Origin of the sequence: Methylobacterium sp. CB376, from assembly GCF_029714205.1 — a bacterium.
In the GTDB taxonomy this organism is placed as follows: domain Bacteria; phylum Pseudomonadota; class Alphaproteobacteria; order Rhizobiales; family Beijerinckiaceae; genus Methylobacterium.
In genome coordinates, this window is the sequence record NZ_CP121648.1 from 7,413,707 (window position 1) to 7,636,458 (window position 222,752).

The window sequence follows — 222,752 nt, forward strand, 5'->3', positions numbered from 1 at the left end:
CTGGCCTCGGCGGGCAGCGCCGAGGTGTTCAAGCCGCTCTACGACAGCGTGAACGAGCACACGGTGCGGGACTTTCTCGCCTTCAGCCCGCACAACCCGTCCTCGATCCGCTCCTGCCTGCAGACCGCCCGCGAGAACGCCCGCAGCGTCCGCACGGCGCTGACGGTCGAGATGTGGGAATCGATCAACGAGGCGTGGCTGACGCTGCGCTCCTACGAGGGGCGCGACCTCAGCCGCGAGGAATTCGCCCGCTTCCTCGACTGGGTGAAGGGCGTGTCCCTCGCCTTCGACGGCTCGGCCTACCGCACCATGCTGCGCAACGATGCCTACTGGTTCACGAGGCTCGGCGTGGCCATCGAGCGCGCGGACAACACCGCCCGCATCCTCGACGTGAAGTACCACGTGCTCCTGCCCGAGACTGAGCGGGTCGGCGGCAGCCTCGACTACTTCCAGTGGACCACGATCCTGCGCGAGGTCTCGGCGCTCACCGCCTATCACTGGGTCTACCGGGAGAGCATCAAGCCCTGGCTGGTGGCGGACCTGCTCATCCTGAACCGGCAGATGCCGCGCTCCCTGGCCAATTGCTACGAGATGCTGGTGCGCCACCTCGACCTGATCGCGGACGCCTACGGCCGGCGCGGCCCGTCCCAGCGCCTCTCCAGCAACATGCTGGCCCGCCTGGACAGCGCCTCCGTGGAGAGCATCTTCGCCGGGGGATTGCACGAGTTCATCCAGGGCTTCATCCAGGACAATAACCGCCTCGGCGCAGCCATCACGGAGCAGTACCTCGTGTGATGGCGATCCGGGCGGTTGCCCCGCCCGGCCCCTTCCCGGCTTCGCCCCAGCCACAGGTTCCCATGCGCATCCGCGTCGTTCACGAGACGGCCTACGAGTACGACTCCCCGGCCCGCGGCCTGATCCAGATCCTGCGCCTCACCCCGCGCGACCACGACGGCCAGCACGTGCGCCTCTGGCGCATCGAGCCGACCGCGGACGGGCGCCTGAGCCGCCGCGAGGACGGGTTCGGCAACATCGTCCACGTCTACAGCGCCGACGGGCCCGAGGAGGCGCTGGTGGTGCGGGTCACCGGCGAGGTCGAGACCAGCGAGACGCACGGGGTGGTGCGGGGCGCGGTCGAGCGCCTGCCCGACCTGTTCTACCTGCGCGAATCGCGCTTCGCCGCCGCGGACGCGGCGATCCGGGAATTCGCCGACGACGTCACCGCGGGCGCCAGCGAGCCGCTCGGCCGCCTTCACGCCCTGGTGGACGCCGTCCACCAGGAGGTGGCCTACGCCCCGGGCGGCCCGACCCACTCGAGCAGCACGGCCGCGGAGGCCTTCGGCCTGCGCAAGGGCGTGGGCCAGGATCTCGCCCACATCTTCATCGCGGCGGCGCGCCACCTGGAGATCCCGGTGCGCTACGTCTCGGGCTACTATTACCGGGCCGGGACGCCGGCCCAGGAGGCGGGCCATGCCTGGGCCGAGGCGCTGGTCCCGGACCTCGGCTGGGTCGGGTTCGACCCCTGCTTCGGCATCTCCGCCACGGAGGCGCATCTGCGGGTGGCGGTGGGGCTCGACTACCTCGACGCCGCCCCGGTGCGCGGCAGCCGCCTGGGCGGCGGCACCGAGACCATGACCGTGCGGGTGGTGGTCGACGACGTGCGCGCCCAGGCCCAGGCCCAGGCCCAAGCATAGGCCCAGGCCCAGGCATAGGCGCAATCGCAGTCCTGACCCCGCCCGTGGCGCAATTGCGACGGCGCGGGCGAATCCGCCGCCGCACCCGGCTGCCACCTTGCCTCGGGGACGCGGCGCCTTAACGGTGGGCGACGCCTCCGGCCACGGAGCGCCCGCGCGGGCGCGCCGCGACCGCCCGGCCCCACGCGCTCAGACGATCCCGACCATGGCCATCCCGTTCGATCTCCCGCTCGCGCACCTCCTCGCCATGACGGCCTCGGTGATCGCCGGCGCCCTCGTCGCGGATTCCGTGGAGACGTCGGGGCGGCGCTGGCTCGACCGGGCGCGGCGGTTCCTCGGCGGCTGCTGAGCCGCGTTTCATCTCTGGACCCGGTCCGGCGGCTCTGAGAGGGTTGCGGCGGACTTGCGCCGGCGGCGGCCGGGGGAGCGCTGAGCCATGACCTACTGCGTCGGGATCCTGGTCGAGGAGGGTCTCGTCATGATCGCCGACACCCGCACCAATGCGGGTCTCGACGACATCTCGACCTTCCGCAAGCTGCACCTGTTCGAGGTGCCGGGCGAGCGCGTGCTGGCGCTCGCCTCGGCGGGGAACCTGTCGGTGACCCAATCGGTGGTGGCGCTGCTCACCGAGGGCGTCGCCAATCCCGAGACCGGCGCCGTCGAGACCATCATGGACGCCCCGACGATGTTCCAGGCCGCCCAGCTGATCGGCCGGGCGATCCGGCGGGTGCGGGCGATCGAGCGCGAGGGCTTCGAGGCGGCGCAGCTGCGTTTCGAGGTGTCGTTCCTGTTCGGCGGCCAGATCGGCGACGGGCCGATGCGGCTCTACATGATCTACTCGGCCGGCAACTTCATGTCCTGCAGCCAGGACGCGCCCTTCCTGCAGATCGGCGAGCACAAGTACGGGAAGCCGATCCTCGACCGGGCGGTGACCTACCGGACCGACCTCTACGACGCGCTGAAGGTCGGGCTGATCTCGATGGATTCGACCATGCGGTCGAATCTCGGGGTCGGGCTGCCGATCGACTTCGTGGTGATCCGCCGCAACACCGTCCGGATGGAGGTGGTGCACCGGATCGAGGCGGGCGAGCCGTATTTCCACGACCTGCGCGAGCGCTGGTCGGCGGCCCTGCGGGCGGCGCACCGGGCGATTCCCCGCCCGCCCTACGGACCGGCCGCCGAGGGCTGAGGGCGCGCGCGCCCGACTCACCGCCGCGTCGGTGCGGGCCCGCGCCCGATCGCGAGCGCCCCCAGCAGCGCGCCGACCGCCGCGCCGGGATCCCGCGCCCGCATCACCCCGCCCATCACGGCGATGCCGGCGGCCCCCGCCTCCAGGCAGGAGGAGGCGGTCTCCGGGGTGATCCCGCCGAGCGCGACCACCGGCAGGCCGAGTTCCGCCGCCGGCGCGAGGGCTGCCGGCCCGAGGGCCGGGCCGTAGCCGGGCTTGCTCGCCGTGGCGAAGATCGGGCTCAGCGTGACGTAGTCGGCGCCCGCTTCGCGCGCCGCCCGCACCTCGGCGAGGGAGTGGGCCGAGACCCCGACCAGGGCCCCCGGGCCGAGCCGCGCCCGGGCCGCCGCGGCGGCCGCCGCGTCCCCGGCCTGCACGCCCCCGCCCCGACCCGCGCCGCGAGCCCGGCATCGCGCCCGATCGTGAGCGTCCCGCCGGCCTCGCCGACCAGCCGGGCGAGCTCGCCCGCGAGCGCCGCGCGCTCCGCCTCCGGCAGGTCGCGGTCGCGCAGCCAGATCCAGCGGGCGCCCGCCGCCAGCGCCGCCGCGACCCGCGCGACGAGGGGCCGGTCCGAGCCGTGCCGGTCGCTGACGACGAGGAGCCGGGCGGGCAGCGGCCTCACGAGCCGACGAGGCCGAGCTGCGGGCTCGACGGTTCGGCCCGCGCCCGGCGCGGGATCCGGCCGGCCCCGTGCGCGAGGCGCCCCGCCTCGACCGCGTGGCGCATGGCCCGGGCCATCCGCACCGGGTCGTCCGCCTTCGCGACCGCCGTGTTGAGGAGCACCGCCGCGGCGCCGAGTTCCATCGCGATCACCGCGTCCGAGGCCGTGCCGATCCCCGCATCGACGATCACCGGGACCGGCGAGCGGCGGCAGATCAACTCCAGGTTGGCCGGGTTGGCGACGCCCATCCCCGAGCCGATCAGCGAGCCCATCGGCATCACGGCGGCGGCCCCGAGATCGGCGAGCCGGGCGCACACCACCGGGTCGTCGTTGCAGTAGGGCAGCACCACGAAGCCGGCATCGACGAGCTGGCGCGTGGCCTCGAGGGTCTCGGCGACGTCCGGGTAGAGCGTCTCGCGGTCGCCGATCACCTCGACCTTGATCCAGGCCGTGCCGAGGGCCTCGCGGGCGAGTTCGGCGGTCATCACGGCGTCGCGGGCGGTCTCGCAGCCGGCGGTGTTCGGCAGGAAGCGGTGGCCCGCGAGAAGTGAGACGGTGTCCGAGCCGTGGCCGCGCAGGGAGACGCGGCGGATCGACACCGTGGCGATCTCGGCGCCACTCGCGCGCACCGCCTCGGCCATGATCGCCTGGGTCGGGTAGCCGGCCGTGCCGATCAGGAGGCGCGAGCGCAGGGGGGTGCCGGCGATCACCAGCGGATCGTCGCCGTCCGGGGCGAGGGGGGTGGGTGTGGTCATGCGGGACTCCTGTGACGCGGCGCGGCTCGGGGCGCGCCTCTCCCCCGGGCCGAGCCCGGGCGCGGGCCGGCGGCATCAGCCGCCCTGCGGCGGCGCTAGCCGCCCTGCAGCGGCGCTAGCCGCCCTGCATGGCCCGCACGATCTCGACGCGGTCGCCCTCGCGGAGCGCCGTCGCGGCCCAGTCCGGCCGGCGCACCACCGCCCCGTTGAGGGCGATGGCGAAGCCCTGCGGGCCGGCGAGGTCGAGCGCGGCGGTCTCCTCGCGCCAGAGCGCGTCGAGGGTGGCGGCCTCGCTCTCGCGGGCCTCGCCGTTCACGGTGAGCTTCATGGCAGCCTCTGGAGGCGCGCCGTCCGGGGCGCGAAGCGGGCGGGGCCGAAGGGGGCGGCGACGGGCGGCAGCGCGCCGCCGCCGATCAGGCCGGCGATGGCCGAGGCGGTGACCGGCGCCAGCAGGACGCCGTTGCGGTGGTGGCCGACCGCGAGGACGAGGCCGGGCCGCGCCTCGCCGAGGATCGGCGCGTCGTCGTCCGAGGTCGGGCGGAATCCGGACCACACGTTCTCCACCTGCATCTCCTCGATGCCCGGGAAGGCCCGCCGCGCCCCCTCCAGCAGGGCGTAGAGGCCGCCCGCGGTGAGGCTCGCGTCGAAGCCGATCTCCTCCACGGTGGCGCCGACGATCAGCTGGCCGTCGCCCTTCGGCGCCATGTGGACCTGCTCGGTCCAGACCACGTGGTCGAGCCGGCCGCTGCGCGGGCCGACCCGGAGGGCGAGGGACTGGCCCCGGAGCGGCCGCACCGGCAGGGCGAGGTCGGGCACGAGGCTCCCCTCGCCCGCCCAGGCGCCGGAGGCGAGCACCACGGTGCCGGCCCGCAGGGAGCCGCCGGCGGTGATCACGCCGGTGACGCGCCCGCCCTCGCGCTCGAGGGACAGGACCGGGCAACCCTCGACGAGCCGCCCGCCCGCCCCGCGCAGGGCGCGCCGCAGGGCCGCCACGGTGCGGACCGGGTCGACCTGGTGGTCGGCGGGACAGAACAGGCCGGCGGTGACGGTCGGGCGCAGGGAGGGCTCGCGCGCGCGCACCTCGGGACCGGACAGCCACGCGACGTCGAGCCCCGCCCGGCGCTGCAGGTCGTGGCGGAAGCGCAGGCGCTCGACCTCGTCGCGCCCGAGGGCGATCACCAGGGTGCCCTCGCTCCGGTAATCGACGGCGAGGCCGGAGGCGGCCTCGAGCGCGTCGCGGAACGGGTGCCAGAGGCGCTGGCTCTCCAGCGCCAGCGGCAGCAGCGCGTCGCCGCCCGGCTCGTGCTCGGCCGCCGCGGCCAGCATGCCGGTGGCCGCGAGGCTCGCCCCGTCGCCCGCCCTGCCCCGCTCCAGCACCGCGACCGCGAGGCCGGCCTCGGCCAGCCGCCAGCCGATCGCCAGGCCGATCAGCCCGCCGCCCACCACCGCCACGTCGGCGCGCTCGGGCAGGCGGTCGTTGGCGGGATCGGCTGCGGGCCCGCCTTCGGGCCCGCCCGGGGCGGCGCGGCGGCGCCCGATCGGGGATGGAGAAGACATCAGCAACCCTCGTCTCCACGGTGGCCCGTCGAGATTGGAGTTGCGCCACGAAACGTGTTGAAGCGCCCGGGTCCGCGGACCCCGTCCAATCCCTACGCCGGTATGAGCCGGATCAGGTTCGAAGGATTTCCGCGCTGACCGGCCGCGGCCGGTCCATCGGTGTCTCAGCCCCTTGTCGGGGATCTCCCTGGAACGGACGGAATGTGGGCGAGGGACGGCGCCCCGTCAACCGCTCCGGGCGGGCCGGTAGAGGGCGATCTTCTCCGCGAAGCCGTCGAGGGGATGGCAGCCCACCGGCTCGGGGTCGCCCCACAGGAAGTCCACGAAGGGCTTCGACATCAGCAGCGGCTCGCCCAGGAGCTTGTTGAGCTTGGCGAGGCGGCTGGCGAGGTTGACGTCGCGCCCGATCACCGTGAAGTCGAGGCGCGCGCCCGAGCCGACATTGCCGTAGGCGGCCTCGCCGTGATGGAGCGCGATGCCGGCCGCGATCCGGGCCGGGAAGCGCCCGGCCGCATTCGCCTCGTCGAGGCGGCGCAGCGCCGTCTGGGCCGCGGTGAGCGCGCTCTGGGCCGCCCCGCCCAGCCCGTCGCCGGTTTCGCGGAAGATCGCCAGCAGGCCGTCCCCCATGTATTTCAGCACCTCGCCGCCCTCGCTCTCGATCGGCGGCACCAAGCAGTCGAAGTAGGTGTTGAGGAGATCGACCGAGGCCTCGGGCGTCAGCGTGCCGCTCAGCTGCGTGTAGCCGCGCATGTCGGCGAACAGGATCGCCGAGCGGATGCGCTCGACTTGGCCGCGCCGGATCGAGCCCGACAGGATGGCCTGGTGCGGCCCGTCCCCGACGTAGATGCGCAGCACCTGATCGAGCCGGGTGTTGAGGCCGCGCATCTCCATCACGGCCGACAGGGTCGGCACGATGAAGCGCAGGATGGCGAGGTTCTCGGCGGTGAAGCCGCGCGGGCTGCGCGTCGCGAAGGTGATGCCGTTGTTGGTGCCGTTGGTGAAGAAGATCGGGATCGCGACGTAGTGGCGGTAGCCGCTGGCCTTCAGCTCCGGGATGATGCTGAAGCGGTCGTCGGGCGTGCGGTCGAGGTCGAGGAGCAGCCACTCGCGGGTGGCGAAGATGTGGGCGAAGGGTGAGCGGGCGAGCGCCTGGTCGGTGGCCTCGCCGTGCGGGAACAGGCGGAAGCTGACGCCGCCCTCGCGGGTCCAGAACCGGCCGACGCCGGAATACTCGGAGTGGAGCGCGTCGATCGCCGTGGTGGCGCGATCGACCGGCAGGCCGAGGTCGTTGAGGCGCTCGGCGAGGCCCGCGAGCAGGTCGCCGGATTCCGGCATCCGCGCGCCCTCGCTCAGCAGCCAGTCGCGCAGGGCCACGCAGGCGCGAAACAGCCCGATCGGGATGCCGCCGGCCTCCGACCCGTCCGCCACGGCCGTGGGCGCTGGGATGGGTCGATCGGTCGGCAGGACGTGCGGCATCCGGCGGAAATGGGCAGCCCGCACGGCCAAGGCAAGGCGTGCCGCGCCACCGCCCCGTCGGCCCCGCGCGGGCCGGAGTGTCCCGGCCCGCGCGACCGGCGGCCGTTCGGGCGGAAGCGGAATCTCGGGCCGAGGCGTGTGATTCCGGCGCTCTCGCCCCACAGGTGGTTCGGAAGCCGTCGGATCGGAACGGATGGGCGCATGTCTGGAACGGGTCCGCCGACCTTCGGCGGATCGGCTGCGGCGAGGGTGCGGGCGCGGGGCGTCGGAACGCCTCGCGGACGCGACGGCCATCCCGTCGCCCCCGGATCGCTCCGAGTCGACCACGTCCGCTCCCGCTCGGGCGGGTTCGGTCGTTCCTCCCGGACGGCCGCGTCATCACCTGCGGACCGGCCAGAGGCTCATCCGGAGATCTCCGATGGGCTCGGCTGGCCGAGCAGATTGTCCCGACCCTCGTCCACGTCGATCTTAGGGGTGCCTCATGTCCGGTGGATCTTCTCCGTCCTTGACTTTCAGATACGCCATCAATCTCGACCCTGTGGCCGATAGCAATGATTTGGTGATCAGGTCGATTTTCAAATCTGGCAATTACACGATCAGCGATATCGCGGATTCGCCGTCGGACGACACGACGCAGCTCGGTGACGTTGCGGACGAGAAGTTCCAGGTCGTGGCGCCGGACGGGACCATCTTCAAGCCGAGCGAAACCTATTACGGCAGGACGCTCAACAATCCGGGGATCGTGGCGAGGCTCCCGAGCAAGCGCGGCGGTTTCACGTATTACCTGTTCACGAATAATGCCTATCAGCAGGGTGCGACGGTCTCGAAGGGCGATATCTCGCAGACGCCCACGGCCCTGTGCTTCGCCGCGGGCACGCGGATCCTGACGTCGCGCGGCGAGGTCGCGGTGGAGGATCTCCGGGTGGGCGATGCGGCGGTGACGGCCTCGGGCCGGGCCCGCCCGATCGTCTGGATCGGCCACCGCGAGCTCGCCGGCCCGCTCTCCCCCGACCAGCATCCGGTGCGGGTGCGGGCGGGGGCGTTCGGGGCGGGTCTGCCCGCGCGCGACCTCCTGCTCTCGCCCGGCCACCCGGTGCTGGTCGGCGCCGGGGCGGACGGCGAGGGCGGCGTGCTGGTTCCGGTGATGTGCCTGATCAACGGCACCAGCATCGCGCGCGAGCCGGCGGCGCGCGTCACCTACTGGCACGTGGAACTGGACGCGCACGACCTGCTGCTGGCCGAGGGGCTGGCCGCGGAGAGCTACCTCGACCTCGGCAGCCGGCCCTGGTTCGAGGAGGGCTCCGCCAGCGCCCTGCACGACCCGGACCTGGTGCCGGCGGGCGTGCCGGGCCGCTGCCGGCCGGTGGCGACGCGGGGGCCGGCCGTCGAGGCCGAGCGGCGGCGCCTCGACGCGGTCTTCGCCGCCTCCCTCTCCGCCCAGTGCGCCTGGCCCGAGGCCGGGGCCGTCGCCCTGCCGGGCTGACCGGCGCGGGCCGCCGTGCCGGGCGGCCCGCCCGCGCGTAAGGGCGCCGCCCGGTCCCCCGGACCGGGCTGCGGCGACGCGACCTCGGCCCCCTCCTCGGGCCGCCGCACCAATGCCGCCACCGGCCCGCGCGCCTGCCCCGACCAGCCGTGCGGGCCCGGCGCCGGCCCATCACCGGGAGATGACGATGGACGATCTGACGTCGGCGCAAGAAGACGAAATCACCTTCATCTCCGGCGTCGACCGAAGCGGCGCCGTCGCCAACAACACGTATTTCACCTATAATGTCGAAGGATATAATTTCAATCCGCCGAGAGCCTACATCTCGAAGTGGTACAACGACGACAAGGGCTCGCCGATCGCGGCGACGAGCAAGGCCGGGACGCCGGGCGGCGTGGTCAGCTACGCCTTCGATTCCAGCGTCGGGGTCGAGGCGCAGGCCGCCTACAAGGCGGCCCTGACCCTGTGGTCGGACATCGCCGACATCAAGTTCCAGGAGGTCGCCTGGAGCGCGGCGGCGAGCATCCAGATCAGCAACACGCCCGAGGCCAACGGAGATACGTTCGTTCCGTCGAACGGTTACAGCGTGCCCGGCAGGGGCGTGACGGACCTTCCGACCCAGATGGCGCCCCACACGCGCGGCGGCGCGGTCCAGATCAACGTCTCGGCGGACGACGCGGCGTTCAAGATCTCCAGCATCGGTGCGCCCAGCCAGATCGGCACCGTGGTCCACGAGACGGGCCACGCGCTCGGCCTCGGTCACGCCGGGCGCTACAACGGGAGCTACGACGCGTCCGGGCAGTTCTCCGCCTACGACACGCAATCCTGGTCGATCATGTCGTACATCGATCCCCAGGATTCGGCTGCGCCGTATTTCGACAAATACCCTGTCCAGGGCACGCAGTGGACCAGCTACTACAAGGGCGCCGAGTTCAAAGGCGGTGCGCAATCGCCGATGATGCTGGACATTCTGGCGTCCCAGCGCCTCTACGGCGCTTCCAAGAGTTCGACCTTCTCGGGCGGCCAAGTTTACGGTTTCAACAGCAATATATCGGATGCGTCTCGGCTGCTCTTTGATTTCAGCGTCAACAGGGTGCCGATCGTCACGCTCTACAACTCCGGAACCAACAACACGCTCGATCTGTCCGGCTTCGATACGCCGAGCACGATCAACCTGAATCCCGGCAGCTTCTCCAGTGCCAGCGCGAGCGGCCTGCTCGTCAACAATATCGGGATCGCCTACAACACGCGGATCGACAAGGCCGTCGGCGGGGCGGGCGACGACACCTTCATCCTGAACGGCGACGGCGACACGATCGATGGCGGCGGCGGCACCAACAGGGTGGTCATCAAGGGCGACAGGGCGAATTACAGCGTCGAAAGGACCGGCGCCGCCAGCGCCACCGTCACCAACACGGCGACGGGCGCCATCGACCGGCTGACCAACGTCCAGGACATCACCTTCGACCCGCCGGTCTGCTTCGCCACCGGGACCCGCATCGCCGTGGTCCGGGACGGGGTCGAGGCAGCGGTCGCGGTGGAGGATCTCCGGGTGGGCGACGCGGCGGTGACGGCCTCGGGCCGGGCCCGCCCGATCGTCTGGATCGGCCACCGCGAGCTCGCCGGCCCGCTCTCCCCCGACCAGCATCCGGTGCGGGTGCGGGCGGGGGCGTTCGGGGCGGGTCTGCCCGCGCGCGACCTCCTGCTCTCGCCCGGCCACCCGGTGCTGGTCGGCGCCGGGGCGGACGGCGAGGGCGGCGTGCTGGTTCCGGTGATGTGCCTGATCAACGGCACCAGCATCGCGCGCGAGCCGGCGGCGCGCGTCACCTACTGGCACGTGGAACTGGACGCGCACGACCTGCTGCTGGCCGAGGGGCTGGCCGCGGAGAGCTACCTCGACCTCGGCAGCCGGCCCTGGTTCGAGGAGGGCTCCGCCAGCGCCCTGCACGACCCGGACCTGGTGCCGGCGGGCGTGCCGGGCCGCTGCCGGCCGGTGGCGACGCGGGGGCCGGCCGTCGAGGCCGAGCGGCGGCGCCTCGACGCGGTCTTCGCCGCCCGCCTCTCCGCCCAGTGCGCATGGCCGGAGGCCGACGCGGTCGCCCTGCCGGGCTGACCGGCGCGGGCCGCCCCACCCCTCCCCTTGCGACGCCGCGGGGCCGCGCGACCGGCTCCCGCGCCGGTCCGGGCGGAAGCGGACATCCCCGCGCCGCGGCGCGCGATTCCGGTGCCCACGCCCCCGGATCATTCGGAAGCCGCGGATCGGACCGGATGGGCGCATGTCCGGAACGGGGCCGCCGAAGGAAGGCGGCGCCGCGGCCGTCACCTGCCCGCAGGTGGACCGGGACGCGCACGACCCGCTGCCGGCCGGCGGCGAGCGGCGGGCCGCCACGGCTGTGTGGGATGCACTGCCAGACCACGCCGTCGCACGCCCGCTCCCGCGAGAACGAACGGGTCCTTCTCAGCTGCCGAGGGCGCGCCCGGGGCGACCCGAGGGCCGCCCGCCGGGGCTCAATTGTCGAGGAAGCTCCTGAGCTTGCGCGACCGGCTGGGGTGCTTGAGCTTGCGCAGCGCCTTCGCCTCGATCTGGCGGATGCGCTCGCGGGTCACCGAGAATTGCTGGCCGACCTCCTCCAGGGTGTGGTCGGTGTTCATGCCGATGCCGAAGCGCATGCGCAGCACGCGCTCCTCGCGCGGCGTCAGCGAGGCCAGCACCCGCGTCGTCGTCTCGCGCAGGTTCGACTGGATCGCCGCGTCGATCGGCAGCACGACGTTCTTGTCCTCGATGAAGTCGCCGAGATGCGAATCCTCCTCGTCGCCGATCGGCGTCTCGAGGGAGATCGGCTCCTTGGCGATCTTGAGGACCTTGCGCACCTTCTCCAGCGGCATCGCCAGCTTCTCGGCGAGCTCCTCCGGCGTCGGCTCGCGGCCGATCTCGTGCAGCATCTGCCGCGAGGTCCGCACGATCTTGTTGATCGTCTCGATCATGTGCACCGGGATGCGGATCGTGCGGGCCTGATCGGCGATCGAGCGCGTGATCGCCTGCCGGATCCACCACGTCGCGTAGGTCGAGAACTTGTAGCCGCGCCGGTACTCGAACTTGTCCACCGCCTTCATCAGGCCGATATTGCCCTCCTGGATCAGGTCCAGGAACTGCAGGCCGCGGTTCGTGTACTTCTTGGCGATCGAGATCACCAGCCGCAGATTCGCCTCGATCATCTCCTTCTTGGCCTGGCGGGCTTCGCGCTCGCCCTTCTGGACCATGTGGACGATCTTGCGGTATTCCTGGATCTCCAGGCCGGTCTCGGAGGCGAGCGACATGATCTGCTCGCGCAGGGTCTTGATCCCGTCCTGCCCGCGCTCGGTGAAGTTCTTCCAGCCCTTGCCGCCGAGCTTGCCCACCCGCTCGACCCAGTGCGGATCGAGCTCCTGGCCCTGGTAGTGGCGCAGGAACTCGTCGCGGGCGACGCCGTGGCTCTCGGCGAGCCGCATCAGGCGGCCCTCCTGGGAGATCAGCCGCTTGTTGATGTCGTAGAGCTGCTCGACCAGCGCCTCGATCCGGTTGGCGTTGAGGGAGAGCGACTTCACGTCCGCGACGATGCGGCTCTTGAGCTCGGCGTATTGCCGGCTCTGGCCCTCGTTCGCCCCCGCCCCCTGCAGCCGCGTCTCGGCCTGCTGGGCCTGCACCTGGCGCAGCTTGCGGTAATTCTCGGCGATCGCGTCGAAGGTCTCGAGCACCCGCGGCTTCAGCTCGGCCTCCATGGCCGAGAGCGAGACGTTGTTCTCGAGGTCGTCCTCGTCGCCGTCGCCCTCCGGCGCGGCAACCTCGCCCTCCGGCCCGTCGCCCTCGGCCTCCACCTCGCCCTCGGCCGGGCCGGCGCGGCCGTCCGGCCCCGCATAGGTGGCTTCGAGGTCGATGATGTCGCGCAGCAGCACCCGGCCGTCGACGAGTTCGTCGCGCCAGATGATGATCGCCTGGAAGGTCAGCGGGCTCTCGCACAGGCCCGCGATCATCGCCTCGCGCCCGGCCTCGATGCGCTTGGCGATGGCGATCTCGCCCTCGCGGGAGAGGAGCTCCACCGAGCCCATCTCGCGCAGGTACATGCGGACGGGGTCGTCCGTGCGGTCGGTGGGCTCCTTGGTGGTCTCGGTGCGCAGCACGGCCGGCCGGTTCGGCGCGACCTCGGCGACCTCGGTCCCCTCGCTGGCCTCCTCGTCGTCGCCGCCGCCCTCGGCCGCGGCCCCCTCGGCCTGGTTGTCGTCCGCCTCCTCGGCCTCGACGACGTTCACGCCGAGTTCCGACAGCTGGCCGAGCACGTCCTCGATCTGCTCGGAGGTGAACTCCTCCTGAGGCAGCACCTCGTTCAGCTCGTCGTAGGTGACGTAGCCGCGCTTCTTGGCCAGCTTGATCATCCGCTTGACGGAGGCATCCGTCAGGTCGAGGAGCGGTCCGTCGGTCTGCTGCTCGGGAGCCGCTTCGGTCTCTTCTCGTTCCGTTGCCTTCGTCGCCATGATCAGCCTATGGTTCCGGTGCCGGCCCGCCCCGGCGGGGCGGGGCCCGCCTCGACGACACCGTGATGTACAGATGGGCAGCGGAGCCACCGGCCCTGCCGCCCTTCGATCCCGTCCGAATTGTGCAAGCGAGACGCTTGACTTATTGCTAACTATCCTGGTTCGGGGTCCGAAGTCACTCCTCGCGCGTCAGAGGGCCGCGACCTCCGCCACGTCCGCCTCCGCGGCGGCGACCACGGCCAGCCGCTCCTTGACATCGCGAAGCCACGCGAAGTTCGCCTCCGTCTCCTCCTCGGCGAGCGCGCGCTCGGCCGCCCGAAGCTCGCTATGTAGAGACCCGGCCCTGCGGTGCAAGATCACGGCCTGCCGAAGCGCGTCCTCCAGACGCACCGGGTCGGCGTGCGGGTCGAGCGCCCAGCGGTCGCCGGGGCGCACATGCGCGGCGATTCGCCCGGCCGCCGCCGCGAGCCCCGCCCGCTCCAGCCGGGTGTTGAGCGCGGCCGCGTCGCCGGGCCCGCCCTCCGCCGCGTGGTCGAGCAGGGCCTGGCGCAGGTCGCGGGCATCCGCGCTCGCGAGGTCGAGGGCGGCGAGGTCCTCCGCCTCCCCGGCGAGCAGCTCCGGATGCACGACCAGCACTCCGATGATCAGCGCCTCCCGGGACGACGTCCCCCCTGCGAAGAGCGACGAGCGGGCGAGGAGCGGGCTCGCCCGCGCGGTCAGCCGGGGCGAGGCGGGCCGCTCGGGCTGGCCCCGCCCCCGGCGGGCGAAGGCCGGGGCGGCGTCGCGCCGCCCGCCTCCCGCCGGCGCCGGGCCGAACGCGCGCAGCCGCGCCTCGATCTCGTCGCGGTAGTAGCGCCGCAGGGTCTCGTCGCGGATCTGCCCGACGAGCTCGCGCAGGCGCTGGGCGAGGCCGGCCCGGCGCTCGGGCGTGTCGACCGGCGCCATCTCGGTCTCGCGCGACCACAGCACCTCGACGAGGGGGCGGGCGCCCTCCAGCACCCGGTCGAGGGCCACGGCGCCACCCGCGCGCAGCAGGTCGTCCGGGTCCTGGCCCTCCGGCAGCAGCGCGAAGCGCAGGGACTTGCCGGGGGCGAGGCCCGGCAGCGCCACGTCGAGGGCCCGGTAGGCGGCGCGCCGTCCCGCCCCGTCCCCGTCGAAGCACAGGATCGGCTCGTCGGCCATGCGCCACATCAGGCCGAGCTGGTCCTCGGTGAGGGCGGTGCCGAGCGGGGCCACCGTCTCCGGGTGGCCGCCCATCGTCATGGCGATCACGTCGACGTAGCCCTCGACGGCGATGACCCGGCCCGTGTCGTGGGCGGCGCGGCGCGCCGCGTGGTGGTTGTACAGGACCGTGCCCTTGTGGAAGAGCGGCGTCTCCGGGGAGTTGAGGTATTTGGGCTTGGCCTCCGGCGCCAGCGCCCGGCCGCCGAAGGCGATCACCCGCCCGCGCAGGTCGCGGATCGGGAAGATGATCCGGTCCCGGAAATGGTCGTACGGGACCGCGACGTCCTCGCCCCCCTTGATCAGGCCGAGTTCGATCATCAGCTCGGCCGGCACGTCGCGGGCCGCGAGGTGGTCGCGCAGGGCGTAGCGCTCCGCCGGCGCGTAGCCGAGGCGGAACTCCCGCTGCACCGCGTCGCTCAGGCCCCGCCGGGCGAGGTAGTCGCGCGCCCGGGCGCCGCCGCGGCCGGCGAGCTGCGCCTCGAAGAAGGCGGCGGCGAGCTCCATCACCTCGAGGCCGCCGCGGCGGCGCTCCTCGCTGTCGCGGCTCTCGCGGCTCGGCGCCGGCAGCGCGACGCCGGCCTCGGCCGCGAGCCGCTCCACCGCCTCCGGAAAGGACAGGCCCTCGGTCTCCTGCAGGAACGTGAAGATGTCGCCGTGCTTGCCCGACGAGAAGCAGTGAAAGAACTGCTTCTGGTCGTTCACGTAGAAGGACGGGGTCTTCTCCGCGTTGAAGGGCGACAGCCCGCGCCATTCCCGACCCGCCTTCTTCAGCCGCACCTTGCGGCCGACCACGTCGGAGGCGGGCAGACGGGCGCGGATCTCTTCCAGGAGGTGGGGCGGGTAGCGCACGCGTGGGATCCGGGGCGGGGTGGGAAGCCCTTATAGCAGAGGCGAGCCGCCGGAGTCCTTAACGGCCCCGCGCGACGCGCCGGGGCCGCACCAGCCCGTCGAGGAAGTTGCGGATCTCCCGGCGGCGGCGCTCGGGCGCGGTCACCTCCTCGCCGAGGCCGAGCCGCCACGCGAGGTCGGGCCGCCCGCGCGGATCGGCGTGGAGGGCGCGCAGGGCCTCGGCCTGCGCGGCGACGTCCCCCTCCCCCCGGCAGAGCCCGGCCGCCACGACGCCGCCCGCCGACAGGCAGAGCATGGCCGCGACCTCGTCGAGGTCGAGTTCCGGGTGGTACTGGGTGCCCCAGAACAATCCCGGCCCGTACGGGACCTCGATCGCCTGGACGTCGAGCCGGCCGTTGCCGGCGAGCACGGTGCTGCCGGGCGGGGGGGTCAGCACCGCGTCGTCGTGGATCGCGGGCGCGTCGTAGGCGGCGGGGCGCCCGGCGAGGAGCGGGTGCTCCCGCCCCGCCGCGGTCGGCGCGATGTTGCGGGCGAAGCCGTATTCCGGCCCGCGCGGGTTGCGGCCCGCCTCCCCGCCCGCCACGGCGGCCGCCACCTGGACGCCCCAGCAGGAGCCGAAGACCGGCACCCCCGCCTCCAGCGCCGCGCGCATCAGCTCGATCTGCCGGCGCACCGCCGGACCGCCCTCGGCGACGTGGAGCGTCGAGCCGGTGAACACGACCCCGTCATAGGCCTCCACCGCGACGGGCAGGTCCCCGTCCGCATCCGCCGGGGCGACGCGGTCGCAGGCGACGTCGGCCGCGAGCGCGCGCAGCACCCCCGCGTAGGTCTCGGCCGAGGTCTTGCCGCAGCGCGCCACGTGCCGCTCGCGACCGGCGCGCTCGTTCCCGTCCACCACCAGCAGACGCAGCATCCCATCTCCCTCCGTTGCGCGGGGCGTGGCGCAACGTGGGATCGCGCGGCGACGTTCCGGGCGATGGGGTCGCGCCCCCCGGGATTTCGCATAAGGCACTGAATAACAAAGAGGAAAAATCGAGTAACGGCCCTTAAACCCGCCTCATTTAGGGTCTCTTCAGGACCCGTACGACCGATTCCGCTCACGGCGCGGGCCTCCGGGCCGCGGCTTTGGAGGCCGGATCGGGACAGGTCGTCCGGGATCGCGAGGGCAGGAGCAGATGGCGAAGGGACGCGGCGGCCGGGTCGAGCCGACCTTCGACGCGCCCGGAGGGCGCCCGGATCCGGCGGACCTCGACCTGCGCCTGACGCGCAGCGACCGGGCGGGAGCGAGCGTGGCACGATCGAGAACCGGACGAAGCCGCAAGGCGCCCGCGCGCGGCCCCGCGCCGCGGCGGCGCACCCTCCTCGGTCGCCTCGTCTACGGCCTCGTGATCCTCGGGGTCTGGGGCGTGGTGGGGCTCGCCGGGATCGTCGCCTACCACGCCTCGCAGCTGCCGCCGATCGACCAGCTCGCGGTGCCCAAGCGGCCGCCGAACATCGCCATCCTGGCGTCCGACGGTTCGCTCCTCGCCAACCGGGGCGAGACGGGCGGTCGCACGGTCACCATCCGGGAATTGCCGCCCTACCTGCCGCGCGCCTTCGTGGCGATCGAGGACCGGCGCTTCTACGGCCACATGGGCATCGACCCGGTCGGGATCCTGCGGGCGCTCATGCGCAACCTGACCTCGCGCGGCGTGGCGCAGGGCGGCTCGACCCTGACCCAGCAGCTCGCCAAGAACCTCTTCCTTACCCAGGAGCGCACCGCCTCGCGCAAGATCCAGGAGGCGATCCTGGCCCTGTGGCTGGAGCACACCTACAGCAAGGACGAGATCCTCGAACTCTACCTCAACCGCGTCTATTTCGGCGCCGGCGCCTACGGGGTGGAGGCGGCGGCCCAGCGCTACTTCGCCAAGCCGGCCAAGGACGTGACCCTGGCCGAGGCCGCCATGCTCGGCGGCCTCGTGCAGGCGCCCTCGCGGCTCGCCCCCAACCGCAACCTGCCGGCCGCCCAGGCGCGGGCCGCCCAGGTGCTGGCCGCCATGCAGGAGCTCGGCTTCGCCAAGCCGGCCGAGGTGAAGCTCGCCCTCGACCGGCCGGCCAAGCCGAGCCGGGCGGCCGGCGGCGGCTCGGCCAACTACGTCGCGGACCTCGTGATGGACGTGCTCGACGACTACGTCGGCACGATCGAGGGCGACGTCACCGTCTCGACCACCGTCGATCCGGCGCTCCAGGCCGCGGCCGAGAAGGCCCTGGTCGACGAGCTCAACCAGAAGGGCGGGCGCTACAACGTCTCCCAGGGCGCCGTGGTGGCCATGAAGCCGGACGGGGCGATCCGCGCCCTGGTCGGCGGGCGCGACTACGCGCAGAGCCAGTTCAACCGGGCCACCACCGCCAAGCGGCAGCCCGGCTCGGCCTTCAAGCCCTTCGTCTACCTCGCGGCGCTGGAGCGCGGCCTCACCCCCGACACGGTGCGGGAGGATTCGCCCGTCGCCCTCAAGGGCTGGAACCCCGAGAACTACACCCGCAGCTACGCCGGGCCGGTGACCCTGCGCGACGCGCTCGCCCATTCCCTCAACACGGTGGCGGTGAAGCTCGGCCTCGAAGTCGGGCCCAAGGCGGTGGTGCAGACGGCCCAGCGCCTCGGCATCACCTCGCCCCTGCAGGCCAATGCCTCGATCGCGCTGGGCACCTCCGAGGTGACGCCCCTCGAACTGGTCGGCGCCTACGCGGCCTTCGCCAATGGCGGCACCGGGGTGATTCCCTACGTCATCGCCAGCGTGAAGCGCGCGGATGGCAAGGTCGTCTACAAGCGCAGCCCCACCGGCCTCGGCCGCGTGATCGACCCGAACGCGGTCGGCATGATGAACGCGATGCTGCACGAGGTCTTCGTCAGCGGCACCGCCCGGAAGGGCGACATCCCGGGCCTCGACCTCGCCGGCAAGACCGGCACCAGCCAGGATTTCCGCGACGCGTGGTTCGTCGGCTACTCGACGAGCCTGGTCGCCGGCGTCTGGCTCGGCAACGACGACAACGAGCCGACCAAGCGGGTGAGCGGCGGCAACCTGCCGGTCGAGATCTGGAACCGGTTCATGGTCGCGGCCCTGCGCGGCGACAAGCCGGGCCCCCTGGCGGGGGCCGGGCGCTGGCGGCGCGGCGGCGCCGCGGTGGCCTCGGCAGCGCCGGAGCCCGGCGGCCTCGGCGAGCTGATCGGCGGCCTCTTCAACGAGCCGCAGGCCGCCCCCGCCCCGCGCCCCAGCCGCGCCCCGGCCCGAGCCGCGAGGACCGCAACTTCCTGGAGCGCCTGTTCGGCGTCGGGGATTGACGGCGGCCGCCGCGCCGATCGGGCGGGATCGCTCCAGTCGAAGATCAAAACCGGGACGATCAAGCAAAAACGATTGCCACATTATCCCGGAGGCGCGCCGCCTCCGGTATTTCGATCGTGGCCCAAAAGTCACGGCCGGTTCCGGCCTGCCGGCGACCATGCCTTGATCCCCGTCTGTTGTGCAAGCCGGCGTCAGTCGGGATTGCCGCGGAACGGCCAAGTTGGTTATCCCGACCCCGAGGCACCCCCGGCGATGCGCCGGGGAGAGACCGTGGGGCGGAGGGAACGATGGCGTGGCGTCGCGGGCTGCTGGTCACCACGATCCTGGTTCCGGCGGCCGCGCTCGGCGGTGCCGGGCGGGCGGCCGCCCAGGGTGACACGATCGCCCTCGAGCAGATCGACGTGGTCCCGGTCACCCCGGTCGCGGGCGCGGGCGGCCTGCGCCGCGCGGAGGGCGGCGCCCCCGTCGCCGCCGGCGGCGCCCTGCCGCTCGCCAAGGTCCCCTTCACGGTCGAGACCGTCTCGGCCCGCCAGATCGCGCAGGACCGCGCCACCCTCGATCCCACCTTCACGCTCGCCCGCACCACCCCGGGCGTCAGCCTCTCCGACGGCCAGGGCAACGGTTTCCGCCAGACCGTGACCTATCGCGGCTTCGATGCCTCGCCGGTCCAGGGTGCTCCCCAGGGCCTCGCCGTCTACCAGAACGGCACCCGCATCAACGAGGCCTTCGGCGACGTCGTCAACTGGGACCTGATCCCCTCCGTCGCCATCAACCGCATCGACATCGTCACCGGCAACCCGATCTTCGGCCTCAACGCGCTGGGCGGGGCGGTCAACGTCGAGATGAAGAACGGCTTCACCTGGCAGGGCCGCGAGGTCTCGGTGGCGGGCGGCTCGGACGGGCGCATCCTGGGCACCCTGCAGTACGGCGAGGTGGTCGGGCCGTGGAGCTTCTACTTCGCGGGCGAGGGGCTCAAGGACGACGGCTGGCGCTACAGGTCGCCCTCCGAGATCGGCCGGGTCTACGCCGATCTCGGCCACCGCAGCCTCGATTCCGAGTTCCACCTCATCGCCTCGGGCGCCAAGACCCGCTACGGGGCCGCCTCGGCGACCCCGGTCGACCTGAGCCACGCGGACGAGCGGGCGATCTTCACCAACCCGCAGATCACCGACACCGAGGTCGGGCAGATCCAGGTCACCGGGCGGGTCAGCCTGACGCCGGGCTGGGACCTGGCGGGCAACGCCTACCTGCGCCGCTTCAGCCAGCGCTACGTGGACGGCAACGACGGCAACTTCGAGAATTGCAGCACCCGCTCCAACTTCCGCGGCTTCCTCTGCTACCAGGACGACGGGTTCACCGCCGCGCCCGGCCAGACCCAGGCCCAGTTCCGCAACCAGTTCCTGCTGCTCGGCGCGGGCAACGCGCCGATCCCGTTCCGGGCGGGCATTCCCTACGCCACCCTCGACACGGTCAAGACCGAGGCGACCGGCTGGGGCGGCTCGCTCCAGGCCACCAACCGCGACCGCCTCCTCGATCACGGCAACACCTTCATCCTCGGCGGCAGCATCGACGTCGCCGATTACAGCTTCAAGTCCGCCAGCCTGCTCGGCCTCATCAACCCGGATCTGAGCGTCACCACCAACCCGCTCAACCCCACCTACGGGCTCGTCCCGGGCCTCGGTACCGGGCCCCTGCGCACCGCCGCCGCCCTCGGCATCGCTCCCAGCAGCGTGATCGGCTCCAACCTCTACATGGGCCTCTACGCCCTCGACACTTTCGACCTCACCGAGCAGCTCTCGCTCACCGCCGGCGCCCGCCTGAACTTCGCCCGCATCGCGACCCGGGACCTGACCGGCTTCTCGCCCGACGTCACCGGCACCCACTACTACACCCGCGTCAACCCGGTCGCCGGCCTGACCTACAGGGTCGCGCCCTGGCTCAGCCTCTACGGCGGCTACTCCGAGTCCAACCGCGCTCCGACCCCGCTCGAACTCGCCTGCGCCAACCCGAACCGGCCCTGCCTGCTGCCCAACTCGCTGGTCGCCGACCCGCCGCTCAAGCAGGTCGAGGCCCAGACCTACGAGGCGGGCCTGCGCGGCGCGGTGCCGGACTTCTACGAGGGCGGGCTGCTGAGCTACAAGCTCGGCCTGTTCCGCACCGACCTGACCCACGACATCCTGCAGGTGGCGGTGCCGGGCAACGCGGCCCGGGGCTACTACGTGAACGTGCCGGCGACCCGGCGCCAGGGTGTGGAGGTGGCGGCGGAGTACGCGGCGGAGCGGGTGAGCCTCTACGCCAACTACGCGCTGATCGACGCGACCTTCCAGTTCCAGGGCGAGTTGTCGTCGCCCAACAACCCCCTGGCGAGCGGGGACGGGCTGATCCGGGTGCGTCCGGGCAACAAGGTTCCGCTGGTGCCCGAGCACCAGATCAAGGCGGGGTTCGAGGTCGCGGTGACGCCGGAATGGCGGCTCGGGATGAACGTGGCGGCGTTCTCGTCGTCGTTTTTCCGGGGCGACGAGTCGAACCTGAACCGGAAGCTGGCGCCCTACGCGCTGGTGAACCTGACGACGAGCTATCAAGTGTCGCGGGAGGTGCAGCTGTTCGGTCTGGTGACGAACCTGACCAACACGCGGGTGGCGAATTTCGGGACGTTCATCGAGCCGAGCGCGGCCTTCGCGAACCGCTACGCGCTGACCGACCCGCGCAGCACGACCCTGCTGCAGCCGCTCTCGGTCTACGGCGGCATGCGCGTGACCTGGTGAGGGCGGCGCGCGTGGCCTGAGGCGGCCCGGCCGGGTCGGAGCGCCCCTGGCCGCGCCCCGCGCCGTACCGTATCATCCGGCATGCTCTCCGAGGCGACCCTTCCGCCGCAGCCCCGGCGCCTGCGCGTCCCGGCCCTGTGGTCCGGTCGGCCGATGCGCGCCCGACTGATGGGGGTGGTCGTCGTCATCAACCTCGTCGCGGCGGCGGTCTCGGGTGCGGTGATCATCCTCAAGGCGCGCACGGCGACGCAGGTCGAGACCGCCGCCTCGATCGCGGTGGTCGAGCCGCTCGTCGCCGAGACCCTGCAGATGATGCCCGACCTGCCCGTGGCGGGCGTGTTCCGGGTCCTGGCCGCCCGGTTCGAGACCCTGCGCCACGTGCGGGTGCGCCTCCTCGACGCCGGCGGCGCGGTGGTCGGGGACGGCCCGCCGCCGACGCCCGAGGGCCGGCGCAGGGCGCCGCGCTGGTTCGCGCGCCTGATCGCGCCGCCGGTCCTGCGCCACGCGGTGCCGCTCGTGGTGCGGGGGCAGCCGGTCGGCACCGCCCTCGTCACCACCGAGCCCTCGGACGAGATCGACGAGGTCTGGGGCTACGCGGTGGCGCTCGGCCTCACCGGCGCGGCGCTCAGCCTCGCCATGCTGGCGACCCTGTTCGTCGCTTTCGGGCGGCTGCTGCGACCGCTGGAGCGGGTCGCCGAGGGGCTCACCCGCCTGGAGCAGCGCGATTACAGCCCCCGCCTCGACCGCCCCGACACGCCGGAACTCGCCGTGATCGCCGCCCGCTTCAACCGGCTCGCCGAAGCGCTCGAGGGCGCCCGGGCGGCGAACCGCCGGCTCAACCGCGAATTGCTCACCGCGCAGGACGACGAGCGCCGGCGCACCGCCCTCGAACTGCACGACGAGTTCGGTCCCTGCCTGTTCGCCCTGGAGGCGAATTCCGCCTCGATCGCCCGGATCGCCGCGACCCTCGACGAGCCGGCCCGCGGCCGCCTGCAGCAGCGCACCGACGACATCGCCGGCATCGTCAAGCGGGTCCAGGTCATCAACCGGGCGCTGCTGAGCCGCCTGCGGCCGGCCGGGCTCGGGCAGGCGCCGCTGGAGGCCTGCCTCGACCTGTTGCTGCGCGACCTCGCGCGGCACAATCCCGGCATCCGCATCGAGGGCCGCTTTCCCGGCCTGCGCCGCAGCTACGGCGACCTCGTCGATCTCACGGTCTATCGCTGCGTCCAGGAGGGCGTCACCAACGCCCTGCGCCACGCGCGGGGCCGGCGCGTCACCGCCGCGGCCGACGAGGCGGACGGGATCCTGCGGGTCCGCGTGGCGGATGACGGGGTCGGCCTGCCCGCGGCGCCCGGGGCCGGGCGCGGCCTGCCGGGCATGCGCGAGCGCGTCGAGGCCCTGGGCGGCACGCTCGTTCTCGGCCCCGCCCCGGAGGGAGCCGGGACGCTCCTCCTCGCCGCGATCCCGGTCGAGCCGGAGACCTCGCCCGCGCCGGAGACGCTGCCCGCATGAGCGGCATCCTGGTCATCGACGACCACCCGATCGTGCTGCAGGGCTGCCGCCGGCTGCTGGAGGATGGCGGCGCGGAGGTGCGGGTCGCCGCCTGCCTCGCGCAGGGCTACCGCGCCGTCCTGCGCCACCGGCCCGCGGTGGCGCTGGTCGACCTCGCCTTCGCGGGCGCGCCGCTCGCCGGCCTCGCGCTCCTGCGGCGCGTGGCGGGGCGCCGCCTGCCCACCCGCTGCCTCGTCTTCAGCATGCACGCCGACCCGGCCGTGATCGCGCAGGCGCTGGAGAGCGGCGCCCTCGGCTACGTGCTCAAGGACGCGCCCGCCGCCGAACTGCTCCGGGCCGTCGACCGGGTCCGGGCCGGGCGGCCCTACCTCGACCCCTCCCTGGCCGCCGAGGTGGCGTTGCTGCGCCGGGATCCCGCCCGCAGCCCTCTGCAGCAGCTCAGCCCGCGCGAGCGGCGCATCCTCGCCCTGCTCGCCGAGGGGCGCACCCGCGCGGCGATCGCCGCCGACCTGTCGGTGAGCTACAAGACGGTGACCAATGCCTGCGCGGCCCTGCGCCGGCGCTTCGACCTCGGGTCGCACACCGAACTCACGCACCTCGCGGTCCGGCACGCCCGCGACCTCGGCGAGGTCTGAACGCGACCGGCCCGGCGCGCGCCTTCGGCGCTTCCGACCGGGCCGCCCGATCGGAAGGCGCGTCAGAGTTGGATGACGCGGATGTTGTTGGTGTTGCCCGCCGTGTGGAAGGGAATGCCGGCCGTCGCGACGATGAGGTCGGCGCGCCGGGCGAAGTCTTCCTGCTCGGCGGCGCGCGCGGCCTTGGACGTCATCTCCTCGTAGGAATCCACGTCCTCCGTGTGGACGCTGTGCGCGCCCCACATCAGGCAGAGCCGCCGCGCCGTCGCGAGGTTCGGGGTCAGCGCCAGGATCGGCACGGCCGGCCGCTTGCGGGCGACGCGCGCCGCGGTCGTCCCGCTCGTCGTGTAGGTCACGATCACCCGGGCGTGGACCGCCTCGGCGAGCGTGGCCGTGGCGGTCGCGACCGCGTGGGGCGGCGTCTCCTCCTCGCCCGGATCCGAGGCGGCGACGATCGAGCGGTAGAGCTTGTGCCCTTCCACGCTCCGGATGATGCGGTCCATCATCCCGACCGCCTCGACCGGGTACCGGCCCGTGGCCGACTCGGCCGAGAGCATGACCGCATCCGCGCCGTCGTAGATGGCGGTCGCCACGTCCGACGCCTCCGCCCGGGTCGGAGCGGGGGCGGCCACCATCGAGTCGAGCATCTGGGTCGCCACGACGACGGGCTTGACCGCGAGCCGGCAGGCCCGGATCAGCTCCTTCTGGCGCCCGGGCACGTCCTCGTGCGGGATCTCGACGCCCAGGTCGCCGCGGGCGACCATCACGGCGTCCGACAGCCGGATGATGTCCTCGATCCGCTCCAGCGCCTGCGGCTTCTCGATCTTCGCCATGATGCCGGCGCGGTCCCCGATCAGGGCGCGCGCCTCCACCACGTCCGAGGGCTTCTGCACGAAGGACAAAGCCACCCAATCGACGCCGAGGTCGAGCCCGAAGGCGAGGTCCGCCCGGTCCTTCTCGGTGAGCGGGGAGAGGTCGAGCAGGGTGCCCGGCAGGTTCACGCCCTTGCGGTTGGAGATCGCTCCGCCGGTGATCACCTCCGCGGTGAGCGTGTCGGACCCGAGGCCGACGACGCGCACCCGCACCCGGCCGTCGTCGATGAGCAGGTCCTGGCCCGGCGCGGCCGCGGCGAAGATCTCCGGGTGGCGCAGCGGGATGGCCTGCTTGTCGCCCTCGCCGCCCTCCAGCACGAAGCGCACGGTCTCACCCGCCGCGAGGTCGAGCCGGCCGTCCCTGACCGTGCCGATCCGGATCTTGGGTCCCTGCAGGTCCTGCAGGATGCCGATCGGGCGGCCGACCTCCCGCTCCAGGGCGCGGATCGCGGCGTGGACCTTGGCGTGGTCCTCCTGCAGGCCGTGGCTGAAGTTGAGGCGGAACGTGTCGACGCCCGCGAGGAACAGTGCCTTCAGCCGGTCCGGGGCGGAACTCGCGGGGCCGACGGTGGCGACGATCTTGGCACGGCGGTGACGGCGCATGGGCTCTCGGCCCTGTGCGGGCCGCCTCTGCTGGGGCTTGGGACGATCAGGACGGCGCGGACATCGCTCAGGTTGGTCGGGGTCGGGGCGTCGGGACCGTCCGGTCGCCGGCGCGCGCGGATCCGCGGCGGCCGCGAACGGCCGCCCCGGGAGATCCCCGGGCGCGGCCGCGAGCTCACCTCACTCGTTGTCGCCCTGGACGGCGGCGATCACGGCGTCGGTGACCTGGCGCGTGGTGGCCTTGCCGCCGAGGTCGGGCGTGTGCAGGTTCGGATCCGCGGTCACGCGCTCCACCGCCCGCATCAGGCGCGCCGCCGCGGCCGGCTCGCCCAGGTGCTCCAGCATCTGCACGGCGGTCCAGAAGGTCGCGATCGGGTTGGCGATGCCCTTGCCGGTGATGTCGAAGGCCGAGCCGTGGATCGGCTCGAACATCGACGGGAACTTGCGCTCCGGGTTGATGTTCGCGGTCGGCGCGATGCCGAGCGAGCCGGCGAGCGCGGCGGCGAGGTCCGACAGGATGTCGGCGTGCAGGTTCGTCGCCACGATCGTGTCGAGGGTGGCCGGCTTCATCACCATGCGCATGGTCATAGCGTCGACCAGCATCTTGTCCCAGGTCACGTCCGGGAAGTCCTTGGCCACCTCGGCGGCGATCTCGTCCCACATCACCATGGCGTGGCGCTGCGCGTTCGACTTCGTCACCACGGTGAGGAGCTTGCGCGGACGGCTCTGCGCCAGCCTGAAGGCGAAGCGGATGATGCGGTCGACGCCCGCGCGCGTCATCATCGAGACGTCGGTGGCGACCTCCTCCGGGTGGCCCTGGTGCACGCGCCCGCCGACGCCCGCGTACTCGCCCTCGGAATTCTCGCGCACGATCACCCAGTCGAGCTCCGGGCCGCTCACGTGGCGCAGCGGGCTGGTGATGCCCGGCAGGATGCGGGTCGGGCGCACGTTGGCGTACTGGTCGAAGGGCTGGCAGATCGCGAGCCGCAGGCCCCACAGGGTGATGTGGTCGGGCACGTCCGGCGCGCCCACCGCCCCGAAGAAGATCGCGTCGTGGTTCCTGATCTGCTCGCGGCCGTCCGCGGGCATCATCACGCCGTGCTTCTTGTAGTAGTCCGAACCCCAGTCGAAGTGGTCGAACCTGAACTCGAAGCTGCCGGACTTCTCGGCCAGCGCCTCCAGCACCTCGATGCCGGCGGCGATGACCTCGACGCCGATGCCGTCGGCGGGGATGGCGGCGATGGTGTAGGTCTTCATGACGGGTCTCCGTGAGTGCGAGGGAAGGTTTCAGCGCGCGACGGCGCCCGCGGGCGCGGAGCGCCGCCCCGCGCGGGCGACGACGAGGGTGAGGATCGCGGAGAGGACGAGGAGCGCGGCCACGAAGATCAGGCCGCCGGTGAAGCTGCCCGTCCGGTCCTTGATCCAGCCGATCACCCAGGGACCCGCGAAGCCGCCGAGGTTGCCGATCGAGTTGATCGTGGCGATGCCCACCGCCGCGGCCGAGCCGGACAGGAACATCGTCGGCATCGCCCAGAGCGGCGGCTTGGCCGCGCTGATGCCGATATTGACCAGGCTGAGGGCGGCGACCACCGCCGCGACCGAGGAGGCGCCGCCGGCGAGCATCAGGCCCGCGGCCGCGACCAGGCAGGCGATGACCACGTGCCAGGTGCGCTCGCGCGTCCTGTCGGAATGGCGCGCCCACAGGATCATCGCCGCCACCGCGACCGTCGGCGGCACGGCGTTGAGCAGGCCGACCGTCATCGTGGACAGGCCGAAGCTCTTGATGATCTGCGGCGCCCAGATGCCGAGCGTGTAGAGGCCGGCCGAAGTGCCGAAATAGACGAGCGCCAGCGCCAGCACGCGCGGATCGGCGAGGCCGCTCGCGAGGCCGTGCTTGGCGGTCGGCCCCTTGCGCGCGTGTTCCTCGTTCATCTCGGCCACCAGCCACGCCCGCTGCTCCTCGGCGAGCCACGTCGCCTTCTCGGGCCGGTCCGTCAGGTAGAACAGCACCGCGATGCCGAGCAGCACGGCCGGGATCGCCTCCAGGACGAACATCCACTGCCAGCCATGGAGGCCCATGATCCCCTCCATCTCGAGCAGCGCGCTGGAGATCGGCGAGCCCAGGACCACCGAGAGCGGGGCCGCGGCCATGAACAGCGAGACGACCCCCGCCCGGTAGCGCGCCGGGAACCAGTAGCTCAGGTAGAGGATGATGCCGGGAAAGAAGCCCGCCTCCGCAACCCCGAGCAGGAACCGCAGGACGTAGAAGCTCCACTCACCCTTGATGAAGGCGAAAGCCGCGGAGGTGATGCCCCAGGTGATCATCACGCGGGCGATCCACAGCCGCGCGCCGACCCGCTCGAGGATGATGTTCGAGGGCACCTCGAACAGGAAGTATCCGAGGAAGAACACGCCGGCCCCGAAGCCGAAAACGGCCGACGAGAAGCCAAGGTCCTTGTTCATCGTCAGCGCGGCGAAGCCGATGTTCACGCGGTCGATGAAGGCGATGAAGTAGAGAAGGCAAATGAATGGGACCAGGCGCCACGCGACCTTGCGCATGGTGGCCTGCTCGAGCGAGGCGTCCATCGTTTCCTCCGTGAGGGCGCCTGCACCGCGCGCCAGCTTTCGTGCCAGCTTCCATGCAAGCTCGCATGGCGTATGGCAGCGCGGGGAAGGGGCGTCAACCCTTCCGTTGCAACTTGCATGGAAGCTGGGAAACTTGCGCGGAAGCTGGTAAGTCGGCGGGGCGTGACGGGAGGGCGGGATGGCGCGGTCGAGGGCGGCACGGGACGCGGAGGGCGAGAAGCGTCCCTCGCTCGTCGATGATGCGTACGCGGCCATGAAGCGGGCGATCCGGAATTCCGAATTCGCCCCCGGCTACCAAGCCTCCGAGCAGGAGATCGCGCTGCGGCTCGGCATGAGCCGGACCCCGGTGCACGAGGCCGCGATCCGCCTCCAGGAGGACGGGCTGGTGCGGGTGCTGCCGCGCCGCGGCATCCTGATCTGCGCCGTCGCGCCGGAGGACATGCGCGAGATCTACGACGTGATCATCGCCCTCGAAGGCCAGGCGGCCGAGCTGGTGGCCCGCCTGCCGGAGGCCGAGCGGATGCGCGCCGCGGGCGAACTCGCGGCCCACACGGACGCGATGGCGGCGGCGCAAGCCTGCGGCGATCTCCCGGCCTGGGGCGCCGCGGACGAGGGCTTCCACCGGACGCTCGTCGAGCGGGCCGGCAACGGGCGCCTGATCCGGATCATGCAGACCGTCAACGACCAGTCCCATCGCGCGCGGATGCTGACGCTCCGGCTCCGGCAGGAGCTCGACGCCTCCGTGGCCGAGCACCGCTCCATCATCGCGGCCATTCGCGCGGCGGACGCGGCCGGCGCGCACCGGCACGCCCGCGCGCACCGCATCCGCGCGCGCGACAACCTGCTTCCGCTGCTGGAGGATTTCGGGTTGCGGCACCTCTAGGGCGGCACCCGATCGCGTTGCAATCGGGTGCCGCCCTAGATCTTTGATCCTGCCGCATTGTCCGCGACGAACCGGCATCCCCTTCGTCGGAAAATGCTCTAGCGCATGTCCCGCCGAAGGGGATGCCGGTTCAGCGTAGAAGCTGGGCTGAGATCAGAGACCTGGAGCAGGCTTCGGGCTCCGATCTGAGCGAAGTCCGCTCTCGCGGCGCTGCACTTGGTTGCTCTCGTCCGCCCGATGCTCGACCAAGTGGCTCACCGTTCCGGTCCAGGCGACGAGACCAGCGGCGCGATGGGCGCAGGCCGATCGGTCGCAGCGCGTCGCGGCGCGCCGCCGGTCCCGAGGCGGCCGGTCGCCTTGACCCTGTGACGGGCTGCTGAGGGTGGGAAGCGCATGCCCAGGGTCACTGCGGCCGACACCCGGTCCGGGTTCAGCGCGATCTCTGGCGATCGCCGCGATCCCGATGTCAGCCGCCGTGGTGACCGTGGAGGCGAGTGACCGTTGCTCACGCGGGTCGGCCATCTCGGGACCTCCGACGCCATCGGGAAGCGAGGCAGCTCGCTTCGTGCACCCTTCGCGCCGTGACGCGGGATCTTCGAAGGGCAGTGCGGGGCAGTGGACGACGGCGTGCCCGCGTCTCGTGGAAGCCGCCGGCGCCCGTCGCGCCCTCAAGCCAAGTGCCGGCCCACTTCCCGCTTGACGGATCTGTGCAGCGGCATCAAGTCGGTCTTTGCTGACAAACTCGGCCTTTAGAAAAAAATCAACTGCGTGGGGGGTGTTCATGCCGAAAGAAATTATTGGCATTCAGTACCTTAGAGGAATGTCCGCTTTATCGGTCGTATTTTTTCATATCGAACTTCAATTAGCTCATATCTACGAGGGATATAAAGCGCTGGAGAGCTTGCAGGCCGGCGTTGACGTCTTCTTCGTGATCAGCGGATTTGTGATGTATCACTCAACAAATGGCGGCTCGGCGCTGACCGGGCGCGAGTTCTTCGTTCGTAGAATAATTAGAATTGTTCCGCTGTACTGGCTTGCAACTTTGTCGATGGTATCGATAATCGTATTTGTCCCGCATCTCGGACAATCAGTGAAATCGTCGTTTGTGAATCTTGATCATCTTCTCGCATCTCTGTTTTTCTTTCCGGTGACAAGCCCTGTCGCGCCGAATTTATTCCTTCCTCTCTTGCCAACGGGTTGGACACTCAACTACGAAATGTTTTTCTACTCCTTATTCGCGGTCGCGATTGCTTGCGGTGCTCGGCGGCAGGGCCGCGTGGTGACGATCGTTGTCGCGGCACTTGGGGCACTGGCGCTGGTGGGTATCCTGAACGATGCGCCGGGGCCGCTGGGGTTCTATACGGACCCGATCGTCCTCGAGTTCTGCTTCGGAATGATCGCCGCGTCGGTCTGGCGGCGCTGGACGATTCGGAGCCAGCCCGTCGCGTGCGCGGTGTTCGTTCTGGCGTGCGCGCTCATCATCTCCCTGCCCATCGTGGATCCGGCCTACCGCGTCCTGCGCTTTGGCCTCGTCGCCGCAGCCCTGGTATTCGCTGCCGCATGCATCTCTTGGAGGTCGTTCAATTTTCTCAAACTCATGGGCGACGTGTCCTATACAATGTATCTCTCCCACATGTTCGTTCTTGCAGCAGTCGTGCAGGTGTGGCGGAGGTTAGGTCCTCAGGTCGGATCCGGGCACATCCCGATCCTGTACACCGTCGCCGTGCTCACGGTGATTTGCGGCAGCATTGTCGTCTGGCGCCTCATCGAGAAGCCTATCGACGCGGCGCTCAAATCCGCACTGCAGCGAAACTGGGCGTCGACGCCCGACGCCGCGATGAGCTGATGTCCGCTCCAGGGGAGAGCCTGGCCGATCAGACGCTGTCCGGACGATCACGTCCGGACAGCGTCTGATCCGGGATCCGCTTGATCGAAGCGGATCCCGGATCCCAAGCCTGCGCGGCGCCTGAGCGACGCCGACATCCGCATGGCCGAAATGGGAGATGGCGAAGCCATCAACCGGATGGCGGATGACAAGCCGGCCCCTCGCCGCGCGACGGGCCACCGGCGACGAGGCGCCGGGACCCCCGGCGGCTCACGCGACCCGGTGGCTGCGCGTGTCCGGGGCGAGCCACGCCTCCGCGGCCTCGGGCGCCAGCGGCGCGGCGAAGCGCGGCCCCTGCCCGACCGGGCAGCCGAGGGCGAGCAGGCCCTCGTGCTGGGCCTCGGTCTCGATGCCGTCCGCGATGACCTCGATCGCGAGGCCGGCGCAGAAGCGCAGGATCGCGTCGAGCACGGCCCGGTCGAGGGGCGAGGCCAGGAAGCGGCCCACCAGCGCGCGGTCGAGCTTCACCGCGTCGACCGGGTCGCTGCGCAGGCGGCCGAGCACGCCCGCGATGCTCGCCGAGGCGTCGAGGACGATGCGGACGCGCCGCGCGCGCAGCTGCGCCAGGGCGGCCCGCATCGGCCCGGGATCGGGCTGGACGAACAGGGCCTCGGTCACCTCGACCTCGATCATCTCCGGGGCGAGGCCGTGGCGCTGGATGCGCGCCGCGAGATCCTCCGCGAAGCCCGGCTCGCGCAGCTGCGGCGCGCAGGCCCGCAGCGCCAAGCGCCGGCCGGCGAGGCGCGCCGCCGTCCAGTGCCCGGCCTGCCGGAGGCTGCGCTCCATGATCCAGGCGGCGATCCGGGCCGTCACGGCGGGCTCCGAGGCCGCGGCCGCGAGGGGATCCTGCCCGCTCGGTCCCGCGAGCCTGGGGACGGCCTCGAAGCCGACGAGGCCGCCATCCGCGAGGCGCAGCCGCGGCTGGAAGCGGATCTCGATCCGCTCCGCGCCGAGGGCGGCGGCGGCCTCCGCGGCGGCGGCGGCCTGCTTCTCGCCCGAGCTGCGCAGGTCGGGGGTGAAGCACCGGAAGGTGTTCTTGCCCGCGGCCTTGGCGGCGTAGAGGGCGAGGTCGGCGCGGATGAACAGGTCGGCGCTGCCGCAGCCATCCGCGAGCGCGATCCCGACCGAGGCGCCGAGCTGGAACACCTGCCCGCCCGGCGCCATCGGCGCGGCGAGCGCCCGCAGCACCCGCGCGGCGACCCGCTCGGCCGCCGCCGGCCCGCCCGAGGGGCCGATCAGGATGGCGAACTCGTCGCCGCCGATCCGCGCCACGAGGTCGGCCTCGCGGCAGAGGGCGCGCAGCCGCGCCGCGACCTCGACCAGGCAGGCATCCCCGGCCGCGTGGCCGAACGTGTCGTTGACCGGCTTGAACCCGTCGAGATCGACGAGCAGCAGGGCGCCGGGCCCCCGCTCCCGCGCCTGCGGCCCGTCCAGGGCCGAGAGCCGCGCCTGGAACACGCTGCGATTGGCGAGCCCGGTCAGCACGTCGGTCTCGGCGAGGAAGCGCGTCCGCTCCCAGAGCGTGTGCTCGGCCGTGATGTCCTGCTTGGTCCCGAAGAGGCGCAGCGGCCGGACGCCGTCGCACTCGACATTGCCGGTAAGGCGCATCCAGCGTCGGTTGCCGCGGGCGGTCACGATCTCGGCGTCGAGCACGAAGGTGCCGCGCTCGCGGATCGCCCGCGCCCGCGCGGCTTCCATGGCGGCGAAGGAGTCCGGGGCGTAGAGCCGGGCGATCTCCTCCCGGAGGATCGGGCTGCCGCGCGGCAACTCGAACAGGTCGTAGACCGTGTCGGTCCAGGACAAAGCCCCGGTGGCGAGGTCGCAGGACCAGACGCCGATCTTGGCGGAGTGACAGGCGCGGTCGAACAGGCTCTGCCGCTCCGCCATCTCGGCGCCGAGCCGGCGCAGCGCCGCCGCAGCGGCATCGCGCTCGCGCGCGGCGCGGCGGGCCTCGGCGTGCCGCGCGAGCACCCCTTCGGCGAGGGCCGCCAGGGCCCGGAGCTGGTCGCCCTCGGCCGGGCTCAGCCGGCGCGGCCGGCGCCCGAGCAGGGCCAGCACGGCCGGGCCCTCCGGCCCGGCGACCGGGCTGCCGGCATAGAAGCGCCAGCCCGCCGCCCGGCGGGCCTCCTCCGCGGGCGCCGCCGCGCGCAGGTCCGGCACGACGAGGAGGTCGCCTGCCCGCGCGACCCACCCGGCGAGCGCCTCCGCGAGCGCGCCCGCCTCGCCCGGCTCGCATTCCGCCGCGGGATCGCGTCCCGCCGCGGGGGCGATCCCCGCGGGATCGCATCCCGCCGCGACCACGGGCGGCGCCGCGGGCCGGGTCAGGATCGCGACCGGGACGCGCAGGCTGGTGCGCGCGAGCGTCGCCAGCCGTCCGAGATCGGCGACGAGGCGGTCCTCGCCCGTGTCACCACCGGCCACCCGCGGGTCGTCCTCGTCGCGGATGGGGGGCTGCTGCATGGGTCGGGCGCGGCTCCGGCGATGACGTCACCCGCTCACCTACGGGCCATTCGGTTAACGAGCGGTTACGGGCCGCTCATGCCCCAGTGGAGCGGCGGGCCGATACCGCACTTCAGCGCGAGGGACTAGGCCAGGACGCTAGGTTATGGGTCGTCCGGTGCTTGCAAGCGATGATCGAAACGGCGTGAGCGCTGCAACCGGGTGCCAGGCCGGCGAACGGATCGCGGCGCGGCCTGCCGCCTCGAGCGGACCTGCGTCGCGCGATGCTGCCCGGATCCCTGCTCCCGCGTGGTTCCTGCCGCCGAGCGGGTCCCTTCGGCGAAGGATGCTCAGAGCCGCCGCAGGGCCACGCTCTCGATGCGGTGGCTCGCGCCCTTGGCGAGGATCAGGCTCGCCCGCTGGCGGGTCGGCACGATGTTGTCGCGCAGGTTCGGCAGATTGATGCGCGACCACAGCCCGTCCGCGATGGCGATCGCCTCCTCCTCGCTCACCTCGGCGTATTTGCGGAAGTAGGAGAGCGGGTCGCGGAAGGCGGTGTGGCGCAGGCGCAGGAAGCGGTTGACGTACCAGCGGTGCAGGTCGTCCTCGTGCGCGTCCAGGTAGACCGAGAAGTCGAAATAGTCCGACACGAAGGGGATCGCGGTGCCGTCGCGCGGCAGCCGCGCCGGCTGCAGCACGTTGAGCCCCTCGACGATCAGGATGTCCGGCCGGTCCACCACCGTGCTCTCGCCCGGCACCACGTCGTAGACGAGGTGGGAGTAGAGCGGCGCCGCCACGTGGCGCTTGCCGGCCTTGATGTCGGCGAGGAAGCGCAGCAGCGTCGGCGTGTCGTAGCTCTCCGGGAACCCCTTGCGCTCCATCAGGCCGAGCCGGGCGAGTTCCGCGTTCGGGAGCAGGAACCCGTCCGTGGTGACGAGGTCGACCTTCGGGGTGTTCGGCCAGCGCGCCAGCAGCGCCTTCAGCACCCGGGCCGTGGTCGACTTGCCGACCGCCACCGAGCCGGCGACGCCGATGATGTAGGGCACCTTCACCTCGCGCTCGGCGAGGAGGAAGCGCTGCGTCGCCTTGAACAGCCCCTGCGTCGCCGCGACGTAGAGGGAGAGCAGCCGCGAGAGCGGCAGGTAGATGGCGATCACCTCCTCGAGGGAGATGGGATCGTTGAGGGATTGCAGCCGCAGCACCTCCTCGGCCGTGAGGGTCAGCGGCGTGTCGGCGCGCAGCCGCGCCCACTCGTCCCGCGAGAAGACCCGGTAGGGCGAGAGGTGGTCGGTGGCCTCGTCGAGGCGCGCGGCGAGCTGCGCCTGCGGGGCGCTCGGGGCCGCCGCCCGCTCGTTCACGGCCGCCCCCGCGACGCCTTCTCGGCGAGCCCGCCCTGGGCCGTGCGCCGCTCCAGCTCCGCCATCACGTCCTCCAGCGCGACGCCGCTCCCGACGAGCACCACCAGCAGATGATAGAGCACGTCGGCGGCTTCCGACACGAGTCCGGCGCGGTCCCCCTGCACGGCCGCGATCGCGGCCTCGACTGCCTCCTCGCCGAGCTTTTTGGCCGGTTTCGCCGGCCCGGCCGCGACGAGCTTGGCCGTGTAGGACTGGTCCGGAGAGGCCGCGGCGCGGCTGCGGACGATCCTGTCGAGGTCGGCGAGGCTGAAGGCGGTCATCGGGTCCGTCGCGTCGGGGCCCGGCCGGAACCGGCCAGGCGATTGAGCCTTGTGTCCTGGCTGATCGCTGGTCAAGCGCGGCCGCTCGAAATCCCCCTCACCGCGCTCCCGCCCCGGCCTCGTGCGCCGCGATCCTCGCCGGCCCGGCGCCGGGGACGATGCCGGACCGAGACCCTCGGCGGCATTGCCCCGCGCATCTCCGCCTTAAGGGTCGAGCCGCATCGCCAGCCCCGCCGCCGCCATGTGGGCCTTGGCCTGCGCCACCGTCGCCTCGCCGAAATGGAAGATCGAGGCCGCCAGCACCGCGCTGGCATGGCCCTCCGCCACCCCGGCCACGAGGTCGTCGAGCCCGCCGACGCCCCCCGAGGCGATCACCGGCACGCTCACCGCGTCGGCGATGGCCCGGGTCAGGCCGAGATCGTAGCCGGAGCGCATCCCGTCCCGGTCCATCGAGGTGACGAGGAGCTCCCCCGCGCCCCGCGCCGTCACGGTGCGGGCGAAGGTGATCGCGTCGAGGCCGGTGGCGCGCCGCCCGCCATGCGTGAAGATCTCCCAGCGCGGCGCCTCGCCGGGGCCGGAGACGCGCTTGGCGTCGATCGCCACCACGATGCACTGGTTGCCGAACTTCTCCGCCGCCTCCGCCACGAAGTCGGGGTTGTTCACCGCCGCGGTGTTGATCGAGACCTTGTCGGCGCCCGCGAGCAGCAGCGCGCGGATGTCCTCCACGCTGCGCACCCCGCCCCCGACCGTGAGCGGCATGAAGCAGGCCTCCGCCGTGCGCTGCACGACGTCGAGGAGGATGCCGCGCGCCTCGTGGCTCGCCGTGATGTCGAGGAAGCAGAGCTCGTCGGCGCCCGCCGCGTCGTAGGCCTTGGCGGCCTCGACCGGGTCGCCGGCGTCGCGCAGCGCGAGGAACTGGACGCCCTTGACGACGCGGCCGTCCTTGACGTCGAGGCAGGGGATGACGCGGGTCTTGAGCACGCTCTCGTCACTCGATCCAGGGGAGGCGGCGTCCCGCGATCCCGCGTGAGGAGGGGCCCGGCGGCCCCCCGTTCAAGGCTATCACGCCCCGGCCCCGCGCGCCTGCTCGGCCCGCCGGATGGCGGCGAGCGCCTCGCGCGGGTCGATGCGGCCGTCGTAGAGGGCCCGCCCGGTGATCGCGCCGGCGAGCAGGGCGCAATCGGGCTCCAGCAGCCGGTGGATGTCGGCGATCGAGGCGAGCCCGCCCGAGGCGATGACCGGGATGCTCACGGCCTGCGCGAGCGCCAGCGTCATCGGGATGTTGAGCCCCTTGAGCACCCCGTCGCGCGCGATGTCCGTGTAGATGATGGCGGCGACGCCCGCATCCTCGAAGCGGCGGCCGAGCTCGTCGGCGGTGACCGTCGAGGTCTTGGCCCAGCCCTCGACTGCGACCTTGCCGTCCTTCGCGTCGATGCCGACCGCGATCTTCCCCGGGAAGCGGCGCGCCGCCTCGCGCACGAAGGCCGGGTCGCGCACCGCCGCGGTGCCGATGATGACGCGGCTCACGCCCTTGCCGAGCCAGCCCTCGACCGTGCGCATCTCCCGGATGCCGCCGCCGAGCTGGACCGGGATCGCGACCGCCGCCAGGATGGCGTCCACCGCCGCGGCGTTCATCGGCGCGCCCGCGAAGGCCCCGTCGAGATCGACCACGTGCAGCCAGGAGAAGCCCTGGGCCGCGAAGGTCGCTGCCTGCGCGGCCGGATCGTCGCTGAACACGATCGCCTGGGCCATGTCGCCCTGCACGAGGCGGACGCAGCGCCCCTCCTTGAGATCGATGGCCGGAAACAGGATCACGTGCGTCACCGCGGGGCTGAAAGGGGGAAGGGGCGGTCCTCAGGGCCGCCAGCGCAGGAAATTGGCGATCAGCGCGAGGCCGAGCCGCTGGCTCTTCTCGGGGTGGAACTGCGTGCCCGCCACGTTCCCGCGCGAGACGATCGCCGTCACCGGCCCGCCGTAGTCGCTGGTCGCGACGACGTCGCCGGGCTCGCGGGGAGTCAGCGCGTAGCTGTGCACGAAATAGGCGTGGAGCCCGCCCTCCCCGGTCGGGATGCCGTCGAGGAGCGGCGTCGCCCGGTGGGCCCGCAGGGTGTTCCAGCCCATGTGCGGCACCTTGAGGCTCGGATCGGCCGGGCGGATCGGCGCCACGTCGCCGGGCACCCAGCCCAGGCCCTCGGTGGTCTCGTATTCGAGGCCCCGCGAGGCGAGGAGCTGCATGCCGACGCAGATCCCCAGGAAGGGCCGCCCGCGCTCCTGCGCCGCCTCCGTCATGGCCGCGACGAGGCCCGGCACCGCGTCGAGGCCGCGGCGGCAATCCGCGAAGGCGCCGACGCCCGGCAGCACCACCCGCTCGGCCCCGGCCACCACCTCCGGGTCGGAGGTCACGGTGATGCGCGCATCGTCGAGGCCCGCCTCCCGCGCCGCCCGCTCGAAGGCCTTGGCGGCGGAGTGCAGGTTGCCCGAGCCGTAATCGATGATGGCGACCGTGCCGGTGCTCACGCGGGTCTCTCCTCGCAGGGGCGTCACCGCCGCGCATCCGCCTCGGGGAAGAGGCCGAGCGCCGGGCTCCCGGTCTTGGCGAAGGGCGGCACCCGCGGGGGCACCGCCGCCGCCGGGGCGGCGTGGCGGGTGAGCCAGCGGCCGACCAGCTTCACCTCCGCCTCGGTCGAATCCGCCGCCGTCACCGCGTCCCGGGCCGGGCTGCCGCGCCGCTCGTAGGTCCAGCGGCGCAGGGAGGGCGCCTCGTAGCCGATCAGCACCGAGAGGAGCAGCGTGACCAGGAAGCCCGCCGGCGGGGACAGGTTGAGGGCGAGGCCCGCGCCCCACACCGCCACCTCGGCCACCAGCACCAGCAGCCCCGCGAGCCAGAGCCGGTGCCAGAAGAACCACAGGGCCGTGAAGGCGAAGGCCGACCAGATGAAGCGGTCGGGCACCAGCTTGGCGCGGTCGAGCGCGTCCGGCGCCCCGGGATCGACCTCGTCGGGCAGGTGCAGCGTGTAGGTGGACATCGTGCTCTCCAGGCCTGCTCTCTCGGGCTCCCGGCGCCGCAAGCGGGCGCCCGTCAGAGCGAGCCCTTCGTCGACGGGACCCGGTCCCCTTCCCGAGGGTCGACGGACACCGCCTGACGCAGGGCGCGTGCCAGCCCCTTGTAGCAGCTCTCGGCGATATGGTGCTGATTCTCGCCGTAGAGCGTCTCCACGTGGAGCGTGATCCCGGCATTCATCGCGAAGGCCTGGAACCACTCGCGCACCAGTTCGGTGTCGAAGCCGCCAATCTTCTCGCGCGCGAAGTGGGTGCGGAACACCAGGAAGGGCCGGCCCGAGATGTCCACGGCGACGCGGGTCAGCGTCTCGTCCATCGGCAGGTGCAGGTCGGCGTAGCGCCGGATGCCGCGCTTGCTGCCGAGGGCCTGCGCGAAGGCCTGGCCGAGGGCGATGCCCGCATCCTCCGTCGTGTGGTGCTGGTCGACGTGCAGGTCGCCCGTCACCGCGACGTCGAGGTCGAACAGGGCGTGCCGGGCGAACAGCTCCAGCATGTGGTCGAGGAAGCCGATGCCGGTCGCGACCGAGGCGCGGCCGCTGCCGTCGAGGTCGAGGGCGACGGTCACGTCGGTCTCGGCGGTCCGCCGGCTGACCCGGCCGGTCCGGGAGGAGGTGTCGGTCATCGCGTGATCGGAATGAGAGCCGGCTGCCTTTTAACCGGGCAGCCCGGCGGAAAGCCAGCGGAGAGTCCGGCCCCGGTCGCCGGAGCGGCGGGGGACGGAGCGGAGCCGCCTCGGGCCGGTCCGCTCACGTGACATCCGGCTGATGGCTTCGCCATCTCCGATTTCGGCCATGCGGATGTCGGCTTCGCTCAGGCGCCGCGCTCAGGCGCCGCGCGGGCTCGGGATCCGGGATCCGCTTGATCAGAGCGGATCCCATATCAGACCCCGAGCACGCGGCCCGCCACGGCGTCGAGCTTGGCGACGAGCGCCGGGTCCCGGTGCTCGGGCGGGGTGAGCAGGGCCCCGTCGAGGGCGCGGTCCGAGCGCACCGGGCAGGGCTCGTGCTCGGCGGGGAAGTCGCGGGCGAGCCGGCTCACGAGGCGCGCCGCCTTGGCGGCGTTCGCCCGCGCGACGGCGATCACCGCCGAGACCTCGACCGCGTCGTGCTCCTGATGCCAGCAGTCGAAATCCGTCACCATCGCGATGGTCGCGTAGGTGATCTCGGCCTCGCGGGCGAGCTTGGCCTCCGGCATGTTGGTCATGCCGATCACGTCGTAGCCGAGGCTCTTGTAGGTGATCGACTCGGCGTAGGTGGAGAATTGCGGCCCCTCCATGCAGACGTAGGTGCCGTTGCTGCGCACCGGGATCTCCTCCGCGCGCGCCGCCTCCAGGATGCGGGCCTGCAGGCCCGGCCCGACCGGATGGGCCATCGAGACGTGGGCGACGCAGCCGTCGCCGAAGAAGGACGAGGCCCGGCCGTGGGTGCGGTCCACGAACTGGTCGACGAGCACGAACAGGCCCGGATAGAGCTCCTGCTTGAACGAGCCGCAGGCCGAGAGCGAGACGAGGTCGGTGACGCCCGCCCGCTTCAGCACGTCGACGTTCGCCCGGTAATTGATGCCGGAGGGCGACAGCCGGTGGCCGCGCCCGTGCCGGGCGAGGAACACCACCGGGGTCGCGCCGATCCGCCCGATCCGCAGCGCGTCCGAGGGGTCGCCCCAGGGCGAGGCGATCCGCTCCTCGCGCAGATCCTCCAGTCCCGGCAGGTCGTAGACCCCGGACCCGCCGATCACCCCGAGCACCGCCTTCGCCATCGTCGTCTCCCGAAACCTGCCCAAACGAGAAGAGGCCCCTCGCGGGGCCTCTTCAAGGAGCGTGCCGCGCCTCATCCCAACGGCCCAGGATGCGGACGCATCGGGCCGCCGACCGTCTCGAAGGGTCGACGCCAGGCCGAAGGCGTGGCGGCCCTTCGAGAACGGAACCGACGGTCATGAGACACGACCGCCGGGATCAGCCCGCCTTGTGCAGCTCGGGCTGCAGGCCGTGCGTCTCGCCGCCGACATCGGCCCACACCTTCTTCTTCACGTAGTAGAAGAGGCCGGCGAGGACCAGCAGGAACAGGATGGCGCGCAGGCCGAGCTGCTTGCGGGCGATCAGGTGGGGCTCGGCCGTCCACATCAGGTAGGCGGTGACGTCGCGCGAGTACTGATCGACCGTCTCGGGCACCACCGGCTTGCCGTCCGCGCCCTTGGCGTAGGTGATCTGGCCGTCGCTGAGCGGCTTGGGCATCGCGATGATGTTGCCCGGGTAATACTTGTTGTAGTGGCCGCCGTCCGGCACCTGCACGCCGTGGGGCGGGGTCTCCTCGTAGCCGTTGAGGAGCGCGTGGATGTAGTCGGGCCCCTGCTCGGTGTAGCCGACGAAGGGCAGCCAATCGATCAGGAACCACAGCCCGCCGCGGCTGAAGGTGCGGGCCTTGGCCATCAGCGACAGGTCGGGCGGCGCCTTGCCGCCATTGGCGACCGCGGCGGCCTGCTCGTTCGGGAACGGCGCCGGCAGCTTGTCGGCGGGGCGGCCGGGCCGCTCGAACATCTCGCCCTGGTCGTTCGGGCCGTCCTTGACCTTGTACTCCGCGGCGAGCGCCTTGACCTGCGCCTCCGTGAAGTCCGGCCCGCCCTCCTCCGCGAGGTTGCGGAAGCGGACGTAGTTCATGCTGTGGCAGTTCGAGCAGACCTCGCGGTAGACCTGATAGCCGCGCTGCAGCTGCGCCTGGTCGAAGGTGCCGAACACGCCCGAGAAGGTCCACTTCTCGCGCGGGGGAAGGCTGCCGTGCTCCTCCGCGAGGGCGGCGGTGCCGGACAGGATCGCGGCGAGCGCGGCTGCCACGAGAGCGCGTGTTCTGATCATTCCCTCGATGTCCCTTGCCCTCGATGCCCCTTGCGGCGTCGTCATCGGCCAGTGTGGTTCAGGGGCGGGCCGCCTCGGGGGCGGCCCGCGGAAGCCGCCTCGGGGGCGGCCCGCGATCGGCCCGTCAGCCCTTGGTCGGCGGGGCGGCGGCGGCGCCGGCCGGCATGCCGGAGGCCCCCACCTGCTTGCCCGGGCCCGTGACGCTCTCCAGGATCGAGCCCGGGAGGGGCCTGGGCGTCTCGAACAGGCCGACCAGCGGCATCACGATCAGGAAGTGGGCGAAGTAGTAGACCGTGGCGATGCGGGCCGCGATCACGTAGCCCCCCTCCGGCGGCTTCGCGCCGAGCCAGCCCAGCAGGAAGCAGCAGAAGATGAACACCCAGAAGAACTGCCGGTAGATCGGCCGGTAGTTCGAGGAGCGGACCCGCGAGGTGTCGAGCCAGGGCGCGAAGGCCAGGATGATCACCGCGCCGAACATCAGGATCACGCCGCCGAGCTTGTCCGGCACCGCGCGCAGGATGGCGTAGAACGGCAGGAAGTACCATTCGGGCACGATATGCGCGGGGGTCACGCCCGGATTCGCCGGGATGTAGTTGTCCGCGTGGCCGAGGTAGTTCGGCTGCAGGAAGATCCAGTAGGCGAAGAACATGAAGAACACCACGACCGCGAACACGTCCTTGATCGTCGCGTAGGGCGTGAACGGGACCGCGTCCTTGCCGCTCTTGATCGGGATGCCGGTCGGGTTGTTCTGGCCCGTGACGTGCAGCGCCCAGACGTGCAGGACGACGACGCCGGCGATCATGAACGGCAGCAGGTAGTGCAGCGAGAAGAAGCGGTTGATGGTCGGGTTGCCGACCGAGTAGCCACCCCAGAGCAGGCTCTGAATGGTGTCGCCGACGATCGGGATCGCCGCCAGGATGTTGGTGATCACGGTCGCGCCCCAGAACGACATCTGGCCCCAGGGCAGCGTGTAGCCGAGGAAGGCGGTCGCCATCATCAACAGGTAGATGATCACGCCCAGGATGTAGAGCACCTCGCGCGGGGCCTTATAGGACCCGTAATAGAGGTTGCGGAACATGTGCACGTAGACCGCGATGAAGAACATCGAGGCGCCGTTGGCATGCATGTAGCGCAGCAGCCAGCCGAAATTCACGTCGCGCATGATGTGCTCGACGGAATTGAAGGCCTCGTTGGCCGAGGGCTGGTAGTGCATGGCCAGCCAGACCCCGGTGAGGATCTGGGAGGCCAGCATCACGATCAGGATCGCCCCGAACGTCCAGAAGTAGTTCAGGTTGCGGGGGACCGGGAAGGCGACGAAGGAGGAATGGACGAGGCCGACGATCGGCAGCCGCGCCTCGAACCACTTGGCTAAGCGGCTCTTGGGCACGTAAGTCGTGGCGTGTGCGCTCATGGGGACAGCCCGCTTCTTGGTTTCCGGGCATCGTCCGCGGGACCGGGGGTCCGCCGCCGACGATGCGGCACTCTCAACACATGCGCGGCCGGTCGGCCGCGTCCGCCGCGTCAGGCCGCCGCGCCCTCGCCGATCCGCACCTTGGCGTCGCCCTGGAAGGCGTAGGGCGGGATCGGCAGGTTGATCGGCGCCGGCCCGCGCCGCACCCGGCCGACCGCGTCGAACTGCGAGCCGTGGCAGGGGCAGGCCCAGCCCTCGAAATTGCCCTGGTGGCCGATCGGCACGCAGCCCAGGTGGGTGCAGTTGCCGTAGCTCACGAGCCACTGGTCGTGACCCTCCTTGACCCGGGCGTAGTAGGGCGCCGGGTCGATCAGGTCGCCCATCTTGACCGCCTTCATGTCCTCGATCTCCTTGGCGGAGAGGCGGCGCACGAAGATCAGCTTGCCGCGCCAGAACACGTTGATGATCTGGCCCTCGCTGATCGGCGAGAGGTCGACCTCGATCGGCGCGCCGGCCGCGATGGTCTCGGCGTCCGGGGCCATCGAGGAGACGAAGGGCCAGACCAGGGCGGCCGCACCGACCACGGCGCCCGCCCCGGTGGCGAGGAAGAGGAAGTCCCGGCGGGTCGACCCGTGCGGATGGGCGGCGTCAGAGGGGGCGACGGTGGTGGCCAAGTTCCGGCTCTCCCGAGAATCGTGAAGGGCGAGGATCCGCGCGGGCGCGGGGCGCCACGCATGGACCACATTCCTAGGGCTGGCTCCGAGGAGGCCCCTCGGTCCGGCGGACCGAAGCACCAGGCCCACGGCGCGTGCAATGCGACCGGGCGTCGCCCGCGCGGCCGCTCTCTGCCACGCTTCTAATCTGCGCGCCAGCGTGACGCGGCGCCGCCCGCCGGTTTTTTGCTGCGCTGCGGCGTCATCCGGCCGCGGGCGCCGCTCCTCTATTCGGCCGCGGGCACCGCGTGGCGGGCCCGCGCGTTGCGCAACCAGAGCACGAGCAGGATGCCGACGAGGCCCGCTGCCGAGATGACCAGCAGCCCGCCGGTGAAGTCGCCGGTGCGGTCCTTGATCGCGCCCACCACGTAGGGCGCGACGAAGCCCGAGAGGTTGCCGATCGAGTTCACCACCGCGATGGCGCCGGCCGCCGCCGCCCCGGAGAGCGCCTCGGTCGGCAGCGTCCACACCACCGGCAGGGCCGCGAAGATGCCGAAGGCGGCGCCCGAGAACAGCACCATCTTGAGCACCGGATCGGTCACCAGGGCGGCGCCGATCGTGCCCAGCGAGGCGCAGGCGAGCGCCGCCACGAGGTGGAAGTGGCGCTCCCGCCGGGCGTCGGAGCGCCGGCCCCACCAGATCATCCCGACCGTGCCCGCGATGTAGGGGATCAGCGTGACGAAGCCGGTCTGCAGGTTCGAGAGGCCGAAGGCCTTGACGATCTGCGGCAGGAAGAAGCCGAAGGCGTAGAGGAGCGCCACCGCCCCGAAATAGATGAATGCGATCGCGATCACGCGGGGATCGAAGATCTCGCGGGTGAGCGGCCGGTGGGCGGTGGGGCCGCGCGCGGCCTCCTCGCGCATGCGCGCCTCGAGCCAGGCGCGCTCGTCGGCCGGCAGCCACCGCGCCTCGGACGGCCGGTCCGTGAGGTACAGGAAGGTCGCGACCGAGAGCACGATCGCCGGCACCGCCTCGATGATGTAGAGCCACTGCCAGCCCTTGAAGCCGAGGAGCCCGTCGAGTTCGAGCAGCGCGCCCGAGACCGGCGCGCCGATCAGGCTCGACAGCGGGATCGCCACCATGAAGGCGCTGACGATCCGGGCCCGGTAGGCGGCCGGGAACCACAGGGTGAGGTAGAAGATGATGCCCGGAAAGAACCCGGCCTCCGCCGCGCCGAGCAGCAGGCGCATGATGTAGAAGCTGGTCTCGCCGCCCACGAAGGCCATGCCGCCCGAGATCAGGCCCCAGCTCAGCATGATGCGGGCGATCCAGCGCCGCGCCCCGAACCGCTCCAGGAACAGGTTCGAGGGCACCTCGAAGATGAAGTAGGTGAGGAAGAACAGGCCCGCCCCGAGCCCGTAGGCGGTGGCCGAGATGCCGAGGTCGCGGTTCATCGTGAGCGACGCGAAGCCGACGTTCACCCGATCCAGGTAGGCCACGAAGTAGCAGACGATCAGGAACGGGATCAGGCGTCGGCTGACGCGGCGGATCGTGCGGGTCTCGAGTTCGCTCATCGGCGGGGCGCATCCTCCCTCCGGGCTCGTCGGCCCGGCTCCCCCGCGCCTTGGACCGAAGCGGGCGCGCTGGCAAGCGCTGCGGCGCGCCGTGTCGCGCTTGTCCGCAACGGCGCTTCGGTCTAGTGCTCGCCCCTCCGGTCGGGACCGGCATCCGGTCGGGGCGCGCCGCAACGGTGGCGGCCCCGCGCGTTCGCCGCGAGTCGCCTCCGCACGTTCACCGCCGCAGGTTCACCTCTAGGTTTCTCAACCGTCCGATCGGGATCGCGAGATGGTCACGCCACGCCGAGACAGCGGGAAGGACCGCCCGTCGCTCAAGGATGCGCGCATCCTGGTCGTCGAGGCCCGCTACTACGAGGACATTGCCGACGAACTCCTGCGCGGCGCCACGGCGGCGATCGCCGCCGCGCAGGCCGAGGCGGAGGTCGTGACCGTGCCGGGCGCGCTGGAGATCCCCCAGGCGGTGGCGATCCTGGTCGAGGCCGCCGCGCGCGAGGCCAGGCCCTACGACGCCGTGGTGGCGCTCGGCTGCGTCATCCGGGGCGAGACCGGACATTACGACATCGTGGCGGGCGAGAGCGCGCGGGCGCTGATGGACCTCTCGGTCCTGCTGCGCCTGCCGCTCGGCAACGGCATCCTCACGGTCGAGACCGAGGCGCAGGCGCAGGCGCGGGCCCGCGTCTCGGAGATGAACAAGGGTGGGGGCGCCGCCGAGGCGGCCCTCGCGGTGCTCGCGCTCAAGCGCGCGAAGGCCGCCGAGCGCCCCGACCGGACCATCGGCTTCACCCCCCGCCGCACCGCGGAGACGCAGGAATGAAACCCGCCGAGCGCAGCGGCGCCCGCCTCGCCGTGGTCCAGGCCCTCTACGAGATGGAGATCTCCGGCAAGGGCGTCATCGACGCGCTGGCGGAGTTCGAGGCCTTCTGGATCGGCCAGGTGGTCGATGGCATCGAGCATCCCCCGGCCGAGACGGCCTTCTTCCGCGACGTGCTGCGCGGGGCGGTGGAGGAGCAGCGGCTCATCGACCAGCGCCTCGACGGGGCGCTCTCGGCCGGCTGGCCGCTGCGCCGGATCGAGGCGGTCCTGCGCGCGATCCTGCGGGCCGGCGCCTACGAGGTGATCTTCCGCAAGGACGTGCCGGTGCGGGTGGCGATCTCCGAATACGTGGACGTCGCCCACAGCTTCTACGGCGGCGACGAGCCGGGGCTGGTCAACGCGGTGCTCGACAAGGTGGCCCGGGCGGCGCGGGCCGAGGAGCTCGACAAGGCCGCCCGCGACGGGTGACGAGCGGGCGAGGCGCCGCCCGGTCCCGGCCCCGGTCCAGGGCCCGGCCTTCCGTCCCGCGCGGACGCGGCGCGCAGGAGAGCGAGTCCCGATGACCCCCCGCCCCTCCGAGGACGCGCTGATCGCCCGCTACTTCGCCCCGCTCGCCGGGCCTGGCGGGCTCGGGCTGCGGGACGACGCGGCGGAACTCGCGCCCTCCCCCGGCCACGACCTCGTCCTCACCACCGACGCGGTGGTGGCGGGCGTCCACTACTTCCCCGACGATCCTCCCGCCTCGATCGCCGTGAAGGCGCTCGGCGTGAACCTGTCCGACCTCGCCGCCAAGGGCGCGCGGCCGCGCGGCTTCCTGCTGACCCTCGCCCTCGCGGAATCCTGGACCGAGGCGTGGCTCGCCGCCTTCTGCGCCGGGCTCGGCGCGACGGCGCAGCGTTGGGGCTGCCCGCTTCTCGGCGGCGACACGGTCCGGGCGGCGGGCCCGACCCTGATCGGCGTCACGGCCCTCGGCGAGGTCCCCGCCGGCCGGATGGTGCGGCGCTTCGCGGCGAAGCCCGGGGACCGGCTCCTCGTCTCGGGCACGATCGGGGACGCGGCGCTCGGGCTGCGTCTGCGCGCGGAGCCCGCCTGGGCCGGCGCCCTCTCGGCGGCGGAGCGCGATCACCTCGCCGACCGCTACCTGCATCCGCGCCCGCGCCTGCCGCTCGCGCCCGCCCTCCTCGCCCATGCGGGCGCCGCCATGGACGTCTCGGACGGGCTGGTGGGCGACCTCGCCAAGATGCTGCGCGCCTCCGGGGCGGGCGCGGAGGTCGACCTCGCCGCGATTCCCCTCTCGCCCGCGGCCCGCGCCGCGCTCGCGGCCGAGCCGGGCCTGCGCGAGGCGGCCCTGACCGGCGGGGACGATTACGAGCTGCTCTGCGCGGTGCCGCCCGCCCGCCTCGGGGCGATCCGGGCCGAGGCCGAGGCGGCCGGGATCCCCCTGACGCCGATCGGCACCGTGACCGAGGGCCCCGCCCCGCCCCGGTTCCGGGACCGCGACGGCAGCGACCGGATCTTCGCCGGCGGCTCGTTCAGCCACTTCTGAGCACGACTTTCGTCGGGGTCGCCGGGCTGTCCGCACCCTTCCGGCGGTGGAGAAGCTTAAGAGCGTTTGCGCTCGCCCTGGAAGTTTGGCACTCAGGACCGGCGAGCCGGGATCAGGCCGGGCCGCTCATCTGGGGAGGGACACCCGCACGGGACGCCGCTCGCCACCAAGGCCGTCAACCGTCGCGGGGCATGGCCCGACATCAAGGACGGTAGAATGACCGCACTCCTGCTCATCATCCTGGGCGGCCTCTGCGCCGTTGCCTACGGCATTTACACCATCAACGACGTCATGCGGCGCGACGCGGGCACCCAGCGCATGCAGGAGATCGCGGGTGCCATCGCCGAGGGCGCCCAGGCCTACCTGCGGCGGCAATACGTCACCATCGCGGTGGTCGGCGTCGCGCTCTTCGCCCTGCTCTCCTACTTCCTCGGGATCAAGGTCGGGATCGGCTTCCTGATCGGTGCGGTGCTGTCGGGCGCGGCGGGCTTCATCGGCATGAACGTCTCGGTGCGGGCCAACGTGCGCACCGCCCAGGCCGCCACGCAGTCGCTCGGCGGCGGCCTCGACGTCGCCTTCAAGTCCGGCGCGGTCACCGGCATGCTGGTGGCGGGCCTCGCCCTCCTCGGCGTCGCCCTCTACTACACCTACCTCACGCGCCAGCTCGGGCTGTCGCCCGCGAGCCGCGAGGTCATCGACGCGCTGGTGGCGCTCGGCTTCGGCGCCTCCCTGATCTCGATCTTCGCCCGCCTCGGCGGCGGCATCTTCACCAAGGGCGCGGATGTGGGCGGCGACCTCGTCGGCAAAGTCGAGGCCGGCATCCCGGAGGACGATCCGCGCAACCCCGCCACCATCGCGGACAATGTCGGCGACAATGTCGGCGACTGCGCCGGCATGGCGGCCGACCTGTTCGAGACCTACGCGGTGACGCTGGTCGCCACCATGGTGCTCGCCGCGATCTTCTTCTCGGGCCAGACCGAGGTCGGCGGGCGCAACGTGCTCGAGACGATGCTGCTCTACCCGATGGCGATCGGCGCGGCCTGCATCGTCACCTCGATCATCGGCACCTTCTTCGTCACGCTCGGCGCCAACCAGTCGATCATGGGCGCCCTCTACAAGGGCCTGATCGGCGCCGGCGTGCTCTCCGTCGCCGCCATCGCGGGCATCAACTTCGTCCTGTTCGGCGGCTTCAACACCAGCTTCACCACCAACACGGGCGTCACCTTCACCTCGCTCAGCCTGTTCCTGTGCGCGGTGATCGGCCTGGTGATCACGGCGCTGATCGTGGTGATCACCGAGTACTACACCGGCACCAATTACCGCCCGGTCAAGTCGATCGCCTACTCGTCGGTGACCGGTCACGGCACCAACGTGATCCAGGGGCTCGCGATCTCCCTCGAATCGACGGCGATGCCCGCCATCGTGATCGTGGCCGGCATCATCTCCACCTACATGCTGGCCGGCCTGTTCGGCATCGCGGTGGCGGTCACCGCCATGCTGGCGCTCGCCGGCGTGGTGGTGGCGCTCGACGCCTTCGGGCCGGTCACCGACAATGCCGGCGGCATCGCCGAGATGGCCGGCCTGCCCAAGGACGTGCGCAAGTCGACCGACGCCCTCGACGCGGTCGGCAACACCACCAAGGCCGTCACCAAGGGCTACGCGATCGGCTCGGCCGGTCTCGGCGCCCTGGTGCTGTTCGCGGCCTACACGTCGGACCTCAACTACTTCGTGCAGAACGCGAGCCCGACCCAGTACCGCTACTTCCAGGGCGTGAGCGTCGATTTCTCGCTCTCCAACCCCTACGTGGTGGTGGGCCTGCTGCTCGGCGGCCTGATCCCCTACCTGTTCGGCGGCATCGCCATGACGGCGGTGGGCCGGGCGGCGGGCGCGGTGGTCGAGGAGGTGCGCCGGCAATTCCGCGAGAAGCCCGGCATCATGGCGGGCACGGACCGGCCCGATTACGGCCGGGCCGTCGACATGCTCACCCGCGCGGCGATCCGCGAGATGGTGGTGCCCTCCCTGCTCCCGGTGCTGTCGCCGGTGGTGCTGTTCTTCGTGATCAACCTCATCGCGGGCAAGGCCCAGGCCTTCGCCGCGGTGGGCGCGATGCTGCTCGGCGTGATCCTGACCGGCCTCTACGTGGCGGTCTCGATGACGTCCGGGGGCGGCGCCTGGGACAACGCCAAGAAGTACATCGAGGACGGCCATCACGGCGGCAAGGGCTCGGACGCCCACAAGGCGGCCGTGACCGGCGACACGGTCGGCGATCCCTACAAGGACACCGCCGGCCCCGCCGTGAACCCGGCAATCAAGATCACCAACATCATCGCGCTGCTGCTGCTGGCGGTGCTGGCGCACAGCTGAGCGGCAGCCGACCCGGAGCGAGGATGGGGCGCCCTCTCCCGAGGGCGCCCCATCGCACGTTCGGGGCGGTCGTCGCCCGAATCACTCTTGTCTCGGTCGCTATCGGTCGGGCCGCCACGGCGTCGGGGCCAGGGAGCCCGGTCGCCGCGGGGCGGCGCGCGGCCGGGTGCGCGCGGCAACCGGCGGCTGCGACGCGGGGGCGCGACAATCCCGTTTCCCTGCCCGCATCCCGCTCGGGGCGCGGCGCCGCGTTCGCGGGGCGCCCCACCCCGCCGGGGGCGGGGCGCCGTCGCCTCAATTGACGCGCGAGACCTCGACGAGGTTGTCGGAGAACGAGGGCGCATGCCCCATGTCGGTGAAGGCCGACGACGAGATGCTGTTCACCGTGCCCTCGTTGAGCTGGCGCCAGTAGCCGAGCGTGGCCACCACGATCCCGGACTTCACGTCGTCGGTGACGCGCGCCACGCCCTTGAAGCCGCCGCGGCCGTTGGCGACCCGCACGCGGTCGCCATCCACGATGCCGCGCGCCTCGGCATCCCGGGGGCTGATCATCACGAACTGCTCCCCCTGCCCCTTCTGCTTGTCCTCCATGTTCGCGTAGCAGGAGTTCAGGAAGTAGTGGCTCTTGGGCGAGACGATGTTGAGCGGGTAGCGCGCGGCGAGTGCGGGGTCGCTCGCGGGGGACTCGCGCGGGCCGAGATAGTCGGGCAGCGGGTCGAGCGCCTCGCCGGGCTGGAACCCCTCGTACATTTGCCGGAACGGCGGGGCGACGAAGTTCGTGGCGCCCTCGACCTTGAACATGCACTTGCCGGTCGGCGTCGGGAAGTTGCCCTCGCGGTGCGGCGCCCGGTCGTCGGGCGTGCCGACCTTCAGCCGGGCGAAGCCGTGCTCGCGCAGGTATTGCAGGTCGATGCCCTCGCAGGCCGGAGAGTTCCAGTCGACGTAGTGCTCCAGGCACTCCGCGTCCGACCACTTGAAGTTCTCCTCCTCGAAGCCGAGCCGGGCGGCCAGCCTCCGGAAGATCTCGTTGTTGGGAATGGCCTCGCCGGGCGCTTGCGCGCACTTGGTGTTGTAGGTCAGGTAGAGGTGACCCCAGGAGAGGATCATGTCCTCCATCTCGGCGCCCATCGCGGCCGGCAGCAGGATGTCGGCGTAGGAGGCCGTGTCCGAGATGAAGTGCTCGGCCGAGACCAGGAACAGGTCCTCGCGCATCAATCCCTCGACGATCTTGTCGGTCTCGGGCGCCTGGGTGACCGGGTTCGAGTTCCAGCACATCATCGACATGATCGGGGGGTCGAGCTTCAACTCGCCGGTGAGCGCCCGACCGATCTGCAGGTTGCTGACGACGCGGGTGCCCTCCGGGATCAGGTCGGGACGGCAGATGACGTCGAACTTGTAGGGATGCTCCCAGACGCCGAACTGCGTGATGCCGCCGCCGACGTGGCGCCACGCGCCGGTGAGCGCCGGGATGCAGGCGACGGCCCGGATGGTCTGGCCGCCGCCGTAGTGGCGCTCCAGCGCCACGCCGATGCGGATGCCCACCGGCTGGGCGGTCGCCATCTCGTAGGCGAGCTTGCGGATGTCCTCGGCCGGGACGCCGGTGATCTCCGCGGCCCATTCCGGCGTGCGCGTGCGCGCGCGCTCCTTGAGATCCTCGAAGCCGATCGTGTGGTTGTCGACGTAATCCTGGTCGACGAGGCCCTGCGCGATGATCGCGTTGATCAGCGCCATCGCCAGCGCGCCGTCGGTGCCGGGCTTCGGTGCGATGTGCCAGTCGGCCCCCTTGGCGGTGCGCGAGGCGTAGGCGTCGATCACGACGACCTTGGCACCCTTCTGCTGGGCGTCCTTGACGATCGCCCAGTGGTGCAGGTTCGTGCTGACCGAGTTGCAGGCCCAGATGACAATGTACTTGGAGTGGATGTAGCTGTCCGGGTCGAGGCCCGCGGTCGGGCCGACCGTGAGCAGCCAGGCGGTGCAGGAGCCCTCACCGCAGAAGGTCCGCTCGGTGACGGTGGCGCCCAGGCGGTTGAAGAACGCGTCGCCGCCGTTGAGCCCGTGCACGAGCCCCTGGTTGCCGAGGTAGCTGTAGGGGGCGATGGCCTGCGGGCCGTAACGGTCGATGATCGCCCTCCACCGGGCGACGATCGTGTCCAGCGCCTCGTCCCAGGTGATGCGCTCGAACTGCTTCGAGCCCTTCGGGCCGACCCGGCGCATCGGGTAGAGAAGACGGTCCGGGTGGTAGTGGCGCTTCTCGTAGTCCTTCAGCTTCACGCAGAGGCCGCCGCGGGTCATCGGGTGGTCGGGGTTGCCGCGCACGCCGAGGAGTTCGCCGTCCTTCACCTCGAACAGCATCGAGCAGGTGTCGGGGCAGTCGTGCGGGCAGCCGCCGAAGAAGGTCCCGGTCCGGCTCTCGGACTCGGCGCCGATCAAGGAATCGGGGTCGACGATCTCGTTCATGTTTCCTCCGCGGTCGAGCGCACAGCCTTCTTGTTCTTGGCGGGCCTGCCCGGTGCGGTGCCAGGATGCACTGATTGTCGGGCAAGTCCAAATGCGCGTTCGATCAGACGGCCGCCCCGGCGCGGGAACCGGGGCCGGCGCGGCGCGGAGCGGCACGCGGGAGCCGCGGCCGGGCGCCGGCCTCGCGAGGAGCCTGCCGTCCTGCGGGCGGGAAGACCGAGCGGCGCGCGGCCCGGCACAGCCCCGCGCCCGCCCAGGTGCACCCGCCCAGGTGCACCCGCCCAGGTGCACCCGCTCAGGTCGGGGAGGGGCCGCTCCTCCCGGGGCGCGGTCCCTCGCGTGCCGGCCGCGCATCTGGACCGTGGGGGCTGCACCGCACCGCGGTGCGGACCGCGACCGCCCCGCCCATCAGCGGGCGAGCACCGGGGCGAGCCGCCGCACCGCCTCCTCCAGGTCGGCGGCGCCGCGGGCGAAGCAGAGCCGCAGGAAGCGCTCGCCGCCCGGGCCGAAGGCGGTGCCCGGGGCGACGCCCACATTGGCCTCGTCGACGAGGCGCATGGCGAGGCGGCGCGCATCGGGCTCGGCGGGAACCCGCGGGAAGGCGTAGAAGGCGCCGGCCGGCGGCGGCAGTTCGACGCCCGGCAGCCGCCCCAGTCCCTCGACCAGGATGCGCCGCCCCTCGCGGGCCTGGGCGATCTGGCCGGCGACGAGCGCCCCGCCCTCGCGGATCGCCGCCACGGCCGCGTGCTGCAGGAACGTCGCCACGCCGGAGGTCCCGTAGAGGACGAGCCCGTCGACGATCCGCCCGAGCGCCACCGGTCCTTCGAGCCAGCCGATGCGCCAGCCCGTCATCGCCCAGTTCTTCGAGAAGGTCTGGACGAAGAGCAGGCGGTCGCGGTCCTCGGGCTCCCAGACGTCGCGGAACGAGGGCGCGCGCCCGAGGGCCGCGTGGGCCGGGTCGAAGCTGAAGCGCCCGTAGATCTCGTCGGCGATGATCCAGAGGCCGTGGCGCCGGGCGATGGCCAGGACGGCGCGCAGGTCGTCGCGGCTCGCGGTCCAGCCGGTCGGGTTGGCGGGCGAGTTGAGCACGATGGCGCGGGTCGCCGGCGTGACCGCGGCGGCGAGGCGCTCCACGTCGAGGGCCCAGCCGGAGGCCGGGTCGAACTGCATCGGCACCATGACGCGGCGGGCGCCGTGCGCCGCGATGGCGCCGAAGAAGTTCGGCCAGGTCGGGGTCGGGATCACGACCTCGTCGCCGGGGGCGGCCGCGATCGCGAGCGCCACCTGGAACGCCTGCATGCCGCCGACCGTGACGAAGATCCGCTCGGGCTCCGCCGGGCCGCCGTAGACCGCCGCCACGTCATCGGCGATCGCCTCGCGCAGCGGCGGGATGCCGAGCATCCTCGTGTAGAAGGTGTGCCCGTCCCGGATCGCCCGGGCGGCGGCCTCGCCGATGAAGGCCGGGGTCGGCCGGTCGCCCTCTCCCACCCAGAGCGGGATCAGGCCCTCGCGGTCGGCGCCGTAGGCGATCAGTTCCCCGATCCCGCTCGGCAGGACGCCGGCCGCCGCGGGATTCATCGGCGGCATGAGGGCGGGCACGGGGGTCGGGATCATGGGCGCGGCTCGCGGCAGGGAGGGACGACCCCCGAGCCATGCCCTCCCGGGCCGCCCGACTCAACCCTCATGCGCGCGCGGGCGCCCCGCGGCCGGGGAGAGGCGACGCGCCCGCGAGAGCCCCCGCGGGGATCATCCGAAATCCGACGGATTGCGTCGCCATCTCCCATTTCGGCCATGCGGATGTCGGCTCCGCTCACGCGCCGCGCGGGCTCGTCAGACGCTGTCCGGACGATCACGTCCGGACAGCGTCTCAGCCCTCGCGCACCAGGATCACGGTCCCCAGCGGCGGCAGCGACAGGGTCAGCGAGCAGGATTGCCCGTGCGAGGGGTCGCAGGACGCCTCCAGGCCCCCGTAATTGCCGACGTTGCTGCCGCCGTAGGCGGCCGCGTCGGTGTTGATCGCCTCCCGGTAATAGCCCGGGGCCGGCACGCCGATGCGGTAGCCGTGGCGGGGGATCGGGGTGAAGTTCGACACCACGATCGCGACCTGCCCCGCCTCGCGGCCCTTGCGGGCCCAGGCGATCACGCTGTTGTCGGCATCGTCCGCCACCAGCCACTCGAAGCCGGCCGCCTCCGTGTCGCGGGCGTGGAGGGCCGGCACCGCCGCGTAGAGGTGGTTGAGGTCGCGCACGAGGTCCTTGACGCCGCGATGGAACGCGTCGTCGAGCAGGTGCCAGTCCAGGCTCTGGTTGTGGTTCCACTCCCGCTCCTGGCCGAACTCGCCGCCCATGAACAGCAGCTTCTTGCCGGGATGGCCCCACATGAAGCCGAAATAGGCGCGCAGGTTGGCGAATCTCTGCCAGCGGTCGCCCGGCATCTTGCCGATGAGCGAGCCCTTGCCGTGCACCACCTCGTCGTGGGACAGCGGCAGGATGAAGTTCTCCGAGAAGGCGTAGAGCAGCCCGAAGGTCAGGTCGTTGTGGTGGTAGCGGCGGTGCACCGGGTCCTTCGAGATGAAGCGCAGGGTGTCGTGCATCCACCCCATGTTCCACTTGAAGCCGAAGCCGAGCCCGCCGGTATAGGTCGGGTGCGAGACGCCGGGCCAGGAGGTCGATTCCTCCGCCACCGTCATGGTGCCGGGGGCGTGCGCGTAGGTCGCCTCGTTGGTCCGGCGCAGGAAGTTGATCGCGTCGAGATTCTCGTTGCCCCCGTACTGGTTGGGGATCCACTCGCCGGCCCGCCGCGAATAGTCGAGGTAGAGCATGGAGGCGACCGCGTCCACGCGAAGCCCGTCGAGGTGGTACTCCTCCAGCCAGAAGCGGGCATTGGCCGCCAGGAAGGCCGAGACCTCGGTGCGCCCGAAATTGTAGATGTAGGTGCCCCAATCCTGGTGGAAGCCCTGGCGGGGATCGGCGTGCTCGTACAGGTGGGTGCCGTCGAAGAGCCCGAGCCCGTGCGCGTCGAGGGGGAAGTGGCCCGGCACCCAGTCGAGGAGGATGCCGAGGCCCGCCTCGTGGGCGGCGTTGACGAACTCGCAGAAATCCTCGGGCGAGCCGAAGCGGCTGGTCGGCGCGAAGAGCGAGACCGGCTGGTAGCCCCAGGAGCCGTCGAACGGGTGCTCGGTGATGGGCAGGAGCTCGATATGGGTGAAGCCCATCTCCTTGACGTAGGGGATCAGCCGCGCCGCGAGTTCCCGGTAGGTGAGGTAGCGGTTCCCCTCCTCCGGCACCCGCGCCCAGGAGCCGAGATGCACCTCGTAGATGCTGATCGGGCTGTGGCGGTGGTCGGCCTTGCCGCGGCTGCCCATCCAGGCCCCGTCGCGCCAGCGCGGCTGCGGCCGCCCGTTGAGGCGCGAGGCGGTCTCGGGCGGCTGCTGGGCCGCGAAGGCGACCGGGTCCGCCTTGAGCGGCAGGACCGCGCCGTCCGGGCCGCGGATCTCGAACTTGTAGTTCGTGCCCTTGGGCAGGTCGGGGATGAAGAGTTCCCAGACGCCGCCGTCGTGCCACAGGCGCATCGGGTGGCGGCGCCCGTCCCAGTCGTTGAAGTCGCCGACCACGCTGACGCGCCGGGCATTGGGCGCCCAGACCGCGAAGCGGAAGCCCGGCACGCCGCCGATCGTGTCCGCCTGCCCGCCGAGCACCCGCTGCACCGCGTCGTTGCCGACGTCGCGCAGGAGCCCGATCTCGGCCTGGTTCAGCGTGGTGCCGAACTCGTAGGGGTCGCGCCGCAGCCGCTCGGTGTTGTCCCAGGCCTCGACCGCGATGCGGTAATCCGGGCGGCCCTCATGCGCGAAGGCGCCGACGAAGAAGCCGGCCGGGTGGCGGCGCTCCATCTCGATCCGGGCCTCGCCGAGGATCAGAGCCGCGGCGCGCGCCTCGGGCAGCACGGCCCGCACCTCCCACCGGCCGGGCGAGACCTCGTGCGGACCCAGGACCGCGAACGGATCGCCGTGGCCGGCCGCCATGATCGCCTCGACGGCGTCCGGGTGGAGCCCGGCGTGGCGGGCCGGCACGGCGGGGCGGGGCGCCTGGCCCGGCGCGTCCGGGGCGGCCGCGAAGGCGGCCGCAGGAATCGTCCGGGAGGGCGGGGCCGGCGGGCGGGCGCGGGTCGCGTCAACCGTCATTCGGGCACCTTTCTCATCTGGTCCAGCAGGGAGAGCACGCCGCGGGCCGGAATCTCGATCCAGTCCGGGCGGTTGTTGGCCTCGTAGTCGATCTCGTAGAGCGCCTTGTTCAGCAGGCAGAGGCGCAGCAGGCGCTCGTGAGTGACGTCGTCCGCGACGGCGGCCCGGCTGCCGCGCACGGTGTGCCCGTAGGCCTCCAGGAAGGCGCCCTCGATCAGGCCGCGCCAGGCCGCGACCGCCGCGACCGTGCGGTCCTCGGCCTCGGCGAAGCGGGAGACGATCTCCCGGGTCACCGTCTCGCCGCCATACGCGAAGGAGCGCAGCACGCCGGCGACGTCGCGCAGCGGCGTCGCCTTGGCCCGCCGCTCCTCGACCGGCCGGGACGGCTCGCCCTCGAAGTCGACGATGATGAGGTCGTCCTGGGAGGCGAGCACCTGGCCGAGATGGTAATCGCCGTGGATGCGGGTCTTGTGGGCCCCGACCGGATCGAGGCGCCCGAGCCGGGTGATCAGCGCCTCGATCTCCTCGCGGGCGGCGAGGATCGCCGCGGCCGCCTCGCGGGCGCTCGCGGAGGCCGTGGCGGGGATGCCCGCGACGCCGCGCATCGCCTTCTCGCCCTGGCGGCGGGTATCGGCGACGAGGGCGGCGAGGTCCTCCGCCGTGAAGGGCTCGGCCGCGAAGGCCGGGTCGTCGGTCTCCATCGCGAAGGCGCGGTGCATCTCGGCGGTGCGCTGGCCGAGCAGGCTCGCCCAGCGCAGGTGGGTGCCGAAGACCTCCTCGGGCGCCTGCGCCTCGCTCTCGGGCACGAGCACGATCGCGTCGAGGTCGCGGCGCAGGTACTCGCGCATCAGCGCCCACGCGTCGCCCTGGTTGCGCACGAAGGCCTGCAGCAGGGCGAGCGCCGTGCGGGTGCCGTCCCGGCCGACATGCTCGACCGTGCCGAGGAGCGCCGGCGTGTTGCGGAACCCCGTCACCTCGGTGAGGAAGCGGCCGACCTCGACCTCGGGATGGGTCCCGGTCTGGAGGCGGCGCAGGAGCTTCAGCATCAGCCGCGAGCCGAAGGCGATCGAGGTGTTGCTCTGCTCGGCCGAGAGCCGGCGGATGTCGGCCGGGTCGAGGTCGAGATCCGGGTCGAAGAGCGAGGTGGCGCGGAATTCGAGCCGCCCCTCCTCGGAGGGCAGGTCGCGGCCCTCCCGCATCCCGTCGACGACCGCGAGGGCGAAGTCCGGCGAGGAGGCCGCCCCGTACAGGAGGCCCATCCGCGGCCCGCGCCGCACCCGCGCGACGGCGTGGTCGAGGAGCGCCTCGTCCTCCCGGCCCTCGTCCACCGCGAGCGGCGTGAAGTATTCCTGGCGCTCGCCGCTCGAGAGCGACACGGACAGGCGCGGCAGCAGGTAGCCGCTCCGGCCCGAGCGGGCGGGCAGGACGGCGCTGTCGACGACCTGCACCTGCCGGATGCGCGAGCCCTTGGCCCCGAACCAGCGCCGCGAGCCGATGAAGCGCGGCGCCACCGTGCGCTCGAAGGCCTGCCGCTCGCGGCCCTGGATCAGGGTCTCGACGCCCCCGGTGAGCACGAGGGTGAAGAGTTCGGGCGCCTCCTGGCGCGGCGCCGCCTCGGCGTGGCCCTGCGCCAGCTTGAACCAGTAGAAGCCGTAGGCCGGCAGCGTCAGCAGGTAGGGCAGGTCGCCGATCGGCGGGAAGGAGGTGCCGCCCGTGAGCTCCACCGGCACCGCCGTGCGCAGCTCCGAGAGGTCGAGCTGCACCGCCTGCGGCGCCCGCGAAAGGTTGGCGACGCAGAGCACCTTCTCGTCGTCGAACTCACGCAGCCAGGCCAGCACCTTGCGGTTGTCCGGGTAGAGGAAGCGCAGCGTGCCGCGGCCGAGCGAGCGGTGGTTGTTGCGGATGGCGATCATCCGCCGCGTCCAGTTGAGCAGGCTGGTCTGGGCGCGGCTATGGGCCTCGACGTTGACGGCGTCGAAGCCGTAGATCGGGTCCTGGATGGTGGGCAGGAACAGGCGCGCCGGGTCGGCGCGGGAGAAGCCGCCGTTCCGGTCGGGCGACCATTGCATCGGGGTGCGCACCCCGTCGCGGTCGCCCAGGTAGATGTTGTCGCCCATCCCGATCTCGTCGCCGTAATAGAGCACCGGGGTCCCGGGCATCGACAGCAGCAGGAACTTCATCAACTCGATCTTGCGCCGATCGTTCTCCAGCAGGGGCGCGAGGCGGCGGCGGATGCCGAGGTTGATGCGGGCGCGGCGGTCGGCGGCGTAGAAGCTCCAGAGGTAGTCCCGCTCCTTGTCGGTGACCATCTCGAGCGTCAGCTCGTCGTGGTTGCGCAGGAAGATCGCCCATTGGCAGCCCTCCGGGATCTCCGGCGTCTGCCGCATGATATCGGTGATCGGGTGCCGGTCCTCCTGCGCGATCGCCATGTACATCCGCGGCATCAGGGGAAAGTGGAACGCCATGTGGCACTCGTCCCCGTCGCCGAAGTACTGCGCGGTCTCCTCGGGCCACTGGTTGGCCTCGGCGAGCAGCATGCGGTCCGGGTAGCCGGCGTCGAGGGCGGCGCGGATCTTCTTGATGACGTCGTGCGTCTCGGAGAGGTTCTCGCAGTTCGTGTCCTCGCGCTCGATCAGGTAGGGGATCGCGTCGAGGCGCAGGCCGTCCACCCCCATGTCGAGCCAGTAGCGCATCACCTCGATCACCGCCTCCAGCACGCGCGGATTGTCGAAGTTCAGATCCGGCTGGTGCGAGTAGAAGCGGTGCCAGTAATAGGCCTTGGCGACCGGGTCCCAGGTCCAGTTCGAGGCCTCGGTGTCGAGGAAGATGATGCGCGTGTCGCGGTACTTCTCGTCCGTGTCGGACCAGACGTAGAAGTCGCGCCACTTGGAGCCCTTGGGGGCGCTGCGGGCGCGCTGGAACCAGGGGTGCTGGTCCGAGGTGTGGTTGATGACGAGCTCGGTGATGACGCGCAGGCCGCGCTCGTGCGCCTCGCGGACGAAGCGCCGGAAATCGCGCATCGTGCCGTAGGACGGGTTGATGCCCTTGTAGTCGGCGATGTCGTAGCCGTCGTCCCGCAGCGGCGAGGGGTAGAACGGCATCACCCAGATCGCCGTCACCCCGAGGTCGCGGATGTAGTCGAGCTTGGCGGTCAGGCCGTCGAAGTCGCCGATGCCGTCGTTGTTGGCGTCGAAGAAGGATTTGACGTGGACCTGGTAGATGATGGCGTCACGGTACCATTGCGGATCGCTGCGATCGATCATCGCGTCAGAGCCTCGTTCGACCGGGTTCCGTGCGCCGCGCGGGGACGGTCTCGTCCCGCATGAGCGCCTCTCGCCGGGAGGGAGTTCGGGAAACGACGGGTGCGGGTCGGCTCAGGGCGGGGGCCGCCGCGAGCCGCGAGCGGGTCGTGCTGCCACGCGCGGCCTCAGACCGCAACCCGGCGCAGCCGCCAGATCACGACCGAGCGCTCGGCCGGGTCGAGGGCGATGCGGTGGGTCCTGCCGCGCAGCTGGAACTTGTAGCCGAGCAGCAGGTCCTCGACCTCGACGGCGCCGTCGTCCGGCAGGCCGAATTCCCAGAGCGGCACGTCGTAGCTGCATTCCTGCCGGTTCCTCGGGTCGAGATTGACCATGACGAACACCGCGTTGTCCCGCTCCGGCGTCGCCCGCAGGTAGGCGAGGATCTGGTCGTTCCAGGCCGGCGTGAACACCACGTTCCGGAAGTCCCAGAGCGCCGGATTCTCCCGGCGGATGCGGTTGAGCTTGATGATGTGGTCGCGGATGTGGCCGGGCCGGTCGTAGTCCCAGGCCTTGATCTCGTACTTCTCGGAATCGAGGTATTCCTCCTTGCCGGGGATCGGGGTGCCCTCGCAGAGCTCGAAGCCGTTGTAGATCCCGTAGACGCTCGACAGGGTGGCGGCGAGCGTGCCGCGCACGATGAAGCCCGGCCGCCCGCTCGTCTGCAGGTAGAACGGGTTGATGTCCGGCGTGTTGGCGAAGAAGTTCGGGCGGTAGTACTCGCCCATCTCGCCGGCGAGTTCCTCGGAGTAGCTGGTCAGCTCCTGCTTCGTGTTGCGCCATGTGAAGTAGGTGTAGCTCTGCTGGAAGCCCGCCTTGGCCAGCTTCTTCATCATCTTCGGCCGGGTGAAGGCCTCGGCGAGGAAGAGCACGTCGGGGTAGCGGTCGTTGATGTCGCGGATCATCCAGTCCCAGAACGGGATCGGCTTGGTGTGCGGGTTGTCGACCCGGAAGATGCGCACCCCCAGCTCGACCCAGACGAGCACGGTGTCGCGCAGCGTCAGCCAGAGCGAGGGCAGGCTGCCCTCCCGGTAGAAGTCGACGTTGACGATGTCCTCGTACTTCTTGGGCGGGTTCTCCGCGTACTTGATGCTGCCGTCCGGGCGCCAGTCGAACCATTCCGGGTGCTGCGCGATCCAGGGATGGTCGGGCGAGCACTGGATGGCGAAGTCGAGGGCGACCTCCATGCCGTGGGCGTGGCTCGCCGCGACGAGGCGGCGGAAATCGTCGAGCGTGCCGAGCTGCGGGTGGACCGCGTCGTGGCCGCCCTCCTCGGCGCCCACCGCGTAGACCGAGCCGACGTCGCCCTCGCGGGCCCTCAGCGAGTTGTTCTTGCCCTTGCGGTTCTTGCGGCCGATCGGGTGGATCGGCGTGAAGTAGAGCACGTCGAAGCCGAGTTCGCGGATCGCGGGGAGCCGGGCGATCACGTCGTCGAAGGTGCCGTGGCGGTTCGGGTCGCCCGATTGCGAGCGGGGGAAGATCTCGTACCAGGCGGAGAAGCGGGCCGCGAGCCGGTCGGCGAACACTTCCAGCACCACCGGGTAGCGCGAGAGGTTCACCTTCTCGGAATTGCGGTGGATCAGGCGCTGGTGGTCCAGGATGCGGCGGCGCTGCGCGTCGGAGCCCGGCGCGTCGGCGTCGAGGGCGGCGACGAGGCCCCGCAGCGCGTCGGCGTCGCTGCCGTCCGCGAGCTCCGCCGCGCGCCGGACCAGGGCAACGCCCTCGATGGTCTCGAGATGCACGTCGACGCCCGCGAGGCGCTTCTTCTCCAGGCCGCGCAACCAGGACGAGAAGTCGTCGCGCCACGCCTCCACCGTGTACTCGTAGCGGGCATTGCGCAGGAGCGGGAAGGAGCCGCCCCAGCGGTCGTTGTCGATGAACACCATCGGGTCGCGGCGCCACTCGCGCTCGCCGGCCAGCCGCGACAGCACCGCCGCGTTGATGACCTCGTGCCCGTCCGTGAAGATGTCGGCCTCGACCCGCAGGCGCTCGCCCACGACCCGCTTGACCGCGCAGCGGCCCCCGTCGATCTCCGGCGACACCGCCTCGATGACGACGCGCCCCTCCCCGCCCGGCTCGGATTTGCGCCGCTTCGGCGGCACCTGGGCGGCGATGCGCCGGGCCGCCAGGATGTGGACGGCGCCGGGGGGCAGGTCGACCGAGACGTCCGGCCGGAAGGGGAGCGGCGCCGCCTCGGGCGTGAGGTCCTCGAAGGGCCCGAGCTCGCCCCCCGTGCGGGCGATGAGCGGGCCGGGATCGACCGCGACGGCGGCCTCGCCCGGGTTGAACAGCACGATCACCGCGTGGTTCGCCGAGCCCGGATGGCCGGTATCGAGGCGCAGCAGCGCCACGTAGGACGCGTCCGGCGCCGAGAGCCGCCACTGCGCGCCCTCGACGTTGGCGGCCGGCAACTCGGCCCGCAGGCGGTTGACGGCGCCGATGAAGCCCGAGATGTCGATGCCGCTGTCCGGCTCGCGGGAGGCCGGGCTCGTCTCGACCACGTGGAGCGGCTGCCGGTAGCCCCACTCGTAGCCGATCGGCATCAGCACCCCGGCCGAGAAGAAGGCCGCCAGCGCGTAGCGGGTCTTGAGCCGCCGCGCCACCGCCTCCGGCCCCCCCGCCACCCCGGCGGCGAGCCGGGCCATGTCGTGATTCTCCGGGAAGGCGATCGAGGGCGCGAGGATGCGCAGGCGGTCGTACTGCTCCAGCGCCCAGGGCGCCTTCAGGTCCCACCACGCGAAGCTGTTGAACAGGTAGTCGAAGCCGGCGCCCGCGGTGGCGCGGGCCTCCTCGAAGGTGCAGCCGAGCGTCTCGGCCGCGAAGAGCACCGCGTGGTCGCGGCCCTTCGCGGCGCCGATCAGCGCGCGCCAGACCTCCGGGGGCACCTTGTAGGCGGCGTCGCAGCGGAAGCCCCGCACGCCGAGCCCCTGCAGCCGGGCGACGTAGCGGTCCCAGAACCCGGTCAGCGCGGCGCGCGGGCCCTCCGCGTGGTAGTCGAACTCGGCGAGGTCGCCCCAGACCGTCACCTTGCTCGGGTCGTCCGGGTCGACCGCGGCCGGGCTCACCGGGGTGCCGGTCGCGTCGCGCAGGAAGAGGTCGGGCCGCTCGCGCACGAGGCGCCCGTCATTGGCCGCGTGGTTGACGACGAGGTCGGTCATCACCCGCAGGCCGGATTCGGCCGCCGCGGCCACGAAGCGGCGGATCTGCTCGTCGTCCGGCGCGCCGTCCGGGTCGCGGAAGCGGTCGTCGAGCCGGTCGGGATCGGCCACCGCGTAGAGCGAGCCCGAGCCGCCGGTCTGGTGGAACGGGTTGAGGTAGACCCAGTCGAACCCCATCGCGGCGATGCGCGGCAGCTCCGCGGTCCAGTCCCGCACCCGCCCGACGAGGAGCGGGAACAGGTTGTAGATGCGGGGGCCCGTGGCGGGCGGCGCGAGGGTGGCGGGCAGCGGCGTCACGGCGCGCTCGGCGGGCGTGGTGCTGGTGCGGGGTGCGTTCATCGGACCGATCCTGCCTGCAACCTCTCTGGAGCCTCGCATCGTGTGCCGCACGGCCGCGACGCCGCCGTGACCTTGGCCGGGGCGGGATTCGGCGCGGTTCCGCCCTCCCCCGGCCGGGGCAGGGTCCTGGAATCCTGGAATCCCCCGGGATTCTCGAATCCCCTGGGATCCTGGAATCCCCGCCCCGCTCCCGTCCGGGAGGGGGCGCCCGCGTCCGAACCCCGGCCGCGGCTCAACTCGATGCCGTTACCCGCCGCAGGACCGCGACGGGAAGCCTCCGGAAGAGGCGGTCGAGCGGAAGACGCCCGCCCTCCTCCCTCAGTTCCTCTCCGGTGACGAGATCGCGCCAGCGGCTGCCCTCCGGAACCGGGAGCGCGCTGCCGGCGAAGGCCCCGGCCAGGCGCGGCAGGTCGCCCGCCGCCTCGTCCTGCAGCAGGCTCTCCACGTGGCGCGGCAGCGCCACCAGGAGCTCGCCCCCGCCCGCCGCCTCGCCGCGCAGGAAGGCGAAGGCCTGCCCGGCGCGCGGCCCCTCCGCGGCGAGCGGCCGGTAATCGGCCTGCGCGTAGAAGCCCGGCGCCGCGGCGCGGTCGGCGAGGAGGCGCGCCAGCACCGCCTGCTTGATCCGCCCGTCCGGCCAGTGCGCCAGCATCTCCTCGACCGAGCCGCCCTCGGCGAGCGCCCGCGCCCGGGCCGCGTAGTCGACCGGGCGGCGGTTGTCGGGATCGACGAAGGAGAAGTCCCAGAACTCCGTGCCCTGGTAGGTGTCGGGCAGGCCCGGCAGGGTGCATTTCAGCGCCGTGCGGGCGAGCCCGGTCACCATGCCGATGCGGGCGAGCCGGGCCGCGAACGGCCGCAACGCCGTGAGGAAGGCGGAATCCGGGGCGATCAGCGCGTCGAGGAGCCGCGCCACCGCGCCCTCGTAGGCCTCGTCGACGTTGACCCAGCTCGACCAGCGCTTGCTCTCGCGCAGGGCCTTCTCCGCGTAGGTCCCGAGCCGCCCGCGGAACGCCGCCACCGCGCCCGCGTCGGAGACGTCCTCCAGGAGTTCGAGGGGCCACGCCCCCAGGATGGCCTGGAGGAGCATCCACTGGTCGTTGGCGTCCGGCGCCGGCTCGCCCTCGACCTCGCCGAGATGCGGCCCGGCGATCTCCCGCCAGCGCGCCCACTCGGCCCGCCACGCCTCGGGCATCGCCGAGAGGGCGAGCAGCCGGGCGCGGGCATCCTCGCCGCGCTTGGTGTCGTGGGTCGCCGTGGCGATCTGGGCGTTCGGCCAATCGCGGGCGCGGGCGGCCTGGAGGGCGTGGAAATGCTCCGCCGCAAGCCCGTACTCGCCGGGATCCCCGCCCACCTCGTTGAGCGCGAGGAGTTCGACGTAGCGGTAGAACAGCGTGTCCTCCAGGCTCTTGGCCATGACCGGGCCGGTCAGCTGCTGGAAGCGGCGGCGCACGCGGCGCACGATTTCGGGCGAGGGCCGGCCCGGGCCGTCGGTGTCGATGCGCCCCAGCAGCACGCCCTGGGCGAAGTCGTGCACCGAGCGGTCCGGCAGCCGCGAGTGCCGCTTGGCCCGGCGCACCGCCCCCTCGATCAGCCGCACGTCCTCCGGCTCCAGGTCGCCCTCGTCGAGGTCCTGGGGCATGTAGCTGCGATAGACCGGGAACCGCGCCACGATCTCGGTCAGGGCCTGGCGCAGGGCGTTGACCGAGAAGTCGCGGGTGCGCCGGTCGGCGTCGGCCACGCGCTTGAGGTCGGAGGTCAGCACCTCGAGCTCGCTCGCGAAGCTCGTCTCCAGGATCTCGGCCTTCACCTGGCGCAGGAGCAGGCCGTAGGACTCGTCGGTGCCGGTCGCCTCCGCGTAGAGGGCGCGCACCGCCTCCTGCTTCGCGCGGTCGACGAAGAGCCCGTCGATCTGGTTGAGCACGTCGTAGCCGGTAGTACCCGCGACCGGCCATGGCCGCAGGCGCTCGCCGGGCTCCAGGATCTTCTCCACCACGATGTAGAAACCCGGCCCCACGGCGGCCTGGAGGGCGCGCACGTAGCCGGCCGGGTCGGCGAGGCCGTCGATGTGGTCGATGCGCAGGCCGTCGATCCGCCCCTCGCGGATGTGGCGGAACAGCATGGCGTGGGCGCCCTCGAACACCGCCGGGCGCTCGACCCGCAGGCCCGCGAGCGAGTTCACGTCGAAGAAGCGGCGGTAGTTGATGTCGCTCGCCGCGACCCGCCAATGGGCGAGCCGGTAGGATTGCGCCTCCAGGATGCGGTGGAGCGCCCCGAAACTGTCGGGGTGGCCCTTGAAGCCGTTCACCAGGGTCACGGCCCGGTCGATGGCGTGGCGCAGCTCCGGGGCGTGCGCCACCGCCTCGGCGAGGCGCTGCTTGAGGCCGTCGGCCTCGGCCGGGAAGCCCGCGAGGCGCGCCTCCTCGGTCTCCTCGCTCATCCGCCGCAGGCGCTCGGAGATCGACAGCACGGTCGCGGCGGCCTCGTCCCCGGCCTCCGGCAGGGCCGCGAGCGCCCGGTCGAGGATGATCGGGTAGCTGAGCGGGGAGATCGGGAATTTGTGCTCGTAGTGCCAGACCGAGAAGCCGCCCTCGGCCGGGTCGAAGGTGAGCGTGAGGTCGCCCTTCTCCAGCGCCTCGCCGTAGCGGGTGCCGAGGAAGGGCACGACGAGCTTGTTGTGGGCGCCGAGGCGCTCCCAATCGATGTCGAAGGCCTGCGCGGCGGGCGAGAGCGGCCCCCATTCGAGGACCGAGAGCCACCAGGGATTGTCGGCGCCGCCGACCCCCATGTGGTTGGGCACGATGTCGAGCAGGAGCTTCAGGCCGTGCGCCTTCAGGGCGTCGCTGAAGCGGATGAAGGCCTCCTCGCCGCCGAGTTCCGGGTTGATCTCGCGGTGGTCGACGATGTCATAGCCGTGGGTCGAGCCGGGCCGGGCCTTGTGGATCGGCGAGGCGTAGACGTGGCTGATCCCGATCCCGGCGAGGTAGGGCACGATCCCGACCGCGTCGTCGAAGGTGAAGTCCTTGTGGAATTGCAGCCGGTAGGTCGCCCGCGGGGGCTCCGAGGCGAGGCGCGCGGCGCCCGAGCGCGGCCCGCGATCCTCCGAGGCCAGGGAGGCGGCGAGCTTGGCGAGCGGCCCACCCGGGGCCGCAATCGCGTCGAGGTCGCGGTCGAGCTTGCGGCGCCAGTTCGGGTAGCCGTCGGTGATGCCCGGCATGTTGGCCTGGCTCACCTCGCCGAGCACGTCCTCGTACTGCACGGCGGTCAGCACCGAGGGCGCGCGGGCGAGGTAGCGGGCGGCGGCGTCGAAGGGCGGCTGGTCGGGCGGCTCGGCGCCGGGCTGCAGGTTCTCGCCGTGCAGCGCCTCGGAGAGGCGGCGGCGCTCGGTCACCCGCTCGGCCCGCTCGCCCTCCGCCCGCTCGGCGTCGTAGAGCCCGAGCGACTGGCGCAGGTCCGTGTCGACGCCCCGCCACCAGCCCACGAAGGTCGGCAGGTCGTGGGTGGTGATCGCGCAGAGCGCGTCGCGCGGATAGGCGCCCGGGCTCTTGAAGGAGCCGCCCTCCCCGCGCTCGAAGGCCAGGATGCGGTAGCTCAGGATCCCGGCCTGCATCAGCGCGTCGGAGAAGCCCTCCGGCGCGGTGCCGAGATCCTCCGCGATGACGAGGCACTTCGCCCGGTGGCTCTCCAGCCGCAGCACCGCCAGCATCGGCCCGAACGGCATGGCCACGTAGGCGCCGTTCCTCGCCCCGCGGCCGAGCGGGATCAGGTAGAGCCGGGCGAGCTGGAAGGCGTGGTCGATCCGGATCGCCCCGGCATGGCGCATGTTGGCCTGGACGAGGGCCCGGAAGGCCGCGAGGCCGTCGCGCTCCAGCGCCAGGGGGTCGAAGGGCGGCAGGCCCCAATCCTGGCCGCTCGGGGCGAGGAGGTCGGGCGGGGCGCCGATCGACAGGCCGGCGGCGAAGCGCTCGGGATGCGACCACACTTCCGAGCCGCCCCGGTCGGCGCCGACCGCGAGGTCGCGGTAGAGGCCGAGCCGCATGCCGGACGCCTGCGCGGCCGCGGCGGCCTCGGCGAGCTGCCGGTCGGCGAGGAATTGCAGCCAGGCGTAGAAGGCGATGCGCTCCGGGTTCTCCCGCACGAAGGCGCGCACCTCCGGGGTGCCGTTGCGCCGGTAGGGCTCCGGCCACTCGCCGAGCCAGTGGGCGCCCTGGCGGCGGAAATGCTCGGAGAGCGCGTCGAAGCTGGCGTGGGCCTCCAGGCTCTCGCCGCCCGCGGCGCGGAAGGCGAGGAAGTCGGTGTCCCGCCCGGCCCGGGCGCGGGACTCCTGCCAGAGCGCGTCGAGGACCGGCCCCAGCACCTCCCAGACGCCCGCGTGGTCGACGAGGGCCGCGTCGCGCAGGCGCGCGATCTCCGGGCGCCTCTCCTCCAGGAGCGCGGCGGCCCGGCTGCCGGCAAAGCCCGGCACGGCGGCCGGGTCGATATAGAGCGTCTCCAGGAAGAGCCGCGAGGAGGGCGAGTAGGGCGAGACCTTGTGGCGGTCGCTCGGGAACAGGGCGTGGACGGGGCTCAGGCCCAGGAAGGCGGCGCCGCGCGCGCCCGCGTCGCTCGCCGCCCGGGCGGCGTCCGCGTAGGTGCCGATGCCGAGATTGCCCGCCGAGCGCATGCCGTAGAGCTGCACGGCGAGGCCCCAGTCCCGGGCGCCCTCCTCGCCGAGCGCCCGCGGCCGCCAGCAGCGATGCGGCGCGGCGATCACGGTCGCCTCGGCACGCTGCTCGCCGAGGCCGACGGAGAGCCGGTGGTAGCCCGGCGTCAGGGGCGGCAGGTCGAAGCCCGAATCCGCGTCGCCCGCCGCCACGAGGGCGCGGCCGTCGCGGGCGCTCCCGCGCTCGTCGACGAGGCGCCAGGTGAGGCTGCCGCCGCCGCGCGCCCGCACCGGCACCCGGGAGGCCCGGCGCGCCTCGACGGGCAGGAGCGGCGGCACGAGGCCGCGGCGCAGGGCCTCGACCCGTGCGAGGCTCGCGCGCGCCTCCTCCTCGGTCCCGCAGGGCAGGCCCATGGCGGCGAGCACGCCGCAGCGCACCTCCAGCGGCGTCTCGACCCGCTGGCCGAAGGCGTCCGTGTAGCTGGCGGCGACGCCCGCGAGATCGGCGAGCCGCGCGACCACATCCTCGGACACCGCCATCACGCCACCCCTCTCGCGAAGAACCCGGTCCAGGCCGGCAGGACGATCTCGCCGCCCTCGCGGCAGGTTGCAGCGGGCGAGACCCAGATCAAGCGCCCCTCCGGCGTCGGCAGGGCGAACTCCGCACCGAAATTGGCGACGAAGCGCAGCGTGCCGCCCGCGAAGCGCCAGGTGACGTCGACGACGTCCGGCCGCGGCAGCCGCGCCGTGCCGCCTTGCCAGCCCGACCGCGTCAGCGGCACGACCTCCCGCGCGCGCGTCGCCAGCAGCGCCCTGGTGTCGGCCAGCACCTCGCGGTGGGGCGAGCGCTCCCGCTCCGCCCAGTCGATCGTCGAGCGCCGGAAGGTCGCCTCCGCGGTCGGGTCGGGGATCGCCTTGGCCTTCTCCTCGTCGGCGAACGCGGCGAAGTGGCGGAATTCCCGCCGCCGCCCCTCGCGCACCGCCTTGTTCAGCGCCTCGTCGGGCGCGAAATCGACGAAGAACTGGAAGGGCGCGGAGGCCGACCATTCCTCGCCCATCCAGAGCATCGGGATCTGCGGGGCGAGCAGCAGGCCGGCGCGGGCCAGCGCCAGCCGGTCGGGATCGGCGAGGTGGCTCAGGCGCTCGCCCATCGCGCGGTTGCCGACCTGGTCGTGGTTCTGCAGGAAGGTGACGAAGGCCGAGGGCGGCAGGTGACCCGAGGGCTCGCCGCGCGGGTGGTTGTCGAGGGTGCGGAAGGGCTCGCCCTGATAGGCGAAGCCCTCGGCGAGGCTGCGGGCGAGGTGCGCGACCGGCCGGTCGGCGAAGCTGCCGTAATAGCCGGCCGCCTCGCCGGTGAGCAGCACGTGCCAGCCGTGATGGAGGTCGTCCGCCCATTGCGCGGTGTGCAGGGTTGGCCTGCCCCCCTCCCCGCGCTCCAGCCAGCGGGCCTGGTTGGCCTCGTTCTCCAGGATCAGGTGAACCTCGCGGTCGCCCGCGGCCGCGCGGATGCGGGAGGCGAGTTCCGCCAGGAAATGGGTGTGGGAATCGTCGAGGATCGCGTGGACGGCGTCGAAGCGCAGGCCGTCCGCGTGGAATTCCTCGATCCAGTACAGGGCGTTGTGCAGGAAGAAGTCCCGCACCACGCGCCCGCTCTCGCCCCCGTCGAAGTTGATGCCGGCGCCCCAGGGCGTCTGGTGGCGCTCGGTGAAGAAGGTCTTGGCATAGGCGTGGAGATAGTTTCCGGCCGGGCCGAAATGATTGTAGACGACATCGAGGAAGATCATCAGCCCGAGCCCGTGGGCCCGGTCGATCAGGCGCTTGAGGTCGTCGGGGGTGCCGTAGGCGGAATCGGGCGCGAAGGGCAGCACGCCGTCGTAGCCCCAGTTGCGCGAGCCCTTGAAATCGGCGAGCGGCAGGAGCTCGACCGCGGTGACGCCGAGGTCGCGCAGATCCTCGAGCTTGGCCGCCAGCGCCGCGTAGGTGCCCTCCGGGGTCGCGGTGCCGACATGGGCCTCGTAGACCACCGCCTCCTCCCAGGGCCGCCCGCGCCAGCCCTCGTCCGTCCAGGCGAAGGCGCCCGGATCGACGACCTGGCTCAGGCCCGCGACGTCCTCGGGCTGGAAGCGCGAGGCGGGGTCCGGGACGACGAGGTCGCCGTCGATGCGAAAGCCGTAGCGGGCGCCGGCCCTGGCCTCGGGCCGGGTCAGGCGCCGCCAGCCCGCGCCGACCTCCGGCATCGGGTGCTCGGCGCCGTCGAGGACGAGGGCGACCTCGCGCGCGGTCGGCGCCCAGAGCGCGAAGCGCACGCCCTCCGGCTCGACCTGTGCGCCGAAAGGCATGCTGTGCGCGCGCCGCATCGAATTCACCCTTCTCGTGCCGGTCGGAGGCGATTGGCCCTGCGCCGGGCCCCTCGACGAGGCAATCCGCCGAGCTTCCGCCGGTTCCGCCCCGCTGCCGGGCTTCGCGCCCGCAGCCGGGCGGTGGGGCGGCGGCGCCACACCGGGTGCCGGGGGGGCCATCCCCGGCCCGCCGCATGGCCGGTTTCATGGCTCGCTGCGTCGACGGATACGCCCGATCACCGGATCCGTCACCCTCGCGCCATGCCCTCGCGTCGTCCGGCAGGGTCGGCCGGCCGGCGACGAGCGCGTGCCGGGGAGGGACGTGCTCAAACGACATCCGGTTGATTGCGTCGCCATCTCCCGTTTCGGCCATGCGGATGCCGGCTTCGCTCAGGCGCCGCGCAGGCGTGTGATCCGGGATCCGCTGCGATCAAGCGGATCCCGGATCACACCCCCGGGCTGCGCCCCGGCCGCGCCATCGGCCGGCCGAAGACCAGGAGCGCGCGGCCCGGCAGGGTCACGGTCGCGCCCGTCCGCACCGGCTCGTGATGCGCCGGAATCCCGTCCGGAACGGTGGTGTCGAAGAGCGGCGTCCAGGGCCCCCCGATCGCCCGAGCGAGGTGGAAGGCGACCGGGTCCGGCGAGGCGTTCGCCAGCAGGAGCAGCCGCTTGCCGTCCGGCGCGTCGTTGCCGATCTGCATCCCGAAGGAGCGCCGCGCCCCGTCCGCCCAGGCCGCCGCGTCCATCTCCTGCCCGCAGGGCGAGAGCCAGTGCACGTCCTTGAGGCCCGCCGGCGTCACCGTCTCGCCGGTGAGGAACTTGCGGCGGCGCAGGGCCCGGTGCGCGCGCCGCAGCGCCAGCAGGTTCGCCAGGAACCCGGTCAGGGCCGGGTCGCCCCCGTCATCCTCCCAGTCGACCCAGGAGATCGGGTTGTCCTGGCAATAGGCGTTGTTGTTGCCGCCCTGGCTGCGCGAGCGCTCGTCGCCCATCAGCAGCATCGGCACGCCCTGGGCCAGCACGATCGTGGCCAGCATGTTGCGCTTCTGGCGCGCCCGCACGGCCAGGATCGCCGGGTCGTCGCTCGGACCCTCGGCGCCGTAATTGCACGAGACGTTGTGGCCGTGGCCGTCGCGGTTCTCCTCGCCGTTCGCCTCGTTGTGCTTGCGCTCGTAGGCGACAACGTCGGCGAGCGTGTAGCCGTCGTGGGTGGTGATGAAGTTGATGCTCGCCCCCGGACCGCGGCCGGAGGGGGCGAAGATCTCCCGGGAGCCGGTGAGGCCCTGGGTCAGCCGCGGCAGCGTGCCGTCGTCGCCGCGCCAGAAGCCCCGGGCGGCGTCGCGGAACTGGTCGTTCCAGTCGCTCCAGCCGATCGGGAAGCCGCCGAGCTGGTAGCCGCCCATGCCGAGGTCCCAGGGCTCGGCGATCAGCTTCACCCGCGACAGCACCGGATCCTGCAGCATCGCCTGCAGCACCGCGGCGCGAGGGCTGAAATCGTGCGGGCTGCGCGCGAGGCTCGACGCGAGGTCGAAGCGGAACCCGTCCACCCGGTAGGTCTGGACCCAGTGGCGCAGCGAATCGAGCACCATCTGCATCACCCGCGGGTGGGCGACGTCGAGGGTGTTGCCGCAGCCGGTAAAGTCGAGGCAGTCGCGCCGGTCGTCCGGCCGCAGCTTGTAGTAGGCGGCGTTGTCGATGCCCCGGAAGGACAGGCTCGGCCCTTCCCGGTCGGCCTCGCAGGTGTGGTTGTAGACGACGTCGATCAGCACCTCGATCCCGGCGGCGTGGAGCTGGCGGATCGCCGCCTTGAGGCCGGGCGGGCCGGCCGTGCCGAGATAGCGCGGCTCGGGCGCGAAGTAGTTGAGCGGCGAGTAGCCCCAGAAGTTCGACAGGCCGCGATCGACCAGGAAGCGGTCGTCGACGAAGGCCTGGACCGGCAGGAGCTCGATCGCGGTGACGCCCAGGCGCAGGAGGTGCTCGACGACGGCCGGGTGGCCGAGCGCCGCGAAGGTGCCGCGCCAGGGCAGCGGCACGCCCGGATGGGTCTGCGTCAGCGCCTTGACGTGGGCCTCGTAGATCACGCTGTCGACGAGGGGCCGGCGCAGCGGCGGGTCGTCGGCGACCTCGGCCTCGGGCGCCGCGACCACGCCCTTCGGCATCATGGCGGCGCTGTCGCGCCGGTCGATGAGGTCGTCGCGGTGCAGGCCGCGCCGGTAGGCGTAGAGCGCGTCGTGCCAGCGCACCTTGCCGTGGATCTCCCGCGCGTAGGGGTCGAGGGAGAGCTTGTGCGGGTTGAAGCGGTGGCCCTGCCCCGGGTCCCAGGGCCCGTGCACCCGGTATCCGTAGAGCTGGCCCGGCAGCAGGCCGGCGAGGTAGCCGTGCCAGACGTCGTCGGACCGCCGCGGCAGGCGGATCACGTCCGTCTGGTGGCGCCCGGTCGGGTCGAACAGGCAGAGGTCCACGGCCGTGGCATGGGCCGAGAACAGGGCGAAGTTCACCCCGCGCCCGTCGAAATGGGCACCGAGGGGGGCCGGCAGGCCGTCGTCGAGGGCGATCATCCGGCTTTCATCGGCGCGGCGATGGCCTACGGTCAAGCCTCCCGCAGGGATCGCGCGGCGGGCCTCAGCCGTTCAGGGCCCGGCTCTCCGCATCGGTGAACACCCGCGAGCGCACGTGGAAGCGCACGTCCCGGCCGTTCTCCAGCGAGAACATGCCGCCGCGGCCCGGCACCACGTCGATGATGAGCTGCGTGTGCTTCCAGTACTCGAACTGGGCCCGGCCGATGTAGAAGTCGGCCCCGCCGATCCGGCCGAGGTGGACGTCGCCGTCGCCGATCAGGAAGTCGCCGACCTGGTAGCACATCGGCGAGGAGCCGTCGCAGCAGCCGCCGGATTGGTGGAACAGGATCGGGCCGTACTCGGCCCGCAAGGTCTCGATCAGGGCGAGCGCCGCGTCGGTGGCGGTGACGCGCGGGGGGAGATCGGTCATCGGCGCTCCTCCGGGATGCCTGCTTGTGTCCTGCGCCGGGGCGGGTCTCCGGCGTGATCGGCCGGGACCGAGGCCTCCCGGCGCAACCTCGCTGAGATGGGCAACACGCCGGGGCACGAGGGGGTTGCGGGTCCGGGCGGGTCGGGACAGCGCCCACCGGCCCGAAGGCCGGCGGGGGAGCGGGGTCTCAGAAGAAGCCGAGGGCCTTGGGCGAGTAGCTGACCAGGAGGTTCTTGGTCTGCTGGTAGTGGTCGAGCATCATCTTGTGGGTCTCGCGGCCGATGCCCGACTGCTTGTAGCCCCCGAACGCCGCGTGGGCCGGGTAGGCGTGGTAGCAGTTCGTCCACACCCGGCCGGCCTGGATCTCCCGCCCGAAGCGGTAGGCCCGGGTCCCGTCCCGTGTCCACACCCCGGCGCCCAGCCCGTAGAGCGTGTCGTTGGCGATCGCCAGCGCCTCGGCCTCGTCCTTGAACGTCGTCACCGACAGCACCGGCCCGAAGATCTCCTCCTGGAAGATCCGCATCCGGTTGTGGCCCCGGAACACCGTCGGCTTCACGTAGAAGCCCTCGGCGAACTCGCCCGCCAGCACCGCCCGCTCGCCGCCGGTCAGCAGCTGCGCCCCCTCCTGGCGGCCGATGTCGATGTAGGACAGGATCTTGGCCAGCTGCTCGCCCGAGGCCTGGGCGCCGATCATCGTGGCCGGGTCGAGCGGCGAGCCCTGCCGGATCGCCTCCACCCGCGCCACCGCCTTCTCGATGAAGCGCTCGTAGATCGATTCCTGCACCAGCGCCCGGCTCGGGCAGGTGCAGACCTCGCCCTGGTTGAGGGCGAACATCGCGAAGCCCTCCAGCGCCTTGTCCAGGAACGCGTCGTCCCGCGCCATCACGTCCTCAAAGAAGATGTTGGGCGACTTGCCCCCCAGCTCCAGCGTCACCGGGATCAGGTTCTGGCTGGCGTACTGCATGATCAGCCGCCCGGTCGAGGTCTCGCCCGTGAAGGCGATCTTGGCGATGCGCGGCGAGGAGGCCAGCGGCTTGCCCGCCTCCAGGCCGAAGCCGTTGACGATGTTGAGCACGCCGGCCGGCAGCAGGTCGCCGATGATCTCGGCCAGGACCAGGACCGAGGCCGGGGTCTGCTCGGCGGGCTTGAGCACCACGCAGTTGCCGGCCGCCAGGGCCGGGGCGAGCTTCCAGACCGCCATCAGGATGGGGAAGTTCCACGGGATGATCTGGCCGACCACGCCGAGCGGCTCGTGGAAGTGGTAGGCGACGGTGTCGTGGTCGATCTCGGAGAGCGAGCCCTCCTGGGCGCGCACGCAGCCGGCGAAGTAGCGGAAATGGTCGATGGCCAGCGGGATGTCGGCGTGGGTGGTCTCGCGGATCGGCTTGCCGTTGTCCCAGGTCTCGGCCAGCGCCAGCAGGTCGAGGTTGTCCTCCATGCGGTCGGCCATCCTGGTGAGGATGCGGGCGCGCTCGGCGGGGGCGGTGCGGGCCCAGGCGTCCTTGGCGGCGTGGGCGGCGTCGAGGGCGCGCTCGATGTCCTGGGCGTCGGAGCGGGCGACCTCGCAGATCAGCCGCCCGGTGAGCGGCGACGTGTTCTCGAAGTAGCGCCCCGCCGCCGGCGCCACCCACTGCCCGCCGATGAAGTTGTCGTAGCGCGCCGCGAACGGCGAGGCGGTCTGGCCGCGCAGGAATTCCGGCTTGTTCATGGTGTCCTCCCAGGATCGTCGCCCTCGTCGGGTGCGGGGCGAGCCGTCCTGTCCTGAGCAGCCCGCGTGCCAGGCCGCCGCCGCCGCCCCGCCGCCGGATCTTGCGACGCGGTAAGTCCCTGGCAATGCTTCGGTCGACCGGAATTGCGGGCGTCCGACCGAGATCTGCGACGACGCTTCTCGGTGATGGTGCCAGATTTCCCTCGACTGAGGCTGCGACAGCTGCAACAGCTGTCGCAACATGCGACAGAGGGAGGCTGAGCATGGAGAGCCGCGTGGCGACGCCCCGCACGCTCCTCGCCGCGCGCCAGCGCATGGTCGGCAAGGGCGGGCTGGAGGGGGTGCCGGACCCGATCCTGCGCTCCTGGGAGCGTTGCGCGGCGCTCGGCCTCGATTTCGGCACGAGGCCGCGGGTCGAGCCGGTCACCGAGCGGGAATTGCGCGAGGCCTGCGAGCGCAACGAGGCGCTGCGCCGCCGCTGCCGCCCCGAGATCGAGGCGCTCCACGCCGACGCGCAGGCGACCGACAGCCTCGTCATCCTCACCGACGCGGAGGGGCTCGTCCTCGACACGCTCGGCAGCACGACCTTCGCGGGCCGCGCCGCGCAGGTGGCGCTGCGGCCCGGCGTGCCCTGGAACGAGGCCGCCACCGGAACGAACGCGATCGGGACCGCCCTGGTCGAGCGGCGCCCCGTCGAGGTGCGCGGGGCCGAGCACTACTTCGAGCCGCACCGGATCCTCAGCTGCGCCGCGATGCCGATCCTCGGCTCGCGGGGCGAGACGCTGGGCGCCCTCGACCTGTCCGGGCCGGCCGCGGTCCACCACATGCACGCGCTCGGCCTGATCCGCCTCGCGGTGGACGCGATCGAGCACCGGCTGTTCGACGCGGTCGCGTCCGACCGGGCGGTCCTGCGCCTCCACGCGGACCCGGCGCTGCTCGGGACGCCGCGGGAGGGCGTGCTGGTCTTCGACGGGGCGCGGCTCGTCGGCGCCAACCGCGCCGGGCTGGCGCTCCTCGGCCTCGACTGGAGCGCCATCGACCGCGCGGATCTCGACCGGCTCTTCCCCGACCTGCGCGCGCCGGTCCCGGGCCCGCTCCAGCTGCGCGACGGGGCGGGCCGCCTGCTGCACGGGCGGCTCCAGGCGGAGCCGGCCCGCCCGCGCCCGCGACCGGGCCGCGCCCCGGCGGTGCCGGCGGGCCCCGACGCGCCGGTCTTCGACGCGGCCACCGCCGACCTGCTGGCGCGGGCCGTGCGGCTCCTCGACGCCGGCATCGCGGTCGTGGTCGAGGGCGAGACCGGCACCGGCAAGGAGGTCTTCTCCCGCGCGGTCCACGCCGCCTGCGCGCGGGCGCGGGCGCCCTTCGTCGCGGTGAACTGCGCGGCCCTGCCCGAGAGCCTGATCGAGGCGGAGCTGTTCGGCTACGAGCCGGGCGCCTTCACGGGCGCCGCCAAGCACGGCGCCAAGGGCCTGCTGCGGCAGGCGGATGGCGGGCTCCTGTTCCTGGACGAGATTGGCGACATGCCGCTCGCCCTGCAATCGCGCCTGCTGCGGGTGCTCCAGGAGCGCGAGGTGCAGCCGGTCGGCGGCGGCCGCCCGGTCCCGGTCGATTTCGCGCTGATCTGCGCCACCCACCGCGACCTCGGCCAGCTCGTGGCGGAGGGGCGCTTTCGGGCCGACCTGTTCTACCGCATCGCGCCCTACCGGGTGACGCTGGCGCCCCTGCGCGCGCGGGCCGACCGCCGCGAGGTCGTGCAGCGCCTCTGGGAGCACCTCGGCGGCGCGGCTCGGGGGATCGCCCTGGCGCCCGCCTGCGCGGCGCTCCTCGCCGAGGCGGAGTGGCCGGGCAATTTCCGGCAGCTCGTCGGCACGCTGCGCGCCCTCCTGGCCCTCGCCGATCCGGGCGACGTGGTCGGGCCGGAGCGGCTGCCCGACACCCTGCGGGTGCGCCCGCCGGCACTGCCGGCGGCACCGCCGGCTCCGGCGGCGCTCGCGGCTCCCGCCCCCTCCGCCGCGGCCGAGAGCCTCGACGCGATCGCCCGCGACGCGATGCGGGCGGCCCTCGACGCGGCGGGCGGCAACGTCTCGGAGGCCGCGAGGCGGCTCGGGATCAGCCGCAGCACCCTCTACCGGCGCTGCCTGTCGGAGCGGGCCTGAGCGGCCGTCGCGGCCGGCCCCGCCTCAGGCGATGGCGGCGACCGGCGGGGCCGTCCCTTCCGCGGCCGGCGCGTAGTAGGCCATGGCCTCGCGGCGCCCGCGCAGGGGGGCGCGGCTGACCTCCCGCCACGCCCCGCCGCGCGCGCCCGCCGCGCGGCAGGCGGCCTCCGAGGCCAGGATCGCCACCCCGTGCACCTTGGTGGCCTGCTCCAGCCGGGCCGCGACGTTGACGGTGTCGCCGAGCACGGTGAATTCCAGCCGCGCCTGCTGGCCGATGATGCCGCAGAAGACCTCGCCGTAATGCACGCCGATGCCGATCCCGTGCGGGCGCGCCCAGCGCGCGCTCGGGCGGCCGGCCAGCGCCGCGAGGCTGCGCGCGAAGGCGAGCGCCCGGGCGGCGTCGTCCGGCCGCGGCTCGGGCAGGCCGAAGACCAGGAGCGCCCCGTCGCCGATGAACTTGTCGACCACCCCGCCGTGCAGGCGCGCGAGCCGGATGATCCGGCGGCGGAAGGCGGTGAGCAGCACCGAGAGCGCGTGGGGATCGAGCCGCTCGGCCAGGCCCGTGGAGCCGCGCAGGTCGACGAAGACGATCGCGGCGAATTGCCGGCGCCCGGCCCGCAACCCCTCGACGTCGTCCGCCAGGCGGGTGACCAGCTCCTCCGGCAGGAAGCGCGACAGCGAGGCCCGCCGGCCGGCCTCCCGGACGGCCGAGACGGCGAGCACTGCCAGCAGCGTCGCCCCGAGCGCGACCAGCACCCAGATCGTCAGCGCGACCCGCGAGACCTGGGCCCGGCGCGCCTCCATCAGCGCCGCCTCCTGCTGCTCCATCTGCCGCAGCAGGCCCCGGATCTCGTCCATCAGCGGCTTGCTCGGGCCGCCCGCCAGGGCCCGCGCGACGGCGTCCCGCCCGTCGCGCAGGGACAGGTCCACCGTGGCCGCGAGATCGGCGCGCTTGGCGGCGATCAGGCCGCGCAGCCGCTCGGCCCGCGCCCGCTGCTCGGGAGCATCGCGCACCAGGGCCTCGAGCTCCTCGAACTCGTCGGCGATCATCGCCTCGCTCGCCGCGAAGGCGTCCAGGAATCGGGCGTCGCCGGTCAGCAGGAAGCCGCGCTGCTGCGTCTCGGCCTCCTGCACGGCCGAGAGGAGGTGGCCGAGCTGCGCGTCCACCATGACGGTGTGGCGGACCGCCTCGGTACCCTGGTGCTGGTACACGAACGCGCCGAGCGCGATCAGCATCATGCCGATCAGCGCCGCGAAGCCGGCGCTCATCCGGACGGCGCCCGGGCTGCGGAGGAGGCGGAGGCGGCGCACGTCCCGTCGTTTCCTTCCCGAACACCTTCTCGCGGAGTCTTGCCCGAAGCCGTGAAGAACCGGTTCCTCGCGACGCGGCGGCCGGGCGATCCGCGCGAGAGCCGGACGGACCGGATGTCGAACGGGACCGGCCCGGGCCGGTTCCCCTGCCCCGGCGCCGCAGGACGCGGTCATGCGACAGCCGATTGATGGCTTCGCCATCTCCGATTTCGGCCATGCGGATGTCCGCGTCGCTCAGGCGCCGCGCGGGCTTGGCATTTCGGCTTCGCTCAAGCGCCGCGCGGGCTTGGGATCCGGGATCTGCTGCGATCACGCGGATCCCCGATCAGAGCCCGCGCAGGAAGCCCGCGAAGCGCATCAGCCCCTCGGGCCAGGGGCCGTGGCCGCTCTCGCCGTTCAGGTGCCCGGCCTCGCCCGCATCGACGAGCTCGGCGCCCCAGGAGGCCGCGAAATCCTCGGCCCGGTCATAGGCGGTCCAGGGATCGGAGCGGCTCGTGACCAGCAGGGCCGGGAAGGGCAGCGGCTCGCGGGGGATCGGCGCGAAGGCGCGCAGCAGGGCCGGCGCGTCCGGCCGCTCCACGTCCGGCAGCGCGACCAGGAAGCCGCCCCGCACGGCGCCCGGGGGCAGGAAGGGGGCGGCCTGGACCGCCGAAACCACCCCGAGGCTGTGCGCGACGAGCACGACCGGCCGCTCGGCCGCCCGCACCGCGGCGACGACCGCGTCGCGCCACGGCTCGGGCTCCGGGCGGTCCCAGTCCGGCATCCCCACCCGCCGCGCCGTGGAGAGCCGCTCCTCCCACCGGCTCTGCCAATGATCGGGCCCGGAATTGGTGTAGCCCGGGATGACGAGGATGTCGCAATCGGCGCTTCGCATGGTGCCCGAGCGATAGCGCGTGCGGGCGCAGCCGTCGAGGCGGGCTCACTCGGCCGCGAGGGCGAGCGGGCCGCCGACCTGACGGGCGAGGCCGGTCGAGGCGAGGTTCTTCAGCTTCGCCTCGATCTCGAAATCGCTCCAGGCGAGGTGGAGGGCCACGACGTCGTTCAGCGCCCGGTTCCACATCAGGTCGGAATGGGCCGCGAGCGCCCGGCCGCTCAGGCCCGCCGCCAGCAGCGCGGCGAAGTCCGGGAGGGCATCCGGGTCGTGGCCGACCAGCAGGTCCTCGCGCGAGACGCTGACGTGGCTCACCGGCCGCACGCCCCGCCAGGACTCCCGGATCCGGGCGATGCGCGGATCGTCCGGCGCGATGTAGTGGCCGCGGCTGTGGATCCAGTGGTGGTGGAGATCGAGGACCACCGGCACGAGGTCGCCGAGTTCCAGCACGTCGTCGAGCCCGAAGGAATCCTCGTCGTTCTCCACGGTGACGAGGTGGCGCGCCGCCTCGCTCACCCGCGGCAGGGTGGCGCGGAAACCCGCGAGGCCGGGCTCGCGGGCGCCGACATGGATGTTCACGTGGGCCCCGTGCGGGTGCCAGCCGGCGCCGTAGCCCATCATCGCCATGACCTCGGCGTGGTAGTCGAGTTCCGCGATGCCGTTGGCCAGGGCCGCCGGGTTGCGCGAGGCGAGGATGCAGAAGGGCCCCGGATGCATGCTGAGCCGCACGCCGCCCGCCCGCGCCGCCTCGCCGATTCCCGCGAGCCCCGCCTCGATGGACCGGCGGAAATCCGGGTCGGCGTAGAGGTCGCGCACCTCGGGATGGGTGTAGCCGGGCAGGATCGCGCTCGCGAGGCGCAGGAGCCGCTCCAGCGGCGGGCGCGCGGCGACCCAGCCGATCTGGCGCCGCAGGGCCGCGAGGTTGTGGCCCACGACCGCGGCCAGCTTGTCGCGGGCGCCGGCGGGGTCGAGCCGGCGCAGATGCGCGATGGTGACGCTGGTGACGTTCATCGCCAGCGCCGCCTCCTTGGCGGCCTTGAGCGTCGGGTGGGTGCCGGGCGCTTCGTCGGGGATGAACTTGCAGCAGAAGCCGAGGCGGGGGCTGTCGTCCGTCATGGGCCGACAACGCCGGGGCCCGGGCCGGGTTCGGGGCGCGGTCCGCCCGCGCCCCGGGAAATCGGCTCAGTGCGTCTGGATCGTCGGCCCGCCCGGGCGCGGCGTCGCGCCGCCCTGATCGGCCTGGCGCAGCTCGTCCGTGGCCGCGTGCGCCGCCGCGGAGGCCGCGTCCTGCGCTTGGTCGAGGGCGGATTCGACGAACTGGCGGCCGCGCTCGGTCGCCTCGCGGGCGTAGCGCAGGCCCTGGTCGCGCACCTCGTCCGCCCAGGCGCCGACCGTCTCGTCCTCGCGGCGCGTGCGCGGCAGGAGGGCGCCGATCATCAGGCCGGCGGCCAGGCCGACCACGCCGACGAGGAGCGGGTTCTCGCCCACGAAGCGCTCGACCGCGCTCTGGCCGCGGGAGATCTGCGCCGAGCTCCGCTCGCGCAGGTCGGCGTAGCGCCGGGCGCCGGACTCGATCGCGTCGTTGGCGTAGTCGCGGGCGCGGTCGAGGGTCTCCGAGCCGCCCTGCTGGAAGCTGCCATAGGCCTGGCTGGCGCGCTGGTGGGCCTGCGAGACCGCGTCGCTCGCCGTCCGCCGCAGGCGCTCGGCCGCGGCGTCGGCGGCCTGCCGGATCTGCTCGGCGGTCTGACCGGCGGTGTCGCCGACCTTCGCGGCGAAGTCCGAGGCTTGGCTCGAGGCTTGGCTCGAGGCTTGGCCCGTGCCTTGGCCCGTGCCTTGGCTCGAGGCTTGGCCGGTGCCTTGGCCCGGTGCCTGTCCGCCGGCCGTCCCGGCCTGCGCCCGGGCGGTGTCGTGGTCCTGGTGGAGATTGCGCTCCGGCCCGGCGCCCGGGACGTGGGCGGAGGGGGCGTCCGGAGTTGCGGGCTTGATGGTGTGGTCGGCCATGTCGTGCATCCTTGTCGTGCAGCCTTGGCTTGCGGGCGCGGTCCGGCCCGCGTCAGATCTGCGCGGCCTCCGGACGGGCAACCCCGTCGGCGGCCGGGTGGTCGGTCGGGCGGTCCGGGTCGTAGATGCGCACGGCGCCGTCGTTCAGCACCGGCACCGTCGCGGCGCGCGCCGCCGTCGCTTCCTGGTGGAGGCGGCGGCGATTCTCCTCGGAGACGCGGTGCAGCAGCCAGCCGACGCCTGCCACGATCAGCATCACGGGCACCGGGTTGCGCCGAACCGCCGCCAGCGCCCCGTCGTAGAGGCCGCTCATCGGCGACTGGCGCACCGTGCCGAGCATCTCGTCGACGATGCTGGCGGGCGACAGCCGGTCCTGGATGCGGTCGATCGTGTGATCGAGCCGGGCCCGGGTCTGCTCGATCTCCTGTTCGAGCTCCGAGATCGACTGGGTCATCCGGACACCCTCTCGGACAGGACTCGCGCGTCCTGGCGCACTTGGCGGGTCGTGCGGGTGGGCGTGAGGGTCGAGAGCGACATCGCGCGGCTGCCCGCCAGGGCGAGGCCCACCGCCACGACCAGGAACACGCCGCCCACGATGAGGGCGGCGAGCGCCTCGGAATGGACCAGGGTGGCCAGCCACTTCACCAGCGCGTCGACCAGGACCAGCAGCGCGACGACCGCGAAGACCGCCGCCCCCACCACCATGCCGAGCCCGAGGAACAGCGTCCTCAGATTGTTCGACATCTCGGTCCGGAAGAGGGCGATCTCCTTGCGGGCGAGGTCGGTGGTCTCGCGCAGGGCCTCCGCGAGGAGACCCTGGATGCTGCCATTGCTCGGTTCAGCCATCGCCGCCTCCGTCAGACAGGGCCACGCCCGCCCGCCCGGCGCTCGGCCGCGAAGGCCTCGCGGCCCGGCATGGCATGGCGCGGATGGGCCGAGGACTTGATGAAGCGCGCCGCCAGGAAGCCGGTCACGAAGGTGGCGATCGCCACGGCGGCCGGGCGGCGGCGCGCCGCGGCCTCGATGTCGCTGTAGAAGTCCTCGAAGCTGCGCTCGCGGATCGAGCCGGAGAGCTGCTCCAGGCCCTCCGCGGCGCTGTCGAAGAAGGCCCGCACGTTCGGCTGGCTCTCCAGGCCCTTGCCCGATTCCCTGAGAGCTCGGGCGAAATCCTCGACCGATTGCGCCGCGTCGTCCTTGCGCCGCGCGACGTAGCCGGTGACCTGCTCGCGCGCCGCGTCGACCAGGCCGTAGCCGCGCTCCACCGCGACGTCGCCGAGCTGGCGCACGTCGTCGCGCAGGCCCGTCCAGCCGGCCGGATGGTCCGCGCCCGGCCCCGGCCCGGCCTGATGCTGCCCGTTCTGATAACCCGCGCTCATCACCCAAGACTCCTTGAGACATCATCATGGCGCGTCGGACGCCCGCCCGGCGCGGTCTACGATTGAGCGAGTAACCGCAGCCGGGTCGCCCGGTTCCGCTGCGGATGCAAGGCCCGTTCTCGTCCGGCCCGCGGCCGCGCCGCAGCGCGGCGAAACCGGGGCGATTCCTGTGGAGCGCCGTGCCCGGCGGAAAGCGCCGCCGTGCAACCGATGCGTTCCGCGAGGGTTGACCAAGGGCCGCGGATCGCGCTTGCATTCCGCGCATCCTACGCTCGCGCCGTGAGGGAGGGGCCGGGGCCCGGAACCCTCCCCCGCTCAGGGAGTCCGTAACCGCCGTGTCACGCCTGATCATCGTCTCGAACCGCGTCGCCGTCCCGGAAGCGGGATCGAAGGCCGTCGCGGCGGGCGGCCTCGCGGTCGCGTTGAAGGAAGCGTTCACCGCGTATCGGGGGCTGTGGTTCGGGTGGAGCGGTAAGATCGCCGAGCAGCCCTCGGGCGCGCCGGCCATCGCGGATCGCGGCCGCGTGCGCTACGCGGTGATGGACCTCTCGCCCCAGGATCACCGGGAATATTACAGCGGCTTCGCCAACCGGGCGCTCTGGCCGATCATGCACTACCGGCTCGGCCTCGCCGCCTACTCGCGGGCCGACTACGCGGGCTATCAGCGGGTCAACCGCATCTTCGCGCAGGCCCTGGCCGGCCTGATCGAACCCGGGGACCTGATCTGGGTGCACGATTACCACCTGATCCCCCTCGCCTCGGAGCTGCGTGGCCTCGGCGTGGCCAATCCGATCGGCTATTTCCACCACATCCCGTGGCCCTCGGGCGAGGTGTTCAACACGCTCCCGGCCTCGAACGAGCTGCTGCGGGCGGTGGCCGATTACGACCTGATCGGCCTCCAGACCGAGTGCGACGTCCACAATCTCTCGCGCAACCTCGTCGACGAGCTGCGGGCGATCCCGCTCGGCGGCGGCTCGCTGATGGTGGATGGGCGGCGCACCCGCATCCGCAGCTTCCCGATCGGCATCGACGTCGAGGGCTTCCGGCAGGCGGCGGACCGGGCCGGCATGAACCGGACGGTGCGGGACACGATCGCCGGGCTTCGCACGCGCAAGTTGCTGATCGGCGTCGACCGGCTCGACTATTCCAAGGGCGTGCCGGAGCGGATGGAGGCGGTGGAGCGCTTCTTCGCCTCCAACCCCGACCAGCGCGGCAACGTCGTCTTACTGCAGATCGCCCCGAAATCGCGCACTGAGGTGCCCGAGTACGAGCAGCTCAGCCGCGACGTGAACGAGGTCCTGGGCAACATCAACGGCTCGCTCGGCGAGCCGTCCTGGACGCCGATCCAGTACGTCACCAAGGCCTATCCGCGGGCGGTGCTGGCGGGCCTGTACCGGGCGGCGCGGGTCGGCCTGGTGACGCCGATGCGCGACGGGATGAACCTCGTCGCCAAGGAATACGTGGCGGCCCAGAGCGAGGACGATCCGGGCGTGCTCGTCCTGTCGAAATTCGCCGGCGCGGCGCGCCAGCTGCCCGAGGCGCTGCTGGTCAACCCCTACGACCGGTTCGAGGTGGCGGAGGCGATCCGGGCCGCCCTCTACATGCCCAAGGCCGAGCGGCTGGAGCGCTGGAAGCCGATGGTCGAGCGGCTCGGCCGCGAGGACGTGGATTGGTGGGCCCGCACCTACCTGACCGAGCTCGAAGCCTTCCGCACCATCGAGCGCGAGCCGCCGACGGCCGCCGAGGCGGCGCAGTAGCCGCGGGACGCGGCGCTCAGGAATCCTGCACATCCTGCCGGCAGCGGAGCGGATCGGTCTCGCGCAGCAGGTTCTCGCCCATGAAGGCCACGAAGGCGGCGAGCTTGGGCGAGGGGTGGCGGCTCGCCGGCCACAGGATGTGGAAGGCGCCGACCTCGCGCAGGTGATCGCGAAGGACGGCGACGAGCGCGCCGCGCCGCAGGAACCGCTGCACCGCGAAGAGCGGCAGGCAGGCGAGGCCGAACCCCTCCTCGGCGAGGCAGAGCTGCGGTTCCAGGGTGCTCGCCACCGCGGTCACCGGCAGGGCGAGGTCGAGATCCGCGCCGTCCCGCACCAGGGGCCAGCGCTGCAGCTTGCCCGTCGTGGGATAGCGGTGGTGCAGGCAGGCATGGGCGAGCAGGTCCTCCGGCGCGCGCGGCGTGCCGCGGGCCGCGAGGTAGTCGGGCGAGGCGACGATCCGGTGCGAGAAGGCGCCGAGCCGGCGCATCATCAGCCGCGAGTCGCGCGCCTCGCCGGTGCGGATCACGGCGTCGAAGCCCTCCTCGATCACGTCCACCAGCCGGTCGGTGAAGTCGAGATCGAGGGTGATCTCCGGATAGGCCCGCATGAAGGCCATCACCGCCGGCATCATCAGCATGCCGATCAGGGGCAGGCTGACGCGCAGCGTCCCGCTCGGGGCGCGCCGGGTCCGGGAGAGTTCGATCTCGGCGGCCTCGATCTCGGAGAAGATGCGCCGGCAGCGGTCGAGGAACATGGCGCCCTCCGGGGTGAGCGTGAGCGAGCGCGTGGAGCGGTGGAAGAGCCGGACCGCGAGCCGATCCTCCAGCCGCGCCACCGCCTTGCCCACCGCCGAGGCGGAGAGGCCGAGCCGCGCCGCGGCCGGCGCGAACCCGCCCGCCTCGGCCGTCTGCACGAAGGCGTTGAGTGCGCCGAGATGCTCCATGGGGCCCCCCCGATTGCGGACGCGGATGTCCGCGATGTCGGGAATTCTAGCCTCATTCCGCAGGGTCAGCGAGGCCCCTACCCTCCCGGGCCATGAGAACGCCCCCTGCCTCCCACCCCTCCCGCGGCGAGGGCCTGCCGCTCCCGGGCCTCCTCGCCCTCGCCATGGCGGGTTTCATCACCATCCTCACCGAGGCGTTGCCGGCCGGCCTGCTGCCGCAGATCGGCGCGGATCTCGCCGTCTCCGAGGCCGTCGCCGGGCAGTTCGTCACGGTCTACGCCGCCGGCTCGCTCCTCGCCGCCATCCCGGTGACCGCGGCGACGCGGCCGCTGCGGCGGCGCCCGCTGCTGATCGCCGCGATCGCGGGCTTCGCCGTCGCCAACACCGTGACGACCCTGTCCGGCTCCTACGCCCTGACCCTCGCGGCGCGCGCGGTCGCCGGCATCTCGGCGGGGCTGCTCTGGGCGCTCCTGGCCGGTTACGCGGCCCGGATGCTGCCCGAGGCCGCGCGGGGCCGCGCCATCGCGGTCGCCATGGCCGGCACGCCGCTGGCGCTGTCGATCGGCATCCCGGCCGGCACCTTCCTCGGCGCCCTGATCGGCTGGCGCGCCTGCTTCGGCCTGGTGACGGGGCTCAGCGGGATCCTGATCGTCTGGGTTCTGGCCGCCCTGCCCGATCCTCCCGGACAGGCGGCCGGCCGCGGGCTGCCGCTCTCCCGCGTGGCGTCCATGGCCGGGATCCGGCCGGTCCTCGCCGCGACGCTGACCTTCGTGCTCGCGCACACCATCCTCTACACCTACATCGCGCCGTTCCTCGACGCGGCGGGGCTCGGCGCCCGCACCGATCGCGTGCTGCTCGTCTTCGGCGCGGCCTCGGTGCTCGGCCTCGGCATCGTCGGCCTCCTCGTCGATCGCCGGTTGCGGACGCTGACGCTCCTCAGCACGGCCCTGTTCGGCCTCTCGGCGCTGGGTCTCGCCCTCGGCGGCGGCGCGGCGCTCCTGATCGCGGCGGTCGCCGCCTGGGGCCTCGCCTTCGGCGGCGCCGCGACGCTGTTCCAGACGGCCCTCAGCCGGTCCGCCGGGGATGAGGCGGACGTCGCGCAGGCGATGCTGGTGACGACCTGGAACCTCGCCATCGCGGGGGGCGGCCTGCTCCTGGAGCGGGTCGGCGCCCAGGGCCTGCCGCCGGCGCTCATGATCCTGCTCGTCCCGAGCTTCCTCGTCGTCCTGCGCGCCCGGCACCACGGCTTCCCGCCGGCCGCGCCACCCTCACCCCTCGAAGGAGCGTGACATGTCCGAGACCTCGCTGATCCTGCGGCTCGACCGCGTCATCGACGGCGCCCTGGCGGCCGAGCGCATCGTCGGCGCCGTCGTTCTGGTGGGCCGGGACGGAGAGACCGTCTACGCCCGCGCCGCCGGGCTCGCCGACCGCGAGGCGGCGGCGCCGATGCGGCCGGACACGATCTTCCGGCTCGCCTCCGTGTCGAAGCCCTTCGTGGCCGCGGCCGCGCTGGCCCTGGTGGCGCAGGGTCGGCTCGCGCTCGACCGCCCGATCACCGAGTGGCTGCCGGATTTCGCGCCGCGCCACGAGGGGCGGCCGGCGCGCATCACGCTCCGCCACCTCCTCAGCCACGCCTCGGGGCTCGGCTACGGCTTCCTCGAATCCGCGGACGGGCCGCTGCACCGAGCCGGCGTCTCGGACGGGATGGATCGCTGCGGCCTGACCCTCGCGGAGAACCTGCGCCGCCTCGCGGGCGTGCCGCTGCTGTTCGCGCCGGGCACCGGCTTCCGCTACGGGCTCGGCCTCGACGTCGCCGGGGCCCTGGTGGCGGCCGCGACCGGCCTGACGCTGCCGGAGGCGGTGCGCCGCCTCGTCGCCGAGCCCCTGGGCCTGCGCGACACCGGCTTCGCCCTCGGCGACGCCTCCCGCCTCGCCGCCGCCTACGCGGACGGGGTGCCGCTCGCGCGCCGGATGCGCGAGCCGGACACCCTGCACTTCGGGCCGGGCCTGGCCGGCATCGCGATGGATCCGGCCCGCATCTTCGATCCGGAGGCCTTTCCGTCCGGCGGCGCCGGGATGGTCGGCACGGCCGCGGAGGTGATGCGCCTCCTGGAGGCCCTGCGCCGGGGCGGCGCGCCGCTGATGCCGCCCGACCTCGCGGCGGAGATGGGCCGCGACCAGGTCGCCAAGATCGACCTCGAAGGCTCGCCCGGCTGGGGCTACGGGCTCGGATTCGCGGTGCTGCGCGATCCGCGGGCGGCGGGGGTCGCGGAGACGCCCGGGACGTGGCGCTGGGGCGGCGTCTACGGCCACAGCTGGCTCGTCGACCCGGCCCGCGGCCTCACGCTCGTGGCCCTGACCAACACCGCCCTCGAGGGCATGTGGAGCAGCGGGCGCTTCGCGCTCGACCTCGGCCGGGCGATCGCGGCGGCCCCGTGACCGGCCGTGGGCGCCGCCCGATCGATCCCGGCCGCGCGGCGCTTGAGCGAAGCCGACATCCGCATGGCGAAGCCATCCGTCGAATGTCGCATGCCAAAGCCCGCGCGGCGCTTGAGCGAGGCCCAAAGCCGCCATCCCGAAGGGATGAAGCGGGTTTGGTATGCCAAGCCCGCGCGGCGCTTGAGCGAAGCCGACATCCGCATGGCGAAGCCATCCGTCGGATGTCGGATCACTCGGCCGCCTGCCGGATCGGCATGAACCCGATCGGCTGGCGCTGCGGTCCCTCCTGCTTGAGGGTGCGCAGCATCGTCTCGTAATCCTGCTCCATCTCGGGCGTCACCGAGGGGCGCGTCTCGTGCAGCGCGGCCTCGAAATGCGCCCGCGTCACCTCGCTCGCCGCGAGGTCCGCCCGCAGCGCCATCAGGCCGGCCCGGCGGGTGAGGTCCTCCAGGTCCGCCCCGGTGAAGCGCACGGTGCGGGCCGCGAGGTCGTCGAGGTCGACGTCGCGGGCGAGCGGCATCCCGCGGGTGTGGATGCCCAGGATGTGGCGGCGGCCCTCCGCGCTCGGCACCGGCACGTAGACGAGTTCGTCGAAGCGGCCCGGCCGCAGCAGGGCCGGATCGACCAGGTTCGGCCGGTTGGTGGCGGCGATCACCACCACGCCCTGCAGCTCCTCCAGCCCGTCCATCTCGGCCAGGATCGTGTTGACCACCCGCTCGGTCACGGCGGGCTCGCCGAGGCCGCCGCCGCGCACCGGCGCGAGCGAGTCGATCTCGTCGATGAAGATCACGGTCGGGGCGACCTGCCGGGCCCGGGCGAACAGGCGCGAGACCTGCTGCTCGGATTCGCCGTACCATTTCGAGAGCAGGTCCGAGGACTTCGTCGCCACGAAATTCGCCGAGGCCTCCCGCGCCACCGCCTTGGCGAGCAGCGTCTTGCCGGTGCCGGGCGGCCCGAACAGCAGGAAGCCCTTGGCCGGCCGGATGCCGATGCGCCGGAACGCCTCCGGGTTCTTGAGGGGCAGTTCCACGCCCTCGCGCAGGCGGGTCTGGACGTCGCCGAGCCCGCCGACGTCGTCCCAGCCGACATTCGGCACCTGGATCATGATCTCGCGCAGCGCCGAGGGCTGGACCCGCTTGAGGGCGTTGAGGAAATCCTCGCGGCAGACCTGCAGGGTCTCGAGGATCTCCGGCGGGATCCCCTCCTTCAGGTTGATCTGCGGCAGCACGCGCCGCAGCGCGTCCATGGCCGCCTCGCGGGCGAGCGCCGCGAGGTCGGCCCCCACGAAGCCGTAGGTGGTGCGGGCGATCTCGTCGAGGTCGACGGTGTCGCCGAGCGGCATGCCGCGGGTGTGGATGGTCAGCACCTCGCGCCGGCCCGGCTCGTCGGGCACGCCGATCACGATCTCGCGGTCGAAGCGGCCGGGCCGGCGCAGGGCCTCGTCGATCGCGTCGCGCCGGTTCGTCGCCCCGATCACCACGATGTTCTGGCGCGGCTCCAGCCCGTCCATCAGGGTGAGGAGCTGGGCGACGATGCGGCGCTCCACCTCGCCGCGGGCCTCCTCGCGCTTCGGCGCGATCGAGTCGATCTCGTCGATGAAGATGATCGCGGGCGAATTGCGCTGCGCGTCGGAGAAGATCTGGCGCAGGCGCTGCTCGGATTCCCCGTACTGGCTGCCCATGATCTCCGGGCCGGCGATGTGGAAGAACTGCGCCTCGGTCTCGTTGGCGACCGCGCGGGCGAGCAGGGTCTTGCCGGTGCCGGGCGGGCCGTAGAGGAGCACGCCCTTGGGCGGGTCGATGCCGAGACGCTGAAACAGCTCGGGGTGGCGCAGCGGCAGCTCCACCATCTCGCGCACCTGGTCGACGGTGCTGCCGAGCCCGCCGATGTCGTCGTAGGTGACGTCGGCGCGCCGCGCCTCCTTGGGCTCCTCGTAGATCGGCCGCAGGTCGATCTCGGTCTCGGCCGTGACCTGCACGATGCCGCGCGGCTGGGTCGAGACCACGACCAGGCGGATCTCCTGAAGGCCGTAGGCCGGCAGGTTGAACATCGAGCGCAGCTCGGGCGGCACGTCGTCGTGGCCCATCCGCGACTGCACCGAGGTCGAGATCACGTCCCCGGCCATCAGCGGCCGCCGGAAGAAGGTGCGGCGCAGGGCCTCGGCCGAGCCCTGCAGGCGCAGGTTCTTCTGGGCCGGGGCGAGCACGACGCGGTTCGCGGGCCGCACCTCGGCGCGCTTGATCTCGACGTGGTCGCCCGAGCTCACCCCCGCATTGACGCGCTGGAGGCCGTCGAGGCGGATGATGCTGAGGCCCTCGTCCTCGGCGCCGAGGGCGATGGCGAGCGCCGTGGTGTGGCGCTTGCCGACGATCTCGATCGGGTCGCCCTCCTGCAGGTGCAGGCTGCGGAGAACCGCCGCGCCCACCCGGGCGACACCGCGCCCCACATCCTGCGCCCGCGCATTCGCCACCTGCGCGCGCACGCTGCCCGTGTCTTCCGCCATCCCGATCCGCCTCTCGCTGCGCGGGCGCCCGGGCGCACGCGGCGCCGGGCGGGGAGCTCGCCCGTCCGCGGGGGGCCCCGTTCGGCGGGAGAACGCGGGGGCCGCGCGGATTGTTCGGCGCGCGGCGAATCGCGCCCGCTCAGCCGTAGAGGGTGAGGATTCCGAGGTCGCCGATGCGGTCGTCCGGGAGCAGGCCGCGCAGGGTCGCGGTGACGGCGTAGCCCGTCGCGGTCCGGGCGAATTCGTAGAGGTGGTAGCCGGCGCAGTGGCTCAGCGCGCCGCCGCGGGCCGAGGCGGAAGGCGCCCCGATCACCGGCACGCGCCGCCCGTCCGGCCCGATCACGAAGGCGACCGAGCCGACGTGGTTGTGGCCGTGCAGGACGAGGTCCGCGCCGACCCGGCGGATCATCGCCTCGACGGCGGACGCGTCGGTCAGGTTGCGCCCGGGCAGGGCCCCGCCGACATGGGGCGGGTGGTGGATCATCACCACGCGGCAGGGCGCCTCCGGCTCGCGGGCGAGGCTGCCGAGCAGCGCTTCGGCCGCCGCGATCTGGCGGGTTCCGAGCCGGCCGCTCGCCACGAAGGGCGCGGTCGGGATCGCCGAGGACAGCCCGACCAGGGCGAGCGGCCCGCGGCGGCGCAGGTAGGGGAAGGCGCGCTCGCCTCCGGCATCGTCCCGCGTCCAGGGGCCGACCGCGTCGAGGAGCCCGTCGAGGGAGCCGCGCACGTAGGCGTCGTGGTTGCCCGGCACGAAGCTCACCGCCTCGGGCCCGCCCAGCGCCTCCAGGAACATCCGGGCGGTCTCCCACTCGCTCGGCAATCCGATGTTGCAGAGGTCGCCCGTGCAGGCGATGTGGTCGGGCGCGGCCGCCCGCAGGTCGGCGACCAGCGCCTCCAGCACCGCCATGTCGTGCGTCAGCTTGCGGCCGCGGCTCCAGTTCACCCAGCCGGTCGCGCGCTTGCTGAGCAACTGGCGCAGGCGCGGGCGCGAGAGCGGCCCGACATGGGGATCGGTGAGGTGGGCGAGGCGGAACATCGCGACGGCGAACGCGGGGGCGCCTCCGGTGGCGGCCCGGAACGACTCCCCGCCGCCGGGCGGCTTATGACCAAGGCCGCGCGGCGCCGCAAGCGCCCGCGGCGCCCGCACGCCCCGCCGCGACGCGCGGATCGGGGCCCGCGCGAGGTTGCGCCCTGCACTCAGGGGGCGCTAGACGGCGGGCTCCGGAAGCGGGATACGGCGGGTGGGGTCCGAGTCGGTCCCCCGCGGCGCCGGCTCCCCGCGGCCTCGCCCGAGGTCCGCCGCAGCGTCATCTCATGAGCCCTGTCCTCCGCACCGGCCGCCTTCCCACCGGCTGTCCCGGCGGTCCGTCCGCCCCTTCCCGCGAGCGTGGGCCGGAGCGGGGCGCCGGATGAGCGCCCCCGCCATGCCGTTCCTGCTGCGGGCCTACCATCACGGGCTCCTCGCCCTCGAACCGGCCCTGATCGGCCTGCTGGCCTGGCGCCGCCGCAAGGGCAAGGAGGATCCGGAGCGGCTGCCCGAGCGCGTCGGGCGCGCCGGCAAGCCGCGCCCCGCCGGGCCCCTCGTCTGGGCGCACGGCGCCAGCGTCGGCGAGGCCCTGATGCTGCTGCCGCTCGTCGACCGCCTCGCCCGCCGCGGCTTCACGGTGCTGGTCACCTCCGGCACCCGAACCTCGGCCGACCTCGTCGCCGCCCGCCTGCCCGCGGGCGCCCTGCACCAATTCGCACCCCTGGACGCGCCGCGCTACGTGGCGCGCTTCCTGGACCATTGGCGGCCGGACCTCGCCATCGTGGCGGAATCGGAACTGTGGCCGAACACCATCCTGGCCCTCGATGCCCGCCAGGTGCCCCTGATCCTCGTCAACGGCCGCATGTCGGAGCGCTCCGCCCGGGGCTGGGCCCGGCTGCCGGCCTTGGCGCGGGCGGTGCTCTCGCGCATCGCGATCTGCCTCGTCCAGACCCGCGAGGAGGCCGAGCGCTTCCTCCGGCTCGGGGCGCCGCGGGTCGTCGTGTCCGGGAACCTGAAATTCGACGCCCCCGCCCCGCCGGCCGACCCGCAGGCCCTGGCCCAGTTCTCGGCGATGCTGGCCGGGCGGCCGGTCTGGCTCGCGGCCAGCACGCATCCGGGCGAGGAGGCGGGCATCATCGCGGTCCATCGGCGCCTCGCCGCGCAGCGCCCCGGCCTGATCACCCTCGTCGTGCCGCGCCATCCGCGCCGCGGCGCCGAGATTGCCGCGGCGGGCCGCGCCGCCGGCCTGCGCGTCGCGCTGCGCAGCCAGGGCGGCCTGCCCGACGCGCGCACCGATCTCTACGTCGCCGACACGATCGGGGAGCTCGGCCTGTTCTACCGCCTCGCGCCCGTCGCCTTCATCGGCGGATCCCTGGTCGAGCGCGGCGGCCAGAACCCGATCGAGCCGGCCCGGCTCGACACCCCGATCCTGCACGGGCCCCATGTCCGGAACTTCGCCCAGGCCTACGCGGTGCTGGGACAGGCCGGGGCCGCCTTGGCGGTGGCCGACGAGGACGCCCTCGCGGAGGCCCTGGGCCGGCTCCTCGCCGACCCGGCGCGCCGCGCCGCGATGGCGGCGGCCGGGCGCCGCGCGGTGACGGCCTGCGGCGGCGCCCTCGACCGGACCATGGCGGCCCTCGAACCCTTCATCTGCCAGATGAAGATCAGCGGCCGGTTCGGCTGAGGATGCGGGCCCCGGACTTCTGGTGGCGCGATCCGCCTTCCCTGCCGGCCCGGCTGCTCGCGCCAGTCGGGGCGCTCTACGGCGCCGCCGCGGCGCGGCGAATGGCCCGGCCTGGCGCGCCGGCCCCCTGCCCGGTCGTCTGCGTCGGCAACGTCACCCTGGGCGGGGCCGGCAAGACCCCGACCGCCCTGGCGCTCGCGGCCCTGCTGCGGGAGCTCGGCGCGCGCCCCGCCTTCCTGAGCCGGGGCTACGGCGGGTCCCTGCCGGGGCCGCTGCGCGTCGATCCCGCCGCCCACGGCGCCGCCGAGGTCGGGGACGAGCCCCTGCTCATCGCCCGCGCGGCGCCCACCATCGTCGCCCGGGACCGCCCGGCCGGCGCCGCGGCCTGCGCGGCCGCCGGCGCCGACGTGATCGTGATGGATGACGGGCTGCAGAACCCGTCCCTGCGCAAGGATTGGTCCCTGGCCGTCTTCGACGCCGGGGTCGGCATCGGCAACGGCCTGCCCTTCCCGGCCGGGCCGCTGCGGGCGCCGCTCGGCGCCCAGTGGCCCCTCGTCTCGGCCGTGCTGGTGATCGGGGACGCGGCGCAGGGTCGCCCGCTCCTCGCGGCGGCGGCGGCGCGCGGCCTGCCCGCCCTGCGCGGGCGGCTCGCGCCGGACGCGGCGGCCGCCGCGGCGCTGCGCGGCCGCCCCGTCCTCGCCTTCGCGGGGATCGGCCGGCCGGACAAGTTCTTCGAGAGCCTGCGCGCGGTCGGGGCGGAGCTGCGCGGGACGCGCGCCTTCCCGGACCATCACGCCTACCGGGCGGGGGAGATCGCGGCGCTGGAGCGGGAGGCGACGCGGCGGGGCCTGACCCTCGTCACCACCGAGAAGGACCGCGTGCGCCTGCCCGCCGCCATGGCGGTGGCGGTGCTGCCGGTGCGGCTCGCGCTCGCGCCGGACGACGCGGCGCTCCTGCGCGCGCGCCTCGCGGCCCTGCTGAGGGGGCGGGCCGGGCCCTGAGCGGTCAGGGCCGCCCCGTCTCCCGCAGCCGCTGCATCACCGCCTCCGGCCCGGCATAGGCCTCCTGGCGGGCCACGCTCCAGTAGCGCAGGTCGTCGAGGGCGATCTCCGCGCCGGTCACCGCGCAGCGCACGAAGCGGCCCGGGCGCACCACCCTCAGGTTGCTGTCGCCGTACTCGACCACCGCCTCGCCCGTTCCGCCCCGATCCATCCGTCCCAGCATCGCGTCCTCCGGTCCGATCCCCGCGTGTAGGACGCCGCGGCCCGGCTGTCGACGGAGGCCGCGCCGGCTCACAGGCGGTAGCGGATCTGGTCGGTCCAGAACCGCTCCAGGCGGGCCAGCGACTGGTTCAGGCGGACGAAATCGTCCTCCGAGATGCCGCCGATCGGCTGGATCGTCCGGGCGTGCTTGTCGTAGAGGCCGCGCACGATCTCGTGCACCTCCCGGCCCTTATCGGTCAGGCTGATCCGCACCGAGCGCCGGTCGGTCTTCGAGCGGGCGTGGTGCAGGTAGCCGGTCTCGACCAGCTTCTTCACGTTGTAGGAGACGTTCGAGCCGAGATAGTAGCCGCGGGTGCGCAGCTCGCTCGCGGTCAGCTCCTTGTCGCCGATATTGTAGAGCAGCAGCGCCTGCACGCTGTTGACGTCCTCGCGGCCGCGGCGCTCGAACTCGTCCTTGATGACGTCGAGCAGGCGGCGGTGCAGCCGCTCGACGAGGTGCAGGGCCTCCAGGTATTGGTTGCGCACCACCGGCGCGGCTTCCGGGGCCCGGGCCTGCTCGGCCACCTTCAACGCCTGGTTCTTCATGGTTTCGCCTCTCTGTACTGCCTGCTGGGCGGTGTTGTCCGCTCCGCTTATGCAGCCAACCTAGGAGGCCCCCGTGAATGTGGGTTTAAACGATACGCTAAATTCTCGATTTACCGATGTGGGTAAATCGACGATAAAGCCGCCGGTCGCGGCCCCGGCGTCCCCGGTCACCGCATCTCGCGCGAGGCGAGCCAGGATACGGTGAAGTAGAGGACGACGATCGTCCCGTCGAAGGCAAGGTTCGGCACACTCATCGGCAGGAGCTGCGGGGTGAGCAGCGCCAGCACGAAGGCCGAGGTCGCGGCGAGCAGCCAGACGACGCCGCCCCAGGCGGTGCCGAGCCAGAGCCCGACCGCGGCCAGGAGGTCGATCACCCCGAAATAGATGATGACCGCCTGACGCCCCACCGGGGCGCCCTCGAAGGGCTGGGCGCCGGGCCGGGCGCCCAGGATCTCCGCCCAGGCGCTGAGGCCCTTGATCATCCAGATCACCGCGACCATGCGCATGAGCCAGATCAGCACCACGTCCCAGCGGGTGCCGGGCGGCTGAGGATTGCGCTCGATGCGGTCGCCCCCGTCCTCCGACAGGGCGAGGCCGCGCGAGGGGCCGCTGCGGGCCCTGGGGAGGCCGCGCATCTCAGGCGAACCGGGGCTCGTCGGGCAGGGGCGCGAAATGCGCCTCCACCGCCTCCGCCGTGACCGCCTCGAGGCGCTCGGGCCGCCAGCGCGGGGCGCCGTCCTTGTCGATCAGGGTGGCGCGCACCCCCTCGTAGAAGTCGTGTCCTTCGAGGATGCGGGTGACGATCCGGTACTCGGTCAGCATCGCCTCCGGGAAACTCATGGCGATGCCCCGGCGCATCTGCGCGAAGGCGACGGCGACGCTGGTGGGCGAGCGCGTGCGGATCGTGGCGGCGGCCTTGCCCGCGAAGCCGGAGCCCTCCCGCGCCGCCGCGTCGAGCCGGGCCAGCACCGCCGCCACGCTCTCGGCCGAGAAGCAGGAATCGATCACCTCGCGGGCGGCGTGGAGCGGCCCGGGCGGGGGCGCCTCGCTCTCGCCCAGCGCCGCCTCGACCGGCTCCCCCGCGGCGAGCCGCTCCGTGATCGCCTCGAAGGCGGGGGCCGGCGCCGCCCGCGTCGCGAGCCCGAAGGCGAGGCCGTCCCCCGGCCCGACCCGGTCGCCGGTGAGGGCGAGGTAGGTTCCGAAGGCGCCCGGCAGGCGCGGCAGCGCGTAGGTCGCCCCGACATCCGGGAAGAAGCCGATCCCCACCTCCGGCATCGCGAACAGGTAGCGCTCCCCCGCGACGCGGTGCGCGCCGTGCAGCGACAGCCCGACGCCCCCGCCCATCACGATCCCGTCGATCAGCGACACGATCGGCTTGGGGTAGCGGTGGATCAGGGCGTTGAGCGCGTATTCCTCCCGCCAGAAGGCGTCGGGCGCCCGCGGGCCCCGCGCCCGCGCCTCGTCGTGGAGGTGCCGGATGTCGCCGCCCGCGCAGAAGGCGCGCCCGGCGCCGCGCAGCACGATGCGCGTCACCCCGGGATCCGCCAGCCACGCGTCGAGGGCGGCGCGCAGGCGCCGCACCATGCCGAGATCGAGCGCGTTGAGGGCCTGCGGGCGGTTGAGGGTGAGGCACCCCGCCGTCCCCCGCCGCTCGACCAGGACGTGGGTCTCCGCGTCGCCCGCCATATCGCCCGCCATCGGCATCCTTCCTGACCTGCTGGGGCCGTAAACCAGCCGCCGGGGAGTGCGTCAACGCGACGGGCGCGCCCGTTTGCTGCCTGCCATGCGGCCGGGGCCGTCCCGGACGGGTTCCGAGGCGGCGCGGGTCTGTGCTAGGGCTTCATGAGAAGAATGACAGCGGCCCGTGCCCGCGGGTCCGGGAGGTCTCGAATTCGATGTCGCAGATCCAGCCCTTCGTCCGGCCCCTCGCCCGCGACGCCGCCCGGACCGAGACCGCCCCCGGCCTGTCCCTGACCCAGCGGCCGCGCCGCAACCGCAAGGCGGAGTGGTCGCGCCGGCTCGTGCGCGAGACCGTGCTGACCCTCGACGACCTGATCTGGCCGCTCTTCGTCATCGAGGGCGAGCGCCGGCGCGAGCCGGTGCCCTCCATGCCGGGCGTCGAGCGGCTGAGCGTCGACGAGGCGGTGCGCGAGGCCGAGCGCGCGGCCGCCCTGCGGATCCCGGCCATCGCCTTCTTCCCCTACGTCGAGCCCTCGCTGCGGGACGAGACCGGCTCGGAGGCGCTCAACCGCAACAACCTCGTCTGCCGGGCGGTGCGGGCCGTGAAGGCGGCGGTGCCGGAACTCGGCGTGATCACGGACGTCGCCCTCGACCCCTATACCAGCCACGGCCATGACGGGCTCCTCGACGACACCGTGATCGTCAACGACGAGACCGTGGCGCTCCTGGTCGAGCAGAGCCTGATCCAGGCCGAGGCCGGCACCGACGTGATCGCCCCCTCCGACATGATGGACGGGCGCGTCGGCGCGATCCGCGCGGGGCTCGACCGCTCGGGCTTCCGCGACGTGCAGATCATGGCCTACGCGGCCAAGTACGCGAGCGCCTTCTACGGCCCGTTCCGGGACGCGATCGGCACCAGCGCGACGCTCAAGGGCGACAAGCGCACCTACCAGATGGACCCCGGCAACACCGAGGAGGCGCTGCGCGAAGTCGCGCTCGACCTGGAGGAGGGGGCCGATTCCGTGATGGTGAAGCCCGGCCTTCCCTACCTCGACATCATCCGGCGGGTGAAGGAAGGCTTCGGCGTGCCGACCTTCGCCTACCAGGTCTCGGGCGAGTACGCGATGATCGCGGCGGCGGCCCAGAACGGCTGGCTCGACGGCGAGCGCGCCATGATCGAGAGCTTGGTGGCCTTCAAGCGCGCGGGCGCGGACGGCATCTTCACCTATTTCGCGCCGCGGGTCGCGGAGCGCCTGCGGGCCGGGTGAGGACGGCCGTCATCCTCGCCGCGTCGGCGGTCGCCCTCGCGGCCTGCGCGCCCGACCTCGACCCCGCCCAGGAGCGGGTCTGCCGGCGCGTGCTGCCGACCCTGGTGGCGGAGGGCGGGCGGGCGCGGGTGCTCGGCGCCGCGCCCGGGCGCGCGCCCCGCAGCATCCGCATCGACTTCGTCGAGGAGCGCGCCGGGCGCCCGCCCCTCACCCGCTGGGTGGTGTGCCGCTTCTCGGAGATGAGCCGCGTCGATCTCGGCGGGGTGCTGAGCGACCGCGGCCAGGTCGGCGAGGCCGCCCTCTACCTCCTCAAGCACTACTACCTCGACACGCCCGACGCGGCGGCGGCCGAGCCCGCCCCCGGCTGACGCCGCGGCCGGGCGATCGCCCCTGGCCGGTGGGCCGTGCCGACGCGCGCATCGACTCCGCGGGCGGCCGGGATCATTCTGACGGCGGGAATCGCCGCGGATGCGGCGCCGAGCGCGAGGGCGTATCTTGAGCGAACCCTACGTCATCGGCCCGGACGACGTCGCCCGGGCCGCCGAGACCATCCGGGGCCACGTGCTGCGCACGCCGCTGGTGCCGGCGCCGCGCCTGTCGGAGGTCACCGGCGCCCGGGTCTTCGTCAAGCACGAGAACATGCAGGCGACCGGGGCCTTCAAGGAGCGCGGCGCGGCGAACCGCCTGAGCCGGCTCGACGCCGACGAGCGCCGCCGCGGCGTGGTGGCGATGTCGGCCGGCAACCACGCCCAGGCGGTGGCCTATCACGCGAGGCGCCTCGGCATCCCGGCCACGATCGTGATGCCGGCCACGACCCCCCTCGTGAAGGTCGAGAACACCCGCGCCCACGGCGCCACCGTGCTCCTGGAGGGCGAGACGCTGGTCGAGGCGGCCGAGACCGCCCGCGACCTCGTCGAGACGCGGGGCCTCGTCCTGGTCCACCCCTACGACGACCCGGCCGTGATGGCCGGCCAGGGCACGGTCGCCCTGGAGATGCTGGAGGATGCGCCCGACCTCGACTGCCTCGTGGTGCCGATCGGCGGCGGCGGGCTGATGGCCGGGATGGCGGTCGCCGCCTCCGCCCGGCCGGACCTCGACCTCTACGGCGTCGAGGCGGCGTTCTACCCCTCCTTCCTCAACGCGATCGACGGCGGCGCGCGCCCGATCGGCGGGCCGACCCTGGCGGAGGGCATCGCCGTCAAGACGGTCGGGCGGTTCACCCTGCCGATCATCCGCGACCGGGTGCGGGAGATCCTCCTCGTCGGCGAGCCCGAGATCGAGCGCGCGGTGCACGACTACGCCACCCTGCAGCGCAGCCTCGCCGAGGGGGCGGGGGCGGCCGGGCTCGCGGCCCTGCTGGCCCATCCCGACCGCTTCGCCGGGCGCAAGGTCGGCCTCGTGCTCTGCGGCGGCAACATCGACGCGCGGCTCCTGGCCTCCGTGATGGTCCGCGAGCTGGAGCGGGAGGACCGCATCGTCTCCTTCCGCCTGACCGCGAGCGACCGCCCCGGCGTGCTCGGGCGGGTGACCGGGCGCCTCGGCGAACTCGGCGTCAACATCCTGGAGGTGTCGCACGGGCGCCTCCACCTCGACGTGCCGGCCAAGAGCGTGACGATCGACGTGACCATCGAGACCCGCGGCCCCGGCCACACCGCCGAGATCCTGACGACGCTCGCGGCCGAGGGCCTCGATCCGCGCCGCATCGGCCCGCACGGCACCGCCACGGCGACGGCCTGAGCAGACTTGCGCGGGGCAAGTCTGCCGGGAATCTTGCTCCCGCGCCATTCCTGCCGCCGAACCGGCGACCCCCGCCCGATGATGCGAAGGGCGGGTCTTGAGCGAGGCCGGCCGCGACGCCACTTGATCTTCGGAACGCACCCGAGGGAGCGCGGGCGATGGCGAATTCGTGGCAGGGCAACAACTGGCAGGACCCGTCCTGGCAGGGGCAGGGGCAGGGCTGGCAGGGGCAGGGCTACCCGCAGGCCGCGCCCGGCTACGGCACGCCTTTGCCCGTCGCGCACGCCTCGCTGACGCGGCGCTTCCTCGCCTACCTCCTCGACATCGTCTTCATCTTCGGCTTCACCTGCCTGCTCTGGCTCGCGATCGCCTTCCTGGGGGTGATCACCTTCGGCCTCGGCTGGACCCTGTTCGCGATCCTGCCGGCGAGCGGCATCCTCTACAGCGCGATGACCCTGGGCGGGGCCGGACAGAGCACCTACGGCATGCGGATGCTGGGATTGCGCGGCGTGCAGGCGGAGACCGGCGCCCCGGTCGACTGGATCACCGCGGGCGTGCACGCGCTGCTGTTCTACGTGGCGGTCTCGACCTTCCTGCTCTGGCTGTGCGACGTCGGCATCGGTCTCCTGCGGGCGGATCGCCGCACCGGCCACGACCTCGTCGTCGGCCTCGCGATCGTGCGCGTGGCCTGAGCGGGGGCTGGGGATGAGCCGGGAGCTTCGTGCGTGGGGCCTTGTTGAGCCGCCGAACGGGAGTGCTATGGTGGGGTCCGCGGTGCGCGCGCGCCGCCCCAGCGAGCGGTCCCCAGCGTGACGAGCCATCCGCGCGACGCCCCTCAGTTCTACCTCACGGCGCCCTCGCCCTGTCCCTACCTGCCGGGTCAGCACGAGCGGAAGGTGTTCACGCACCTGGTCGGGCGGCGCGCCCGCGACCTCAACGAGATCCTCACCCAGGGCGGCTTCCGCCGCTCGCAGACCATCGCCTACCGGCCGGCCTGCGAGACCTGCCGGGCCTGCGTCTCGGTGCGGGTGGTGGTGGGGGATTTCGAGCCGAGCGCGAGCCAGCGCCGGGTGCTGAAGCGCAACCGGGACCTCGTGGGCCAGCCGCAGCCGAACCGCCCGGCCTCGGAGCAGTACGCGCTGTTCCGCCGCTACCTCGACGCCCGGCACGGCGACGGCGGCATGGTCGACATGACCGTGCTCGACTACGCCATGATGGTCGAGGACAGCCACGTCGAGACGCACCTCGTCGTCTACCGCAAGCGCGGGCCGGACACGGCGATCAACGGCCGCGGGGTCGGGGCGCCGATCGCCGTCTGCCTGACCGACGTCCTCTCGGACGGGCTCTCGATGGTTTATTCCTTCTACGAGCCGTCCGAGGCCGACCGCTCCCTCGGCACCTTCATGATCCTCGACCACATCGAGCGGGCGCGGCTCCTCGGCCTGCCCTACCTCTATCTCGGCTACTGGGTCGAGGGTTCGCGCAAGATGGATTACAAGGCCAAGTTCGGGCCCCAGGAGCGCCTGATGCCGCAGGGCTGGGCGCGGGTGGGCTGAGTTCGCCGAGGGAAGGCAGCCCGGTCGGTCATTCGGCGCGGTGGGGCGGCAGGATCGGGCGCAGGATCTCCCCTGGGCGGGCCGGCAGCGGGGTCGCGTCGCCGGGGCGGCGCACGAGGACGACGCCCCGCGCCGGACCGACCGGCTGGCCGTCGCGCCAGCACCCGAAGTACGCGGTGATGCGGGAGAGGCCTGGCGTCAGGTCCAGCGCGACCGGCGGGACGTCGCGCGTCGTCCCCTCGCCGAGGTTCACGCTCACGACGGAGAACAGCCGCTGGCCGGCGACGATCAGGCGGCGCAGGCAATCGGCCGGCGGACCCGCGCCGCGCTCGATCCGCATCCCGAAGCCGTAGGAGCCCGGAGCCGGCACGGCCAGGAGGGCATTCGCCGTTCCGAGGTAGTTCGCGGGCGCGGCCGCGACGCTCGCGGTCAGGATCGGCCCCATGTCGAGTTGCGCGTCCTCGACCGTGAACCGGCCCGAGGGGGTCGGCGCCACGGTGATCTCCAGGCTCGGGCTCATCTCCACCTTGTGCAGGGTCCCGTACCAGCCCGTCTCGTAGCCGACATAGCCTCCGCCCGCCCGCGCGGCGGGCAGCGGGGCGACCGGCGGCTCGGCGCGCAGGGGCCCGGACGGAAGCGGGCCGGCATGCGGCTCCGCCCAGGGAGGCGGGGCTGGGCGCGCCGGCGCGGGCGCCTCCGCCACCGCGAGGCCGAACCAGAGCGCGGCCGCGACGGCGGCGCCCAGCAGCGGCATCGGCCCGAGCAGGAAGGCGGCCCGATAGGTGCCGTCCCGCTGCCAGAGACGGCGGTGGATGTAGGCGAGCTTGGCAAGGGCCGCGCTCATGCGGCACGCCCCGTCGCCGCCTCGACGTCGGCGGCGGTGAGGGTCGCGAGATCGACGCTGCCGGCACCGAGAAGCGGCCCGATCCTGACCGCCTGCGCCTCCCGCGCGCGTTCGAGCAAGGTTCGGGCGGTCCGGGCATTCGCGAAGCTCGGTCGCGCGCGCTCGCGCGCGAAGGAGGCCCTCAGGCGCGCGTCGCACCCGTCCTCGAAGCGCAGCCCCTCCGCTTCGGCCATCGCCCGGATGATCGCGAGCAGTTCGTCGTCGTAGGGCGCGAAGGCCAGGGTCTTCGTGAAGCGCGAGGGCAGGCCGGGATTGCTGCGCAGGAAGTCCTGCAGCGGTTCCGGGTAGCCCGCGACGATGACGACCAGCCGGTCGCGCTGGTCCTCCATCTCCTTGAGGAGGGTGTCGATCGCCTCCTGGCCGAACGCGTCGCCCTGCCGCGGCGCGAGCGCGTAGGCCTCGTCGATGAACAGCACCCCGTCGAGCGCCTCGGCGATGCGCTGGCGCGTCTTGAGCGCGGTCTGGCCGACATAGCCCGCCACCAGCCCGGAGCGGTCGGTCTCGACGATGTGGCCGCTCTCGAGAACCCCGAGTTCGCGCAGGGCGGCGCCGTACAGGCGGGCGACCACGGTCTTGCCGACGCCCGGCGGGCCCGTGAACACCATGTGCAGGGAGAGGGGGCTGACCCGCATCCCCGCGTCGCGGCGGGCGGCCTCGACCTTGAGGCGCTCGATCAACGTGCGGAGTTCCGCCTTCACCTCGGCGAGGCCGATCAGCCGGTCGAGCGAAGCGACGGCCTCGTGCGGGCCGGTCGGGACGACGCGGAAGGCGCCCGGGCGCGTGCCGGCGACAAGCGGCCAGAGCCGCATCACGCGCGAGACCGCGCAGGCATTCGCATCCGCGACCAGGGTTGCGAGCGAGCCGTAGCCCAGCCAGGCCGGGACGGTCGGCGTGATGCGGAACACCGACAGGATGGACAGGCCCACCATCGCGAGCATGCACAGGCTGACGACCGGTGTCGGACCGAGCTGGTCGCGAAGCCACCTCAAGGGCTTAGCCATCGGCGCGGCCGCAGCGCGCGGAGGGGCGCCACGTCACCGGCTGGGTCGCCTCGCCCGCTCCCGGCGGGACCTGCCACGCCGGCATCAGCGCGAGGGTCGCGGCGCCGCCCGCGCGGAAGACCGCGAGGGTGCCGCGTCCCGCCTCGTAGGGTGCCGGATAGGGGATCGCGACGCGGCGCGGGGCATCGGGCAGGCTGAAGGCGGGAGAGACGTAGGGGCCCGACCGCAGCCGGATCGACCCCGCCGCCGCCTTCGGTGCGCGCACGATCGACACCCAGGCGAGCCTCACGGCGCAGCGTTCGCGCCGCTGCCGGATCTGCGCGACCAGGGGATCCGACGGGTCGAGCGTCGCCACGGCATCCTGAAGATCCTCCGGGGCGACCTCGTCGAGGAGGCTCACCGACGCGGCGTCTGGACCGGTCGCCTGCCGCGTGGCGGGCAGGATCCAGAACCAGCCGAGGAGCGCGGTCAGCACCGCGACCGCGGCGGCCGGCCCGGCACCCGGCCATCCGGCCGCCTCCCGACCCGCCGCGCGGGCATTCCCGTCCGGTCCGGCCAATCCAGCCATGCTCCGCATCCCGAAGACAGCGCCTCGCCGCGGCGACGCATCCCAACTGCCGCAACGTCAAGTTAGGGCATGCGGTCGCCTCGCGGGTCAAGGCGGTTCGCGGCGGCGCGGCGGCGCGTTGAGCCCCTCCCCGCCCCGTGCTACCCGCGCCCGCATGCTCAGATCCTTCCGCATGCGAGGCGCCCGATGATCCCCCGTTACAGCCGCCCCGAGATGACGGCGATCTGGTCGCCGGAGACGCGCTTCCGGATCTGGTTCGAGATCGAGGCGCACGCCACCACGGCGCTCGCCGAGATCGGCGTCGTGCCGAGGGAGGCCGCGGAGACGATCTGGGAGAAGGGCCGCGACGCGGTCTTCGACGTGGCGCGCATCGACGAGATCGAGCGCGTCACCAAGCACGACGTGATCGCGTTCCTGACCCACCTCGCCGAGATCGTCGGGCCGGAGGCCCGCTTCGTCCACCAGGGCATGACCTCGTCGGACGTGCTCGACACCTGCCTCAACGTGCAGCTGGTGCGCGCCACCGACCTCCTCCTGGCGGATCTCGACGGGCTGCTCGCCGCCCTGCGGCGCCGGGCCTTCGAGCACAAGCTCACCCCGACCATCGGCCGCTCGCACGGCATCCACGCCGAGCCGGTCACCTTCGGGCTGAAGCTCGCCCAGGCCCACGCGGAATTCGCCCGCGCCCGCGAGCGGCTCGTCGCGGCCCGGCGCGAGGTCGCGACCTGCGCGATCTCGGGCGCCGTCGGCACCTTCGCCAATATCGACCCGCGGGTCGAGGAATACGTGGCCGAGAAGATGGGCCTGACGCCCGAGCCCGTCTCGACCCAGGTCATCCCCCGCGACCGCCACGCCATGTACTTCGCGACGCTCGGCGTGATCGCCTCCTCGATCGAGCGGCTGGCGATCGAGGTGCGCCACCTGCAGCGCACGGAGGTGCTGGAGGCGGAGGAGTACTTCTCCGAGGGCCAGAAGGGCTCCTCGGCCATGCCGCACAAGCGCAACCCGGTCCTGACGGAGAACCTGACCGGGCTCGCCCGCATGGTGCGCGCCTACGCGCTGCCGGCGATGGAGAACGTCGCCCTCTGGCACGAGCGCGACATCTCGCATTCCTCGGTCGAGCGGATGATCGGGCCGGACGCCACCGTCACCCTCGACTTCGCCCTGGCGCGGCTCACCGGGGTGATCGACAGGCTGCTCGTCTATCCGGACAACATGCAGCGCAACCTCGACCGGCTCGGCGGCCTCGTCCACTCGCAGCGCGTGCTGCTGGCCCTGACCCAGGCCGGCCTGTCGCGGGAGGACGCCTATCGGCTCGTGCAGCGCAACGCGATGCCGGTCTGGCGCGGCGAGGGCGAGTTCCTGACCCTGCTCAAGGCCGATCCGGAGGTGAGCGCGGCGCTCTCGCCCGAGGCGATCGAGGCCTGCTTCGACCTCGGCTACCATTACAAGCACGTCGACACGATCTTCCGCCGCGTCTTCGGCGAGAGCTGAGGGCCGCTCGGCCCCCGGGGACGCCCCTCCCCGAGCCCCGGGGCGGCGCAACCGCCTCCCCCGCATGCCGGAGGCCCGCGGAATGCGCTTGCGGCGGGATCGTCTCCGATGCTTGAAGGAAAAGCTGCCCCGCAGGACCATCACCCATGTCGCGCATCGTCTACGTCAACGGCCGCTTCCTCCCCTACGCCGAGGCGGCGATCCCGATCATGGATCGCGGCTTCCTGTTCGCGGACGGGATCTACGAGGTCAGCGCGGTGCTGAACGGCCGGCTCGTCGACAACGCGGCGCATCTCGACCGCCTCGACCGCTCGCTCCGGGAGATCGGCATCGCCAATCCCTTCGATCAGGAGGGCTGGACCGCCCTGGAGGAGGGGCTCGTGGCGCGCAACGGCCTCAAGGAAGGCCTCGTCTACATGCAGGTCACGCGCGGCGTCCACGAGCGGGACTTCCCCTTCCCGCCCGCCGGCACGCCCCCGACCGTGGTGATGTTCACGCAGGAGAAGAGCGTCGCGGCCAACCCCCTGGCCGAGCGCGGCGCCAAGGTGATCTCGGTCGAGGACCTGCGCTGGAAGCGCCGGGACATCAAGTCGGTGGCGCTCCTCGCGCAGGTGCTGGCCAAGCAGCAGGCGGCGGCGGCCGGCGCCAACGAGGCCTGGATGCACGAGGACGGCTTCGTCACCGAGGGCGGCTCCTCCACGGCCTTCATCATCACGGAGGACGGGCGCATCGTCACCCGGCCGCTCTCGACCGCGATCCTGCCCGGCATCACCCGCGAGGCCGTGATCCGCCTCGCCGCCGAGGCCGGCCTGACCATCGAGGAGCGCCCCTTCTCCCTCGACGAGGCGCTGCGGGCCGCGGAGGCGTTCTTCACCAGCGCCTCGGCCCTGGTGATGCCGGTGGTCGAGATCGACGGCCAGCGCGTCGGCGGCGGCCAGCCCGGGCCCCACACCCGCCGCCTGCGCGGGCTCTACCTGGAGATGGCGACCGCCTGAGGTCCCGCGCCGGCCTCCTGAGCTTTGCCGGAACCGGACGGCGCCCCGCCCGGTTTCCCTGGCGAGACCTCAGGAGAGAGAGATGCCGAAGCTGACGCACGGTGCCGTGCTCGCGCTCGCCGCGCTGATGGGCACCGCGGGCCTCACCACCGCGGGCTTCACGACCGCGGGCTTGGCCCAAACGCCCGGCGCGCCGCTCCAGGGGCGGGACACCTCGCCCCTGCCGCCGCCGAACGAGCGCATCCCCGAGAAGATGCGCCCGCCCTCCGATACCGACGCGACCGGCTCGACCCTCAGCGACAGGCTGGAGAGGTCGGACGGCGTGCTGAAGCCGCCGACCTCCGCCACGCCCGACATGACCGTGAAGCCGCCGGTGCCCGACCCGAACTCCACCCGGGTGATCAGGCCGGGCGACCTGCCGGGCAACGGGCCGGCGACCGAGGCCAAGTAGGCGCGAGGCCAAGCAGGCGAGGCCAAGTAGGCGAGGCCAAGTAGGCGAGGCCAAGTCGGCGAGGCCAAGTCGGCGCGAGGCCGAGCAGGCGGGTCGGGCGGCGCGCGGCGTTCCCCGGCCTTCCTTGATTTCCCGGCCCGGATCGCCCAAGACCGCCCGATGCGACAGCCCCGGCCCGCCGCCGGGGCTGTCCGTCTGCGTGCACAGGATCGGATCAGAGGATGGCGAACGTCGTCGTCGTGGGCGCCCAGTGGGGCGACGAGGGCAAGGGCAAGATCGTCGACTGGCTCGCCGAGCAGGCCGACGTGGTGGTGCGCTTCCAGGGCGGCCACAATGCCGGCCACACGCTCGTGATCGACGGGGTGACCTACAAGCTGTCGCTGCTCCCCTCCGGCGTCGTGCGCGGCGGGACGCTCTCGGTGATCGGCAACGGGGTCGTGGTCGATCCCTGGCACCTCGTCGACGAGATCGCGCGGATCGGCACGCAGGGCGTCTCGATCACGCCCGAGACCCTGCGCATCGCGGACAACGCGACCCTGATCCTGCCGCTGCACCGCGAGCTCGACCATTTCCGCGAAACCGCCAACGCCACCCTGAAGATCGGCACCACGAAGCGCGGCATCGGCCCGGCCTACGAGGACAAGGTGGGGCGGCGCGCCATCCGGGTGGTCGACCTCGCCGACGAGGCGCTCCTCGGCGCCAAGATCGAGCGGCTCCTCGCCCACCACAACGCCCTGCGGCGCGGCCTCGGCATCGAGGAGGTGGACGGGGCGGCGCTCAAGGCCGAGCTCCTCGCGATCGCTCCCAAGATCCTGCCCTACGCCGACACGGTGTGGGTGCTCCTCGACGAGGCGCGGCGCGGCGGCCAGCGCATCCTGTTCGAGGGGGCACAGGGCGCGCTCCTCGACGTCGATCACGGCACCTACCCCTACGTCACGTCCTCGAACATCGTCGCCGCGCAGGCCGCGACCGGGTCGGGCCTCGGCCCCTCGGCGATCGGCTACGTGCTCGGCATCGTCAAGGCCTACACGACCCGGGTGGGCGAGGGCCCCTTCCCGACCGAACTCACCGACGCGATCGGCGAGAAGATCGGCGAGCGCGGCCGCGAGTTCGGCGTGGTCACGGGCCGCAAGCGCCGCTGCGGCTGGTTCGACGCCGCCCTCGTCCGCCAGACCGTGCGCACCTCCGGCATCGACGGGATCGCGCTCACCAAGCTCGACATCCTGGACGGGTTCGAGACGATCAAGATCTGCACCGGCTACCGCCTCGACGGCAGGCTGATCGACCACCTGCCGGCGAGTCAGGCGGACCAGGCCCGGGTCGAGCCGGTCTACGAGACCATCGACGGCTGGTTCGAGACCACCGCGGGCGCGCGCTCCTGGGCCGAACTGCCCGCCCAGGCGATCAAGTACGTGCGGCGCATCGAGGAGCTGATCGGCGCCACGGTCGCCCTGCTGTCGACCTCGCCCGAGCGCGACGACACCATCCTGGTCCACAATCCCTTCGAGGATTGAGGCCGGTCGGCTTTGCCCTTCGAGGATTGAGGCCGGTCGGCTTTGCGGCCGGGTGTGGCGCCGCGAAGCTTGACGCGGCCGCTCTGCCGCGACATGGCAGGCGCCGGATCATGGCAGATTACTATCCCCTGCTCGCCCGGGCGCTCGACGCGCTGCCCGACCGCTCGCCGGACATGCGCGAGGCGGTCTACGAGCGCGCGCGCGCGGCCCTGACCGGGCAGCTGCGCTCCCTCGACCCTCCCCTCTCCGAGGAGGACATCGACGCGGAGCGCCGCTCCCTCGACGCCGCGATCGGCCGGCTCGAGGACGAGTTCGGCGCGAAGGTGCCCGAGCCTGCCGCCGCGGCCGCCGTCCCCGGCGAGGCGCCCGCGGCGGCGGTCGCGCCGGCGGCGGAGCCGCCTCCCCCGTCCGAGCCCGACCTGCCCGAGCCCGGGCCCCCGGTCGCCCTGAAGCTGCCCGAGCCCGAGCGCCCGCGCCCGGTCGAGACCGCGGCGGACCTCGCCCCCGACGATTCGCCGGCCCGGCAGCGGCCGCGCATCGACGTGGTGCGGCCCAAGGGGGACCGCTCGCGCCTGTTGCGCAACGGCATCGTGGCGGCGGCGCTGGCGGCCGTGATCGGCGCCATCGCGGCGGCGGCCTGGTCGCTGCGCGACACCCCCGCGACCGTGCAGTCGAAGATCAGCGAGAACGCCGCCGAGCGCCCGCCCGAGCCGCAGGATTCCAAATTCGCCGACCGCGTCGGGGGCGAGCGCGCGCCGGCCGCGCCCCCCGTGGCGGCGGCGGCCCCGCCGCCGACCCGCGCCGGCGCCCCCGACATCACCATCGCCCAGCGCGCCACCCTCTACGAGGAGGCCGGCGGACCGAATAACGGGCCGCGGGCGGCCGCCGGCCAGGTGGTCTGGCGCCTCGATGCGGTCAATGCCGGCCAGGGTCAGCCGCTGCAGACGGTGGTCCGCGCCACCGCGGAAGCGCAGGAGGCCGGCCTGACCGTGGCCATGGTGATCCGCCGCAACACCGACGCGACCCTGCCGGCCTCGCACGTGATCGAGCTGACCTTCACCCCGACCGACCCCTCGCGCAATGTCCGCGACGTCGGCCTGCTGCAGTTCAAGGACGACGAGAGCGCCCGCGGCTCCCCGGTCTCCGGCCTGCCGGTGCCCGTGCGCGAGAACATCTTCCTGATCGGCCTCTCGAACCTCAAGGGCGACATCGAGCGCAACACCGACCTGATGCTGCGGCGCAACTGGATCGACCTGCCGATCCGCTACGCCTCGGGCGGGCGGGCGATCCTGACCTTCGAGAAGGGCAGCGCCGGCGACCGGGTGATGCGCGAGGCCTTCGAGCAGTGGAAGTGAGCCGCGCGGCGTCGCACGGCCCGCCGGGCACGGCCTGATCCGCTTCCCGGACGGTCACGTCCGGACAACGTCCGACACGCCCGTGCGGCGCCTGAGCGAAACCCAAATCCGCATGGCGACGCAATCCGTCGGATCTCGTACGACCCGTCGCGACGCGCCCCAGGGCGCTTCGCGCCGTCGCGGAACGGCGCCGCCGGCGGAAGGTCTCTAGGCCGGCACGCTCGTCCGCGCGGTCTCGCGGCTGGCGAGGTTGCGCTTCACGGCGTCCTGAACCTTCTCGAACGCCCTGACCTCGATCTGGCGCACCCGCTCGCGGGAGACGCCGAACTCGCTCGACAGGTCCTCCAGGGTGATCGGCTCCTCGGCGAGGCGCCGGGCCTCGAAGATGCGCCGCTCGCGCGGGTTGAGCACGCTGAGCGCGTCCCGCAGGGCGGCGAGGCGGTTCTGCCCCTCCTCCTCGCGGGCGAGCACGGCTTCCTGGCTCGGGCTGTCATCCACCAGCCAATCCTGCCACTCGCCCTCGCCCTCCTCGCGCAGGGGGGCGTTGAGCGAGGCGTCGCCGCTGAGGCGGCGGTTCATCTCGATCACGTCCTGCTCGGGCACGCCGAGGCGCGTGGCGATCTGCTTCACCTGCTCGGGGCGCAGGTCGCCCTCGTCGAGGGCCGAGATGCGGCCCTTCGCCTTGCGCAGGTTGAAGAACAGCTTCTTCTGGTTCGCGGTCGTGCCCATCTTCACGAGCGACCACGAGCGCAGGATGTATTCTTGAATCGCCGCCTTGATCCACCACATGGCATAGGTGGCCAGGCGGAAGCCCTTGTCGGGGTCGAAGCGCTTCACGGCCTGCATCAGGCCGACATTGCCCTCGGACACGACCTCGCCGATCGGCAGGCCGTAGCCGCGATAGCCCATCGCGATCTTGGCGACGAGGCGCAGGTGGGACGTGACCAGCTTGTGGGCCGCCTCGCGGTCTCCGTGCTCGCGCCAGCTCTTGGCGAGCATGTACTCCTCCGTCGGCTCCAGCATTGGGAAGCGACGGATCTCGTCGAGATAGCGGGACAGGCCCCCCTCATTGGCGAGCACCGGCAGTGCAGCAGCCATTCAAACCTCCTGGAAGCTCCCCGGCGAGGGCGAGCGCGAACGGCCTCCGAGCGGCCGGCCGTCCGAACGGCCTTTATAGCAGGCCGGGGCGCCGGCGGGTAGCGACGGACGGGTGGTCCGCCGCGATCAACGCGCAACCCTCGGGTTGGTGCATGCGTCGCGATGCGCCGCGCCGCCGCCGGCGTTGGGGCGGCGGAGGCGCGGGAGCGTGCCGCTGCGGCGCTCAGACGCGGGCCGCGCCCCCGGCATGCGGGCCGAGCGCCGCGACGAGCCGCGCGAGGTCGGCGGGCAGCGGGCTCTCGAAGCGCAGGACCGCGTGGCTGCGCGGATGGACGAAGCCCAGCACGGCCGCGTGCAGCGCCTGCCGGCCGAGGGCGTCGAGGGCCTCCCGCGCCTCCGGATCGAGGCGGGCGGCCTTGGTGCGGAAGGCCGCCCCGTAGGTTCTGTCGCCGAGCAGCGGGTGACCGCGATGCGCGAGGTGGACGCGGATCTGGTGCGTGCGTCCCGTCTCCAGCCGGCAGCGGATCTGACCGACCGGCTCGCGCGCCCCGAGGACGGCCTCGGTGCGGTAATGCGTGACCGCATGGCGGCCCTGCTCCGGGCGCACGACCGCGATCTTCTCGCGGTTGCGCTCGGAGCGCGCCAGGGCGGCGTCGATCGTGCCGTTGCGGGGCGCGGGCACGCCCCAGACCAGGGCGAGGTAGGCGCGCTCCAGCATGCCCGAGCGCCCGTGATCGGCGAATTGCAGGCTCAGGCCCGCATGGGCGAGGTCGTTCTTGGCGACGACCAGGAGGCCGCTCGTGTCCTTGTCGAGGCGGTGCACGATGCCGGGCCGGCGCACCCCGCCGATGCCCGAGAGGCTGGCCCCGCAATGGGCGATCAGGGCGTTGACGAGGGTCCCGTCCGGATGTCCGGGCGCCGGATGCACGACGAGGCCGGCGGGCTTGTCGATCACGATGAGGTCGTCGTCCTCGTAGACGATGGCGAGATCGCGCGCCTGCGCCGCGGGCGTCGCCGGCAGGGCCTGCGGCACCGCGACCGCCACGCGCTGCCCGCCCGCGACCTTCACGGCCCCGTCCCGGATCTCCGCCCCGTCGAGGCGCACCCCGCCCTCGCGGATCAGTCCCTGGAGGCGGTTGCGCGAGAGGTCGGGCCACAGGCGGGCGAGCGCGCGGTCGAGGCGCTCGGGCGCCCCGCCTGCCGGAATCTCCGAGACCCTGACCTCGTTCTCCACCCTGCACTCCCGTCGAAAAGCGTCCGCCCGCTGCGTTTTCAGGCTTGTGCAGCCGGGAGCCCGTCGCTATACCCCCGCTCACCGCTCGGGCAAGCTCCCATCGTCTAGCGGTCTAGGACGTCGCCCTCTCACGGCGAAAACAGGGGTTCGAGTCCCCTTGGGAGCGCCATATCTATCAAGCACTTAGCTTGTACTGGCCTGAGGCGTGTCCAACGCATGTCCCATATATGTGCATGGACAGAGGTGGACCTGGTCCCTGTTCAGTTTCATGTCAGAATGCCGATCGCTCTCAGCCCCGAGCCCTCCGGCTATCACGTCTGAAGACGGGTCCAGCGGTCCTCAATAGCCTTCTGCCTTAGCAGCCCAACTATATCGGCGAGATCGGGACGGTCCGGTTCTCCGTGCTCCGGTATCTTGTCCAGCGCATGGTGGGCGGGAGCCTGCACGCCATCGAGGGTGGTTGGCCGGATCGTGAGCACCTTCTCACGTTAGCGACTCGCGATGGCCAAGCTGCCCCCGAAGCGCTCAGCCGCTTGGTGCCGGGAGATGCCGGCCTCCACGGTCTGGACTACGCGCTGACGCCAATCGGCGGACAGGGCTGAGGACCTCGGCGTTCTCCTTTGCCGACCAACCACTCACCCTGCTACCCGTTTCATTCTGCTTGGACGGCGCGTTAGAGGTGCGGTAGCGCCATTGCGGAAGTGGGGCGAAACAGCGCCGGGAGCTCATGCGTGGCCGTCATGCGACGTGCCGCGGGCGTCCGCTTGGCCGAACGCGGACGATCAGGCGGGCCAGCGGGCGAGGTGGGGCTGCGCCCTGATACCGTCGCGGATGTGGACGTGGGGCGCGCCGCGCGCCTCCGTCCTGGCGGGATCGGCCCCACCAAGGAGGTGACCAAGTAGGCATGATAATTGGGGCAGCCTCTGCTACGGCATCGCTGCCCCAGGATGACACCGTCAGTTCTCGTCATCAGGAGCCATCCACACCATCAAGCTCATTGTTGGTTGACCATTGCTGGTCATTCCGAGCGACATACATTCATCCCCGAAATCAGGGGTGACAGTGATGAAGATCACGCTCTGGGGTTTCAGCGGCTCAACCTACGTCCGCACGGTCCGGATGCTGCTCTCCGAGAAGGGGGTGAACGGCTACGAGCAGGTGCCCGTCGACGTGCTCAAGGGGGAGCCGAAATCGGCGGAGCACCTCACCCGCCATCCTTTCGGCAAGGTGCCGGTGGTGGACGTCGACGGCTTTCGCGTCATTGAGACCGCAGCCATCACGCGCTACCTCAACACCGTGCTGCCCGGCCCATCCCTAGTGCCGGCGGACCTGAAGGACGAAGCACGCACGGACATGGTGATGAGCATCGTCGATTCGTGCGGGGCAACATCGACGTCACGGTGACCGTCATCTCCGCATGACGAGGAGGGTAGGGTGACGCTGAACCGGCATTGCATCGCCTGGGACGATATCTCGGAGGAGCGCGCGCCAACTGGCGTCGCCAAGCGCGTGCTCCCGGGCGAAGGTGCCTCTCTTGTCATGATGCGTGTGCCCGCCGGCACGAAGGCCGGACGCCACAGCCACCCGTACGAGCAGTTCGTGCAGGTGATCGCGGGCTCGGGAACCCTCGAAACGGAGCAGGGCCAGCGTCTCTTCGGGCCGGGCCAGGTGTTCCACTTCCCCGCGGGCGCGTGGCACGCTGCCTCCTTCGACAGCGACACCGTCTTGATTGAGACCAACCTGCAGCTTTAGGCCGGCTACGCGACGTCGCGCTCACATGATGAGGGCGCATCTCATCCGACACATTGCGGAGTTGAAACCGCACCTCCACCCCGGCAAGTCCGACGCGGCCGTGCGCGCGATCCTGGACAGGATGCGGAGGCTCTCGTGCAAGAGGACAAGGTCGAGCTGTGTGGGCTCGGCTCATTCAAGACGAAGCTCCGCGAGACCCGCCAGGGGGTGGTCCTCGGACCGGCGAAAGGTTGCAGACGGCCAGCAAGCGGCTGTGCTCGCCCTCCCGCGCGAGGCCGACCCGTTCGCGTAAGCGCGGCGTATGGAACCAGGGACCTGGGAGGTCTCCGCCCTTTTGATGACGGTGCTACGCACGTCCAAGGCTTCGACTCTCCAGAATTACTTCGGTAGTGCAATAGTATAAATTATTTCGCAAATAGATTTATCCAATCAACTACTCCATCGACGGACCGAAATTCTTCAACGGCGTGCGCTCGTGCCTCGGGGATCGCATCACGAGCCATAGTCGTGAGTGCGTGTCCCGGACCGAGTTCCAGCACCGTTTGCGCACCATACTCGCGGCATGCTTCCAGACAGGCGGCCCAGTCGATCGTGTGCGAGATCTGCCGTGCCAGCTTGGCAACGCCCAATCGGAGGTCAAACACGGGCGCCCCATCAAGGCCACTGATCAGCCGCGGGGCGCCCGGGGGCGGACGTCGCAGGCTCTCCCGCCCAAAAACCTCTTCGAAGCGCCGGCTTGCCTCGATCAGGAACGGCGTGTGCGACGGGGTTTGCACCGGCAGAACGACGGCGCGTAATGCGCCGGCTGCACGTGCCTCTGTGCACAGGGCATTGAGCGCGCCCGCCGCGCCGCCAACCACCGCGCTGTCGGCGGCGTTGCGGATGGCCAGGTGACAGCTGTGCCGCTCGGCAAGCCCGTCGATGACCGCGAGGCTCAAGCCCCGGATCCCGGCAAGCCCGAACCCCTCGGGCGCCGCCGCGTCCATAGCCTCCGCGCGGGCGGCCGCGAGGCGCAGGATGGCTTCCGGGTCGAGGCGGCCCGCACAGCCCCAGGCCGCAAGATCGCCGATGCTGTAGCCCGCGACGATCACGCGGACCGGGCGCGCCGCCTCGACGATCGTCCACCCCACCAAGGCAGCGGCGCAGCAGAGGATCTGCCCGGTACGGTTGTCGTGTAGGTTCGCCCCCGCAGTCTGGACAAGCGCTCGCGGGTCGCTCCCGAGCACGCGGGCGGCTGCCGCGAAGACCGGCTCGGCGGCCGGCCACTCGGCCGTGAGGTCGAACATGCCGGGATGCTGGCCCCCCTGGCCCGAGAGGAGCACAGCGAGAGTCACGCCGTCGCCTCGATGCCATCGACGAACAGCGTCATGGCGAGGAGATCCGCGGCGCCGCCGGGGCTGAGATTGCGGGCCACGAAGGCGCGGTGCAGCGCCTCCGCGCGGTCACGCCAATCGGGCTGCGCCACGCCCCCCTCAGCAATGAACCGCGCGGCTTGCGTCCGTGCGAAGGCGTAGCCCTCCGGCCCACCCCGATGCAGGAGGTTGGTGTCTTCGAGATGCGCGATCAGGGAGAGGCAGGTCTCGACGCACGCGGCGTCAGGATCGTCCGGACGCAGCCGTCGGCCGCGGCGCAGGGCCGGCAAGCCGACCTGGTAAAGGGATGGGAAGCCCGCAGCGGCCTCGGCCGGCGCGCCGCCGATGCCGTGGCGGCGACGCGCCCGCGCGCCGGGAGCATGCAGCAGGACCGGACCGTTGAGGATCGCTTCGCCGTAGCGCTCCCGCACGAGGCGGCCGAGCGCCCCTGCGCCGGCTCCCGGCAGGGCGCCGGCCGCTGCGCAGAGGAGGCCGAGCCCGAAGATGGCCCCACGATGCGTGTTCACGCCCCCCGTCGCCGCCCGCATCGCCGCCTCCGCGACGAGGCCAATGCGGCGCAGAGCCGGCATCGGCGCTCCTGCCGCTCCCGCGAGCGCGAGGTCGGCGAAGAAGGGCGCGATCGCCGCGGCGCTCGCCCGGAACGTGCTCGCGTCCATGTCCGCGTGGCTACCGGCATCGACAGGACTGACTAGGCCAGGCTTCGGGTAGGTGTCGAGTTCGGACCGAAGAGCCGCCGCAGCCGCCCTCGCGATCTCGAGGACGGCCGCGCCGAGATCGTCGTCCGCACGTGGAGAGAGGACCGGGAGCGCGCTCATTCAGGGTCTCCCGCCAGGATCGAGCCGGCCTTGCGCATGGCAAGACGATCGCGGTGCTTGACGAGCACGGCATCGCCCGGGGCGGCGGCGTGCAACTCGCGCCAGTTCACGCCGCCCCCGTCGGGCAGCAGGATCTCGCCGTCAAGGCGCATCGGCGCCTGCGCCTCGATCGCCGCGATGCCGCCGAGGAGCCCGCGCGGGACCGCTCCTGCCACAGGCCAGAGCAGGTCGAGATCCGAGGTCTCTGATAGGTAGGGAAGGCCCGTCAGGCTTTGCCAGAGCAGGCTGCCGAACGGGCGGGGAACGAGGTCGTGGCGCTCGCCGAGTGCCACGACCGCCGTAAGCGTCGCCGCCCAAGGTCTCGGACAGGCACCGCGCGCTTCGGACAGGGCCATCCAGGACCTTGGCCGGACCGAAGCGGGCGGGAGTGCGAGACCGATGCGGCGCTTGCCGTCCCGCGGCGGCAGCGGCAGGCCGACCGGCACCAGCCCCTCCTCCCCTGGGTGGGACCGGCGCAGGATGACCGGGCGTCGCATCTGCGCCCATTCGGCCACGTGCGGCACGCCCTCAATGTCTGGCCGGCCAGCTAACACGCCCGCCCAGGCCTGCGGCTCCACGTCGAGGAGGTCGTGGCGCCGGTAGACCTCAGCCAAGGGCAGCGTCCCGCACCACCTGCGCGGCGATCTCCTCGGCAAGCGGCCGCCCCCCGCGCTCGCGCCCAACGCGGTCGCGCGCGTCGCGCTCCGGCATCGCGTCGATCACGGCGGCGATCTGGGGCCCGAGCGGACGCTGCGGGTCGAGCACCGCTTGTACGGCGCCGGTCCGCACCATGTTGTCGAGGCCGGGCGCGAACACGGGTGTGTCCTTGGCCATCGCCTCCAGCCGGTCGAGGGGCAGCTTCGTCACCCGAGCGACCGAGGGCAGGTCCATCACGCTCGGGTTCGCCCCCGGCAGTCCGACGAGGACCCGGGTCGCGAGCGCCGTCGCGATGAAGGCGCCTGCCGCCGAGTGCCCATAGATCAGCCCGACCGTGGGGTGGCCTTTCTGGTCAGCGAGCAGCAGGGTTTTGGCGAGGTGCGCGAGGTACTCGTTGAGGCCGAGCAGCTCGTCGCGCCGGCTCATGCGCTGGCTGTCGGAGTCGATCGCCACCAGGATCGGCGTGCGCTCGCCCCGGCGCACCACGTCGAGGACGTGACCTGCGAGGTGGCAGGCGCCCTCGACGCCGAGGGCTACGTCGCCGTCGATGCCGATCACCGCGAGCCGACCGCCGCGGAACGGTCCCTCACCACTCACGAGCCCGTCCGACACCGCGACGGCATGGCCCTCGGGGAATAGCGAGGAGAGGATTTCAGCGAGCGTCATGGGTGGTCTCCGCGAGGCTGGCCAGAAGGGCGTCGAACTCGGCCGTCGTCATTCCGGGCACCGTGGCCGGATCGTTCACTCCGAGGCGCGCCCAGATCTCGGTGCCGTCGCGGCAAGCACTGAAGCGTTCCAGGCGCTTCTCCAGTCGTGCCTGCTCGGCCTCGAGCGTCGCGAGGTCGAAGGCCGGCGCGCGCGCTATCAGGGCGAGGGCCACCCGCCGGAAGGCCACGACCGTGTCGTCCGCAAAGGCGTCCGCGCCGCCCGTGAGGCGCCGGTGCTTGCCGCCCATCGTGCGCCAGACCAGCGCCCGGTCGCGGGAGTCGAACTCCTCTGCTCCCTTGTTCGTCTCGATCACCTCCGGCCCCGAGACGCTGATGCGCCCGCCCTCCGAGACTGCGAGCCGCGAGCAGGTGGCCGCGATCAGCCCGCCCCCGCCATAGGCCCCGGCTCTCCCACCGATCAGCCCGATCACCGGCACGCCCGCCGCGCGCACCTCCGTGATGGCGCGCATCACCTCGGCGATGGCGGTCTCGCCGGCATTGGCCTCCTGTAGGCGCACGCCGCCGGTGTCGAACAGGATCAGCACTGCTGCAGGCTTTTGCGCCAGAGCCGCGCGCAGCAGCCCGACGAGCTTGGCGCCGTGCACCTCACCGAAGGCTCCGCCCATGAAGCGGCCCTCTTGCGCGGCGGCGAGGACGGGCTTTCCGTCAAGGCGGCCCGCCCCGACGACCATGCCGTCGTCGAAGGCGCGCGGCAGATCGAAGAGTGGCAGGTGCGGGCTCATCCGGCGCTGCTCGGGGCCGATGAACTCGCGGAAGCTGCCTGCGTCGAGCAGGCCGTCGAGGCGGGCGCGGGCGCTCGCCTCGTACCAGCTCGCGGTCGTGGGGTCGGTGATCCGCTCGCTCACGTCAGGCCTCCATCAGCCGGGCGCCCTGGAGCAGGCGCAGGGACACGGTGTCGGGGCGCGCGCCCCCGTCGTTGATGGTGATGCGCAGGCCGCCCGGTTCGGCGCGGGCGACGAAGTCGGCGACCACCGCCGCCCAGACCTCGCCGTAGCCGTGGATCGAGGTCTGGATCTCGACCGTGCAGTCGGTCGGCGGCAGCACGCGCTCCAGCAGCACTTCGAGGTTGCCGGAGGCGACCACGCCGGTGATGGCCTGCGCCTTGGCGCCCGGCAGCGCGCGGCGCGTGGTGTGTCGGAAGCTCAGCTTTTCCATCGCGGCCTCACCAGTTGCGGAACTTCGCCGGCGGCTCGTAGAGTCCGCCGGACCAGTGCACGAGATCCTTGATCGACTTGGCCGCCAGCAGGGAGCGGTCGGCGTCGAGGGGTTCGATGCCGAGATCCTCCGGACGGCGCACGATGCCGCGCTCGCGCAGGCGCTCGACCATGGCCCGGTCGCGCTTGCGGCCGATCTCGGTGTAGCCCGCCACCCCGCGGATCGCCTGCTCGCGCTCGTCCGCCGTGCGGCAGAGCAGGAGGTTGGCGATGCCCTCCTCGGTGACGATGTGGGTGACGTCGTCGGCGTAGACCATCACGGGGGCGAGCTCGAGCCCGAGCTTCTTGGCGAGGTCGAGGGCGTCGAGGCGCTCAACGAAGGCCGGCACGAGCTTGTCGCCGAAGGTCTCGACGATCTGCACCACGAGCTTGCGCCCGCGCATCAGGGCTGGGTCTCCGGTCACCAGCGCCTCCCGTCCCGCCTTCATCCAGGTGTCGGAGGGGTGGCGCCGCCCGTGCGGGTCCGAGCCCATGTTGGGCGCGCCGCCGAAGCCGGCCACCCGCGACTGCGTCACCGTCGAGGAATGGCCCGAGAGGTCGATCTGCAGAGTTGAGCCGATGAAGAGGTCGCAGGCGTAGAGCCCGGCGGTCTGGCAGAAGGCGCGGTTCGAGCGCAAGGAGCCATCCGCGCCGGTGAAGAAAATGTCGGGCCGCTCGCGGATGTAGCGGTCCATGCCGACCTCGGAGCCGAAGCAGTGGATCTGTTGAACCCAGCCCGACTCGATCGCCGGGATCAGGGTCGGGTGGGGGTTGAGCGCCCAGTGGGTGGCGATCTTGCCCTTCAGCCCGAGCCGCTCGGCGTAGGTCGGCAGCAACAGCTCGATCGCCGCGGTGCCGAAACCGATGCCGTGGTTGAGGCGGCGGATGCCGTATTCGGCGTAGATCCCCTTGATCGCCATCATGGCCATCAGGATCTGGGTCTCGGTCATCGCCGCGGGATCACGGGTGAACAGAGGCTCGACGTAGAACGGCTTGTCGGCCGCGACCACGAAGTCGATCCGGTCGCCCGGGATGTCGACGCGCGGCACGCGCTCGACGATCTCGTTGACCTGGGCCACCACGACGCCGTTCTTGAAGGCGGTCGCCTCCACGACGGTCGGCGTGTCCTCGGTGTTCGGCCCCGTATACAGGTTGCCGTCCCGATCGGCTGAGACGCCCGCGATCAGCGCCACGTTCGGCGTGAGGTCGACGAAGTATCGGGCGAACAGCTCGAGGTAGGTGTGCACCGCCCCGAGTTCGATCTGCCCGCCGTAGAGCATGCGGGCGATGCGCCCACCCTGCGGCCCCGAGTAGGAATAGTCGAGGCGCTTGGCGATCCCCTGCTCGAAGATGTCGAGGTGCTCCGGCAGCACGATGCCGGACTGGACCATGTGCAGGTCGTGCACGCGGGCCGGGTCGCACTGGCTCAAACCTCGCGCGAGGCAATCCGCCTGCTTCTGGTTGTCGCCCTCTAGGCAGACCCGGTCGCCCGGGCGGAGGATCGCCTCCAGCAGGTCGACGACCCTCTCGGCGGCCACGACCTTGCCCGAGGCGTGGGCGCGACCCGCCTCGATCCGCGCATCGCGGGCCGCCCGTTCCTGGTGCCAGCCGCTCATCCGGTCCGCTCCCTGGTGAGGCGCCTGCGTATGCGCATGGCCGCAATCCGGCCATGGTTGTATCCGCGGCGGCGCCGAGATGCCTTCTTTGTATTCCTTATTGCGCATACGTCAAGAATGTGTATACGCACAAATGGTCACAACGAACCAATGGATACGGGAAGGAGACGCCTCATGGTGGGTGCATACGCAGGGCCCGAGCCGGGCCGCGGATCCGTGCTGGCGAGAACACGTCGGGAGGGCGGCCGATGACCGTCCTCGGCGTTGCACTTCTCGCGCTCTGCACCCTGGTCGGGGTGTTCCTGGGCGACCTGCTCGGGGTTTTGCTTCAGGTGAAGGCGAATGTCGGCGGCGTCGGCATCGCCATGATGCTGCTGATCGCGGCCCGGGTCTGGCTGGTGCGTCACGGCCGGCTCAGCCACGCGACCCAGCTCGGGGTCGAATTCTGGGCGACCATGTACATCCCCATCGTCGTGGCTATGGCAGCGCAGCAGAACGTCGTCGCCGCGGTGAGCGGCGGCCCGATCGTGGTCATCGCGGCGGTCGGTAGCGTGATGCTGTGCTTCGCCGCGACGGCGCTGCTCGGCCGGCTCGGCGGCAGGCCCGCCGACGTGAGCCCGGAGGTCGAGCACGGCGGCTCGGTGATCGCGGGCGACACCGATGAAGCTCCCTATCCCACGGCAGCCCGGAGGTGAGCCCCATGCTGCACATGCTGGAACACGTCTTCGTCGAGCAGAGCCTGGTGGCGGCCTTCGCGGTCGTCGGCGGCCTGATGCTGGTGTCCAACCTGGTCGGCAAAGGCCTGACGCGCGGGCGCATTCACGGCTCGGCGATCGCCATCGTGCTCGGTCTCGTGCTCGCCTATGTCGGCGGGCTCGTCACGGGCGGCAAGCGGGGTCTCGCCGACCTCCCGGCCTTCGCCGGGATCGGCCTGATGGGCGGCGCGATGCTGCGCGACTTCGCGATCGTCGCCACTGCCTTCGAGGTGGACGTGATCGAGGCGCGCCGCGCCGGCATCCTCGGCGTGGTCGCCCTCGCCCTCGGCACGGTGCTGCCCTTCATCGTCGGGACGCTGACGGCGATTGCCTTCGGCTACCACGACGCGGTCTCGATCACCACGATCGGGGCGGGCGCCATCACCTACATCGTCGGGCCGGTGACGGGCGCGGCGCTCGGCGCCGACTCGACCGTGATGGCGCTCTCCATCGCGACGGGGGTCACCAAGGCCGTGATGGTGATGGTGGGTACGCCCCTCGTCGCCCGGCTGATCGGCCTCGACAACCCGCGCTCGGCGATGGCCTATGGCGGCCTGATGGGCACGGTGAGCGGCGTTGCGGGTGGCCTTGCCGCCACCGATCCGAAGCTCGTTCCCTACGGAGCGTTGACGGCGACGTTCCACACCGGCATCGGCTGCCTCGTGGGTCCATCGCTGTTCTTCCTGATCGTGCGAGCGATCGTGGGATGACCCAGCCGGAGGCCGGACCCAAGGATGCGTCCGGCGCGAAGCAAGAGGATGACGGCATGGACGTCAGTGTCGAAGGGCGGGGTCTCCTCTCCGACCAGATCCGCAACGCCCTAACGGACGAGATCGCCTCGGGCGCGCTGCCGGCGGGCATCGCTCTTGACGAGCAGGACCTCGCCGACCGCTTCGGCGCCTCGCGCACACCCGTGCGCGAGGCTCTGCGGCAGCTCGCCTCCAGCGGCCTCGTCGAGGTGCGGCCGCGGCGTGGTGTTGTAGTCACGCGCATGACCCCTGAGCGGATCATGGAGATGTTCGAGACCACGGCGGAGTTCGAGGCGCTCTGCGTGCGGCTCGCCACTTACCGAATGACGCCGCTCGAACTCAGCGCCTTGATGGACCTGCACGAGCAGTCGGCCGCACCTGTGGCCGCGCAGGACTACGATACCTACGACGCCCTCAATCGGGCCTTCCACGAGGCGCTCTACCGCGCGACCCACAATGGCTTCATGGCCGAGCAGGCCCTGGCCATCCGGGGGCGCCTCTCGGCCTTCCGCCGCACGCAGTTGCGCCACGGTGAGCGCATCCGCCGCTCGCGCGCCGAGCACGGCGAGATCCTGCAGGCGATCGCGGAGGGCGACGGTGAGGCTGCCGCGCGGCGGATGCGCGCCCACATGCTCAATGCGGCGAGTGCCCTTGGCCGGTACGTTGCTGAAAATACCAATGACTGAGCATGTGGCCCATATCTCAAAGATAAGCGTCTGTTTGCAAACTAAAGCACCTATATTAGAACAGAATACGCCTGCATTTCGAGTATCATGCACGCATTGATATGAAGAAAACTGACTTTTTTTGCTGACGTGCGACGGTAATTTGATGAAATTATTGACGTTTGGGGGCGCCAGGCAACCAACCTACAGCGATCGAGCGAGACATTGCTTCTCAATGAGCTGGCTAGCACTGGTGAACCTGCCCGGGAAACCAAGTCTAGCATTACAGTTGCGTTTTCGGCGAGGTTCTGACTCTTTGCGTCGCCATGATTCGCGCATCATGGACGTCGGAGACTTCGGTCAAGGCGACGCTGGAGTTGTGGGCCTCGTCGCTCCGGGAGGTGAAGGGGCGCATGCGGCCTCTGTTCACCCAGCGCCGGGTCGCCGCCTCGGCCGGAGCGTTCTTGGATGGACTGCTCGGTGCAGAGCGGCGCAAGACGGGTTGGATGCGGGCGGAAGCCGCGGGCGATCCCGGGCCCTGGCGCCAGCAGGCGGTGCTTGGGCGCGGACGTTGGGACGCCGACGCTCTGCGCGACGTGGTGCGTGACTATGCTCTGGAGACGCTGGCCGACCCGGACGCGGTTCTGGTTCTCGACGAGACCGGCTTTCTGAAGCAGGGCAAGGCCTCGTGCGGAGTGCATCGCCAGTACACCGGCTCAGCCGGCAAGATCACGAACTGTCAGATCGGCGTGTTCGCGGCCTATGTCTCACGGCACGGTCATGCCTTCATCGATCGAGCCTTGTACCTACCCCAGACCTGGACCTCGGATCCAGCCCGGCTGGCCGCCGCCCACGCGCCGAAGGGGACGACCTTCGCGACCAAGCCGGGATTGGCTCTGGCGATGATCGAGCGGGCGAGGGCTGCCGGCGTGCCGTTTTCCTGGGTAGCGGCCGACACCGTCTACGGGGTCGGCGAGATCGAGATGGCCCTGCGGCGGGCGGGCAAGGGTTACGTGCTCGGGGTGAAGAGCGATCACGCGTTCAACTCCTGGGCCGGCAAGCCGCTGGTGGCCGGCACCGCCGAGACGATCGCGGATGGCCTTGCTCCGTCGGCCTGGACGCGCCTGTCGGCGGGCGACGGGACGAGGGGCGCGAGGCTGTACGACTGGGCCTACTGCGAACTGGCCGACCTCGCTGGTGCCGCCTACGACCAGACCGGCCTGTGGACGCGGGGGCTCCTGATCCGCCGCAGCCTGAGCGATGGCGAGCGGGCCTACTTCACGACCTGGTGCCCGGCCGGCACGCCGATCCAGATCCTGGTCAGCGTCGAGGGACGGCGTTGGAGCATCGAGGACGCGTTCGAGACGGCCAAGACCGACCTCGGGCTGACACACAATGAGACCCGCTCTTGGCACGGCTGGCATCGGCACGTCAGCCTGGTGATGATGGCCTTCGCCCTGCTGACGGTGATCCGCCATCACGCCAACGCGCCGCCCCCAAAAAGCCGAGCCCGGCCGAGACCGCGCGCCCGCTGATCCGCTGGTCGGTCCAGGAGATCCGCCGCATCGCGGTGCGGATGGCACAGCGGCGCATTCAACCCGCTCACGTCATCGCATGGTCGCTCTGGCGACGGGCGCATCAGGCGGCCGCCCGCCAGGCACATCTCAAACAGCGCGCGTCAGACGCCAAATGGCGGCGGCAGCGCCGGACGCCAAGCCGGGCCAGCCGTCAGCCAGCACGCACAAAAACGCAACTGTAATGCTAACCGGGGCATTGGAGCGGTTTCGACCACGGACGGCGATCACGCACTGGTCGCTGGCTGCATTAGCACCTGCGCATGTATGAAATGGCAAGCTACACCACGGTGCAGGGCGAACTGCCGAGCACTGCGCCCACGCCCGCGATGACCAGGTGCTCGGCCGCGAACGCGATCCGAACTCCTCGGCTCGCGCCCTGGACCTCAGCGATCTTCACCGCCACAGCATACCGCTTCGGTTCAGCATTGAGTTTGGACTATGGCCCTGCGCGTCCTCGATACGGTCCACGCCCTCTGGCTCCGACCGCGCCTGCTCGGTTCCATTGCGGTTGCGATCGCCCTCGCGCTGGTGCTGCCGTCAATCGCTACGTGGTCGCGGGTGCTGATCGGCTGGTGCGCGGGTGTGGTCGTCTTCGTCGGGCTTATCGTGTGGAACATGACGACGCAGTCGGCGGACGAGCTGCGGCGCGAGGCCTCGCGGCTCGACGACAGCGCCGCGATGATCTCGCTCTTCGCGCTCCTGGCCGCGACGGCCAGCGTCGGCGGAGTTGGGATGCTCGTCTTCGGCCAGCAGGAGCAGGACGCCTACAAAGGCCCGCACATCGTCCTCGCGGCGGCAACCATCCTCTGCGCCTGGATCTTCGTCCAGGTCGTCTTCACTGTACATTATCTTCACGTCTATTACGGCGAGGACGAAGGTGGCCGGAGCCGCGGCGGCCTCGACTTCAATGGCGATGACGCGCCAGATTTCTGGGACTTCCTGTACTTCGCAGTCACGATCGGCACAACGTCACAAACCTCGGACACCGACATCCGCTCGAAGCACATACGTCGCATCGTCACCGCGCACGCCGTATACTCGTTCTTCTTCAACACCTCCCTACTAGCACTTGCCATCAACATGGGAGCTGGTTTTGCTTAGGGGATACCGGCCTTCTGGCTGGAGCCAGCAGAGCACCCGCCCCAGTCCACAGTGCGCCTCGGTGTTTCCGTCGAATGCAGCCTTGTCGGCAGACATCTGTCATGTATAGAAAACGACAGTTTTTCAGTCACTTAATCCTGTAAGGATTGCATGTCAGGTAATCAAACGGTGCGCCGACGCGGTCGGCACGCATTGCTTGAACCGACAACGTGGCCTGCTGGGCGGCCTTGCGGCTGGAAGCGGCATATCCGCTCCGCGTAGGTGCGTTCTGGCCTGCCATCGTGCAGCTCGCCGGGCATTCCGGAAGGACGCCGAATACCGACTCGACCGCTGAGACGCTCCTCAGGCGGTTTTGGCGGGCAGGGCGAAGAGATCGACGAAGGACTGTGCGAGATCGGCCTCGCCAGCAAAGGCGAGCGTTCCGCCCGCACCGTCTCTGGCCAGAGGCGCCTTGCCGTAGATCGTGCGGCGCATCGCCATCGTATCTCCGGTGAAGGCGAGATCCGGTGCCTCCATGACACCACGGCTCACGTAGATCTCACCGCCCATCACTGTCGCGATAAAGTCCTCGCCGGGAAAATGAAAGGCAACTGTGACAGCCAGTTCCGCGGCACGCTCTCGATCGATCAGGGCCTGGAGCGACATCATGGCTGAAGCCGCCGACATGAACAGGCTCGGATCATGCCGCGGCGAGCGAGCCGCCCAACGCCCCAGGTCGCGCATCAACGGCGCGGCCTCACGGCCCCACTCCGTTAGGTCGTAGACCTGCACGTTGGCCGGAGACGGCAGCCGGTAGCGGCGGACGATGCCTGCATCGTCCAGGCCTTCCAGGCGCTGCGTCAGCACGTTGGCGCTGATGCCAGGGAGGTTCGCCCGAAGCTCGCCGAAGCGGCGGGGGCCGAACACCAGTTCGCGCATGATCAGCAGCGACCAACGCTCGCCGATGAATTCCAGGGCGAGCGCAGTGCCGCAAGCGTCGTCGTACAGACGCTCTCGCGGCGCAGACGTCTCACTGGTTATTTTTTCTGACCGCATAGTTGCTTTGTATAACCGAGAATGCCAGCCTGGGCAAAGCGGGGCCGTACGTGGCGCCGAGACGCGGCCGACGCGCCCGTTGTCACAGAGGAATGCGCCCGATGCCAACTGCCGAGGGTAAACCCATCTGGTTCGAGCTGAACGCGACCGACCAGGACGCGGCACAGGCCTTCTACGAGGCCGTCGCCGGCTGGCGCGTCGCGCCATCACCGATGCCGGAGCATGGCGGCTACCGCATCGCGCAGGCTGACGGGACGCCCGTGGCCGGGATCCGGCGGCCGATGCCCGAAGCTCCCGGTTTTCCTGGCTGGGCAGTCTATCTCGCGACCCGCGACGTCGACGCCATAGCCTCCCGGGTGGTGGATCTCGGCGGCCAGATCTGGTTCGGGCCTATCGACATCCCCCACGTCGGTCGCTTCGCCATGGTGAGCGACCCGCAGAACGTGGTCTTCGCCCTGATGGATGCGGCGGGCCCCGACGAGAGCAGAGCCTTCGGGCCGGTGCCCCTCGGGACGGAGCAAACCCTCGGCCACGGGGTGTGGATCGAGCTCGCAACTCCCGATCCCGAGGCTGCCTTCGCGTTCTACGGGGCACTCTTCGGCTGGGAGAAGCTCGGGGCCATGCCGATGGGCGGGATGAGCGAGTACGCCTTCATCGGCCGCGGCGACCTACGCCCTGGCGCAGTGATGTCGAGTGCAGCCACCGGCGCGCCGGCCCGATGGAATTGGTACATCCATGTGGCCGATATCGATGCCGCGCTCGCGACGGTCCGCGAGAGGGGCGGCACGGTGCTCTAGGGGCCCGATCCCATCCCCGGCGGTAGCTACTCGGCCAACATCGCCGATCCGGCAGGCAACAGGCTCGGCCTTACCGGCCAGCGCCAGGCGGCGTGAAGGGCCGCCAGCGATGATGAGCGAGCAGCTGATGAACGCAGGCAGACAGAGCGCCCCCGCCGCCGGGAAGGCAAGCACAACAGTGGAACGGATATCGGACAGGGAGCTCGCCGTTTCGCGAACCGTCGACGGCCCGGCGCGCATCGTCTTCGACGTGTGGTCCAGGCCGGAGCTGTTCCAGCGATGGTGGGTGCCCAAATCCTGCGGCGTCTCTTTGATCTCATTCGAGGCCGACATCCACACGGGTGGCACGTACCGTCTGCTGATGGCCCACTCGTCCTCGGAACGGCCCATGGCATTCTTCGGCCGCTACATCGAGGTGACGCCCCCTACCCGCCTCGTCTGGACCAACGACGAAGGGGGTAAGGATGGGGCGGTCACCACGGTGACCTTCGAGGAAAGGGACGGCGCGACACGCGTCGTCGTGCACGAGCTCTATCCCTCGAAGGACGCGCTCAACGACGCCCTGGCCTCCGGAAGCACGAGCGGATGGGGCGAGCAATTCGAGCAGCTGAACGACCTGATCGTCAGCCTGCAGGCAGAGGTCTGACGACCATGGGCAAGGTGAGCGCGAGAGGTTTCGCGGTCTCCATCGACGGCTTCGGGGCCGGTCCGGACCAGAGCCTGGAGCATCCGATGGGCAAAGGGGGCCGCGAGCTGCACAAGTGGTTCTTCCCGACCCGAACCTTTCGATCGATGATCGGGCAAGACGGCGGGACCGACGATCGCTTCGCCCGCGCCGCGCTGGAAGGCTTCGGCGCCTTCATCCTCGGCCGCAACATGTTCGGGCCGGCTGGCGACGATTGGGGCGGGCCCGACTGGAAGGGCTGGTGGGGCGACAATCCCCCGTATCACGCCCCGACCTTCATCCTCACCCATCACCCCCGGGCACCCATCGTGATGGAGGGCGGGACGGCCTTCCATTTCGTCACCGGGGGGATTGAGGCAGCGCTCGCCCAGGCCAAGTCCGCCGCCGGCGACTTGGATGTCAAGATCGGCGGTGGTGTGTCGACGGTTCGCCAGTATCTGCTGGCGGGCGCGATCGACGAGTTGCACCTGGCGGTGTCGCCCATTGTTCTGGGCCGGGGCGAGCACTTGTTCGCGGGCATCGACCTACCGGGCCTCGGCTACCGGGTGACGGAGACGGTCGCAACGGAGCTTGCGACCCACATTGTGCTGACGCGCTGACTGCCGGAAGTAACCCCGGCGCCGCCTTAACGTCCGGAACCGACGCCAATACGAAATTTGGAAACACCCGGCTGCCGCCGAAAGTCCGGATGGGTGTGGGAAGCCGACGTATGCTTGAAATTGGGGTTCTGGCAGGATCAAGGCCTTACGCGCGTTTAGCTCCGTAAAGACTGGTCAGCATACAAGCGAGTGGAGTAGCTGAAATGAAGGTGACTGTTTCCATCGACGTCCCGTCCATCGAAGAGGGTCTAAAGTTTTTTGGTGATGTCTTTGGCTTCGTCGAGATGTCTCGGCCTCATACCGGCTACGCAATGTTAACCTCGGGTGATGCGACGATCGGGCTTCTTGCAAAACCGACCGGTTCATCACCAGCGCCAGGCAGTAGCGACCTTCGCCGATATGAGCGCCATTGGACACCGGTTCACGTCGATTTTCGTGTCGACGACTTCGAGGAAACGCTTGGGCGCGCCTTGGCGAACGGCGCAAGGTCAGAACAGGTGCACCGTGTGCCGGGCTTTCCCCCCGTGGCGTTCTGCAGTGATCCTTTTGGGCATGGGTTCTGCATTGTTGGCATGAGCAAGCTTTAGAGCTCCAGTCGATCAAGCCAAAACACTAGGAGGCCTTTGATCGTTTGCGGGACCGGTTACAAAGCGGGACTCTGCCTGTTGCTTGTGATATAATCTGTGCCGACGTCCGCTTCGGAGATGCCGGCAATAGCCGCTGACTGCCCGACATACGTGCAAAGCCGAATGTCGGCTTTTGAGCGACGGTCCAACAACGGCTCACTACCCTATTCGGTCATTCCGTTGTTCGGATCTATGTGTCAATAAAACGACGGTTTTTCAGCCACTTAAACCTGTAAGGCTTGCGTGTCAGAAAATCAAAGTCGGACGTCAGCGGTTTCCCGCACGCCTGTCATGCCGGTGAAGGATGCTTTCGGCAGTGCGGTCGGCGACGCCAAGCTCCAGGCCGAAGGCAAGATGGAGAAAGCCGAGGACCGCGCCCAAAGATGCCTACGGCGGGGTGAAGGACACCCTGCGCGGCCGCTGAGCCTCAACGTACCGGTGGATGCCTCTCGGCACCCACTGCGCGCAGCCCGCCGAGACGTCCGAGCGGGGAGCGAAGCCCGAACTGCCGGGTTATCACCTCGCAGAAATCGGCATCGTGGTCGCGCCTCATCGCGCAGCCGTTCTGCGGGGAGAGGCATATGGCTATCGACGTTCGTTCTGACCTTCGCCGGCCGACCACGCTGGCCTTGGCCGCGCTGAGTGTGCTGCTCCTGGTCATTCTGCTCGTCTCGAGCATCTCGCACTCTCGGCAGCGGCAAGCCCAGGAGCAGCAGATTGGAAATCTGAATAGCCAGCTTGCAGCGGTACAATCAGAGCTGCAACAGCAGACGCGGGCTGCGGGAACGCTCAAAGAGTTGCAAGCAAAAATTGCAGCGACAGAACAGCAAAACACGCAGACCGCGCAAGCTGCACAGCAAGCACAAGCGCAGCTCCGCGAATTGGAGCAGAGCAGGCAACTCGCCGAGCAGAAGGCCAGGGATGCCCTGCAAGCCGCTCAAGCACCAACGCAGCGCCTTTCAGAGCTGCAGTCCGATGTCCAGAAGGCCGGCCAGCAGGTGGCGACTCTACGCGAGGCGGCCATCTCGGCAGAGCAAACAGCGGCGGCCCGCACCCAGGAACTCTCGGACGTCGGACGGCGGGTAGAAGAGGCGCGCAAGCAGGAAGCGAAGCTGCGAACCGACTTGGCCGCTCTGGCGCAGGAAGCGACCGCGAAAACTGCCGAGTTGGCTGACGCCGAACAACGACAGCAGCAGGCCCGTGAGGGCTTGGCGGCGGCGCAGAAGGAACTGCTGCAAGTCCGAGCCGATCGGGAGCGCGTCGCCCAGCAGCGAGGTGAGTTAGATCAGACCATCACCAGCCTCACTCAAGCTCGCGATAAGACATCGGCCGACAAGAGTCAGATCGAGCAACAGCTCCAGCAGACCCGAGACTCGCTGATGTCCGCACAGAAGGACGTGGCCGCTGCGCAGGCTGAGCGTGACCGGCTGACGGGCGAGCGTGGACAGGTTGAGCAGGCCATCAAGGCTCTGACCGGCAATCGAGAGAAGCTCACCAGCGACCTCGAGTCCGTTCAGAAGCGGTATGCGGAGGCCCAGGCACAGCTTGCGACGCTGACGGAGAACCTCGCGGCGAAGAACAAGGAGGTTGCCGACCTGGAGGGTCGTCTTCGCACGACCCGGCAGGAACTCGCCGAGGCACAGGGCAAGCTGGCCGACGCCCGCCAGCAGTTATCCGGTCAGCCCGCTGCGGACGGCTCCGCGCCCGCCGCGACAGGAAGCACATCACCTGAAGGTGAGACGAAGCCGCAGTAGAGAGGCTGGCCCGCAACAGCCTTTCCCTTGCCCCGGAGGTGTAACCGAGATCCAAGAGTTCCCGACGGTGTGCGAGGCGATCCGCACGGCCGCAGTGGTGCTCAGAGACACGGCCTCTACCCCGTGGATCGTGAGGGAGGACGGCACGATCCTCAGGCACGGGTGGATCCGAGAGCAGGCTCGGGTACTCGGGTTCCTGGAATAGGGCAGCGGTCCTCATCCATGACGTCATGAGGGTGCAGACCCGGGTGACGACGGAAGGGCTCTTCCACGAGTCGAAGGTCACCCGCCGGGGCGGCGGGGTGCAGTCGTGGGGCGGGCGGGAAGCCTGAGGCAAGCCCTGCGGGGTTTAAGCACTGCCGCGGCCAGTCCTGGCCGCGTGGCAAACACACCACCGTCACGACACCAGCCCGCCCGGCGGCCCACCGGGCGGGCTTTTTCGCCTTACGCGATGCGCGCCAGGTGGACCGTGATCCGCACGCCCACGCGCTTATGAGCCAAGGGGCATCCTTCCCCTGAACCTGCAGCGCCTATCAGCATTGTTCTAGCCGGGAGGCTGCAAGATGCTGATCAATGCAGACGTGGATTGCACACCTGAAGAGGCGCGGGTCTTTCTCGGCCTGCCTGACCTTCAGCCGCTCCAGGCCGCCGTCATGGCGAAGATGCAGGAGCGCATGCTGCAGGAGATGCACCGTTACTCTCCCGATAGGCTCATGAAGGCGTGGATGTCCGCAATGACTGAGCCGGCGAGGAGGAAGCGCAGTGGGCCGCCGCCGCACAAGCCGCATCCTTCATCGCAGTAGCGCGGCGCGACGAAGGCCACCCGCCGGGGCTGCGGGGCGCAGTCCGGAGCAAGCCTCAATGGTTAGATGAAACCGTTTGCGTGTAGACGAGGTTAGACTCCCAATCCGCTTCATTCCAAAGGGATTGGCATGGGCTTCGTGTTCTTCCTGGTTTTTGTTGGCCCGTGGATCGTACTCGCCGGGTTGGATGTTCTCGCACAAGCTAGACGAAAGCCATACTGATTCCAGATTTTAGCACGACAGATGATGATATCGCAAACCAAGCCATAACATCCAGCAACCAGGAGTAGCCTTCCTGAGCTATCATCTGGAATGAGAGATACTCGTAAAGAACTCCTAGACCGTACACAAGTACATATTGCACGAACCGAGCGGTGTCTAGCGTTTGTTAACGCGGTTGCTGTACGACTCGGTCGAATGAATGCAGATCTGGGGCACTTGCCGGAAACGCGAACTTCCTTAGTTCAAGACCTGGAAAAGCTGAACCGTCTTCGTTCAAAACTATCACATGGAGGGTGATATTGCGGACTAATACTTACCAAAAATGTCGGAGTAGGAAGCCACCCTCCTGCTGGTCATCGAACCCCGAGCGGTTGCATCCCACCACCGCCAAGCTCCTGCCAACGCCTCCGGCCGCGTAGATTACAACAGATGATCCGCCGGCCCGGCGCGGGCCGTGGAAGGCCGTTAGACTAACCCTCGACTGGCGCCCCGGCCGGACCGGCTCCGAGGTCTTCCGGAGACTGTCCGCGGGTTCCATATCGCGCACCATACTGGCCATTATGCGAGCGTATGGAACCAGCTCACGTTATCGCTTCAGCTTAAGGGCGGGTGCCCGCAGGATCGTAGGCTGGCTTCGCATAGAGGCGGCAAGCTGGCCAGCATGTCTAGCGGCTCGGGAACGACGGCGCGTTTGCGCTTGCAACATGTGGAGTGCTCCTGCCCGACGGCAAAACGATGGTCAGGAGGCCGCCGAAGATGGCGATGCCGGCCAGGATGTAAAAGATTGTCTCGAGGGCGAAACCACCCCCCGCCAGGTAGCCGCCCAACATCGGACCGCCCACGCCGCCGAGGCGGCCGAAGCCGGCGCACCACGCGACGCCTGCGCTGCGGACGTTGGTGCGATAGTAGTTGGCCGCCAGTCCGTAAATCAGCGTCTGGGTCCCGCTGGTGCCGAGACCGACGACCGCGACGGTCGCCAAGAGAACACCGATCGAGAAACCGGCGGTCAGGAGAGAGATGGCCGCCGCGCCGATGAGAAAGCAGGCAATCACCACGAGCTTCGCGCCGAAGCGGTCGGCCACCTTGGAGCCCAGGAGAGCACCCACAACCGCGCCACCATTCAGCACCATGAGAAAGGACAGCGAGCCCCGGGCGTTGAAGCCAGCGCGCAACATGAGTTCAGGAAGCCAAGTGTTCAGTGAGTAAACAAGCATCAGGCCGGTTGCGCTCATCAGCCCGAGCAAGATGGTGGGGAGCGGGTACGATGTGAACAGACCTGCCCAACTGGCTCGGCCGTCATCGGTCGCGTCCAACGTTTCGGCGCCCAGCGTTGGAGCTGGTTCCGGCATGTCGACACCGATCTTCTCGGCCAAGGCTTGTGCTTCGACCAGGCGACCACGAGCGGCGAGCCAAGCAACTGACTCCGGTATCTTGAAGTAGGCGAGTGGGAGCAGGGTCACCAGCGGCAAAGCGCCGATTACGAAGAGGCCGCGCCAGCCGATCGAGCTGAGCAGGGCGATCGCCAAAGCGGCGGCGAGGAGGCTGCCCAGTGGCACGCCCGAATAGACAATTGCATTGCAGAGGTTCTTCTTCCCCTTTGGGGCGAACTCAGATACCAGCGCGGCCGTCGTCGCCAAGAGAGCGCCAACGCCGAGGCCGGTCAGGAACCGCATCATCCCGAATGCGGGGACCGAACTCGTCATCGCGGTCACGGCCATGCCGGCCGAGAACCAAGCGTAGGAGGCCAGCAACACTTTGCGGCGACCCACGATGTCGCCGACGGAGCCGGCGAGAAGAGCTCCGACGAGAACGCCAAAAAGCGCGTAGCTGCCGAGCTGACCGGCGATCTCAGGGGTGACGACGCCGAGTTGCGTGGGGTCGCGCAGGAAGGTCGATACACAGGCACCATAGACCACAAGGTCGTAGCCGTCGAAGACGAGCCCAACGAGTGCCAGGCTCACGACCCAGACCACGGTCCGGAATTGTTTTACTTCACGAGATGGACTTATCACCCCGCTCGCGCTGACGGATGCGATCATGGGTCGTCTCCTGTCCCCTAGCAGAGATTTGTGTAGGTGTTCGCCTTTTCCCTGGCGTCCTCGGGCGGTCTCACGCCCTCGTTGCGTCGCGTTCTGCACGCTGCCGAGCGCAACGTTGGTCCGCGGCGCGGTGGTCGGCCCCGCCGCGCCGTTCCAGTTTGCCTCACCTTGATCCGGCGCTTTCGCCGGCAGGCGAGCCTAATGACGATCGAGCAGAATGCGCCCGAAGAAGGCGGCGAGTTCGTCGTGTGCGTCGAGGGGCAGCACGTTCGCGACGTGCTGGTCCGGACGGACGACCACCATCGCACCTCTCTCGCGGTCGATACCGCGCAGGTCAAAGATGTCGAGGCCGTTCTTGAGGTCGGGCGTGAACGCCTTCTCGTAGTCGATCAGCCCGAAGCGTCCCTTGCGCGGCAGAAGCAGCGGCGGGAGATCCTCGACCTTGAGGTCGCGATGCCCCTGCTGGAAAACCGCGCGGACGTCGATGACGCTGTCGATGTTCGCGCCTCGCGGCGTAAAGCGCTTCAGCGGCGACTGATCGGACGTCGCGAGAACGTTCATGAGATTGACGAGGTTCTCTCTGCTCGCATCGGCGAAGGCGTAGATACGCCAAGCACCATCGGCCCGGTGCGCGTGTCCAAGTTGCACGGGCTTGGCGTCGGCGAGGCGCACCACGGGCGCGGAGTGGAAACGCATGCCGACCGTGAAACCCTTTGCCAGCGCTTGGTGGGTCGGCTCGGCGGTCAGAACGGTCGCCGGTGGATAGTGGGTCGCGACACCGGCCGTATAGCGGCCCGATCTGACGAAGTAGGACTGCAGTTCCTCAGGATCGACGCCGCCGCGTTCCGGGTGCTCAGGGTCCCTGGGCGGCGAGGCCATGATGTTCGACCACTCCTTGTCGAAATTGATGAGGCCCTGCGCGATGGCGTGCCGCTCGACCGTGTAGGTGCGCAGAAGCTCCGGCGCCGCTCGCCCGTCGAGGACGGCGGCGAGCTTCCAACCGAGGTTGAACGCATCCTGGATGGAGACGTTCATGCCCTGGCCGGCCTTGGCGCTGTGCGTGTGGCAGGCGTCGCCCGCGATGAAGACACGCGGCAGGCGGGAGGCGGCCTCGGCCGCCGGCACGTCGTCGAAGCGGTCGGTGACGCGCTGGCCGACCTGATAGACTGAGAACCACGCGACGTCGCGCACGTCGAGCGTGTACGGGCGTAGCACCCGCTGGGCGGTCGCGATGACCTGCTCTTGCGTGATGAGACGAACCGCGTCGCGATTGGCGGGGTCGACCTCGCCCAAGTCCACGTAGAGGCGCACCATGTACCCGCCCTCGCGCGGGATGAGCAGGATGTTACCCTCGTCGGCCGACTGTATCGCGGCCTTGATGCGGATGTCCGGGAAGTCGGTGACGGCCAACATGTCGACCACGCCCCAGGCATGGTTGGCAAAGTCACCGCGCGGGACGGCCCCGATCGCGTCCCGCACCCGGCTGCGCGCGCCGTCGCAACCGACCACGTACTTGGCCCGAACCACGGTGTCCGCACCGGTCGCAACATTCTTCAAGGTGACCACGACGGGGTGATCGTCCTCAGGCTCGACGTTGAGGGTCACGAAATCCATGCCGAAGTCGGGGACGAGCCGCGTCGGTGACTTCGCCATGTAGTCCTGGAGGTAGCTCAGCAGGCGGGCCTGATTGACGATGAGGTGTGGGAACTCCGACAGGCCATCCTCGGTGTCCTGAACGCGACCGGTGCGCACGATCGCTGCCCGATTGTCGGGCGATGGGCGCCAGAACACGGTTTCATTGACCCAGTAGCCCTCCCGGACGAGCTTCTCGCTCAGGCCGAAGGTGTCGAACGTCTCGACCGTGCGGCACGCGACGCCGTCCGCCTGGCCGACCTGCAGCGGGCCCTCCCGGCGGTCAACGATGCGGGTGGTAATGCCGGGAAACGTCGAGAGCTGCGCGGCTAGTACCATGCCGGCAGGTCCGGTGCCGACGATGAGGACGTCGACGGTGTCGGGGAGGCCCGCCGGCTGTGTTTCAGTGCCCGGTGCGGGAGTGAGAATATCTGGATCGCCAGTCACGTAACCGTTGAGATAGAATTGCATGTTGTCCTCCCTCTTCCGATTTTTTGCCTGATTTACTATGCATTGTGTGGTCAGTTCTACAGAATTTTATGCACTGCATGTCTCAGAAAATGATCAAACGACCACTTCCCGTGCTGGCGATTTCGGGCATCGGCTCTACGAAAGCGATTTCCTGCCAGGAGGCGACCCGCCGCAAGCGCGGCAGAGCATCTGCCTTGGTCGCCGGCGGAGCGTGATCGATCTGGAGACTGCCGTCGATGGTTGATCCGTACACTGATAATCAGTATGCTGTCAATAGGCCGGTGACCGCTCCCGGTGGGGGTTGGCCTGCGATTACCCCGGGGTTGAGGGGCTGTGGCCGGGACGCTAGAGGAAGAGCATGAGCGATCTCTATGGAATGCCAGGCCACCTTTTCCGCCGGGTTCACCAGATCTCATCGGCGATTTTCGCTGAAGAGTGTGGGACGCATGGACTGACGTCAGTTCAGTACGCTGCCCTTACTGCCATCAGAGAGCACCCCGACGTTGATGCCACACGATTGTCGTCCCTGATCGCCTTTGATCGCTCGACCCTCGGCAACGTATTAGAGCGATTGGAAACAAAAGGCTGGGTCGTTAGACGCTCTAGCCCAAGCGACAAACGGATCAAACTCCTGAGACTGTCGCAAGTAGGAAGCCATTTGCTTGCCGAAGTCGAGCCAGCTGTCCGGCGGGTTCAACAAAGGCTTCTTGAACCCTTAGCCGCTCAGGATCAAGCCAAGATGGTTACACTGCTTGTGCAGCTCATTGAGGGGCATAATGGTGACCTGACAGGTGCGCCTGCTGCAAAGGAGGTGGCCTCAGGGGACGATGCGGCCTGACCAACCGATGATCAGCCCTCACCCTCCCCACCCCGTGACATGCTTCGGCTACCTGGGTCTTTGCCTGGACTGCTGCATCCCCGCTTTAAGGGACGCCGGCAGATACGAGTCTCCGGCCGCCTTGGACGCGATCCGAACGAGAGCGGGAGGCGGGGCTGACTACCGCTTTACAGCCGTAGCTGCCGGTGGCTTGGCTGCAGCGTTATGTCAACGAAACGACCGTTTTCCTGACGCTGGCGGGAGCCGCTTCGGTTAACGCGCCTGACGCGAGAGGTCCGCGCGGCGGTGGATGTCAGGGACACGTGTCAGGATAACTACTGCCGGCAATACCCCCCCGCGAGACCATCCTGACATGCTCGTCGGATACGCCCGCGTCTCAACCCACGACCAGAACCTCGACCTCCAGCGCGATGCCCTCGCCCGCGCCGGAGGCCAGCGCCTGTTCGAGGAGAAGAAGTCCGGCACGGCGGCACCAAGTGACCCGAGTTCGAGGCCGCCCTCGCCTTATCTCCGTCCCGACGACGTGCGCGTGGTCTGGAAGCTCGACCGCCTCGGTCGCTTCCTGGTAGACGATGCGCACCATCGACGGCCTGCGCCGGCAGGAGGTCCACTTCCGCTCCCTCACCGAGCAGTTCGACAGCGACACCGCCCACGGCCGCTTCGCCCTGCAGATGCACGGCGCCATGACCGAGTACTTCCTCGACCTCAACCGCGAGCGGACCCTGGAGGGGCACAGGGCTGCCCTCGCCCGCGGCCGCAAGGGCGGGCGGCCCAAGGCCCTGTCCGAGGCGGACCTCGAGGTCGGGCGGGCGCTGCTGGCCTCCGGCACCATCTCGGTGGCGGCGATCGCCCAGCGGCTGGGGGTGAGCCGGATGACGTTCTACCAGTACTTCCCGCAAGCGCGGGCGCGCAGCCAAGTGGCGCGGGAGGGCTGAGGGGATGTCATGCAAGCGAGACTAAGCCGGCCGGGCCCACCCCCGCGCCGGCTTCTCTTTGTCGATCGAGGTAGCGGGCCGGACACGAGGGATGGCCCCACCCGCTGGCAGCGCCGGGGAAACGGGCGCCGGCACCACCTGAGGACGATGCTCCCTCGCGTGTGCAGCTGTCGTTCACCCAGGCGAACGGAAGCCACCGGTTGGAACCAAGTTGTCATCGAAACTTTGTCCTGGTGCCACTCCGGACTGCTAATGTTCCACACCGCTCGTCCGGTTGTCGCATGTTAAACTGGAGAGTATGTATCCAGTTGTATCATATGTGAACTTGGCATCGTTGAAAGGAGACGCTTGAACTCACCGCATCGCTCTTTGAACATGGCAAGCTCATGCCGCCCGGCCAGGCTTCATCCTGTGCCGGGCGTGCGCTTTAGAGCGGTATCTTGCACTGGTGGCGGCCGAGCCCAAGGGTCTCAGCGGGCCCAGCCGCCTGCCGCTCCCTGCAAGGTTGAGGACACCGTGAGCAGAACGGCACTCGGACTGTATTGCAGGCAGGCACTTGTGAGTACTTGTGTTCGCATAGGTGAATGAGCCCCCCCCCGCATGGGGGCATGAAGCGGGTCATGAACACCATCGATGACTGCCCGACGCGCTCCAAGGCGGAGGCGGCCGAGCTGCTGAAGCGGCTGGCCAAGTCTCAAGCCGCCGATCTCGAGTGCATCAGCCGAAGCCGCGAGGCTATCGCGATCTCCCGCGAGCTGCTGAGCATACCCCTCTACCGGCCGATGTGCGGGCTCCGGCGGCCCCGCGGCGGGCGTTAGCAGAACTGGCGTGGCAGGATCCGGTCGGGCGCGGGCGCTAGCGGATCTCGCCCCCGAGGAAACGCCGCGCAGGCGGCCCTCGGACTAGCGTGAGTAAGTGAGCAGGCCGACGGCTTGGTCCTACGCTCGCCGCCATGACCAATGCCGCTCAACGCCTCGCCGAGGGCATCCAACACACCGGTGGCGTGCGCCTTTGGCTCCATTACCGGTCCGTGTCGACCGCCATGAGCTTCAGGTGCTTTGGGCACTCCAAGGAAGCCATCGCGATCAGCCGGACGCTCCTGGTCCCGCCGCGGCACGTGCTGCTCTGCGGGCCGCAGCGCCTCTCTGACGAGCCGGCAGCAAGGCTGACCGTGCAGGGCCGATGAGGATGACTGATCCGCGAACCTCGCCAGAGAGCAGATGGCCGGGCCTTTGGCGCGGCAGCAGGATCTCGACATCATCGATCGTGCGTGCGTGAGACGGAGCCTCGACGCCCTCGCGGTCTCGCTTAATGTCCTGGAGAGCTCCCGCAGGCTCGTGCCCGTGCTGCCCTACATCTCGCCCAGCGGCGCGATCGGCAGCCCTGCCGGCACGCCCGGAGCAGGTCGGGGCTAGCAGCAAGCCCCGCGACACCTCGGGACCGTATCGGGCCGCCATGCCGACCGCCGATCCTGCCGCCCTGGTCTCGGCGTGGAACCACGGCCTCGCCTCCCTCTCCCCCGGCCAGCCGCCCTGCCCGGGGTTCCGGCCCGACGAGTGGGGGACCACCCTGGAGACCTGCCGCCGCTTCGTCGACGAGTTCGGCGCCGAAGCGGCGCATCTCGGCTGGGACACGCTCACCCTGTCCTCGGCGCACCCGCAGGCCGGCATCGTCCGGGGCGACTGGTGCGGCGTCATGATGCCGTGCTCGTACCCCGTATTCGAGGTCACCGAGGCGTACCTGAAGAAGCACCTCTGGACGTCGTGGAAGCGCAAGCCGGGGGCTACCGCGGCGTGCCCGTTTGGGAGTTCAAGCGTGGCTGAGGCCGCCACCATCGAACGGCTGTACAAGCGCAAGCTCATCACCGATGAGCAACTCGACGCAGTCGTGATGAACTTTCTGAATGCTCCGAAGCCCGGTGCTCGCCCGCTCGTGGAGGGCGTCGCGATCGACGTCTGCGCGATCATGGCGGCCAACCCTCACGCTCGCGAGGTCTTGGCGGCGAGGGACTCGTCCGAGGCCGAGATACGCATGGCAGTCAGGACGGCGATCCTGATGGCGCAACCGGCATAGTGTGGAAGGGGGACCGCTCCTGTTGGAGCTAGACGGCCAATCGAGAAGCGTCTGATATCAGACCAAGCGACTAGTCGCAGTCATTGATGACCTGTGTAAACGCTCCATGTCTTGAGTTGGCCTACAAGGCGCTAGTCACTCTGACCCTGTCCTGTCAATGACAGTACCCGGTCGGCGTCACTGGCGGGTCGGGCGCCTCTCTATCATCGGGCCCGGCCCGCCTTCTGCTTGCGCAGCATTGGAACATTGATAATGCAGTGCCACCGAAGGAACCGGATTATAGAACCTGACAGACGATTAAAGTATTTCGCTTTATTCCTGATAATAGTCATATGTGGTCTCTGGGTGGGCGTCACGCTCGTCTAATGAACCCGATCTACGTCTTAGCTCATGACCCGCCGCCACCCCCGCCGCGCCTACGATGAGCAGGGTCGCGAGATCCCGCCGCCCAAGCTGGCGGACCTCCGCGCCGAGGGCGAGGCGGCAATGTTCTGGTCGAATGTTTCTACCGGTGAGAAGCTTTCACCGCAGAAAGATGAACTAAGGAGAGCCGGAATGGGCCAAGGAATATATAGGGCCGAAGCCACTTTGCATGAGCGGATTTGGCTCGTGGGCGTGCAGAAGAGCAAGGGTGATCCGCTCGACCTATTCGATCCCCAGAGGGCACGCCAATTGGCCGATGTGGTTGAGCGCCACGGGGACATGGCCTCTGCGGCCCTCGTGAGGGGGGCGGCAGATACGGCCGATCGGCGTAACCGGGGGGAGGAATAGCGCCGGAGCCCAGGCAGGCTGCGATAGCGGCTGCAACTATCTACGATCACGTCATCCCGGCGGTGAGCATCGCGGCGATGCCGGCGTTGCACTCCGCGTCCTCGACCCGGCCCCGTTCGGGCCCTGCGGCATGTACCTGCCCCTGGGCTTGGTGGCGGCGCCCCTCCTCGTAGTCCTGGCGGGCGATCCGCGACAAGGATGGATCAGTGGAGCCGCTGTCCCCTCTCGAAGCTGCTCTGGAGCGGCTGCACCGGGCGGGAGGCACCTACCCGGAAAGGCCAATGGCCAAAGTCGCCAAAAGGCAAAAACTCGCGGGAGCGTCTCTGTATTTGAGCGGTGGCGAATGTCTACCAGGGCATGAAAGCTTGGGCATAAGCACGGGGTCAGCATGGTAACGAAGCCGATGAACGAGCCGGAAGTCGTGATCCCGAACCAACGGTACTGCCTGCCTCGCATCTGCGCGCGATGCGGCACACTACCAGCCGACGAGGAGGAGCGAATGCGCATCCACCAGAAGCGGTTGTGCTTTGCGTGCAGTGAACCGCAGGTTTTGGAGAAATAGAACAACTGCTTATGCGCCCACGCGGAATCGCCGCGTCCAGGGTGCCTATCTGAAAGTCTTGCCGCCACTTGTGCGCACCGCAGTCTATACAGACCGGAGACACGGATGCACGATTGCTTCAGCAATGCTTACGTTTCTTTGCTCGATGCTATTGAGCATCACGAGAAAGTTGCGCTGTTCTTCGTAACGGCGGCGCATAAGGAGGCCCTCGCCGGCGAGGAAAGGAGAGCCGACCGCCTGCGCCGCTACGGGCGCGAGATGCGCGTGAAGGCGCTTCGGATGTCGGGCGAGGCCGCCGCTCTAGTGGACCGCTACCACTACCTTGCCTCACAAGAGCGTTGAGAGGCGCTTGGGCCGCAAGCCGCTGCTGCGCCACAGACCATTAACCGCGGTACGCCAGTCTCCACGTGAGCCGAGCAGGTCCCCCCGAATCGGCGAAGCGGCGGCCGGGCAAGACACCTGTTAGCCCGGCCGCCGCCCCGCTGATCACCGCACTCTGCGGATCCAGATGCGCTCCGCGCGCGGATGAGCGGCAACGACGAGTGCCAGGGCGCCAGCTGCACCAGCGAGCATCACAATCAGTTCGGACATGTGCCCCACCCCCGCCGCTGGATATCTGAGGCTGGCTGCTCGGCCCATGTGGCGGCCCGCCGCGAGATGATCGATAGTATGGGGTGAGAAGCGTCCACTACGGCGGAACGGCACTGGGTGGCGCATTCACTTAGGCGAGCGCCTGCGCTGACGAACACGAGCACCGTCTGGACGGTGCGCGCAACATAGCGGTTCAACCTGCTGGTGCTTCTTCCGCCATGCGCTTGGCGTCGTGCCGGTCCAGCGCCGGAAGGCGTGCGTGAACGCGGCCGGCTCGGAGAATTCCAGCGCGGCCGAGATCTCCGCCAAGCTCACGTCAGTGTTAACCAACAACTGCTTCGCAACCTTAAGCCGCGCTTTGTTAAGAACTTTCGTGAAAGTTGTGCCTTCGGACTTCAGCCGGCGGCTTATACCAACTCTCGCTGATCAGAACTCATGCGCCCAAGCGCGCAATCCGATGGAGATGATGCGCCAGGGCTGATCGGTCAGCCTGTTCCAGGCATGGCAGCAGTGGTCGAGAATGGCCTCGTCGGAGGCGAAGACCCGGTTGCCGAGCCAGTTCTCGCGCAGGAACTGCCAGACGTTCTCGACCGGGTTCAATTCGGGTGTGCGGGCTGGCAGCGGCAGCAGGGTGATGTTAGCGGGTACGGTGAGCCTTGTCATGTGCCAGCCGGCCTGATCGAGCAGCAGCACGGCGTGCGCGCCCGGCGCGACGGCCTTGGCGATCTCGGCCAAGTGCAGGGTCATCGCCTCGGGGGTGCAGCGGGGCAGGACGAGCCCGGCTGCCGTGCCGCGTGCGGGGCAGATCGCGCCGAAGATGTAGACGGACGCCGTGCGCTGATCCTTCGGGGCTGCCGGCCGTGTGCCTCGGCGTGCCCAGCGGCGCGTGATCGTGTTCTTCTGACCTACCCGGGCCTCGTCGGCAAACCAGACCTCTATCGGCTTGCCGCCCGTCGCCTGCGCGATCTTTGCCACACGGGCCGGGAAGGCTTTTTAAAAGCGTCGGCGGCCGCCGGATCCTGGGCGTGGTGGCGGGGGCGGGCCGAAAGTTTCCGGTAGCCCATCGCCCGCAGCACACGGCTCAGCGTCTGCTCGGAGACTGAGACGCCGTGGTCCTCAACCAGGATCTGGCGCAGATCCATCAGCCGCCAGCGCACCACCCCATGGGCAGCCGGGATCGGCCCTTGCTCGACCAAGGCACGCAGCGCGTCCCGCTGCTCGGAGGTCAAGCGCGGCCGTGCGCCGGGAGCTTTGCCGGTGATTAGCCCATCCGGACCCTCGGCGTTGAAGGCCAGCACCCAGTCCCGCACGGTCTGCAGCCCGACCCCGCCGAGTGCGGCGGCCTGCGTGCGTGAGCCACCCGCGTAGATCGCTGACAGCGCCAGAAGACGGCGGATCTGGGCTGCGTCACGCGAGGCTTTGGCCAACCGGCGCAGCGCCTCGGCATCGAAATCCGGTCGCAGCCGGATCGGAGCGGCCATGCCATCCTCCTCGGGCGAAAAGCCAGAGGACGGAATCACGAGCCGTCGCCCACCGCTACCCAGTGTGAGTCCTGCTCAGCGAGGGCTGGTATTAGTGTGCGCCGACTGAATTTAATCACCTCTGCGATTTCTGTTCCACTGATTGTCATTTCAGTCACAAAGGCGCGCAAACCTTGAGTGAATGTGTCTGTCATCTCTGGAGCGGATACGATAGCGTCGGAACGCATAGCTAAGCAATTCTAACAGACTTGTAAGTGTGAAATCAATACTTTCCATGGCGTGATAGCGCAACCTGCGGCCGGATCGACGAACCCTGTCGGGCCGGCATCTCGCGCGCGAGGCGGCGCGGGGCGCATAAGCGCGGTTACGGGGCCGCTCTCTTGGCGATCTTGGCGAGGTGCGCCCGGCTGCACCCGGTCGCCGCCTGGATCTGGCTCCAGGTCATGCCGATCGACAGCGTCGCTGCCAGGGCGGCGCTTGTTGGCTTCGCTAGTGCATTGACGCCTTCAAAAGGTACACCGCGCGGAGCGATTTCTTCGGCAATCTCAGCTGGTTAGCAATCGGTCACCTGATGCGAATGTCGGCGTCTGTGCACTAGTGGCCGATCCGGCCCCGATGCAGCTTGCCGTAGCCGATGAGGCTGACGCCGCACGTAGCGGCGATCAGGGCGGGAGCGGCGGAACAGTGCCCGCTACGAGCAGTCTCGGTGATGTCCAGGGCAACCAATCTGGCTCCTACGTAGTTTTCTGCATACCGTAATCCAACGATCCTCATAGATGAGAGGAACCTGAGCGGTAGCGACGTGTTTGAGTATAAGCCTACCTTTATTCCCCCAGGGGAACGCGCATGTCGTTCTATCTCTTCGGCGAAGCGGATGCCGCTTCGCCCAATCCTCCCGATTTGCCGCCATTCCTGCGTGACCATCTCGGTAAGCAGTTGCGTGCCGGCTACGCCGCGGTTGTGACCGGGCGGCAGCCTCAAGCGCTGCTCGACTTGGTCGCCCGGCTCGAGGACGCGCTGGCTAAAGTGGCGGCAACGAGGTCCTCGTTCGGCAACGACGTTCTGGCCCAGGTGCCTGCTCTGCGGCGTTTCGCGCTCACCCTCACCATCGACGCCACTCAGGCCGACGACCTCGTCCAAGAGACCCTGCTGCGCGCGTGGCAACACCAGCGCCGCTTCCAGGCGGGCACCTGCCTCCGGGCATGGCTGTTCACCATTCTGCGCAACCAGTTCTACACGACCTGCCGCAAGCGGCGCTGCGAGGTCGAAGATGCTGACGGTATGGCCGCGCAGAAGCTGGTCGCTCTGGCCGAGCAGGAGAGTGGGATCGAGCTGCGGGAGACCTGGGAGCAACTCGACAAGCTGCCCGCGTCGCAGCGCGAAGCCCTGCTGCTCATCGCCGTCCAGGGGCTCTCCTACGAGGCGGCCGCACGCCTGATGGGCTGCCGTGTCGGCACCGCGAAGAGCCGCGTCAATCGCGCCCGGATAGCCCTGGCTGAAGCGCTGGGCTACGAGCGCGCGCATTCATGAGCCGCTCGGCCCGGCAGCCGTCACCTGCTTGGCGATTTTGGCGAGGTGCGCCCGACTGCACCCGGTCGCCGCCTGGATCTGTGACCACGTCAGCCCGGCGGTGAGCATCGCGGCGATGCCGGCGTTGCGCTCCGTGTCCTCCGCCCGGCCCCTGTAGCGGCCCTCCGCCCTTGCACGCGCCTGTCCCTGAGCCTGCCGGCGGCGCCGGTCCTCGTCGTCCTTGCGCGCCACCGCCGCGAGCACGTCCAGCATCATCCCGTTCACCGCCTTGAACATCCGGGCGGTGAACTCGTCGCCGTTGCCGGTCGCCATCATCCAGCTCGTCGGCAGGTCGAGGGCGACCACCCGGATGCGCCGGTCGGCGATCTCGCGCTTCAGCCGCTCCCAGTCCGCCACCGTGAGCCGGGAGAGCCGGTCGACCTGCTCGATGAGCAGCACGTCGCCGGGATGGGCGTCGGAGAGCAGCCGGAACAGGGCCGGGCGCTCCAGGCGGGCGCCGCTCTCGGTCTCGGCGTACCACGCGGCGATCCGGAGCCCCCGCTCGGCGGCGAAGGCTTCGAGCTGTCCGCGGGCGCGCTGGGCGTCCTGCTCGTCGGTGGAGGCGCGGAGGTAGGCTCGGACGTGCACGGGCGGGCCGATCGGTTCGCTACGGATGGTTCACTGATCGGCGGTTCGTTTTGAATGATCGGCGCGCCTTGCTGAACCGACTCCGGGCTGGTTCGCCAGGGGTATACCCATCCAGAACCGACGCGGGCGCATGTCTGGAGCCGGGCCGCAGTCTCCGCAGCGGCTCTACGATAGGGAACGATCTACACACTACATGATGAATATCCTGGACCTCTCCGACTACGATTTTCTGTTTTGCATCTCTTTATCTATGGCTTTTCTTATGATCTTCCTAATATGCTCTCGAATTCTCTCGCTTCGCTCTGACGAGTTATCAGTCGCGCTATGTGCTTCGGTCTTGAACGGGTCGCGCATCGATTGGGTTCCCGGCGCCAGAGAGCGTGCATACTCAACAAATAGCCCAGCCTCTTTGGCTGGGCGGCATGTCGGCGTGACTACACAACCTACTCTGCCCTAACTCTGCTACATAGTGTAACGTTCCCCAAGTCACGTAGTCGTTACGGCCCATATCTGATCGTGCAGTTAATTTCATAATTCTTCGGCAGACACATTAAGCTTTCATAAACCAAGTATGCGCATTAACTTACCGCCGACTACGTAGGCTGCCGGACGGAGCCACGCCCCCGCGACCGCGCAGAAAAGGGTCACCTGATGCGGCGCTTCTACTTCGACCTCGCCGACGGGGTCACTACCATCCGTGACAAGGAGGGGGTCGAGGCCGCGGACCTGAATGAGGCGCTGGAGGCGGCCGAAGCCGTGATCCAGGAGATGAGAGCCAAGGGCGAGCTGGCGCACTTCGGGGACGGCTGGACCCTCTCCATTCGCCTGGAGGCCGGGACCGTCCTGGCGATCCTGCCCGTCGAGTAGCGGCTGATCGCAAAGGGTGTGGCGCTCGACCTCGCGGCGATCCTGCCGGCGCGGCCCGCGTAAGCCGGGACCTGCGGCAAGCCCCACCACACCTCGGGGGAGTATCGGGCCGCCATGCCGACCGCCGACCTAATCGCCGATCCTGCCGCCCTGCCCCGGCTTCCGCCCGGAGGACTGGGCGACCACCCTGGAGAACTGCCGCCGGTTCGTCGACGAGTTCGGCGCCGAGGCGGCGCACCTCGGGTGGGACACGATCCTGCTCTTCGGCGTCCACCCGCAGGCCGGGATCATCCGGGGCGACTGGTGCGGCGTGATGATGCCGTGCTCGTACCCCGTGTTCGAGGCCACCGAGGCGTACCTGAAGAAGCACCTCTGGACGTCGTGGAAGCGCAAGCCGGGGCGTTATCGCGGCGTGGCGGTGTGGGGGTTCGGGGGGAAGCCCTAAGCCTGGTGGTGGCGGCCGGACCGTTCGGGCGCCGGTCGCTTCGGTAGCCCGACCGCCTGCTGCACCGCCCCGCAACCGGGTGAAGCGTAACGATGCAGCACCCACGATGTAGCGCAGCCGAAGGTCTGGTGGAACCGCAAGCTCGGCCTTAGCCTGCCCCGATCACAGCGCGACCGCGACCCATGCCGATCCGACCCGAGCACCGCGGCTTCTACCCGATCGACTGGCCCCAGCTCTCGGCGGTGATCCGCTTCCGGCGCGCGGGCGGCCGCACCTGCAGCGGATCGTGTGCCTGTCCGACGGCCGCTGGTGGGATGCGGAGGACCGGACGTGGCGGAACGGCCGAGGGCAGCCCCTGCGGCGCGCGCCGGCCGTCGACCTTCTGGCGGAGGTCCGCACGACTCGGGTGGTGCTGGCGGCCGCGCACCGCAACCACGACACTTCCGACAACTCGGACGGCAACCTAGTGGCGCTCTGCCAGCGCTGTCACATGCTGCACGACAGACCGGAGCATCGCCGCCGCCGCTGGCTCACGCTGTTCAGCCGCAAGGCCTCAGGCGACCTGTTCCGCGGTCCAGACCCTGGCTGGCAGCAGTCAGGTCGCCTTTGAAATCGCGATACTCGCCGCACTTGCGTCCAATATCCTTAACGCTTTAACAAGCGCTCAGCCGGCATAAGCCGCTGCCAATATAACGGGAGGGAGATGGAATGAGACGCGAGTTAATCTATTGCGCACATCGCATTCACCAAGAAAATGGGATTTTTACGGCTAGAGAGGCGGTGCCCGGGCCTCAATCTTTCGAGTTTTTCTCCAAAGATCTTACTCGTGTTCAGGAAGCTATCGAGGAGATATGGGCTGCTGAGAGCAAGACTTTACCAATGCCAGGGTGGTTTAGAGGTGCCCTGGCTTCCCGAAAGCAAGCGCGGGTCGATCTCGATAGTTTGGCGTAACCGCGGTCTATCCCTCCACATAGGGCGGCGCCCAGGCGCGGGGCTGCCCGTCCTCTAGGAAGGCGTAGACGATCGGCAGCTCGGCCGGCATGGACAGGCTCGTAATGGTAGGGTGAGGCGCGGGCCCGGGTTTCCCCTCACCGGTCGAGCGTGATCAGGGCTGCCGGTCAGGCCCGCATCTCATGTAAGCTGTGCTATAAGAACCAATCGACGGCGCGCATCCGTGCAAACCGCGGAGCGGTGCCGCTGTCCCCAGCGCGCACGCAATCGCAGCGCCACGAGCGTGGCCCACATCTCGGTGATGAGCCGCTGCAACCCCCGCCACGCCTGCGACGGGTAGGGCCAGGAGATCCCGCCGCCCGCCATTGGCTAGATACACGCCGAGGGCGACCGCACGGCCTTCGTGCAAGCAAGCGGAACCGTTCTCAAGCTGCTGGGACGGCGGTCGGCGGCACGGCCAGTGGCTTCTCCGGCACCGTCGTGCCCTGCACCGGCCCCGGACGCGGCTCTCGAACGGCTTCGGCGGGGCGTGGAGCGGGACGTGGAGCAGTCGGCAGCGGGAGATCAACCAAAACGACGCGACCGCTCAGCGGGTCGAGAATGCGGATCTGCGCCATGCACGCCCCCTAGGGAGGAACGACCAGGGTGTGCCGATCGAGGTAGGAAACCGTAAACGGCCCGACGTGCGCCACGACCCGCGTGAAAGTGCCGGTCAACGGGGCAGGCCCGCCTTGACGCGGATCAGCGCGTCTCCGGTCCGACGGTGCGATGGCATGTGTGAATGCGCGAGTTGGCGTTAGGGACCAGCAAGCCGAGCCATGAAGGATGTCCCGCAGCTACTAGCCAATCGCGGCATGTCGGCCGCCACTCCCCGGCTCAGGCTGTTCGCCACGAGCGCCTACTACGCCTTCATCCTCGAGCCGTTCGGCCGCTGCAGCGACGTCATCGCGCTCAGCCGGGATCTCGTGCTGATCCCGACCTACGTCATGCTCTGTGGGCCCAAGGCGGATGAAGAGAGCCCGCCGCGGCAGGACCGGGCGGGCTGAACGTTGCTTGTGACGGAACGCGTCGATTGGGTCGACTAGGTTGGGGCGTTGGGCGGGGACGTTGTCCTGTTCAATCAAGCCCGTCGAATAAAGCGTGAACAGATCGCAATCAATCTGAGAACGGGACCACAGCCTGGATTGATCTAGATCAGAAACATCAAGAACAAGCTGAGAACAGGCATGGCCAGCGGCAGATACATCGCCTAATACAGGGTTTCGACCGGCAAGCAGGGCCGGTCTGGGCTCGGCCTCGACGCTCAGCGCCAGACGGTGCGCGAACGGCTGAACGGGGGGAGTGGTCGATCGTAGGTGAGTTCACGGAGGTGGAGACCAGCACCAACAAGAGGGTGCGGCCTGAGCTGGAGCCCGCACTGGCCTTCTGCCAGGTGATGGGCGCGAAGCTGATCGTGGCGAACGTCTCCCGCCTGATCCAAGACCCGGATTTCATGAGGAAGCTGGTCGCCACCGACGTGGAAGTGGAGTTCTGCTATCTGCCAAACGTCGAGGGGCCGGTCGGGAGGTTCATGCTTAGACAATGCTCAGCGTGGCCGAGCTTAAGGCCGGCATGATCGCGGAGCGGACCCGGAAGGCGCTCGCGGCCGCCAAGGCTCGGGGCGTCAAGCTCGGCGGTGACCGGGGCAACCTGTCGGCCGACAATGTGAAAGGGCGCGCGGTCAGCTTGAAGCTACGGCAGGCGCAGGCCGATCGGCGCTCATCCGATCTGTCGCCGATCATCGCCGAAATCCGCGCTGCTGGTGCTTCCTTGCTGCGGAAGATCGCGGCCGAGCTGAACGCGCGCGGCGTCCCCACGGCGCGCGGTGGGTCCTGGAGCGCGGTCCAAGTACAACGCGTCCTGGCGCGGACGGCGTAACCCACCGCAAAATGGACGCCGCGGCTCGCTGATCCGAAGACATCCTGGCGCGGTTGGCGTCGTAACGGGCGCGCCGCAAGGAAGCGTGACACTCACCCCAGGTCCCGTCTGGGAGCCGGGAAACAGCAGCCCGTCCGTGGTCACGACAGGCCCCTGCTAATATATCAAACAAAGACACCGAACCTGAATCGCCGGTCGTTCTCTGGGAGGTGCGAGCACAGTTTAGTCCATTAGGACTAGTCCTCTGCCAACTCTTGTGAATAGAACTCTTGGCCGGATCGCTTACACTCGTTCCCAATGACAGCCGGGAAAATGGCGATGAACTGGGAGCGTATTGTACGGGAGGCGAGCAGTCTCCTCCGAGTGCTCGAGCGCCTTGAGGAGGAATCGTTGCAGGCTGGCCCTGACAGCTGCGCCGTGGCGAATTCCTTTCTGATCGCTCAAGAGAACATCCTGAACGCCGTCCTCGCAGTCGAGGAAGCGCGCACTCGCCAAGAGCAGGAGGAGTGGCGCCGCGGGTTTGAGGCGTGCGCTGGCGGGTCGGTAGCCCCGTGAGCCAGATGCTCAATCCGAAGGTGGCATGAGGGGTGGCCCGGAATGCAGCCCCGGGAACGACATACGGGATGGCGCGATTGATCCCAGTTGCCGGGATCAATCCTTCGGCACGCTAGCCTCAACACTAGCCGGCCGGGCCACCCCCGTGCCGGCTTCTCTTTGCCACCTGGAACCAGCTGCTGGCCATCTCGGTTGGTGTAGCAGCACGATGAAGCTCTTGGTGACAAGACCGAACGCCCGGCAAGGTCATAACCCTCCGCCGGGTGTTCGTGTGTCTGGGAGGCTGAAGAACAGCGCTCCGGCAATAGGGTTGGACATCGCCGGGGTGCACCGCGAGACGGATCGGCCCGTGCATGATCTCACGGGCAGCGTCTCCAGCGGGAGCACTGAAACTCAGACGGGGACCTTGCGAGGGCGCTCACGACCGCGGCGGGCCGGCTTGGGCGGGCCTTCGTGGTCGATCGCGACGCGCTCGTGGGACACGACGGGGTGCACCTCACCGAGGCTCGCATCCGCGTCGCGCTCGCGGCCCTCGAAGCCTTCGGGTTGGTTGAGCAGGTTGAGGTCGCCGGCTCGGCCTTCCGGACCACCGCGCGCGGGCTGCACTGTCGGCCGGTTCAGTGGCGGTTCGGCCGTGACAGCCTGCCCGCTTTCGCTACGGCCAACACAGCCGCTCAGCGGGCCCGTGGCGGCCATTGGCGGGACAAGCATTTTTTCTCCTGCCGGCGGCTGCGCGGCGCTCCTGCCGCCCTGGTCTCCGCGTGGACCCGCGGCCTCGCCTCCCTCTCCCCCGGCCAGCCGCCCTGCCCGGGGTTCCGGCCCGACGAGTGGGCGACCACCCTGGAGAACTGCTGCGGCTGCGGGCGACCCGCGGTTGCCGTGCATCGCGATCGGACCCGACGCCGTCGCTCCCGCCCAGATCTGGTTCGGCTCCAGCCCCGAGTCGGATAGGGACCGCGCCCATGTCATCGCGGAGCCCGTCGGACGTTCGGCTGCTGGTCTACGGAGAGCGGAGATGCTCCGGGCCCTCTGCACCTGCCTTGGCGGCTGCCAGAGCCACGATGGTCGGCGTCCAGGCAGCGGGGCTGGCCGGCATCGTCGACGTGATCCTGACGGTTCGGGACGACGTCACGCTCGAGATCTCGTTCGTCGCGACGCTTCGCGAGCGCCGGAAAGGCCATGCCGGTCAGGCGATCGGGATCATCAGCCGGGCAGCCGATGCCACCGGGGTGATGCTGATCCTGAAGGCGCAGGGCTGCCCGCCGAAGGGAGCGCGCCGTGTCCTTGGCACGAACGAGCTCGTGCGGTTCTACGAGCGCCGAGGGTTTCGCGTCGTCTCCGCAGCCTACGGCGGAGGCGTCCTGATGGAGCGCCCACCGAAGCGTCAGAAGCCCGTGAGCAGGTGCGCGGCCTGATCCGCTCCTCAGGAGGCCAGGCCGCCACCGTTACGGTTTGATCGCGGGCGAGGGGTTGGTCGGCGTGGCGGGAGAGGGTGGCGTCGGAGCCGCCGGGCTCCCGGTCGGCGGGCTTGCCGGCGCGGCGGTCGTGGCTGCCGGCGGGTTTGCCGTGCTGGTCGTGTCGGCCTTCTCATCCTTGCATGCGGTGAGCGCGAGCAGCGCGATGAGGGGCAACAGGGTGCACGCACGCACTGGTGTTCCTCCTCTGATGGGCGCTCTCCCAAGGACGAAGGAACGCGATGTTGCTGAAGCGGTTCGGGCTCGAACCGCTGGCAGGCCACCCGGCGCGTATCAGCCATTCGGGCCGCCGGCACGACCTCGCATGGTGGGATCGCCACGGCGCTGAACGCGCGGCATCCCGGCGCCGTGTGGGGGCTCACGGAGGGATGTGCAGGTCCGCCGTGTGCTGCAGCGTCTGGGGGTGCGGGGGTGGGCGTGGCAGCGGGCCGGAAGGAAATCGAGAGACGGAGACCCTCGGCCCGCTGGTGGCCCCTCCGGTCCGAGCGCTCAGGCCGGAGGATGAGACTGCCACACGCGCGAGGTGTAGCTCGCCCGCATCTCCGCGCCATACGGGGTGAATACCGACACAGGGCAGGTCAGGAGCCGTTCCCTGCGGGGATGCTCGCCCGAAGCAGATCGCCCGCATCCGAAGCAATCGCGGTATCGAGGACAGCGAGGCTCACGCCGGCCACCAGGAGCAGAACGCTGGCACCAATTATAGCAAGCGTCTGGAGGGCGCTGAAACCACGCTCGCGCAGTTGGCGGTAGAGGCGCATCCGTTGCTCGGGACTGATGCCGATCAGGAGGAAGAGGTGACTGGGTCGGCAGGTCTGGTCCGGCCGCCAGGGAGGCCAGCGAGTGGGGCGCTCGCCTGTCCGGAACCATGGGGCAGTCGGGTTAAGGTGTAGTGTAGGTGCACATCAGGGTGCCGCCGACAGGCCGAATGTGTAATGGCTACCCCGACCTGCCTACGCTATGCCGAAAATACAGAGGCAATCTTGGCAGTTTAGGGCGAGGGCTGATGAAGGCTTACGTGGTTGCGCTTAGCGCCTCAGTGCTCCTGGCGAGCTTGCCCGACGCGGTCTTCGCACACGCCGCCTTGCTTGCCCCTGACCAACCAGCGCCGGAGGTCAGCACAGACGCCGCCACCCCGGATCGCATGACTGATGTGGATCCGGCCCTGCTGGCGCACTGCGATGCTGAGGCGCTGCGGAGAAAGCTGAGGGGCGAGGTGCGCAGGGTGTTCGTCGAGTCCTGCGTCGAGCCCGAGGGCAACGACTAAGCCTGCCTCTCCGAGAGGCCCATCCGAGGTGCGGCGGCCGGGCTCGAACCCCTGTCGAGCCCGGCCGCCAGTTCCAGCGACCAGCCCGCCACAGGCTCAAAGGCAGTCGCCAGTCGTACTCCCAGGTGTAGGGGCGTCAACATGCCCGTCACGCCAACCATCAGCGAGCTGCACAAGGCCAAGATGATCTCCGATCGGCAGCTCCGCACGGTCAGCGAAGCTTGTCTGGCGAACCCGTCCATGGGTGTCTTTGAGGTTGCGCCAGGGCTGAGGATTGACCTCGGTGCGGCCGTTCTGGACCATCCTTATACGCTAAGAGGCCTCGAGCAGCCCGAGACCACCTTCGTGGAAAAAGGATGGTGGTGAGGCGGGCGATCCTGCTGGTGCGACCTGTGCGATACGCATCAGCGCCAGTGGAAATTTCAACCTCTCATGTCAGAAAAGTTGACATGGCGAAATCTAAGCATCAGTTTGCCCGCGCTTTCTAGGCCAGGAACTTTTGATGAGCGAAGAAGCAGCGAACAGCCATATCGAGTTGGTCAGCGACATCGTCTCGGCCTTCGTGTCACACAACAACGTGCCGGTAGCCGAGCTGCCGAACCTGATCCGAGGCGTCTACGAGAGCCTGGGCAGTCTCGGGAAGCCGGTCGAGCCGGAGCCGGTGAAGCTCACGCCTCCCGTGCCGATCAAGAAGTCCATCACCCCGGACGCCATCATCAGCCTGGAGGACGGCCGATCCTACAAGTCGCTCAAGCGGCACCTGAGGACGCGCGGCCTCACGCCGGACGAGTACCGCAAGAAGTGGGGCTTGCCGCCGGACTACCCGATGGTAGCGCCGAACTACGCCGCGCAGCGCTCCGAACTCGCCAAGAGCTTGGGGCTCGGTCAGAACCGCCGGAGAGCTGCTGCCGAGAAACGTGCTGTCCTGGACGCCAAGGTGAGCGCGCCGGCCGAGCCGAAGAAGGGTCGGGGACGACCGAAGAAGGCTGGTGCTTGAGGGCGTGGCGCGATCGGGATCGCAAGCTCTCGGCAAGCTTCCTTGACCTGCCGTTCACCGCGCTCGTTTGCTGACGGTTCAAGGTTGCCTCCTACTCTCCCCTCATAACTTCGGGGCTGGGAGGCAGAACCCGAGGCGGCCGGGCAACGTCCCGCACATACAGAGATACCGACATCAGGAAGGCCTCGCCTCGCGGCGAGGCCTTCCTCGTGTTCAGAGCATCGCGAACAGGTCGAGCTGCACCGGGCCTTGATGCGGCCGCCGCGACCGGCCGCGCCTCCTCGACGGGGCATATTCCGGAAGCGCCTGCCCTGGCTTTCCGTGCAGCACCGCTCCAACAACTCGGCAGCCGTCGCCATGGTGGAACGCGTACACCACGTGTGTCCCCGCGCGCAGGATTTCCTGATGCAGCCGCTCGCCCCTCGGAAGGCGCGCCAGTGCCGCGAGCAGGCAGGGCAAGCCGGCCGAGGCGACCTGTATGGCTGGGAACTCGATGGCCCGCATGCCCCAGAGCTGGTGGGCGGCGCCGGCCGTCGTGGTGGTGGCGAACGGGTTGACGGCGAAGGCCGTCATTTCGTCCAGGACGAAGCTCGCGAACCGCTCACGCTCGACAAGATGGCCTGCCACCCTGAGGGCGCTGGCGAGCTGGTGCTTGCTCATCGGCATGGGCGTGCCGCTATCCGCCCCCTCGCGCCATCGCACCCGGCATCCCGCGTTCCGCGCCCCTCTGCTGAGGCCATCGTGGCCGTCCGTTGTAAAGCTCGGACGAAAGTGTAGATACCTTGGCCGAGGATCATGGGTGGAGGCCATGAGCCGGCTCATCCACGTCTACACCAGGCTCGCCTTCGAGTACGGGCCGCGCGCCTACCTCTTCGCGCTCCTCTGCGTCGCCCTCGCGGTGCTCGTGCGGTTCGCCCTCGGTCTCTGGGCCGGGCCCGTGGTGCCCTTCGCCACGCTCTTCCCCGCCATTCTCCTGGCCGCCATGCTGGGCGGACCCAAGCCCGGTGCCCTGGCCCTCGCCTCCGCCACGCTGACCGGTTGGTACCTGTTCCTTCCCCCGACCTTCTCGCTCGCCCTGCCGGATCGCGCGAACCAGGTCAGCGTCGCGCTCTTCGTGATCGCCGGAGGGCTGGTCCTGCTGTTCGGCGCAACCCTCAGGATCGCGGTCGAGCGCTACAGCGAGGCGGTGCAGCAGGCCGAGGCCAGCGAGCGACGCCTGCGGCTGGCCCTGGATGCCGGCCGGCTCGGGACCGCCTGGTTCGACGCGGTCCGGCGGGTCGGTGGCTGGTCCGAGGCCGTCGCCCGGATGCTCGGCCTGCCCGCCGCTCAGAGGGAGGTCACCTACGAGCAGTGGCTCGCCATCGTCCTGCCCGAGGATCGGTCCCTGGCCGAAGCCGCCCTACAGGACGCGCTGGCGCACCCCGATGGCTACTATCAGGCGGAGTACCGCATCCGCCGGCCGAGCGGGGAGGTGCGCACCCTGGAGTTCCGCGGCACGGTCATGCGCGACGACGAGGGTCGGGCCGTGCGGCTGGAGGGGGTGGCCGGCGACGTGACGGAGCGCGCGCGCCACGAGCAGCGCCAGCGCGAGCTGCTCCACGAACTCGACCATAGGGTGAGGAACATTCTCACGGTGGTGCAGGCCCTGGCGGCCCAGACCGCCCGGACCGCCTCGTCGCTTCCGTCGTTCACGGAGACCTTCAGCAACCGGCTGTCCGCGCTGGCGGCGACGCACGCCCTGCTGACCGAGGCGCAGTGGCACGGGGTCGATCTGCACAAGGTCGTGGAGGCCGAGGTGATGCCCTACCAGAATGCCGGGCAGCCGCGGGTGATCATCGAGGGCGCCTACGTGACGATCCCGGCACCCCTGGTGACCCCGATAGGGCTGGTCCTGCACGAGCTGACCACCAACGCGGTGAAGTATGGGGCTCTGTCCGGCGAGGCGGGCACGGTGAGAGTGTGCTGGACCTTGACGACGCTGCCGGAGGTTCGGCTGCAGCTGACCTGGCAGGAGGTGGACGGTCCCCCGGTGGTCACACCGACCCGGAGCGGCTTCGGCTCGCGCCTGATCCGGCGCCTGGTGCAAGACGAGCTGAAGGGGGATGCGCGCCTGGAGTACCGGCCGGACGGGTTGCTGTTTGAGGTCTCGTTCCCGTTCGACAGCCAGGAAGCCTTGCCGACGAAATCCCGGTCTTAGGAGCAGCCTCGTTGCGGGCAATCCGGTGTATCGGCAGCCCGGCTTAAGAGTTGGTCCGGGCCGGGCACGTCGCGATTGGGGATCCGAGCGTGCCCGACCCGCCAGTGACGTTCGACCGAGTGGGGCGCGTACCCGACAGGTCGAGGTGACGACCCGGGAATGCGCGGCTTCCTGGCGGGTTCCCAGGCTGAACCTGGCCGATCACCTCCTGGTCAGCGGGAGCGACTGAGTGCGGGGAAGCGATTCCCGGTTCCGAGCGGCATCCGCTTGGCGTGGATCAGCGTAGCCCTCGCCGAGTCAGCCAGAGCCCGGCTCAGCTCAGCACCGGCGAGTAGAGGGGCTGCCGGTTCTCGTCCGTGATTAAAACCCGAAGGTGCGATGGTCGCTGTCCTTAGAGACCTCGTCCCGCACGGTGTCAGGCAGGAGGCGCACCACCTTCTCGCGGCTAGCCTAACTGGCGTGCGAACTGCGCCATCCGGCTCACGGACGCGCCGACCTCGGCCGCCGCCGCGTTGATGACACCGGTGCTCTGGTTCACCAAGTCGACGCTCCCCGCCGCGCTCTGAAGGCTGCAGGAAATATCGCGCGTTGCTGCCGCCTGTTCGGCCACAGCCGAGGACACGCTGAGCGAGATCTCGCTCAAGGAGCGGATTGCCTCGGCTACCGTGCCGATCGCCTGCACCGCCTCGCCGGTTGAGGATTGCACGTCCGCGATCAGTGTGCCGATCTCCTCCACCGCCCGGGCGGACTGGCCGGCGAGCGTCTTCACCTCGGTGGCGACCACCGCGAAGCCGCGGCCCGCCTCGCCCGCCCGGGCGGCCTCGATCGTCGCGTTGAGCGCGAGCAGGTTCGTCTGGTCGGCCACGGCCCGGATCGACGACACCGCCGTGCCGATCCGCTCCGCCGCCCGCGTCAGCCCCGCGATGATCGCCTGCGCCTCCGTGGCGCGCGCGACCGCCGCGTCGCTCGCGTCCTTGGCCTGGAGGGCGTGCCGGCTCAGCTCGTCCGTCGAGGCAGTGAACTCCTCCGTGCCCGCGGCCACGGCCTGCACGGTCGCCGAGGTCTGGGCCGCGGCTTCCGCCGTGCTCGCCGCCTGCGCAGTCACCGCTGTCATCGCTTGGTTGATCTCCCGCAGGCCCGCCTCGATCGCGGCCTGCGCTTCCTCGCGCGCCTGACGCCGCTGCACGGCCGCGGTCGTGTCGGTGGCGTACTTGACGACCTTCACCGTGCGGCCAGCCACGTCGAGCAAGGGATTGTAGATCGCCTGCAGCCAGATCTCCCGGCCGCCCTTGGCGACGCGCCGGAACTCGCTCGACTGAAACCGGCCCGCGCGCAGGTCCTCCCAGAAGGCCAGGTAGGCGGGCGTGCCGTGCTCGGCCGGGTCCACGAACAGGCTGTGGTGGTGGCCGACCACCTCCTCAAGCGTGTAGCCGACGACCTCCAGGAACTTCGCGTTGGCGGTCACGATCGTGCCGTCGAGGGTGAACTCGATCGCGGCGCGCGAGCGGTCGATGGCCGCGATCTTGCTCGCGTGGTCGGCGGCGACGCGCTTGCGCTCGGTGACGTCCGCGGCGACTTTCACGACCCGCGTTGGCCGGCCTCCGCGCCCGAGCACCGGGTTGTAGCTCGCCTGCAGCCAGACCTCCCGGCCGTCCTTGCCAAGCCGGCGGAACTCGGCGGCTTGGCACTCGCCGCGAGCGAGCGCCGCCCAGAACGCCCGGTACGCCGCGCTGTCGTGCTCGGCCGGATCGACGAGAATGCGGTGATGCTGGCCCTTGATCTCGGCGAGTGTGTAGCCGACGGCGTTCAGGAAGTTGCTGTTGGCGCTCAGGATGATGCCGTCGATGTCGAACTCGATCACCGCCTGCGAGCGGTCCAGAGCCTGCAGCAAGGATGCTGCGCTGCGATCAATGAACCACATGGGACCGTCCCGGGGTCAGGCTGACGTTGACGCGCAAGCTAATGTGCGCCAGTGAATTTTCCGCTACACAAATGCGGCCTTGAATTTAGGGGTCAGGGTTAGGTGCTATCACCTAATCCGGACGGGAAGCACACCGTGCCGAACCAACGGGAGCGCCTGGGGGCTTACCAGCTCAGGGCGGAGGGAGGCTCGGTGTCTCGGACGAGGATTTCGGCACCCTGGCCGTGCTCGGCGGCGAGCAGGTCTCTGTTCATGTAAAACAACATGCATTTTGAACCGATCACTGCCCTAAGCTGCGACCATCCGGGATCGGTGACCATCACCGCGCAATAGAGCTACATGCGGCGCAGGCGTCCTCAGCTGAGGTCCTCAAGGGTCGCCCGAGCGCTGCGCAACAACTCCCTGATCTGGCGCTTGAGGGTGGTCACTTCCGCCGTGCGCAGACCGTCGCGAAAGCGGCCGTTCGCCTTACCCCGCGGGGCGCCGCTCCCGATTGCGCCGCCGTGGAGACGGCAGCGCTTCCGGCCCTTCATGGCGGGCGACTGGCACTCCGTCCCGCGCCGCGTCTTGGCGCAGCAGCGGCGCGCCAGGCGAAGTTGCAAGGGCTCGGTCGTCGGCAGGTCCACAGGGTTGACGTCCATTTTCGAGAGATCCCCCACCCCCCGGCATCGCCACGGCGCCGACGATGGCCTGACCGCCTGGCGCGACGTACACGTGCTCAACCGTGACCTTCTGCTCACCGCCGCGTCGGATCTTGGCCAAGGTTTCGAGCTGGGCGAGGAAGGTCCGCTGCAATTTGGTCGCCAGTGTCCCGAAGCGCTCCATGGCGGCCGTGTCCTTGGCCTCCTTGGCCCGGCCGATCATCGACATGGCGGCCTCATGCGTCGCTACGATCTGCACGGCCAGCATCGCCTCGGCCTCGTTGCGGGGGGCGAGGCCCCCGACAGCCGCAAGGGCAGCGTTGAGCTGCTCCGCCGTGGGAGGAGCCTTGCCCGGCTCGCGCACGACCGCTCCGAGCGAGCCGAGCGTATGGCGCGCAAAGCTGTCCGACGCTGTGCCGAAGAGGTCGACCATGCGGGTAAACTGCCCGGCCTCGTCGCTGTGCAGAGCGCTGAGTGCCACCTCACCTCCCTCTGCAAGGTCCACCTCGTAGGCAAGTGGGAGCGGGCGCGCCCGGATCCGCTGCTTGGCGCGCTCGATCGCCTCCTGCTCCTGCTCGGTCGGCTCCCGTGGAGAGGACGTCACGATCTGGGGCAAAGATTTCGACATGGTGGCCGCCTCGATTTATCGGCTTAGATTTCCTCGGCATCGGGCTTCATCACGCCTCGCGGACCACATGCTGGACCACGGGCAAGGAAAGCACGATTTGAACGTCGGTCAAGAGATTGTATCTGTCTCGACGGCATTTTGCGTAGAAGTCGCGACCAAAGCTTGGCCGATACATGATGTCAACATGTCAGCAATATTTGGCTAGCTAGAGCGTTTTCGGTTTAATCTGGATCGTAGCCTGCAGCGGCGAAGAAGTTGGCACACGCGTCGGGCGTGATGGTGTCGACGAGCCTCCCGATGGCCGACCATAGCCCCTCGACGGTGCGCTCGGCGGCCTTGCGTAGCAGGGCTTTGAGCTTGGAAAAGGCCATCTCGATCGGGTTGAACTCGGGCGAGTAGGGCGGAAGGAAGAGCAATCGCGCGCCCGCCGCTTCGACGGCGGCGCGCACGGCCGGTCCTTTGTGGCTGCCGAGGTTGTCCATCACGAGGATGTCGCCGGGCGTGAGTTCGGGCACCAGCACGCGCTCGACATAAGTCTGGAAGGTCTCGCGGTTGATCGGACCGTCCAGCACGAAGGGAGCGGTGATCCCAGACAGGCGCAGACCCGCCACGACGGTGGTGGTCTTCCAGTGACCGTGCGGCACGGGTGAACGCAGCCGCTCGCCGCGAGGCGAGCGTCCGCGCAGGCGCGACATGTTGGTCGACGTCCAGGTCTCGTCGAGGAACACGAGGCGGGCTGGGTCGAGATCGAGGTGGCCCTCGAACCAGGCCTCGCGCGCCGCTCTCACATCCGGGCGATCCTGCTCGGCGGCGTGAGCCGTCTTTTTTTGTACGTCAGATCCCGCGCGTCGAGGAAGCTCCACAGCGTGCCCAGCCCCACCGTGAGATCCTGCTCATCCCGCAGCCGGGCGCGCATCTCCTCCAGCGTGATGTCGTCGTTCTGTGCGATCAGGCCACGCAGAAACGCCTCGTGCGGATCGAGTTTCGAACGGCGCGCCCGCCCTTGCGGGCGGGCTGCCACCGTTCCAGTCGCCGTCAGGGCGGCCATCCAGCGGATCGAGGTCGCGATCCCGACCCCAAAGCGCGCCGCTGCTTGCCGACAGGAGGTCGCTGCCGCCGCATCCACCACGCGCTCGCGGAGGTCCTGGCTGTAGGGTCGGCCCATGCCTCGCTCCTCGTCCAGAGCGATCAGAGAATCACACCACAGCAAGCCCGGAAACCCCGCAGCGACTCAGCTCAAACCGAAAACGCTCTAGCCGGCGAGGCCGATCGGGGCTTAGTGGCCGCCCTGGAGTGGTTCCGGCGCGCATGGGCGAGCCGGGATTGAGCGAAGCGGGATCGCTCCGTGCTGGGACCGCAGCCACGTCGCAACCGCCAGGAGAGCCGCGTGATCGAGGCGACGCGCCAGCTCGTCCTCACACTGCTGCCGGGCGCGGGCGCTCAGGCTCGCAAACCGCAGGAGCAGTTGCTGGGGCACGTCGTCGAGCAGCAGCCCCGGCGGAACGATGTCGGCCGGCACCGCCTCATCGGGTTCGATCCGACTGGCTGAGCTTTCTGAAGCCACGCTGCTGCGACACTGGGTCAGAAGATGCGACGCTAGTTCAGAAGGGAAGACGAACACGGGGCTAAGCGCGCCGAACAGGCACGTTAAAATTTGGTTAAAACTGAGATACCCCGCTACATTATAGCAAGGCTTGCGCTTGCCGTGCTGATAAGGCCGACGCTTGCAATTGTTTCTGCAATCATCTCCGCCCCCTTTTGCTTGTTGAGACTGGCCATATCGGGCGTTAGGTGATTTGGCAACTCGGATAAGCGGCTTAATGCATGCTCAGGCCGGATCCATCTGGGGCCAGTAATTAGGTTGTGCGCGTTCCATGCAGGGGCGTTAAGTGCCTCGAAATGCTAACGGCCAAGCTGGCCGGATCACGCAGGGGCGTTGCAGTAAGCTGTGGAACTGCCCTGGTCGGTGCGACAAACTCAGCACAGAAACTTGCCCCCGGTGTGGCGCTGTGAGCACACTAGCGGCATGTCCTGTAGCCCACCCACGTCGCACTTCCAGCTCTGGTTACTCTGGCCGCGGCCGGACGGTGCCGGTGTTGTGACCGACCACGAGGAGCTGGGCGCCGTCACCAAGGAGAAGGCAGTCGCGACAGCCGCGGACCGGGCTTGCGAACTGTTCTCCCAGTCTGAGGGGGTCGTCATGCTGCTGGACGGAACGGGCAAGCTGATCTGGTCGAAGCGCTGCGGTATGCCTCGGCCGGGTGACCTCATCGGCTTCTGAGTGCCGCAGACCGCGGGGGCGCTGGGAGCGAGCGCCCCAGGTCACGGCGATCAGGGTGGGGCAGCGGAGCGGCGTCGCCTCGCTGCGACCCGCTTGGCGTTCTTGGCGATCTTGGCGAGGTACGCCCGACTGCACCCGGCTGCTGCCTGGATCTGAGACCACGTCAGACCGGCCGACAGCATCGCGGCGATGCCGGCGTTCCGCTCCGTGTCCTCCGCCCGGCCCCTGTAGAGACTGCGCGATCCCGCACGCCCCCGAGCGCGGGTTCACCGACGCGCGGGCCGCCGCGGGCCTCCACGGCCGACCAGCGCCCCCCCCCAAGGGCCTTTGGGCCCAGCTCCGAGGCGCCGCCCTTCGCCAGCACGTCCGACCGCGTGTTGCTGCCGTTCCGCCGCCCACCAGCCGCTAACGCCAGCGTTGCCCGGGAGCCACGGGAGGGCGCCGCTCAGGGCCGGCGCAGAGCCGCCGCTACCCCCGCCTCCCGCCAGCCCCCAGAACTCCGCCGACCTTCTCGACGGCGCGGCCGACCTTGATCAAGTCCTTGCGGAACGACTTCACGCTGTCGTCCTCCGCGACGCGTTGCGACGCCCCCTTGAGTTTCGCGAGCGGCGCCGAGAACTGGTCATCGACGCCGATCGGCCAGTCCCGCCGCGACATGGGCCGGAAGGCGAAATAGCCCCGGGCCTCGCCTACTCGTCGCCGGCGGCGCCGTCCGCCGGGCCCGTTCGCGTTTGCCACAGGCCCCGGCGGCGGCCCGATGCTCCGGGATGAGATCTCCGGGTCGTCGCCCCGAATTCCGAGACCGCCCGCTCTTGTCGTCGCAGGTTCGAGCGGGCGAAGGCAGCGACCGGTTGACCGTCCGTGACCTCGATCGGGCCGGTCGCTGTAGCTGGCGGCCGGGCTCGCTGTGAGGGCCGAGCCCGGCCGCTGCACTGTTCCAGCGCATCCCCAGGCCGTCCTGGCGCGCCACCTGCCTGACGCGCTACCACCCCGCCCCAGGCCGGCTCGGGCGGGCCTTCGTGGTCGATCGCGTCGCGCTCGCCGGCCACCGCGACCTCGGCCTGACCGAGGCCCACATCCGGGGCGCCCTCGCGGTGCTGGAAGCGATCGGCTTCGTCGAGCGGGTCGAGGTCGCCGGCTCGGCCTACCACCGCACCGCAGTCGGGTCGCAGCGCAAGCCAGTGCAGTGGCGGTTCGGCGTGGAGTACCTGCCTGCCTTCAGCGCGGCCAACGAACGCGAACAGCGCGCCCGTGGCGCCCGCTCTCCGGCTCACCGCCCTCCACCGGCCGCAGCCATTCGCCCGCCAGCGGCCAACGTCGTGACTCCCAGGGCCATCCTGCCGAGCCAAGTCGCCAGAATAGACAGCCCAGCGTTAGCGTCCCTGTATTCTGGCGAGCAGGTTCGACCGGAGCCCAATCCGGGGCGGGAGGCAGCACTTGCACGACTTGGACAGGGGCTAGGACTGGCAGGTTAGCGGCAAGCGGAACCATCGCAGGGCTGCCGAGGCCAGAGCAGTGCTTTCGCAGCTCAGAACTTCCCGGACCTCGATGCGTTCAGTTCAGCCTACGATAGCACTGACCATTGCTCTTGAAGTATCCGGCAGGACACCTCTTCCCTGTAGTACGAACTGGCTTGGACGGTCCCGACGGTCGATCGCAGCTCGGTCCGCAGATTGTTCCTCCGCCCGTATTTGGAGACGCGGCGGAAGACGTATTAATCGCAAAAGTGCTTAGAGCAAGCACGAAGATGCATCGCAGAGCGTGCTTCATGGTATTGCCCTCCAGGGCTCGCCAAAATTTCATTGAATCATAGGATCTGTCAATACAGAGCCCTGCCGAGCGCCGACAGTACTAGCCGCTCGCGACTCGCGCAGCTCGCGCGCCTTCTCAGCGATGGCCTTGTCGCCCGCTGAGGCGACAGCCCGCTGCTGGGGCTGCGGAAGCCGCGCCACCTGGGCTGCGGCCGAGACGGAAACGCGCCCAGTCTCGACGGCCTTGCCGATCTCCGGGATGGCCTTCTTCTGAGAGCCGGGCCGGAAAGGAATTGAGTAATATCAATGAGTTGTGGTTCCTCCATCCCGATGAGAGGAGGATCCGATGGCCTGGGATGATGCGGCTCGCTACCACCATCGGCGTTCGTCAGCTCGCTATCCGAGTGACATGACGGATCGGGAATGGGCCGTGATCGCTCCGCTTCTGCCCCCACCCAAGCCTGGAGGGCGGCCGCGCACGACCGAACTGCGGGCGGTGATGGATGCCATCCTGTACATCGCCACCGGCGGCTGCCAATGGCGGATGCTGCCCAAGGATTTTCCGCCCCGCTCGACGGTGCAGGGCTACTTCTACAGCTGGCGGGACAGCCGCCTCTGGGAGACAATCAACCACCTGCTGGTCCTGAGCGCGCGTGAGCTGGAGGGACGGGAGGCCAGCCCGACGGCCGGTGTCATCGACAGCCAAAGTGTGAAGACAAGCGAGAGCGGAGGGCTGGCGGGTTACGATGCGGCCAAGAAGATCCAAGGCCGCAAGCGCCACATCGTGACCGACACCCTCGGGCTGATGCTCTTCGTCCTCGTTCACGGGGCTGATGTGCAGGATCGCGACGGCGCCCCGTCTCTGCTGAAGGCGATCCGCCACCGCTTTCCCTGGCTGCGCCACATCTTCGCCGATGGCGGCTATGCAGGCGAGAAGCTGCGCGGAGCGCTGCACGGTCAGGGCGTCTGGACCATCGCAATCATCAAACGATCCGACACGGCCAGGGGCTTTGAGGTTCTCCCGCGCAGGTGGGTTGTTGAACGAACATTCGCCTGGCTTGGCCGTTGCCGGCGTCTTGCCAAGGATTGGGAGAAAACCACCGCGAGTTCCACGGCGTGGGCCTTTATCGCCAGCATCCGGCTGATGTCACGACGGCTCGCAGGGTACTGCTTTCCAACGTGAACTTTTGAGTCCGGCTCTGAACGGCAGCCGCGCGCGAGGACGGCCCATTCGCATAAGCCCCTGTGCGGAACCCTGCCTGATTTGGGCGCGCACCGTCACTCACCCTTTCCCACCCCGTACCACCCTCAACCCGCCCAGGGCCAGCGGCAGGTCCGGCGGCTTGGGCGGCCCGGTCAGGTCGGGGAAGTAGGCGTGGCACCGGGGCACATACTCGTTTCCCCGCACCTTGTCGGGCGGTGGATAGGGGCAGTCGTGGGCGATGCCCTCCAGCTCAGCGCATCACCCAATCTCCTGCATAGCTCCCCTCAAAGCGCGGTGGACACTTAGAGCACCTATCAAAACCGCCTTCTCTCCTGAAATTTCAACTACTTAGCGGGAGCGAAGGAGGGTTGTGTTAGGGGCTCTTATTTTCTGGACATGCCACTCCATGCCTCGACGAAGGTGGCGCGTCTTGGAAAAGAGTGTGGTGATCCTGTTTGTGCCAGATTAAGGGCGCGCTTCGCGAAATTGGCATGCTCCAGAGCCCAGTCGGGTCGGAGAAAGCGCCTTTGTTTCTCGCAAAACGCGCCTTGGCCGATCCGCGCAAGCCGCCATGACGGCTAGCTTAACCGCTGCATGACGAAGTCGTGGCTTTTGTGAGGGGGGCACAAACAATGAGTTTTACATTTAACTATGGCGGATACGGTAATCAGACGATTACTGGACTAGACGACTAGGATTACAACATCTTAATAGGAGACTACCCCGGTCTAGGACAAGGAGAAGCAGGCGGTGATGACATCATACGCCTCGGAAGCTACTGCAGCAACAATCTCGTGTACGGCGACGCATATTTCATGACATCGTCAACTGGTGGAAATGACACCATCAGCGGGGGAGATGATTGCTCCCTAAGCACAATCTGCGGCGACGCGCTCACCATGTCGAATTCAATTGGTGGCAATGATGCGATCACAGGCGGATCAAACACCGGAAGCTTGGTGTATGGCGATGCGACCAATATGTACAATTCAGCTGGTGGTAGTGACTCTATCATAGGAGGATCCAACGGATACAACGAGATATACGGCGACGGTCTCTACGTAGAATCATCGACATGCGGGAATGATTATATAGTGGGAGGGGCTGATTCAACCAACTTGATCTATGGCGACAGTAGTTATAACAGCGGAACACAATGCGGGAACGACACTGTCGCCGGCGGTGTAGGTGGGGTCAACTTCTTGTACGGCGATAGCCGAACGGCCGTTACGGGATCTCGTGCCGGTGATGACCGCCTGATAAGCGCAGCGAACACCATCGACGAGATGTGGGGCGACTGGCAGTACTCGGACGGGACGGCCATCCAGGGGCACAACGTGTTCGTGTTCGGACCGAACAACGGCAATGACATTATCCACGACTTTCATCCTGGTGAGGACAAAATCGAGTTCGACGGCTTATATGTGGACAAAGTGCCAGAGAAGGCGTTAGCGCGCATCCCGGTTCAGGCGGCAGCTCATCTTCCGACGAGGCTCGCCATGCTCTCGGAGCTTAGCATTGAGGTATCCGGCGGCAATAGTATCATCCACGTAGATGCAAACAACAGTATCACAGTAGAAGGAGTGATCTCATTATCGGCATCTGACTTCAAATTCATCGCTTAAGGCAATCCTGGTGATCAGGCTGATCCTGACCTGTCGACCAGATCACTTTTGGTTTAAGGCGGCGAACCCGGCTCAAGTGAACCGCCTCCGGTGCCGCGGCGGCATGGCGCGGATCGCCTGCATCACCTCGGGTGGAATGCGGAGCGGCTGCGGCGCGGTCGTCAACACCACGATCGCACCCGCAACCGCGTTCGCCACGTCGTCGTGCGCGCCGGCTGGATGATCGATGCTAGGTCGCCGGCTCGGCCTTCCGAGCCACCGTGCGGGCTGCAGCGCCGAGGTCCAGGTTTGACAGTGCTGGATGCTCGCAGAGGCGACTTCCGACCCGGAGCGGACATTGGCACCCTGCGCCTAGGCCCGGGACCAATAGCGGGCAGCTAACGGTCGCGCCGAGGCAGATGGCAGCCAGCAAGGTGGTCGAGGCGATCGTGACGTGTTCTAGCGCAACTCCGCCTAATCGATGACCTCGTCAGCCGCATTCAAGATCTCTCGCGGAATTGCTATGCCGAGCGAATTCGCCGTGCTCTGATTTATGAGGAGCTCAAAGTTTGTAGGCTGTTCCACGGGCAGTTCTCCCGGGCTTGCTCCTCTAAAAATCCTGTCGATGTAATGTGCAGACCGGCGGTAGACAGCCGACATGTTAGGCCCGTACGAGATCAAGCCACCCACTTCAGAAAACACTCTGCTCTCGTAGAGCGCTGGAATTCGATAATGCGCAGTGAGATTTATGATTAGCGACCGGTTCTCGGCGGATATAGGAGTTAGACAGACAAGTAACGCTTGAGCTCCTTGTTCTTTCAATAACACGAAGGCCTTCGCCAAATCTTCAGCCTGGTTGATATCATGCACGGCCAGACGAATTCTTGCTTGCTGCGCTGCCGGTTCGATCTCCTTCAACAATTGTTTGGAGGCTGGGGTAGCCCTATTGATATAAGGAAAGAGGCCGACGTTGCTTACACCCGGCACGAGTAATTGCAGCATCTGTAATTTCTTAGCCGCCAGTTCCGGCGACATAATCGTTACGCCCGTAACGTTGCCCCCAGGCCGCGCCAACGTCTGGACGAGACCTGCACCCTCGGCGATTGCCGTGCCCGACAATACAATCGGTATCGAGGAGGTCGCCTGCTTAATGGCATTAGCCACAGGGGTGGCCGTCGCGACGAAGATATCAACCTTCAATTCAGCAAGCTCGGCCGCAGCTGCTGCTAGCGTTTGAGGATTACCGTGAGCCCAGCGCCACTCCGTCTTGAGATTGCGGCCTTCGACGTAGCCCAATTTTCGGAGTTCCTGCTCAATTGCGTCTGCATATGGTAGGAGAGCGGATCCATACTCAACTCTGCCGATCCGCAATATTTTAGATCGCCCCTGTTGGCCAAAAACCAGCCCCGGCCAAATGCCCAAGCCTGCTAGGCCCGTAAACGAGAGCAACGATCGTCGGTTCATCTATTTTTTGCCTTATCCGTTTGGTTCTTTTAATCGTAGCGCCGCCCTATAATTGAGTAATATCTGGTTGACTCAGGCGACCAACCTCCGCTAACTCTACGAGCCTGTACCCTAGCAACCAAAAGCCCAGGTCATCACGCGCCAGCATCGCGACGAGCACAACCATAACACAACGACCTGCCCGGCGCGTGCGAACCTCTTCAACTGATCGAGGCTGCGGGCACGACCCTATCAGAGGCCCTGCGCATGCCCGCTTTCCACCGAGGCTGTGTGAAAACGCGGGCAGATGCTGAAAACGTAGAACAATCTTCTCTGTGGCAGACACTCCAGGCCGCCAAACGCCGCCCCAGAGGCCGACAAGATGCCTATTCCGGCACTGGCCAGGGCGTCCGAGGGAAAATCCTTCTACCGCCTCCGCGTTTTCACACAGGCTCCACCCGTAGCGGAACTCGTGCGTGGGTATCAAACGTCAGACTTGATCCACTAAGAAGCTCCAGGAAGCCCGCGGAGCCTGCCGGGCGGGTTAGGGGGTTACCGTCAGAGGCAGAACGCCCATCTCCAGCCAGCATCGGAGCCTGCCGCGGGCCTCAGGCGGCGGGCAGGCGGTTCAACACCCGACGCACCGCGGTCGGGGTACAGCGGGCCGCCCCCTGCGCGGTCGGGATGCCGCGCTCGGTGGGGGCGCGGGCGATGCCGTTGGTCGAGGTGACACCAGCCGCGCGAAGCTCCGCGAGGACCGGCGCGACGCGCGCCGCGTTGCGGTCGCCCCTGGCCTTCCTGCCGGCCCTGGCGGCCCCGTGATCCGCCTCGGTGAAGGTCCGGCCCCGGGAACCCGCCCATCTTGGTCCCGCGGGCCTTGGCGGCGGCCAGGGCGGCCTTGGTGCGGGTGCTGATCGCCTCGCGCTCGTGCTCCGCGATCAGGGCCATGATGCCGACCGTGAGCCGGTTCGCGTCCGGCATGTCGGCGGCCACGAAGTCCACGCCCGATCGCTCCAGGTCGCGCAGGAAGCCCGGATCGCGCGAGAGGCGGTCGAGCTTGGCGACGATCAGCTTCGCCCTGTAGAGGCGGCAGGCGTCGATCGCCTTGGCGAGTTCCGGCCGGTCCGCGCGCTTGCCGCTCTCCACTTCGATGAACTCGCCGACGACGTGCCTGCGGGCCTCGCCGAGGTAGCGCGCGACCGCCTCGCGCTGCGCGTCCAGGCCAAGCCCGGAGCGGCCCTGCTTCGCCGTGCTCACCCTCACGTAGGTTACGAACTTGCCGGCGGTCATGGCCCCTGCTCGCTTTGCTCACCGTTTGTTGAGCAGCGTGATAAGATGGGCAGAGCGGGTAAACCGCGGCGGGGTCGAGGTCGAGGGCCGCCGGTCGAGGTGTCGAGGGCTCGCCGCCCTGGTCGAGGCCGCTGGTCGAGGCGCCAGGACCGCGCAGAACGGCCGCGGAGCCTGCCGCGGTAGGGGATCCGCACCTGCCGGGGGCGGAACGGCCGCCACGGACCAACCTCGCGGCCTTGGTCGAGGCGCGAGGGCCCGCTGCCCTGGTCGAGGCGCGCGGCTGATCCCGGCTCGGCCGAATGTCCAGGCACCAGCGGGGTCTATTCATGCGGTGGGCTATGCGCCGGACATGGCGGTGGCCTCGCCGGCTCCGGTCACTCGCTCCGCGCTCTTGGCGCGGAAGCTCGGCCTCGCGGTCGAGGCGCCTAGAAATTTTTTCTTCGAGTGTGAAGGCGCGGACGTGCCGCTTTCCGACCCAGGAGCGGCCTCTCGCCCCGCGCCAGTCGCCGCCGGCCGCAGGCCCCTTCCGGCCTCTCGCCGACGAATTCGAGCGGGCAGCCACGCTCCGCCAACCTCGCCGGGCCTCGTAGCTCGCCTCCGCCGCGCCCTTCCGCCGCTGCGGGACTCATGGTGGATTCAAGTGGTCGTCGCAACGGCTTGGCGGAGGGCGGTTGTGATGGCAGGTCGGCGGCGTTCGGATCGGGCACTTCGCGAGAAGCTGCGGTCACCGGGTCGTCCCGGGGTCGGTCTGCGCGAGACGTGGCGGGGGTTCTGGGCGTTCCTCGCGCAGGGTCTCTCCAGCGAGGTCGCAGCGATGAAGCTCGGGATCTCGCCACCGGTCGGCTCGCGGTGGTTCCGGACAGCAGGCGGAATGGCACCTTCCCACCTGTCACCATCATCCAAGTCGCCTTCTGCGCGCTACCTGTCGTTGGCTGAGCGGGAGGAGATCGCGATCCTACAAGCGCAAGGTCACGGGGTCCGGGACGTCGCTCGGCGTCTGGGACGGGCGGCGTCGACCATCTCGCGGGAATTGCGCCGCAATGCGGCGACCCGCAGTGGCGGCCTGGACTATCGCGCCACGACCGCGCAGTGGCACGCTGAACGCGCGGCACGCCGGCCCAAGCCAGCAAAACTGGCGGGGAACGCAGCGCTGCGGACGTACGTGCAGGAGCGGCTCGCCGGAACTGTCGCGACACCGGGCGGGAGCGCTCTGCCTGGCCCTAGCGTTGCCTGGAAGGGACGGCGGCACGGGCGACGCCAGAGCCGCCGATGGGGTCGATCCTGGAGTCCGCAGCAGATCGCCGAGCGCCTACGGCTCGACTTTCCGGGCGATACGACGATGCGCATCAGTCACGAGGCGATCTATCAGGCGCTCTACATCCAGGGCCGGGGCGCGCTGAAGCGTGAGCTGACCGCGTGTCTTCGCACAGGACGGGCTTTGCGTGTGCCGCGGGCCCGCAGCCTGGGCCGAGGCAGGTCGTTCGTCACCCCCGAGGTGCTCATCAGCGAGCGTCCGCCCGAGGTGGAGGACCGCGCGGTGCCGGGGCACTGGGAAGGAGATCTGATCCTGGGTCTGAAGAGTTCGGCGATCGGGACCCTGGTCGAGCGCACGACGCGCTTTACGATGCTGCTGCATCTTCCGCCGATGGACGGCCATGGGGTGACACCGCGTGCGAAGAACGGCCCGGCGCTGGCGGGGCACGGGGCCCAGGCGGTGCGCGAGGCGATCGCCGGCACGATCGCGCGCTTGCCCGAGCAGCTGCGGCGCTCGTTGACCTGGGACCAGGGTACCGAGATGGCCGAGCACGCGCGCTTGCGGATCGACGCGGGTCTGCAGGTCTACTTCTGCGATCCACGCTCACCCTGGCAGCGGGGGACGAACGAGAATACGAACGGGTTACTGCGACAGTACTTCCCGAAAGGAACGGATCTGAGCGCCCACAGCGCGAACGATCTTGCTGCTGTGGCCGCAGCCCTCAACAGCAGACCGCGCAAGACGCTGAACTGGAAGACGCCGGCAGAGGCGCTCGACGCTGTGCTGGCTGCCGTGCAAGATGGTGTTGCGACGACCGCTTGAACCCAAGCATTGTCGCCGGGTCCGTGTGAGGCGGGCCATAGGTTGTTGTCGAACACGTTGAACAATGTCGAACACCCTAACCCATTGATCCAGCTATCGTGTTCTACTGTTCTACTTGTTCTAGATAAAAGGGGGTAAGAGGTACAATGGCGCGCCGCACAGGGCGGAGGTGGGGCTCGAACCACCGCGAAAAATTTTTCCTGGCGAACTGAGCACGAAATGTTGAACACGTCGAACAATAGAACTAACCAGGAATATCAATGGCTTAGCGAGCCAAAAATGTTCGGCGTTCGACATCGCGATCTAGGGCGTCTCTGCAAACTCACGTGAGCCAAAGCATGGTCATGCCGAGCGTGACCATGGCGAGGTAGTTGGTGGCGCGCTTCTCGTAGCGGGTGGCGATGCGGCGATACTGCTTGAGCCGGTTGATCAGCCGCTCGACCCTGTTGCGTTCCCGATAGGCGACCTTGTCGAAGTCGGGCTGACGCGGCTGATCCTTGCGGGTCGGGATCACCGGCTCGACCCGCCGCTGCTTGAGCCGGCGGCGGGCGGGTGGGCTGGAGTAGCCTCGGTCGCCCGCCGCCCGGCGCGGACGCAGGCGGGGGCGGCCCCGCCCCGGCCGCCGCACCGCGCCCTTGTCCATCAGTGTCAACGGGCTTCGAACCTTCCGCAATTTCGGGCGCGCAATTTTCCTCAGATCGGCGGGCTCGGCGGTCAGGCGATGCCGAGGTGAGCACCTCCATTCTTGGGCGGGCGTCCGCGCCGACGCGGAGGCGGGGCGAGCGGCGGAGCCTGCAGGGCTGCCTTCGAGCGGATGTGCTCGGGCATGAGCGCGGTGTGCTGGCGCAGCCGGTAGCTTGAGCCCTCGATCTGCACCACCACGGCGTGGTGAAGCAACCGGTCCAGCAGCGCGGTCGCCACCACCGGATCGCCGAACACCTCCCCCCACTCTGCAAAGCCGCGGTTCGAGGTCAGGACCATCGCGCCCCGCTCGTAGCGCGCGTTGACGAGCTGGAAGAACAGGTTGCCCCCGCCCGGCACCACCGGCAGGTAGCCGATCTCGTCCACGATCAGCAGCGCCGGCCGGCAGAAGTAGCGGATCTTCTCGCGCAACGTTCCTTCCCGCTCGGCCCGCGCCAGCGTTCCCACAAGGTCGGCCAGGGTGGTGAAGTACACGCTGCGGCCCGCCTTCACCGCCTCGACCCCGAGGGCCACCGCCAAGTGGCTCTTGCCGGTGCCGGGCGGGCCGAGGAAGTGCAGCACCTCGCAGCGGTCCACGAAGCCCAGCTCGGCCAGGGCCAGGATGCGGGTGCGGTCGAGCGAGGGCTGGAAGGCGAAGTCGAAGCCCGACAGCGTCTTGACCGTCGAGAGCCGCGCCATCACCAGCGCGGTCTTCACCCGCCGGCTCTCGCGTAGGCTCAGCTCCTCGCTCAGCAGGGCATCGACCGCCTCCAGCGCGCTGAGTTCGCCGCGCTCCAGCCGCCGCACGGTGGTGTCGACGATCTCCAGGGCGCGCGGCATCTTCAGCCCTACCAGCGTGGCCTTGATCCGCTCGACCAGTGGGGGGATCAGCTCGCCAGTTCCGCTCATGCCGCGTCTCCCCGGTCGGTCCTGGGCACGCCGGCTCCCGCGAGTTGGCGGGCTACGGCGTCGTAGATGGCCAGCGGGCGACGCGCGACCTGGTCGCCGGCGCGCCTGACGACCACCGGCTCGGCAGGGTCTCGTGGCTCGGGCGGGGGAGATCGCGGCCGCCGATGGGCTGGATCGACCTGCGTCAGCCCACGCCCTTCCAGGGGCAGGTGGCAGGCAACGAGCTCACCCGCCTCGTAGATGCGGATCTGATCGGCCAGCACGTGCACCTCCAGGGCGCGGCGGCGGGTGGTGTCGGGCACGCTGTAGAGATTGCCCGCCACCGAGACGAAGCCCTCGTGGGTGACGCGCCGCTCCAGGCTGAGCACGGCTTCGTAGGGCACGGGCGGCAGCGCCCGCAGCTGGCTGCGCTCCTCCGCGAAGGCGTCGGCGACGATCCGCTTGGTCGTGGCGTGCCGGCGGGCGTTGGCCACGGTGTCGAGCCAGTGCCGCAGCTGGTCGTTCAGGTCGTCGAGGTTGCGGAACGAGCGGGCGAGGAAGAAGTCCTCGCGCAGGTAGCGGAACGGGCGCTCGACCTTGCCCTTGGTCTTGGCCCGGTAGGGACGGCAGGCGCGCGGCAGGAACCCGTAGTGGCGCGCGAGATCGAGAAGGCTGCGGTTATAGATGACCAAGCCGTCGGGATCCTCGCCGATCACGGCGGTCTTCATGCGGTCGTAGAGGATCTCGCGCGGGGCGCCTCCAAGGGCCTGGAAGGCGGCGATGTGGCAGCGCAGGACCGTCTGCAGATCCTGGTGGACGACGAAGCGGGCCCAGAGATAGCGCGAGTGGCCCAGCACCATCGCGAACAGCCAGACGATGCGGGTCACGCCCGGCTCGTCGGCGAAGACGACCTCGAAGCGGGCGAGGTCGACCTGGGCCTGCTCGCCCGGCGGGGTCTCGAAGCGGCGCTCGATAGGCAGAGGAGCTGAGGGGCGAAGCAGGGCCACGGCTCGCTTCACGGCGGTGTAGGCCCCTGCGAAGCCGCGCTCCTTCAACTCGCGCCAGAGACGGACGGCCGTAAGCTGCGGGTAGGCGGCCAGGCGCTCGCGCAGGTAGGGCAGGAAGGCGTCGGTGGCCCGCGCGCGGGGGGATCGCGGTCCGTAGACGGGCGGCTCGAGGCCGCGGGCGATGTACTTGGCGACGGTCTTGCGGTCGAGGCCGAGCTGGCGGGCGATGGCGGTGACCGAGAGGCCCTGCCGGTGGAGGTCCAGGATCGTCATGAGTTCCCCGAGGCTGACCACCGCGCCGCTCCCTCCCGCCACGGGGACCAGCTTCGGTGAGACGGCCGCCGCGCGGGCATCCCGCCTCAAACAGGAGGCTCAGGGGCGGCCGGGAGGGTGGGGAAAATTGCAGGCCCACAAGTGAGGAGGATCCAACGCCCGCTCACAATCAGCGCGTCCAGCGCGAACTGCTCGTGCCGCTCGCCAGCCGTGAGGACGGCCGCCATCGGCTTGCCCCCGCCCTCGGCGCGCAGGTGCAGCTTGGTCGAGAACCCGCCCTGGCTGCGCCCGAGCGCCTCGCCCACGCCCTCGACCGTCCCCTCACCCTCCGATGGCGCCGGACCGGCGTGCCCCGGCGGCGTGCTGGTGGGCGCGCACCACCGTCGCGTCCACGAAGTGCAGGTCCCAGTCGAGGTCGCCGCAGGCGTCCGCCTGCGCCTGCAGGCGCTGCAGCACCCGGTCGAACACGCCAGCCTTGCGCCAGCGGTAGAACCGGCTCGACACGGTCCCAACCGCCCCGTAGCGCGCCGGCAAGTCCTCCCAGGGCGCGCCCGTGCGCAGGATCCAGAGCATGCCGTTGAGCACCTGGCGGTGATCCTCTGCAGGCCGGCCCGTGCGTGGCTTCTGCGGCGGCAGCAGCGGAGCGATCTGCTCCCACTGCGCGTCGGTCAGTTCAAAGCGTCGCATCCCGACCACGTGGGGGCTCGCCCCGCCCGTGTGAACCCCTTTGCAGAGACGCCCTAGAACAATGGGTCTCCAACCCCTGATCCGGGCTTGTTCGGACACTCGGCGTCGTCATCCGATCCCGATGCGGTGTGCCACTCGGCGACGGCCCTCCCCCACGGCCAGCCGGGGAACAACGCCTCCCACTCCGCCCGGAGTTGGGCGAGCGGCGGGAAGGTCCAGCCCTGCCGGCGCATCACCTTCCGGTGGTTCGAACAGCCCTTGCTCTTCAAGTAGCTGCCAAGCTGTCTGTCGCTCACGGTCTTCAGCTTCGGCGACATCTCGCGGGCCTGATCGAACAGCCCGCGCCGCCGCTTGCTGCGGGTGTTGAAGCCGGCCGGCACCTCTTCGTCCCATCCGGTGGAGACGGCGCGGTTCGGTTCGCGGGGGTCTGCGCCTTCGAGAATGCCGGTTTCGAGCAGTTCCACCCACCATTCATCGAGCGGCCGGAGGCTCCGCTCCTGCTGTTCGACCAGGGCGGCGGTGCGGACTACCTGGCGCGGGTGCCAGCCCTTGAGGTCGAAAGCGAGGAGGTCATGCAGCATCGCCGCGAGCCCGCCGGCCTCCATCTCGTCGTAGAGGGGGCCGAACCACTCGGGGTCCTGCTTGTGCACGTCCGACACCGCGAAGACCGCGAAGCGGCGCTCGTCGGCGCCGGCCGGCACGATCCAATCCTCGTTGCTGGCCATCAGCACGTGGAGGCGGTTCGGCACTGTCACGCCGTCTCGGCCCTTTCCTTCGATGAACAGGTCCGGCTCCGTGATCAGCCGCTTGAGCGAGCCCTCCGCCGACTTGTCGCCGGGCCAGTAGGCTTCATCGGCGAAGAGGAAGCAGGCATCGCGCAGGTGCGCGTTGAAGCGGCCGGACAGGTGCTCGGCATCCGAGATGTGGGTCGCGTGCTGGCCCAGGATGCGGCACAGAGCGTTGCCGAGCGTGCCCTTGCCGGTGCCCTTGGTGCCCTTGAAGACAAGGGCCACTTCGGCCCGCCGGCCCGGGTTCTGGAGCAGCCAAGCTAACCAGGCGATGATGTAGCGGTCGGCCTCGGCGTCGCCGGCGGCCAGTACCTCCCGGATGTGGCGCCTCAGCCGAGTCCAATCGCCGGGCTGGGGCTGGATCGCGAAGCCGCGCCAGAGGTTAAGCTGACCATCGACTTCGCGGCCTTTTTCCGGCTCGAAGATAAGTCCATTGTATTGCCGGCGATCCGGGTGCTCAAGCCACCAGTGACCTAGCTTTTTCTTCTTATCTTCGGAAATACGGACAGTCTTGTTGATGTAGAAGTTGCGAAAATCCTCGAATGAGAGGAAGTTCGCAGCCTCCCGCGAATGCCCGTCTTGGTGTTCTAAATTGAAGGTGAGGACGCGCGTCTTGCCGCCCTCCATGACGACGCAGTATTTCTCGTTCATCTCGGCGAGCAGGGCGTCATGATAGCCGCCCGGAGGTGCGGGAGGCGGCGGGGTGCGCGGCTTGGCCATCCCGGCCGTCAAGCCGCTCTCGATCGTCGCCCACGCCTGCGCCTCGCCGTTCGTCTCGACGTAGCGGCAGGCCACGGCGGCGGCGTACATCCACCGCTTCACGTCCTCGGCGTCGAGGGCGCCCGCGCCGACGTAGCGGCCGAGGTTGTGCGAGGAGACGTTCAACTGAATGTTCCGGCCGGTCTCGCGCTTCTCGGACACGGCCCTGACTTCGGCCGAGACCACGGCCGAGAGGTAGCGTCCGCGGAAGCCGGCCCGGTCCGGCAGGTTCGGCCGCCACGGCCCCAACGCCTTGTCGCCATAAAGCTCGAAGGCGTTTTTCTCCGGGTAGGGATCGGCCCCGGCCGCCGTCGCGGCGGGCGCCTTCGCCGTCGCGGCGGGCGCCTTCGCCTTCGTGGCCTTCGTCCCGGTCGCCCAGGCCGCGCCCAGATCTTCTATCCACGCGATAGCCTGCGCGGCGACCGTCGCGCGGATCGCCTTGGCCGCCTCGGCAGGCTCGTCGGGTTCGGGCGGCCTGTCGCACAGGAGGTCGGCGAGGTCCGGCGCCCCGGCCTCGGGGGGCAAGCCGCAATCGCTCTGGCGGGCCTCCACCGCCCCGTCGCCGGCTGCGTGGGCGAGAGGGCACCTATCAGGCGGTCGATGCCGTCCTGCGGCAATCCTGCGCCCCTACAGAGTGCACCGACCGCGCGGGCCAGGGCGGTGCGGTCCGCCTCGGCCTCCGGGTAGTGGCGCGCCAGGAGTGCCGCCACCGCGACGCCCACCGTCGAGCGGCGCAGCACGTCCCCGCCGGGGGAACTCGGATCGCCGGTCCTGTCCCAGCGGATCACCTCGCCCCCGGGATGAACCGAACCCGGCCCGACCGTCATCGCGCCCTTGCCGCCGCCGCCAATGCGCAACTCGACCAGCATGCCGCCGGCCGGGTCTTTGAACTCTTCGGCCTTACCCTGGAAGGTTTCGGATAGATTGGTCCTGTAGAGATAGTGCGATCTCGGCTTGGACTCTCTGCCGAAGATCGCATCTGTCTCGGGCAGCAAGTAAGGCGCGGCCTTGACCGCCTCAATGTAATCCAAATCTACATCGGTCAAGCCTTTGGATTTTGGGCCCATCTGGATACCGACGTTGCTCTGCGCAGAACTAAAGTATTTACCGACATTCTCTAGCGTGATGGTGCGTTTTTGCCATGCTTTGCCCGTCGCTTTTTTAGTACCGTACGGGACAACAACTGGATTAAATTCTCGCTCGATAAAGTCCTTAGCGATTTCGATAGGGGGTTTCATTGCCTATCTCCATTGTATTTCCATAGGTTTAAATTGGATAAACTGTCAATACGCCCAATCACACCGTGATCAGCGGAGCATCAGGACCGGGGATCGCCGTCGCGGTCGGCCGGGCGGGCGCGCAACAGGTCCGCCATCGCGCGATGCTGGGCCGTGATCGCCTGGACCCTGGGGTCGCGCGCGATCAGGTTTTCGAAGAGTTGCTTAAGCTCTTCCTCGGTGTAAGAAGTCTCGTCGGTCCCATCAGGAAGCGTAATCAGCAATTTCTGACGAAATCCGGTGACCAAGTTCCACACCAGATAGTAAGGGCTGTATCCTTCCTTTTTAGGAAGTCCACCAAGCTCCTTCTGGGCGAGTTCGCGCTCGGCGGCGCCCATGGCGCGCAGGCGGAACTCGCGGTGCGGGAAGCGTTGGAAGAACCGCGCATCGGCCGCGACGAACTGCTCGGCCTCCCGCGTCAGTCGGAGAATGCGGCGCTTCGCCTGCTGGGTGAGGCGGCCGAGGCGGCGGCGCTGCTGGCGGTTGCTCGGCTCGGTCATCGCGCCACCTCCCCGAAGACCAGCGGCGCCAGGGCCGCGGCGACGACGGGGCTGATCCCGGCCCGGATCAGGCGGGCCCGCCGGAGCGCGGCCACGTCGAGGTCGGGCAGAGGCATCGGCGCCAAGGGCGCGGGGCGAGGCGCGGGGCGAGGTGCCTGCCGGCGCGGCGAGGGCGCGGGGCGCGGGTTCAGCGCAGAGGGCGCAGGGGCGCCGCCTTGCGCGGAGCGTCCGCACGAACTACTGTAACGAACCATAGTTTGTTTCCTGGGCCCTGCCGCGTTTGCGCGCTGCGGGGCCTTCTCTTTGGGTTTCGCGGTTGCGCCCTGCCAGGCGCGCCGGGTTGGCGGTCAGCCGCCAGTTAGGTCCGCAGGAGCGGGCCACCGATGGTCCCGGCGTTGAGGCGCTGGACCCGGGGCGGGGTCGCGGGTTGGAGCAGTTCGTGCACCGCCGCGGCACCGCCGGTCGGTCACGTCTTCCGCTGCCGCGGCCTCCTGGCGGAAGCGGTAGGCGGTCCTGCCTCCCGCCAGCCAGCGCCGCTCGATCTCGGCCCGGTGCGAAACGGCCCAGATGCACGCATCCCGTAGGCCGGCGGGCATAGGTTCCCGTTCGCCGCGAACATCCGGCGTCGTAACATTCAGGTTGTCCATAGCTTGTCCTCTACTTAGGCCGTTTCAGTCTTAGCCGAGACGGGCGGTGTTCCCTTTACCATTCGCCCATGTGCTTTGAATGCGTTGAGCAGATGAAAGGCTATTTCAAATGCGCAAGCTACATTCGGGGCCGGCTGGTGTTCCACGATCGGGCGGACTTCGATGCTTCGATTCATCGCGCAGCACGGCCGTCCTTTGGAAATGTCGCCGCATCATCTTCGCGCGCGCGGCACCACTCGCGATCCGCATCTTCGGTGATGCGCACCGCCGCGCCGATCTTCATGATCCGTGGCGCCTTGCCGGCCTTCAGCAGGTTGTAGAAGTGTGCGCGCGAAACCTTATGGCGCTCGCACCAGTCCGGTATCGTCAGTGATCTCATATTTGAGCCTTCCCGAGTTATTGGGAACGCAGACTAGTATCCACGACTTCAATATCAAAAAAATTACTTTAATTCTGGCGTCGATTATTTTTCGACAGAATTTTCGCCCGATTTTCTTGGGCGACCCCGTTTCATAGGTACCTGCTTGAAAATGCTAAGAAAATTGTCGTCTAGGATGTGGCTTCCCGGAAAATTCTTGCGCAGAAACTCTCTCTGGGCAGGGCGCGCCATATTTTTTGCGTCCGGGTGCATCCTGAGCAGCTCGACCGCCCGCTGGAGGTCGAGAGCCGTCATAGGCCCGGGGCGCAGCGATTCAGACGTTGGCTCAGTTTCAAGCTCAAGCTTGCCGCTGCAACGGTCCATTCCGTAAAGGGCGACCAAGGCTCTGTATTGCTCGCGTGGAATGTATATCCATTCCGGCTCTCCGCTAAGATGGTCAGGCGTCATGCCGGACGTGACAGAATCGATATGATCAGACTCACGCCAAAATTCGGGTGGGATTTTTTGCTGACCGCCGGTGGTCATATAATAAGCTTCAGCATGTTCAGAGTAAAATGACATCATCAGCATCATGCATGCCGTATTTCTCTCAATTAAAAATGGCAATGGTAAAAATCTATTATCAGGTCTATCGCCCGGTCGATCGGCGTATGAGCTTACAATAAGCCTCTCAAAAAGATCGTCACACACGTCGATGAGCATGATGTACCCGGAAGGGCAGAATTTTAGCTTCATAAATTCAGACCCCCGCTTCACACAAATCGACGTGATGTCATATGTAGCGGCGCAACGTTCCCAGCCTCGACTTCGCCAAACCGTGGCGCACCTGCCCGGATCGCCTCGGCGACGTAGGACGGGGCGAGGTGGCCGTAGTGCTTCTCGACCATCCTCGTATCGGCGTGCCCGAGGTTCCGGGCGACCACCATCAGCGGCGTGCTGTTCATGACGGCGAGCGAGGCCCAGGTGTGCCGCAGGCCGTGGAAGCTGATCCACGGCGTGATGCGGCCGTTCCGGCAGGCATCGGCCATCGGGCGCAGCTGGTGGGACGATCCCCACGCAGCGCCGCTCGCCTTCACGAACATCAAGTCGCTGCCGGCCCGGCCGGCGACGTGCCGGGCGAAGAAGGCCGCACCCTCGTCTGTGAGAACGATGTGACGTGGCTTGCCCGATTTCGAGCGCCGGATCGAGAGAGTGCCACTGTCGGGGTTGAAGTCGGCTACGCGCAACGCCACGAGTTCGCCATACCGGGCTCCCGTCTGCAGGGCGCCCTGCACGAGTACTCGGAAGTCGGGATCGGCGGCGTTGATGAGCCGCTGCGCCTCGGTGACGGTGAGATACCGAACGCGGGTCGCGTCCACGTTCTCGAACGGCTCCACGCGCCGCCACGCGGCGTCAGAGGACACCTGCCCGGCGCGCCACGCCCGGTTCAGCGCGGCCTTGAGCACCGTCAACGTGCGATTCGCGGTCGAGCGCCGCCGCCGCCGGCTCTCGTCGTCGTCCGGGACCTCGCGGTAGCGCTGCTCGGCCCCGGCCTTCGTGCGGATCCGCGGCGGTGTCTTGGCGAGGTCGGTGAGCCAGCGGGACAGCTTCGCGGTGGTCAACGCTTCGACCTCAACGTCGCCGAGGAGTGGGTAGATGAAGGCCTGGGCCCGGTGGCGAGCGTCGAGGCCGGACTTCCGGTTGGCGTCTAGGAACGCAAGGTAGGCCTCGACCGCGTCCTGGACGGTCAGCGGGCCGGTCTTGCCGGCCGCGGCATGCGCACGTTGGACCATGCGGGCGCGGGCGAGTTCCTGCGCCTGTCGGAAGTTGAGGACCGCCACCCCATCGGCGTCGGAGAAGTCGTCGGCGGTTGCGAGCGTCTCGACTTCATAGGCCCGCTCGCCAACGTAATGACGCGCCACCCACTTGCCTGCGCCCCTCGCGAGCCGGCGGTATCCGAGGTGCAGGCCTGGCTCCAGAGTGCGGAAGTAGGGCTTGCCGCGCGGCTCCAGGCGGGCGCGGGCAGTGCGGCTGTCGAGGTTTGCGTCGCGGACGGTGCGGGCCATGGCGGCTGTGTCCTGATCCGTGTCCAACGAATGTCCAATATGCAGGGTTGGACAACCATACACAAGCACGGGCGGCTGTGAGCTAACAGGCTGGAAACAAACAGCAGACTGGAGCGCCGGTAGACATACATGGGCTCCAGAGAAGCCCTCTCACGGCGAAAACAGGGGTTCGAGTCCCCTTGGGAGCGCCATCTCTATCAAGCTCTTGGCTTGTCGTCGCCCGACCCGAACTCAACACATCTGCCATCGATCGGCATGGACAGAGGCGGACAGGGATCCTGTCCAGTGCCATGTCCGAACGGGGATCGATCTCAGCTCCGAGCCCTCCGGCCCGCACCCCTTTCGGAACCGGCAGCGACCCCCTGATCCGGGATCCGCTTTGGTCAAGCGGATCCCGTATGACATCCCCGATCCAGCGGTCGGTCGGTGCAGCGAGCGCCCGGGCTCCGCCCCGCAGCGAGCTCGGCCGCCGCAACCGTCGGGCGACAGCCCGCCATGGGACCTCGCTTGCATGGCGGCTTGCGCGGACCGGCCCAGGGCGAGGGTGAGTGGGGGCCCCGCCTTCCCCGGCCCGACTGGACCGGCGAGTGTGGCACGGCGGCGCGGGGCGGTGTTGATCGGGCTCAAGCGCCACCGACGAGATGCGCGGGTGGGTGAGGCGGAAAGCGCCCGTGCCCGCCATCAGGGCACGCCCGGGGCCGCCGCGTCACCGGCAGCGATAGAAGAACGTCTTCTGCCCGTCCTCGGTCTGAACCAGCATCGAGCCGCCTGCGCCGACTTGCCACTGGGCAGCGCGGGTCCAGCGGTCTGCGCCGGAGGCACACTGCATCGTGACCGCGACCTCGTCGCCCTGGGGGCGCTTGCTCACGAGCTTGCAGCGCATGTCGTGGCCCAAGACCTCGGCCGACGTGATCCTGACCGCCGTGATGTCGGGGTTGGCCACGCCCGCCTTGGCGGTGGCGCACTGGTCCTGCATCGCGGCCCACAGCCCCTCCCAGGGCGAGGCCGCGTGGGCGGGAGCGGGGAGGACGGCGACCAGGGCGAGAACGCGACCGCGATAACCAATCACCTTTGATCCTCCTGCCTATCCTTCTCGCCGGCCGCTTACCCGACTCGGATGCGCAACGCGACCGACGGCCTCGGGATGCGCGGCTGCCGGCATCGCCGCTGCGTGCTCGTCCCGGGGAGCATTTGACCGACGTCGGGGCTTGCCTCAACGGGCTGCTTCGACTACCGCACGGGCCCGTTGGACGGAGAAGCGCTCGCCCTCAAGCAGGGGCGCCCCACTGTATCCGGATGTTGCGCTCGATCCTCCCCCGACTGACGCGCCTTCTTCGCTCCGCGCGTCGGTCATCGCCCAGCCTTGGGACGATTGATCGCGTCGAGATCACGGGCGAATGTCTGGAGATCGAGGGCTGGGGAAGCGATCTCGCCCCGGTTCTCCGCTACGACGGCCGGATCGTGCCCCTCGCCCACAGGCAGGTGCCGCGGCCTGATCTGACGCCGATCTTCGGCGCCGGCTCCGAGCGCTGGGGCTTCGCTCTCACCGCCAAGCTGCCCCACCCGGACCCGGATCTCTCCAAGCTCACCCTGCGTCTGAGCCGGACCGTCGTGCTTGATGCGAGCAGGAACCCCGGACTGTTCGTGCGCGACGGCGAGGTGCAGGCCCGCGCCGCTGCCCTGGCGGCGCAGCCCGGCCCGGACGCCATCGCCGCGCTAATCGACGACGCGTCCCGGGCCGGCGCGCACCGGCTCGTTCACCGGGTGGCGCTCCGCCTCCGCGACGCAGGGCAGGCCACCCTCGCCGAGGAGGTCCTGCGGGCCGGGCTCGCGCTCGCGGCGATCCGCCACCTGTGCCTGCGGGATCTCATCACGCTGAGCGCCGAAGCGGGCCGATCCGAGGACGTCGTCGCCTTCGCGGAAGAGGCCCTGGCGGAGCACGACCTGCTCCCCGCGCTCAAGCTGACCGCGGCGATCCACCTTGCCCGCTGCGGACGAGCCCAAGCCGGAGAGGCGCTGCTGCGCGACGTTCTCGCTGCTGATCCGACCAGCCGGCGCGACGTCGCAATCGCGGAGCAGACGATCCGCCTGTTGCGGGAGGTCGACGAGGCCGGCTTGACCGCGCTGCTGGACCGTGTCGAGGGGACCTACCGCAGGGTCGGCCCGCAGGACGTCGTCGAGGAGGCGGCCCGCTGCCTCGACGCCGAGGCGCCCTATCTGGTCCTGCGCCTGGGTGATGGGGAGGCCGCCTACATCACGCTCGGCAGCGACGACGAGGCGACCTATCCCGATTTGTACAGTCAGAACCGCGAGGCTCTGGCCGAGGTCTGGTTCCGCGACACGGCTTTCGCGCACGACCCGCGGCTGCCCGAGATGCTCGGCAGCTTCGATGCCGCCCTGGCCGAAGCGGATTGCCTCGGCGTCTGCAGCCGGCATGTGGCCCGGGAGCTCCACGCCAAGGCGACCGGCCGAAGCCTCATCTGGGCGATCAACCCCTTGCGCAAGCTCGCCCAGCTTGCCGAGCTCGATCCGGCCAGCACCCCGCATCGGACGCTCTGCGACCCCTACATGCACTTCGTCCTCGCCTCGAGCGGCGGCCTCGCGCGCCTCATCGAGGGGCGGGCGCAGGTCGGGATCGTCACCTGCCACGCCGATCTCGCGACGGCCTTGCAGCACCATTACCGCATCGGCCACGTGGAGCTGATCCAGGTCCCGGGCGAGAAGAGCCACGGCGCGGTGCTCGGGGCGGAGATCATCGCCGGCCGCCATTGGCCCGACCGCTACGATGCAGTTCGCGCGCTGCTTCGGCACGGCAACCGCCGTGGCCAACTCTGGCTCCTGGCCGCGGGCTTCCTCGGCAAGATCTACGGCGGCGACCTGAGGCGGTCGGGTGCCGTGGTCATCGACATCGGCTCCATTGCCGACCTGTGGATGGGCAAGGCAACCCGCAACTTCCCGACCCTGTCGCCGGAGCTGATTCCGGGGACGAGCATGGCGCGGATGCAGCGAAGAGGCGAATGACGATCGGCAGCGACAAGCGATGCGCCTGATCGTGGGGCGTCGCGCGCCCCGCGCCTGTACCCAGGGTTAGGGGCAACGGAAGAGGTCGCCGCTCGCCTTGCTGGCGAACAGCGTGGACCGGCGCCGGCGGGCTGTGCGGATGCCGATCGGGCGCGAGCACCGCGGCTTCGACCCGATCGACCGGCGCGAGCTCTCGGTGGTGATCTGCTTCCGGCGTGCGGGCGGACTTTGCGAGGGCTGCGGGCGGCCGCACCTGCCGCCGGTGGTCCGCCTGCGGGTCGGGGATCAGGACGCGCCAGGCCGAACGGCTGCGCCGGCCTCCCGGCGCAGCCGCCCCGCACAGCTCAGTAGTAGCGGTGGTGACCCCAACCGTGGTGACGGTAGTGGCCCCAACCGTGGTGATAGTGATGGTGGCCCCAGCCGCCCCACACCGGGCGGTAGTGGTGGTGATGGTGATACCCCCAGCCGCCCCAGTAGGGTCGATGATGGCGATGGTGTCCGTACCACTGCACCTGGTGCAGACTGGCCGTGTCGGTCTGCCCAGCCAGGCTCACCGCCGCACCAAGCGGTGAGGCCTGAGCGTTGCCGATCGACACGGCGGGTGTCAGCTGGACCAGGGCAGCAACGGTGAGCGATGATAGCACCGTCAGAGATCGGTTGAACATAACAGTCTCCTCCCCCCTCAGGGGGCATTCAGGCGTGGCTGAACAACTTGCCAGCGCCACGCGGCCTGACCTGCCTGCGCCCAGGTGTCATTTGCTGGCAACGAGACACGGTTGCATGCAAAGTGCTACGAGATGGCCGGCAGCTGACAGATGATGCTTTGCATGATCGTGTCTTTGCTGTGTCGAATGACACTTTGCTCCGTTCCAGATGAGCGGTTGCTGAACGAATTCAGGGGAGCGCTGCCGCTGGAATGGGCGTCACGTGAGGCGATCACTTCCGCGGCCCCTGCCCGGCTGGCCGCCCCAGCGGACAGCGCGCCGGCGGGGTTCGGCCGAGCCGGAGCCGGTGACGCTCACACCCGCCGTGCCGATCAAGGGGTCCGTCGCCCCGGACGCCGGCCGAGAACGGCCGACCTCGAAAGAGGGGGGATGGTGGGGAGCGGCAAGGCCGTGGCAAGCTTTCTTGCCGCGCCGTTCACCGCGCTCCTTAGCCGGTGGTTCAAGATTGTCTCCTACCCTGCCCTCATGACTTCGGGGCTGGGAGGCAGAACCCGAGGCGGCCGGGCAACGTCCCGGATCGACGGAGACCAGAGGTGGAGAAGGCCCCGTCCGCTCGGCCGAAGCCGGCGGTGGGGCCTGCTTCGTCTCAGGCGCCGACAGCCGGTCAGATCAGGCGCGCCAGCGTGGCGGCTCCTCGTAGGAGAGAGACTGAACGATCTGACGGTAGGCGGCCTCCGGGAAGGCTTTCAGGGTCTGCGCCCGGATGTTGCCGAGCATGCCAAGCTGCAGGCTGAAGCGAGCCGCCACGGCGTCGTCCGGCGCCTCGTAGACCGCCACGATATCGTAAGCCCCCATGGTCAGGAAAAACTGCTTGAAGTTTCCGCCCATGTCCGCCAGCAGCCGCTTGGCAGCATCGAGCCGGGCGGGCGAGTCGGACGCCGAGCGTGCGCCCTGATCAGTCCAGTTCGCCAGCATGATGTAAGTGGTCATCGCACACCTCAAGTTTCGAGCATGACCGAGCCGTCATTCTACAACAGATTGCGCTCGGGCGAACATGAAAGATCGTGCCCTGCCCGCTCGCTTAGTTCAGGCCGGCGTTAAGAGCGCGCAACGAAACGGGGCTGGCGGCGGCGGGCTATGGCGAGGGGGAGACTGCTACCAAATCCGCTTGATCCCTTCGGGATGGCGGATGTGGGCTTCGCTCAGGCGCCGCGCGGGCTGGTGATCCGCTTGATCCCTTCGGGATGGCGGATGTGGGCTTCGCTCAGGCGCCGCGCAGGCGTGTGACACGGGAGGAACCGGCCGGCATGGCTGGCTGCACTTGCTGAGCAATATCCCTGACGGGGCCGAGCCGGACGCAATCGTTTTCGAGCCGGTCTTGCCGCCCAGCGACGGGTCGGTCCTCGATGCCGTCACGCGGGAGCGGCCGGGACGGGAAGTGCAGCCCCTCCGCGCCGCCGTCCTCGGCGGCCGGCAGGGAGCCGGCGGCCGCGAGCCGGCCGAGCGGCCTCGTGGCGGCTGCTCCCGCGGCGAGGCGCGCCGGAAGGGCACCTCCGCGCCTAGGTGGATGTCCTTAGGCGCTTGCGCTTAAGAGACCGCCCGGAATGTCGCCTCGCCCGCTTTCGGGTCACTCTCCTCATCCAATCAGGACGAGGACGGAACCGATGGCACTCGACACCGCAGCTCTGCACCCCCGCGCGGTCGAGAGCGCCTCCTGCCCCAGCCTGCACGACGGTGACCTCTTCGCCGGCTGCCCCGAGCTCATCGGCTCGCCCTCGACCTTCGCCCGTGACGAGGAGATCTACGGCGAGGACGAGGACGCCGAGTTCGTCTACAAGGTGATGACCGGCGCGGTGCGCACCTACAAGATCCTGGGCGACGGCCGGCGCCAGATCACCGGCTTCCACCTGCCCGGCGACCTGTTCGGCTTCGAGCCGGGCGAGGTCTGCGGCCACACGGCCGAGGCGATCTGCGACACCAGGGTCGTGGTCTTCAGGCGCCGCCAGATCGAGCGGGTCGCGGCCGCGCGCGCCGAGGTGGCCGTCCAGCTCTGGGGCTTGGCGACGCGCGATCTCAGTCAGGCGCAGCACCACATGCTCCTGCTCGGGCGCGGCTCGGCGCAGGAGCGGGTGGCGGCCTTCCTGCTCGCGGTGGGCGAGCGGCTCGGCAGCACGGGGAGCGTCGCGCTGCCGATGACGCGCCGGGACATCGCCGACTACCTCGGCCTCACCCTGGAGACCGTGTCGCGCACGATCTCGCAGCTCGAGGGCGCGGGCGCGCTGGTGCGCGCGGGTGCCCGGCAGGTCACGCTTCGTCGCGGCCGCATGCGGCGGCTGACGGAGGAGTGAGACACCGTCACGCGGATCGGGGGAATTCTGGACCCGCGGCGGCTCGGACCGCTCCGGGTCCCTTCGCGTGAGAGGGCGGCCCGCGGCCGACGACGTCCCTCGCTGGATCCGCCGCCCATGGCGGCTCATCGCTGCCGATGGAAGGGTTCCGGTCGGCCCGCGATCCTGCGCCGTCGTTGGGCGGCCGCCCGGCTCACCGCTCCAGACTTGTGAGATAGCGGATCACGTCCTCGACTTGCCCCGGATCGAGCTGGAACTCCGGCATGCCCGGGTGACCCGTCCGGATGCCCTCCGCGAGCGCCTCGGCAAGATCCGTGACGGGATAGCGGGTGTGGAGGTCGCGAAAGCGCGGCGCCTGGGCCAGCGGGCTCTCGCCGACGCGCCCGACCGCGTGGCATCCGGCACAGTGGACCCGCACGAAGGTGCGCCCGCGCGTGACGTGGGGGTCCTCGGCCGCCTCCGCCCACCCCGCGTGCAGGCTCAGGACTGCGAGAAGCCCGACCGCGGTCAGGACTGAGGTGGGCACGCGCATTGGTATCTCCCGCTGGTTGCCGGCGCGGCGACTTTCCGGACAACCTCGTCCGGGTGCAAGCCTCGGCATTCCGTCTCATCCGCCGTCCGGACGAGCACGTCCGGACGGCGTCTGCCAAGCCCGCGCGGCGCTTGAGCGAAGCCGACATCCGCATTGCCGAAATGGGAGATGGCGAAGCCATCGACCGGATGTCGGATGCCGCATGATTTGAGATCCGGTTGATCCTAGCGGATCCCGGATCACAAGGACGTCGCGACCATGCCGACGACGGCAACCGCCATCACGGCGGTGGCGAGCCAGCCGAGCCCCTTGAGCCATCCCGTCACCGCGAAGCGCCCCATCACCTCGGGCCGCGCCGCGACCCACATCATCACGGCCATCACCGGCACGGCGACGACGCCGTTCAGCACCGCGCTCCAGAACAGCGCCCGCACCGGGTCGAGGCTCGGCGTCAGGCTGATCAGCATGCCGACCAGGGTCGCGAGACCCACCACGCCGTAGAAGGCCTTGGCCTCCTGCACGCGGCGCGCGTAGCCGACCGGCCAGCGCCACGCCTCGCCGACGGCGTAGGCGGAGGAGCCCGCGAGCACCGGCACGGCGAGCAGCCCCACCCCGACCACGCCGAGCGCGAAGACCGTCTCGGCGAAGGGTCCGGCGATCGGCCGCAGCGCCGCCGCCGCCTCCGCGGAGGTGCGGATGTCCACGGTCCCGTGCGCGTGGAGGGCCGCCGCCGCGGTGCCCAGGATCGCGAGCGCCACGAGGTTCGACACCGCCATGCCGGCGAGGGTGTCGACCTCGATCCGGTGCAGGGCCGTGCGCCCCTGCTCGGGCGCGTGGATCAGCTCCCGCCGCCGCGGATGCACGTGCAGGTCCTCGGCCTCCTGGGATGATTGCCAGAAGAACAGGTAGGGGCTGATGGTGGTGCCGAAGATCGCGACCACGGTCGTGAGCGCCTCGCGGTCGAGGCCGATCCGCGGCAGCAGCGTTCCGAGCGCGAAGGCGCGCCAGTCCACCCGCGTGGTCGCGAGCGCGGCGAAATACGCGAACAGCGCGAGGGTCAGCCACTTCAGCACCGCGACGTAGCGCGAATAGGCGAGGAGCATCTGCAGCACCACGCAGATCCCGGCGAAGAGCAGTACCAGGAGCCATCGCGGCGCGCCGGGGAGCAGCAGCGTCGCGGCATCGGCCATGGCGCCGAGATCCGCCCCGAGATTGACGGTGTTGGCGATCACCAGGAGGGTCACGGTCACGCGCAGCAGCCCGGCCGGGGCGTGGCGCTGCAGCACTCCGGCGATGCCGTGGCCGGTGGTGCGCCCGATCCGGGCCGAGATCATCTGCACGGCGGCCATGAGCGGGTAGCTGTAGAGGAGCGTCCAGCCGAATCCGTAGCCGTAGGCCGCCCCGGCCTGGGCATAGGTGGCGATGCCGCTCGGGTCGTCGTCCGAGGCGCCGGTGATGAGGCCGGGGCCGAGCACCCGCAGGAGCCGCGGCTTCGACGGCCCCACGACTGCGCTCGTCTCCTCGGGATCGTCGTCTCGGCTGACCTGCTGCATCCGGCCCTCACGCACCCTTTCGGACGACGGCGCTCCCGCGGCCGCGCGGCCGTCGCGAAGCGCCACCGTACCGTGCTCACCGCCGCCGTCGAGGTTGAGTCCGCGGCCCGCTCGGGCGCCATCGAGCGCCGCGACCCGGTGCGAGGGTTGCGGCGGCACACGACCCGGCCCTCTCGCGTCGATCACGGCGGCGACAGGCCGCCACCCGCCCGCGTTCGGGTCACGCAGCTTGGGTCCCGCGGTGACGGTTCACGGGTGCGCTCGGGCCGGGATCGCCTCGCGGGGCACCTGCGATGGTCGGCCCGGCCGCAGGAGCCGCCCCCTTCCTGCTCGGGCCCGACCGGGCCGGAGGAGCTACGCCTTCTTGACGAACACGACCAGCTGATTGTCCCCGGTCGGGTCATCGACCGGACTCGGCAGCGACAGGAATCTCCAATCGCTGAACCCCTCGGCGATCGTCTCGGCGAAGAGCCTCGTCCGGTCCGTATCCTGCGGCGTGACGTCCTCGATGATGTAGATCCCGCCCGGCTTGAGATGGGCGAATGCCTCGAGCAGCAGGCAGGCATTGGCGCGCAGTTCGTGCAGGCCGTCGTCGATGATGACGTCGTAGCCCTCGCCGACCCCGAACGACCGGAACATCGCCGAGATCGTGCTCGGCTCGAGCTGGTTCACGAAGGCGGTCTTGATGCGCTCCTCGGCGAACAGGATGTCACGATCGATGTCGGCGCCGTAGATCTCGGCATGCGGAAAGAAATCCCGCCATCCGCGCAGCGAGGCTCCAGGCCTGCCATTCGGCCCCATCGTGGAGGGGGCGCCCTCCTTGTTCGTTCCGAGCCCCACCTCCAGCAGCTTCAGCGGCTCATCCTTGACATCTCTGAACAAAATATCGTAAATCAAGCTATAGTTATGTTTGGTTCCCTTATCGCTTCCATGGCCAGTCATGATTTCACACAGCTGTGTGCGATGTTTGTATCCAAGTTCTTCCGCGCGCTGAACAACAGCGTTTATCTGGGTCGTCTTTAGGCAGCTGTGCTGCATGAAGTGCCTCCTGCCGCAGGATCGACGCGGGGCAGCTAATTGTCGGGCGGCCGCGCTGTCAATGATCATGTCCGAGTTCTGTCGTTGACCGGGCAAAGCTCGGCGCCGCCCTGGTTCGCCGGATGAGTGGCGCTGTCCTCCGGGACGCCTCGGCGCCGCCGCTTCCCGGTCAGGGCCCCGCCGCGATCCGGATCGCGATGCCGGAGAGCGTGACGCGCGCCCACTCGCTGAGGACGCGCACGGTGAATTCCGAGTCCTCGGTCTCACGCTCGGAACTCCAGCTCAGGGTGATGAGCGGGCCGTCCTCGACCGCCTGGAGCACGGCGGCCTGCCGCGCCAGGGTCTCCCGGCCGTAGGACCGCGTCACGGAGAACTCGATGCGGGTTCCGGCCTCGACGCTCCCGAGGAAGGTGGCCGTCAGCGTGCCCGCGGGAAGTCCGACGTAGGGACCGCAGAGCAGGAGCTTGTCCGGCGGGTGACGCGAGGCCTCCAGCGATCCATCGGCGCGACGCTCCCCGTATTGCGTCGCGCACCGGCGGGTCGCGAGCCGAACGGGGCCCTTGCTCAGCATGTAGGGAAGCCAGCCCGTCACGCCCCCCGCCGCGGCCGGATGCGAGCCGGCGCCGGGGGGACACTCCGCGCCGGGATCGGCGGTCGGCCGGGGGCGGTGGTGCGAGACGACGCGGCTCAGCGCCGCGAGCCGCCGCGCGACGTCGCTCCCCGCCCCATCGCGCCGGTGGCGCGGGGCGCCGTCCCGCTGGGCCGCCGCCAGCGTGCCGACCCTGCCGGCCGCGCGGGCCAGCGCGACCGGGTCCGCGGTCTCCCCGTCCGCCTCCAGCGCGCGTCCGAGCGCCAAGCCGAGACGGAGGCTCGTCAGGGAGGGCGTTCCGGGAAGGTCGGCGGAGACGAGGCGCAGCAGCCCCATCGAGGCCGCGGGCGCGACGGTCTGCAGGCTCTCGAGGAGCCTGCTGAGGAGCGGCTCGTCGCGGCCGAGCGCCAGGCGGGCCCGGAGCAGCTCCTCGGCCGGGCCGAGATCGCCGCGCCGGACGAGGTCGAGGAGCAGCACCTCGACCGCGCGCCGGTGGGCGCCGTCGATCGCGAGCGCGAGCGTCGCGAGGTAGAGCCGGTCCGCCTCGTCGCCGCACTCCATCACCCGCCCGGCGAGTTCGGCGCGCGCGACCTCGATCTCCAGTTCGGGGAAGTCGGTGAAGCTCCTCCCGATGCACCGGGCGATCGCGTCGGCCTCGGGCTGGAAAACCCAGTCCAGTTGCGACGCGGCCGCGGTCACGCCGGCCCGCGCGACGCCGAACTGCACGACCCGCTCCCAGAGCGGCAGCAGGAGGCGCAGGAAGGTCGCGCGGCACCCGCCAGCGATGATCCCCGTCACCTCGACCGCGCGCTCGACCTCGCGGCCTCGGGCGTCGAGGGTCGAGACGTGTCGCGGGATGGACGCCAGCTGATCGCGCGTGAGCGCGCGGATCATCGCCGGCAGGGCATGCGCGTCGGCCTCGGCGAGGGCCTCCCAGGCGGCCTCCACGCCACCGGCATCCTCGCGATCGGAGGACGGGGGAGCGAGCGAGTTAGAGGTCGTCATCGCCGTCGTTTCGCCTGACATCGACCGGAGCGCGGGACGTCCATTGCACGTGGACCGGCTGATTGAGCGTGATGAACTCGTCGGAGGTCAGAAAACTCCGCACGAGTTCGTCGCGGCTGCCTCCGCCGCGCAGGAACGCGAGGTGGGCCGAGCGCTCCTGCTCGTTGCTGGGGCGCTTGAGCAGGCGCGCGTAGAGCGCGAGGACGAAGGCGTCGTCGTCCTCGCCCTCGAATTGTTCGAGACGGATGATCTCCGCCCGGCCGCCGCTCGCGGCGCGCCCGCGGGCGGCGCGTCCCTCCGCCGATTCGGACAGGGACCTCCAGAACACGGCCCGGCTCAGGCCGTCGCGCAGAGCCGAGAGGGCCGCCGCGAGGCCGCCCGGATCCGCGTCGCGGCGCAGGAGCCTCCGGTACGCGACCTGCACGAAGAGCTCGTCCTTCAGGCTCGCGAGGTGGTCCACGGTGGGACCGGGCGTCGAAGCCGCCCGGTCACCGCGCGGCGCGGGCGCCTGAGCCGGCGCGCCGCGCAGGACCCTGACGTCGTGATGGTCCTCGTAGAGCCCGACCACCATGTGGGCGAAGCGCTCGGCGATCACCGACCATTCGTGCTGCCCGATCCAGCGCTCCTGGCGCGCGCGAAGCGCCGCGGCGAGGTCCGGGTCGGCGAGCACGCCCCGGATCGCCTCGGCCACCTCGAATGGCGAGCAGCCGCTCGCCTGATGGACGAGGTCGCGGACGTCGTCGAACAGCGCCAGCGGGGTCGTGACGACCGGCCGCAGCGCGGACAGGCCGTAGCGGACCGCCCCGCTCGCCGATTCCCCGGAATGCTGATAGGGGAACGCGATGACGTCGCAGGCCTGCAGGAGCAGGTGCGTCTCCTGGTCCTCGAGGAAGTCGGTGATCATGATGACGCGATCGGCCAGTCCGAGCGTCGCGATCAGGCTCCTGCACCGCTCCAGTTCCTCCTCCGCCTCGGGCGCGGGATGGAGCGCGTTGACGAGCAGGAGCAGGGCATCCGGGTATTGGCCGAGGAGGACGCTGAAGGCGAGGATCAGTTCCAGGATGCCCTTCGGCGGCAGAAGGAAGCCGTAGCAGCCGATCACCGGGCCGACGTCGCCGAGGTTCAGGAACCGTCGCACGGAGGCGGGATCGAACCCCGTGGGACGCATGACTCCGTGGGGGATCTTCACGACGTTGTCGACGAGGCCGAACTGCTTCAAGCGATTGACGTCGTTGACCGAGTGCACGACGAGCCGCGTGGCCTTGGCGAAGGCGTCGGCGTGGGCGGCGATCGACTCGAGCTCGCCGTCGCTGACGGCCGGGGCGGTCTTGTGGAAGAACACGTAGGAATCGACGCCCATCGCGCTCAGGGCCGAGACGGCGTCGGCGAGTGCCTGAAGCGTGTGGAAGCCGTAATTGTATTGGAAGACGACGACATCGATGCCCTGCTCCTTCACGTCGATGAGCAGGCGATCCAGGTTCTCGCGGCGGTCTGTCCAATTTCTCACGACGTTGCCGGAGTCCGGCCTGAGCGTGTCCCAATGGTTCGAAAAGATGGTGATATCGAACCAATTTTCAGGCAGATGAGATACTAAAAATTCAGAATACGTTGCGATGCCGCAGCGCGTGTTCCACGTCGAAACCCAGCCGAGCTTGAGTTTCTTCGACGGCATTGTGCCATCGATTCGGTCAACGAATGCTTTGATCATCTCGGATGCGGCCGTCCATGTCATCGTGGAAACCGTTTGCTGTCCGCGCAGCGATTTCTGGAGGGTGGTGTGGTCGGAGCGTTGCGCGAAAACCGACCGCATCCGCGCGGCCAGATCGTCGATCCGGGCGCGCACCCACATCGCCTGCGCGGCTCCCAGATGGCTCGTGCTGAGCTCGAAGTCGTAGTCGACCAGCCACGCATTCTCGTCGGAGCAGAAATCCATCTGGCCGCTGTAGCCCGTGACGATGACCGGCAGCCCGTGCGCCATCGCCTCGGCGGCGGGGAGATTGAACCCCTCGCCCCGCGACGGCAGCACGACCGCGTCCGCGGCCGCATTCAGCCCGGCGAGCTGGTCCGCGTCGAGGTCGTCGAAGATGATGCGCACCACGGGCGCGTTCGGACTGTTCCTGATCACCCTGTCGTACCAGGTCTGCACGACGTTCGTCTGATTGCGATGGGTCTTGATGACGAGCTCGACCGGATCTCTGCGCGTGAACGCGGCCGCGTAGGCGAGGAGCAGTTCCTCGATGCCCTTGCGGGCGAGGCCCGACGAGACGTGCAGGAAGACGAACGGCGCCGCCGCGCGGGCGGGCCTGGGCAGAACGGGAGCATGCTCGATCCCGAGCCCGCAGACCACGGCCGGGACGCTGATGCCGGAATTGCGGTACACCCGGCGCACGAACGCGGTGAGGGCGAGCAGGCCGTCGAGGTAGCGGTTGATCAGCCGGCAGGCGGAATGGTTGATCTCGCTCTCTTCCCACGCCAGGGCCGCGAGGTGCAGGTCGCCCAGCATCCCGGCGGGCCGGAGCGGGTACATGTTGCGCACGGACACGATTGTGGCCTCCGGCGCGAGCGGCAGCGGCTCGAGCAGCGGCCGGACCTCCGGATTGGCCGCCACCCCGGCCTCGTCGAGCACGTAGCCCGGCACGCCTTCCATCGGGACGAGCATCGCCTCGGTGGCGGCCCGGCGGTCGAGCGCGTCCGCCAGGCGGCGATTCATCAGGGCGAGGCTGTAGGACGTCTCGCAGGGCCCCTCGACGATGTATTGGCGCCTGACCTCCGGGGCGCGCGCCCGGGCGCCCCGCCGCCCGGATGCCGGGGCCGCGTCCCGGACGATGAGGCCGGGCGGCAGGTGGGGCGTCAGGAAGGCCATCAGCGCCTGCGCGACGGTGTCGCGCGCGAAGTCCTGCAGCCGCCGGCGCTGGGCGCGCTTCACCGCGCGCCGATAGGGGCCGTCCGTGAAGAGCCGCCGCAGGCCGGCGGCGAGTTCCTCCGGGGAGGTCGTCGCGAGGCGGATGCCCGCCGTGCCGAGGGTTCCGCCGATCGCCGCCGTGTCGAAGGCCAGGACGGGCAGGTCGAAGGCCATCGCCTCCAGCAGGGGTACGCCGAAACCCTCGTGCTCGCTGAAGGAGACGTAGGCGTCCGCCGTCCGGTAATGGCCGTAGAGGTCCTCCTCCGACACGTGCCCGGTCACCTGCACGCGATCCTGCAATCCGGATCGCGCGATCTCGCGCAGCAGGTCGTCGGCGTAGCGCTCGCCGTCGCCGCGGTGCCCGACGAGCGTCAGGAACAGCGGGTGATCGAATGCGTCGCGGTACCGCTTCATGAAATCGACGAGGTGGATCTGTCCCTTGTTCGCGCAGATCCTCCCGACGAACAGGAGCTGGTAACGGGGCTCCGAGAGCTGCTGCAATCTCTGATTAAATGGGCGCGTCCGGATCTCCGTGAAATCGCGCAGGAGCGGGATCACGACCGGCGAATCGTACCCGCGCCGCACCAGTTCGGCCGCGTTGAACGCGGAGTCCGCGATCGCGACCGGGGCGAAGCGCCGGAGGTCCTGGAGCTGGTGCAGGCCGAGCGCGGCATAATGGCGGAGGGCGCCTCCGGGCTCGAAGAATTCTGGAGGTGTAATATTGTGGTATACTAGGATTTTCTTGCAATCGATAGCCTCGATCAAGGGCAGAAGATCGTGACCCATCGAATGATGGACGAGAAGTATATCATCCGGATTGGCATCAATTTCCTCAATCAAATTCAACCTGTCGGATAGACGATCATCTCTGTGTTGAACGTAAATTTCGGATCTCAGACCCCGTTCCGCGAGAATGTCTTTGATATAGAACATCGCGTTCGTTACGGCATCCCCGACCGCAGACCCCGAATGGAATTGAAATAATCGGAAGTCTTGCATCTCGCAGCCGTATAATAAAGCGCCGATACTATAAGTCTTGGTTTGCATAGAGTCAGTGTAGCTGCGTGTAACATCAACAGGTCAAGCGGGTCAACCGATGGTCGAGCACGGCTCCGCCTCACCCCGTGCGAGGTGATCGTGTGCCGTCCATGGGCGGTCGCGCGCGTCGCCCCGCTCGCCGCAGAGGCCGCGCCCCGCATCGGCCGCGATCCCCTCCGCACGGGCGCGCGGCCCCGGCCGCTCCCGATGGGCAGCCCGGGCAGCGGAGCGCTTCGGCCTCGCGCGCCACCTGGCACCACCAGCTGGCGTCACCCCTGGGCGACGGCGGCGGCCCGCTCGCCGCGTCCGGGCTCGGCCGGCCGACCCGCGTTCGCGCGACGAGTCCGAAGTTCCGCTCCGTCGCCTCGCGCGCGGCGCCGGCGCGGGCTTGCCGCGATCACCCGCCCCGGACCGCCGGGATCGGCCGGGTCCGGCGGCGGGCGCCGATCACGGGCCCTCGTGCCGCGCGGGCGGTCGAGGGCGACGCGGACCTGCCGGTCGGCGACGAGCGGCGCCGCGCGGGCCCGCACCCCGGCCTTCTCCCGACGCCCGCCCAGCCGCGCGAGGGCCGGCCTCGCCCGCGCCGGGCCCCGATCCCGGGGCCGTCACGCCGCCATCCCGCCGCCCGACCGGGTGATCACGATCGCGATCGGTTCGCGGCTGTAGGCCGGATCGACGTACGGCTCGACCTGCCAAGCGGTCTCGGAGCCGCCCAGTCGTTCCGCGAGGGCGTCGACGATCTGCCGGTGATCGGACCCGGCGATCCCGATCATGAGCGCGACGCCGTCCGCGGCCAGGAGCGGCAAGGCGTCGACCAGTGTGGCGAGCCGCACCGCGAGGTCCGCGCTCTGATCATCGATCATGAGCTCCACCGACGCGGGAAGACGGCCCCGGAGCGACGCGCCCGGTTCCCCATCCGCGTGCACGGTCGAGATGGAGACCCGCTTGTGACGCACGGCTTGGTCGCGCGTGACCGCGGTGACCGTCGAGCCCGGGAACACCTCGCTCAGGAACTCCAGGTCGAACCCGGTCCGAAACGCGCGTCCCGGCCGAAACCCCGGCAGCCCCGGATAGAGGTGGCGGATGCCGAACTTCACGATGGTGGGAGACGACCAGCGCGACGCGAGGGAATCGAGCAGCCTGGCGCAGGGCGGCTCCCCTTCGAGCGACGAGAAACCCGCGTCCATGATGGTGGACACGGCGTCGGCGCGCGTCACGCCCGCGGGCGGGTTGATGAGGCGGGCCGCGTTCAGCATCTGGGTTCGGACGGAGACCCGCTGCAGCGGATCGGACCGGTATACGGACGACTTCGTTTCCGCCGGAATGGCGCCATCTCCGATGGAGAATTGCGAAATGTAATGTGCATGCGCGGCCGTCTCGCGGAAGATCTGGCCCCACTCGAAGGCCGGATCCCGCATCAGGGCCGCCAGCCAGGACGTGAGCCAGGAATGCACGATCCTGACGTCGGGCCATCCTCCGCATTCCCAGACCTCCTTCCACATCCTGCAGTAGCAATTGTACTGCTCGGCGTTGAGCGCCGCGTCGGAGAACGTGAAGTCGCGCCCGATCAGCTCCGGATGGTAGAGCATGAAGTTCAGGAGGTCCTGGTCGTTGGTGCAGAGCTCCGGCGGCACGGCGCCGCCGTCGCGCAGGCGCTCGCGCCACCCGCGCAGGAAGGCCGCGACGCCCGGCTTGTCCGACCGAAACAGGATCACTCCGGCATTCACGTAGCCGCGCCGGCGCGTGTCGATGAGGGAGGTCGCGGCCCAGTTCCCGTTGACCTGCTCGACCCCATTCTCGCATTCGGCCATCGCCAGGAAGTCGTAATCGTCAAGCCTGTCGAATGCATGACTCAGATCGCCGATCACCAAAGTGTCGCCGTCTATCGACAATGTATAATCGAAAGGGGAGCGATCGCATATCATGACTTTCAAAGAAGGTAATTTTCCTTCGGATTTCAGGTAGGCGAGATATTCGGAGTCGCTCTCTGACTCGATCAAGGGGCAGACATGATCGAAAATATCGCTGAAATTCTTCTTGGTTTCGTCAACGGCGTCCGTGAAGATGGCGATGCCGAGATCCGGATTGGTCGCCCTCAGGCTCTTGGCCGATTCGATGCAGCTCTCGACGTATCGAGCACCGTACGCGCAGTATATCGCTCCACGGTTGTTCATTCTTCATCTCCTGCGACCGCCATCCCGACGCCACGGAACTGGCGGGCGAGCCCGATCCGCCGGACCGGCCTCGTCATCGACGCGCGCGGACGAGCGCCGGCCCGCGGCCTGCGCGGGGGCGAACCGATATCGTCCCCGCCGGGAAACAGGCCGGCGGCCATTCGGTCAAGGCATCGCGGGCGCCCATCCCCGACGGGCGCGGTCCAACCCTTCCGGCCCGCGGCCCCCTGCCCCGTCCGCGGGCGATCCCGCGCGCGGGATCGGGGGCCGGGGAATGCGAAGCGCCCCGGGTGGCGGAGGGGCGGCGGAGGCCGCCCCCGCGATCCGCGTCACGCCCCCGCTGGCGCTCCGAGGCGGGGGGCAGAGTCAATCGACGTGGGACGCCAAGTGCGCCGGCAGCTGCCAGTCGACCTTCGGGTCCGGATGGTGCGCCGGCGGCTCCTTGCTGCCCCTCCAGGCGAAGCCGACGCCGTTCGACGTCTGGCAGGCGCGAGTCTTCCAGCCCTTCCATTTCAAATAGTCCAGGCCCTCGCCGACGGCCGGACAGTAGATGTCGTGGAAAACGATGATGGACTCCGGCAACATGTACCGTTCGACGGCGACGGTATCGACCAGCGGTGCCGGATAACCGTGGTCGCCGTCGAGAAGCGCGAAGGACCAGCGAGGCCGTTCGCCGTTCCGGCGAGCGATCTCGATCGGGATGCCGGGACTGATACCGGCGTGGAGGCGGCAGTTCTGGAGCACGTCCGCGGCGCGAAGAGACGCCACGATCTCCTCCTTCCGGTCGGTCCCGAGGATCGGGTCGACCACCTCGAAACACGAGAAATTCCTGGCAAAGTGCGCGGTGGTCCAAGCGTAGTAGCAGCCGATTTCCAAGCCGACGCCGTGGTTGAATATCTTGGACGCGTTGTACATCAGTATAACTTCGTCGCGGTTTGCGTAGCCGATCTTCTCGAGCGACGCGTGGCAGTACCACGCGTGCGAGAGTCCCTCACGCACGCCAAGCTCCAGCCTGCCCCAGGGCGGCGAGTCCGGCGGCCCCGAGGCCAAATTCGGAAAAGCGTCATCTAAGAAAATTGTCTCAAGATTCGGAGAAACGTAATCACCTGGACGTAACGACATTAGTTCTACCTCGTGAACTGACGGAGTTCGATAACATGTTGTGGAACAGACACAATGCCGGTGCGGTAAAAGGTTAGCTGCTGGGCCACAGCATGGCAAGAACTCCCGCCCGGTCGGTGCAAGCAGTGCCCGGTTCGGGAACGTGTCAGTGCTCGGCGGCGCCCGCGCTCCATTTCTGCCGCGCGATCCGCCCGGCGATCCCGGGCGCGGATCCCCGCCGGCCCGCCGGCAGGGGCCGCGGCGCGCGAACCCGCGGTCCGGCCGGCGCGGGAGCGTGCGGGACAACCCGCGGTCGCGGGCCGGATCGGCAGCGGCGCAACCCGATGTGCGGCGCCGGATCCCGGCCCCGACGGCACGACGGTGAGGCGGGACGATGAGCCCGCTCGACATCTTCGCCATCGGCACCTTCCTCAGCGATCTCGCCGACGCCGTGCCGTCGCTCGTCGGCCTCGCGACGCCGCGCGAGGCCGAGCGGCGCGCCCGCGCCCTGCCCCCGCCGGACGGGACACGGGCGAGCGGTCCCCGGGCGAGGGGTGACGCCCACGCCCCGGCGCGCTTGATCCGAATCAATGCCGCGCGCCTCCACCGGACCCAGGGCTCGGATGCAGGCCGCCGCGTCGCGCGGTCCCGCTGGTCGGAGCCGGCGGGGCGCTCGCCGGCCGAAGCCGTTGCAAGCAAGAGGGATGGGGGCCCGATGAGCGCTCTGTCGCCGCCGCTGCTGTGGACGTTCGGGTTCCTGCTCGGATGCGCGGGACTGCGAACGTCGAGCCGCTACGCGCACCACCTGACGCCGGCTCTGACCTGGGTCGCGGTCGTGCTGGCCTTCGCCGTCCTGTTCGCTCTGAGCCTGCGGACGGACACGGCCCCGGAGCGAGTCCTCGGACGCGATCCCGCGACGATCTCGTTCCTCGAAGCGTTGTAGAAGGCCGGCGAGGCGGCGGTCGCATCGGACCGCCGCGGTTGTAGGCCGGATCAAAGCGGGCGAGCGCGCGCTGCCCGCCCTCTGATCGCGGGGGATCGTGTGAGTGCGGCTCGTCACAACTTCGCCTCTCTGCCCGTTCTGGCGGCTCTGGCCTCGGTCGGCGCGGTTCTCGGCGCCGCCGCGCAGGACCGTCCCGCGACCACGGCCATGAGTTGCGGGCAGGCCCGGGGTCTGCTGAGGGCGCGCGGCGCCCTGGTGATGGGCACCGGCGGCTTCACCTACGACCGCTTCGTGCGCGACCGCAGCTTCTGCGAGCCGACGGAAGTGACCGCGAACGCCTTCGTGCCGACGCGCGACAATCCCCAGTGCCTGGTCGGGTACCGCTGCATCGAGCCCGGGCGGGACTGGTTCGGCGACGACGAGTAGCGCCCGGGACGCGGTCGCCCGCGCTCCGGCTCCGGTCGCGTCGAACCCCGCGGCACTCGTGCCCGCGGCCCAGCCATGCAATCGCTGACGGTGCGTCGCAGCAATCGGCGCAGTAGTTTCGTTGCGACGCGAAGCAAGGAGGAGCCGATGGAAGCCCTCGCCATGCCGCTGGCATCGGCGGCGGTGTTCACGCTGGGATGCGCCATCCTGCAGGTGTTCGGGCGCTACGCGGAGCGTTTCACCCCCGTCCTGGCCTGGACCGCGATGCTGCTCTGCGCGGCCGTGCTCATGGTCGCCAGCGTGCAACATCGGATCGCCCGTGGCGGCGACGATCAGATGCTGCTACCCGACCCCTGGCTCTCGACGATCCCCTGAGTCTCGCCCCTGAGTCTCGCCCCTGAGTCTCGCCCCTGAGTCTCGGGCCGGCGCGGGAGACCGGCGCGCTCCTCGGTTCCCTCGACCGCACGGGTCGGCTACGGTCACGCTATGACGATTTCCTACGCCCAGCGCCTTGAGGACATCCTCCTGCTGCGTGCCCTGCGCGACGTGGAGCGCGGATTCTACGTCGATCTCGGCGCCCACGACCCCGTCATCGATTCCGTCACCAAGCTGTTCTACGAGGCCGGTTGGTCGGGGATCAACGTCGAGCCGTCGCCGCACTGGTTCGCGAAGCTCGCGGCGGACCGGCCGCGCGACGTCAACCTCAACCTCGCGGTGACGGACCGTTCCGGCACGCTCACCTTCCACGAACTGACCGGCACCGGCCTCTCCACCGCCTCCGACCTCTTCGCCGAGCGGCACGTGGCGGCCGGGTTCGAGCGCGTCACCTACGAGGTGCCGACCCGCACGCTGGCGGAGATCTGCGAGGCGCATGCCCCCGGTCCGATCCACTTCCTGAAGATCGACGTCGAGGGGAGCGAGGAGGCCGCCCTGCGCGGCATGGATTTCCGCCGCTTCCGCCCCTGGATCATCCTGGCGGAGGCGACCGAGCCGCTCACGGACGTGCCGAGCTTCGCCGCCTGGGACCCGCTCCTGGTGGAAGCCGGCTACGACTTCGTGCTGTTCGACGGGCTCAACCGGTTCTACGTCGCGCGGGAGCGCCCGGAACTGGCGCGGTTCTTCGTGTGCCCGGCGGACGATTACGTGCGGGCCTGGGCCGTGCGCGCGGAGGAAGCGATGCACCGCGAGATCGCCGCGCTCAAGGCGCGCCCGGCCTGATCGGCGCCGGCCTCAGCGCTTGCGCGGCCCGTCCTTGCGGATGGGCGCGGCCGAGGCCGGGCGGCGCGGCAGCACCTTCGGCAGCGGGCCCCGCCGCGGGGCGGCCGGGGGCTCGGGCGGCGTGGCGAGGTCCGGCGGCGGGGCGGGCGGCGGCGCCGGCGCGGGCCGCGGCTCCAGGGCATGGGCCAGCACCTTCCTCATCGCCCCGGGGAGGGGCTCGTCCGCGAGCGCGTCGCGGGGGGTGAAGCGCATGCCCTCCGGCGCCTCGGTGCGGGCCGCGACGCGGGCGAGGAAGACCGTCAGTTCGAGCGGGAAATGCGTGAAGGTGTGGCGCACCACCCCGGGCAGCCGCTTCCAGCGGGCATCGAGCGGCGCGTCGAGCAGGCCGTGGGCGGGGTCGTAATCCGGCGTCCAGGCGCTCGTCGGCGGCTCCGCCATGCTGCCGAGCAGCCCCTCGGGCGGGCGGGTGCGCAGCAGCACCGCCTCGTCGCCGGCCCGCACCGCCACGAAGGCGGCGCCGCGGCGCAGGAGGCCGGGCTCCCGCCGGACCTTGCGCGGGAAGCTCTCCTGCAGCCCCTCGGCGCGGGCCCGGCAGGGCGCCATCCAGGGGCAGAGGGCGCAGGCCGGCCGCTTGGGCGTGCACAGCGTCGCGCCGAGATCCATCACCGCCTGCGCGAAATCGCCCGGCCGCGTCCGCGGCACCAGCGATTCGGCGAGCGCCCGGATCTCCGCCCGCGCCGCCGGCAGCGGCGTCTCGATCGCGAAGAGCCGCGACACCACCCGCTCGACGTTGCCGTCCACGGCGGCGGCCGGCCGGTCGAAGGCGATCGCCGCGATGGCCCCGGCCGTGTAGGCGCCGATGCCCGGGAGCCGGCGCAGCCCCTCCACCGTGTCGGGGAAGCCGCCCGCCGCCGCCACGGCCTTGGCGCAGGCGTGGAGGTTGCGGGCCCGCGAGTAGTAGCCGAGCCCCGCCCAGGCGCTCATCACCGCCTCCTCGGGGGCCGCGGCGAGCGCCGCCACGGTCGGGAACCGCTCCAGGAAGCGGGCGAAATAGGGCTTCACCGCAGCGACGGTGGTCTGCTGCAGCATGATCTCCGACAGCCAGACCCGGTAGGGATCGGGCACGCTGCCCGGCGCGGCGCGCCAGGGCAGCGTGCGGCGGTGGCGGTCGTACCAGACCAGGAGGTCGGCTGCGTCCGGCCTTGAGTGCGACGCGGCGGGCGCTACCATGCCGCCTCGCTTAGCCCGTTTTCCCGCCCCTGGGGAGCGGCCTCGCGGCGCCCTCCCGGGGGAACGAAGCCTTCATGCCCGCCGGGGTCTCGTGCTCCGCAAACGCCAGGATGACGCCCCGATGGCCCGCCCCAAGCCCCTGAGCGAACTGATCGAGCGGTCCCTCGGGCCGGTCTTCGCCGCCCAGGGTTTCGCCTCGACCGACATCCTCGCGTCCTGGCCCGAGATCGTGGGCGAGCGGCTCGCCGGCTTCTGCCAGCCGGAGAAGTTCGAGTGGCCGCGCCGCCACGGCGGGCGGGCCGGCGAGGCGCGCCCGGCGCCCGGCACCCTGGTGGTGCGGGTCGAGGGAGCCTTCGCCCTCGAACTCCAGCACCTCGCCCCCCTGGTGATCGAGCGGATCAACCGGCATTACGGCTTCGCCTGCGTCGGCCGGCTGAGCCTGCGCCAGGACCGGATCGCCCGCGGCGCCAAGCGCGCGCCCGCGCCCCCGAGCCTCGATCCGGCCCGCCGGGGCGAGGTGGCGAAGGCGGTCTCCGCCATCGGCGAGGACGGGCTGCGCGACGCCCTCGACCGGCTCGGCATCGCCGTGATGACCGCCCGCGGGTGAGGGTGCGCGGCCCGGGCGACACCCCGGCGCCTTGCCAGGACGCGGCGGCGATTCTACCGCTCCCGTTCCACTCCCCCGGCTCGTCTCGGAGACCCATCCATGATCACCCGGCGCGACGCGTTGACGCTCACCGGCTCGGCCCTCGGCGCGGCCCTGCTGCTGCCCGGGCTGCGGCTTCCTGCCCTCGCGCAGGCCGCCTCGCCGGATGCCCTGATGCAGCCCGGCCCCCTCGGCGACGTCTGGCTCGGGCCGGCCGAGGCGAAGTGCACCATCATCGAGTACGCCTCGATGACCTGCTCGCACTGCGCGGCGTTCCACAAGACCACCTGGCCGGCGCTCAAGGAGCGCTGGATCGACACCGGCAAGGTGCGCTTCACCCTGCGGGAATTCCCCCTCGATCCGCTCGCCACGGCGGCCTTCATGCTGGCGCGGGCGGACGATTCGGCGCGCTACTACCCGATCACCGACCTGCTCTTCGACCAGCAGCCGACCTGGGCCTTCGTCCCGAAACCCCTCGACGCCCTGGAGCAGATGATGCGCCAAGCCGGCTTCTCCCGCGAGAAGTTCGAGGCGACCCTCAAGGACCAGAAGCTCTACGACGCGATCAACACCGTGAAGGAGCGCGGCATGGCGGTGTTCAAGGTCACCGCGACGCCGACCTTCTTCATCAACGGCCAGAAGTTCCAGGGCGAGGTGTCGATCGAGGGGCTCGAGAAGGTGATCAAGCCGATCGTCGGGGCGTGATCGCGCGCCGCGGCGCGGGCCCCCTTCCCTCCCGCCACCCACAGGAGCCGCCGCCGCGGCGACACGGCGCGAGGCGTTGACCGGGGCCGGCGCGGCCCTCGGGGCGGCCCTGATCTCCGGGCCGCCCTGATCTCCGGGCCGCCCCTCCGCGCGAGGGGTCCGGTTCCTGCGCCAAGACCCGCGCCAAGACCCGCGCCGCGCCAAGACCCACGCCAAGACCCACGCCAAGACCCGGCGCCGGCGCGTCGGATGAGGCGAGGGGCCGCGCCGCGCCTTCCGGTCGTCACCCATGCGTCTCACCCGCCTGCGCATCGTCGGCTTCAAGACCTTCGTCGAGCCGAGCGAGGTCCCGATCGAGCCCGGCCTCACCGGGATCATCGGGCCGAACGGCTGCGGCAAGTCGAACCTGGTCGAGGCCCTGCGCTGGGTGATGGGCGAGAGCTCGCACAAGAGCCTGCGCGCCTCCGGCATGGACGACGTGATCTTCTCCGGATCCGGTGGCCGACCCGGCCGCAGCCACGCGGAGGTGACGCTGAGCCTGGACAACAGCGCCCGCACGGCCCCCGCCGCCTTCAACGGCGCGGACGCGCTCGACGTGACGCGGCGGATCGACCGGGGCGCCGGCTCCACCTACCGCGTCAACGGCCGCGAGGTGCGCGCCCGCGACGTGCAGCTGCTCTTCGCCGACGCCTCGACGGGTGCGCGCTCGCCCGCGATGGTCCGCCAGGGCCAGGTGGCCGAGATGATCGCGGCCAAGCCCCAGGCGCGGCGGCGGGTGCTGGAGGAGGCGGCCGGGATCGGCGGCCTGCATGCCCGCCGCCACGAGGCGGAGCTGCGCCTGCGCGCCGCCGAGGAGAACCTCGCCCGGGTCGAGGACGTGCTCGGCGCGATCAGCTCCGGGGTCGATTCCCTGCGGCGGCAGGCCAGGGCCGCCGCGCGCTACCGCGAGGTCGCCGCCGCGATCCGCCGGGGCGAGGCGCTGCTCCACCTCATCGCCCACGGGCGGGCGCGGGAGGAGGCGGCGCGGGCCGGGCGGGAGGCCGCCGCCGCCGCCGAGCGGGTCGCCGCCGCGCAGGCGGGGCAGGCCGCCGCCGCGACCGCCCAGGCCCTCGCCGCCGCCGGCCTGCCCCGCCTGCGCGAGGAGGAGGCGCGGGCCGCCGCCGCGCTGCAGCGGCTGACCCAGGCGGCGGCGGCCCTCGAGGCCGAGGAGAACCGCGCCGCCGAGCGCCTGCGCGACCTCACCCAGCGCCTCGCCGACCTCGCCCGCGACGCCGCCCGGCAGGCGGAGAGCCGCGACGACGCGCGGGCGAGCCTCGCCCGCCTCGACGCCGAGGCCGCCGCCCTGGCGGCCGACCCGGACGGTGCGGGCGCGCGCGCGGCGGCCGAGCAGCGGGCCGTCGCCGCCGAGGCCGCCCTCGCCGCCGCCGAGGCGGCGCTCTCGGCCGCCCAGGCCGCCGCCGCCGAGGGGAGCGCCCGCCGCGGCGCCCTGGAGCGCGCCCTGCGCGACGGGCGCACCCGCGCCGAGCGCCTCGCCGCCGAGCGGGCGCGCCTCGCCCGCGAGCGGGCCGGCGAGGCCGACGAGGCGCCGGCGCTCGCGCGCCTGCGCGCCGCCCTGGCGGAGGCGTCGGCGCTGAGCGAGCAGGCCGAGGACGAGGCCGCCGCGGCGCGCGAGGACCTCGCGGAGGCCCGCGACGCGGAGGCGCGCGGGCGTCCGGCCCTGGCCGACGCGGAGCGCGAGGCCGCCCGCCGCGAGGCCGAGGCGGGCACCCTCGCGGGCCTGGTGGCGCCTCCCGCGCGCTTCCCGCCGCTCCTCGACGCGCTGCGCGTCGCGCCGGGGCACGAGGCGGCCCTCGCGGCGGCCCTGGGCGAGGATCTCGACGCGGCGACCGACCCGGCCGCCCCCGCCCACTGGGCCGGGGCGCCGGAGGATCCCGCCGACCCACCGCTTCCCGCCGGTGCCCTGCCCCTCTCGCGCGTGGTGGACGGCCCGCCGCTCCTCGCCCGGCGCCTGCGGCAGGTCGGGATCGTCGCCCGCGGCGAGGCCGCCGCCCTGGCGGCGCGCCTGCGGCCGGGCCAGCGCCTCGTCACCCTCGCGGGCGACCTCGTGCGCTGGGACGGCTTCACGGTCTCCGCCGAGGCGCCCTCGCCCGCCGCCCTGCGCCTCGCCGCGCGCGCCCGGCTCGACGCGCTGCGGCAGGCAGCGGCCAAGGCCCGCGAGGCGGCGCAGGCCGCCCGCGCCGCCGGCGCGGTGCGGCAGGAGCGGGCGCGCGAGGCCGCCGCCCGGGAGACGCGGGCCCTCGACGCGGCCCGCCTCGCCCGCACCCGCCTCGACGCGGCCCGCGCCGCCCTGGTGGCCGCGGAGCGCCGCGCGGCCGAGGCGGCGGCGCGGCGCGCGGCCCGGGACGAGGCCGAGGCGCGGCTTGCCGAGGAGGCCGAGGAGGCGGCGGCCCGGATCGAGGCCGCCGAGGACGCCCTCGCGGCCCTGCCGGGGCAGGCGCCGGAGGATCTCGCCCGCCTGCGGCAGGCGGTGGCGACCCGGCGCGCCGCCGCGGCCGAGGCGAGGGCCGCCGCCCTCGCCCTCGCCCGTGCGGCCGCGGAGCGCCGCCGCCGCGCCGCCGCCCTGGCCGAGGAGCGGGCGCGCTGGGGCGACCGCGCCCTGCGCGCCGCGGCCGCCCTCGACGACCTCGCCGGGCGCCGCGCCGCGGCCGAGGAGGAGCGGGCCGCCCTCGCCGGGGCACCCGGCGCCTTCGCGGCCGAGCGGCGGCGGCTCGCGGGCGCCGGCCGGGAGGCCGAGGCGGCGCGGCGCACGGCGGCGGATCGGCTCGCGGCCGCCGAGGCCGGGCTCGCCGAGGCCGACCGGCGCGCCCGGGCCGCCCTCGAGGCCCTCGGCGCGGCGCGGGAGGCCCGGGCCGCCGCGGCGGCGGCGCAGGAGGCGCTGGCGCGCCGCCTCGCCGAGGTCGCCCGGGCGATCCCCGAGACGCTCGGCGCGACCCTGGAGGCGCTCCCCGCCCTCGCCGGCCTCGCCCCGGGCGAGGCCCTGCCGGAGGCGGAAGCGGTCGAGGCCCGGCTCTCCGGCCTGCGGGCCGACCGGGAGCGGATCGGGGCCGTGAACCTGCGGGCCGAGGCGGAACTGGCCGAGGCCGAGGAGCGGCGGGACGCGCTCTCGCGCGAGCGCGACGACCTCCTGGAGGCGATCCGGCGCCTGCGCGGGGCCATCGCGAGCCTCAACCGCGAGGGGCGCGAGCGGCTGCTCGCCGCCTTCGCGGCCGTGAACGGGCATTTCGAGCGCCTGTTCACCACGCTGTTCGGCGGGGGCACCGCCGAACTGACGCTCGTCGATGCCGAGGATCCGCTGGAGGCCGGCCTCGAGATCCTGGCCCGCCCGCCGGGCAAGAAGCCCCAGACCATGACCCTGCTCTCGGGCGGCGAGCAGGCGCTCACCGCCATCGCGCTGATCTTCGCGGTGTTCCTGACCAACCCGTCACCGGTCTGCGTGCTCGACGAGGTCGACGCCCCCCTCGACGACGCCAACGTCGAGCGCTACTGCGACCTCCTCGGCCGCATGGCCCGGGACACCGACACCCGCTTCCTGGTAATCACCCACAACCCCATCACCATGGCGCGGATGGACCGGCTGTGCGGGGTCACCATGGCGGAGCGGGGCGTGTCGCAACTCGTCTCGGTCGACCTCGCGGGGGCGCGGGCGCTCGCCGAGGCGATGTGATGCCGCGGGGCGTGGCCGTTCCCAATCCATAAGGCGGAACAAAGACTTATGGCTACCTCACGGATCCTTGACTCGCACTGTGGGCGAAACTATGGTGCGCCCGCTCGAAGGGGGCACCCGGGCTGGACAACTTCGCCCCTCCGACGCGGAGTCGCGCCATGACCGGCACCGACCCGCGAGACGAGGGCGGCATGGGCCGGGAGCCTGCCCCCGACAGTGATCTCTCCGCGAGGCTCAAGCGTCTCGAAATGCAGATCGACCGGAAGCGGCCCCCCGCCGCTCCCGATCCTTCGTCGCGTTCCGAGACCCGCCAACCCTCGCCGCTCGGCCTCGCGCTGCGTCTGTCGACGGAGTTCGTGTCGGGCGTCGTGGCGGGCGGGCTGCTCGGCTGGGGCCTCGATCGGCTTCTGGGCACCAAGCCCTGGGGCATGATCGTGCTCGTCATCCTGGGCTTCGCGGCGGGAGTGCTGAACGTGATGCGCGTGTCGGGGTTTTTTCGGCCCGCGGACACGAAGAAAAACGAAACGGGGACTTGATCATCGGGTGGATGCCGTGCATCCGCCAGCGCGGATCAGGCGCCGAGCGGACGACCGCGGCGCCGATGGATAGAGGGGCGGGACCGGCATGGCCGTGAAGTTGGATCCGATCCACCAGTTCGAGCTGAAGCCGCTGGTCTCGTTCGGTCATATCGGCCACCAGCACATCGCGTTCACCCAGTCGGCGCTCTACATGTTCGCCGCGGTCGGGATCATCGCGCTGATCACCCTGGTCGCCACCCGCCAGCGCGCGCTGGTGCCGGGGCGGATGCAGTCGCTGGCCGAGGCGTTCTACGAGTTCATCGCCTCCACGGTGCACCAATCGGCCGGGCACGGCAGCGAGCGCTTCGTGCCGCTCGTGTTCTCGCTCTTCATGTTCGTGCTGGTGCTCAACCTGTTCGGGATGATCCCCTACGCCTTCACGGTGACGAGCCACATCATCGTCACCTTCATGCTGGCGCTGGTGGTGATCCTGACCGTGGTCATCTACGGGTTCATGGCGCACGGGGTGCACTTCCTCGACCTGTTCGTGCCGCCGGGCGTTCCGGGCTGGCTGAAGCCGCTCATCGTGGCGATCGAGGTGGTGTCCTTCATCTCCCGCCCGATCAGCCTCTCGGTCCGTCTCTTCGCCAACATGCTGGCGGGCCACATCGCCCTCAAGATCTTCGCGGGCTTCGTCCCGGCCCTCCTCGCCGCGGGCATCTGGGGCATCCTCTCGCCCCTGCCCCTCGCCCTGTCGGTCGCCATCACGGCGCTCGAGATGCTGGTCGCGGTGCTGCAGGCCTACGTCTTCGCGACGCTGACCTCGATCTACCTCAGCGACGCGCTGCATCCCGGCCACTGACGGCCGGTTCCTCCCGGCCGTCCCGGCCGGGGTGCCCCCTCCCCACCCCGGTTCGCCCTGTCGCGGCCGGATCCCACCAGCCAGACGACTAGACGACCTCAGGAGTACTCAGATGGATCCCGTTGCTGCGAAGTACATCGGCGCCGGTCTCGCCTGCCTCGGCATGGCGGGCGCCGCCGTGGGCCTCGGCAACCTCTTCGGCCAGTTCTTCGCGGGCGCCCTGCGCAACCCCTCCGCGGCCGACAGCCAGCGCGCCAACCTGCTCCTCGGCTTCGCGCTGACGGAAGCGCTCGGCATCTTCTCGCTCCTCGTCGCGCTGCTGCTCCTGTTCGCGGTCTGAGGCGTCGACGCCCGGGCGCCTCGTCCGGGAGCGGCCCGTCGCCGCTCCCCGTCTGACGGGCGCCCCCTCCCGTCGCGGAGGCCCGCCGGCGCGCGGGTGCCGCGGCGTCTTGCGCCGGCAGCTCGGCCGGCGCGCTGCTTGAGGCTCCCGCATTCCCGGACGACACGATGGCGCAGCCCACACCCCATGCCGGCCTGCAGGAAGGCCTGATCCACGAGCCGGCCTCCGAGCATGGCGGCGGCTTTCCTCCCTTCCAGAGCACCACCTTCGCGGCGCAGATCCTCTGGCTCGCCATCGCCTTCGGGCTGCTCTACTACCTGATGTCCCGGGTCGCGGTGCCGCGCATCGCCGGCCTGCTGCACGACCGTCAGGCGCGGCTCGCCGCCGATCTCGATGAGGCGTCGCGCATGAAGACCGGCGCGGATTCCGCCCGAGGAGCCTATGAGCGCTCCCTCAAGGAGGCGCAGGACAAGGCCAAGGGCATCGCCCAGGCGACCCGCGACAGCCTCGCGGCCGAGGCCGAGACCCGCCGCAAGGCCCTGGAGGCCGACCTCGCCGCCAAGCTCGCCGAGTCCGAGGCGCAGATCCGCGCCCGCACCGCGACCGCGATGGGCAGCGTGCGCGAGGTCGCGGCCGACGCCGCCACCGCCATCGTCGAGCGCCTGATCGGCCAGAGCCCCGACCGCGCCGCCGTCGAGGCGGCCTACGACCGCACCCAGACCGTGCACTGAGCCGGAGGACCCGAGAGATGTTGGAACCGGAATTCTGGGTCGCGGTCGCCTTCGTGATCTTCTGCGGCATCGTCTGGAAGGCCGGCGGCTTCGACCAGATCATCAACGGCCTCGACCGCCGGGGTGAGCGGGTGCGCCGCGAACTGGAAGAGGCCCGCCGCCTGCGCGAGGAGGCCGCCGCGCTCCTCGCCGACTACCAGAAGCGCCGGGGCGAGGCCGAGCGCGAGGCCGAGGCGATCGTCGCCAATGCCCGGGCGGAGGCGGAGCGCGCCGCCGCCGAGGGCCATGCCCGCCTGAACGACTTCGTCGCCCGCCGCACCAAGGCCGCCGAGGCCAAGATCGCGCAGGCCGAGGCGCAGGCCGCCGCCGAGGTGCGGGCCGCCGCCGCGGAGGCCGCGGTGCGCGTCTCCGAGACCATCCTGCGCGAGAAGGTGACGGGCGACGCCGCCCAGGACCTGATCCGCCGCAGCCTCGGCGACATCCGCACGCGCCTGCGTGCCTGATACGGGATCCGCTTGATCGAAGCGGATCCCGGATCCCAAGCCCGCGCGGCGCCTGAGCGAAGCCGACATCCGCATTGTGAAGCAATCAATCGGATGGCGTATGACCCGCACGGCCCGACGGGCCGCGGGGCCCCACCCGCGCGAGAGAGCCGCCCCCCGGGGCGGCTTTTTTCATGGTCGGGAGCGTCAAGCCGCGACCGGCCGAAGCCCGCGACCTCTGCCGCGACCGTCCCGCGCCGGGCGCGCATGCGACACCCGGTTGATGGCGTCGCCATCTCCCATTTCGGCCATGCGGATGTCGGCCTCGTACAGGCGCCGCGGATCAGCTCGGTCCATAGGCCCGTCGAGGGCCCGCCGCCCCCAGGCTCCGGCCCGCCGATTCGGCTCCCCGGGATAGCCCTCGGTTGAGGCCGGCGGGTGCATTCAGCCTAGTCCGATTTTGTCCATTGCCCAGCGTCAGGCCGCTAAGGGGTATGACTGAAAAGGACTTTTTCGCGCGCGGCGCCCGCCCGAGCGGCCAGTGGAAGCGCTGCCACAAGTTGCTCCGGCCTTGCTGGGAACTAACCTATGTTATATTCGAACCTGGATCGGTGAAGGCTGCGAGGAGCCGTCACCGACAGCAAATACCAAATTCAACTCGGGATGAGGCGTTAAGGATCGATGACCCTCTACTACTTTCATTTCCAGAATGGGTCGCGCATGATCCTGGATGCAGAGGGGATGGACCTTCCGAGCCGGGCGGATGCGCTCGAACGCGCGACCCACCTGGCGACGGACCTTCTGCGGGACGGTGACATCGTCTGCGACTGGCGGCGAAGCGCGATCCGGGTCGAGGACCAGAATCACTGCCGGGTGCTGCGGGTGCCGATGGCGAGCGTTCAGGCGCGGGCCAGCCGCCAGCGACTCCGCGCCCAGTGAGGCTCTCAGGGGCGCTCCGCCAGAAAGCCGAGCACGCCCTGCTTATGCACCTTGTCGCCGACGGCGAGGTTGTGGTCGCGGTTGGGGATCTCGAGGCTGCGCGCCTCCGGGATCAGGGCGGCGAGTGCGGGTCCGGACCCGGCGATGTGGTCGGTGGTGCCGACCGAGACCAGCGTCGGCACCTCGATCTGCGCCACCTCCGCGCGCGAGAGGGTCTGCCGCGAGCCGCGCATGCAGGCGGCGAGCGCCCGGAGATCACTGCGGGTCTGCTCGGCGAAGATCCGGAAGGAGCGCGCCACCGGATCGGTCACGTCGGCGCTCGACGGCGCCTCCATGGCCTCCGAGATGCCGCTCGGCAGCCCCCTGCCCTCGACGAGGTGGATCCCGAGTCCGCCGAGCAGCGCCGAGCGCACCCGGTCCGGATGCAGCAGCGCCAGGAAGGCCGTGATGCGGGCGCCCATCGAGTAGCCCATCACGTCGGCCCGCCCAAGGCCGAGATGGTCGAGGAGCCGGCGCGCATCCTCCGCCATCAGCTCGGACGCGTAGGCCTCCGGCTCGTAGAGCTTGCCGCTCTCGCCGTGCCCGCGATTGTCGAGGGCGATCACCCGGTAGCCCGCCTCCGTGAGCGTCCGGACCCAGCCCGTGTTGACCCAGTTCGTGCGGTGGTTCGAGGCGAAGCCGTGGATGAGCAGCACCGGGTCGCCCGCACCCCGCTCCGGCCGGGCATCCAGATAGGCGATCGTCACCCCGTCGGAATCGAAGGTCTGCATCGGCGGCGGGCTCCCCTGCGGCGTCCCCGCCCTCTATCGGGCAGGACGGCGCCCGGCAATGGCCGGGCGTTGCGGGCAGGACGGCGCCCGGCAATGGCCGGGCGTTGCGGGCAGGACGGCGCCCGGCCATGGCCGGACGTTGCGGGCGGCCCGCCGCGGTGGCATAGGCGCGCGATGGCGACCTCGACCCATGCGATGACCCAATCCCTTGAGCCCTTCGGGACCTACGCGCCCACCGGCCTCGTGCGCTGGATCGTGGCCCGGACCCAGCGCCTGCCGGCGGAGGAATGGGGCGCCCGGCGCCTCGCGCTGATCCTGCGCCGCTGCGCCATCCGCCTGCTGCGCGGCCGGCCCCTCGACGTCGAGCGCTACGGCGCCCGCATGCGGCTGCACCCCTACAACAACAACTGCGAGAAGAAGGTGCTCTTCACCCCGCAGTTCTTCGATCCGGCCGAGCGCCGGCTCCTCGCCGAGCGGCTCCGGCCGGACTGCGTCTTCATCGACATCGGGGCGAATATCGGCGCCTACGCGCTGTTCGTGGCCGGGATCAGCGGGCCCTCGGCGCGCATCCTGGCGGTCGAGCCGCAGCCCGACATCTTCGACAAGCTCGCCTACAACATCGCCCAGAACCCCTTCGGCACGGTCAAGGCGGTGGCCTGCGCGGTGGCCGACAAGGCGGGCGAGCTCACGCTGTTCGTCGACCAGCGCAACAGCGGGGAATCGAGCCTCAAGGTGGTGGGCACCAACGAGGGCGCGGCGATCCGCGTGCCGGCGGTGACGCTCCTCGACCTCGTGCGCGCCGAGGGCCTGCCGCGCATCGACGCGATGAAGCTCGACGTCGAGGGGGCGGAGGACCTGATCCTGGAGCCCTTCCTGCGCAAGGCGCCGCCCGCCCTGCATCCGGGGATCATCGTCCTGGAGGACGGCACCGACCTCTGGCAGACCGACCTCTGCGCCCTCCTGCTGAGCCACGGCTATCGCCGCCTCGCGCGCACCCGCCTCAACCTCATCTTCGAGAAGGCCTGACGGGTGATCCGGGATTGGCTTGATCGAAGCGGATCCCGGATCACGAGCCCGCGCGGCGCCTGAGCGCGGCGCCTGAGCGAAGCCGACATCCGCATGGCCGAAATCGGAGATGGCGAAGCCATCAACCGGATGGCGTATCAGGCCGGCAGCATCGGGATCTCCGCCTCGATGGCGACCTCGTCCGGGTCGAGCCGGCAGCGATAGGCCACGGTCGCGACGCCGGCCTCCTGCGCCCGCCGGAAGGAGGCCGCGAAGGCCGGGTCGACGTCGCCCGCCACGGTGAAGCGTCCGGCCCGCATCTGCACCACGACGATCACCATCGCGCGCCCGCCGCCGCGCACCACCGCGGCGAGCTCCTCCATGTGCCGGGCGCTGCGGGCGGCGATGCAGTCCGGGAACTCGGCGAGGCCGGCGTCCCGCATCATGTGGCAGTTCTTCACCTCGACGTGGATCGGGCCGGCCGGATGCTCGGCCAGGAAGTCGACCCGGCTCGCCCGGCCGTAGCGCACCTCCGGCCGCAGGGACGTGACCCCGGCGAGCGCCGGCAGGCGGCCCTCCCGGAAGGCCTCCGCCACCAGGTGGTTCGGGCGCATCGTGTTGATGCCGACCCATTGCGGGCCGCCCGGCAGGTCGGCCTCGACCATCTCCCAGGACCACGCGAGCTTGCGGCCGGGGCTGGTCGCGGCCGAGAGCAGCACCGGGCGCCCCGGCGCCGCCAGGCCCAGCATCGCGCCCGGATTGGCGCAATGCGCCGTCACCAGGCGGCCGTCGGCGAGTTCGACGTCGGCGAGGAAGCGCTTGTAGCGGCGGACCAGCCGCCCCTCGGTCAGCCGGGACGGGAAGCGCAAGGCGGGCACGCGGGCGACGACATGACCCCCCTTAGCAGGGCGCGCCGCCCGGCGCGACGCCCGTGCCGCCCCCTGCGGCGCTCAGGGGCGCGGCGGCGCCGGCACGATCGCGCAAGATCCAGCGCGTTCCCCGCCGCCCAGCGCTCCCCTCGCCCAGGCCGACGCCGCGCAGGCCGAGCGCCGCGCAGGCCGAGCGCCGCGAAGGTGGCGTCCCGCTCCGCGATGCTCCCGTTGCGGAAGGAGCGCGGGCTGCCGGGCGTCTCGCGCGACCGCGGCGGCGGGTCCGAGACCGCCGGCCCCGGCGCTTGAGCCGCGCGTGGGCGCGCGATACAGCGGGAGCCCAGCCTGGAGGCCCGCGTGAGCGACGACAACCCGAATGCGGTGACGGCGGCCCTGCTCGTCATCGGCGACGAGATCCTCTCCGGGCGCACCAAGGACAAGAACATCGGCTACATCGCCGAGTACCTCACCCAGGTCGGCATCGACCTGCGCGAGGTGCGGGTCGTGCCGGACGTGGCCGAGGAGATCGTCGGCGCGGTCAACGCGCTGCGCGCCCGCTACACCTACCTGTTCACGACCGGTGGCATCGGGCCGACCCACGACGACATCACGGCCGATTGCGTGGCGGCGGCCTTCGGCGTCGGCATCGAGGTCGATCCCCGAGCCCGGGCCATGCTGCTCGAACGCATCCCGGAGGCGGAGCTCAACGAGGCGCGCCTGCGCATGGCCCGCATCCCCTTCGGGGCCGAGCTGATCGAGAACCCGATCTCGAAGGCGCCCGGTTTCATGATCGGCAACGTGATCGTAATGGCGGGCGTGCCCGCGATCATGCAGGCGATGCTCGACGGGATCGCGCCGCGCCTGCGCACCGGCGCCCGGATGCTCGCCGAGACGGTCGAGGCCGGCGGCCTGCCCGAGGGCCTCTACGCCGGCGACCTCGCCGCGCTCGCGGCGCGCTTCCCGGGCGTCTCGATCGGCTCCTACCCGTCGATGACGCCGCAGGGGTTCCGCAACCAGATCGTCGCCCGCGCCAAGGACCCCGCCCAGCTGGCGGCGGCCCGGGCCGAGATCGAGACCCTCGTCGCCCGCCTGCGGGCGGCCCGGGACTGACCGGAGGAACAGGATGGCGGCCCCTGGCGACAAGGCTTTCCCAGTCTCGTGGGACCAGTTCCACCGCGACGCGCGGGCGCTCGCCTGGCGCCTCGCCGGGGCCGGGCCGTTCGAGGCGATCGTCTGCATCACCCGCGGCGGCCTCGTGCCCGCCGCCGTGGTGGCGCGCGAACTCGGCATCCGCCTGATCGAGACCGTCTGCATCGCCAGCTACCACGATTACCAGGAGCAGGGCGCGCTCCACGTCATCAAGGACGTGGCGCCGAGCATCCGCGCGATCGGCGACGGGACCGGGCGCGGCGTCCTCGTCCTCGACGACCTGACGGATACCGGCAAGACCGCGCAGGTGGTGCGGGGCATGCTGCCGAACGCGCATTTCGCCACGGTCTACGCCAAGCCCGCCGGGCGGCCGCTGATCGACACCTTCGTCACCGAGGTCAGCCAGGACACCTGGATCTACTTTCCCTGGGACATGGGCCTCGCCTACCAGGCCCCGATCCATCCGGGCACGGCGGGCTGAGGCGGCCCCTGCGGCGGGAACACGGGGCCGGCGCCGGGCTTGGACCGGGGCCGGGCGTCCCGGCGCGAGACCCCATGCGAGGCCTCATGGGAGGCCTCGTCGCGGGCCTCACGGGAGGCCGCATGTCCGGACCCGAGCCCGAGCGGAGAGGCCGCGAGCACGACGTCGCGGACGAGGTCGAGGCGGAGCGCTGGCCGAGCGCCATCGTCATCCACGAGGTCATCCGCCACGAGGGGGGTCGAGGAACTCGCCCGCACGGTCTCCGCGCTGCTGCTCTCGGGCCTCGCGGCCGGTCTGGCGATGGGCCTCTCCCTCGTGGTCCAGGGCGTGATCCGGGCGCGGCTGCCCGAGGCCCCCTGGCGCGACCTCGTCTCCGGCTGGGGCTACACGATCGGCTTCCTGATCGTGGTCCTCGGGCGCCAGCAACTCTTCACCGAGAACACCCTCACCCCGGTGCTCCCGCTCCTGCACGACCGGACCCTCGCGGTGCTCGGGCGGCTGCTGCGCCTGTGGGGCCTGGTGCTCGCGGCCAACCTCGTCGGCACGATCCTGTTCGCCCTCGCCATCGCCCGCACCGAGGTCTTCGACGAGGGCCTGCGGGCGCAGTTCCGCGACATCAGCCGCCACACCCTCGCGCATCCGTTCTGGCCGACCCTCTCCAAGGCCGTGGTCGCCGGGTGGCTCATCGCCCTGATGGTCTGGCTGCTGCCCGCCGCCGGAGGCGCGCGGCCCTTCGTCATCCTGCTCCTGACCTACGTGATCGCGATCTGCGGCCTCGCCCACGTCGTCGCCGGCTCCGTCGAGGCCGCCTACCTGGTCTTCCTCGGCGAGGCGGGCTGGGGCGACTACGCCGCCCGCTTCTTCCTGCCGACGCTGATCGGCAACGTCTTCGGCGGGGTCGCCCTGGTCGCCGTGCTGAACTGGGGGCAGGTCGCGCCCGACGTCGAGTGAACGCGAGCCGCCGGCATTCGTTGGGCAGGCGACGGACATCCCCCGAGCAGCATGGAGCAGCCAATGGTCTACGCGCACAAGCCCCTCGACCAGCAGGTAATCGTGATCACGGGAGCGTCGAGCGGGATCGGCCTCGCCACGGCGCGCCGGGCGGCGCGCAGCGGCGCCCGGGTGGTGATGGGCGCCCGCAACGCCGAGGCGCTCGCGATGATCCAGGACGAGATCGGGCACGACGGCGGGCAGGCGGCCCACGCGGTCGGCGATGTCGGCCGGCGCGAGGACGTGCAGGCCCTGGCCGATACGGCGATGCAGCGCTTCGGCCGCATCGACAGCTGGGTGAACGACGCCGGCATCTCGATCTTCGGGCGGCTGGAGGAGGTCAGCGACGCGGACAGCGACCGGCTGTTCCGGACGAATTTCTGGGGCACCGTCTACGGCTCGCTGGTGGCGCTCCCCTACCTGCGGCAGCAGGGCGGCGCGCTGATCAATGTCGGCAGCATCGCCTCCGACATGGTGATCCCGCTCCAGGCCATGTACTCGGCGAGCAAGCACGCGGTGCGGGGCTTCACGGACGGGCTGCGGGCGGAGCTGGACATGGAGGGGGCGCCGGTCTCGGTGACGCTGATCAAGCCCGGCTCGATCGACACGCCCCTGACCCACCACGCCCGCAACTACATGGACCGCGAGCCGCAGCTGCCCCCGCCGGTCTACCACCCGGACGAGGTGGCGCGGGCCATCCTGCACGCCGCGGTGCATCCCCAGCGGGAGATCTACGTCGGCGGCGGCGGCCGCGCGATGACCGGCCTCAAGAAGGTGGCGCCCCGCGCCTTCGAGCGCCTCGGCGCCGTGATGTCCCAGGCCCAGCGCGGCGCCGAGCCGCCGCGCGACCCGCGCGGGTCCCTGCACGAGCCGGGCATCGACGGGCAGGTCCAGGGCGGCCACCCGGGCTACGTGCGGCGCACCAGCACCTACACGCGGGCGCAGCTCCACCCGCTGACCACCGGGGCGGTGATGGCCGGGGTCGGGCTCGCGGCGGCGGCGCTGATGAAGCGGCGGGCGTGAGGCGATCGGCCGCCCGGCGCAACTCCTGACGCGGCCCGTCGCGGCCCCATCTCCGGCGGCGGACCCTCGGAAGCCGATGCGACGCCGCCTCGATCCCCCGCGCGACCCGATCCGCCGCCTGCGCCCGGGGCACCGCCCGCGGCGCCGGGGGCGATGCCTCCCGGCGCGGTGCCTCGGGCCGCGCGGGCTCGCGGCGGCCTTCGCCCTCGCCCTCCTCCCCGCCCTCGCCGCCGCGGCGGTCCCGGCGATCGAGGGCGACGCCATCCCGGCGCCGCTCACTGGCACCGCGGGCGACCCGGCCCGCGGCCGCGCCATCGCCACCGACCCGCGGCGCGGCCTCTGCACCCTGTGCCACGCGGGCCTCGGCGGCCGGCCGGAGGGGGATGTCGGCCCGAATCTGGCGGGGATCGGCGCGCGGCTCTCGCCCGGGCAGATCCGCCTGCGGCTCGTCGACGGCCGCGTCTTGAATCCGGACACGATCATGCCCTCGTATCTGCGCGTCGAGGGCCTCGAACGGGTCGCGCCGGCCTGGCGCGGCCGGCCGGTGCTGGAGGCGCAGGAGATCGAGGACGTGATCGCCTACTTGGCGACGCTGCGCGGCGGAGGGGAGACGCGATGACGAGGCCGGACCGGCGATCCATCCTGGCGGGCGGCGCGGGGCTCCTCGCCGTGACGCTGGTGCGCCCGGCTCGCGCCGCCGAGCGGCCGCCGCGCGAGCCGACCCTGAGCGCCATCCGGCGCTTCGCCGGCGACGCGCTGATCCGTCCCGGCCGGGTCAGCCTCGACCTGCCGCCGCTCGTGGAGAACGGCAACGCCGTGCCGCTCTCGGTCGCGGTCGAGAGCCCGATGACCGAGGCCGACCACGTCCGCCGCATCGCGGTCTTCAACGACAAGAACCCGCAGCCGAACGTGCTCACCATCCATCTCTCGCCGCGTGCCGGGCGGGCGGCGGTGTCGACCCGCATCCGGCTCGCGGATTCCCAGACCGTGACGGCGATCGCCGAGATGTCGGACGGCAGCTACTGGTCCGCCACCGCCGACGCGATCGTGACCCTCGCGGCCTGCGTGGAGGGATGACGCGATGGCCCGCAGCCTCATCAACGTGCCGAAGAGCGCCGCCGCCGGCAGCGTGATCGAGATCAAGACCCTGATCTCCCACCCGATGGAGACCGGCTTCCGGCCGGGCGCGGACGGGCGCCTCGTGCCGCGCAACATCATCACGGAGTTCGTCTGCCGCTTCGAGGACGAGGAGATCTTCCGGGCCGAGCTGTTCCCGGCGAGTTCCGCCAACCCCTACCTGACCTTCACGACGGTGGCGACGCGCAGCGGCACCTTCACCTTCACCTGGAGCGGCGACAACGGCTTCTCGCAGACCGAGCGCGCCGCGATCGCGGTGACGTGAGGCGCCCGCCGCCCCGCCGGCCCGGCCTCGCCGGGCTCCTCCTGCTCTGCCTCGGCGGCGCCGCGGCCGCGGCCGAGATCCCGCCCGGCGAGCGCCGCTCCGGCTTCGACCAGATGACGCCGGAACTGCGCGCCATGCAGCGGGACGAGGCGGCCCATCCGGGCCAGCTCTGGGTGGCGGACGGCGAGGAGGCCTGGGGGACGGCGCCGGCCTCGGGCGCCCCGGCCTGTTCCGGCTGCCACGGGCCGATCACCGCGATGCGCGGCGTCTCGGCGCGCTACCCGGCCTTCGACGAGGGAGGGGGCGGACCGGTCGACCTGGACGACCGCATCAACCTGTGCCGCCGCCGCCACCAGAACGAGGCGCCGCTCGCGCCCGAGACTCGGCCGCTTCTGGCGCTCGCGGCCGCGATCGGGGCGCAGTCGCGCGGGCTCCCGGTGGCGCCGCCGGCCGACCCGCGCCTCGCCGGGGCGCGGGCGGAGGGCCGCGCCCTGTTCACCCGCCGCCTGGGCCAGCTCGGCCTCTCCTGCGCGGCCTGCCACGACGCGCAGTGGGGGCGGCACCTCGGGGCGGCGGTGATCCCGCAGGGCCACCCGACCGGCTACCCGCTCTACCGGCTGGAATGGCAGGATCTCGGCTCCTTCCGGCGCCGGCTGCGCAACTGCCTGACCGGGATGCGGGCCGAGCCCTTCCCGCCGGACGCGCCCGAGCTGGTGGCGCTGGAACTCTACCTGATGCAGCGCGCCGCCGGCCTGCCGGTGGAGACGCCGGCCCTGCGGCCCTAGAGCATTTTCCGACGAAGTGGATGCCGGTTCGTCGCAGACAATGCGGCAAGATCAAAGACCTAGAGCAGCACCCGATTGCAACGTGATCGGGTGCTGCTCTAGCCGGATCCGCGCCGGCGCGACGGTTCCGGCATCACGACGCGTCCTCCTGCCGAGGTGCTCCCCGGCTCGCGCGCGCTCGCGCCTCCCGGGCCGGCGATCCCGCTGCGTGCGCCGGGATCGGTGCGGGATCCCCCGCCCGCCGAATCGCGGCGTGACGGCGCCGCGGCGACGGTCTAGACCTCTGGCCGGGAGGGACGGCATGACGGATCACCACCACGATCACCCGCACCCGCATGGCAGCGAGCTCTCGCCCATGGACCTGCGGGTGCGGGCGCTCGAATCCATCCTGGTCGAGAAGGGCTACGTCGATCCGGCCGCCCTCGATGCGCTGATCGACACCTACGAGACCAAGGTCGGCCCCCGCAACGGCGCCCGGGTCGTCGCCCGGGCCTGGGTCGATCCGGCCTACCGCGCCCGGCTCCTCGACGACGCCACCGCGGCCATCCGCGAACTCGGCATCGGCGGACGCGGCGGCGAGCACATGGTCGTCGTCGCCAACACGCCCGAGGAGCATAACCTCGTCGTCTGCACCCTCTGCTCCTGTTACCCCTGGCCGGTCCTCGGCCTGCCCCCGGTCTGGTACAAGTCGCCGCCCTACCGCGCGCGGGCGGTGATCGACCCGCGCGGCGTCCTGCGCGAGTTCGGCGTCGAACTGCCCGCGACCACCCGGATCCGCGTCTGGGATTCGACCGCGGAGCTGCGCTACATGGTTCTGCCGATGCGGCCCGCCGGCAGCGAGCACCTCGACGAGGCGGCGCTGGCCGACCTCGTGACCCGCGACGCCATGATCGGCACCGGCCTCCCCCTCGCTCCCGACCAGGTGGTGCGCGCATGAATGGCGGTCAGGATCTCGGCGGCATGCACGGGTTCGGGCCGATCGGCTTCGAGGCCGACGAGCCCTGGTTCCACGCTCTCTGGGAGCGGCGCGTCTTCGCCATGGCGATGGCGATGGGGCTGACCGGGACCTGGAACCTCGACGCGAGCCGCGCGGCCCGCGAATCCCTGCCGCCGGCCGAGTACCTGGCGGCGAGCTACTACGAGATCTGGCTCCGGGCCCTGGAGAAGCAGCTGACCCATCACGGCCTCGTCGAGGAGGCCGAGCTGCGGGCGGGCGCCGCGCTCACGCCCCCCGCGCCGATCACCCGCGTGCTCAGGGGCGAGGAGGTCGCGCCGCTCTTCGCGCGCGGCTTCCCGAGCGACCGCCCCGCCGCGCGGCCCGCCCGCTTCGCGGCGGGCGACGAGGTCACCGCCAAGGTCATGAACCCCGCGGGCCATACCCGCCTGCCGCGCTACGTCCGCGGCCGCACCGGCACGGTCGAGCGCGTGCACGGCACCTTCGTGTTCCCGGATTCGAACGCGCGCCTCGCCGGCGAGAACCCGCAATGGCTCTACACGGTGCGCTTTCCCGGGGTGGAATTGTGGGGCGAGGAGGCGGATCCGGGCCTCAGCGTCTCGGTCAACGCCTTCGAGAGCTACCTGGAGCCGGTGCGCAGGGCGGCCGCGCCGGCGCCGGGAGATGGGCCGGCAGGCGCGCCGGCGCCGGCAGGCGCGCCGGCGCCGGCAGGCGCCGCATGAGCGCGCCCGAGGCTTCCCCCTTCGCGGCGCCCTGGGAGGCGCAGACCTTCGCCCTGGTGGTGGCGCTGCAGGAGCGCGGCCTGTTCACCTGGGGCGAATGGGCCGAGGCGCTCGGCGCGGCGAGCCGGCGCGGCGAGCGCCCGGCCGATTACGCGCTCTGGCTGGAGGTGATCGAGGACCTGCTCGGCGCCCGCGGGGTGACCTCGGCCGAGGCGCTCTCCGAGCGCCGCGACGCCTTCGCGCGGGCCGCCGCCGCGACCCCGCACGGGCAGCCGATCCTGCTCGCGAACGATCCCGGCGCCTGATCCGGGCACGAAAAAGCCCGGCTCGCGCCGGGCTGGTTGCTCTTGCCGGAAGCTCTTGCCGGAAGCTCTTGCCGGAAATCTCTCGCCGGAACCGGCCGGTCACGCCTGGAGGGCGTTCACCCGGGCCGTGAGGCGCGAGACCTTGCGGGAGGCCGTGTTCTTGTGAACGATGCCCTTCTGCGACGCGCGCATGATCTCCGGCTCGGCGCTCCGCAGGGCGGTCAGCGCCGTGGCGGCGTCGCCCGAGGCGATCGCCTCCTCGACCTTGCGGATGAAGGTGCGCATGCGGCTGCGGCGCGAGCGGTTGATCGCCGTGCGCTTGGCGATCTTGCGGGTCATCTTCTTGGCCGACACGGTGTTGGCCATCGGTCTTCCTCATTCTCGAAAAGCGCGATGCACGAGGGCCCGGGGGCGTGACGGCGTCGCGGACAGGGCGCGGAAAGCACGGAAAGCCGCCGGGGCGAGCCGGCGGGTTCGCGAGACGCCGTCTATAGCCGCGCGTCCCGCCATCGTCAACGCGAGACTCCCGGCCGCCCCTGCCTGTAGGACAGAACCCATGCCAACGGCCCGGCATGCCGACGCGCCGGGCCGTCGAGCACTCCCAGTTTCCGACACCGAGCCAAAGATTTGGCGAGAAGGCTTGACGACGAGTCGAGAACCGAACCGGCGGTCGTGGCAAGCGACCGCCGGCCTCATCAGACGGAGCCCCGATCATGACCTCCCCGGCCGACGATCCGACCCGCGCCGCGCGGCTCGCGCGCTTCCAGCCCCTCTCCGGGATGGCGATGCCGCGCTTCGCCGGCCTCGCCAGCCTGATGCGCCTGCCGGTGCTGAGCCCGGAGGCGGCCATCGCCGAGCCGGTCGAGATCGGCCTGTTCGGCATCCCCTTCGACAGCGCCACCACCAACCGCCCGGGCGCGCGCCTGGGGCCGCGCGGCGTGCGCGAGCAATCGGCGCTGATGCGCCTCGTCAACCCGGCGACCGGGATCTGCCCCTACGAGCTCTGCGCCTGCGCGGATCTCGGGGACGTGGCGGTCAACCCGGTCGACGTCGCCGACACGCTCGGCCGCATCGAGGCGTTCGCGGCGCCCCTGCGCGCGGCGGGGCTGACGCTCCTCGCGGTCGGGGGCGACCACCTCGTCAGCTACCCGCTCCTGCGCACGGTCGCGGCGGGCCGGCCGGTGGGGCTGATCCACATCGACGCCCACAGCGACACCACCGACAGCTATTTCGGCGGCGCCAAGCTCACGCACGGCACGCCGTTCCGGCGCGCCATCGAGGACGGCGTCCTCGACCCGCGGCGCACCGTCCAGATCGGCCTGCGCGGCACGCTCTACGCCCGCGACGAGCGGCAATGGGCCCTCGACCAGGGCATCCGCATCCTCGACATGGAGCGGGTGATCGCCGAGGGGCTGCCCGCCGCGGTCACCGAGGCCCGCGCGGTGGTCGGGGCCGGGCCGACCTACCTGACCTTCGACATCGATTCCATCGACCCGGCCTTCGCCCCCGGGACGGGCACGCCGGAGATCGGCGGCTTCACCTCCCGCGAGGCGCTCTTCCTCCTGCGCGGCCTGCGCGGCCTCGACCTCGTCGGCGCCGACCTCGTGGAAGTCGCCCCGCCCCTCGACCCCTCCGGCACCACGGCCCTCGTCGGCGCGACCATCGCGTTCGAGCTGCTCTGCCTCCTCGCCGAGGCGCGGGCGCGCCGCGCCGGGTGAGGCGGCCGGGGTGCTGTCAAGCCCGGGGCGCGTCCCAACACCCTGTCCACCGCCGTGTCCCCGGCCCCCTCCCCGCTCTCGACATGACCGGATCCCGGCGCCGGCCCGAAGCCGGCCGGAATCCCGCCGATTCGGGAACAGCGCGGCACATCAAGGGCTTGCGGGGGGACAAGCTGTGCGCGGGCCGTGAGTCGCCGACGCGGTCAAGCCTCCGTTCACCACGCCGCCAACGCTTCCTGTTGCGAAGCTTCACCAGGCGGGCGTAACCTTCCTCCGTCGCGCTCGGGGGTGCGGCGCTTCCCCATCTTCCACAAGTCACGATTCGGTCGGTGGCCCGTTGCGGCACCGCGCCGTGAGTCGTGCCGTCGGGGCGGCTTCGCCGCGGCCGGCATCGCGAGGATCTGCAAGGGCCTGTCGCTTAAGGAAAACGAGAGTTCTTGTTGATAGACCGGTGAGGAAGGCGGGGACGAGGCTGGGGGCAGTTGACTCTTGGTTCCTCACCTGTGCCGACATGGTTCGAACTGGGACATGTCGGGAGTTGCGTATCGGCGTACGGGCCGCGGGCGGGAAGCCGCGGGCGGTCCGAGAGAGGACCCATCA

The 222,752-nt window shown here is 70.5% G+C and carries 191 protein-coding genes, 1 tRNA gene, 7 pseudogenes and 1 riboswitch (1 of these 200 cut by a window edge); of the genes and pseudogenes, 98 read left to right on the forward strand and 101 right to left on the reverse strand.

The genetic code is table 11. The features are described 5' to 3' along the window. The 4 genes from QA634_RS34160 to QA634_RS34175 all read left to right on the forward strand — a co-directional run. Positions 1-795 carry the 3' portion of an alpha-E domain-containing protein gene (locus QA634_RS34160; RefSeq protein ID WP_012336383.1) on the forward strand. Its footprint begins 150 nt before the window's first position, so only the last 795 of its 945 coding nucleotides appear in the window; the start codon falls outside the window, past its left edge; its stop codon occupies positions 793-795. Positions 796-857: 62 nt separating this feature from the next. Next, positions 858-1,694, forward strand: coding sequence for a transglutaminase family protein (locus tag QA634_RS34165; protein WP_012336384.1), 837 nt, complete (start codon positions 858-860; stop codon positions 1,692-1,694). Between the two features lie 205 nt (positions 1,695-1,899). Then, complete coding sequence (locus QA634_RS34170; protein WP_012336385.1) at positions 1,900-2,043, forward strand: hypothetical protein; 144 nt, start codon at positions 1,900-1,902, stop codon at positions 2,041-2,043. A gap of 87 nt (positions 2,044-2,130) precedes the next feature. Further along, positions 2,131-2,883 carry a peptidase gene (locus QA634_RS34175; RefSeq protein WP_012336386.1) on the forward strand — a complete coding sequence of 251 codons (753 nt, stop codon included), beginning with the start codon at positions 2,131-2,133 and terminating at the stop codon, positions 2,881-2,883. Positions 2,884-2,900: 17 nt separating this feature from the next. Here QA634_RS34175 and QA634_RS34180 read toward each other — a convergent pair. From QA634_RS34180 to QA634_RS34200, 5 genes and pseudogenes are all read right to left on the reverse strand, one after another. Further along, a pseudogene (locus tag QA634_RS34180) lies at positions 2,901-3,544 on the reverse strand (thiamine phosphate synthase). After that, on the reverse strand, positions 3,541-4,338 hold the full coding sequence (locus QA634_RS34185; protein ID WP_012336388.1) for a thiazole synthase: 798 nt from the start codon (positions 4,336-4,338) through the stop codon (positions 3,541-3,543). The pseudogene QA634_RS34180 and the gene QA634_RS34185 overlap by 4 nt, the downstream one beginning before the upstream one ends. Positions 4,339-4,453: 115 nt before the next feature. Continuing rightward, positions 4,454-4,666: a sulfur carrier protein ThiS gene (thiS, locus tag QA634_RS34190; RefSeq protein WP_012336389.1), complete on the reverse strand. Its 213-nt coding sequence runs from the start codon at positions 4,664-4,666 to the stop codon at positions 4,454-4,456. Beyond that, positions 4,663-5,895 carry a glycine oxidase ThiO gene (gene thiO, locus QA634_RS34195; protein WP_012336390.1) on the reverse strand — a complete coding sequence of 411 codons (1,233 nt, stop codon included), beginning with the start codon at positions 5,893-5,895 and terminating at the stop codon, positions 4,663-4,665. The genes thiS and thiO overlap by 4 nt, the downstream gene beginning before the upstream one ends. A gap of 71 nt (positions 5,896-5,966) precedes the next feature. Next, a riboswitch (TPP riboswitch) is annotated at positions 5,967-6,093 on the reverse strand. A 27-nt stretch (positions 6,094-6,120) separates the two neighbouring features. Continuing rightward, complete coding sequence (locus QA634_RS34200) at positions 6,121-7,371, reverse strand: adenylate/guanylate cyclase domain-containing protein (protein WP_012336391.1); 1,251 nt, start codon at positions 7,369-7,371, stop codon at positions 6,121-6,123. A 556-nt stretch (positions 7,372-7,927) separates the two neighbouring features. Here QA634_RS34200 and QA634_RS34205 point away from each other — a divergent pair. Beyond that, positions 7,928-8,854, forward strand: coding sequence for a Hint domain-containing protein (locus QA634_RS34205; RefSeq protein WP_012336392.1), 927 nt, complete (start codon positions 7,928-7,930; stop codon positions 8,852-8,854). 187 nt (positions 8,855-9,041) lie between these two features. Continuing rightward, complete coding sequence (locus QA634_RS36040; RefSeq protein ID WP_012336393.1) at positions 9,042-10,967, forward strand: Hint domain-containing protein; 1,926 nt, start codon at positions 9,042-9,044, stop codon at positions 10,965-10,967. A 395-nt stretch (positions 10,968-11,362) separates the two neighbouring features. On the opposite strand, the gene rpoD is transcribed toward QA634_RS36040, so the two are convergent. The 3 genes from rpoD to QA634_RS34225 all read right to left on the reverse strand — a co-directional run bounded on the left by rpoD (position 11,363) and on the right by QA634_RS34225 (position 16,349). Beyond that, the gene (gene rpoD / locus QA634_RS34215) at positions 11,363-13,363 is read right to left on the reverse strand and encodes an RNA polymerase sigma factor RpoD (protein ID WP_012336394.1); all 2,001 of its coding nucleotides are present in this window, start codon (positions 13,361-13,363) and stop codon (positions 11,363-11,365) included. Between the two features lie 189 nt (positions 13,364-13,552). After that, entirely contained in the window at positions 13,553-15,436 is a 1,884-nt protein-coding gene (gene dnaG, locus QA634_RS34220; RefSeq protein ID WP_012336395.1) for a DNA primase, read from the reverse strand. Positions 15,437-15,494: 58 nt separating this feature from the next. Continuing rightward, a complete protein-coding gene (locus QA634_RS34225; protein ID WP_012336396.1) occupies positions 15,495-16,349 on the reverse strand; it encodes a type 1 glutamine amidotransferase in 855 nt (284 codons plus the stop codon). A gap of 262 nt (positions 16,350-16,611) precedes the next feature. Here QA634_RS34225 and QA634_RS34230 point away from each other — a divergent pair. The 4 genes and pseudogenes from QA634_RS34230 to QA634_RS34245 all read left to right on the forward strand — a co-directional run bounded on the left by QA634_RS34230 (position 16,612) and on the right by QA634_RS34245 (position 23,668). Then, positions 16,612-18,755: pseudogene (locus QA634_RS34230) on the forward strand (transglycosylase domain-containing protein). A 288-nt stretch (positions 18,756-19,043) separates the two neighbouring features. Then, positions 19,044-21,521: a TonB-dependent receptor gene (locus QA634_RS34235; protein WP_012336398.1), complete on the forward strand. Its 2,478-nt coding sequence runs from the start codon at positions 19,044-19,046 to the stop codon at positions 21,519-21,521. 81 nt (positions 21,522-21,602) lie between these two features. Further along, positions 21,603-23,033 (forward strand): ATP-binding protein, encoded by a 1,431-nt coding sequence (locus QA634_RS34240; RefSeq protein WP_012336399.1) that lies wholly within the window; start codon positions 21,603-21,605, stop codon positions 23,031-23,033. After that, positions 23,030-23,668 carry a response regulator gene (locus QA634_RS34245; RefSeq protein WP_012336400.1) on the forward strand — a complete coding sequence of 213 codons (639 nt, stop codon included), beginning with the start codon at positions 23,030-23,032 and terminating at the stop codon, positions 23,666-23,668. The genes QA634_RS34240 and QA634_RS34245 overlap by 4 nt, the downstream gene beginning before the upstream one ends. A 62-nt stretch (positions 23,669-23,730) precedes the next feature. Here the strand turns inward: QA634_RS34245 and pyk are convergent, their stop codons facing one another. The 3 genes from pyk to QA634_RS34260 all read right to left on the reverse strand — a co-directional run bounded on the left by pyk (position 23,731) and on the right by QA634_RS34260 (position 27,729). Next, complete coding sequence (gene pyk, locus QA634_RS34250; protein WP_012336401.1) at positions 23,731-25,143, reverse strand: pyruvate kinase; 1,413 nt, start codon at positions 25,141-25,143, stop codon at positions 23,731-23,733. A gap of 180 nt (positions 25,144-25,323) precedes the next feature. Then, positions 25,324-26,400, reverse strand: a complete 1,077-nt coding sequence (locus QA634_RS34255; protein WP_012336402.1) for a tartrate dehydrogenase — start codon at positions 26,398-26,400, stop codon at positions 25,324-25,326. 30 nt (positions 26,401-26,430) lie between these two features. Further along, the gene (locus tag QA634_RS34260) at positions 26,431-27,729 is read right to left on the reverse strand and encodes an MFS transporter (RefSeq protein ID WP_012336403.1); all 1,299 of its coding nucleotides are present in this window, start codon (positions 27,727-27,729) and stop codon (positions 26,431-26,433) included. 178 nt (positions 27,730-27,907) lie between these two features. On the opposite strand from QA634_RS34260, the gene QA634_RS34265 reads away from it, so the two are divergent. Beyond that, on the forward strand, positions 27,908-28,612 hold the full coding sequence (locus tag QA634_RS34265; RefSeq protein ID WP_012336404.1) for a GntR family transcriptional regulator: 705 nt from the start codon (positions 27,908-27,910) through the stop codon (positions 28,610-28,612). A gap of 781 nt (positions 28,613-29,393) precedes the next feature. Beyond that, the gene (locus QA634_RS34270; RefSeq protein ID WP_012336405.1) at positions 29,394-30,458 is read left to right on the forward strand and encodes an acyltransferase family protein; all 1,065 of its coding nucleotides are present in this window, start codon (positions 29,394-29,396) and stop codon (positions 30,456-30,458) included. A 249-nt stretch (positions 30,459-30,707) separates the two neighbouring features. Here the strand turns inward: QA634_RS34270 and QA634_RS34275 are convergent, their stop codons facing one another. The 13 genes from QA634_RS34275 to QA634_RS34335 form a co-directional block, all read right to left on the reverse strand. Then, positions 30,708-32,957 (reverse strand): putative bifunctional diguanylate cyclase/phosphodiesterase, encoded by a 2,250-nt coding sequence (locus QA634_RS34275; RefSeq protein ID WP_012336406.1) that lies wholly within the window; start codon positions 32,955-32,957, stop codon positions 30,708-30,710. 329 nt (positions 32,958-33,286) lie between these two features. After that, positions 33,287-34,294 (reverse strand): type I pantothenate kinase, encoded by a 1,008-nt coding sequence (gene coaA / locus QA634_RS34280; protein ID WP_012336407.1) that lies wholly within the window; start codon positions 34,292-34,294, stop codon positions 33,287-33,289. Further along, complete coding sequence (locus QA634_RS34285; RefSeq protein ID WP_012336408.1) at positions 34,291-34,614, reverse strand: phosphoribosyl-ATP diphosphatase; 324 nt, start codon at positions 34,612-34,614, stop codon at positions 34,291-34,293. The genes coaA and QA634_RS34285 overlap by 4 nt, the downstream gene beginning before the upstream one ends. A gap of 204 nt (positions 34,615-34,818) precedes the next feature. Then, entirely contained in the window at positions 34,819-35,595 is a 777-nt protein-coding gene (gene hisF / locus QA634_RS34290; protein ID WP_012336409.1) for an imidazole glycerol phosphate synthase subunit HisF, read from the reverse strand. An 81-nt stretch (positions 35,596-35,676) separates the two neighbouring features. After that, positions 35,677-36,438, reverse strand: coding sequence for a 1-(5-phosphoribosyl)-5-[(5-phosphoribosylamino)methylideneamino]imidazole-4-carboxamide isomerase (gene hisA / locus QA634_RS34295; RefSeq protein WP_012336410.1), 762 nt, complete (start codon positions 36,436-36,438; stop codon positions 35,677-35,679). A 30-nt stretch (positions 36,439-36,468) separates the two neighbouring features. Then, positions 36,469-37,131, reverse strand: coding sequence for an imidazole glycerol phosphate synthase subunit HisH (gene hisH / locus QA634_RS34300; protein WP_012336411.1), 663 nt, complete (start codon positions 37,129-37,131; stop codon positions 36,469-36,471). 23 nt (positions 37,132-37,154) lie between these two features. Then, positions 37,155-37,640, reverse strand: coding sequence for a DUF2628 domain-containing protein (locus QA634_RS34305; protein WP_012336412.1), 486 nt, complete (start codon positions 37,638-37,640; stop codon positions 37,155-37,157). A 53-nt stretch (positions 37,641-37,693) separates the two neighbouring features. Continuing rightward, on the reverse strand, positions 37,694-38,296 hold the full coding sequence (gene hisB / locus QA634_RS34310; protein ID WP_012336413.1) for an imidazoleglycerol-phosphate dehydratase HisB: 603 nt from the start codon (positions 38,294-38,296) through the stop codon (positions 37,694-37,696). 257 nt (positions 38,297-38,553) lie between these two features. Further along, complete coding sequence (locus QA634_RS34315) at positions 38,554-39,429, reverse strand: S-methyl-5'-thioadenosine phosphorylase (protein WP_012336414.1); 876 nt, start codon at positions 39,427-39,429, stop codon at positions 38,554-38,556. 196 nt (positions 39,430-39,625) lie between these two features. After that, entirely contained in the window at positions 39,626-40,522 is an 897-nt protein-coding gene (locus tag QA634_RS34320) for a cytochrome c1 (RefSeq protein ID WP_012336415.1), read from the reverse strand. A 124-nt stretch (positions 40,523-40,646) separates the two neighbouring features. Further along, entirely contained in the window at positions 40,647-41,933 is a 1,287-nt protein-coding gene (locus QA634_RS34325; protein ID WP_043701913.1) for a cytochrome b, read from the reverse strand. A 110-nt stretch (positions 41,934-42,043) separates the two neighbouring features. After that, positions 42,044-42,607 (reverse strand): ubiquinol-cytochrome c reductase iron-sulfur subunit, encoded by a 564-nt coding sequence (gene petA / locus QA634_RS34330; protein ID WP_012336417.1) that lies wholly within the window; start codon positions 42,605-42,607, stop codon positions 42,044-42,046. A gap of 266 nt (positions 42,608-42,873) precedes the next feature. Next, positions 42,874-44,160: an MFS transporter gene (locus QA634_RS34335; protein ID WP_012336418.1), complete on the reverse strand. Its 1,287-nt coding sequence runs from the start codon at positions 44,158-44,160 to the stop codon at positions 42,874-42,876. Between the two features lie 271 nt (positions 44,161-44,431). Here QA634_RS34335 and ribH point away from each other — a divergent pair, with 271 nt between their 5' ends. From ribH to QA634_RS34355, 4 genes are all read left to right on the forward strand, one after another. Further along, positions 44,432-44,977 carry a 6,7-dimethyl-8-ribityllumazine synthase gene (gene ribH, locus QA634_RS34340; protein WP_012336419.1) on the forward strand — a complete coding sequence of 182 codons (546 nt, stop codon included), beginning with the start codon at positions 44,432-44,434 and terminating at the stop codon, positions 44,975-44,977. Then, the gene (gene nusB, locus QA634_RS34345; RefSeq protein ID WP_012336420.1) at positions 44,974-45,444 is read left to right on the forward strand and encodes a transcription antitermination factor NusB; all 471 of its coding nucleotides are present in this window, start codon (positions 44,974-44,976) and stop codon (positions 45,442-45,444) included. The genes ribH and nusB overlap by 4 nt, the downstream gene beginning before the upstream one ends. Positions 45,445-45,535: 91 nt before the next feature. Further along, positions 45,536-46,522 carry a thiamine-phosphate kinase gene (gene thiL, locus QA634_RS34350; protein ID WP_012336421.1) on the forward strand — a complete coding sequence of 329 codons (987 nt, stop codon included), beginning with the start codon at positions 45,536-45,538 and terminating at the stop codon, positions 46,520-46,522. Positions 46,523-46,738: 216 nt separating this feature from the next. Further along, positions 46,739-48,886 carry a sodium-translocating pyrophosphatase gene (locus tag QA634_RS34355; RefSeq protein WP_012336422.1) on the forward strand — a complete coding sequence of 716 codons (2,148 nt, stop codon included), beginning with the start codon at positions 46,739-46,741 and terminating at the stop codon, positions 48,884-48,886. Between the two features lie 294 nt (positions 48,887-49,180). On the opposite strand, the gene QA634_RS34360 is transcribed toward QA634_RS34355, so the two are convergent. The 10 genes from QA634_RS34360 to adh all read right to left on the reverse strand — a co-directional run bounded on the left by QA634_RS34360 (position 49,181) and on the right by adh (position 73,987). Further along, positions 49,181-51,343, reverse strand: coding sequence for a molybdopterin-containing oxidoreductase family protein (locus QA634_RS34360; RefSeq protein ID WP_012336423.1), 2,163 nt, complete (start codon positions 51,341-51,343; stop codon positions 49,181-49,183). A gap of 408 nt (positions 51,344-51,751) precedes the next feature. After that, positions 51,752-52,957 (reverse strand): pyridoxal phosphate-dependent aminotransferase, encoded by a 1,206-nt coding sequence (locus tag QA634_RS34365; protein ID WP_012336424.1) that lies wholly within the window; start codon positions 52,955-52,957, stop codon positions 51,752-51,754. Positions 52,958-53,210: 253 nt separating this feature from the next. After that, a complete protein-coding gene (glgB, locus tag QA634_RS34370; protein WP_012336425.1) occupies positions 53,211-55,523 on the reverse strand; it encodes a 1,4-alpha-glucan branching protein GlgB in 2,313 nt (770 codons plus the stop codon). Beyond that, complete coding sequence (gene treS, locus QA634_RS34375) at positions 55,520-58,786, reverse strand: maltose alpha-D-glucosyltransferase (protein ID WP_012336426.1); 3,267 nt, start codon at positions 58,784-58,786, stop codon at positions 55,520-55,522. The genes glgB and treS overlap by 4 nt, the downstream gene beginning before the upstream one ends. Positions 58,787-58,950: 164 nt before the next feature. Further along, positions 58,951-62,319 carry a maltotransferase domain-containing protein gene (locus QA634_RS34380; RefSeq protein WP_012336427.1) on the reverse strand — a complete coding sequence of 1,123 codons (3,369 nt, stop codon included), beginning with the start codon at positions 62,317-62,319 and terminating at the stop codon, positions 58,951-58,953. Between the two features lie 232 nt (positions 62,320-62,551). Beyond that, entirely contained in the window at positions 62,552-67,495 is a 4,944-nt protein-coding gene (locus QA634_RS34385; RefSeq protein WP_012336428.1) for a malto-oligosyltrehalose synthase, read from the reverse strand. Next, entirely contained in the window at positions 67,495-69,312 is a 1,818-nt protein-coding gene (gene treZ, locus QA634_RS34390) for a malto-oligosyltrehalose trehalohydrolase (RefSeq protein ID WP_012336429.1), read from the reverse strand. The genes QA634_RS34385 and treZ overlap by 1 nt, the downstream gene beginning before the upstream one ends. Positions 69,313-69,740: 428 nt before the next feature. Then, a complete protein-coding gene (glgX, locus tag QA634_RS34395; protein ID WP_012336430.1) occupies positions 69,741-71,849 on the reverse strand; it encodes a glycogen debranching protein GlgX in 2,109 nt (702 codons plus the stop codon). Positions 71,850-71,913: 64 nt separating this feature from the next. Beyond that, positions 71,914-72,279, reverse strand: a complete 366-nt coding sequence (locus tag QA634_RS34400; protein ID WP_012336431.1) for a DUF779 domain-containing protein — start codon at positions 72,277-72,279, stop codon at positions 71,914-71,916. A 187-nt stretch (positions 72,280-72,466) separates the two neighbouring features. Beyond that, entirely contained in the window at positions 72,467-73,987 is a 1,521-nt protein-coding gene (gene adh, locus QA634_RS34405; RefSeq protein WP_012336432.1) for an aldehyde dehydrogenase, read from the reverse strand. Between the two features lie 263 nt (positions 73,988-74,250). Here adh and QA634_RS34410 point away from each other — a divergent pair, with 263 nt between their 5' ends. Continuing rightward, a complete protein-coding gene (locus tag QA634_RS34410) occupies positions 74,251-76,143 on the forward strand; it encodes a sigma-54-dependent Fis family transcriptional regulator (protein ID WP_012336433.1) in 1,893 nt (630 codons plus the stop codon). Positions 76,144-76,167: 24 nt separating this feature from the next. On the opposite strand, the gene QA634_RS34415 is transcribed toward QA634_RS34410, so the two are convergent. The 7 genes from QA634_RS34415 to QA634_RS34445 form a co-directional block, all read right to left on the reverse strand. Further along, positions 76,168-77,454, reverse strand: a complete 1,287-nt coding sequence (locus QA634_RS34415; protein ID WP_012336434.1) for an adenylate/guanylate cyclase domain-containing protein — start codon at positions 77,452-77,454, stop codon at positions 76,168-76,170. Positions 77,455-77,779: 325 nt separating this feature from the next. Further along, on the reverse strand, positions 77,780-78,328 hold the full coding sequence (locus QA634_RS34420) for an RBBP9/YdeN family alpha/beta hydrolase (protein ID WP_012336435.1): 549 nt from the start codon (positions 78,326-78,328) through the stop codon (positions 77,780-77,782). A 45-nt stretch (positions 78,329-78,373) separates the two neighbouring features. Then, complete coding sequence (locus QA634_RS34425) at positions 78,374-79,441, reverse strand: UV damage repair endonuclease (RefSeq protein WP_012336436.1); 1,068 nt, start codon at positions 79,439-79,441, stop codon at positions 78,374-78,376. A gap of 66 nt (positions 79,442-79,507) precedes the next feature. Next, positions 79,508-80,326, reverse strand: a complete 819-nt coding sequence (locus QA634_RS34430; RefSeq protein ID WP_012336437.1) for a hypothetical protein — start codon at positions 80,324-80,326, stop codon at positions 79,508-79,510. A 52-nt stretch (positions 80,327-80,378) separates the two neighbouring features. Then, positions 80,379-80,780 (reverse strand): DUF3618 domain-containing protein, encoded by a 402-nt coding sequence (locus tag QA634_RS34435; RefSeq protein ID WP_012336438.1) that lies wholly within the window; start codon positions 80,778-80,780, stop codon positions 80,379-80,381. Beyond that, complete coding sequence (locus QA634_RS34440; RefSeq protein ID WP_012336439.1) at positions 80,777-81,172, reverse strand: phage holin family protein; 396 nt, start codon at positions 81,170-81,172, stop codon at positions 80,777-80,779. The genes QA634_RS34435 and QA634_RS34440 overlap by 4 nt, the downstream gene beginning before the upstream one ends. Positions 81,173-81,183: 11 nt before the next feature. Further along, the gene (locus tag QA634_RS34445) at positions 81,184-81,702 is read right to left on the reverse strand and encodes a hypothetical protein (protein ID WP_012336440.1); all 519 of its coding nucleotides are present in this window, start codon (positions 81,700-81,702) and stop codon (positions 81,184-81,186) included. Positions 81,703-82,037: 335 nt separating this feature from the next. Here QA634_RS34445 and QA634_RS34450 point away from each other — a divergent pair, with 335 nt between their 5' ends. After that, positions 82,038-83,459, forward strand: a complete 1,422-nt coding sequence (locus tag QA634_RS34450) for an alpha,alpha-trehalose-phosphate synthase (UDP-forming) (protein WP_012336441.1) — start codon at positions 82,038-82,040, stop codon at positions 83,457-83,459. A 16-nt stretch (positions 83,460-83,475) separates the two neighbouring features. On the opposite strand, the gene QA634_RS34455 is transcribed toward QA634_RS34450, so the two are convergent. Beyond that, a complete protein-coding gene (locus tag QA634_RS34455; protein WP_012336442.1) occupies positions 83,476-84,402 on the reverse strand; it encodes a LysR family transcriptional regulator in 927 nt (308 codons plus the stop codon). A gap of 92 nt (positions 84,403-84,494) precedes the next feature. On the opposite strand from QA634_RS34455, the gene QA634_RS34460 reads away from it, so the two are divergent. Continuing rightward, on the forward strand, positions 84,495-85,691 hold the full coding sequence (locus QA634_RS34460) for an MFS transporter (RefSeq protein WP_012336443.1): 1,197 nt from the start codon (positions 84,495-84,497) through the stop codon (positions 85,689-85,691). Between the two features lies 1 nt (position 85,692). Continuing rightward, positions 85,693-86,841 carry a serine hydrolase domain-containing protein gene (locus QA634_RS34465; RefSeq protein WP_012336444.1) on the forward strand — a complete coding sequence of 383 codons (1,149 nt, stop codon included), beginning with the start codon at positions 85,693-85,695 and terminating at the stop codon, positions 86,839-86,841. 229 nt (positions 86,842-87,070) lie between these two features. Here QA634_RS34465 and QA634_RS34470 read toward each other — a convergent pair whose 3' ends face one another. Both QA634_RS34470 and QA634_RS34475 read right to left on the reverse strand, forming a co-directional pair. After that, positions 87,071-89,344, reverse strand: coding sequence for a CDC48 family AAA ATPase (locus QA634_RS34470; protein WP_012336445.1), 2,274 nt, complete (start codon positions 89,342-89,344; stop codon positions 87,071-87,073). A gap of 139 nt (positions 89,345-89,483) precedes the next feature. Further along, the gene (locus QA634_RS34475; protein WP_012336446.1) at positions 89,484-90,380 is read right to left on the reverse strand and encodes a metallophosphoesterase family protein; all 897 of its coding nucleotides are present in this window, start codon (positions 90,378-90,380) and stop codon (positions 89,484-89,486) included. Positions 90,381-90,753: 373 nt separating this feature from the next. Between QA634_RS34475 and QA634_RS34480 the strand changes: the two genes are divergently transcribed. Together QA634_RS34480 and lpxK are read left to right on the forward strand one after the other, a co-directional pair. Then, positions 90,754-92,055 carry a 3-deoxy-D-manno-octulosonic acid transferase gene (locus QA634_RS34480; protein WP_012336447.1) on the forward strand — a complete coding sequence of 434 codons (1,302 nt, stop codon included), beginning with the start codon at positions 90,754-90,756 and terminating at the stop codon, positions 92,053-92,055. A gap of 2 nt (positions 92,056-92,057) precedes the next feature. Continuing rightward, positions 92,058-93,056, forward strand: coding sequence for a tetraacyldisaccharide 4'-kinase (lpxK, locus tag QA634_RS34485; RefSeq protein WP_012336448.1), 999 nt, complete (start codon positions 92,058-92,060; stop codon positions 93,054-93,056). Between the two features lie 4 nt (positions 93,057-93,060). Here the strand turns inward: lpxK and QA634_RS34490 are convergent, their stop codons facing one another. The 4 genes from QA634_RS34490 to QA634_RS34505 all read right to left on the reverse strand — a co-directional run bounded on the left by QA634_RS34490 (position 93,061) and on the right by QA634_RS34505 (position 95,561). Further along, positions 93,061-93,279 carry a DUF2093 domain-containing protein gene (locus QA634_RS34490; protein WP_012336449.1) on the reverse strand — a complete coding sequence of 73 codons (219 nt, stop codon included), beginning with the start codon at positions 93,277-93,279 and terminating at the stop codon, positions 93,061-93,063. 68 nt (positions 93,280-93,347) lie between these two features. Further along, on the reverse strand, positions 93,348-93,863 hold the full coding sequence (gene ldtR, locus QA634_RS34495; RefSeq protein ID WP_012336450.1) for a transcriptional regulator LdtR: 516 nt from the start codon (positions 93,861-93,863) through the stop codon (positions 93,348-93,350). A gap of 167 nt (positions 93,864-94,030) precedes the next feature. After that, complete coding sequence (locus QA634_RS34500) at positions 94,031-94,498, reverse strand: DUF6163 family protein (protein ID WP_012336451.1); 468 nt, start codon at positions 94,496-94,498, stop codon at positions 94,031-94,033. A gap of 1 nt (position 94,499) precedes the next feature. After that, positions 94,500-95,561 carry an enoyl-CoA hydratase/isomerase family protein gene (locus QA634_RS34505; RefSeq protein WP_012336452.1) on the reverse strand — a complete coding sequence of 354 codons (1,062 nt, stop codon included), beginning with the start codon at positions 95,559-95,561 and terminating at the stop codon, positions 94,500-94,502. Between the two features lie 197 nt (positions 95,562-95,758). Here QA634_RS34505 and hemB point away from each other — a divergent pair, with 197 nt between their 5' ends. The 5 genes from hemB (at position 95,759) to QA634_RS34530 (ending at position 100,104) form a co-directional block, all read left to right on the forward strand. Then, on the forward strand, positions 95,759-96,811 hold the full coding sequence (hemB, locus tag QA634_RS34510) for a porphobilinogen synthase (protein WP_012336453.1): 1,053 nt from the start codon (positions 95,759-95,761) through the stop codon (positions 96,809-96,811). After that, positions 96,808-97,179, forward strand: coding sequence for a hypothetical protein (locus QA634_RS34515; protein ID WP_012336454.1), 372 nt, complete (start codon positions 96,808-96,810; stop codon positions 97,177-97,179). Before hemB ends, QA634_RS34515 begins: the two co-directional genes overlap by 4 nt. Before the next feature lie 127 nt (positions 97,180-97,306). Then, entirely contained in the window at positions 97,307-98,548 is a 1,242-nt protein-coding gene (locus tag QA634_RS34520) for a threonine ammonia-lyase (protein ID WP_012336455.1), read from the forward strand. Between the two features lie 158 nt (positions 98,549-98,706). Continuing rightward, complete coding sequence (locus QA634_RS34525) at positions 98,707-99,240, forward strand: RDD family protein (RefSeq protein WP_012336456.1); 534 nt, start codon at positions 98,707-98,709, stop codon at positions 99,238-99,240. A gap of 117 nt (positions 99,241-99,357) precedes the next feature. Continuing rightward, a complete protein-coding gene (locus QA634_RS34530; RefSeq protein ID WP_012336457.1) occupies positions 99,358-100,104 on the forward strand; it encodes an arginyltransferase in 747 nt (248 codons plus the stop codon). A gap of 28 nt (positions 100,105-100,132) precedes the next feature. Here the strand turns inward: QA634_RS34530 and QA634_RS34535 are convergent, their stop codons facing one another. The 3 genes from QA634_RS34535 to QA634_RS34545 are packed head-to-tail and all read right to left on the reverse strand — an operon-like array spanning position 100,133 to position 102,577. After that, positions 100,133-100,948, reverse strand: a complete 816-nt coding sequence (locus QA634_RS34535) for a hypothetical protein (RefSeq protein WP_012336458.1) — start codon at positions 100,946-100,948, stop codon at positions 100,133-100,135. After that, positions 100,945-101,997 (reverse strand): AAA family ATPase, encoded by a 1,053-nt coding sequence (locus QA634_RS34540; RefSeq protein WP_265576487.1) that lies wholly within the window; start codon positions 101,995-101,997, stop codon positions 100,945-100,947. The genes QA634_RS34535 and QA634_RS34540 overlap by 4 nt, the downstream gene beginning before the upstream one ends. 4 nt (positions 101,998-102,001) lie before the next feature. Beyond that, positions 102,002-102,577 carry a hypothetical protein gene (locus tag QA634_RS34545; RefSeq protein WP_265576488.1) on the reverse strand — a complete coding sequence of 192 codons (576 nt, stop codon included), beginning with the start codon at positions 102,575-102,577 and terminating at the stop codon, positions 102,002-102,004. A gap of 186 nt (positions 102,578-102,763) precedes the next feature. Here QA634_RS34545 and purB point away from each other — a divergent pair, with 186 nt between their 5' ends. From purB to QA634_RS34570, 5 genes are all read left to right on the forward strand, one after another. Next, on the forward strand, positions 102,764-104,071 hold the full coding sequence (gene purB / locus QA634_RS34550) for an adenylosuccinate lyase (protein ID WP_012336461.1): 1,308 nt from the start codon (positions 102,764-102,766) through the stop codon (positions 104,069-104,071). Between the two features lie 146 nt (positions 104,072-104,217). Further along, a complete protein-coding gene (locus tag QA634_RS34555) occupies positions 104,218-105,066 on the forward strand; it encodes a D-amino-acid transaminase (RefSeq protein ID WP_012336462.1) in 849 nt (282 codons plus the stop codon). Positions 105,067-105,148: 82 nt separating this feature from the next. Then, complete coding sequence (locus QA634_RS34560) at positions 105,149-105,517, forward strand: hypothetical protein (protein WP_012336463.1); 369 nt, start codon at positions 105,149-105,151, stop codon at positions 105,515-105,517. A gap of 221 nt (positions 105,518-105,738) precedes the next feature. Then, the gene (locus tag QA634_RS34565) at positions 105,739-107,031 is read left to right on the forward strand and encodes an adenylosuccinate synthase (RefSeq protein WP_012336464.1); all 1,293 of its coding nucleotides are present in this window, start codon (positions 105,739-105,741) and stop codon (positions 107,029-107,031) included. 110 nt (positions 107,032-107,141) lie between these two features. After that, on the forward strand, positions 107,142-108,386 hold the full coding sequence (locus QA634_RS34570; RefSeq protein WP_012336465.1) for a hypothetical protein: 1,245 nt from the start codon (positions 107,142-107,144) through the stop codon (positions 108,384-108,386). A 207-nt stretch (positions 108,387-108,593) separates the two neighbouring features. Here QA634_RS34570 and rpoH read toward each other — a convergent pair whose 3' ends face one another. Next, complete coding sequence (gene rpoH, locus QA634_RS34575) at positions 108,594-109,484, reverse strand: RNA polymerase sigma factor RpoH (protein WP_012336466.1); 891 nt, start codon at positions 109,482-109,484, stop codon at positions 108,594-108,596. A 223-nt stretch (positions 109,485-109,707) separates the two neighbouring features. Beyond that, a complete protein-coding gene (locus QA634_RS34580; RefSeq protein ID WP_012336467.1) occupies positions 109,708-110,718 on the reverse strand; it encodes an RluA family pseudouridine synthase in 1,011 nt (336 codons plus the stop codon). 93 nt (positions 110,719-110,811) lie between these two features. Here QA634_RS34580 and QA634_RS34585 point away from each other — a divergent pair. From QA634_RS34585 to QA634_RS34595, 3 genes are all read left to right on the forward strand, one after another. After that, positions 110,812-110,887: transfer RNA gene (locus QA634_RS34585), tRNA-Glu, on the forward strand. Between the two features lie 896 nt (positions 110,888-111,783). Continuing rightward, complete coding sequence (locus QA634_RS34590) at positions 111,784-112,122, forward strand: glutathione S-transferase family protein (RefSeq protein WP_012336468.1); 339 nt, start codon at positions 111,784-111,786, stop codon at positions 112,120-112,122. A 30-nt stretch (positions 112,123-112,152) separates the two neighbouring features. Then, entirely contained in the window at positions 112,153-112,470 is a 318-nt protein-coding gene (locus QA634_RS34595; RefSeq protein ID WP_012336469.1) for a cupin domain-containing protein, read from the forward strand. Between the two features lie 404 nt (positions 112,471-112,874). Here QA634_RS34595 and QA634_RS34600 read toward each other — a convergent pair whose 3' ends face one another. From QA634_RS34600 to mdcA, 7 genes are read right to left on the reverse strand one after another with little or no spacing between them, the layout of a single operon-like run. Next, entirely contained in the window at positions 112,875-113,804 is a 930-nt protein-coding gene (locus QA634_RS34600; RefSeq protein WP_012336470.1) for an acyltransferase, read from the reverse strand. Further along, the gene (gene mdcB / locus QA634_RS34605; protein WP_012336471.1) at positions 113,801-114,658 is read right to left on the reverse strand and encodes a triphosphoribosyl-dephospho-CoA synthase MdcB; all 858 of its coding nucleotides are present in this window, start codon (positions 114,656-114,658) and stop codon (positions 113,801-113,803) included. Before mdcB ends, QA634_RS34600 begins: the two co-directional genes overlap by 4 nt. Next, positions 114,655-115,311 carry a malonate decarboxylase holo-[acyl-carrier-protein] synthase gene (gene mdcG / locus QA634_RS34610; RefSeq protein ID WP_012336472.1) on the reverse strand — a complete coding sequence of 219 codons (657 nt, stop codon included), beginning with the start codon at positions 115,309-115,311 and terminating at the stop codon, positions 114,655-114,657. The genes mdcB and mdcG overlap by 4 nt, the downstream gene beginning before the upstream one ends. Continuing rightward, positions 115,304-116,020 (reverse strand): biotin-independent malonate decarboxylase subunit gamma, encoded by a 717-nt coding sequence (gene mdcE, locus QA634_RS34615; RefSeq protein ID WP_012336473.1) that lies wholly within the window; start codon positions 116,018-116,020, stop codon positions 115,304-115,306. Before mdcE ends, mdcG begins: the two co-directional genes overlap by 8 nt. Further along, complete coding sequence (locus QA634_RS34620; protein ID WP_012336474.1) at positions 116,007-116,927, reverse strand: biotin-independent malonate decarboxylase subunit beta; 921 nt, start codon at positions 116,925-116,927, stop codon at positions 116,007-116,009. The genes mdcE and QA634_RS34620 overlap by 14 nt, the downstream gene beginning before the upstream one ends. Before the next feature lies 1 nt (position 116,928). Next, on the reverse strand, positions 116,929-117,237 hold the full coding sequence (gene mdcC, locus QA634_RS34625; protein WP_012336475.1) for a malonate decarboxylase acyl carrier protein: 309 nt from the start codon (positions 117,235-117,237) through the stop codon (positions 116,929-116,931). Positions 117,238-117,244: 7 nt separating this feature from the next. After that, positions 117,245-118,891 carry a malonate decarboxylase subunit alpha gene (mdcA, locus tag QA634_RS34630; RefSeq protein ID WP_012336476.1) on the reverse strand — a complete coding sequence of 549 codons (1,647 nt, stop codon included), beginning with the start codon at positions 118,889-118,891 and terminating at the stop codon, positions 117,245-117,247. A 248-nt stretch (positions 118,892-119,139) separates the two neighbouring features. On the opposite strand from mdcA, the gene madL reads away from it, so the two are divergent. The 5 genes from madL to QA634_RS34655 all read left to right on the forward strand — a co-directional run bounded on the left by madL (position 119,140) and on the right by QA634_RS34655 (position 123,738). Further along, entirely contained in the window at positions 119,140-119,586 is a 447-nt protein-coding gene (gene madL / locus QA634_RS34635) for a malonate transporter subunit MadL (RefSeq protein ID WP_012336477.1), read from the forward strand. A 5-nt stretch (positions 119,587-119,591) separates the two neighbouring features. Next, positions 119,592-120,356 carry a malonate transporter subunit MadM gene (madM, locus tag QA634_RS34640; RefSeq protein WP_012336478.1) on the forward strand — a complete coding sequence of 255 codons (765 nt, stop codon included), beginning with the start codon at positions 119,592-119,594 and terminating at the stop codon, positions 120,354-120,356. Positions 120,357-120,412: 56 nt separating this feature from the next. Further along, positions 120,413-121,081, forward strand: a complete 669-nt coding sequence (locus tag QA634_RS34645; protein ID WP_043702831.1) for a GntR family transcriptional regulator — start codon at positions 120,413-120,415, stop codon at positions 121,079-121,081. Between the two features lie 305 nt (positions 121,082-121,386). After that, on the forward strand, positions 121,387-122,595 hold the full coding sequence (locus tag QA634_RS34650; protein ID WP_012336480.1) for an IS701-like element ISMtsp19 family transposase: 1,209 nt from the start codon (positions 121,387-121,389) through the stop codon (positions 122,593-122,595). Positions 122,596-123,075: 480 nt separating this feature from the next. Beyond that, entirely contained in the window at positions 123,076-123,738 is a 663-nt protein-coding gene (locus QA634_RS34655) for a DUF1345 domain-containing protein (RefSeq protein ID WP_012336481.1), read from the forward strand. A gap of 342 nt (positions 123,739-124,080) precedes the next feature. Here the strand turns inward: QA634_RS34655 and QA634_RS34660 are convergent, their stop codons facing one another. Then, positions 124,081-124,773: a winged helix-turn-helix transcriptional regulator gene (locus QA634_RS34660; protein ID WP_012336482.1), complete on the reverse strand. Its 693-nt coding sequence runs from the start codon at positions 124,771-124,773 to the stop codon at positions 124,081-124,083. 101 nt (positions 124,774-124,874) lie between these two features. Between QA634_RS34660 and QA634_RS34665 the strand changes: the two genes are divergently transcribed. The 6 genes from QA634_RS34665 (at position 124,875) to QA634_RS34690 (ending at position 130,037) form a co-directional block, all read left to right on the forward strand. Next, positions 124,875-125,570 carry a VOC family protein gene (locus QA634_RS34665; protein ID WP_012336483.1) on the forward strand — a complete coding sequence of 232 codons (696 nt, stop codon included), beginning with the start codon at positions 124,875-124,877 and terminating at the stop codon, positions 125,568-125,570. Positions 125,571-125,679: 109 nt separating this feature from the next. After that, entirely contained in the window at positions 125,680-126,216 is a 537-nt protein-coding gene (locus tag QA634_RS34670) for an SRPBCC domain-containing protein (protein ID WP_012336484.1), read from the forward strand. A gap of 5 nt (positions 126,217-126,221) precedes the next feature. Next, the gene (locus tag QA634_RS34675; protein WP_012336485.1) at positions 126,222-126,854 is read left to right on the forward strand and encodes a dihydrofolate reductase family protein; all 633 of its coding nucleotides are present in this window, start codon (positions 126,222-126,224) and stop codon (positions 126,852-126,854) included. A gap of 203 nt (positions 126,855-127,057) precedes the next feature. Continuing rightward, positions 127,058-127,441 carry a VOC family protein gene (locus QA634_RS34680; protein WP_012336486.1) on the forward strand — a complete coding sequence of 128 codons (384 nt, stop codon included), beginning with the start codon at positions 127,058-127,060 and terminating at the stop codon, positions 127,439-127,441. Positions 127,442-128,061: 620 nt separating this feature from the next. Next, positions 128,062-129,234, forward strand: coding sequence for a hypothetical protein (locus QA634_RS34685; RefSeq protein WP_012336487.1), 1,173 nt, complete (start codon positions 128,062-128,064; stop codon positions 129,232-129,234). A gap of 563 nt (positions 129,235-129,797) precedes the next feature. Further along, positions 129,798-130,037 (forward strand): DUF6489 family protein, encoded by a 240-nt coding sequence (locus tag QA634_RS34690; RefSeq protein WP_012336488.1) that lies wholly within the window; start codon positions 129,798-129,800, stop codon positions 130,035-130,037. A gap of 887 nt (positions 130,038-130,924) precedes the next feature. Here the strand turns inward: QA634_RS34690 and QA634_RS34695 are convergent. Next, the gene (locus tag QA634_RS34695) at positions 130,925-132,298 is read right to left on the reverse strand and encodes an MFS transporter (RefSeq protein WP_012336489.1); all 1,374 of its coding nucleotides are present in this window, start codon (positions 132,296-132,298) and stop codon (positions 130,925-130,927) included. A gap of 198 nt (positions 132,299-132,496) precedes the next feature. Then, positions 132,497-134,401 (reverse strand): FAD-binding monooxygenase, encoded by a 1,905-nt coding sequence (locus QA634_RS34700; RefSeq protein ID WP_012336490.1) that lies wholly within the window; start codon positions 134,399-134,401, stop codon positions 132,497-132,499. Between the two features lie 358 nt (positions 134,402-134,759). Here QA634_RS34700 and QA634_RS34705 point away from each other — a divergent pair, with 358 nt between their 5' ends. From QA634_RS34705 to QA634_RS34725, 5 genes and pseudogenes are all read left to right on the forward strand, one after another. Next, positions 134,760-135,239: a MarR family winged helix-turn-helix transcriptional regulator gene (locus QA634_RS34705; RefSeq protein WP_012336491.1), complete on the forward strand. Its 480-nt coding sequence runs from the start codon at positions 134,760-134,762 to the stop codon at positions 135,237-135,239. Between the two features lie 352 nt (positions 135,240-135,591). After that, positions 135,592-136,174 (forward strand): annotated as a pseudogene (locus QA634_RS34710) (recombinase family protein). 620 nt (positions 136,175-136,794) lie between these two features. Then, entirely contained in the window at positions 136,795-136,992 is a 198-nt protein-coding gene (locus tag QA634_RS34715) for a hypothetical protein (protein ID WP_043701921.1), read from the forward strand. A gap of 637 nt (positions 136,993-137,629) precedes the next feature. Beyond that, complete coding sequence (locus QA634_RS35660; protein WP_012336495.1) at positions 137,630-138,247, forward strand: hypothetical protein; 618 nt, start codon at positions 137,630-137,632, stop codon at positions 138,245-138,247. A 390-nt stretch (positions 138,248-138,637) separates the two neighbouring features. Then, positions 138,638-139,018 carry a hypothetical protein gene (locus QA634_RS34725; RefSeq protein ID WP_012336496.1) on the forward strand — a complete coding sequence of 127 codons (381 nt, stop codon included), beginning with the start codon at positions 138,638-138,640 and terminating at the stop codon, positions 139,016-139,018. Between the two features lie 46 nt (positions 139,019-139,064). Here QA634_RS34725 and QA634_RS34730 read toward each other — a convergent pair whose 3' ends face one another. Continuing rightward, on the reverse strand, positions 139,065-139,214 hold the full coding sequence (locus QA634_RS34730; protein WP_168169185.1) for a hypothetical protein: 150 nt from the start codon (positions 139,212-139,214) through the stop codon (positions 139,065-139,067). 471 nt (positions 139,215-139,685) lie between these two features. Here QA634_RS34730 and QA634_RS34735 point away from each other — a divergent pair, with 471 nt between their 5' ends. Then, complete coding sequence (locus QA634_RS34735) at positions 139,686-139,922, forward strand: hypothetical protein (RefSeq protein WP_012336497.1); 237 nt, start codon at positions 139,686-139,688, stop codon at positions 139,920-139,922. A gap of 375 nt (positions 139,923-140,297) precedes the next feature. Here QA634_RS34735 and QA634_RS34740 read toward each other — a convergent pair. Both QA634_RS34740 and QA634_RS34745 read right to left on the reverse strand, forming a co-directional pair. After that, a pseudogene (locus tag QA634_RS34740) lies at positions 140,298-140,582 on the reverse strand (helix-turn-helix domain-containing protein); the annotation flags it as partial. 15 nt (positions 140,583-140,597) lie between these two features. Next, positions 140,598-141,652, reverse strand: a protein-coding gene (locus tag QA634_RS34745) for an IS630 family transposase (RefSeq protein WP_210161168.1) whose coding sequence is annotated in 2 segments (ribosomal slippage) — positions 140,598-141,160 and positions 141,160-141,652 — 1,056 coding nt in all. Because the reading frame shifts where the segments join, the coding sequence is not laid out codon by codon here. A gap of 846 nt (positions 141,653-142,498) precedes the next feature. Between QA634_RS34745 and QA634_RS34750 the strand changes: the two genes are divergently transcribed. Next, complete coding sequence (locus QA634_RS34750; RefSeq protein ID WP_012336500.1) at positions 142,499-143,182, forward strand: sigma-70 family RNA polymerase sigma factor; 684 nt, start codon at positions 142,499-142,501, stop codon at positions 143,180-143,182. Here QA634_RS34750 and QA634_RS34755 read toward each other — a convergent pair. Continuing rightward, positions 143,177-143,809 (reverse strand): recombinase family protein, encoded by a 633-nt coding sequence (locus QA634_RS34755; RefSeq protein WP_012336501.1) that lies wholly within the window; start codon positions 143,807-143,809, stop codon positions 143,177-143,179. The two genes, QA634_RS34750 and QA634_RS34755, sit on opposite strands and share 6 nt — an antisense overlap. 651 nt (positions 143,810-144,460) lie before the next feature. Here QA634_RS34755 and QA634_RS34760 point away from each other — a divergent pair. The 6 genes and pseudogenes from QA634_RS34760 (at position 144,461) to QA634_RS34785 (ending at position 147,989) form a co-directional block, all read left to right on the forward strand. Further along, on the forward strand, positions 144,461-144,676 hold the full coding sequence (locus tag QA634_RS34760; protein WP_012336502.1) for a DUF6894 family protein: 216 nt from the start codon (positions 144,461-144,463) through the stop codon (positions 144,674-144,676). A 139-nt stretch (positions 144,677-144,815) separates the two neighbouring features. Next, complete coding sequence (locus QA634_RS34765) at positions 144,816-145,121, forward strand: hypothetical protein (RefSeq protein ID WP_265576672.1); 306 nt, start codon at positions 144,816-144,818, stop codon at positions 145,119-145,121. Positions 145,122-145,303: 182 nt separating this feature from the next. Then, positions 145,304-145,731: pseudogene (locus QA634_RS34770) on the forward strand (hypothetical protein). A gap of 1,159 nt (positions 145,732-146,890) precedes the next feature. Further along, complete coding sequence (locus QA634_RS34775; RefSeq protein WP_012336504.1) at positions 146,891-147,118, forward strand: hypothetical protein; 228 nt, start codon at positions 146,891-146,893, stop codon at positions 147,116-147,118. 323 nt (positions 147,119-147,441) lie between these two features. Further along, the gene (locus QA634_RS34780) at positions 147,442-147,687 is read left to right on the forward strand and encodes a hypothetical protein (protein WP_265576489.1); all 246 of its coding nucleotides are present in this window, start codon (positions 147,442-147,444) and stop codon (positions 147,685-147,687) included. After that, on the forward strand, positions 147,654-147,989 hold the full coding sequence (locus QA634_RS34785; protein ID WP_265576490.1) for a recombinase family protein: 336 nt from the start codon (positions 147,654-147,656) through the stop codon (positions 147,987-147,989). Before QA634_RS34780 ends, QA634_RS34785 begins: the two co-directional genes overlap by 34 nt. 948 nt (positions 147,990-148,937) lie before the next feature. On the opposite strand, the gene QA634_RS34790 is transcribed toward QA634_RS34785, so the two are convergent. Next, positions 148,938-149,255 carry a hypothetical protein gene (locus QA634_RS34790; protein WP_168169186.1) on the reverse strand — a complete coding sequence of 106 codons (318 nt, stop codon included), beginning with the start codon at positions 149,253-149,255 and terminating at the stop codon, positions 148,938-148,940. A 350-nt stretch (positions 149,256-149,605) separates the two neighbouring features. Here QA634_RS34790 and QA634_RS34795 point away from each other — a divergent pair, with 350 nt between their 5' ends. Continuing rightward, positions 149,606-149,959: a hypothetical protein gene (locus tag QA634_RS34795; RefSeq protein WP_265576491.1), complete on the forward strand. Its 354-nt coding sequence runs from the start codon at positions 149,606-149,608 to the stop codon at positions 149,957-149,959. Between the two features lie 638 nt (positions 149,960-150,597). Here the strand turns inward: QA634_RS34795 and QA634_RS34805 are convergent. Further along, positions 150,598-150,777, reverse strand: a complete 180-nt coding sequence (locus QA634_RS34805) for a hypothetical protein (protein ID WP_012336508.1) — start codon at positions 150,775-150,777, stop codon at positions 150,598-150,600. Positions 150,778-151,022: 245 nt separating this feature from the next. On the opposite strand from QA634_RS34805, the gene QA634_RS34810 reads away from it, so the two are divergent. From QA634_RS34810 to QA634_RS34820, 3 genes are all read left to right on the forward strand, one after another. Beyond that, positions 151,023-151,283, forward strand: coding sequence for a hypothetical protein (locus QA634_RS34810; protein ID WP_012336509.1), 261 nt, complete (start codon positions 151,023-151,025; stop codon positions 151,281-151,283). A 141-nt stretch (positions 151,284-151,424) separates the two neighbouring features. Next, positions 151,425-151,649: a hypothetical protein gene (locus QA634_RS34815; protein ID WP_150108785.1), complete on the forward strand. Its 225-nt coding sequence runs from the start codon at positions 151,425-151,427 to the stop codon at positions 151,647-151,649. 136 nt (positions 151,650-151,785) lie between these two features. Further along, complete coding sequence (locus QA634_RS34820; RefSeq protein WP_012336511.1) at positions 151,786-152,280, forward strand: MucR family transcriptional regulator; 495 nt, start codon at positions 151,786-151,788, stop codon at positions 152,278-152,280. Positions 152,281-152,493: 213 nt separating this feature from the next. Here QA634_RS34820 and QA634_RS34825 read toward each other — a convergent pair whose 3' ends face one another. After that, positions 152,494-152,946 (reverse strand): hypothetical protein, encoded by a 453-nt coding sequence (locus QA634_RS34825; RefSeq protein ID WP_012336512.1) that lies wholly within the window; start codon positions 152,944-152,946, stop codon positions 152,494-152,496. Positions 152,947-153,088: 142 nt separating this feature from the next. On the opposite strand from QA634_RS34825, the gene QA634_RS34830 reads away from it, so the two are divergent. Further along, entirely contained in the window at positions 153,089-154,477 is a 1,389-nt protein-coding gene (locus tag QA634_RS34830) for an HWE histidine kinase domain-containing protein (RefSeq protein WP_168169187.1), read from the forward strand. 445 nt (positions 154,478-154,922) lie between these two features. Here QA634_RS34830 and QA634_RS34835 read toward each other — a convergent pair whose 3' ends face one another. From QA634_RS34835 to QA634_RS34850, 4 genes are all read right to left on the reverse strand, one after another. Then, positions 154,923-156,398: a methyl-accepting chemotaxis protein gene (locus tag QA634_RS34835; RefSeq protein ID WP_012336514.1), complete on the reverse strand. Its 1,476-nt coding sequence runs from the start codon at positions 156,396-156,398 to the stop codon at positions 154,923-154,925. A 356-nt stretch (positions 156,399-156,754) separates the two neighbouring features. Continuing rightward, complete coding sequence (locus QA634_RS34840) at positions 156,755-156,931, reverse strand: hypothetical protein (RefSeq protein ID WP_283027118.1); 177 nt, start codon at positions 156,929-156,931, stop codon at positions 156,755-156,757. Then, the gene (locus QA634_RS34845) at positions 156,867-157,667 is read right to left on the reverse strand and encodes a hypothetical protein (protein WP_012336515.1); all 801 of its coding nucleotides are present in this window, start codon (positions 157,665-157,667) and stop codon (positions 156,867-156,869) included. Before QA634_RS34845 ends, QA634_RS34840 begins: the two co-directional genes overlap by 65 nt. Positions 157,668-157,888: 221 nt before the next feature. Beyond that, positions 157,889-158,832, reverse strand: a protein-coding gene (locus QA634_RS34850) for an IS630 family transposase (protein WP_085984480.1) whose coding sequence is annotated in 2 segments (ribosomal slippage) — positions 157,889-158,496 and positions 158,496-158,832 — 945 coding nt in all. Because the reading frame shifts where the segments join, the coding sequence is not laid out codon by codon here. Between the two features lie 222 nt (positions 158,833-159,054). On the opposite strand from QA634_RS34850, the gene QA634_RS34855 reads away from it, so the two are divergent. Further along, a complete protein-coding gene (locus tag QA634_RS34855) occupies positions 159,055-159,216 on the forward strand; it encodes a hypothetical protein (RefSeq protein WP_168169188.1) in 162 nt (53 codons plus the stop codon). A gap of 549 nt (positions 159,217-159,765) precedes the next feature. Continuing rightward, a complete protein-coding gene (locus tag QA634_RS34860; RefSeq protein WP_265576493.1) occupies positions 159,766-159,948 on the forward strand; it encodes a hypothetical protein in 183 nt (60 codons plus the stop codon). Between the two features lie 468 nt (positions 159,949-160,416). On the opposite strand, the gene QA634_RS34865 is transcribed toward QA634_RS34860, so the two are convergent. Next, complete coding sequence (locus tag QA634_RS34865; RefSeq protein ID WP_012336520.1) at positions 160,417-160,605, reverse strand: hypothetical protein; 189 nt, start codon at positions 160,603-160,605, stop codon at positions 160,417-160,419. Positions 160,606-160,967: 362 nt separating this feature from the next. Here QA634_RS34865 and QA634_RS34870 point away from each other — a divergent pair, with 362 nt between their 5' ends. The 3 genes from QA634_RS34870 to QA634_RS34880 all read left to right on the forward strand — a co-directional run bounded on the left by QA634_RS34870 (position 160,968) and on the right by QA634_RS34880 (position 164,528). Beyond that, on the forward strand, positions 160,968-161,423 hold the full coding sequence (locus QA634_RS34870) for a hypothetical protein (RefSeq protein ID WP_168169189.1): 456 nt from the start codon (positions 160,968-160,970) through the stop codon (positions 161,421-161,423). A 622-nt stretch (positions 161,424-162,045) separates the two neighbouring features. Further along, positions 162,046-162,882: an IS5-like element ISMtsp20 family transposase gene (locus QA634_RS34875; RefSeq protein WP_012336521.1), complete on the forward strand. Its 837-nt coding sequence runs from the start codon at positions 162,046-162,048 to the stop codon at positions 162,880-162,882. Positions 162,883-163,697: 815 nt separating this feature from the next. Beyond that, on the forward strand, positions 163,698-164,528 hold the full coding sequence (locus tag QA634_RS34880) for a hypothetical protein (protein ID WP_150108787.1): 831 nt from the start codon (positions 163,698-163,700) through the stop codon (positions 164,526-164,528). 453 nt (positions 164,529-164,981) lie between these two features. Here QA634_RS34880 and QA634_RS34885 read toward each other — a convergent pair whose 3' ends face one another. Beyond that, positions 164,982-165,803: an ABC transporter substrate-binding protein gene (locus QA634_RS34885; RefSeq protein WP_445928376.1), complete on the reverse strand. Its 822-nt coding sequence runs from the start codon at positions 165,801-165,803 to the stop codon at positions 164,982-164,984. A 705-nt stretch (positions 165,804-166,508) separates the two neighbouring features. Continuing rightward, positions 166,509-167,240 carry a recombinase family protein gene (locus tag QA634_RS34890; RefSeq protein WP_012336524.1) on the reverse strand — a complete coding sequence of 244 codons (732 nt, stop codon included), beginning with the start codon at positions 167,238-167,240 and terminating at the stop codon, positions 166,509-166,511. Between the two features lie 676 nt (positions 167,241-167,916). Between QA634_RS34890 and QA634_RS34895 the strand changes: the two genes are divergently transcribed. Further along, complete coding sequence (locus QA634_RS34895) at positions 167,917-169,317, forward strand: IS30-like element ISMtsp4 family transposase (protein WP_012336525.1); 1,401 nt, start codon at positions 167,917-167,919, stop codon at positions 169,315-169,317. A 322-nt stretch (positions 169,318-169,639) separates the two neighbouring features. Here QA634_RS34895 and QA634_RS34900 read toward each other — a convergent pair. From QA634_RS34900 to QA634_RS34950, 11 genes and pseudogenes are all read right to left on the reverse strand, one after another. Continuing rightward, positions 169,640-169,963 (reverse strand): annotated as a pseudogene (locus tag QA634_RS34900) (transposase); the annotation flags it as partial. A gap of 68 nt (positions 169,964-170,031) precedes the next feature. Beyond that, positions 170,032-170,907 (reverse strand): IS21-like element ISMtsp8 family helper ATPase IstB, encoded by an 876-nt coding sequence (gene istB / locus QA634_RS34905; RefSeq protein WP_012290057.1) that lies wholly within the window; start codon positions 170,905-170,907, stop codon positions 170,032-170,034. Next, positions 170,904-172,187, reverse strand: coding sequence for an IS21-like element ISMtsp8 family transposase (istA, locus tag QA634_RS34910; protein WP_012290058.1), 1,284 nt, complete (start codon positions 172,185-172,187; stop codon positions 170,904-170,906). Before istA ends, istB begins: the two co-directional genes overlap by 4 nt. A gap of 137 nt (positions 172,188-172,324) precedes the next feature. Beyond that, positions 172,325-172,853 (reverse strand): annotated as a pseudogene (locus QA634_RS34915) (IS5 family transposase); the annotation flags it as partial. Between the two features lie 53 nt (positions 172,854-172,906). Continuing rightward, the gene (locus tag QA634_RS34920; RefSeq protein WP_265576673.1) at positions 172,907-174,886 is read right to left on the reverse strand and encodes a primase-helicase family protein; all 1,980 of its coding nucleotides are present in this window, start codon (positions 174,884-174,886) and stop codon (positions 172,907-172,909) included. Next, positions 174,796-175,638 carry a bifunctional DNA primase/polymerase gene (locus QA634_RS34925; RefSeq protein WP_083784783.1) on the reverse strand — a complete coding sequence of 281 codons (843 nt, stop codon included), beginning with the start codon at positions 175,636-175,638 and terminating at the stop codon, positions 174,796-174,798. The genes QA634_RS34920 and QA634_RS34925 overlap by 91 nt, the downstream gene beginning before the upstream one ends. A gap of 80 nt (positions 175,639-175,718) precedes the next feature. Continuing rightward, entirely contained in the window at positions 175,719-176,177 is a 459-nt protein-coding gene (locus QA634_RS34930) for a hypothetical protein (RefSeq protein WP_012336527.1), read from the reverse strand. Between the two features lie 819 nt (positions 176,178-176,996). Next, positions 176,997-177,203, reverse strand: a complete 207-nt coding sequence (locus tag QA634_RS34935) for a helix-turn-helix transcriptional regulator (RefSeq protein ID WP_012336529.1) — start codon at positions 177,201-177,203, stop codon at positions 176,997-176,999. Positions 177,204-177,287: 84 nt separating this feature from the next. Continuing rightward, positions 177,288-177,905: a hypothetical protein gene (locus tag QA634_RS34940; RefSeq protein ID WP_150108788.1), complete on the reverse strand. Its 618-nt coding sequence runs from the start codon at positions 177,903-177,905 to the stop codon at positions 177,288-177,290. Positions 177,906-177,955: 50 nt separating this feature from the next. Then, the gene (locus QA634_RS34945; protein ID WP_012336530.1) at positions 177,956-179,248 is read right to left on the reverse strand and encodes a tyrosine-type recombinase/integrase; all 1,293 of its coding nucleotides are present in this window, start codon (positions 179,246-179,248) and stop codon (positions 177,956-177,958) included. Between the two features lie 706 nt (positions 179,249-179,954). Then, a complete protein-coding gene (locus QA634_RS34950) occupies positions 179,955-180,317 on the reverse strand; it encodes a hypothetical protein (protein ID WP_043701943.1) in 363 nt (120 codons plus the stop codon). 227 nt (positions 180,318-180,544) lie between these two features. Here QA634_RS34950 and QA634_RS34955 point away from each other — a divergent pair, with 227 nt between their 5' ends. Then, on the forward strand, positions 180,545-182,269 hold the full coding sequence (locus tag QA634_RS34955; protein WP_012336532.1) for a hypothetical protein: 1,725 nt from the start codon (positions 180,545-180,547) through the stop codon (positions 182,267-182,269). A 344-nt stretch (positions 182,270-182,613) separates the two neighbouring features. On the opposite strand, the gene QA634_RS34960 is transcribed toward QA634_RS34955, so the two are convergent. After that, positions 182,614-182,934: a hypothetical protein gene (locus QA634_RS34960; RefSeq protein WP_083784784.1), complete on the reverse strand. Its 321-nt coding sequence runs from the start codon at positions 182,932-182,934 to the stop codon at positions 182,614-182,616. A gap of 669 nt (positions 182,935-183,603) precedes the next feature. Beyond that, complete coding sequence (locus tag QA634_RS34965) at positions 183,604-183,924, reverse strand: GYD domain-containing protein (protein ID WP_012336533.1); 321 nt, start codon at positions 183,922-183,924, stop codon at positions 183,604-183,606. 674 nt (positions 183,925-184,598) lie between these two features. Between QA634_RS34965 and QA634_RS34970 the strand changes: the two genes are divergently transcribed. Further along, complete coding sequence (locus QA634_RS34970; RefSeq protein ID WP_012336534.1) at positions 184,599-185,282, forward strand: helix-turn-helix domain-containing protein; 684 nt, start codon at positions 184,599-184,601, stop codon at positions 185,280-185,282. Positions 185,283-185,475: 193 nt separating this feature from the next. On the opposite strand, the gene QA634_RS34975 is transcribed toward QA634_RS34970, so the two are convergent. The 7 genes from QA634_RS34975 to QA634_RS35005 form a co-directional block, all read right to left on the reverse strand. Continuing rightward, complete coding sequence (locus QA634_RS34975) at positions 185,476-185,814, reverse strand: c-type cytochrome (protein WP_012336535.1); 339 nt, start codon at positions 185,812-185,814, stop codon at positions 185,476-185,478. Between the two features lie 239 nt (positions 185,815-186,053). Beyond that, the gene (locus QA634_RS34980) at positions 186,054-187,367 is read right to left on the reverse strand and encodes an NRAMP family divalent metal transporter (protein WP_012336536.1); all 1,314 of its coding nucleotides are present in this window, start codon (positions 187,365-187,367) and stop codon (positions 186,054-186,056) included. Between the two features lie 354 nt (positions 187,368-187,721). Then, positions 187,722-188,405: a class I SAM-dependent methyltransferase gene (locus QA634_RS34985; protein ID WP_150108789.1), complete on the reverse strand. Its 684-nt coding sequence runs from the start codon at positions 188,403-188,405 to the stop codon at positions 187,722-187,724. Between the two features lie 169 nt (positions 188,406-188,574). Then, positions 188,575-189,942, reverse strand: coding sequence for a hypothetical protein (locus QA634_RS34990; protein ID WP_012336537.1), 1,368 nt, complete (start codon positions 189,940-189,942; stop codon positions 188,575-188,577). A 43-nt stretch (positions 189,943-189,985) separates the two neighbouring features. Then, positions 189,986-193,834: a glycosyltransferase gene (locus tag QA634_RS34995; RefSeq protein WP_265576494.1), complete on the reverse strand. Its 3,849-nt coding sequence runs from the start codon at positions 193,832-193,834 to the stop codon at positions 189,986-189,988. A gap of 710 nt (positions 193,835-194,544) precedes the next feature. Next, on the reverse strand, positions 194,545-196,113 hold the full coding sequence (locus QA634_RS35000) for a hypothetical protein (protein WP_012336539.1): 1,569 nt from the start codon (positions 196,111-196,113) through the stop codon (positions 194,545-194,547). A 366-nt stretch (positions 196,114-196,479) separates the two neighbouring features. Then, the gene (locus QA634_RS35005; RefSeq protein WP_018263089.1) at positions 196,480-197,112 is read right to left on the reverse strand and encodes a class I SAM-dependent methyltransferase; all 633 of its coding nucleotides are present in this window, start codon (positions 197,110-197,112) and stop codon (positions 196,480-196,482) included. A gap of 496 nt (positions 197,113-197,608) precedes the next feature. Between QA634_RS35005 and QA634_RS35010 the strand changes: the two genes are divergently transcribed. The 4 genes from QA634_RS35010 (at position 197,609) to QA634_RS35025 (ending at position 199,801) form a co-directional block, all read left to right on the forward strand. Beyond that, positions 197,609-198,157 (forward strand): hypothetical protein, encoded by a 549-nt coding sequence (locus QA634_RS35010; protein ID WP_012336541.1) that lies wholly within the window; start codon positions 197,609-197,611, stop codon positions 198,155-198,157. Positions 198,158-198,256: 99 nt separating this feature from the next. After that, on the forward strand, positions 198,257-198,583 hold the full coding sequence (locus tag QA634_RS35015; protein ID WP_012336542.1) for a hypothetical protein: 327 nt from the start codon (positions 198,257-198,259) through the stop codon (positions 198,581-198,583). Between the two features lie 147 nt (positions 198,584-198,730). Further along, positions 198,731-198,958, forward strand: a complete 228-nt coding sequence (locus QA634_RS35020; RefSeq protein ID WP_012336543.1) for a hypothetical protein — start codon at positions 198,731-198,733, stop codon at positions 198,956-198,958. A gap of 111 nt (positions 198,959-199,069) precedes the next feature. Continuing rightward, positions 199,070-199,801: an FkbM family methyltransferase gene (locus tag QA634_RS35025; RefSeq protein ID WP_012336544.1), complete on the forward strand. Its 732-nt coding sequence runs from the start codon at positions 199,070-199,072 to the stop codon at positions 199,799-199,801. Between the two features lie 12 nt (positions 199,802-199,813). On the opposite strand, the gene mutY is transcribed toward QA634_RS35025, so the two are convergent. Beyond that, entirely contained in the window at positions 199,814-201,031 is a 1,218-nt protein-coding gene (mutY, locus tag QA634_RS35030) for an A/G-specific adenine glycosylase (protein ID WP_012336545.1), read from the reverse strand. Between the two features lie 121 nt (positions 201,032-201,152). Here mutY and QA634_RS35035 point away from each other — a divergent pair, with 121 nt between their 5' ends. The 9 genes from QA634_RS35035 (at position 201,153) to QA634_RS35075 (ending at position 209,978) form a co-directional block, all read left to right on the forward strand. Then, positions 201,153-201,638, forward strand: coding sequence for a DUF721 domain-containing protein (locus tag QA634_RS35035; RefSeq protein ID WP_012336546.1), 486 nt, complete (start codon positions 201,153-201,155; stop codon positions 201,636-201,638). A gap of 99 nt (positions 201,639-201,737) precedes the next feature. After that, positions 201,738-202,382 (forward strand): DsbA family protein, encoded by a 645-nt coding sequence (locus QA634_RS35040; protein WP_012336547.1) that lies wholly within the window; start codon positions 201,738-201,740, stop codon positions 202,380-202,382. A 289-nt stretch (positions 202,383-202,671) separates the two neighbouring features. Further along, positions 202,672-206,106: a chromosome segregation SMC family protein gene (locus QA634_RS35045; RefSeq protein ID WP_012336548.1), complete on the forward strand. Its 3,435-nt coding sequence runs from the start codon at positions 202,672-202,674 to the stop codon at positions 206,104-206,106. A gap of 158 nt (positions 206,107-206,264) precedes the next feature. Continuing rightward, positions 206,265-206,642, forward strand: coding sequence for an AtpZ/AtpI family protein (locus QA634_RS35050; RefSeq protein WP_012336549.1), 378 nt, complete (start codon positions 206,265-206,267; stop codon positions 206,640-206,642). An 88-nt stretch (positions 206,643-206,730) separates the two neighbouring features. After that, complete coding sequence (locus tag QA634_RS35055; RefSeq protein ID WP_012336550.1) at positions 206,731-207,486, forward strand: F0F1 ATP synthase subunit A; 756 nt, start codon at positions 206,731-206,733, stop codon at positions 207,484-207,486. A 112-nt stretch (positions 207,487-207,598) separates the two neighbouring features. After that, complete coding sequence (locus QA634_RS35060; RefSeq protein WP_012336551.1) at positions 207,599-207,826, forward strand: F0F1 ATP synthase subunit C; 228 nt, start codon at positions 207,599-207,601, stop codon at positions 207,824-207,826. A gap of 167 nt (positions 207,827-207,993) precedes the next feature. Beyond that, positions 207,994-208,557 (forward strand): F0F1 ATP synthase subunit B, encoded by a 564-nt coding sequence (locus tag QA634_RS35065; RefSeq protein ID WP_012336552.1) that lies wholly within the window; start codon positions 207,994-207,996, stop codon positions 208,555-208,557. Between the two features lie 17 nt (positions 208,558-208,574). Then, complete coding sequence (locus QA634_RS35070) at positions 208,575-209,060, forward strand: F0F1 ATP synthase subunit B family protein (protein ID WP_012336553.1); 486 nt, start codon at positions 208,575-208,577, stop codon at positions 209,058-209,060. 660 nt (positions 209,061-209,720) lie between these two features. After that, positions 209,721-209,978, forward strand: coding sequence for a DUF6894 family protein (locus tag QA634_RS35075; protein WP_012336554.1), 258 nt, complete (start codon positions 209,721-209,723; stop codon positions 209,976-209,978). Positions 209,979-209,983: 5 nt separating this feature from the next. Here the strand turns inward: QA634_RS35075 and QA634_RS35080 are convergent, their stop codons facing one another. Beyond that, the gene (locus QA634_RS35080; RefSeq protein ID WP_012336555.1) at positions 209,984-210,748 is read right to left on the reverse strand and encodes an alpha/beta fold hydrolase; all 765 of its coding nucleotides are present in this window, start codon (positions 210,746-210,748) and stop codon (positions 209,984-209,986) included. A gap of 174 nt (positions 210,749-210,922) precedes the next feature. Here QA634_RS35080 and QA634_RS35085 point away from each other — a divergent pair, with 174 nt between their 5' ends. Continuing rightward, positions 210,923-211,774, forward strand: a complete 852-nt coding sequence (locus QA634_RS35085; RefSeq protein ID WP_012336556.1) for an FkbM family methyltransferase — start codon at positions 210,923-210,925, stop codon at positions 211,772-211,774. A 137-nt stretch (positions 211,775-211,911) separates the two neighbouring features. Here QA634_RS35085 and sfsA read toward each other — a convergent pair whose 3' ends face one another. Then, positions 211,912-212,622: a DNA/RNA nuclease SfsA gene (sfsA, locus tag QA634_RS35090; protein ID WP_043702849.1), complete on the reverse strand. Its 711-nt coding sequence runs from the start codon at positions 212,620-212,622 to the stop codon at positions 211,912-211,914. Between the two features lie 357 nt (positions 212,623-212,979). Between sfsA and QA634_RS35095 the strand changes: the two genes are divergently transcribed. From QA634_RS35095 to QA634_RS35145, 11 genes are all read left to right on the forward strand, one after another. Further along, positions 212,980-213,732, forward strand: coding sequence for a competence/damage-inducible protein A (locus QA634_RS35095; protein WP_012336558.1), 753 nt, complete (start codon positions 212,980-212,982; stop codon positions 213,730-213,732). A 13-nt stretch (positions 213,733-213,745) separates the two neighbouring features. Continuing rightward, positions 213,746-214,252 carry a xanthine phosphoribosyltransferase gene (gene gpt, locus QA634_RS35100; RefSeq protein ID WP_012336559.1) on the forward strand — a complete coding sequence of 169 codons (507 nt, stop codon included), beginning with the start codon at positions 213,746-213,748 and terminating at the stop codon, positions 214,250-214,252. Between the two features lie 39 nt (positions 214,253-214,291). Next, positions 214,292-215,203 carry a formate/nitrite transporter family protein gene (locus tag QA634_RS35105; RefSeq protein ID WP_083784785.1) on the forward strand — a complete coding sequence of 304 codons (912 nt, stop codon included), beginning with the start codon at positions 214,292-214,294 and terminating at the stop codon, positions 215,201-215,203. Positions 215,204-215,254: 51 nt separating this feature from the next. Further along, positions 215,255-216,265 carry an SDR family oxidoreductase gene (locus tag QA634_RS35110; protein ID WP_150108791.1) on the forward strand — a complete coding sequence of 337 codons (1,011 nt, stop codon included), beginning with the start codon at positions 215,255-215,257 and terminating at the stop codon, positions 216,263-216,265. Positions 216,266-216,341: 76 nt separating this feature from the next. Beyond that, the gene (gene soxX / locus QA634_RS35115) at positions 216,342-216,884 is read left to right on the forward strand and encodes a sulfur oxidation c-type cytochrome SoxX (protein WP_012336561.1); all 543 of its coding nucleotides are present in this window, start codon (positions 216,342-216,344) and stop codon (positions 216,882-216,884) included. Further along, on the forward strand, positions 216,881-217,342 hold the full coding sequence (locus QA634_RS35120) for a SoxY-related AACIE arm protein (RefSeq protein WP_012336562.1): 462 nt from the start codon (positions 216,881-216,883) through the stop codon (positions 217,340-217,342). The genes soxX and QA634_RS35120 overlap by 4 nt, the downstream gene beginning before the upstream one ends. Positions 217,343-217,346: 4 nt before the next feature. After that, entirely contained in the window at positions 217,347-217,667 is a 321-nt protein-coding gene (gene soxZ / locus QA634_RS35125; RefSeq protein ID WP_012336563.1) for a thiosulfate oxidation carrier complex protein SoxZ, read from the forward strand. Then, the gene (soxA, locus tag QA634_RS35130; protein ID WP_012336564.1) at positions 217,664-218,452 is read left to right on the forward strand and encodes a sulfur oxidation c-type cytochrome SoxA; all 789 of its coding nucleotides are present in this window, start codon (positions 217,664-217,666) and stop codon (positions 218,450-218,452) included. The genes soxZ and soxA overlap by 4 nt, the downstream gene beginning before the upstream one ends. A gap of 301 nt (positions 218,453-218,753) precedes the next feature. Next, entirely contained in the window at positions 218,754-219,389 is a 636-nt protein-coding gene (gene nthA, locus QA634_RS35135) for a nitrile hydratase subunit alpha (RefSeq protein ID WP_012336565.1), read from the forward strand. After that, complete coding sequence (gene nthB, locus QA634_RS35140; protein ID WP_012336566.1) at positions 219,386-220,129, forward strand: nitrile hydratase subunit beta; 744 nt, start codon at positions 219,386-219,388, stop codon at positions 220,127-220,129. The genes nthA and nthB overlap by 4 nt, the downstream gene beginning before the upstream one ends. Continuing rightward, positions 220,126-220,434 (forward strand): nitrile hydratase accessory protein, encoded by a 309-nt coding sequence (locus QA634_RS35145; RefSeq protein ID WP_012336567.1) that lies wholly within the window; start codon positions 220,126-220,128, stop codon positions 220,432-220,434. Before nthB ends, QA634_RS35145 begins: the two co-directional genes overlap by 4 nt. A 99-nt stretch (positions 220,435-220,533) precedes the next feature. On the opposite strand, the gene rpsT is transcribed toward QA634_RS35145, so the two are convergent. Beyond that, positions 220,534-220,800, reverse strand: coding sequence for a 30S ribosomal protein S20 (rpsT, locus tag QA634_RS35150; RefSeq protein WP_012336568.1), 267 nt, complete (start codon positions 220,798-220,800; stop codon positions 220,534-220,536). A gap of 347 nt (positions 220,801-221,147) precedes the next feature. Between rpsT and speB the strand changes: the two genes are divergently transcribed. Further along, the gene (gene speB, locus QA634_RS35155; RefSeq protein ID WP_012336569.1) at positions 221,148-222,152 is read left to right on the forward strand and encodes an agmatinase; all 1,005 of its coding nucleotides are present in this window, start codon (positions 221,148-221,150) and stop codon (positions 222,150-222,152) included. Positions 222,153-222,752: the final 600 nt, after the last annotated feature.

Excerpts from the sequence above, each read along its gene's own strand:
- QA634_RS34175 (WP_012336386.1), top strand. The coding sequence starts at position 2,131 with ATGACCTACTGCGTCGGGATCCTGGTCGAGGAGGGTCTCGTCATGATC.
- QA634_RS34890 (WP_012336524.1), bottom strand. The coding sequence starts at position 167,240 with ATGACCGCCGGCAAGTTCGTAACCTACGTGAGGGTGAGCACGGCGAAG.
- QA634_RS34845 (WP_012336515.1), bottom strand. The coding sequence starts at position 157,667 with ATGTCGAAATCTTTGCCCCAGATCGTGACGTCCTCTCCACGGGAGCCG.
- QA634_RS34165 (WP_012336384.1), top strand. The coding sequence starts at position 858 with ATGCGCATCCGCGTCGTTCACGAGACGGCCTACGAGTACGACTCCCCG.
- QA634_RS34270 (WP_012336405.1), top strand. The coding sequence starts at position 29,394 with ATGCCGAAAGAAATTATTGGCATTCAGTACCTTAGAGGAATGTCCGCT.
- QA634_RS34560 (WP_012336463.1), top strand. The coding sequence starts at position 105,149 with ATGCCGAAGCTGACGCACGGTGCCGTGCTCGCGCTCGCCGCGCTGATG.
- QA634_RS34475 (WP_012336446.1), bottom strand. The coding sequence starts at position 90,380 with ATGTTCCGCCTCGCCCACCTCACCGATCCCCATGTCGGGCCGCTCTCG.
- QA634_RS34200 (WP_012336391.1), bottom strand. The coding sequence starts at position 7,371 with ATGCCGCACGTCCTGCCGACCGATCGACCCATCCCAGCGCCCACGGCC.
- QA634_RS34665 (WP_012336483.1), top strand. The coding sequence starts at position 124,875 with ATGCCAACTGCCGAGGGTAAACCCATCTGGTTCGAGCTGAACGCGACC.
- ldtR (WP_012336450.1), bottom strand. The coding sequence starts at position 93,863 with ATGAAGAACCAGGCGTTGAAGGTGGCCGAGCAGGCCCGGGCCCCGGAA.
- mdcA (WP_012336476.1), bottom strand. The coding sequence starts at position 118,891 with ATGAGCGGCTGGCACCAGGAACGGGCGGCCCGCGATGCGCGGATCGAG.
- QA634_RS35040 (WP_012336547.1), top strand. The coding sequence starts at position 201,738 with ATGATCACCCGGCGCGACGCGTTGACGCTCACCGGCTCGGCCCTCGGC.
- QA634_RS34325 (WP_043701913.1), bottom strand. The coding sequence starts at position 41,933 with ATGAGCGCACACGCCACGACTTACGTGCCCAAGAGCCGCTTAGCCAAG.
- QA634_RS34775 (WP_012336504.1), top strand. The coding sequence starts at position 146,891 with ATGAAGGATGTCCCGCAGCTACTAGCCAATCGCGGCATGTCGGCCGCC.
- QA634_RS34760 (WP_012336502.1), top strand. The coding sequence starts at position 144,461 with ATGCGGCGCTTCTACTTCGACCTCGCCGACGGGGTCACTACCATCCGT.
- QA634_RS35055 (WP_012336550.1), top strand. The coding sequence starts at position 206,731 with ATGGCCGTGAAGTTGGATCCGATCCACCAGTTCGAGCTGAAGCCGCTG.
- QA634_RS34455 (WP_012336442.1), bottom strand. The coding sequence starts at position 84,402 with ATGGAGCATCTCGGCGCACTCAACGCCTTCGTGCAGACGGCCGAGGCG.
- QA634_RS34545 (WP_265576488.1), bottom strand. The coding sequence starts at position 102,577 with ATGGCTGGATTGGCCGGACCGGACGGGAATGCCCGCGCGGCGGGTCGG.
- QA634_RS35080 (WP_012336555.1), bottom strand. The coding sequence starts at position 210,748 with ATGCAGACCTTCGATTCCGACGGGGTGACGATCGCCTATCTGGATGCC.
- QA634_RS34965 (WP_012336533.1), bottom strand. The coding sequence starts at position 183,924 with ATGACCACTTACATCATGCTGGCGAACTGGACTGATCAGGGCGCACGC.
- QA634_RS34360 (WP_012336423.1), bottom strand. The coding sequence starts at position 51,343 with ATGAACGAGATCGTCGACCCCGATTCCTTGATCGGCGCCGAGTCCGAG.
- QA634_RS35000 (WP_012336539.1), bottom strand. The coding sequence starts at position 196,113 with ATGAACAACCGTGGAGCGATATACTGCGCGTACGGTGCTCGATACGTC.
- QA634_RS35075 (WP_012336554.1), top strand. The coding sequence starts at position 209,721 with ATGACCCTCTACTACTTTCATTTCCAGAATGGGTCGCGCATGATCCTG.
- QA634_RS34470 (WP_012336445.1), bottom strand. The coding sequence starts at position 89,344 with ATGGCGGAAGACACGGGCAGCGTGCGCGCGCAGGTGGCGAATGCGCGG.
- QA634_RS34660 (WP_012336482.1), bottom strand. The coding sequence starts at position 124,773 with ATGCGGTCAGAAAAAATAACCAGTGAGACGTCTGCGCCGCGAGAGCGT.
- rpoH (WP_012336466.1), bottom strand. The coding sequence starts at position 109,484 with ATGGCTGCTGCACTGCCGGTGCTCGCCAATGAGGGGGGCCTGTCCCGC.
- QA634_RS34565 (WP_012336464.1), top strand. The coding sequence starts at position 105,739 with ATGGCGAACGTCGTCGTCGTGGGCGCCCAGTGGGGCGACGAGGGCAAG.
- QA634_RS34840 (WP_283027118.1), bottom strand. The coding sequence starts at position 156,931 with ATGAAGGGCCGGAAGCGCTGCCGTCTCCACGGCGGCGCAATCGGGAGC.
- treS (WP_012336426.1), bottom strand. The coding sequence starts at position 58,786 with ATGATCGATCGCAGCGATCCGCAATGGTACCGTGACGCCATCATCTAC.
- QA634_RS34490 (WP_012336449.1), bottom strand. The coding sequence starts at position 93,279 with ATGCTGGGACGGATGGATCGGGGCGGAACGGGCGAGGCGGTGGTCGAG.
- QA634_RS35145 (WP_012336567.1), top strand. The coding sequence starts at position 220,126 with ATGAGCGCGCCCGAGGCTTCCCCCTTCGCGGCGCCCTGGGAGGCGCAG.
- QA634_RS34785 (WP_265576490.1), top strand. The coding sequence starts at position 147,654 with ATGCTCAGCGTGGCCGAGCTTAAGGCCGGCATGATCGCGGAGCGGACC.
- QA634_RS34670 (WP_012336484.1), top strand. The coding sequence starts at position 125,680 with ATGATGAGCGAGCAGCTGATGAACGCAGGCAGACAGAGCGCCCCCGCC.
- QA634_RS34400 (WP_012336431.1), bottom strand. The coding sequence starts at position 72,279 with ATGACCGATCTCCCCCCGCGCGTCACCGCCACCGACGCGGCGCTCGCC.
- hisB (WP_012336413.1), bottom strand. The coding sequence starts at position 38,296 with ATGACCGACACCTCCTCCCGGACCGGCCGGGTCAGCCGGCGGACCGCC.
- QA634_RS35085 (WP_012336556.1), top strand. The coding sequence starts at position 210,923 with ATGGCGACCTCGACCCATGCGATGACCCAATCCCTTGAGCCCTTCGGG.
- soxX (WP_012336561.1), top strand. The coding sequence starts at position 216,342 with ATGCGACGCCGCCTCGATCCCCCGCGCGACCCGATCCGCCGCCTGCGC.
- QA634_RS34480 (WP_012336447.1), top strand. The coding sequence starts at position 90,754 with ATGAGCGCCCCCGCCATGCCGTTCCTGCTGCGGGCCTACCATCACGGG.
- QA634_RS34235 (WP_012336398.1), top strand. The coding sequence starts at position 19,044 with ATGGCGTGGCGTCGCGGGCTGCTGGTCACCACGATCCTGGTTCCGGCG.
- QA634_RS34875 (WP_012336521.1), top strand. The coding sequence starts at position 162,046 with ATGGCCTGGGATGATGCGGCTCGCTACCACCATCGGCGTTCGTCAGCT.
- QA634_RS34245 (WP_012336400.1), top strand. The coding sequence starts at position 23,030 with ATGAGCGGCATCCTGGTCATCGACGACCACCCGATCGTGCTGCAGGGC.
- QA634_RS34810 (WP_012336509.1), top strand. The coding sequence starts at position 151,023 with ATGAAGGCTTACGTGGTTGCGCTTAGCGCCTCAGTGCTCCTGGCGAGC.
- QA634_RS34865 (WP_012336520.1), bottom strand. The coding sequence starts at position 160,605 with ATGTCGCGGCGGGACTGGCCGATCGGCGTCGATGACCAGTTCTCGGCG.
- QA634_RS34735 (WP_012336497.1), top strand. The coding sequence starts at position 139,686 with ATGCACGATTGCTTCAGCAATGCTTACGTTTCTTTGCTCGATGCTATT.
- QA634_RS35120 (WP_012336562.1), top strand. The coding sequence starts at position 216,881 with ATGACGAGGCCGGACCGGCGATCCATCCTGGCGGGCGGCGCGGGGCTC.
- QA634_RS34925 (WP_083784783.1), bottom strand. The coding sequence starts at position 175,638 with ATGAAACCCCCTATCGAAATCGCTAAGGACTTTATCGAGCGAGAATTT.
- QA634_RS34240 (WP_012336399.1), top strand. The coding sequence starts at position 21,603 with ATGCTCTCCGAGGCGACCCTTCCGCCGCAGCCCCGGCGCCTGCGCGTC.
- QA634_RS35010 (WP_012336541.1), top strand. The coding sequence starts at position 197,609 with ATGAGCCCGCTCGACATCTTCGCCATCGGCACCTTCCTCAGCGATCTC.
- QA634_RS34750 (WP_012336500.1), top strand. The coding sequence starts at position 142,499 with ATGTCGTTCTATCTCTTCGGCGAAGCGGATGCCGCTTCGCCCAATCCT.
- rpoD (WP_012336394.1), bottom strand. The coding sequence starts at position 13,363 with ATGGCGACGAAGGCAACGGAACGAGAAGAGACCGAAGCGGCTCCCGAG.
- QA634_RS34705 (WP_012336491.1), top strand. The coding sequence starts at position 134,760 with ATGAGCGATCTCTATGGAATGCCAGGCCACCTTTTCCGCCGGGTTCAC.
- QA634_RS34820 (WP_012336511.1), top strand. The coding sequence starts at position 151,786 with ATGAGCGAAGAAGCAGCGAACAGCCATATCGAGTTGGTCAGCGACATC.
- QA634_RS34835 (WP_012336514.1), bottom strand. The coding sequence starts at position 156,398 with ATGTGGTTCATTGATCGCAGCGCAGCATCCTTGCTGCAGGCTCTGGAC.
- QA634_RS34695 (WP_012336489.1), bottom strand. The coding sequence starts at position 132,298 with ATGATCGCATCCGTCAGCGCGAGCGGGGTGATAAGTCCATCTCGTGAA.
- QA634_RS34675 (WP_012336485.1), top strand. The coding sequence starts at position 126,222 with ATGGGCAAGGTGAGCGCGAGAGGTTTCGCGGTCTCCATCGACGGCTTC.
- lpxK (WP_012336448.1), top strand. The coding sequence starts at position 92,058 with ATGCGGGCCCCGGACTTCTGGTGGCGCGATCCGCCTTCCCTGCCGGCC.
- QA634_RS35020 (WP_012336543.1), top strand. The coding sequence starts at position 198,731 with ATGGAAGCCCTCGCCATGCCGCTGGCATCGGCGGCGGTGTTCACGCTG.
- thiS (WP_012336389.1), bottom strand. The coding sequence starts at position 4,666 with ATGAAGCTCACCGTGAACGGCGAGGCCCGCGAGAGCGAGGCCGCCACC.
- QA634_RS35060 (WP_012336551.1), top strand. The coding sequence starts at position 207,599 with ATGGATCCCGTTGCTGCGAAGTACATCGGCGCCGGTCTCGCCTGCCTC.
- QA634_RS34805 (WP_012336508.1), bottom strand. The coding sequence starts at position 150,777 with ATGCGCCTCTACCGCCAACTGCGCGAGCGTGGTTTCAGCGCCCTCCAG.
- madM (WP_012336478.1), top strand. The coding sequence starts at position 119,592 with ATGCTGCACATGCTGGAACACGTCTTCGTCGAGCAGAGCCTGGTGGCG.
- QA634_RS34555 (WP_012336462.1), top strand. The coding sequence starts at position 104,218 with ATGTCGCGCATCGTCTACGTCAACGGCCGCTTCCTCCCCTACGCCGAG.
- thiL (WP_012336421.1), top strand. The coding sequence starts at position 45,536 with ATGACCCCCCGCCCCTCCGAGGACGCGCTGATCGCCCGCTACTTCGCC.
- QA634_RS34420 (WP_012336435.1), bottom strand. The coding sequence starts at position 78,328 with ATGCGAAGCGCCGATTGCGACATCCTCGTCATCCCGGGCTACACCAAT.
- QA634_RS34690 (WP_012336488.1), top strand. The coding sequence starts at position 129,798 with ATGCTGATCAATGCAGACGTGGATTGCACACCTGAAGAGGCGCGGGTC.
- QA634_RS34685 (WP_012336487.1), top strand. The coding sequence starts at position 128,062 with ATGGCTATCGACGTTCGTTCTGACCTTCGCCGGCCGACCACGCTGGCC.
- QA634_RS34170 (WP_012336385.1), top strand. The coding sequence starts at position 1,900 with ATGGCCATCCCGTTCGATCTCCCGCTCGCGCACCTCCTCGCCATGACG.
- QA634_RS34985 (WP_150108789.1), bottom strand. The coding sequence starts at position 188,405 with ATGCAGCACAGCTGCCTAAAGACGACCCAGATAAACGCTGTTGTTCAG.
- QA634_RS35035 (WP_012336546.1), top strand. The coding sequence starts at position 201,153 with ATGGCCCGCCCCAAGCCCCTGAGCGAACTGATCGAGCGGTCCCTCGGG.
- hemB (WP_012336453.1), top strand. The coding sequence starts at position 95,759 with ATGTCGCAGATCCAGCCCTTCGTCCGGCCCCTCGCCCGCGACGCCGCC.
- istB (WP_012290057.1), bottom strand. The coding sequence starts at position 170,907 with ATGAGCGGAACTGGCGAGCTGATCCCCCCACTGGTCGAGCGGATCAAG.
- QA634_RS35110 (WP_150108791.1), top strand. The coding sequence starts at position 215,255 with ATGGAGCAGCCAATGGTCTACGCGCACAAGCCCCTCGACCAGCAGGTA.
- QA634_RS36040 (WP_012336393.1), top strand. The coding sequence starts at position 9,042 with ATGGACGATCTGACGTCGGCGCAAGAAGACGAAATCACCTTCATCTCC.
- QA634_RS34830 (WP_168169187.1), top strand. The coding sequence starts at position 153,089 with ATGAGCCGGCTCATCCACGTCTACACCAGGCTCGCCTTCGAGTACGGG.
- QA634_RS34650 (WP_012336480.1), top strand. The coding sequence starts at position 121,387 with ATGATTCGCGCATCATGGACGTCGGAGACTTCGGTCAAGGCGACGCTG.
- QA634_RS34815 (WP_150108785.1), top strand. The coding sequence starts at position 151,425 with ATGCCCGTCACGCCAACCATCAGCGAGCTGCACAAGGCCAAGATGATC.
- QA634_RS34185 (WP_012336388.1), bottom strand. The coding sequence starts at position 4,338 with ATGACCACACCCACCCCCCTCGCCCCGGACGGCGACGATCCGCTGGTG.
- QA634_RS34225 (WP_012336396.1), bottom strand. The coding sequence starts at position 16,349 with ATGCTGCGTCTGCTGGTGGTGGACGGGAACGAGCGCGCCGGTCGCGAG.
- QA634_RS35070 (WP_012336553.1), top strand. The coding sequence starts at position 208,575 with ATGTTGGAACCGGAATTCTGGGTCGCGGTCGCCTTCGTGATCTTCTGC.
- nusB (WP_012336420.1), top strand. The coding sequence starts at position 44,974 with ATGAAACCCGCCGAGCGCAGCGGCGCCCGCCTCGCCGTGGTCCAGGCC.
- QA634_RS34385 (WP_012336428.1), bottom strand. The coding sequence starts at position 67,495 with ATGGCGGTGTCCGAGGATGTGGTCGCGCGGCTCGCCGATCTCGCGGGC.
- mutY (WP_012336545.1), bottom strand. The coding sequence starts at position 201,031 with ATGGTAGCGCCCGCCGCGTCGCACTCAAGGCCGGACGCAGCCGACCTC.
- glgB (WP_012336425.1), bottom strand. The coding sequence starts at position 55,523 with ATGACGGTTGACGCGACCCGCGCCCGCCCGCCGGCCCCGCCCTCCCGG.
- QA634_RS34680 (WP_012336486.1), top strand. The coding sequence starts at position 127,058 with ATGAAGGTGACTGTTTCCATCGACGTCCCGTCCATCGAAGAGGGTCTA.
- QA634_RS34700 (WP_012336490.1), bottom strand. The coding sequence starts at position 134,401 with ATGCAATTCTATCTCAACGGTTACGTGACTGGCGATCCAGATATTCTC.
- QA634_RS34410 (WP_012336433.1), top strand. The coding sequence starts at position 74,251 with ATGGAGAGCCGCGTGGCGACGCCCCGCACGCTCCTCGCCGCGCGCCAG.
- QA634_RS34435 (WP_012336438.1), bottom strand. The coding sequence starts at position 80,780 with ATGACCCAGTCGATCTCGGAGCTCGAACAGGAGATCGAGCAGACCCGG.
- QA634_RS35065 (WP_012336552.1), top strand. The coding sequence starts at position 207,994 with ATGGCGCAGCCCACACCCCATGCCGGCCTGCAGGAAGGCCTGATCCAC.
- QA634_RS34940 (WP_150108788.1), bottom strand. The coding sequence starts at position 177,905 with ATGCTCATCGACGTGTGTGACGATCTTTTTGAGAGGCTTATTGTAAGC.
- QA634_RS34265 (WP_012336404.1), top strand. The coding sequence starts at position 27,908 with ATGGCGCGGTCGAGGGCGGCACGGGACGCGGAGGGCGAGAAGCGTCCC.
- QA634_RS34535 (WP_012336458.1), bottom strand. The coding sequence starts at position 100,948 with ATGAGCGCGGCCCTTGCCAAGCTCGCCTACATCCACCGCCGTCTCTGG.
- QA634_RS34260 (WP_012336403.1), bottom strand. The coding sequence starts at position 27,729 with ATGGACGCCTCGCTCGAGCAGGCCACCATGCGCAAGGTCGCGTGGCGC.
- QA634_RS34430 (WP_012336437.1), bottom strand. The coding sequence starts at position 80,326 with ATGGCCGACCACACCATCAAGCCCGCAACTCCGGACGCCCCCTCCGCC.
- nthA (WP_012336565.1), top strand. The coding sequence starts at position 218,754 with ATGACGGATCACCACCACGATCACCCGCACCCGCATGGCAGCGAGCTC.
- madL (WP_012336477.1), top strand. The coding sequence starts at position 119,140 with ATGACCGTCCTCGGCGTTGCACTTCTCGCGCTCTGCACCCTGGTCGGG.
- QA634_RS34655 (WP_012336481.1), top strand. The coding sequence starts at position 123,076 with ATGGCCCTGCGCGTCCTCGATACGGTCCACGCCCTCTGGCTCCGACCG.
- QA634_RS34825 (WP_012336512.1), bottom strand. The coding sequence starts at position 152,946 with ATGCCGATGAGCAAGCACCAGCTCGCCAGCGCCCTCAGGGTGGCAGGC.
- QA634_RS34255 (WP_012336402.1), bottom strand. The coding sequence starts at position 26,400 with ATGAAGACCTACACCATCGCCGCCATCCCCGCCGACGGCATCGGCGTC.
- nthB (WP_012336566.1), top strand. The coding sequence starts at position 219,386 with ATGAATGGCGGTCAGGATCTCGGCGGCATGCACGGGTTCGGGCCGATC.
- QA634_RS34465 (WP_012336444.1), top strand. The coding sequence starts at position 85,693 with ATGTCCGAGACCTCGCTGATCCTGCGGCTCGACCGCGTCATCGACGGC.
- QA634_RS34725 (WP_012336496.1), top strand. The coding sequence starts at position 138,638 with ATGACCCGCCGCCACCCCCGCCGCGCCTACGATGAGCAGGGTCGCGAG.
- gpt (WP_012336559.1), top strand. The coding sequence starts at position 213,746 with ATGGCGGCCCCTGGCGACAAGGCTTTCCCAGTCTCGTGGGACCAGTTC.
- rpsT (WP_012336568.1), bottom strand. The coding sequence starts at position 220,800 with ATGGCCAACACCGTGTCGGCCAAGAAGATGACCCGCAAGATCGCCAAG.
- QA634_RS34285 (WP_012336408.1), bottom strand. The coding sequence starts at position 34,614 with ATGACCGCCTTCAGCCTCGCCGACCTCGACAGGATCGTCCGCAGCCGC.
- QA634_RS34795 (WP_265576491.1), top strand. The coding sequence starts at position 149,606 with ATGGTCGGCGTCCAGGCAGCGGGGCTGGCCGGCATCGTCGACGTGATC.
- QA634_RS34365 (WP_012336424.1), bottom strand. The coding sequence starts at position 52,957 with ATGATCCCGACCCCCGTGCCCGCCCTCATGCCGCCGATGAATCCCGCG.
- treZ (WP_012336429.1), bottom strand. The coding sequence starts at position 69,312 with ATGCGGCGCGCGCACAGCATGCCTTTCGGCGCACAGGTCGAGCCGGAG.
- soxZ (WP_012336563.1), top strand. The coding sequence starts at position 217,347 with ATGGCCCGCAGCCTCATCAACGTGCCGAAGAGCGCCGCCGCCGGCAGC.
- QA634_RS34335 (WP_012336418.1), bottom strand. The coding sequence starts at position 44,160 with ATGAGCGAACTCGAGACCCGCACGATCCGCCGCGTCAGCCGACGCCTG.
- pyk (WP_012336401.1), bottom strand. The coding sequence starts at position 25,143 with ATGCGCCGTCACCGCCGTGCCAAGATCGTCGCCACCGTCGGCCCCGCG.
- QA634_RS34505 (WP_012336452.1), bottom strand. The coding sequence starts at position 95,561 with ATGGCGGGCGATATGGCGGGCGACGCGGAGACCCACGTCCTGGTCGAG.
- QA634_RS34960 (WP_083784784.1), bottom strand. The coding sequence starts at position 182,934 with ATGTTCAACCGATCTCTGACGGTGCTATCATCGCTCACCGTTGCTGCC.
- QA634_RS34500 (WP_012336451.1), bottom strand. The coding sequence starts at position 94,498 with ATGCGCGGCCTCCCCAGGGCCCGCAGCGGCCCCTCGCGCGGCCTCGCC.
- QA634_RS34930 (WP_012336527.1), bottom strand. The coding sequence starts at position 176,177 with ATGACCGAGCCGAGCAACCGCCAGCAGCGCCGCCGCCTCGGCCGCCTC.
- purB (WP_012336461.1), top strand. The coding sequence starts at position 102,764 with ATGATCCCCCGTTACAGCCGCCCCGAGATGACGGCGATCTGGTCGCCG.
- mdcB (WP_012336471.1), bottom strand. The coding sequence starts at position 114,658 with ATGAGCGCGCTCCCGGTCCTCTCTCCACGTGCGGACGACGATCTCGGC.
- QA634_RS34570 (WP_012336465.1), top strand. The coding sequence starts at position 107,142 with ATGGCAGATTACTATCCCCTGCTCGCCCGGGCGCTCGACGCGCTGCCC.
- QA634_RS34380 (WP_012336427.1), bottom strand. The coding sequence starts at position 62,319 with ATGAACGCACCCCGCACCAGCACCACGCCCGCCGAGCGCGCCGTGACG.
- QA634_RS34645 (WP_043702831.1), top strand. The coding sequence starts at position 120,413 with ATGGACGTCAGTGTCGAAGGGCGGGGTCTCCTCTCCGACCAGATCCGC.
- mdcE (WP_012336473.1), bottom strand. The coding sequence starts at position 116,020 with ATGACGCTCGCTGAAATCCTCTCCTCGCTATTCCCCGAGGGCCATGCC.
- QA634_RS34355 (WP_012336422.1), top strand. The coding sequence starts at position 46,739 with ATGACCGCACTCCTGCTCATCATCCTGGGCGGCCTCTGCGCCGTTGCC.
- QA634_RS34305 (WP_012336412.1), bottom strand. The coding sequence starts at position 37,640 with ATGTCCACCTACACGCTGCACCTGCCCGACGAGGTCGATCCCGGGGCG.
- QA634_RS34425 (WP_012336436.1), bottom strand. The coding sequence starts at position 79,441 with ATGACGGACGACAGCCCCCGCCTCGGCTTCTGCTGCAAGTTCATCCCC.
- QA634_RS34980 (WP_012336536.1), bottom strand. The coding sequence starts at position 187,367 with ATGCAGCAGGTCAGCCGAGACGACGATCCCGAGGAGACGAGCGCAGTC.
- QA634_RS34895 (WP_012336525.1), top strand. The coding sequence starts at position 167,917 with ATGGCAGGTCGGCGGCGTTCGGATCGGGCACTTCGCGAGAAGCTGCGG.
- adh (WP_012336432.1), bottom strand. The coding sequence starts at position 73,987 with ATGAACAAGCCGGAATTCCTGCGCGGCCAGACCGCCTCGCCGTTCGCG.
- QA634_RS34790 (WP_168169186.1), bottom strand. The coding sequence starts at position 149,255 with ATGCTTGTCCCGCCAATGGCCGCCACGGGCCCGCTGAGCGGCTGTGTT.
- thiO (WP_012336390.1), bottom strand. The coding sequence starts at position 5,895 with ATGTCTTCTCCATCCCCGATCGGGCGCCGCCGCGCCGCCCCGGGCGGG.
- QA634_RS34945 (WP_012336530.1), bottom strand. The coding sequence starts at position 179,248 with ATGGCCCGCACCGTCCGCGACGCAAACCTCGACAGCCGCACTGCCCGC.
- QA634_RS34275 (WP_012336406.1), bottom strand. The coding sequence starts at position 32,957 with ATGCAGCAGCCCCCCATCCGCGACGAGGACGACCCGCGGGTGGCCGGT.
- QA634_RS34590 (WP_012336468.1), top strand. The coding sequence starts at position 111,784 with ATGAAGATCACGCTCTGGGGTTTCAGCGGCTCAACCTACGTCCGCACG.
- QA634_RS35050 (WP_012336549.1), top strand. The coding sequence starts at position 206,265 with ATGACCGGCACCGACCCGCGAGACGAGGGCGGCATGGGCCGGGAGCCT.
- QA634_RS35660 (WP_012336495.1), top strand. The coding sequence starts at position 137,630 with ATGCCGACCGCCGATCCTGCCGCCCTGGTCTCGGCGTGGAACCACGGC.
- QA634_RS34935 (WP_012336529.1), bottom strand. The coding sequence starts at position 177,203 with ATGAGATCACTGACGATACCGGACTGGTGCGAGCGCCATAAGGTTTCG.
- QA634_RS35045 (WP_012336548.1), top strand. The coding sequence starts at position 202,672 with ATGCGTCTCACCCGCCTGCGCATCGTCGGCTTCAAGACCTTCGTCGAG.
- QA634_RS34715 (WP_043701921.1), top strand. The coding sequence starts at position 136,795 with ATGAACACCATCGATGACTGCCCGACGCGCTCCAAGGCGGAGGCGGCC.
- mdcC (WP_012336475.1), bottom strand. The coding sequence starts at position 117,237 with ATGGAAAAGCTGAGCTTCCGACACACCACGCGCCGCGCGCTGCCGGGC.
- QA634_RS34460 (WP_012336443.1), top strand. The coding sequence starts at position 84,495 with ATGAGAACGCCCCCTGCCTCCCACCCCTCCCGCGGCGAGGGCCTGCCG.
- QA634_RS34440 (WP_012336439.1), bottom strand. The coding sequence starts at position 81,172 with ATGGCTGAACCGAGCAATGGCAGCATCCAGGGTCTCCTCGCGGAGGCC.
- QA634_RS34995 (WP_265576494.1), bottom strand. The coding sequence starts at position 193,834 with ATGTTCTATATCAAAGACATTCTCGCGGAACGGGGTCTGAGATCCGAA.
- speB (WP_012336569.1), top strand. The coding sequence starts at position 221,148 with ATGACCTCCCCGGCCGACGATCCGACCCGCGCCGCGCGGCTCGCGCGC.
- QA634_RS35025 (WP_012336544.1), top strand. The coding sequence starts at position 199,070 with ATGACGATTTCCTACGCCCAGCGCCTTGAGGACATCCTCCTGCTGCGT.
- QA634_RS34445 (WP_012336440.1), bottom strand. The coding sequence starts at position 81,702 with ATGAGCGCGGGTTATCAGAACGGGCAGCATCAGGCCGGGCCGGGGCCG.
- glgX (WP_012336430.1), bottom strand. The coding sequence starts at position 71,849 with ATGATCGCCCTCGACGACGGCCTGCCGGCCCCCCTCGGTGCCCATTTC.
- QA634_RS34970 (WP_012336534.1), top strand. The coding sequence starts at position 184,599 with ATGGCACTCGACACCGCAGCTCTGCACCCCCGCGCGGTCGAGAGCGCC.
- ribH (WP_012336419.1), top strand. The coding sequence starts at position 44,432 with ATGGTCACGCCACGCCGAGACAGCGGGAAGGACCGCCCGTCGCTCAAG.
- QA634_RS34320 (WP_012336415.1), bottom strand. The coding sequence starts at position 40,522 with ATGATCAGAACACGCGCTCTCGTGGCAGCCGCGCTCGCCGCGATCCTG.
- QA634_RS34525 (WP_012336456.1), top strand. The coding sequence starts at position 98,707 with ATGGCGAATTCGTGGCAGGGCAACAACTGGCAGGACCCGTCCTGGCAG.
- QA634_RS34315 (WP_012336414.1), bottom strand. The coding sequence starts at position 39,429 with ATGGCGAAGGCGGTGCTCGGGGTGATCGGCGGGTCCGGGGTCTACGAC.
- QA634_RS34955 (WP_012336532.1), top strand. The coding sequence starts at position 180,545 with ATGTTGCGCTCGATCCTCCCCCGACTGACGCGCCTTCTTCGCTCCGCG.
- QA634_RS34975 (WP_012336535.1), bottom strand. The coding sequence starts at position 185,814 with ATGCGCGTGCCCACCTCAGTCCTGACCGCGGTCGGGCTTCTCGCAGTC.